Genomic DNA, 223930 nt, shown 5'->3' on the forward strand with positions numbered 1-223930 from the left:
GATACGCAATACCAGAACGGCATCGACTTCCATATCGACTGGGGTGCCTCCCAGTTTCTATCCAAGCAGACTTTCGTTGGCCTTGTGGGTTATGCCTATCAGCAGGTCAGCGATGACTCTGGCCAACATCCTGCCCTAGGCGGCTTCCGGTCGCGGGTGCTCGGCATCGGTCCTCAGGTTGGCTTCCTATTTCCCGTTGGCGACATGCAGGGTTACTTGAATCTGAAAGCGTATGGTGAGTTTGCCGCCGAGAACCGCCCCGCCGGTTGGAACACCTGGCTGACGTTCTCGCTCTCTCCCATGGCGCCCGCCAGGACGGTGCCGGCAACGCGGCGACTAACTACGAAATAGCCACGCGTCACTTTGCGCGTGGTCCAACGTGTATTAGCGAGAATTGGGGACGGTCGTTAGCCGAATAAACTTGGCGTGCCGACGAGGAAACGTCCGCTTCCAGGACTGGAACAGACGTGGCAAGGCAAGGCCCCCATTTTCGGCTTTTGGCCCTTTTGCGACCTCAGGAGATATCCGCTTTTCCGCTGCTGTTGGAAGTTGAGCGGACATCAGGCGGCCAGCCGCTAGTATACGGCCTAGAACTCGACGCACAGGACTGGATTATGGTCTCGCTGCGCGCCGCGCCCCTCACCCGGATTGCACGGGACGATGCTTCGCACCGGCCGGCGCAATTTGCCAGGCGCAATCCGTCCTCTCCGCGCCGGTCGGACTATCGCATATGACCTGCCGTGTATCTGCGCAGACGCATCCACACGTCATGCCCGGGCTTGTCCCGGCCATCCACGACCTTTCCAGCACCACAAAGAACGTGGATGCCCGGGACAAGCCCGGGCATGACGAGTTTGTGGCGGCCAGGGGATGAAAGCAATCTGCATATGCGATTGGGCCTATCCTCTCGGGCACCGCTCTGGCGATCAACTCTGAACGCTTTCCAGCGGTGAAGAACTGGTTCGGCGCGATGCGCACGCACCCTGTGTTTGTCGCCGATGCAAAACGCACCGCTGCGTTCCTGAAGGACCTCAGGCATCTGACGCACGAGCGCAGGCGGCTGTTCTGGAGCGGAGACCGGCTGGAATGGCTGATCTCGCGCGGATTTTTACGGGTGGCTCGTGGGTGAAATCGATGCCGGCCGCGCGGTGTTTCCTGGGTAGGTCGGCAGCTTCGTTCCATTCAATTTTAGACAATCACGCTATCGAGAATTCAACTTCCGCAGGTATCACGGCGGCATGACGGTCGCCCTTCGCCAGCAGTTGCGCCAACAGGCGTTTCCGAATGTTTCATTCGGGCCATTCCGCTTTTTCGAGGCGATGCCTTGGCTGGTGCTGGCCGCGTCGATGCGTGTGATCGCGTTCAACAATCCCTTGATCGCCATCCCTGCCATCATCTTTGCCAGTATCGCCGTGCTGCATGCCTTTCTCGTGGTGACGCAGCGCTCGATCGAGCTGGCGCAGGGCCAGACCAGCCTCGGCGCCCTCACCTTCACCGAGCAATCGCGTTTGACGCGCGCGATCCTGTGGCGGATCGGCCTGTTGATGATCGGCGCGACGACGGCCATTGCGGCTGCCGGCTATACCTCCGTCGCGCCCCATCTGATGCAGGGGCTCGACGGTATGGCATTCGATCAGTTCGGCGACATCGGCAAGTTCTGGAGCGCCGTCGTCGCATTGCTGACCCTGCTCATGATCGTCGATGCCGAGCAGAACCGTGGGCGCGTCAGCTTCCGAAGGGCTGTCGAAGAGCTTGCACGGCGAAGCCTCTGGCTCGGCGTTGCCGTCATCGCGCTGGGCGTCATCTATCTGGGCCTGGGCTTCGGCCAGGGATTGATCCGAAACGCGCTCTGGCAATTCTACCAGGCGTCGCTGCTCCACCCATTGATCAAGAACCTGATCTTCTTCGTATTCATCTTCAGCTTTGCGATGCTGCGGCTGTGGGTGACGCTGCTGGTCCTGACCTGGGGATTGAAGCGATCGTACCTGCGTGGCTAGTTTAGAAATAAGCCGCCAGCCCGCCACCGGAACCCGAACCCAGACTGCTCTGGATCGACGCCGCCGAACGGTAGCTCGCAACGATCCTGTTGGCATAATCCTCGGTGAAGCCGAGAACGCTGCGCTCCTCGGGGCTCATTTTCGAATATTGCTGCAGCAGCGCCAGGCTGCTGGCCTTTATGCCGTCGCCGCCAAATGCGTTCACCAGGCTGCTTCGGGTGCGCTGGTTGAGTTCTGCTTTCGCAGCACCGGCCTCCTGCGCTGAGAATGACGCATCACGGTTCAACGCCATGGTCGCGAGGGTTCGGTTGTCGAAGTCGGTGAAATCCACTTGTTGCCCGGTCTGCCTGCCGCCGTCGAAGACCAGGTCCTTGCCGTTGTCCCTGGCGTTACCAGCCTGCGCGTCGAGCATCGCCCGCGCGTTGGTTGCCAGCGTGTCCGGACTTGAATCCGTGGCGGGCGAGGTTTGCGTTCGCGCCTTGTCGAGCAGCGCCCTCACCGGATCGGCGTCGTTGCCGGTGACGGGGGCCTTGCCGAAGCTTGCCCTGGCTGCCGCCAGGCCCTCCAGCACCGCCTGCTTTTGATCCTGCCAGGCCAACGTTGCCTTCTCGTCGCTGCCGGCCTGATCGAGATAATCCGACGCCGCGGCGTAAAGGCCTGCGTAGTCCCCGGTGTGCCGGGCAATCACGACATAGGGCGACATGGCGTCGTTGAAACGCGACTGCAACGTCCTGGTCGCGGCCGTCACCTCGTCCTTTGAGAACTGGCCGTTCGCATTGTCAGAGATCACCGACAAGGTCGCGCGGGTCTGCCCGGAAAAGTCGACGGCGACCTGCCCGTCGAGCATCGCCGATGACGTTCCGAGCGCAACATATTGCTGGTCGAACCAGGCACGCGCCCGCGTGGTGAGGGTTGCGACCGACGGCTGATCGCTTTCCGCCGCCGTCCGCGCCAGATAGGCCTTGGCCTCGTCGGACAGGGTGACCGAGGTCGACGATGAGGACGGGGACGTGCTGGTGCTGTCGGCCGGTGGAGAACTGGCTTTCGACGCCGTGCTGCCTGCCCCATAAGCATTGCCGGCATAGCTGAGATAGGAGGCTGCGTTTGATCCAACCGAGATCGACACGAGAGCCTCCGCGGCACGATTAAAGTGACTAGCGACTAATGGATAAACATGGTTAACGCCGCGTTAACGGCCGGCGCATGCCTTCCTCTTTGCATCCTTTGCGTGCAGGGCGACACGACTGCGGGCTTCACGCCGCCGACGTCTCTTCGGGCAGGCCGTAGACCCGTGCAGCCTTCGCAAACCCTGCGACTGGAAACTCGCCGAGATCGCTCCACCCTCCCCGGCAGATGCCGGCGAAGCCTTCCGACGCCACGATCGTGCGTTTGGTCTGGCTGGCGATCTTTTCCAGGCGGGCGGCCAGGTTCACCGCGGGCCCGATGCAGGTGAAGTCGAGCCGGTTGCCGCCGCCAATATTGCCGTAGAGAATTCGGCCGACATGCAGCGCGACGCCGAAGCGAAACCGCTCTACCGCGTCGCCTACGGGGTATTGCAGGTCGGCAATGTTGGCGCGGCTCTCGTGCGCCGCCTCCAGGACGTGCGAGCAGACCTGCTGCTCATCGCCGACATATTCGTCGATCGGAAACACCGCGAGCAGCCCGTCGCCCATGTATTTCAAGACGTCGCCGCCATGCTTCTTGATCGCGGCGACCTGACAATCGAAATACTGGTTGAGAATGTCGACAACGGTCTCGGCCGGCAGCCGGTCCGACAGCGCGGTGAAGCCGCGCAAGTCCGAAAGCCAGATCGCGGCATTCATCGTCTCGGTGTGGCCGCGCCTGATCTGCCCGCCCATGATCCGCTCGCCGGCGCTGTTGCCGACATAGGTGTCGAGCAGGCTCGCGGCCATGCGATTCAGGCTGAGGATCTCAACCACCCGCGCCAGCGGCTTGGCGAGGCTCCGCAGCGCCGCCAATTGTTCCTCGGTGAACCCGCCCGGCTGCTTGGTCGTCCAGCTCGACGCATTCACCGTGCCGCCGATGAAGGGCAGCGGCAGTGCGACATAATCCGTGACGCCTTCGGCGCGCAGTTCCTCGATAATCGGAAAACGCTTGCTGACGGGATCGTCAACACGGGCTCGGACTTCCACCCCCTGCTGGAACACAATGATCAGCGGGCTGGTGTGAAAATCCGGTGACTCCAGGATGTGGTAGTCGACCGAGCCCATCTCGACTTCGGCGCCCGGCTTCCAGATGAAACTGCGGCCGTAGATTTCGGGATGCAGCGTGCGGACGAACACGCCGACACGCCACAGCGGCAGGCCGGCGGCCACCATTCGCTCGCAGCACTCGGCCATGAACTTTGGCGGGCTGGTCGCGGATCGGCCGCCGTCAATCAGCCAGTCGTTCAGCTTCTGCAGCTCTGCAATATTCATGGCGCAGGTATTTGCCGCGCAACTACGCGAAAGGTCAAGCGTGCGCTACCACGACAGGTAGCGTGACCCGATGACGGAGCTACGCTAGCTTTACGGCGCAAAGACAAAAAGACTGCACAAAAACAAAAAGGAAACGTCACAGTGTACGACTACATCATCGTCGGCGGCGGATCGGCAGGCTCGGTCATGGCCCACCGCCTTTCCGCCAGGAGCGCCAACAAGGTTCTGCTCTGCGAAGCCGGCCAGGACACGCCGCCAGGCAACGAGCCGGCCGAGATCCGCGACAGCTATCCGGGAACGGCGTATTTCGATCCGCGCTTCCACTGGACCGAACTCAAGGTCACCACCCAGGTCGTCAGTCACAACAATCCCGACGAGGCGAGGCCCCCGCTCCGTAAATATGAGCAGGCGCGCGTGCTGGGCGGCGGATCCTCCATCAACGGCCAGATGGCCAACCGCGGCGCGCCGACCGATTACAACGAGTGGGAGGCGCGCGGCGCGACGGGCTGGAGCTGGGATGACGTGCTACCCTATTTCAAGAAGGTGGAGCACGACCTCGATTTCGATGGCCCGTACCACGGCAAGGATGGCCGCATTCCCGTCCGCCGCATTCCGCAAGCGCACTGGACCAAACATAGCCAAGCGATGGCCGAGGCCTGCAAGCAGGCCGGCTTCAAATTCCTGCCTGACCAGAACGGCGAGTTTGTCGACGGCTATTTTCCGGTGACGCACTCCAACCAGGACGAGCAACGCGTCTCGGCCGCCATGGGCTATCTCGATCGCGAGACCCGCAAGCGCGCCAACTTGACCATATCGACCAACACAATAGTCAAGGAGCTGTTGTTCGAAGGCACGCAATGCGTCGGCGTCAAGGCGCTGGTCGATGGCCGCGAGCAGGAGTTCCGCGGCCGCGAAATCATCCTGTCCTGCGGTGCCATTCATTCGCCGGCGCATCTGCTGCGCGCCGGCATCGGACCGGTCGGGCATCTCAAGGACATGGGCATTCCGGTGCTCGCGGGCCTCGCCGGCGTCGGCCAGCGCCTGATGGACCATCCCTCGATCTCGCTGTCCTCCTATGTCCGCCGCGGCGCGCGCATGAATGCGCACACCAGGCGACATATGCAGATGGGGCTGCGCTACTCTTCGGGACTTCCAGGCGTCCCCGCCGGCGACATGTTCGTCGTCGTCATCACCAGGTCGGCCTGGCACGCGGTCGGCGAACAGATCGGCTCGCTGCTCACCTTCGTCAACAAGACTTATTCGGAAACCGGCCAGGTCAAGCTCGCCTCGCGCGATCCGCGGCAAGAGCCGATCGTCGAATTCAACCTGTTGTCCGACCGGCGCGATCTCGACCGCCTGATGAGCGGCTTTCGCAAGATGGCGGGCTTGCAGATGAGCGCGCCGCTCAAAGCGGTGACCGACAAACCATTCCCGGCTGCCTATTCCGACCGCGTGCGCAAGATCGGCGTGGTCAACACCAAGAACAAGATACTCACCGCCATCGCCGCCAAGCTGATGGATGGGCCGGCGGCGCTTCGCCACTACATGATCGACAATTTCGTCGTCGAAGGTTTTTCATTCGAGCAGGTCATGAACGACGACGAGGCGCTCGAAGGCTTCGTGCGCAAGGCCGCGATCGGCGTATGGCACGCCTCCTGCTCCTGCCGGATGGGCCGAGCCGACGATCCGATGGCGGTGGTGGATACGCAAGGCCGCGTCAAAGGCGTGCAAGGCCTGCGCGTGGTCGACGCCTCGATCTTCCCGGTGGTGCCCTGCGCCAACACCAATTTTCCGACGCTGATGACGGCGGAAAAGATCGCGGACGCGATGCAGTGAAAGGAGCCGGCTGCTAACTAAAGGATGATGAAATTTGCTTGATCGCGACCGTGGAAGGTGCGCTCCCTCTCCCGCTTGCGGGGGAGGGCTGGGGTGGGGGCGTCTCCGCGGGCGACACTGCCCGAGTGGAGAGAGCACCCACCCGGCGCTTCGCGCCGACCTCCCCGCAAGCGGGAGAGGTAGAGCGCGTCGACCAATTTGATCCAACCAAAAGTAATCGTGCTCTAGCCGCCGACCTGGCCGCGATGGCGAAGGAAATGGTCTGCGAGCACGCAGGCCATCATGGCTTCGCCGACCGGCACGGCGCGGATGCCGACGCAGGGATCATGGCGGCCCTTGGTCATGATGTCGGTGTCGGCGCCGGCACGATCGACCGTCTTGCGCGGTGAAAGGATCGAGGAGGTCGGCTTCACCGCAAAGCGCACCACCACCGGCTGGCCGGTCGAGATGCCGCCGAGCACGCCACCGGCGTTGTTGGACAGAAAGCGCGTGCCGTCATTGCCGGTGCGCATCTCGTCGGCGTTTTCCTCACCCGACAATTCGGCGGCGGCAAATCCCGCGCCGATCTCGACGCCCTTCACCGCATTGATGCTCATCATCGCCGCCGCCAGCTCGCCGTCGAGCTTGGCGTAGATCGGCGCGCCCCACCCCGCCGGCACGCCTTCGGCCACCACCTCGAGGACAGCGCCGATCGAGGATCCGCTTTTGCGGATGCCATCGAGATAGGTCTCGAAGAACGCCGCGCTGTCCTTGTCGGGGCAGAAGAACGGATTGCGCGAGACCTCGTCCCAGTCCCATTTGTTGCGGTCGATCTTGTGCGGGCCCATCTGCACCAGCGCGCCGCGCACCTTCACGCCGGAGAGGATCTTTCGCGCGATGGCGCCGGCCGCGACGCGGGTTGCGGTCTCACGCGCCGACGAGCGGCCGCCGCCACGATAATCGCGCAGGCCGTATTTGGCCTCGTAGGTGAAGTCGGCGTGACCGGGACGAAACTTGTCCTTGATCTCCGAATAATCCTTGGAGCGCTGGTCGGTGTTCTCGATCAACAGCGCGATCGGCGTTCCCGTCGTCACCTGCACACCAGTCTCCGGATGCGCCATCACGCCGGACAGGATTTTGACCGCATCCGGCTCCTGGCGCTGGGTGGTGAAGCGCGACTGGCCGGGGCGGCGACGATCGAGATCCTGCTGGATGTCCTCGTTGGTGAGCGGGATCAGCGGCGGGCAGCCATCGACCACGCAGCCGATTGCGACCCCGTGGCTTTCGCCGAAGGTCGTGACGCGGAACAGATGGCCGAAGGTGTTGTGGGACATAAGCGTGTCCTAACGCGGGGCTGCACGGCGGTCAAACGCGTAGACCGTCATTCCGGGATGGTCCGAAGGACCAGACCCGGAATCTCGAGATTCCGGGTTCGATGCTTCGCATCGCCCCGGAATGACGGCGTAAACGTCTTCTTTAACTATACTTCTTGAGCCCCCCGTCCCGGAACACGTAAACCGCGCCCTGCTCGATCAGAAGGTCGGCGGCGCTCGCCGGCGTTTCGATGCCGAGCGCCACCATGAGCGCCCGCGCGGTGCCGCCATGGGCCACGGCAACGGTGTCCGCGCGAACGGAATCGTACCAGTCGTGCATCCGCGCCTGCACCTCGGCGTAGGTCTCGCCGCCTTCCGGCGCCATCGTCCATTTCGCGGTCAGCCGTTTGGCGTACAGCACCGGATCGGCCGCCTGCATCTCGGCCAGGGTCGAGCCTTCCCAGACGCCGTAGCCGATCTCGCGCAGGCGGTCGTCGAGCGCGTATCCTTCCGACGGAAGCTGCAATGCCCCGCGCACCAATTCCATCGTCGTCCGCGCGCGCAACAGCGGGCTTGCGACGAATGGCAGCGCTGAAATGTCGCGGCCTTCGCGCTTGAAGAGATCGGCGAGGACAGCGCCGGCATGGACCGCCTGCCGCCGGCCAAGATCGTTCAGCGCGATGTCCCGCGTGCCCTGCAGCCTGCCTTCCGCATTCCACGACGTCTCGCCATGGCGAATGTAGTAAATAACGGGCGCAGGCATCGGACTGTCAGCTATTCCTTCGCAACCGAATGGGCGAGCAGCCCTGATTTTGGCGACATCCGCTTTCCTAGCGCGCTCTTCCGTCAAGCTTTCCTTTGGAGCCTGGAGGTACACCAGCACTCCGGCGCGGTCGAGCCTGAATCGGCTTTTCGATTAACGCCGTTTCCGCTAGGCCTCAATGGCCGGAATAGACGCGGTGACTTGGTGTTATTCCGGATAAGGCGTTCGCGCCCGACAACCCTTGCGGCATGGTACCGATGAGCGCGTTTCGTCAAAGTGTCGAAGCCATGATTCCGGCGCTCCGCCGCTATGCGCGCGCGCTGGCGCGCGATGCCGATATCGCCGACGATCTGGTGCAGGATACGCTGGTGCGCGCGCTGCGTTCGGAGCGGCTGTTTCTCGGCGGCGACGTCAGGAGCTGGCTCTATACGATCCTGACCAATCTGAACAAGAACCGGCGGCGGTCGCTGGCGCGGCGGCCGCAATTCATGCCGCTGTCGGACAACAATCCCGACGCCAGCGGCACCGAAGCCGAAGGCCGCGACATCGCCCGCGCGCTGGCGACGCTGGTGGAAGAGCAGCGCTCGGTGCTGCTCTTGGTGATGCTGGAAGGCTTAAGCTACCGCGAGGTCGCCGACATCCAGGGCGTGCCGATCGGCACCGTAATGTCCCGGCTTGCCCGCGCCCGCGCGCATGTCAAAGCTTCGCTCGAGGGTGAGCGCACGGCGCTGCGGCGGGTGAAATGAAGGCGCGAAAGAGACGGCGTGTGAAACGCGTTACGGACAGACAGACAGAGCTGGAATAGGCAGAGACGACGACAATGACCGATCGCAACATCCCCGTCACCGAAGACGAGCTGCATGCTTACGTCGACAACGAGCTGCCGGCCGAACGCCGCGGCGACGTCGAGGCGTGGCTTGCTGCGCATCCCGACGATGCCGCGCGGGTGCAGTCGTGGCGCGCGATGGCGGAAGCACTGCACGCGAGATACGATTCGGTGATCGACGAGGCCGTGCCGAAGCGGCTGGAAATCGAGCGCCTGGTGCGACAGCCGCGCCGATGGTTGGTTGGCGCGGTCGCAGCCACGCTGGCGGCCTTCATTGTCGGCGGCGGCATGGGCTGGGTGGCGCGCGGTGCGACGGCAGCCGCGCCTTCGGTGCTCCAGGCCTTCACGGTGCATGCGATCGAGGCGCACCGGCTCTACGTGGTGGAAGTCCGCCATCCCGTTGAAGTACCGGGCAGCGAACGCAGCCATCTGCAGCAGTGGCTGACCAAGCGCTGCGGCTGGGTGGTGCGCGCCCCCGAGCTGACCAACGCCGGTTTGAAGCTGGTCGGCGGCCGGCTATTGCCGAGCTCCGCGGGCCCCGCCTCCTTCATGATGTACGAGAGCGCCTCGGGCGAACGGTTCACGATCTACACGGCCAAGTCGGAAGCCGAAGCGACGCAGATGCGCTTCGCGGCGGAAGGCAAGGAAAGCACGCTGTTCTGGGCCGATGACGGGGTGGTCTACGCGGTGGTCTCGACCGGCACCGACCGGGGACGGCTGAACCAGGTCGCCCAAGCTGTCTACGATCAGATGGAGAAGAAGGGCGGCTAGGCCGCCACCGGTTCCGATCAATCGGAACCGATGCTCTGGATTCTTGCTTGACGTGTTTTCTTAACGCGAACCAGTGCCCACTTCGCTCGAAAACGCTACGCGCAGGCGCCTTGTCCCAATTCTGACATCGAAAATCTGGAATGAAACCACCAGCCGGTCTCATTAATGCACCGGGTGATCACGCGAAAATGAGTAGCGCTCGATCCGCCGATCGGCGCAAGCGGCCTCGATCGGGGTTTGGTACCGCGCTGGTCCCCCTTTCGAGGCCGCCCCTTTTCCAGAAAACCCTTAGTTTTCAGGAAGAAGCGCGGTTTTTCGGGAAGCTCCGGCTCGGACCCCGCTCTCAGTTCCACACACTATCAACGCCGCGAATCAGGCCGAATCAGCCGAGATCGCTGCGCGGATTGTAGGGATGGCTTTCGCGCCACTTTTCCATCAATGCCTCAAGCTCGGCATCGTTCCCGTCGGGTAAAATAATTCGGGTGGTCACGAACAGGTCCCCGGTGCCGCCGGGCTTGGGCAGGCCCTTGCCCTTGAGGCGGAAGGTGCGGCCGCTGGAGGTGTTCTTCGGGATCGACAGCTCGACGGCACTGCCGAGCGTGGGCACGCGGACCTTGCCGCCCAGCACGGCTTCATAAAGCGTGACGGGCAGATCGAACCGCAGATCGCTGCCGTCGACCTTGAAATGGGGATGCGGCGCGATGCTGACGGTGATCAGGAGGTCACCGGGTGGATGACCGGGCGCGGTCTCGCCCTGCCCTTTCAGCCGGATCTGCTGGCCGGCGGCGACGCCGGCGGGAATCTTGACGTTGAGCTCCCTGCCCGTCGGCAGGCGCACGCGCTTCTCCCCGCCCTTGACCGCTTCTTCCAGCGACACCGTCATGGCGACGTTCAGGTCGAGGTCGAGACCGATGCCGCCAGTATCGAATTCGAAGGTACGGCCGCCGCCCGCACGCGCGCCGCGCGCAGCGCCACCGAACATGCTGTTGAGAATGTCTTCGAAGCCCGCGCCGCCCATGCCGCTCGGACCCCCGCCGGAGCGGAAGGTATAGGACTCGAAGCCGCCCGGTCCGCCGGCGCGGCCACCCGCCCCGCCGCCGGGAAAGCCCTGGAAACGCGGCTTGCCCTCGGCGTCGATCTCGCCGCGGTCGAACTGCTTGCGCTTGTCCTCGTCGCCGATGATCTCGTTGGCCGAATTGATCTCGGCAAAGCGCGCCGCCGCCTTCGGATCATTCTTGTTGTTGTCGGGGTGGTGTTTCTTGGCGAGCTTGCGATAGGCACTCTTGATCGCCGCAGCGCTGGCGCCCCGCGGCACCCCCAAGACCTCATAGGGGTCGCGCATCCGTCACGTCTCCTTCACGGAAATTCAGTTCTAGAGCTTAGGGCAATTCGCCCGCTTTGGCTTCATCTGGTGAGCCAGTTGCATTTTTGCAACGGCTGAACGAGCAAACTTATCCTCTCGTCCAGGGCTTGATGGTATGAATTTCCCACCGCCCCTGGCCCGCCTTGCAGGCGGCCCCCTGCAGCCAGCTTTCCGAACGGCCGTTGACGTAGCTCGCCAGAAAATCCCGGCAGGTGCGGCCGTCTTCCGCGGAATAGGCCTGCGACAGCGGCGTCACCGAGCCGCGCGCGCCGGTCTCCGGATTTTCCCAGGGCTGGCTGGTATCCTTGTCGCCCTTGGTTAGCACGTCGGAGGCGGCGGTGCGGGCAAAGGCGAGATCGCTCTCGGTCGGCGCCGGCGGGGCAGCCGCCTGCCTGCCCAGCGTGCCGGTGACGTCCTTATCGAGCCTGGCGTAGGCATCGGGGCGCGACAGGCTGCAGCCACTGGTGCCGACTCCGATCAAAATCAATGTCATTGCCGCACGCGTAGACCCGATCGCCGATAGGCCAATGCGTCCCCATGCCCTATATAGGGCTTGCCCGTAAGTGGGCTGCAACGCGCTCTGGGACGCGAGGGTACGCAACTGGGACTCCTGCCATGACGGACACGACCTCCATCAAACACCCAGCACCGTTAACATCGGGTGATTTTACCGCGGCCGGGGAACCGTTTGCGCTGTTCGCCGAATGGTTTGCGGAAGCCGCGAAATCCGAGCCGAACGATCCCAACGCTATGGCGCTGGCGACCGTCGATCCCGATGGGCTGCCGGATGTCCGGATGGTGCTGCTGAAGGGCTATGACGCTGATGGTTTCGTGTTCTACAGCCATATCGCCAGCCAGAAGGGCCGCGAGCTCGCCGCAAATCCTAAGGCGGCTTTACTATTTCACTGGAAGTCGCTGCGCCGCCAGGTCCGCATCCGCGGCAGCGTGACGCCGGTGACCGATGCGGAGGCCGACGCCTATTTCGCCACCCGGCCGAAGCAGGCGCAGATCGGCGCCTGGGCCAGCAAGCAGTCGCAGCCGCTGGAAAGCCGCTTCGCCTTCGAGCAGGCGATCGCGCTGGTCGCCGCCAAGCATGTCATCGGCGAAGTGCCGCGGCCGCCCGGCTGGAGCGGCTGGCGCATCACGCCGGCGCGCATCGAATTCTGGCACGACCGCCCGTTCCGCCTGCACGACCGCATCGAATTCCGCCGCGATGCGCCTGGACAAGCATGGAGCAAGGTACGGCTCTATCCTTGACGCCATACGCACGCGACGACGTTCAAAGTTGAAAGACCTGCATGCCCGCTTCATCCAATGCGCCACGGCGCACGCTGCTTCTGACCGGTGCCAGCCGCGGCATCGGCCACGCCACCGCGATCCGGTTTTCCTCAGCCGGCTGGCGCGTCATCACCTGCTCGCGGCATGCCTTTCCGGAAATCTGTCCATGGGGCGCTGGCCCTGAAGATCACATCGAGGTCGACCTCGGCAGCCACGACGACACCGTGCGCGCGATTTCCGAAATCCGCCGGCGGCTGGAAAACGACGAGCTGCACGCGCTCGTCAACAACGCCGCGATCTCGCCGAAGGCCCCGGACGGCGGGCGGCTCGGCACCATGGACACCGACATCGAAACCTGGACCCACGTCTTTCACGTCAACTTCTTCGCGCCGGTCATGATCGCGCGCGGCCTGATCGAGGAGTTGAAGCATGCGCGGGGCGCGGTGGTGAACGTCACCTCGATCGCCGGCTCGCGCGTGCACCCGTTCGCGGGCGCGGCCTACGCGACGTCAAAGGCGGCGCTCGCCGCACTGACGCGCGAGATGGCTTCCGATTTCGGCCGCGTCGGCGTGCGCGTCAATTCGATCGCGCCGGGCGAGATCGACACCTCGATCCTCTCCCCGGGCACCGAGAAGATCGTCGAACAGCAGATTCCGATGCACCGGCTCGGCACGCCGGACGAGGTCGCGAAGATCATCTATGTGCTGTGCACGGAAACCAGCTCTTACGTGAACGGCGCCGAGATCCACATCAACGGCGGCCAGCACGTGTAGTGCTGCGCATCTCGTAGGATGGGTAGAGCGCAGCGAAACCCATCAATCGGCTCACGATGCAGCGATGGGTATCGCTTCGCTCCACCCATCCTACGCAAAAACGCAAAGCCTGCCGTTCACTCCGCGCGAAGTTTTCGCTGCACGGTGCGCAGACTGGCAGCGGCAATATTGAACGTGCTCGAACACTCGTCCTCGTTCTCACCGTCTGCCAGCGCCGCACCGCAGTGCCGGCAAAGCCGCGTCGAGAATGCCTGCGCCTTGTCACCGGTGCGGCCCTGCTGATAGCGCGCCAGATCGATGACATTGCGTGGCGACATTATGAGTTTCTCAACCATTGGATCCTCGCGGCCTGAGACACATGTTATCGCAGACAAGTTTCGACCATTCGTTCAGCCCACCGCTCAAATTTTAGCGGTGAGGTTGAGCCGATCTTTCGCACGCCGGGAACCGCGAGAAGCTGCCGCTCACAGCCACTTCTTCCACTTGAAGATAAAGTACGGCAGCACGGCTGCCATGAGCATCATGAACAGCGCCAGCGGATAGCCGTGCGGCCATTCGAGTTCCGGCATCGCCTTGAAGTTCATGCCGTAGATCGAGGCGATCAGGGTCGGCGGCATTAGGACAACAGCCATCACCGAGAACAGCTTGATGATGTTGTTCTGCTCGAGATTGACGACGCCGAGCATGGCGTCGAGCGTAAAGGTGATCTTGTTGGAGAGATAGGAGGCGTGGTCGGTCAGGGAGACGACGTCGCGCTGCATGGTCTTGAGCTGCTCGCGCATGTCCTTGGACCATTTGACGCCTTCCACCACCGCCGACAGGAAGGCGACGACGCGACCGATCGAGACCAGGCTTTCGCGGATCTTGGAGACCAGGTCGCCCTTGCGTCCGATCGCGATCAGGATCTGCGAGTATCGCTTGGCCTGTCCGTGGCGCGCGCTCTCGGGCTCGAAGATGTCATGGGAGACCTGGTCGACCTCGGCGCCGGCACGCTCCAGAATGTCGGCGCAGCGGTCGATCACCGCATCGAGCAGTTCCATCATGACCATTTCGCCGGGGATGCCCGGCATGCATGAGCGCGCCAGCTTGTGCTCGATCAGGGCAAACGGCTTCGGCTCGTCGTAGCGGACGGTGACCAGGCGGTGACCGGCCAGGATGAACGTCACGGCCGTGGTCTTCGGCATGTTGGTGTCGGAATTGCACATCAGCGTCGCGGTCATGTAGCGGGCGCCGTTCTCGATATAGAGACGACTGGAAATCTCGATTTCCTGCATGTCCTCCCGCGTCGGGATCGCGATCCCGGCCAGCCGTTCGACCGCGCGATCCTCCTCCGCCGTCGGGTTCAACAGGTCGATCCAGACCGCGTTGTCCGGCAGCGCCGCCGGGTCCATGGCGGGAAGCTTCTTGAGGGCGGCTCCGGCAGGAACAAAGACCGAAAACATGAGCAACTCCGGAACGGGGCGACAGGCCGTTGTTCTGACGCGCATTCATCACGCGAACCGGTACCCATTTCCCTGTAAAACGCCATCGGTACCAGCGGCACTAAACCCGATTCTGGCAAGCGCTTCATGACCCCTGGATTAACCGGCGGTCCATATTTGTGGCGGTGAGGTGGCGCCGGCGCGGCCTTGATCAGGCTGGGGCGTACCCTGTGACCCGAAAACAACCGGCGGTCGCAGATGTTGCGGCACAAAAGCCACAGCTGACCTTCCGCAGCGCCGAACGGGGCCGCAAATGCTGGCTTATCGGACGGTAATTGCGGATAATGGGATTAATGGAATCGTCGCGTTTCGGGCGCAAGATTGGCCCACGAACGCCAGACTTTCGATTGGAAGTGTACCATGTCGTCGTTGAAAGTAATCCTGGGGCTGCTCGCCGCCGGCCTTGCGTTGTCTGGTTGCATGCCTGCGACCACCTATCAGGCCGCCCCTGAAGCTACCCTCAAGCCGAACGACAAGGCTCAGCTCGCCAAGGCGCGCTATGCCGCCGTTCCAGTGGCCGAGCCGTTCCGCCGCGCCATTGTCGACTATCACCGCAAGGAACTGCCCGGCACGATCGTCGTCGATTCCGACAACCACTATCTCTATCTGGTCCAGGACGGCGGCAAGGCGATCCGTTACGGCGTCACCGTCGGCGAGGAAGCGCTCGCGTTCTCCGGCATTGCAAAGGTCGGCAATATGGCTGAATGGCCGAAATGGACGCCGACTGCGGACATCCACAAGCGTATCGAAGGCCTGCCCGCCTCGGTGCCCGGCGGTGTCGATAATCCGCTCGGCGCCCGCGCGCTGTACCTCTATCAGGGCAACCGCGACACGTTGTTCCGCATCCACGGCACCAACCAGCCGGAATATATCGGCGCGTCGATCTCGTCGGGCTGCATCCGCATGACTAACGAGGACGTCATCGACCTCTACAGCCGCGTCAAGCAGGGCACCGTCGTCGTCGTGCTCGAGCCGAAGCAGGGTGACTCGCCGTACAATTCCAAGATGGCGCTGCAGGGCGGCGCCCAACCCGGCTCGATGCAATAGCTGCCATCCGCCACAGCGAATTCCAAGACCAAATCCAGGATCAAGAGCGCCGGTTTTGCCGGCGCTTTTTCTTTGCGGGCTTCTCCTCGCGTCGCGGCTCGGCCTCCTCCGATTTCTCGGCGTCCGGATTTTCCGCATCGGATTTTTCAGCCTCCGGCTTGCCGGCGGCCGGCTTGGCGGCTTTCGACTTGGCGTCTTCCGGCTTGGCATCTTCCGGCTTGGCGGCAACCTCGCGCGGCGGCGCTTCCTCGGGACGCTCGGCCGGCAATAGCGGGGCCTTCTGCGGCAGCGGGTCCAATACGTCCCACTGGCAGATCCGGTAATTGCCGCGCCGCTCCATCAGGTCGAGATGGATATGGTCCTCGTGATACCAGTCCGAACTCGGACCGAGCACGGTCGAGAACCGCGCGCAGGCCGAATGCAGCACGGTCTCGCGCAGTTGCCGCGGCACGGTGCGGTCGGTCAGCGAGACCGAGGTGCCATCGGCGAGCTTGAAGCCGCGCACGTCGAGCGCGTTGGCGCGGCCGTGCTCGGAAAGTTTTGCGCCGACGATCCGGTTGCGGCCGCGGCACTCGAACGAATCGAAATTGTCGATTTCAGCGACCGCGCCGCCGAGCCGCTGCGCCAGCGGCGCGATGTCGCTGCGGATCCAGCTGGCGACCGCGGAAGCCATGGCACAGCGCAGGATCGCCGCCGGCTTCACCGAAACCCGCCGCTTGTCCGGCAGTACGACCGCCTCCAGCCGCACCAGATCCTCACCGCCGCAGCCGCCAGCGCCGCGAATGTCGGGGATGCTCGGCGCTATCGCGATGTCGTCGGTCAGCGCCAGCCGACAGGCCGATGGCTGTGGCGTAGGCTGGGGCGCCGGTGTCGCCTGCTCCTTTGCCTTGTCCGTAGCCTTGTCCTTCTCGGGGGATGCCTGGTCCTTGTCGGTATCTTCGTCGCTCTCGGCAGAAGGCGCCTCGGCCGGACGTGGCTTTGGCAGCGGCACGACGGCATGACGCGCCTTGCCTCGCGCACGCGGCTCCAAATGGCTGAACAGGTTGTCCCACGGCCCGCGCGATGCCTTCGCCGCCAACGCCGGCTCGGCTGGCATGCCAAGCAGCATCGCCACCGCAGCGGCGGTAACCATTGCTGCTCCGATGCGGCCAAAGGCGCCACTAGCCCATTTTCGGCTTGCTTTCCGCGCGGTAAAGTTCATGTCAATTCCATGAACCCAACCGCCGGTCGGCTCGTAGAGGGAGCAGATCGCGGTAAAGAACAGACCATTGGAGGAAACTGGGTATGCTCGGATTGATGCAAGACTGGCCTTTGCTGTGCCACCGGATTATCGAACACGCGGCGAAGTATCACGGCACGCAAGAGGTCGTCACGCGGTCCGTCGAAGGTCCCATTCATCGCACCAATTACGCCGAAATTCATGCACGCGCGCTGAAAGTATCGCAACGGCTCGACCGCGACGGCATCAAGCTCGGCGACCGCGTCGCCACCATCGCCTGGAATACCTGGCGCCATCTCGAGTGCTGGTACGGCATCATGGGCATCGGCGCGATCTGCCACACCGTCAATCCCCGGCTTTTCCCCGACCAGATCGCCTGGATCATCAACCATGCGCAGGACCGCGTGGTGATGACCGACATCACCTTCGTGCCGATCCTGGAAAAGCTCGCCGACAGCCTGCCGAGCGTCGAGCGCTATGTCGTGCTGACCGACAAGGCACACATGCCGCAGACCACGCTGAAGAACGTGATCGCCTATGAGGACTGGATCGGCGAAGTCGACGGCAAGTTCACGTGGAAGGACTTTGACGAAAATACCGCCGCCGCGATGTGCTACACCTCTGGCACCACGGGCGATCCGAAGGGCGTGTTGTATTCGCATCGCTCCAACGTGCTGCACGGGCTGATGGCCAACAATGTCGATGCCCTCGGCACCAGCGCCGCCGAGACAATGCTGCCGGTGGTGCCGTTGTTCCATGCCAACAGCTGGGGCATCGCGTTCTCCGCGCCTTCGATGGGCACCAAGCTGGTGATGCCCGGTCCCAAGCTCGACGGCGCTTCCGTCTATGAGTTGCTCGAGACCGAGAAGGTCACGCATACCGCCGGGGTGCCGACCGTGTGGCTGATGCTGCTCAACCACATGGCGGCCCATCATCTGAAGCTGCCCCACCTCAAGAGCGTGGTGTGCGGCGGCTCGGCGATGCCGCGCTCGATGATCAAGGCGTTCGTCGACATGGGCGTTCGCGTGCGCCATGCCTGGGGCATGACCGAGATGAGCCCGATCGGCACGGTCGCGGCGCTGAAGCCGCCGTTTGCCGAACTCACCGGCGAGGAGCAGCTCGACATCCTGCAAACGCAGGGCTACCCGCCGTTCGGTGTCGAGATGAAGATCACCGACGATGCCGGCAAGGAACTGCCGTGGGACGGCAAGACCTTTGGCCGCCTCAAGGTCTCCGGCCCTGCGGTCGCCAAGGCCTATTTCAAGCTCGATAGCAGTATCCTCGACGAGGAAGGCTTCTTCGACACCGGCGACGTCGCCACCATCGACCAACACGGCTACATGCGCATCACCGATCGCTCCAAGGACGTGATCAAGTCCGGCGGTGAATGGATTTCATCGATCGACCTGGAGAACCTCGCGGTCGGCCATCCCGCAGTCGCGGAAGCCGCCGTCATCGGCGTCTATCATCCCAAATGGGACGAGCGCCCGCTCCTGATCGTCCAGCTCAAGGCTGGCCAAAAGGCGACGAGCGAGGACATCCTGAAGTTCATGGAAGGCAAGATCGCCAAATGGTGGATGCCCGACGATGTCGCCTTCGTCGACGGCATTCCCCACACTGCGACCGGCAAGATCCTGAAGACCGCGCTCCGCGAGCAGTTCAAGAGCTACCGCTTCCCGAACGCGGCGGCGTGAAGCACGGCTGTCCCTTCCCCGTCGGAAGGGGCGGTTCAACAAAAATGCCGGCGTGAAGGGGAATTTCACGCCGGCTTTTTCTTATTTCGAACTCATAATTTTCCGCAGGAAGCGCCGCGCGCTGCCCACCGTTTCGCCGCTTCATGTCAGCCGGGGGTTCCCGGAGCGCCTGAGTTCATGGCCGCGCAGACGACCGGTATGGGCTGAGAACGCGTAAAACGGCGCCGTTTGCGGCAAATGGACGCCGTCCCATGATCGGGAATATCGATGCAATTGGCGGGCGCACGTAGCGCGCCCGTCCGGAAATCAGCGCGAGAGCGCCAGCGCGTCGAGTTGTCGCTGCGCGTCGGGCTCGCCCCATTCCTTGGCCCGCTGATACCACATGCGGGCCTGCGCGATATCGGCGAGCGGTCCATCGGCGCCGATCTGCTTGAGCCGCGCCGGATCGTAGGTCGAGCCGACCAGCAGCGCCGCACGCGCGTCCCGTGCCTCGGCGCCGCGCAGCAGCAACAGCCGCGCCGACTGGACGTCGCCGGCAGAGAGCAGATCCTGTCCGCGCTTGATCAGGGCGGCGATTTCCTTGGGATCGAGGCTACGCACGACCTCCGGCCGCGGCGCGGCGGCCAGGGCCGGCGCCGAAGGTACGGCCGTGGCGACGGCGACAGGCGCCGCTGCAGCTACCGGTGGAGCAACGACAGCGACCGGCGGTGCAATGACCGGCGGCGGCGGGGCAACGACCGGCGGCGGCGCGGCCGGCGCTGCAGCGACCGGCACTGGCGCCCAGGTCAGCCGCGTCGACGTGCCCGTGAGCGCGGCGCCGCTGCCGTCACGCAGTTCGGCCGTCACCAGCATCTGTCCGCTAAAGCCATCCGGTGGAATAACCGATACGCCGGAAATTTCGGTCGCCGACACGCGCCACTCGCCCGGACCGACGCGCCGGCCCGATGTCAGCCGTGCACCGGCGGACAATCCAGCGATCGATACATAGGCGTCAGGCGGCGGAGAGCCGACATGAATTCCGAGCGGCACCGGATCATTGGTGAAGCCGCTGCCGTCCTGCACGGCCAGGGTCGCGGTGCGCCGCGGCGGCGGCGAGGGTTGCTGCGCCGGCAGCACCGAGGATTTCACGGACTGCCAAGCGGCCGACAGGGACGCGTTTTCCTGGTTGGCGGGGCGCTGCGATGACGGAATGGCCATGACGAGAAGCATCGCGATGCTGGCCGCAATCGCCACCGCGATCGAGAAACGGATCACCTGCTGCAGCAAGGCGCGGCGGCCCGACAGGTCGCGGAGCACGGACGGCGCTTCGACGGGCACGTTGTCCCTCGCCTCCTGCATCGCCTGCGCGACGGCTTTGGTGAACATTTCGGAATCCTGGCGGCGCGCCGGCTTGGCAAGCGGCTGCAACGGCGGTCCTTCCGTCTGCACCCGCGGACGCCAGCCATCATCATTCTTCATGAGCAACGGATCCGCCTGCTCACTTTTTGCCCGTTCCCTCAACTCACGCGGCGCATAATATGCCGGGTCGTTCGGGCCGACATATCCTTCGTGCTTTGCATCACTCATACTGAACACTCGCCCTCGTGGGGCCTTCCGCCAGCCCCGCGGACGTATGCCGATTGCACCCTATGCGATCCTAGAACTCCCGGAGCGCAACCGCAATTTTTTTGCGAATCTGCCCGCAACCAAGGATAAGGAGTGGTTGAGATCACCCTGCAGCGCTTCCGGCTGACACCCGCCGTTTCCCCAATGGTTGGCGTTCGCCGACGTCCCGTGCAGGACAGTCCCGTGTTACGGCAAATATGCCAACCCGGCGGCAAGAGGTAGACGAAAGTTGGGCCGACTTCAATCTACAACTAATAATCACTTTACGTGGATGGTTAACCTATGGAGTTGCCGCAACAAAACGATTGATCGACTGATATTGCGTGCAAAACCTTGAAATTCGCGCCATGCCGTGGTCTCAAGCTGCGGGTTTGCAACCCGGCCCGCCCGCCCCGTTCGGGCTCCAACACGGCAGATTTTGACCGATGGCCCGAAGGTTTTCCGCTCCCTACCAGACGGAGCCCGTGTCCAGCCTAGCCACCTGGTCGCGTAACCTGGCCATCTTCGCCGTGGTGGCGGTCGTCGTCTCGATCCTGATCGTCCGCTTCGGCTTCCTGGAGATGAAGCCGGCGCTGGCGACCTTTTTCGGCGCGCTCGGCTGCGCCGTGCTTTCCATCCTGGTCGGCCTCGCCGCCTTTGCCGCGATCTGGCAGAACGGCTCGCGCGGGATGGGGCGGATCCTGCTGGCATTCCTGATCAATGCCGCGCTGCTTGCCTACCCCGCCTATCTTGCCTTGCAATACCGCAAGCTGCCGGCGATCCACGACATCACCACCGATCCGGTCGATCCGCCGCGCTTCGAGGCGCTGGCGCGGCTGCGCAGCGGCGACGGCACCAACTCCGCGGTTTATGCCGGGCTCTATTCGGCCGAGCAGCAGCGGACCGCCTACCCCGACATCGAGACGGTGGAGCTCGAAGTGCCGCCGCAGCGGGCCTATGAAGTGGCGCTGGCGCTGGTCACCAAGCGCAAATGGCTCGTCATCGACGAGCGGCCGCCGCAGCCGCCACGCCGCATCGGCCGCATCGAGGCGGTGGCGCGGACGCCGATCATGGGATTTCGCGAGGACGTCTCGATCCGCATCACGCCCGACGGCGACGAGTCGCGGGTCGATATCCGCTCATCCTCGCGCTATTTCGAAAGCGATCTCGGCAGCAACGCCGCGCGCGTTTCCAAGCTGATCGAGGACATCAACACAGCCGTCGACAATGCCAAGCCGGCGGCAAAGAAGCCGCAGGCACCGGCCAAGGTGCCGGCGAAGACGGTGAAGAAGTGACGCGATAGCGTCATTCCGGGGCATCGCGGAGCGATGAACCCGGAATCTCGAGATTCCGGGTCTGGTGCTAACGCACCATCCCGGAATGACGGTTGCTGGATCAAGCTAGCCGATACGTCCCACCGATCACCGGATCGCCATCAGTCGCCACGATCCCGCGCGCGACCAAATCTTCCAGATGGGCCAGCACGGAATAGCCGGCGGCGCCCGTCAGCCGCGGATCGATGCCGATATAGATCGCGCGCACCATGGTCGGGATGTCGGCTTCGCCCTTGCCGAGGCGGTGCAGGATCGACGCCTCGCGGGCCTGGCGGTGCCGGGTCAGGAAGCGGACATAACGCGGCCCTTCCGGAATCTCCGGGCCATGGCCTGAGAAATACAGATCCTCCTCGCGGGCTTCCAATCGCGCCAGCGAGGCCATGTAGTCGATCATCGAGCCGTCCGGTGGCGCCACGATCGAGGTCGACCAGCCCATCACGTGATCGCCGACGAAATTGATCTTTCGCTCGGGCCAGGCGAACGCCAGATGATTGGCGGTGTGGCCGGGGGTCGCCACCGCCTCCAGCGCCCAGCCCTGCCCTTCGATGACGTCACCGTCCCTGACCTCGATGTCGGGCCGGAAATCGCGGTCAGCACCGGACTCCGGATTATGCTTCTCGCTCTCGAAGCGCGGCCGCGAGGCGCGGTGCGGCCCTTCGGCATAAACAGGCGCGCCGGTCGCCGCCTTGATCCGCGCGGCATTCGGCGAGTGGTCGCGATGGGTGTGGGTGACGAGAATATGCGTCACGGTCTCGCCGCTGATAGCATCGAGCAGCGCCTTGGCATGCGCTTCGTCATCGGGCCCGGGATCGATGATCGCGACGTTGCCCTTGCCGACGATGTAGCTGACCGTGCCCGTAAAAGTGAACGGGCTCGGATTGTTGCAGAGAACGCGCCGCACGCCGGGCCGCACCTCGTCGGCGACGCCGGGCTTCAGCGGGAAATCGCGGTTGAACGGGATGTCGTCGTTGTCGGCCATTTTGAGAAGCTCGGGTTGCGGTCTCGTAGGATGGGTAGAGCGCAGCGAAACCCATCATGCCGCGCATAGCGGAGCGATAAGATGGGTTTCGCTTCGCTCTACCCATCCTACGCTGTCGATGTGAGATACCTTTACGAAAACGCCTGAATGCCCGTGATCGCCCGGCCGAGGATCAGGGCGTGGACGTCGTGGGCGCCTTCGTAGGTGTTCACGGTTTCCAAATTCGCGGCGTGGCGCATCACGTGATACTCGATCTGGATGCCGTTGCCGCCGTGCATGTCGCGGGACACCCGCGCGATGTCGAGCGCCTTGCCGCAATTGTTGCGCTTGACGATCGAGATCATCTCCGGGGCCATCTTGCCCTCGTCCATCAGGCGGCCGACGCGAAGCGAGGCCTGCAGCCCGAGCGCGATTTCAGTCTCCATGTCGGCGAGCTTCTTCTGCACCAGCTGCGTGGCCGCCAGCGGCCGGCCAAATTGCTTGCGGTCCAGCGTATACTGCCGGGCACGATGCATGCAGTCCTCCGCCGCGCCCATCGCGCCCCAGGAGATGCCGTAGCGGGCGCGGTTGAGACAGCCGAACGGGCCCTTCAGGCCTGACACGTTGGGAAGTAGCGCATCCTCCGGCACCACCACGCCGTCCATCACGATTTCGCCCGTGATCGAGGCGCGCAGGGAGAGCTTGCCGCCGACCTTCGGCGCCGACAGGCCCTTCATGCCCTTTTCGAGGATGAAGCCGCGGATCTGGTTGTCATGCGCGGCGGATTTCGCCCAGACCACGAAAACGTCAGCGATCGGGGCGTTCGAGATCCACATCTTGGCTCCGGTCAGCTTGTAGCCGTCGGAGACCTTCTCGGCGCGGGTCTTCATGCCGCCGGGATCGGAACCGGCATCCGGCTCGGTCAGGCCGAAGCAGCCGACCCACTCACCTGTCGCCAGCTTGGGCAGGTATTTCTTGCGCTGGTTTTCGTCGCCATAGGCATAGATCGGGTACATCACCAGCGACGACTGCACCGAGTTCATCGAGCGATAGCCGGAATCGACGCGCTCGATCTCGCGCGCCACCAGGCCATAAGCGACGTAGCTCGCATTGGCGCAGCCATATTCCTCCGGCAGCGTGATTCCGATCAGGCCGAGCTCGCCCATCTCGTTGAAGATCTCGCGGTCGGTCTTCTCTTCCATATAGGCCTTGACGATACGCGGCAGCAGCTTGTCCTGCGCATAGGCACGCGCGGTATCGCGTATCATGCGCTCGTCTTCGGTGAGCTGGTCGTCGAGCAGGAACGGATCATCCCACTGGAAGGAGGCCGCTGCCGGCTTGTCCTTGGCTTGAGGGCGCACGCTCATGAAAATCCCTTTCGCATCACTGTCCTGTTGGAAATTTGCCGCCAAATTAGTGCGCTATTGGCGGAAGCGCAAATCCTTCCCGATGTCATTCCGGGGCATGCGAAGCATGAACCCGGAATCTCGAGATTCCGGATATGGTGTTAGCGCACCATTCCGGATGACGATGGTTGTCAATCCAGCTTTTCGTTGCCGACGATCTCGATGCCGAAACCGGATAGTCCCTTGTAGTCGTGCACCGACGAGGTGAGGTTGACGATCGAGGTGATGCCGAGATCACGCAGGATCTGGGCACCGACGCCGACTTCGCGCCATTGCCGGTTGCGGTCGGCTTCCGCGGTTCTCTCTTCGCCGACCGGCTCGACCGGAACCCCGGCCGCGCCGTCGCGCAAGTACACCAGCACGCCGCGGCCGGCCTTCTTGAAATGGTCGAGCACGATCTGCATGCGCGCCTGGCCGGTGAAGAGATCCTTGACGATGTTCGGCTTGTGCAGCCGGGTCAGCACGTTCTTGCCGTCGCCGATGCCGTTATAAACAAAGGCGGCATGCGCAATCTCGTCGAACGGCGAGCGATAGGCATAGCCCTGCAGCGGGCCGATCGGGCTGTCGGTGGTGAAGGTCGCGACTCGTTCGATCAGCTTCTCGCGCGCCTGGCGATAGGCGATCATGTCAGCGATCGTGACGTGCTTGAGCTTATGCTTGGCGGCGAAACGCGCCACCTGCTCACCCTTCATGACGGTGCCGTCGTCGTTCATCAACTCGGAGATGACGCCGACCGGCGGCAGCCCGGAGAGCTTGCAGAGATCGACCGCCGCTTCGGTATGGCCGGAGCGCAGCAGCACGCCGCCGTCGCGGGCGATCAGCGGGAAGATGTGGCCGGGCCGGGCAAAGTCATTGGCGCCGGCGTTGGGATTGGCGAGCGCGCGGCAGCAGGAGGCGCGTTCGTCCGCCGAGATGCCGGTGCCGCCATCCGGCTTGTAGTCGATCGAAACCGTGAAGGCGGTGGTGTGGTTGGACTCGTTATGCGCCACCATCGGATCGAGCCGCAGCCGGCGGGCATCGTCGGTGGTGATCGGCGCGCAGACGATGCCGGAGGTGTGGCGGATAATGAATGCCATCTTCTCGGCGGTGCAGAGCGAGGCCGCGACGATCAGATCGCCCTCGCCCTCGCGATCGTCATCGTCGGTGACGACGACGAGCTCACCCTTGGCAAAAGCTTGCAGCACTTCCTGGATCGTGTCGGCCATTTTGTAAAAATCTCGCCAAATCTCGCTAGGTCGAGCAAGTGCATTAGCCGGACTTCCGGGCCAGCGCCAGCGTCAATACGCAGGGCAGAATGGCGCCGACCGGGTCGGCGGAAGCCCTGCCACAACGGGCTGGCATGTCAAAAGGCATTGACGAGGTCGGGCGTCCGTCGCCATGGTCACCCCGCAAGAACAAAAACACACGTCGAGGTAGATTGCCTTGGCGTATATCGGCAATGTGATGGCCGGGATTTGTCTTGGACAGGCTCGACGCGTCACCTGCGGAATAGTCCGCCCACCACTCCCCCAACTCCCCCTACTACGCCGCGCACCGCGCCGCCCATCGCGCCGATTGGACCGCCGACACCACGCGAATGGCGAGTACCCCTGCCAGCGTGACGACGGTCTCGTTGGCCAGATTTTCTGGCCTCTGCCGCCGCGTCCGTTAGCACCTTGTGCTGGGCGGCGTTGAGGAAGCCAGTCGTAGGGTAGCCGTGCTCCTCCTGCCAGCGTGCGATGGCGGCGCGAGTCGATTCGTCGAACTTGCCATTGACCTTGGTGTCGAACCCAAGCCTGGTTAGCCCACGTTGCACTTGACGACGCTTTGCCTTGGTGAGGCCGATCTGTTCCTCGGTCTCCTGAGACGCTTCGTCGGTAGCGATTGACGTATCGGCGGGTGCCAACGTTTCGCGGGGCGTGCTGCTTAGACCAGCCTTAGCAGGGTGCGCGCTGCCGACGATCGCTAGGATGGACAACGCCAGGATCAAGGCGCGCATTGGCCCTTCCTTCGCTCTCAAGTCTGCCGATGGTTCGATCTAGAAAGTAAGGGTACACTGTGCCGTCCCGAACGATCAACATCCGGTGGCGCCACCGCTTCGTCGCGGAGGTAACTGTTGTATGCGGCACACAGTTCCCTGGCCTCACGCCGATTGTTACGCCGCATTGCACGCGGTGGACGTGGGATCGGCGCACGCGGACCACAGCAGCTGGCGAGAAATGTCCAGGACGTACTGCTATGCCCATCCAGCCTGCACAAGCCCGGGCATGACGGCATTCATGGATCGATCGTTACGGCAGCACCTCGCGGCGCTCGCTGAGCAGCGTGTCGGTCTCGGCGCGCCTGTCCTCCAGGAGGCCGGCCTGAGCGGCCTCGATGACCGTGTAGAGCTCATGGGCGTCGCTGAGCCTGGTCACCGTCACGTAATCGGCCCCTGCCTCGTAGAGATCGTTGACCTCGGCCAAGATCTCCGCGGTCGCAACGATCTTGGCGGTCGGATTCAGCGAGCGGACGTGGCGGACCAGCTTTTCGTTGTCGGCGCCCTTGAGCAGCGAGTCGGGGATGCTGAGGATGATTAGCTCGGCCTTAGCCACGCCGGCGTGCACCAGCGTATCGACATTGCTGATGTCGCCATAGACCACATGCATGCCGCGGTCCGTCAGGGTGCGGAACACCAGCGGGTTGAAATCGATCACAGTGATCTGCTCGAGCACCGGCGGATTGCGGCGCTCGATCTCGGCGACCAGCGCGCTGGCGGCGCGGAAGAAGCCGAGGATGACGATCCGGCGGGCCTCGCCATGGCCGCCCTCGTGGCCGCCTTCCCCTTCATGCTTGTGATCGAGATCGCGCAGCCCAATACCCTTCAGGAGGCCGATCAGGCCGCGCGTGACCTGATCGCTGCGGCCCATGACGAAGGTGCTCAGCACCGCCAGCACCACGAAGGCGAAGGATGCCGCGCTCGACGTCTCCTTGCTGATATGGTTGGCGAGCGCGCCGGTCTGGATCACCACCAGCGAGAATTCCGAGATCTGCGCCAGGTTGATCGCCGGCAGCAGGCTGGCGCGCAGGCCCTGGTTCATCAGATAGAGCGGCAGGAAGGTGGTCACCATGCGGCTCACGACGGTAAACGCCGCGATCGTCAGCGCCAGCCCGATCACGGAGGCGCCGGGGATCGGAATGGTCATGCCGAGCGAGACAAAGAACAGCGTGATGAAGAAGTCGCGCAGCGTCGTCACTTTCGCGGTGACATCGAGCGCATAGGGGAATGTCGAGAGCGAGACGCCGGCAACCAGCGAACCCATCTCGCGCGACAGATGCAGCCGTTCCGCGATCTCGCCGATCAGAAAGCACCAGGCCAGCGCCCCGAGCAGGATCAGTTCCGGCCGCCGCGCGATCTGGTGGAACAGCCACGGCAGCACGTAGCGGCTGAGCACGAGTGCAACGCCGACCAGCACGCCGACCCGGGCGATCGACAGCAGGATCACGCTCACCTGCAGATTGTCGAGGCTCGGCTGCACCGCCAGGAACAGGATCGCGAAGATGTCCTGCAGCACCAGCACGCCAAGCGTGATCCGGCCCGGCAGCGTATCGAGCTCACGTTTCTCGTACAGCACCTTGACGATGATGACCGTGCTCGACAGCGCGCAGGCAACGCACAGATACAGCGCGTCAAAATGACCCGAACCCATCGACAGGCCGATGGCGATGAAGAACAGGATGCCAAGCACGACGCCGCCGATCAACTGCCCGCCGGCGGCAAACAGGATCACCTTGCCGGCGCGCACGATTTTCTTCAGGTCGATTTCCAGCCCGATCATGAACAGCATGAAGATCAGGCCGAGTTCGGAGATGACGTTGATCGATTCCTGGGACTTGACCCAGCCCATGCCGAATGGACCAATGAAGAACCCGGCGATAAGGTAGGCCAGGATCAGCGGCTGCCGGGAGAAATGCGCCAACAGGCCGAGCACCCAGGCGAACAGGATGCATAAGGTGATATCGCGAATAAGCTCGTGCATGGTTCCGGACTTCCCCTTCTTGCAACCTAGAGGTCCCGGCGCAAGGGTCAAACAAGCAATGTGTCACAGCCATAGAATGGGGGCTTTTGTCGCGATTCTGGCCGCGATGTCGATCCTTTCCGCTCCCGCCGCCAGCACGCAGCCCGCCGGCACCATCGAGCAGAACTTCGCCGCCTCCCTCACCGCGGTGCCTTCGGAAAATCTCGCAGTATCCGGCGCATTTTATGTCCCGGTCTACTCCAGCGTCTCGATGAGCCAGGGCAAGCTGCGGGCGGATTTTGCCGTCACGCTCAGCGTCCACAACACGTCCGAGACCCGCCCGCTGGTTTTGAAGCGGATCGCCTATTTCGACACATCAGGCAAGATGGTGGAGAGCTATCTCAAGGCGCCAGTTGCGCTAAAACCGTTCGCAACCGTCGAAGTCTTCATTGCAGCGAACGATGTGCGCGGAGGAACAGGCGCCAATTTCGTGGTCGACTGGGCGGCCACCGGTGAGATCGCCGAGCCCGCCGTCGAGGCCCTGATGTTCGGCAGCGTCGGCGCCGGGCATTATGCCTTCATCAGCCAGGGACGGCCGATCAGGATCATCAGGAACTAGCCTGCCGGAAGGCTTGCAACGCCTTCTCAACGAAAACAAAACGGGAGTGAATATCCATGTCCACTGCAACCCCCTTCGACTTTTCAGCCCTGCTGCCTGCCGGACTGCCGGCGCCGGCGGCGCGGTGGACGGGACTTGCCAAATACAGTTTCGTCGGCGGCAACAACGATCCCGAGCAGGTACCTGTCGACGGCCTGATCGAGGCGGTCAATGCCGTGCTCCGGCGCGAGGGCAAGACGCTGGCGACCTATGGGCTTGCCAGCGGGCCGCAGGGCTATCGCCCTTTGCGCGAATTCCTTACCACCAAGCTCAAGCGCGACGCCGGGATCAGCTGCACGGCCGACGACATCATGATCGTCTCGGGCTCACTGCAGGCGCTCGACCTCGTCAACCAGACCCTGCTGGCCCGCGGCGACACCGTGCTGGTCGAGCAGGAGACCTATCAGGGCGCACTGACCCGCCTGACACGGCTTGGCGTCAACGCGGTCGGCGTGCCCCTCGACGAACACGGCATGCGGATGGATGCGCTGGCGGCTGTTCTCGCCGATCACAAGCGGCGCGGCATCACGCCGAAATACATCTACACCATCCCGACCGTGCAGAACCCGACCGGCTCCATCCTGCCGGAGGCGCGGCGCGCCGAGATGCTGAAACTGTCGCAGGAATACGGCGTGCCGATCTTCGAGGACGACTGCTACGCCGACCTGATCTGGAAGGGCGAGCGCCCGCCCGCGATCTATGCCATGAGCCAGCATGGCGGCGTCATCCACATCGGCTCGTTCTCGAAGTCGATTGCCCCTGCCCTGCGCGTCGGTTTCATCGTCGCGCCCTGGGAAATGATGTCGCGGATGCTGGCGCTGAAGACCGACGCCGGCAGCGGCGCGCTGGAGCAGATGGTGCTGGCGGAATATTGCGCGCCGCATTTTGCAACCCATGTGCCGAAGCTGACGCGCGGCCTGCGCGCCAAGCTCGATACATTGATGGAAGCGCTCAACGAACAGTTCGGCACCGCGGCCGAATTCGAAGCGCCCGAGGGCGGCATCTTCCTGTGGGTGAAGCTGCCCGACAATGTCGATACGCTAAAGCTCTATCAGGCCGCGCTCGCCGCCGGCGTCGCCATCAATCCGGGACCGGAATGGTCGACCGACAAGGCCTATGCCGGCAGCCGCCTGCGGCTGTGCTTCGCCAGCCCGTCGCAGGAGCAGATCCGCGAGGGCGTCGCCGTGCTCGCCGAAGTCTGCCGCAAGGAATTCGGCGTACCGGCGCGGATTGCCAATGTGGAGAAGCGGGCGCGGAGCTAAGCAACCGATACGCGCGCCCGCCTCAAACACTTTCCGTCATCACCCGCGAAGGCGGTGATCCAGTATTCCAGAGACACTAGCGATCGAAGCGAGAGGCCGCGGCGTACTGGATGCCCCGCCGGAGCCTGTCATCGGGCTCGCCTTCGGCGAGACCCGGTGGCGTGATGAATTTTCCCGGTCCTTCACACATATCGACACCTGGGTGTTCGACCTCGTACGCAACGATCAATCCAGAGACCACCCGGGATATTCGCCATGTTCGGCTTCTTTCGCTCGGCCTGACTCTGTTTTTCCTCGCGCTACGGCTGTTGCCGTCAGGTCAGGCCGCGCTGATTTCGACGCTGGAAACCCCGATGATGCCGTTCTGGGTATGGCTGGCGTTCGATGAGACGCCGAGCGCCCGGGCGCTGACCGGCGGCGCGCTGGTGATCGGCGCCGTGATCGCTGACATCATCGGCGACAACCGGGGCGCGCAAAGCAGCCAGCCTAGACAGCGCCGTTCTGTTCGCAGCGAAACACCAGCGCGATCCGCAATAGCCGCACGATCGAGACGTTGCCCTTGCCGACCTCGATCTGGGCGACGTACCGCTCCGACAGGCCGGCGCGCTGCGCCAGTTCGCGGCGCGACATGCCGCGCAGCGTGCGCATCTCGCGCACCTTGCTGCCGAGCTGGGCAAGAAACTCGCTTTCGAACGGCAAACGGCCGTCTTTGTCATACGCCGGCGCGCCGGCGGACCGTCGGGCGGATGTTTCGATGTGGGATAGGCTTTCGCTGTGTGCCACGCTGGACCCTTTCGTTCGCCGATGATGGCGAAACGCAGCGGACGGCCGCATTGATCAGGATCAAATGGCCGCTGCCGTGGCCCCGGGCGCCTCACTCGCTCTTGATGCCGGCCTCGGCGATCAGCTTGCCCCATTTTGCGCTTTCGCTCTCGATGAATTTGGCGAAGGCGTCCGATGACGTCGGCGCGGGCTCGGCGCCGAGCACGCGGATCTTCTCGATGGCCGCGGGATCACTCAAGGCCTTGACGAAAGCCGCGTTCAGTTTGCCGACGATTTCGGCCGGCGTGCCGGCGGGGGCGACAATCCCGAACCAGCCGACGGATTCGAATCCGTTCAGGCCCTGCTCCGCCAACGGCGCAACGTCAGGCAGGAACACGACACGCTTGGCGGCCGAAACCCCGAGCGCCTGCAGCTTGCCTTCCCGGATCAACTGCTGCGACGCCGGGATATCCAGCACGGCGAGCGGAATGTGGCCGGCAAGAACGTCGGTCGCCGCCGGCGCGGTGCCGCGATAGGCGATCAATTGCACCTTGACGTCGGCCTTTTGTGCAAACAGCGCGGAGGTCAGATGCATCGCGGTGCCGTTGCCGCCATGACCGATCGACAGGGTTTGCGGCTGCGCCTTGGCCTTGGCGATGAGGTCCGCGACCGACGTCAGCTCCGATTTTTGCGACGCAACCAGCACGAAGGGGATTTCCGCCAGCAGGGTGACCGGCGTCAGGTCCTTAATCGGATCGAACGGCATTGCCGCGCGGTTGAGATGGGGATTGACCGTCAGCACGCCCGCGGCGGCGACGCCGATCGTGTAGCCGTCGGGAGCGGCCTGCGCCACCGCGCCGATGCCGATATTGCCGCCGGCTCCGGCACGGTTTTCGATCACGATCGGCTGGTGCAAATCCTCCGCCAGCACCGGTTGCAGCGCGCGAATCACGATATCGGCGCTGCCGCCGGGCGGGAACGAGACGATGATCTTGATCGGCTGGTCCGGATATGCGTTTGCTATATCAGCCGCAGACGGTGACAGTAGCGAGAGCACGACGATAAGGCCCAAAACAAGGCTCGAAGCTACGCCTTGCCGCATCGACCGAAACATTAGCGTCTCCCCGATGATTATTATGGTTATGGCCAGCAGTTATGCATGAACGTTCCAGCGCAGCAAGTGACAAGCCGGCCCGCGACAAGACCGCGAGCGACAATGTGAAAACCTCTGTTCTCGTGATCGGCGCCGGTCCGGTCGGACTGACGCTTGCGATGGACCTCGCGCAGCGGGGCATCTCCGTCACCGTGGTGGAGACGCGGTCCGCCGGCGAGCCGCCCAGCGTGAAATGCAACCATGTTTCGGCGCGATCGATGGAGACATTCCGCAGGCTGGGCGTGGCGCAGGCGCTGCGCGATACCGGACTGCCGGCGGATTATCCCAACGATTGCTCCTACCGCACCACGGCAACCGGCATCGAGCTCTCGCGCATCCTCATTCCGTGCCGGCGCGATCGCTACACCGCGACCGACGGGCCGGATACCGGCTGGCCGACGGCCGAGCCGCCGCACCGCATCAACCAGATCTACATGGAACCGGTGCTGTTCGCCCACGCATCAGGGATCGATGGGCTGCAGATTCTGAATCGCACCGCGTTCGAGGATTTCCGCGAGGAGGATGACGGCATTGTCGCGACGGTCCGGGACCTCGATAGCGGAACGGCCTTCCAAATCCATGCCGAGTTCATCGTCGGCTGCGACGGCGCGCGCTCGCTGGTTCGCAAGGCGATCGATGCCAATTTGCAGGGAACGCCGATCATCCAGCGCGTGCAATCGACCTATATCCACGCGCCCGCCTTGCTCGGCATGATGGATCATCCCGCCTGGATGACGCTGTCGCTCAATCCGCGCCGCTGCGGCACGGTGGTCGCGATCGACGGCCGTGAGAAATGGCTGATCCACAACCACCTCAACCGCGAAGACGAGACGTTTGAAACGGTCGACCGCGACGCCTCGATCCGCGCCATTCTCGGCGTCGGCCCCGACTTTCAATACGAGGTGCTGAGCAAGGAGGACTGGGTCGGCCGCCGCCTCGTCGCCGAACGCTTCCGCAAGGGACGCGCCTTCATCTGCGGCGACGCGGCGCATCTGTGGATGCCCTATGCCGGTTACGGCATGAATGCCGGGATCGCTGACGCCACCAACCTCGCCTGGTTGCTATCAGCCTATCTGGAAGGCTGGGCCGACATCAAAATCCTCGATGCCTATGAGGCCGAACGGCTGCCGATCACCGAGCAGGTGTCGCGCTTTGCGATGGAGATGGCAGGCAAGGTGCTGAGCCAGCGCCGCACCGTGCCTGCGGAAATCGAGCATCCGGGGCCGGAGGGCGATGCCGTCCGCAGGCAGGTGGGGCAAGCGGCCTATGATCTGAACGTGCAGCAATATTGCTGCGCCGGTCTCAATTTCGGGTACTTTTACGACCGCTCCCCGATCATTGCCTATGACGGCGCCGAACAGCCAGGCTTTACGATGGCGGATTTCACGCCGTCCTCGACGCCGGGCTGCCGGCTGCCGTTCGCAAGACTTGCCGATGGACGGGTGGTCTATGACGCGCTTGGGCCGGGCTACACGCTGTTGCGATACGATCCGGCCGTTACGGTTGCGCCGCTTGCCGAGGCCATGGGGGCCAAAGGCGTGCCGTTCGCGATTGTCGATGTACCCAGTGATCAAGCGCAGCCGCCTGGCGGCCGAAGGCTCATTTTAGCGCGCACCGATCAGCATGTCGCCTGGCGGGGTGACGCCATTCCTGACGATCCCGAGACGCTCGTGAGCAAGCTGCTCGGCCGAGCGCGTGAGGCCATCTCCGCCTGAAAAGGGCGATCGTCTGAAGCGGTATCCCTGGTCCTTACCTCTCCCGCCTGCGGGGAGGTCGGATCGCATCGTAGATGCGATCCGGGTGGGGGCTCTCTCCCCACGCGAAGCACGACTCGCGGCGGCACCCCCACCCCAGCCCTCCCCCGCAAGCGGGAGAGGGAGTCCGTTCACCGCACCGCGAACGGCGCCTGATAGGGCCGGCCGAACGGCACGCCGTTGACGACCGTCTGCACCGGCTTGAGCAGCAGCTTGCCCTCACGCTTGTTGTTGCGGGTGTCGACAAACGACGTCTGCCCCTCCACCAGCTCCAGGATCGCAACGTCGCCGGGGGCGCCGATCTGCAGCGTGCCGAGCTTCGGCGCACGATTGATGATCTTGGCGGGCGCGCTGGTCGCCATCGCCACCACCTGCTCCACCGTGTATCCGAGCAGGATGAACTTGCTCATGACGTTCGGCAGATACGGCATGCCCGGCGAATTGCCGGAGAAGACGTGGATGTCGGAAGAAATCGTATCCGGCCCGCAGCCGCCCGGAATCGCCACCTCCGCTACCGTGAAATCGAAGCTGCCACCGCCATGGCCGACATCGAACATCACGCCGCGCTGCTTGGCCGACAAAGCGGCTGGCAGCAGCTTGCCGTCCTGCACGATGTTGGTGAAGACGCCGGCGATGTTCGGCGCGCCGGAATAGGCGTGGGTGAGCACGTCGCCCGGCCGCAGCAGGTCGAGAATTTCCGACATCAGCTCCTTGGTCTCGACGCCGCCGATATGCACCATCATCTTGGCCGGCCAGCCGCACATCTCGCAGGCCTTGATCGAACGCTTCAGCGGCTCCAGCCCATGCTTGGCGATGACGTTTTCCGACATCCGGACTTTCACGCCGAGCAGGAAATCCGGATTTTCGGCCAGCGCCATCGCGCAGGCTTCGACCTGGGCATAGTCGATATTGTAGAGCTCGGCGACCGGGAAGCCGGACAGGCCGTTGTTGGCGATGTGGACGAAGGCGTACATCCGCGCCCGCGATTGCGCCACGATGTAGCGGCGCAGCGCCGCGAGATTGTTGACGCCGGCATCGCCCGCCGACACCACCGTGGTGGTGGCCTGTGCCTGCACCAGTTCATCGGCGGGAATGCCGATTGCCGAGCCGTAAGGGTAGACGTGGGAATGCAGATCGATCAGCCCGGGCGTTACCAGCTTGCCCGAGGCGTCGATGGTCTTGGCGGCGCGGGCTGCCGGAATGTCGTTCTCGACCGCTTCGACCACGCCCCAGCGGATGCCGATGTCGCGCTTGCCGCGGAGCGACTGGCTGGGATCGAGCACGTCGCCGCCCTTGATCACGAGGTCGAACTTGTCGTTCGGCCCCATCGCGGCATCGGCGCGGCCGGACATGGCGGCAAAGGCAGCCGCCCCCGTCAGGCCCAGAAAATCACGGCGTGAAAACCCCGTCATCGCAGCGCTCCCCCTGATGTTATTTTGTCCGGCGATGATGCGCCGCCCCTCGGCGTTCCGCAAGCCGGGCCTGCGTCGCCCATGCGAAGCCCACGGTGGCGCCGGACATTCCTGAGTGGGCAGGCTGACGGCGCCCAGCAGCGTCCTGCCGTAGGATGGGTAGAACGGAGTGAAACCCATCAATCGCGACAGGCGCAGACGATGGGTTTCGCTGCGCTCTACCCATCCTGCGAAATGAGCCAAAAGTCGCGCGGTCCATGTATCTGAACAGGCGTTCAGAATTCTCTTCCAATTCCGCCGGAACGTTCCTCGCGATCTGAAGTTTTATGTCAGCTCAATTGGAGGAGACTTGGAATGAAGAGTATTGCATATATCGTCGCTGCACTCGGCGCGCTCGCGATCGCGGCGCCGTCGATTGCAAGCGCTGAGACGGTGATCATCAAGAAGCGCGGCTATCACCATGGCTATCATCACCCCCACTACGGCGCGCGTGCTGAATTCCGGCGCGACCGCGGCTACCATCGCGGATGGCGGCATGGTCATGGCGACAGGACCGTGGTGATCAAGAAGTATCGCTACTGAGGCCGACACCTGAAATGGAAAATGGCTCCTCGCGGAGCCATTTTCTTTACTGTGCGCTGCTTCGAGGGCTCAGCTATAGATTTCGAACAGGCCCGCGCCGCCCTGGCCACCGCCGATGCACATCGTGACGACGCCCCATTTGGCCTTGCGCCGACGGCCCTCCTGCAGGATGTGGCCGGTGAGACGCGCGCCGGTCATGCCGAAGGGATGGCCGATCGCGATCGAGCCGCCGTTGACGTTGTACTTCTCCGGATCGATGCCGAGCTTGTCGCGGGAATAGAGGCACTGGCTGGCGAAGGCCTCGTTCAGCTCCCAGAGGTCGATGTCGTCGATCTTCAGACCGTGGCGCTTCAAAAGCTTCGGCACGGCGTAGATCGGGCCGATGCCCATCTCGTCCGGCTCGCAGCCGGCCGACGCCCAGGCGACGAAACGGCCCATCGGGTTGAGGCCGCGCTTCTCGGCATCTTTGGCTTCCATCAACACCACCGCCGCCGCGCCGTCCGAGAGCTGGCTGGCATTGCCGGCGGTGACGTATTTGCCGGGACCTTTCACCGGCTCGAGCTTGGCGAGGCCTTCGAGCGTCGTCTCCGGGCGATTGCACTCATCGCGGTCGACGACATAGTCGACGATGCTCTCGGCTTTCGTCGCCTTGTCGACCACCTTCATCTTGGTCTTCATCGGGACGATTTCGTCCTTGAACTTGTTGGCCTGCTGCGCGGCCGCCATGCGGCGCTGAGATTCCAGCGAATATTCGTCCTGGTATTCGCGGCTGACCTTGTAGCGCTCGGCGACGATGTCGGCGGTGTCGATCATCGCCATGAAAATATCAGGCGCGACCTTGAGCAGCTCCGGATCGATCGATTCCTTGGGCGATCCGCCGCCCGGAATAGAGATGCTTTCGACGCCGCCGGCCACGATGCAATCGGCGCCGTCCGAGCGGATCGAGTTGGCGGCCATCGCGATCGTCTGCAGGCCGGACGAGCAGAAACGGTTTACGGAAACGCCCGCGGTCGATTTCGGCATGCCGGCGAGCAGCGCGGCCTGGCGGCCGATGTTCGGCGCGCCATGCGCGCAATTGCCGAGATAGCAGTCCTCGACATATTCCTTGTCGACGCCGGCGCGGTCCACCGCGTGCTTGATGGCGTGGGCCGCCAGCGACATCGGCGGCGTGATGTTGAACCCGCCGCGGCCGGACTTCGCCAGCCCCGTGCGCGCATAGGAAACGATGACAGCTTCACGCATTTGAAAGACCTCCCTGTGGTGCGATCCAGTATGGACTGGGGCCGCGCCCGTGTGTAGCCAAAACCCGAATTCCGGCATGCGGAACAGAATTAGCCCGCAAGCCGGCCCGAAGCCGGGATTTGCACAACGCCCCTCGTTCGGCAAGGGTGCGCGACGAAAGACGCATGGGTGGGCTATTTCACTGAGCGAAATTGACCGCTATTGAAATCGCTGGCGCGCAAGCTGCGGCGAAAATCAAGATCATGTGGGGGTGCGATGGTAAGGGCGTTGCGACAATGGCTGGATGCTCACGAGCTGCCTGCGATCATCGCCGCCGTGCTTGGCGTGGTTATTGCGCTCTCCGTGCTGATGGTAGTCGGCGGCTATCTCGTTGTGAGGCCCTGAGGCCGCGCCTCAGATGTGCTGCGCCATGATCTGGCCGGGCCGCGCATCCGGACGCGGTTCGATATCGACCGACCAGAGATCGCTGTTGTCGACATCCTTCAACGTCACCGTCATCACCTCGGTCTTGCCGTCGATGTCGACGCGGCCGAAGAACTGCATGCCGTAACAGGGCGCGAGGTTCTCGCCGCTGCAGCCCTTCTGGAACATCGCCTTCGGGCCGAACGTATCGTCGAGCGGGGCCGGCGCCCAGGTGCCGGCATGCAGCGGACCACTGACGAACTCCCAGAACGGCTCGAAATCCTGGAAGACGGCACGGTTCGGATCGTAATGATGCGCGGCGGTATAGTGCATGTCGGCCGTCAGCCAAACGATGTTGCGGATGCCAGCGCGCTTCACGAACGACAGCAGATCGGCAATCTCGTGCTCGCGCCGCTCCGGCGGGCCGTTGCCGAGCGCGATGGCGTCCTCGCTGACGAGGCCGATCGGCATGTCGGCGGCGATCACCTTCCAGGTGGCGTTGGATGCGACCAGTTCGCGCTTCAGCCAAGCCAGTTGCGCCGCGCCGAGGATGCAGGCCCCGCTCTGGTCGCCCTTGTTGAAGGTGGAATCGCGGTAGCTGCGCATGTCGATCATGAAGACGTCGAGCAGCGGGCCGTAGGCAATCTTGCGGTAGATCCGGTCATCCTCTTGCGCTGCTACGGCGCGCATCGGCATGAACTCATGGAACGCGCGGCGCGCCCGCGCCACCAGCAGCGAAGAGCCGTCCTCGGCATAGCCGGTCCCGTCGGCCGTGCCGACCGGCGCCCAGTCGTTGGTCACCTCATGATCGTCCCATTGCGCGAACAGGGGGACGGCGGCATGGAAGGCGCGAAAGTTCTGGTCGAGCCAGTTGTATTTGTAGTTGCCGCGGAACTGCGCGAGCGTTTGCGCGACCACGGATTTTTCCTCGGTGACGATGTTCCGCCAGGTCCCGCCATCCGGCAGCTTCAATTGCCGCTCCACCGGACAGTCCGCATAGATGTGGTCGCCGGAATGGATGAAGAAGTCCGGACGGTTGTCGAGCATGGTGCGGTAAGTCCGCATCCCGCCACGGCTTTCGTCGATGCCCCAGCCCTGCCCGGTGGTATCGCCAGACCAGGCGAACGACACTGAGCTGCGCGCCACAGGCGCGGTGCGGAAATGCCCGAGTTGCATCTCGCCTGCGAGCCCCTGCCCATCGATGTCTTCGAATCGCACGCGATAGAAAATGTCCTGCCCGGGCGGCAGGCCGTCGAGCAGCGCCTTGGAAGTAAAATCCTGGTCTGGCATCGCGTTGGCGGAAGCGGTTGAAAGGATGCTGCTGAAATTCTCCGATGTCGAACACTCCACCTGCATGCGGGCGGCGCGGTCAGCGCGTGCCCAGATCACGGCGGAATGATCCGAGACGTCACCCGATTGAATGCCGCTCGTGATCAGCGGCCGGTCGGCGGCGCGGCTAAGATAGGGTCTGGCGAGACTGCCGAGACCGGTGACGGCGCATGTTGCGGCGGAGCGGACCAGTAATTGACGCCGGTTCAGGCTTTGCCCGGCGCGAATCGCAATCGGCATCGAAGCACCCTCGTCGAATCACGACGACGGTGTGCCCGAGCAATTTGAATGCTGGCCGAAGGTTTTACGACAGGTGGATGAAGGTGAAGATGAGTAGGATGGGTAGAGCGCAGCGAAACCCATCATGGCTCCGCGCAAATGATTGATGGGTTTCGCTGCGCTCTACCCATCCTACGAAATGCTACCGCTGCCAGTCGCAGATGCCGCCTGAATTGCACGGCCAGGTCTGGATCCGCGTATCGCGCGCCTGGGCGTCGAGCGGATTGGAGTGGCGACGCGCCAGCTTGGTGCGGGCCATGCCGCGTGGCTTCTCGGCGCGCGTCTGCGCGACCTGCACCTTGCGCTCCGGAGTTTTACGGACAACCACGCGCTCGGTCTTCACCGGCTTGCGATCGGTTCGCGCTTCGATGCGGACGGGCGCGAATTGCGTCTCCGGACCGAGCCGCTTTGGTGAGAGCAGAGCGCTCGAAGGATCGAGGCTGAACAGTTCGCCCGCGCGATACTCATCCGCCAGCGCGGCGCTGCCCGACATCAGGAGCCCCGTGCAAAGCACAGCCGCAAAAGCGCTTTTCAGGACCATCAGCGGTCTCCTGAAATCCAATCAAAAACTGAAGAACAGGCATCATGTAGGAAGCCGGCCGGATAATTCCAGCCGGTTCCTGCCGCAGGGTCAGCGATGCGTGATCCCCGCTGTGGAAAAGTTCACGTGCCGGATGAAGATCGCTACTCGGCCGCCTGCGCCACCGGCTGGCCGATCGCCGCTTCCAGCCGTGCGCACTCAGCGCGGTATTTGGCGACATTAGCTTCCTTAATATGGCCGTAGCCGCGAACCAGTTCCGCGGATTTCGCTAGCGCTACTAGCCGCGGCCAATCATACGGTTTGGCCCGGTCGAGCTGACGGAAGATCATCGCGGAATATTCACCCGGCAGCACACGCTCCATCCGCCGCTCGGCGGTGTAGCCGAACGGATCGAGCCTGGTGCCGCGCAGGAACTTGAAGTGGGTGAGGAGCTCGAAGGCGGTGAAAATCCACGGGCCGAACTCGCGCTTTTGCAGGCGCCCGGTCACCGCATCGCGCGTCGCCAATAGCGGCGGCGCCAGGCTGACCTTGACGCCCGGCTGGCCGTCGAACTGGTCCCTCAAAGACTTTGCGAACTCGCCGTCGGAATAGAGCCGGGCGACTTCGTATTCGTCCTTGTAGGCCATCAGCTTGAACAGGCCCTTGGCGAAGGCTTCAGTGAGTTCATGCGAGCCCGGCGCGGCCTTGGCCTCCGCCACCCTGATACGCTCGACCTCGGCGAGGTAGCGTTTCGAATAGGCCTCGTCCTGATAGTCAGTCAGGAACTTGGCGCGGAAAGCGATGCTCTCATCGAGCGTCCGCCTGGCCGGCGCCGCGCCCGAACTCTTGAAGCGTGCCGCGCTGACGACGCGCGGCAGGTCGTGGGCCGCGAGCCGGCCCCAGGAGAAAGCGAGCTTGTTCATCTCGATCGCCGCGCCGTTGAGGTCGATCGCCTTCATGATCGCCGCCAGCGACAGCGGGATGGCGCCGCGCTGGAACGCAAAGCCGAGCATGAACGCGTTGGTAGCGATACTGTCGCCCATCAGCGCGGTGGCAAGCCCGGTCGCATCGAGAATGTCGAGATCAGAGGCGCTGACGGCCTCATTGAGCGTATCCCGCATCGTCCCCGCCTCGAAATCGATGTCGGGGTTGATGACGAAGCTTGCGGTCGGCAGCAGGTCGGCATTGACGATCGCCCGCGTCACGCCGCGCTCGGCCCGACTCAGCGCCGGAATGCTGGTGGCGACGACGATGTCGCAGCCGAGGATCAGATTGGCACCGCCGGGCGCGATGCGCACGGTGGAGAGATCATCCGCAACAGGCGCGATGCGGACGTGGCTCATCACCGCGCCGTTCTTCTGCGACAATCCCGTAAAGTCGAGGGTCGAACACGCCCTGCCCTCGACATGCGCGGCCATGCCGAGCAGCGCGCCGATGGTAATGACGCCGGTGCCGCCGATGCCGGTGACGAGGATGTTGTAGGCGCCGTCGAGCGCCGGCACCGTCGGCGTCGGCAAATCGGCGAACAGCGCCGACGGATCGGCCGCCGCGCGGTCCGCCTTGCGCAGCTTGCCGCCATGCACGGTGACGAAGCTTGGGCAAAAGCCTTCGATGCAGGAAAAGTCCTTGTTGCAGTTCGACTGGTCGATCCGCCGCTTGCGGCCGAACTCGGTCTCCAGCGGCTGCACCGAGACACAGTTGGAGGCCTGCGAACAGTCGCCGCAGCCCTCGCAGACGCGCTCGTTGATGAAGATGCGCTTCGGCGGGTCCGGATAGAGCCCGCGCTTGCGGCGGCGGCGCTTTTCTGCAGCACACGTCTGGTCGTAGATCAGAACCGTGAGGCCCTTGACCTCGCGCAGCTCCCGCTGCACTGCGTCGAGCTCGCGGCGGTGATGGATGGTTGCCCGTGGCGGGAAATAGTTCGCCGGATATTTGTCGGGATCGTCGGAGACGATGACGAGTCGCTTGGCGCCTTCCGCCGCCACCTGATGGGCGATCTGCGACACCGTCAGCCCGCCTTCGGCCGGCTGGCCACCGGTCATTGCCACCGCGTCGTTATACAGAATCTTGTAGGTGATGCTGACACCGGACGCCGCCGCCGCACGAATCGCCAGCAGGCCGGAATGGGTGTAGGTGCCGTCGCCGAGATTCTGGAACACGTGCGGTTCGCTGGTGAATGGCGCCTGCCCGATCCAGCTCACGCCTTCGGCGCCCATATGCGAGATTGTCTGCGTCCGGCGGTTCGGTACCGAGAGCGCCATGCCGTGACAGCCGATGCCGGCCATAGCGCGGCTGCCCTCAGGAATTTTGGTCGAGGTGTTGTGCGGGCAGCCCGAGCAGAAATACGGCGTGCGCTGCAGTTTTGCCGCACCGATGCCTTCCGCGGGACGATCGAACGCCTCCAGCTTGGCCAGACGCTGCTCCAGCGCCGGGCTGCGATGGCCGACCTTGCGCAGCCGCGACACGACGGCCGCCGCGACCATGGTCGGCGTCAGCTCGCCTTCGCTCGGCAGCAACATGGCGCCCGTCTCGTCGCGCTTGCCGACCACGGAAGGCCGTTTTGAGGCATCCGTATTATAAAGGATGCGAACCAGTTGATCCTCGATGAAGCCGCGCTTCTCCTCGACGACAAGCACATCCTGCAGGCCTTCGGCGAACGCCCTTACTCCGGACTCTTCCAGCGGCCAGGTCAGCGCGACCTTGTAGATCCGCAGGCCCAGCGCCTGCGCCTCGGCATCTGATATGCCGAGATCGGCCAGCGCCTGGCGGAGATCGAGATAGGCCTTGCCGGTCGCCATGATGCCGAGCCGTGCCGGCTTCGAATCCAGCACGATGCGGTCGAAGCGGTTGGCGCGCGCGAAGGCCGCAACCGCCTGCATCTTCGGCCCGTGCAGCCGCCGCTCCTGCTCCATCGGCGCATCCGGCCAGCGGATCGAAAGCCCGCTGGGCGGCATCTCGAAATCATCGGGCGTAATGATCCTGATCCGATCGGGATCGCTGACAATCGAGGCCGAGCTTTCCACCGTCTCCGAAATCGCCTTGAAGCCGACCCAGCAGCCGGAATAGCGCGACAGCGCAAAGCCCAAAATGCCGAGATCGAGATAGTCCTGCAGGGTTGCGGGGTTGACGACCGGCATCAACGCCGCGGCGAACACCTGCTCGCTCTGATGCGCTAGCGTCGAGGACTGGCAGCCATGATCGTCGCCGGCGAGCGCAATCACGCCGCCGTTCGGCGAAGTGCCGGCCGAGTTGGCATGTTTGAGCGCGTCGACGGAGCGGTCGACGCCGGGCCCCTTGCCGTACCAGATGCCGAACACGCCATCGACCTTGGCGCCCGGGAACATGCCAACCTGCTGGCTGCCCCACACCGCGGTTGCCGCCAGATCCTCATTGAGGCCCGGCGAGAATTCGATGTCATGCTGCTTGAGGAAGGATTTTGCGCGCCACAGCGCGTGGTCGTACATGCCAAGCGGCGAGCCGCGGTATCCGGAGATGAAACCGGCGGTGTTGAGTCCCGCAGCGCGGTCGCGTTCGCGCTGCAACATGGGCAACCGGACCAACGCCTGCGTCCCGGACAGAAAAATCCGCTTCGCGTCCAGACGGTACTTGTCGTCCAGACCCACTTCCATCAACGCCATTCGTCCGCTCCCCGTCGCAACGTTCCGCCGGTGATTTGAACCGGTCTAATTGCGAACAGAATGCACCGGTTTTGCTATGCGTGCCCAGCGTGATTTCATGGCCGGAAGGCATATCTCGCCGGCTTGCGGATTAAGCCGGCCTCTTGCCGAAAGCCGCCTTCTTTGAAACGCTTGGGGGCAAAGGGAGACACCAGGGATGAGCGAGCCGGCGTTCAGGACCGAGATAGTGGAGCGCGACAATCTGCTGGTCGGGCCGTGGCGCAGCCCGCGGCAGATGCTCCACGCGCAGGTCTACGACTCTCACGCTTCGATCCACGACGATGCGACCGCGCAGAAGCTCGGGTTTCAGGGCGGCACCATCGAGGGCCCGACCCATTTCAGCCAGTTCGCGCCGCTCTGCGACCGCATCTGGGGCCAGGCCTGGTTCGAAACCGGATGCCTCTCCGCCCACTACCGCAACCCTGCCTTCGAGGGCGAGGAAGTGCAGGCCACCATCGAAAGGCCGAAGCCGGGCCAGGCCATCTGCGCGATCGGCATGAGCAAGCGCGACGGCACCGAGATATTGCGCGGCACCGCATCGATCGGCGGCGATGGGTCCGAGACCGCATTGAGCAGGCGGCTTGGCGAACTGAAGCCCCTCACCGACCCCGTCATCCTCGCCGACCTCAAGGTCGGCATGAAGACGCCGCGGCAGGCGGTGAAAATGGATTTCGAGCAGCACATGGGCGATCTCTATCCGTTTTCGCTGGCAGAAAAGCTAAAGGTCATCACCGAGCCGTCAGCGTATTATGCGCAGGAGCTCAATCCCTGGGGCCGAGCAATCATCCCCATGGAGATGCTGAGCGTGCTGTTCCAGTATCGCGCCCGCGAGGACAGGCTGCCTGTCCGCGGGCCCGCGGTCGGCTTGTTCGCCGACCAGGAAATCCGCCTGCTGCGTGGTCCGCTATTCCCGGGCGAGACCTATTTCACCGAGCGCGAAGTGGTCGCGCTAAGTGGCAGCCGCCGCACCGAGAGTGTCTGGATGCGCACGACTGTGTTCGCCAAAGACGACAAGCCGGTCGCGACCATGCTGCTCAACATGGCCAGCATCAAGGATTCCTACGCCAACTATGCGCAGGAGCACAAAGCGCTCTATGGCTAGATGAGCCCGATTGGGTAACGCCAACAAGGACAACAACAAAATGGCCCGCCTGCCCTATCTCGAAGCCGCCCAGGTCGCCCCCGAATACCGCGACATGCTCAAGCGCAACACCAACCTTCACAAGCTGCTGGTGAACTCGCCCGACATGGCCCGCGCCTTCAACGGCGTCGGGAGCTACATCAGATTCAACAGCAAGCTCGACCCGCGCTTGCGGGAGCTGGCGATCCTCCAGGTCGGCTGGATGGAGAAATCCGAATACGAATTCACCCACCACGTGAAGATCGGCAAGGAATTCGGCGTTACCGATCAAGATATCGAAGGCCTGATGGCCGAGACCGAGGGTAAACCGTCGAAGCTCGAGCCGCTGGCGAAGACGATCCTGCGCGGCGCCCGCGAGATGGTGCGTGACCTTGCGATGTCGGAAGCGACCTTTGCCGAGATCAAGCACCAGCTTTCCGACGAGCAGATGGTCGACCTCGTGCTCACCATCGCCTTCTATTGCGCCGTGGTGCGGGTGCTGGCGACCATGAAGATCGATAACGAACCCTATTACAAAGAGGTACTGCAACAGTACCCGATCTAAGGGAGTGGAATGAGATGCGCCTGAAAGATCGTGTCGCCATCGTCGTCGGCGCCGGACAGAGTCCGGGGGAAGGCATCGGCAATGGCCGCGCCACTGCGCTGACGTTTGCGCGCGAAGGCGCGAAAGTGCTGTGCGTCGATCATAATGCGGCCTCCGCCCAGGAGACGGTCGACCTGATCGCCAAGGGTGGCGGCACCGCGGCGGCATTCAAGGCCGACGTCACCAAGCAGGCCGAACTGAAGGCAATGGTTGAGGATGCGAAGGGACGCTGGGGCCGCATCGACGTGCTGCATAATAATGTCGGCGTCAGCCTGTCCGGCGGCGACGCGGAGCTGCTCGAAATATCCGAAGAGGCCTTTGACCGCTGCGTCGCGATCAATTTGAAGAGCTGCGTATGGGCAGCGAGGCACGTGATCCCGATCATGCGGGCGCAAAAGAGCGGCGCCATCATCAACATCTCCTCGATGGCCGCGATCACCACCTATCCGTATGTGGCGTACAAGGCGACGAAATCGGCGATGATCGCCTTCACCGAACAGCTCGCCTATCAGAACGCGCAATACGGCATCCGCGCCAACGTCATCCTGCCCGGCCTGATGAACACGCCGATGGCCGTCGACACCCGCGCGCGCGAATGGGGCAAGAGCCGCGCCGAGGTCGAGGCCGAGCGAGACTCAAAGGTTCCGCTGCGGCAGAAGATGGGCACCGGTTGGGACGTCGCCAACGCCGCGCTGTTTCTCGCATCCGACGAAGCGAGTTTTATTACCGGCGTGACGCTGCCGGTAGATGGCGGGGCGAGTGTGCGGCGGGGATAGCTGCGGACGTTCCAGACCCTCATGGTGAGGAGGCGCGCAAGCGCCGTCTCGAACCATGTGGCCCCGCTGGTGCCATTCATCCTTCGAGACGCGGCTCGCGCCGCTCCTCAGGATGAGGTCCGAGAGGGCGCGCACAGAAATCGCAGAAATCGTAGGCTGGGCAAAGGAGCGTCAGCGACGTGCCTACCATTCTCTCCGAACAAAAAAGGATGGTGGGCACGCTTCGCTTTGCCCACCCTACCGGTTACGGCGAATATTGATCCAGCGCTGTGAGTTGAATCACAGTATTTCAACCAGGTCCGCTGTTAACTTTTCGTTAATGACCTTCTCCTAACGGTTGCAGCGATCGGACGGCCTTTTGCCGCCCGCACTCACGCAACCTGCGCCAGCGTAATTTGTTTTTGGCCCATGCGTGATTCGACAAACATCGATCAATTCCAATGACACGATGATGTGACAGCGCATCGTCGCTTGTCGAAATACCGACTCGTTGCGGTCGCACGAATTTCATGTGCGCTCGCTATGAGGCGTCACAAGAATTGTGGAAGCCGAGGCACCATGAACGAAGAATTCGATTACGACCTGACGCCGTCCCAGTGGGAAACGCTGAAGGCATTGCGAACACCGGCAGCAAGACTGCCGCGCATGAGCCGTTTTGCGATCGACGGCCTGATCGCACTCGAGCTCGCCGCCATGCACGGCGATACGCCGCTGCTCACCGCGAAGGGACGCAAGGTGCTGATTCGCGGTTCCTCACTATTGCTGCAGGATCTGGCGGCCTGATTTCCCCAACGCAAACGCAGCATAAATTCTGAATTGACCTCCCCTGGTTGCCGGAGATATCAGGGTTCCATCGACTGAGTGGCAACTAGGGTTCCGGATGGCTGACAACCATCGCCGGTCCGAGCGTTGCGGAAACCGCGGTAGTACGCGGCTGCACCCGAGGGACAAAAGCCCAGAGGCGGAGATGTCGAGATTGTTCGCGCCAGTAGGCACGGAGGTCTCATGTCGCTCGTCTCGCTTCTCCTCGTTGTCCTCGCCGCCTTCATCCACGCCACCTGGAATCTGCTTTCGAAGCGCGCCGCTGACGCCGGCCCGACCTTCGTCTTCGCCTACAATATGTTCGCCTGCCTGGTGTATCTGCCGTGGATGATCTGGCTGCTCGTGTATGGCGAGCTGAGCTGGAATTTTCCCGTCGCGATCTGCCTCATCCTCAGCGCCTGCATCCATCTGGCCTATAGCCTGTGCCTGCAACGCGGCTATCAGCTCGCCGACCTCTCGGTGGTCTACCCGGTCGCGCGCGGCACGGGGCCGATGCTGTCGTCGATCGGCGCGTTCATCCTGTTGCGGGAGACGCCGACCGCACAGGGCATCTTTGGGCTGCTCGCGGTCGTCGCCGGAATCGGTCTCATCACCACGCAGGGCGATCTCTCCGCATTCAAAAAGCCGCGCGGCCTCGACGGCGTGCGCTGGGGCACGGCAACGGGATCGCTGATCGCGAGCTACACCGTCGTCGACGGATACGGTGTGAAAGTGCTCGGTATCCATCCTGTCGTGCTCGACTGGATGACCAACCTGTTGCGCTTCTTCATCATGGCGCCGGTCGTGTTCTCGAACTGGCCGCGCGCGAAAGCGAAGATGAAGGGCCATTGGTGGCTGGCATTCTGGGTCGGCGCGCTCTCGCCGCTATCCTACATCCTCGTGCTCACGGCGCTCGAAATGGGCGCCCCGCTCAGCCTAGTCGCGCCCGCGCGCGAAATGTCGATGATGGTCGGCGCGATGTTCGGCATGCTGATCCTCGGCGAGCGCGTCACCGCCTGGCGCGTTGCCGGCTGCGCGATCCTGATCGGCGGCGTGGTGCTGTTGGGATTGGCGCGGGCGTGAAGTCAGAGCGCGAGCGCTGCAACCTCTCCCCGCCTGCGGGAGATCAGCGGCGCAAACTTCCAATCTTGCCGCTGCCGGAAGCAGGCGTATATTGCTGCGATGGCTGTCAGCTCACCCGATCTGAAAGCATTCTTGCTCGCCACGCCCTTCTTCGGCGGCCTGTCCGACGCCAGCCTCGATCTCCTGATCTCAATGATGGTCGAGCGCCGCTTCGGTGCCGGCTCGACAATCGTCACCGAAGGGGAGCCGGGGCGATCGATGTTCGTCGTTCACTCCGGCCAGCTCATCGTCAGCAAGCTCGGCGAAGCCGGGCGCTCCATTTTTATGTCGACGCTCGAGGCCGGCGATTTCTTCGGCGAAATGACCCTAATCGAAATGCAGAACCGCTCGGCCACCGTCGTGGCGGAGAGCGAAACCGTGCTGTACGAGCTGACGGCCAAAAATCTCTACATATATTACAAGGCCGACATCCACGCCTATGTGATCGTGATGCAGAACATCAACCGCGAGCTTTGCCGGCGGCTCCGCCGCGCCGACGGCCGCATTGCCGAGCTGATCGCTCGCACGGACGGATGACACGGCCTGTCCACGACGTCGGCCGCCTCACGCAAGCAGCGAATCTTCCTCCGGCCGCGTCCGCGCAATGATCTCCGCCGCGCCCTTGTCGAGCAGTTCGAGCCCGACCGTGCGGCCTAGTTCGCGCGGACGGTCGGCCGCTCCCTGCCGCGACACCTCGATGAAGCGGTCGCCGGCCTCATCGAGCACGGATGCGGTCAGCGTCATGTCGCGGCCATCGAGCATGGCGTGGCCGGCGATCGGCGAATTGCAGTGGCCGTTGAGCACCCACAACACCTCGCGCTCGGCCTCGGCGCAGAGCCGTGAGGCGGCATCCTCGATCTTCGCCAGGCGCCCCCGCGTCACCCAATCGTTCTCGACGCATTCGACCGCGACGATGCCCTGCCCCACCGCCGGCAACATCTCGCGAACCGAGAAATCATGGACGATCCGCGACGCCATGCCGATGCGCTCGAGCCCCGACCTTGCCATGACAAGCGCGTCCGCAGGCCCGACCTCGCCGCCGTCGGGCAGCCGCTGCTTGTCGCCGCGATCGAGTTTGGCCACGCGCGTGTCGGCCGCGCCGCGGAAGTGGATCACGGTGGCATCGGGGAACAACCGGCGCAGATAGGCGGCACGCCGCACCGCATTGGTGCCGATCTTGAAGCCCTTGCCGTTCGAGGCGCGGAACGCATCCAGCGAAAGCCCTGGACGCAGCACCAGCGCGTCGTTGGCGGCATCCCGCGGCAGCGTTGCCGCGATCACGAGACCGGGAGTCTCCTCATTGCCGGGAACGTCCTTCAGCGAATGCATCGCCGCCTGCAGTTCGCCTCGCCGCATCGCCTCGCGGATTTCGGCGACAAAGGCACCGCCCTTGCCGCCATGGCGAAGCAGCTTGCTGGTCTGGTCCTGATCGCCGCGGGTTTCGAACTTGACGATCTCGACATCGAGCGCGGCATCGGATGCGCGCAGCAGCCGCGCGATCCCTTCCGTCTGCGCCAGTGCCATCGTGCTCTTGCGCGTCCCGATCTTTAACGTCTGTCCGGACACGAGGTCTCCGTTCGAAAGCGATCACCGCTGGTGACCGGAGCTTAGGGGATAGAACAAGCAGCCGGTCAGAACAAATGATTTTGGAGCCGCCCGCTCCGGGCGTCCTTGCCCCAGAGGACGCGCGCCGCTTTCGTTGAGCTACGTCAATATTGATCCGCGCGGCGGGCTGAATGTTCCAGCCGTCGACGCGGATGACGAGACCAAACCATGAACGCACTCATCAAGGAAATCCGGCACGCCCCTTTGCTGTGGATGCTGGTGTTCGTGCCCGTTGTCCTGGCGGCCGAGCTGCTCGCGCCTTCGGCTCACACCTTGCTGTTCGTGCTCGCCGTCCTGGCCATCGTGCCGCTGGCCGCCCTGCTCAGCCATGCCACCGAGAGTGTCGCCGAGAAGACCGGCGATGCCGTTGGCGGCTTGCTCAACGCAACGCTCGGGAATCTGACCGAGCTGATCATCGCGCTCGCGGCGCTCCACGCCGGAGAGTACCTGCTGGTGAAGGCATCGATCGCCGGCGCAATCGTCACCAACTCGCTGTTCATGCTGGGAGCGTCATTCCTGCTTGGCGGGCTGCGCTACCGCACGCAAGAATTCAATCGCGCCGGTGGAAGGCTGCATGCGGCACTGCTGCTGATGGCCACGATTGCGCTGATCACGCCGGCCGCGGTCGCCAATCTCGATCTCACCGAAGGCGCATCAGTGGCGCAGAAACTCAGCACCGGTCTTGCCATCCTGCTGATCGTGGCCTATGCCCTGAGTCTCCTGTTCTCGCTGAAGACTCACAAAGACCTGTTCGCCAGCGAAGAGCATGGCGAGAAGACCGAGGCCACGTTGCCGGTCGGCGTGGCGGTCGGCACGTTGATCGTCGTCACCGTGCTGGTTGCGCTGGTCAGCGAGATCTTCGTCGGATCGGTGCAAAAGGCCGGCGAGACCCTGGGAATGAGCCCGGCCTTCATCGGCTTCATCGTCGTTGCGCTGGTCGGCGGCGCCGCGGAAATGGCCGTGGCGTTTTCCGCGGCGCGCAAGAACCGCCTCGACATGAGCGTCGGCATCGCGCTCGGCAGCGCCTCGCAAATCGCGCTGTTCGTCGCGCCCGTCCTGGTGCTGCTCAGCTACGTCATCGGTCCGCAGCCGATGGACCTGCAGTTTTGGCCGGGAGCAGTCGTCATGGTGATGATCGCAACCGTAGCCGCATGCTTCGTCACCAACAGCGGACGCTCGGCCTGGTTCATCGGCGCCCTGCTGCTGCTCATCTATGCCATATTCGCCATGACGCTGTACGTGGTCCCGCCCGGGACGCATGCGGCCTCATGAAGCGAGTAACAACATGATCAGATCTACCGGCGATCGGATTACGCGCTGGCTCCGAGTGATCGGACCAGTCATTGTCGCTTATTGCATTCTCGGCTTGCTGGTCGAAGCGGCGGTGCCGCACATACTTCCCGAAAATGCCTTCACGACCACTGTCGGAGAAGCCGCCAAAGCGGGCGTATTCGCCATCTGGTTCTTTCTGATCTTTCGCATCGGCAGGACGCTTCGGGGCCTCTACGGCGCGCAAAGCGCTCAATACTTGGAGCTCACGCCGATCTGGAGAATTCTCCTTGATGTGACTGCTGCCTTTGTCCTGGCGGCATTCTGCTTCTCGGTTCTGTATCTCTACATCGGACGTCTTCAGGGATCCGCCGCGTTCTCAGCCGATCTCAATCTGGGCGAAGCGCTTTATTTCAGCATCGTCACCATGACGACGACCGGGTATGGCGACATCTCTCCGAAATCGGGACTGGCAAAATTCCTGGTCAGCGTGCAGATCCTTTTTGGCTTCCTTTACAACGTCCTGTTCTTTTCCATCTTCGCCAGCTTTGCCGGACGCCGACGGCCGAACTGACTTCCTGCCACAGCCTAAACGCGCCCCTTGATGTCTGCATCCGCCACGACCACCACACCGTCGCCTGCTTTCACCCCGTTCCCCCTCGGCAAGACAAACAAGGGATTGATTTCCGCCTCCAGCAGATCGTTGCCGATCAAAGACACCATGGCCGAAAAAGCCAGCATGGCTTCGATCAAAGCATCGACGTCAGCCACCGGACGGCCACGAAAGCCGCGCAGCAGCGGCGCGGACTTCAATTCGTTGATCATTTCCTCCGCATCGCGCCGCGAAAGCGGCGCCAGCCTCACGGCCGTGTCCTTGTAAAGTTCGGCCGCGATGCCGCCCATGCCGAGCAGGATCGACGGCCCAAGCTGCTTGTCGTCCTTGAAGCCAAGGATGAGTTCGACACCGCCGCTCACCAGTTCCTGAATCAAGAATCCTTCCGGCGTTCGGCTGGTCGCCGCTGAAAATGCGTCCGCCATTCGCCGGCAGGTGGCGGCGGCATCGCCGGGCGAAATATCGACGGCAACGCCCCCGACATCGGATTTGTGAAGCACGTCGCGCGAGAGAATCTTGATGACGATATTGCCTCCCAGATTCAGCGCAGCAGGCACGGCCTCCTCGGGGGTGGTGACGCAGGCCTCCCGGGTGACCGGGACGCCAAACTTCGCAAACAGCGCCTTGCTCTCATACTCGTTGAGCGGTCCGGGACGCAGCATGCTCCGGACATCGGCGCCAACCGGCAGCGGGACAGCCGGCGCGCTGACGAGCGGAGAGCTCTTGTCGTGCATGCGCCGCATGGCGGAAAACGCGGTGGCGCAGGCCTCCGGGGCGGCGAAGGTCGGTATGCCCGAAAGGTTGAGATGCCTGATCGCCTGCGGCGCGTGCGGGCTGGCAAATGTCACAATCGGCTTGTCGGTGCGGGCGAAGCAATCGCGCAAGGGCACGCCGACGATCTCCGGCTCCGTGATCGAGGACGATCCCAGGATGACGGCGACCGCATCATAGGAAGGACTTTCGAGCACGCCGTCGAGCACACCTCGAAAGTATTCGGATTTCACGCCCGCCAAGGTCACGTCGATCGGATTTCGGTCCAGCACGGCATCGGGGATGTTCAGCGCCTTCAGGCGCTCGGCCGTTATCGGATCCGGCGCCGGCGTTTCAAACCCCGCCAGGCCGGCCGCGTCGGCGACCAGGCTCGCCGCGCCGCCCGTTGAGGTCACCACAGCAATACGGCGACCTTTCAACCGACGGCCCGAACTCAGCGCCAGCGGGATGTCGAGCAGATCGGAGAACTGCAGCGCCCTGATGATACCGAGCTGCCTGAACAACGCATCATAGACATCATCCGATCCGGCGAGCGCCCCGGTATGCGAGCTCGCCGCCCGGGAGCCCGACTCGGATCGCCCGACCTTGAAAGCGACGATCGACTTGCCGGCTTGCGCCGCCCGCTGCGCGGCCTGGCGAAACTGCATCGGCTTGCGCAGGCCCTCGAGGTAGAGCGCAATAACCTGCGTGGCGGAATCGTCGATCAGGTAATCGACGAGATCAGCGACGTCGATATCGGCTTCATTGCCCGTTGCGATCAGTTTGGAGAACCCGACACCCTGGGCCTCGGCTCTCGACAACAGCGCACCGAGAATTCCCCCGCTCTGCGAAACCAGCGCAATCGAGCCGGGCACAGCCTGGCTGCTCTGGAGCGCCGCACTCGCCGACAATGCGATCCCATCGCTGAGATTGACGAGGCCGATCGTGTTCGGCCCGAGCAGCCGCATATCGCCGGCGGCGCTCTTCAGCGCCTGCTGTCGCGCCATTCCGTCCGCGCCGCTCTCGCCAAATCCGCCAGCAAGCACGATGGCCGCCCCAGCGCCGATGGCGCCGAGGTCTCTCACCGCTTCCGGAACGCGGGCGGAGCCGACCAGAACAATGGCAACATCGGGCGCATGCGGCAGGGACCGGATATCCGGAAAGCACGGATAACCGGCAATCGAAGGATAGCGTGGATTAACAGGGAAGATTTCGTTTCCGTAGCCATATTTTTGCAGGAACGCGAGCGGACGGCCGGTCAATTTGCCGGCATCGGCCGACGCGCCGATGATCGCCACGCTCTTCGGTCGGATCAAACGCTCCAGCGCGCTCATGTCGCCTCTCCTAGCGCGCGGATTTGTCGAGAAATGCCGCCACCGCATCCCGGTGCTCGGCCGTCGTGTAGCAGATGGCCTGGGCTTCCCGCCCTAGCGCAAAGACCTGCTCTTCCGCCGTCTCAAACGTGCGGTCCATGATCCCCTTGGTCAGCGCGATAGCCGCGAGAGAACCCTTGCTGAGATCACGCGCCCATGCGGCCGCATCATACACGAGCGTCCCGGACGGACAGACGCGATCTGCAAGCCCAATCGCGAGTGCTTCTGCCGACCCGACGGAACGGCCGGTGAAGATCATCTCCTTGGCGCGGGACAGCCCGATCCGGCGCGGCAGGAAGTACATGCCTCCGCCGTCCGACACGAGCCCGCGGCGAACGAAGCTCATGCTGAACAAGGCATCTTCGGCGGCGACGATGAAGTCGCAGGCGAGCGCGAGATCGCACCCAAGGCCCGCCGCGGCGCCGTTCACGGCTGCGACCGTCACCTTCCCCATGCCGTGGAGCGCCGCAACGCTCCGGTGCGTTTGCTGCTGCCTGCGCCAGCCGTTGAATGCCACCTTTCCGGCCGGCGCGTGCAGCCGGTCGCGCATGCCGGCGATGTCGCCGCCCGAGCAGAACGATTTTCCATTGCCGGTGAGAACCACGGCCCGCACCGCTTCGTCGTTCGCGGACCGGTCGAGCGCGGCGACGAACTGGGCGCGCATCACATCATTGATGGCGTTGCGCACGTCCGGCCTGTTCAACCTCAGGATTGCGACGGAATCTTCAACCGAAAACTCGACCAGGCTGGTCATCGTTACCTCTCAAACCGGTGCTGGATTTTTGGATGTCCGGGCGATTTGGCGGAACTATTCCACCTTGATGTTGGCGTCCTTGATGAGCTTGCCCCATCGCGCTTCCTCGTCCCGGACATAGCGATCGAGCGCTTCGGGCGAGCCGCCAACCATGATCAGGCCCTCATTGGTCTCGAGCCGCTTGAAGGCTGGCGACTGAACCGCTTTGGCGACGGCCTGGTTGAGGCGCTCGATGATCGATGCCGGCGTTTTGGCTGGCGCGTACAATCCGTACCAGCTCTCGGCGGCGTAGCCCGGCACCCCGCTCTCGGCGACTGTCGGCAAGTCGGGGAATGCCGGCGAGCGCTCCGCCGTCGTGACAGCCAACGCCCGGAGTTGTCCGCCTCCGACAAGTGAGGCTGCGCTTGCCACGGTGGTGAAGATCACATCGATCTGGCCGCCCAGGAGATCGGTAATCGCCGGCGCGGCGCCGCGGTAAGCCACCGTGGTCAGATTCACATTCGCCGCCGACTTGAACAGCTCGCCCGCCAGATGGGCCGACGTTCCCGTGCCGAACGTACCGTAGTTGAGCTTTCCAGGGTTGGCCTTGGCTTCCGCGATCAGGTCGGGGATTGATTTGATCTTCGATGCCGGGTTGACGACGACGATGTTGAGCGACCGCGCAATCAGCGAGACCGCCGCGAAATCCTTGTGCGGATCGAATGGCAGCTTGCTGTTCAGGCTCGGATTGACGGCATGGGCGAAGCTCGCCAGCAGCAGCGTGTATCCGTCGGGCGGGCTGGTGGCCACAAGCTGCGTTCCGATGACGGTGCCGGCGCCCGGCTTGTTTTCGATGATGACCGGCTTGCCCAGATCCGTCGAGATTTCCTGCGCCAGCGTTCGCGCAATGATGTCGGTGCCGCCGCCGGAGGAGAAGGGAACGACGATCTTGATGATCTTGTCCGGGTATTCGGCTCGAACCGGCGTCGCGGCCAATGCCGCTGTCGCAAACAAGGCCGCAACAATGATCGTCAGGCGCCGGCGTAAGGTCGATCCTGAACGATGGGTGCTCTTCTGCATGCGTACTCCCTTTGCTTTTGCTTGAGCATTTTGGAAAATGCATTCCATGCACCGGCTTCTTGTGTCCGGGCCGCCCAATGCAGCTAGCACAGGCAAACGCGTCTCCCTTCAGGCTATTTCCACCTAGTGGAATTGGCCCAGCGAGCGGCAGATGCTATTGGGAGCACGGAGGGAGGCTTTCGTGCATGAGCTCTGCTGGCGACGGCAATCGTTCTTTGCAAAGGGGTATCGAGATCCTGCGCGCGTTCCGTCAGGGCATCGATGTTCTCGGAAATGGTGAAATTGCGGAACGAACCGGCATTCCGCGCGCAACCGTCAGCCGGCTCACCCGGACGCTCGTGCAATCGGGCATGCTGGACGACGTTCGCAACGAACGCGCCTACCGGCTCGCCGCGGCCGTGATCAGCCTTGGCCATGCGATGCGCGTGAGCTCCCCGGTTCTCAATGTTCTCGGCCCGATGATGCGCGCCGAGTCGATGCGGCGGAAGCTGAACGTCGGACTGGCGACCGCGGACCGTTCGATGATGGTCTATCTGGAATCGATCCGCTTCAATCCGCGCGTGGCGCTGCGCAATGTCGTGGCCGGCCAGCAGGTCCCGATGGAATCAACTTCGCTCGGGCGCGCCTATCTGGCAGGGATATCAGAACAGCAAAGAACCAGACTTCTCGCGAGCTTCAAGCGGCGAAGAATCGGCGCGACGCAGAATTTGCTTGCCGAAGTGCAAAGGTCGATCAGGTCCGTCAAGCGGGATGGCTATTGCGCGGTATCATGGCAGCGCGGGGTTCTCGCGGTCGCGACGCCAATCATCGTCAAGGACCTTCCGGTCTACGCGCTCAATATGAGTACGCAGAATGTGGCACCCACCGCCCGGCTTTCCGCCGAGATGGGCGGCTATCTGCTGGCGTTTGCCAAGCGCTGCAATGAGGCACTCGGCGGTGAGTAAGCGGGCAACTGCCCGATGGATATGCGTTCGCCCGCCCACAGATGGTCTGCTATTCCTAAAACGCCGATTGTGCATCGCACTGGAATCCATAAGGTGCCGCCCTCAAGAGGGTTTTTCGTTGTCCGGTACCAGCGCCGATGCCTTGGCGGCTTCCAGCCACCGCCCAATGGGCTTTCCCGAATTCGTGATCGTGATTGCGTCCATCATGACGCTCAATCCGCTTGCGATGGATATGATGCTGCCGGCGCTGCCCAACATCGCATCCGCGTTCTATATCACCTCGGCCAACCGGCCGCAGATGGTGCTGTCGATCTTCCTGGCCGGCTTCGGTGTCGGCCAGTTCGTGATCGGACCGTTGTCAGACCGGTTCGGGCGGCGGCCGGTTCTGCTCGGGGGCATGAGCGTCTATTGCGCCGCCAGCCTGCTGGCGATCGCCGCGCCCTCGTTCGAGACGCTGCTCTTGGCGCGCGCGCTGCAGGGCCTGAGCACGTCGGCCACGCGCGTGATCGCGACCTCGATCGTGCGCGACTGCTATGCCGGGCGGCGCATGGCGAGCGTAATGTCGCTGGCGATGATGATATTCATTGCCGTGCCCGTCGTCGCGCCGGCCTTCGGCCAGGCCGTGCTGCTGATGATGCAATGGCGCGGCATCTTCATCGTGCTGATGCTCTATGGCGTGGTGGCGCTGATCTGGAGCGCGCTGCGCATGCCCGAGACGCTGGCGCCGGCCAACCGCAGGTCGCTCGCGGTGCGCGATATCCTGGATGCATTCCGCCAGACCGTGACCAACCGCCAGACGCTGGGCTATGCACTGACCGCCGGTGGCGTATTGGGCTCGCTGTTCGCCTATATCTTCATCGCCCAACAGGTGTTCACCGGCGTCTACCAGCTCGGGCATTATTTTCCGCTGGCCTTTGCCGGCGTCGCCGTCGGAACGGCCATCGCCGGCTTCGTCAATTCGCGGCTGGTTGGCCGCCTCGGCATGCGCGTGATCTCCCACGCGGCGTTGATCGGCTACGTGGTCATCGCCGCCATCATGCTGGCGGCGGCGAAACTAGAGATGCTGCCCTTGCCGCTGTTCATGGTGCTTTCGGTTGCACTGATGTTTGCCTTCGGGCTGATGATCTCGAACTTCACCGCGCTCGCGATGGAGCCGCAGGGCCATATCGCCGGCACCGCGGCCTCGCTCTACGGCTCGATCACCACCCTGCTCGGCATCGGTATCGGCGCCAGCATCGGCCAGGATTTCGACGGCACGCTGGTGCCGTTCGCGACCGGCTTTCTGCTCTGCACGCTGGCCGCGCTCGGCGTGGTGCTGGTGGTGGAGAAGGGCCGGCTGTTCCGGCCCTACGGCATCAAACTGTGACGGCTGATCACCGCCTGGCGCTGGGACTGACCCGACGAAGCTGATAATAATTCCGCCCTCATACCGCCCTTAAGAAAAACGGAAATCGGAAAATGGATAACCGCAGCGACATCTGGCGTGGCGTCGACACGATCAAGCCGCGCTTCACAGCCCTGGCCGACCGGGTCTGGGGGATGCCCGAGGTGTGCTACACAGAGGCGCGCTCTTCCGCCGAACATCTGGCCGAGTTGCGCCATCAGGGCTTTCGCATCACCGAGCAGGTCGCAGGCATCCCCACCGCGCTGATGGGCGAATGGGGCGAAGGCGGCCCCGTCATCGCCTTCCTCGGCGAATATGACGCCCTCCCCGGACTCAGCCAGGAGGCCGGCGTGGCAGAACATCGCCCGCTGGAAGCCGGGGGCCATGGCCATGGCTGCGGCCACAACCTGCTCGGCTCCGCCGCCCTGCTCGCCGCCACCGCCGTCAAAGACTGGCTCGCTGCGCACAAGGTGCCGGGACGCGTGCGCTATTATGGCTGCCCTGCGGAAGAAGGCGGCGCGGCGAAGGCCTTCATGGTGCGGTCGGGCGCGTTCGACGACGCCGACATCGCGATCACCTGGCATCCGTCGAGCTTCTGGGAAGTCGTGGTGACGCCCTCGCTCGCCAATACCCGCGCCGATTTCATCTTCACCGGGCGCACCTCCCACGCCGCTGCCTCGCCGCATCTCGGACGCAGCGCGCTCGACGCGGTCGAATTGATGAATGTCGGCGTCAACTACATGCGCGAGCACATGCCGAGCGACGCCCGCGTCCATTATGCGCTGCTCGACACCGGCGGCATCGCACCCAACGTGGTCCAGGCCCACGCTCGCGTGCGCTATTCGATCCGCGCCCGCGACCTGCCCGGCATGAACGAGCTGGTCGAACGCGTCCACAAGATCGCCCAAGGCGCGGCGCTGATGACCGAGACCCAGGTGGAGATGAAGATCATTTCGGCCGTCTCCAACATATTGCCGAACACGCCGCTCGAGCAGGCCCTCCATGGCATCATGGAAGATCTCGGTCCGCCGCATTTCGACGAGACCGACAAGGATTTCGCCGCAAAAATCCGCTCCACCCTGACCGAGAAGGACATTGAGACCGTCTATTACTCGATCGGCATGGAGCCGACCGACCGGCCGCTGGCCGATTTCATCGTCCCGCTCGATGCCAAACGTAACCCGCAGATCGGCTCGACTGATGTCGGCGACGTGAGCTGGGTCGTCCCGACCGTTCAGGTCCATGCCCCGACGGTGGCAATCGGCACCCCCTTCCACACCTGGCAGGTGGTGGCACAGGGCAAGAGCCCGCACGCCCACAAGGCGATGGTGCAGGCCGCCAAGGCGATGGCGGGACTCGGCATCCGGGCGCTGACGGAACCGGAACTGATCGCCGCCGCGCAGGCCGACCTAAAGAAGCGCACCGCCCGCACCCCTTATGTCAGCCCGCTGCCGGACAGCGTCGCGCCGCCGCTCGACATGTCCGTGGGCTGACTGGCTCCGGCCAATCCGGCGAACAAATTTTTTGCAGCGCAAAGTGCGGTTTCCCGCGCTTTGACGCTGAATTGCCGCAGCGATGTGCGCCGCAGCGCGTTTCTGCCCAAGCAGAAATCACACCCGCTGTCTATCCTGCCGATTGTCGACAGCCAGCCGTTGACCTCGGCGCAATTTGATGTCCCATCTACCCGCGAACACAAAAGGCGCCCGCCGTCCGGCGGCGCGCCCACAACCATGCAAGAACAAGACGGGGACGAGCGATGCTGGACCATGAACTGCGAACCATGATCGACGAGGTGAAGGACGGGCGTATGGACCGCCGCCGCTTCGTTCAGCGCATGCTGGCCGTCGGCCTCACCGCGCCCATGGCCACGCAGTTGCTCGCCATCGGCGGCGTCGCCATGGCCGAGAGCCCGTCGCCCTACAAGCCGACCAAGCGCGGCGGCGGCGGCGCGCTGAAGCTTTTGTGGTGGCAGGGCCCCACGCTGCTCAATCCGCATTTCGCCACCGGCACCAAGGACCAGGACGGCTCGCGCCTGTTTTATGAGCCACTCGCCTGCTGGGATCCGGATGGCAACATGAAGCTGGTTCTGGCCGCCGAGATCCCTTCGCTGCAGAACGGCGGCCTCACCGCCGACGGCATGTCGGTGACCTGGAAGCTCAAGCCCGGCGTCAAATGGCACGACGGCAAACCCTTCACCGCCGACGACGTGGTGTTCAACTGGGAATACGCCCGCGATCCCGCCACCGCCACCGTGACCATCGGCGTGCACCGCGACATCACCGTCGAGAAGGTCGACGACCTCACCGTCCGTATCACCTTCAAGAAGCCGACGCCGTTCTGGGCCGATGCCTTTGTCGGCGCCCCCGGCGCCATAATCCCGAAGCATTTGTTCGCGGACTATAAAGGCGCCAAGTCGCGCGAGGCCCCGAACAACCTCTCCCCGATCGGCACCGGTCCCTATAAGTTCGTCGAGTTCAAGCCGGGCGACCTGATCCGCGGCGAGATCAATCCCGACTACCACATGCCGAACCGTCCGCACTTCGACACCATCGAGATGAAGGGTGGCGGCGACGCCGTCTCGGCCGCGCGCGCCGTGATCCAGACCGGCGAATATGATTTCGGCTGGAACATCCAGGTCGAGGACGACGTCCTGCTGCGTCTGGAAAAGGGCGGCAAGGGCAAGACCGTCTATGCGGTCGGCGGCGACACCGAGTTCCTCGCGCTCAACTTCACCGACCCCAACACCGAGGTCGACGGCGAGCGCTCCTCGATGAAGACCAAGCATCCGCTGTTCTCAGACCCCGCCGTGCGCAAGGCGCTCTCGATGCTGGTCGACCGCGAGGCCGTCAAGAAAGTCATCTACGGCCGCGCCGGACGCGTCACCTCCAATTTCCTCAACGGCCCCGAAAAGTTCGTTTCCAAGAACACGACCTGGGAGTTCAGCATCGAGAAGGCGGCCAAGCTGCTCGATGACGCCGGCTGGAAGGTGGGCGCCGACGGCATCCGCGAGAAGGACGGCAAGAAGCTGAAGCTGCTGTACCAGACCGCGATCAACGGCCCGCGCCAGAAGACCCAGGCGATCGTCAAGCAGGCCTGCCAGAAGGCCGGTATCGATGTCGAACTGAAGTCGGTGGTCGCTTCGGTGTTCTTCTCTTCCGACGTCGCCAACCCCGACACCTACGCCAAATTCTATGCCGACATCGAGATGTTCCAGATCCCGATGAGCCAGCCGGATCCGGCCCAGCACATGCGCCGCTATCATTCGCGCAACGTCGCCACCAAGGAGAACAAGTGGCAGGGCGTGAACTTCCCGCGCTGGGTCAACAAGGAATACGATGCCGCGATCGACGCCGCCGAGGCCGAGACCGACCTCGTCAAGCGCGCCGCGCTCTACATCAAGGCCAACGACATCATGATTAGCGACGTCGCCTTCATTCCGGTGATGCATCGCCTGAAAGTGGAAGCCGCCTCCAACACGCTGCGTCCCGTCGTCAGCGGCTGGGCCAACGAGACCGACAATCTGTTCGACTGGTACCGGGAGGCGACGGGATAATCTCGAGCGGGATGATTCCCCATGAGTCAGTATGTCCTGCGTCGTCTTCTGATCGCCGTCCCGAGCCTGCTCGGTATTTCGCTCGTCCTGTTCATCGTCCTGGCGCTTGCGCCAGGCGATCCCTTCAGCGAACTTGCGACCAACCCGAACGTGCCGCCCGAAGTGGCGGCGGCGCTGCGGGCCAAGTTCGGCCTCGACGATCCGATCTATATCCGTTACCTGCGCTGGCTCGCGGCGATGGCGCAGGGCGACTGGGGCTTCTCCTTTGTCAGCCGGATGAATGTCGACACGCTGATCCTGCAGCGCCTGCCGGCCACGCTCTACGTGATCGGCTCGTCGCAGATCCTCGCGCTCTTGATCGCAATTCCCGTCGGCGTCTACGCCGCGACGAGGCCCTATTCGGTCTTCGACCAGATCGCCAACACGTTTGCCTTCATCGGCTTCTCGCTGCCGACCTTCTTCACCGGGCTGCTATTCATCCTGGTCTTTTCGGTGACGCTGGACTGGCTGCCCTTCGTCTATTCGGGTGACATCAAGGCGACCGGCTTCCGCTGGTTCGTCGAGCAGATCCGCCAGGCCATCATGCCGGTGATGGTGCTCGGCCTGTTCCAGGCGGCCTCGATGACACGCTTCGTGCGCTCGGCGATGCTTGATGTCATCAGGCTCGATTACGTTACCACCGCCCGCGCCAAGGGCCTCGGCCAGGCCAAGGTGATCGTCAAGCATGCCATGCGCAACGCCATGATTCCGGTCGTGACACTGATCGCGCTGCAGATGCCCGCCGTGTTCGGCGGCGCCATCGTCACCGAGCAGATCTTTCGCATTCCGGGCATCGGCTCGCTCCTGATCTCCTCCATTCTCTCCAACGACACGCCGGTCGTGATGGCTGTGGCGTTCGTCTTCGCCTGTCTCGTGGTACTGTTCAACCTGATCGCGGATATCCTTTATGGCTGGCTCGACCCTCGCATTTCCTTCCGCTGAGCGGCGCGCCTATTCGCCCTGGCGCGAGGCGTGGCGGCGCTATCGCCGGCATCGGCCGGCGACCGTGAGCGCGGTGCTGCTGCTGGTGCTGATCGTCGCAGTCGTGCTTGGTCCGTTCGTCTGGCGCATCCCGATCAACGAGATCGACGTGGTCGCGGGCATGCAGGGCCCCTCCCTCGCCCATCCCTTCGGCACCGACGATCTCGGCCAGGACATCCTCGCCCGCATGATCTATGGCGGACGCATCTCGCTCGCCGTCGGTCTCGCGGCGATGATGGTTTCCGTCATCGTCGGAACGCTGATCGGCGCGCTCGCCGGCATGTCGCGCGGCTGGCTCGGCTATGGCCTGATGTGGCTCACCGACCTCTTCCTCTCGCTGCCGCAACTGCCGCTTTTGCTATTGCTGATCTACCTGTTCCGCGACGGGCTCAAGGCCGCGTTCGGACCCGAAGGCGGCATCTTCATCCTGATCGTGCTTGTCATCGGCGGGCTGCGCTGGATGCCGGTCGCCCGGCTGGTGCGCGCACAGTTCCTGTCGCTGCGCGAGAAGGAATTCGTCGAGGCGGCGCGCGCGCTCGGCGCCAGCCCGTTGCGGCAGGTGGTGCGTCACATCCTGCCGAATGCCGTTGGGCCTGTGATCATCGCCGGCACCATCGACGTCGCAGCTGCGATCATCGCGGAATCGACGCTGTCGTTCCTCGGCCTCGGCTTTCCGCCTGACACCCCGACCTGGGGCCGCATCCTGTTTGATGCCAAGGACTTTCTCGACATCGGCCCGCATTGGGCGCTGTTTCCGGGTGGCGCCATCTTCATCGCGGTCGTCTCGATCAATTTCATCGGCGACGGCCTGCGCGATGCGCTCGATGCCCGGCGGGTGATCTGATGGCGCCGCTGCTCGAAATCAAGGGCCTGAAGACCCACTTCGCCACCGACGACGGCATCCTTCAGGCCGTCGACGGCGTCGACATCGCGCTCAACAAGGGCGAGACGCTGTGCGTGGTCGGCGAATCCGGCTGCGGCAAGACCGTCACCGCGATGTCGATCCTCAAGCTGATCGCCATGCCGCCGGGGCGCATCGTCCAAGGCGAGATCCTGTTCGAGGGCCGCGATCTGGTGCCGCTCACAAGCAGCGAGCTCGACGACATCAGAGCCAAGGATATCGGCTTCATTTTCCAAGAGCCGATGACCTCGCTCAACCCGGTCCTGACGGTCGGCGAGCAGGTCGCCGAAAGCCTGCGCCGCCACGAGAGCCTTTCGCAAAAGGACGCGCTCGCCCGCACGGTCGAGATGTTCAAGCTGGTGCAGATCCCCAACGCCGCAGCGCGCGTGCATGATTATCCGCACCAGTTCTCCGGCGGCATGCGCCAGCGCGTCATGATCGCGATGGCGCTGGCCTGCAAGCCCAAGCTCGTGATCGCCGACGAGCCGACCACCGCGCTCGACGTCACCATCCAGGCGCAAATCCTCGACCTCTTGCAGGACATGAAGGACCGCTTCGGCATGGCGGTCATGCTGATCACCCACGCCATGGGCGTGGTGGCGGAAACCGCGCAGCGGGTGGTGGTGATGTATGCCGGCAAGGTGGTGGAAGAGGCCGACGTCGAAAGCCTGTTCGAAAATCCGTGCCATCCCTACACCCAGGGCCTGATCCGCTCGATCCCGCGCATCGATCTCGACAGCGCGCACAAGACGCGGCTGGAGGCGATCGGCGGCTCGGTGCCGATCCTGATCAATCCGGCGCCGGGCTGCCGCTTCGCGCCGCGCTGCCGCCATGCCTTTGCGCGCTGCGCCGTGGAGGAGCCGCTGCTGCGCGAGGTCGCGCCGCGCCATCGCATGGCTTGCCATCTCGGCGACACGCAAGGAGCAGCATCATGAGCGAACCCCTGCTCCGCGTCAGCGGCCTGAAGAAGCATTTTCCCGTCAAGGGCGGGCTATTGTCGCGCGAGGTCGCGCGCGTCCATGCGGTGGACGGCGTGTCGTTTACGGTTGATCGCGGCGAAACGCTCGGGCTGGTCGGCGAGTCCGGTTGCGGCAAATCGACCACGGCGCGCTGCGTGCTGCGCCTGCTCGAGCCCAGCGAAGGCGAGATCGTCTTTGACGGACGTGATGTGCGCGGCCTTTCCGGCGGCGACCTGCGCGCCATGCGGCGCAACATGCAGATCGTGTTCCAGGACCCGTTTGCCTCGCTCAATCCGCGCATGACCGTCGGCGCGATTCTCGGCGAGGCCTTTACCATTCACGACCTCGCTTCCTCGGCCAGTGAGCGTGAGGACCGCGTGGCCAGCCTTTTGGTCAAGGTCGGGCTGAAGGCCGACCACATGCGCCGCTACCCGCATGAATTCTCCGGCGGCCAGCGCCAGCGCATCGTGATCGCCCGGGCGCTGGCGGTCGAGCCGAAATTCATCGTCTGCGACGAGCCGGTTTCAGCGCTCGACGTGTCGATCCAGGCGCAGGTGATCAACCTCTTGGAGGATCTGCAGGCCGAGCTGCACCTCACCTATCTGTTCGTCGCCCACGATCTCTCCGTGGTGGAGCATATTTCCGACCGCGTGGCGGTGATGTATCTCGGCCGGATTGTCGAGCTGGCGAGCGCGCGCGATCTCTACCGTAATCCCCGCCATCCCTATACGCAGGCCCTGCTCTCCGCCGTGCCGGTGGCGGACCCCAAGGTGAAGCGCAAGCGGATCCGCCTGCAGGGCGATGTGCCGAGCCCGATGAACCCGCCGCGCGGCTGTCACTTTCACACCCGCTGTCCGATCGCCGAGGCGCGCTGCCGCGAGAGCGCGCCCGAACTGAAGCAGGGCAGCGACGGCCATTTCGTGGCCTGCCATCTGGCCTGAACGCAGCGCCAATTCGCCGCAGGGACCGCCGCCGGTGGCGTTGGCGGCGCCGCCCAAGAGCGCATGATGTTAGGCTCGACTGCACCACGAAGAAGGTGCGCTCCCTCTCCCGCTTGCGGGGGAGGGCTGGGGTGGGGGTGTCTCCGCAGGCGACACTGCCCGAGTGGAGAGAGCCCCCACCCGGCGCTACGCGCCGACCTCCCCGCAAGCGGGAGAGGTAAAGCCGCGTCTGCGGCCAAACCGATCTAACTAAGAATCATCATGCTCAAAACGTAAACGGCCGGGCATCCTCCGGCCCGGCCACGATGATGATGATGTGGTGGTGTCTAAGCGCGGCACCGCCCCGGCAGTGGTTCAACCACTCTTGCCGGGGCGGGGCCGAAATCGGATGCGGTGTTAGCGCGAAATACCGTTCTTGCGGATCAAATCCGACAATTGGGACAAAAGCTCCCGAAGTCTCGCATTCTCCTCGATCAGCGCGTTGGTCTCGTCGGCATGCTCGTCGCGGCGAACGGCGGGCTCATCTCCGCGAAGGGCGTTTTCAAGCAGTGAAAGTGCGTCGTCGGTCGGTTCCTCAACCCAAAATGAAGGTTCAGCGCGGCGATCTCGCTTATTAAGCTGCGGATGGTCTACTCGCATGATTGATACTCCAATTTTAAAATGCGGAACTTGCCCCCAGTTTCGCCTGTCGCGCGCGGAGAATGAGGTGAGTCGGCAGGCAATTTTGCGACTAAATTGCGAATCGCGCGAAGACGACCCCGGCGCTAAAGCGGCGTGATTGCGGCGAATCCCGGTGCCGACGCCCATAGGACTACGGTTTAGGCCAGCGATTTCAAAGAAATGTTGCCAATTGATAGAGTCGGTAAAGGACTTCCAGGCCCATCAGTACGAGCGCTGCGATCATCAGGTAATAGCCGAAATGCATGGAAGGAGTTGAAACCAATACCTGTTGCGGCCCGTGCGCAACAACGCCCAGACCGTGAACCAAACCCGATACGCGCCGGAAAGGACAAACCTTCGGCGAACCATGCGTCTGCAACTCGAAATGAAAAGGCCTCCGCCGCCGCGGAAGTGTGCTTTTGTCGCGAACCTCTCTTGACCGGAGGCCTCTTGTTCGACGCCAGCTCGCCCTGTTCACACACCGTGGAAAATCTTTATTCCCCACAGCACGATGACGATGGCCAATACCAGCGTAGCCGCCGTCAGTACACTTTCTAAGGAAGCGACTCTCATACTAACTCTCCGCTTCCCAGCCCCGCTAACGGTCTAGGCGATTCGTTGATTCGACTGCAATCACGCGATCACAATGCCTTGAATGTTGCTTGATGGTTGTGTTTTGCAGGTCACACATCTGGTGCACCGGCGCGTCTTCCGCCCTCGACAGCATCCCCATGCTGCCTGCCGTAGCGGAAATGCACACCGTTTTGCGGTGCTTTCGTGTGAAGCGGATTCTATTCGGGCCGGCCTGCCGGAACGTAGCCGCTAGGCACCATCGCACTTCGGCGCACTTCGGCCAGCGCCGCCAACCGGTCATACTCTTCCGCGACCTTGAGCAGTCGCCCCTGGTCCTTGGCGGCGGTTGCGGCCAGAGCCCTCGTCAGTTCCGCGCGCTTGCGCCAGTGGTCCGCATTGGTCAGGAAATCCGTCATCGATCGCCCCTAGAAATGGCTTGGCTCCCCCAGCCCGCGCAAACGTCAGAAAGGCCGGCCATACGTCAAAAATTTGGCCCAATCCGATCTGCCGTGTGACGGGCGCCACCTGTGGCTTCTTCGCCAGGCCATCTCGCCGTTGCCTTTCCGACGCAAATTTGCCCACGACTCAATGGAAAGCTCGGTATCGAACCCACGATCGGGCCACCTTGCGAGCAGGAACTTGTCATGAGTATCGAACATCCGCCGTATCACGGACAGGCCCGCGTCATCGCGTACCGCCACGTCCCGCACGCCAGCAACGTCGTGCGGCTGCATGACGCCGCCCAGGCGCGTCAGGCGGACCAGTTGGACGAAAAGCTGCTCGCAGCCTTGTCGCCGCTGCTCGACGAGGTCGACGGCCTTCGCTCCAAGGGAGCCGAGGCTCAGGACGCACGCAATTTCCGGCGTTTACTCGAAGAGAACGCAAAGCTTCGACGGCTTGCGGTCAAGCTGTCGAACCTGCTCGGCGATCTTCCCAAGCAGAGCGCCTGAGATAGCAGTCGGCCGCAGCCCGGCGGTGGATCACGCATACGTCGCCGTGACGCTGCCGAATGGGCCGAAATCCGCGACATAGGTCTCGCCCGGCTTCGGCCGCAACATGCCGGTCAGCGTTCCCGTGCTTATCGTCTGCCCCGCCTTCATGCCGATGCCGGTGCGCGACAATTCGTTGGCGAGCCAGGTCAGCGGCAGCATCGGATGATCAAGGCATTCCCCGGCCGTACCCTTCCGGCGAAGCGTGCCATTGCATGTCAATACGACTTCCTGCCCGGCGATATCGCGCGTCTTCCAGTCCGGAATCTCCGCGCCGCAGACGACGATGCCACTCCCTGCACCGTCGGCCAGAATCGCCGGCAGCGGTGGGAACGCGGCATCGTGAACGAAGCGGCATTCGGCAAGCTCGATCCCGGTGTGCAGCGACGTCACTGCCTCGGTGACTTCAGCCACCGTGTAGGCTTTTTCGCGCGGCGGCAGATCGGCCCCAAGGCGCGCCTGATATTCGACTTCCGGAATCGGGCTGCATAATTTGGCGTGCTCGACGGTAGCCGGAGATTCCAGAATCAGCGGCGCGTACACCCGGCCATAGATCGGCGCGTCGGTGCGAAGCTGGCGCTGCAGCCCCTCCTTCATTGCCGCGATCTTCCAACCGGCGACTTCCCAGCCGAGCTCTTCCTCCACCATGGCGGCGACGCGATACGCCGTTGCATTATCGGGCGGCACCAGGCGCTGATCGAGCCCGCTCTGCTGGCGCCCCTCGCGGCGCAGCACAGCGAGCAGGCGGGCGAGTTCGCGTTGCAGTGAGATGTCCATGATCGCCTCTGACCTAACCTTGCACCAGCGCAGTAGCCTGCTGCATTGAGACCGGCGCATCGCCGAGCAACAGGTCGATCGCTTCATTCTCCCAACGCTGCGCCTGCAAGCTTGCGGGCGCATGATCCGCAAGGCGATGTTCGAGCACGAAGCGCGAGAGCACGAGGCGCCGCGCATCGCCGCCGTCCTTGCCGATCCGCGTGCCTTCGCAGGCCAGCAGCGCGGCCGTCGTCGCATGATAGAGTTTGCCCGCGGCCATTCTGCAGAAGCGTTCGTTCGCGGGATCGGCCGCCACCTCTTCCGCGAAGCGGATCGCATCCGCCAGCGCGCCGGAAAGCCGCGTCCGGAACTGGCCCGGCATGCCGGCCACATCCTCCAAATGGTGGCCGAGATCGTCGCGCAACGCTTCATGACCCCGTGCCTTGCCGACCGCACGCTGCACGGCATCCAGCGCGTTGATGTTGCTGGTGCCCTCCCAGATCAGCCCGAGATGCGCATCGCGAATGAGCCGCGCATTCGGAAAGTCCTCGATATAGCCGTTGCCGCCGCGCGCCTCCATCGCACCGGTGGCGACCGTGACGTTGTCCCGGCATGCCCGGTATTTTGCGATCGGCGTCAGCAGCCGCAGCACCTTGTCGGGTGCCGTTGCCGAATACAACAGCGCCGACAGCGCCTGCTCGGTCGGCACCATCAGCTTGAGCAATTGCCGGCGGATCAGGGGATGATCGATCACGGCGCGTCCGAACGCGCCGCGATGCCGCGCTGCGACCATGGCTTCGTTCAGGCACCGCCGCATCATGCCGGCGGCGCGCGCCAGATGCGACACGCGGCTCGAATTCACCATGACCAGCATCTGCTTGAGGCCCTGGTCCAGCTCGCCAAGCTGGTAAGCGACCGCGCCCTCGAACACGATCTCGCCGCTCGCCATGGTGCGGCTGCCGAGCTTGTCCTTCAGCCGCACGATCCGATACGAATTCCGCCTGCCGTCGGGAAGAATTTTTGGCATCAGGAACAGGCCGAGCCCGCGCCCGCCGCCGACCGCGCCTTCGGGTCTTGCCAGCAATACCGCGAGCTCCGCATCGACGTTGGAGCAGAACCACTTTTCGCCCCACAGCTTCCAGTCCTGGCCGTCTCTGACAGCCGTAAGCTCCGCGGCGCCGACATCGGAGCCGCCGGCCTTCTCGGTCATGAACTGCGCGCATTTGAGCAGCGTGGCGGGATCCTGGCTCCACATCCGCTGAAGGTATCGCTCGCGCAGCTCGTCCGTTCCGAAGCGGCGCACCAGTTCGGAAGAGCTGTCGGTAAGGTTGACCGGGCACAGCAGACCGAACTCGGCCTGTGCAAACAGGTAATGAAAGACATACTTTGCGAGCGGCGGCATCGGCGAGGACCAGCCCAAGACGCCGGCGCGGTTGCACATCGCATGCATACCGAACTTGCCGAACGCGATGCTTTCCATCTCGCGATAGGCCGGGTGATATTCGACCCACTCCTCGTCGCGGCCATAGCCGTCGCGCGGATGCAGCACCGGCTGATGACGCTCGGCCTGGTCGGACAGGTCGTGCAGCCGGCCGCCGGCGAGCTCCCCGAGCTCGTCAAGATGCGGCGCGAGATGTGCCAGCAGCGGCGCTTCCATGTAATGGGGCAGCAGATCGCGAAGGCTGCGGTCGAGCGAATAATAGTTCAACCCGCGGCAGGTCGGCGCCAGCGCTTTGGAGCGGCGCGCCGATGCGTCGCGGCTCGCCAGATCAACGTGAACCTTCATGGGCGTCTCCCTCGGCTCGGCGGGCGCGGACAAGCCACGCCCTGCGGCACATGCCGGCCTAAGCCCTGGGGCGGATCGGCGCAAACGACTTCTTCGGCTGGCGGGTTGAGCCAGACTCAAGGCCGGGGCCCCCCTTCCCCCGACCCGTTTGCCGGGCAATCCTTTTCCACTAGACTGAAGGCTATGGCATCCCGACGACTTCCGCCGCTGCATGCGGTGCGCGCCTTCGAGGCCGCGGCGCGGCACCTTTCGATCACGCGTGCAGCGGATGAGCTGAACGTGACGGTCGGAGCTGTGAGCCGGCACGTCCGCGCCCTCGAAGCGCGCATGGGGACCGCGCTGTTCCTGCGCGGCTCGCGCGGCCTGGTGCTCACTTCTGCCGGAAAAACCTTCGCCGAGTCCGCCCGCGAGGCCCTGGACCGGATCGCGGATGCCGCCGACGGGCTGCGGCTGCGGCGCTTCCGGCGCCTGTCGGTCGGCGTCTACGGTTTCTTCGTCTCGCGCTTTCTGCTGCCGATCTGGCCGACGCTGCACGCGGCCTATCCCGAGCTGGAAATCGACCTGCATACCAGCTCCAACCCGCTCGACCTGCTGCCCAGCCGCTTCGACGCGGTCATCGCAGTTTCCGACGGGCAGCCGCGTGCCGGGCTCGTCACCCATTCCGTGATGCCGATTGCGACCGTGCCGGTCTGCGCGCCGCAGTTCATCAAGAACGGCGCGGTCGATTTCGCATCCGTTCCGCTGCTGCATGCGCGGCCGCGGCCGGACGATTGGCGGCGCTGGCTCGATCACGCGCAATTCACCGACGTGCCGGTACAGGGCGGCAGCAGCTTTGAAAGCCTCAGCCTCACCATCGAGGCCGCGGCCGCCGGCATGGGCGTGGCGATCGCGATCGACGGCCTGCTCGCGCCAGATCTCAAGCGCGGCGATCTCGTGAAGGCCCATCCGACCGTTCGCCCGACCCGCCGGCAGTTCGTGCTCGAATACGAGCAGCGCATGGCTGACGATCCAGCGGTCACCGCTTTCGTCGCCTGGCTGAACGACGCGTGCCGGCAGCAGATGCCCAAACAGCCGGAGAAGCAGGCGCCGAAGAAGCCTGCGGTGAAGACCGGCGCGGAATATGCGCGCTGAGTTACTGCGGCGGCGCCTCGGAACTCGGCGATTTCACAACCCACACCAGGGCGATGGCAAGCACGCCGGTGCCGATGACCAGCCATTGCGAGGCCTGCCTGCCGGTGAGCGTATAGGCCAGCAGGAAGCACATGAACCACATTGCGACGACAGCTGGAATGGTGGAGCGAAGAGTTCGCATGGACTGAGGCTGGAACTACCTTTGATTGCAGATCAAAGGTTATGTATAACAATACGTCAAGCGTTGAAACAGACTATCAAACACAATTTTCAGTTGACAATACCTCTCCGAGATACTGAGCCTACTTGGAGTTTTTGCTCAAGCCGCATTTGAAAAATCTTCTTTGCAGCCCAACAGCGCTCTGACATAGACGCTCGCTCGCCACTGGCGTGAGCGCCGACGTGAACTATATCAGGGCTGCCATCACCACAGCATGCACCCACGTTTCCATTGCTCAAACCGACAGCCATCTTCCTGTTGTTGATCTTCTTCCCGGTCGGCGTGTCGGCGGGGCGCTACTGGCTTGCGGAAAACAGGGGCAATTGGCAGACCGCGGACCGCTCGAGCGCCGGCCTTCTGCCGCTGCCGTCCCAGCATCCTGGCGCGATCATCCGCGTCTACGGCGCGCGCACCGTTCGATGGAAGGCGATATTCGCGATCCACACCTGGATCGTCGTCAAGGAAGAGAACGCGCCGACATACACACGTTACGACTACACGGCCTGGGGCGCGCCTGTCCGCACCAACGGCTTCGCCGCCGATGCGCGGTGGTTTGGTGCTGTTCCCGAAACCATTGCGGCCGTCGACGGCGCGGAAGCCAGCCGCCTGATCCCGAAAATCCGCCACGTCATCGAGAACTACAAATTCCGCGCCAATGGCGACTACAGCGCGTGGCCGGGACCGAACTCCAACACCTTTGTCCAGGCGGCGCTCGACGCCGTTCCCGAAATCAGGGTGGTGTTGCCGCCGACCGCCGTCGGAAAGGATTTTCCCTATCGCGGCGAATGGTTCGGGCTGACGCCGTCGGGCACCGGGGTGTTCGCCTCGCTTGGCGGCTATTTCGGCCTCACCCTCGGATGGGTCGAAGGTTTCGAGATCAACTTCCTCGGCGCGGTGGTGGGCTTCGACATTCGCCGCCCTGCGCTCAAGCTGCCGGGCCTCGGCCGGCTGGGGATGACCGCCGGGATCTAGCTGCGGGAGCCGCCTGCCCATTGGTGCGCCGACCACCACTTTGCAATCGCGTCGACAAGATCGTCCCAGATCGCAGTCGGAAGATCAGGCACTGCAATTCGCACGCTATAGCGGCCGGTTGTGGGATTGTGGAACCACTCCGTCGCGACAAAATCAAAGCCGAAGCTTCCCGCATGCTGGATCGGCAAGCCGGCTTCTGCCAGATCGCGACTCATTTTCGCAGCTGCGCATCTAGCTGACGCCTCGTCCAGCTTCTGCCGGGTGCTGAGCGTGAGATAGAGGCCGTGGACGTAATGCAATTCGGCGGTCAGGCCCGGCAGCGCCGCCGCGAAATACCGGCTGGCTCGGCGGCCGTTGCGCAAGATCGCGGCGATCCGTTTATCCGTCAGCTCGCGATATAACGGCGTGCCGATGTAAGGCGGAAAATGCGCCGGCAGCGCGGCGCCGCCGAGCAGCCGAATGGCATTTCGCACTTCAGCCGGAAGCTCCTTGAGTTTCGATCCGCAAGAAACGTTCCTTTCCCAATCGACGAAAGTCACCGAGCCAAGCCGGCCGTATTCGGCCCCGAGCGAATCCAGTTTCGTATGGCTGCGCACCATGACGACGGGGATAGAAAACTCCTGCGCAAGTCCCAGCACGCGCCGGATACGGCCCGATCCGGTGGATAAGCAGGTCGTATCGAAAATCAGGAGATCGGGCGCCGCATCGATCTGGCGCAGCCCGGCATCGAATGCCGGAGCCGACGCGGAGGAATCCAGCAGCAGGACTCGTGGTGACGCCGATTTCGAAACGGCCGCCCCTGTACTGGAGCAGTTCAGCGTAATCATGCGGAAGCGCTCGACGTAGCCCTCAATGAGCTCCTGCGTCTCGCCATAAGCGCCCGGCAAAACCAGAATGTCCGCCTTTCCGATCACGCCCGCCAGCGCGAGCAATAGTGCGGAGATCGCCGCCATGCCGGACGCCGTATAGACGGTATCGATCGCGCTGCCCTGAAGGTCGTAAAACGAGGGACCGCGCACATCGAGATCGGCGCGCTGATAGTCATATCTGAATGCAAAGGGACCGATGCGCCGCTGTCCCTGATGTGCCCATGCCGTCTCGGTAACGGTCCAATCATGAAGGGCGTGCTCGGCCTTGAGGGCCGCGGTGAGCTGAAACTTGTGCCTGATGACGTCGCTTACCGAGCGCGGACAGCTGAGCGGTAGAGGGTGGTGCAGGCAATCATTGATCAGCCTGAGTTCTCTGTGCTTGCGATGCAGATATGCTTCAACGTCCTCAGCGCAAATCTTCGTGGGGCGACCTTGCCCGCCTGCGGCAGGCGTCACTTCTGGGACGAACGCACCGACCATCTCGGGATTGGCTCCAGCGGTGTGCGGTAGATTTCATTGTTGTTCTCGTCCACCACGCGGACGAAGCAATTTGTCGAACGCAACTCCGGCTTGAGAATGCGCAGCTCGCTCGCCAGCGCATCCGCGCGATCGGACGCAACGGACAGATCCTCCAGGATCATGCCGCCCTGATTGTTCGGCTGGCCGTCGACCAGCAGGTCGAAATAATAGAAAGGCATCAGTGAAAACCCGAATGGCTCGTCAGCGCGATAGGTGCCTGGTAGAAGGCCGCTCCGCCCTCTTCCCGCACCGCTATCTGATTTCCGGGTTTCACAAAGTGAGGATGCTCACTCCCGATGCGGTGAGCGACAAAGCTGGCATGCTCCCTCGCCTCCTTTCGGGATTTGCATTGGTGCCCAAGGAAGTCCCTGGCGGAGACCTCCCCGATCAGGTCGAAATAATATCTCTTCATGCCCTGCAAACGCCGGTCATTGCCGGGAGTTCCTCGCTGCGCCACCCGCGTCAGAAGGGATGCTCCGCTTCGACGCCGAGGTTTTGCCAGCCTTCACCATTGCAAGTCACCGACATGTTCCGGGACACCGTATGGGTTGAACGCATCACGCGCCAGGGCATGCCTCCGATGAATCATGTCGCAAGGCCGCAACATCGCCGCTGTTCCTGAGGGGGAACAGCAATTAGGACTCCACGGCGCGCGATGCCTGGACCAGTATTACGGCTCAGATCGGCGGATCGAGCGTTTTCATTACCGAATCATTTTTGAGGCCCGGCCAAGCCACGGCACTGAGACACCGCACCCCCTTGCACTCGCCGCAAACGAAAAATAGGGAATTCAGATGACCTATTTTATTTTTGCCCGCGACGGCACCAGTCGCATCGTTTTGAAGCGCGAAAACCGGGACGCCGCCGAGAAGAAGGCGCGCGAGCTGACCGATCTGGGCTGGTTCGAGGTCAGGATTGAAGAAGAAGGGCAGACGGAAAGCCCGGCGTCGCCGAAGGAAGTGGCCTCGCAAGCGGAGGCGACGATCCAGGAGGCCTGAAGGATATGCGTGGCCGCGGACAAGCCGGCTTCCGGAGGCAGGATCACCTAGACACAATCATAGATAGATCGCCGCGCGAAAGCACGGGTGCCGTTAGCACCGACATTCCCTGCTCCCTTCGATTTCGAGAGTGGGATTCGCCAAGGCCCAGCCCCCTGCGCCGCGGGAACGCAGACCTGTATTCGGGTTTTTAAAGGGGATCGGCGGTTGACTCGGGAACCGCCAGCAATCAGAAAAAGCCCTGAAATATGAACGGCAAGAGTAATGGTCGGAGTGGCAGGATTCGAACCTGCGACCCCTGCGTCCCGAACGCAGTGCTCTACCGGGCTGAGCCACACTCCGACTTGGATGGCGGCTTATAGCCTTGGGTTTCGGCGACCGCAAGCAGCCCATTTAAGGAAATTAATCACAGTGAATGTTGGCCTGAACACCCAGATTTTGCCTGCCGGCGAGGCCGCCGTGGCGGCCGCCGCCGACGCCCTTACCCAGGGCGGGCTGGTCGCGTTCCCGACCGAAACCGTCTACGGCCTCGGCGCCGACGCCACCAATCCGGCCGCGATCGCCCGTCTCTACCAGGCCAAGGGCCGGCCGGCCTTCAATCCGCTGATTGCCCATATCGGCGATATCGCGGCGGCGCGGAAGATCGCCTGTTTTGACGCGGCGGCAACCGCGCTCGGCGAGGCGTTCTGGCCCGGCCCGCTGACACTGGTGCTGCCGAAGACGGAAGGCTGCGGCGTCGCCGATCTTGCCACTGCGGGCCTCGATACGGTCGCGGTCCGCATCCCGGCGCATGCGATCGCGCGCGACATCCTGCGCGTATTCGGCGGCCCGGTGGTGGCGCCGTCGGCGAATATCTCGGGCCACGTCTCGCCGACCACGGCGGCCCATGTGCACAGCGACCTTGCAGGCAGAATAGACCTGATCGTCGACGGCGGCGCGGTCGATGTCGGCGTCGAATCGACCATCATCGGCTGTTTTGACGCGCCGATGCTGCTCCGCCCCGGCGGCCTGCCGCGCGCCGAGATCGAGCGCGTGCTCGGCCGCACGCTGAAGCAACCGCCGAAGGATGCGGAAAACGACAGCGCCCAGCCGCTGGCACCGGGCATGCTGGCCTCGCACTACGCGCCCCGTGCCCGCGTGCGGCTCAATGCCGTCGCGGTCGAGACGGGCGAAGCATTGCTCGCGTTCGGCCTCGGAGCAATTTCGGGAATTGACGCCGCCGCTGCCGTGATGAATCTGTCGGAGCGCGGCGATCTCAATGAGGCCGCAGCCAATCTGTTCGGGCATCTGCGCGCGCTTGACGCCAAAGGCGTGCGCACCATTGCCGTGATGCCGATACCGGACGACGGATTGGGCGAAGCCATCAACGACCGGCTGCGCCGCGCGGCAGTCGGGCGAGAATAACGGGCGAGAATGAAAGAGAAGAAAATGAATATCGTCCAGGGCTCCGTGCCCCCTCTTTCCACCGAACTCATCGCCAAGTTTCGCGCCATCGTCGGCGACAAATATGCGGTGACCGATCCGGTTGACATCGCGCCCTACGTCACCGAGGAGCGCGACCTGTTCCACGGCCGCTCGCCGCTGGTGCTGCGGCCCGGCTCGACCGCGGAAGTGTCCGCCATCTGCAAGCTCGCCAGCGCGCACAAGATCGCGCTGGTGCCGCAGGGCGGCAATACCGGCCTGGTCGGCGGCCAGACGCCGCACAATGGCGAGGTCGTCGTGTCGCTGCGGCGGCTCGACAAGATCCGCGACATCGATCCCGCTTCCAACACGATGACCTGCGAGGCCGGCGTGATCCTGCAGATTGCGCAGCAGCGTGCGACGGAAGTCGATCGCCTGTTTCCTCTGTCTCTCGGCGCGGAAGGAAGCTGCACCATCGGCGGCAATCTATCCACCAATGCCGGCGGCACCGCCGCACTGGCCTATGGCGTGGCGCGCGAGATGGCACTTGGGCTCGAAGTCGTGCTGGCTGACGGGCGCATCCTGAATGCGCTGTCGAAGCTGAAAAAGGACAATACCGGCTACGATTTGCGCAACCTCTTCATAGGTGCCGAGGGTACGCTCGGCATCATCACTGCGGCGACGCTGAAACTGTTTCCAAAGCCGCGCGCGGTGGAAACCGCCTATGTCGGGCTCGCGTCGCCAGCGCAGGCGCTGAAACTGCTTTCGATCTCACAGAACGAGGCTGCAGGAAGCCTCACCAGCTTCGAACTCCTGGCCGACATCGCCGTCGATTTCAGCCTGCGTCACGGCATCGACGTGCGCGATCCCCTGACCAGCAAGCATCCCTGGTACGTGCTGATGGAGCTGTCGTCCTCCCGCGACGACGCCCGCGCCGCGCTGGAATCGATCCTTGCTCAGGGGATGGAGGAAGGCATCGTCGACGACGCCGTGATCGCCGCAAATCTCTCGCAGCGGGCCGGCTTCTGGAAGCTGCGCGACGAGATGTCGGCGGCGCAGAAGCCGGAAGGCGGCTCGATCAAGCACGATATCTCGGTGCCTGTCGCGGCTGTGCCCGCCTTCATCGAGGAGGCCAATGCGGCGGTAGTAAAGCTCATTCCGGGCTCGCGGCCGGTGCCGTTCGGCCATCTCGGCGACGGCAACATCCACTACAATGTCAGCCAGCCGGTCGGCGGCAACACCGCCGACTTCATGTCGCGCTGGCACGAGGTCAACGAAGTCGTCTTCGAGATCGTGCTGCGGATGGGCGGCTCGATCTCCGCCGAGCACGGCATCGGAGTGCTCAAGCGCGACGAACTGCCTGACGTCAAGGACAAGGTCGCAATCGAACTGATGCGCGGCGTCAAGGCGATGCTCGATCCCCTCGGCATCATGAATCCGGGGAAGGTGCTGTGACCGTATCTGTGACGAAGCCTGTTCCCGCGCTCGCCATAGCTGAGATCGCCGATGCCGATATCGCCGCCGTGATCGCGCTGTGGCAGGCCTGCGGCCTGACGCGGCCGTGGAACGATCCCTCAAGCGACATTGCGCTGGCACGGCGCGAGCCGAATTCGACCGTGCTGGTCGGCCGCGAGGGCAATGCGATCGTGGCGACCGCGATGGTCGGCCATGACGGCCATCGCGGCTGGGTTTATTACGTCGCCAGCGATCCCAACCTCCGCGCCAAAGGCTACGGCCGCGCCATCATGAAGGCGGCCGAGGACTGGCTGCGTGCCGCCGGCATGCCGAAACTGCAATTGATGGTTCGGCGCGAAAACGCCGGCGTCGCTGCGTTTTATCAGTCGCTCGGCTACGAAGAGGCCCAGACCGTCGTGTTCGCCAAATGGCTCGACGGCCGCGAGCCGCCGCGCTGAAGGATTGCCATGACCATCTCCGATCGTGTCCGCGTCAAGAATATCAGCGTGCTTTCCGACCGGCGCTATCGACTAGACGAAGTCGAGTTCGACTATCGCCGCGGCAATGGCGAGTGGCAGACGCAGAAGCGGGAGGTGTTCGACCGCGGCCACGCCGCGACGCTTCTGCCCTATAATCTCGCAAACCGCACCGTCGTGCTGGCGCGGCAATTCCGCCTGCCGCCCTATCTGGCCGGCCATGACGACCTCATGATCGAGGCCGCTGCCGGCATGCTCGACGACGAAACGCCGGAGAAGCGGATTCGCGCCGAAGCCGAAGAAGAAATCGGCTATCGCCTGCACGATGTGCGAAAAGTGTTCGAGGCCTTCATGAGCCCGGGCTCGGTGACGGAGAAAATCCACTTCTTCGTCGCCGAATACGACGCCGCGATGCGCATCGGCGATGGCGGCGGCCTCGCTGAGGAAGGCGAGGACATCGAGGTGCTGGAGCTGCCGATCGAGCAGGCACTCGTGATGATATCCGACGGCCGCATTGTCGACGCCAAGACCATCATGCTGCTGCAATACGCGGCGCTGAATATTTTTAAGTAGGGATTCGTAGGGTGGGCAAAGCGCAGCGTGCCCACCATTTCCACCGCGCGCTTCCGCTCGCGATGGTGGGCACGCTGCGCTCTGCCCACCCTACGAGATTTGAGCCAGCTTCAAAACAACGAGCCCTGCCCGTCATCCTCCGGCACCACCGTGGACGCCTTGCGCGGCGCGGCTTTCTTCGCCGGCTTCGGCTCCTCCGCCGCCCGCTGCTCCTCTGTGATCGGCAGCAGCAACTGCGCGTCGTCATTGACCACTTTATTGACGCGCGTGGAAATCTCGTGCCAGGCAAACTCACCTTCAGCCGGCCCGCGCAGCAGCGGCATGATCTCGTCAACGTCGTACGCGCGGCTGTCGAGCCAGCGTTCGAACTCTTCCGGTGCAATCGTCACGGGCACCCGGTGATGCAACACGGATAGGTCGCGGCTGGCGGGCGCCGTGACGATGGCGACGCCGTCGGTCTCCTCGCCGTTCGGTCCCATCCAGGTCTCCGCCAGCGCGGCAAAACCGACGGGCTTTCCGTCGCGGCGGTGGATGAAGAACGGCCGCTTGCGGCCGCCCGCGCCCTGCCATTCGTAATAACCGTCCGCCGGAATAAGACAGCGCCGCCGCCTGATCGCATTCTTGAACGCCGGCTTCTCGCGCACGGTCTCGGAGCGCGCATTGATCAGCAGCGTAAATTTACGGGGGTCCTTGACCCATGCTGGCACCAGTCCCCAACGCATCAGGCGAAAATGGCGGCCGCCATTTTCCAGCATGACCACCGGAACCGGCTGCGTCGGCGCAATATTGTATCGCGGCGGAAAATTGGGCTGTTCAATATAGCCAAAAATTTGCCGAAGCGCCGCCGGCGGTGAAGTAATTACGAAGCGTCCGCACATTATCTGACCAACATAGGCTTCCGTTTAATGGGTGTTAACCCAGGCCCTTAACAGTGGGCCCGATGACCTCCACGGCCGCCAACGAAATGCGATCCGATCGCGCGATGCCGCCACCGCCGGGCCGTATTGACGAGGCCCGCGCGGCGCAGTTGCGCGCGGCCAATATCAACCCGCGCACCGGGCTTGCCACCGACTACCTGAATCATTTCAACGAAGCCATCATGCTGCTCGAAATGGTTCCGGACATGCCGGAATGCGCGGAGGATTTTCTGACCTGGACACCGCTGTCCTACGCTGAGCATTTCTGGGCCTCCAATTTCAAGGCTCGTGACCTGGCGATCGAGGCCTATGAATGCGCCGACCCGAAGGTCCGCGCCGATTTCGACCATCTCACCACCACCATGACCTCGATTCTGACAGCGGTCGGCAAGGCGATGCGCGACGCGCAGCAGGACCGGACGCGCGCGACACTGGCCGAGCAGGCCACTGCCTGGGTCAAGCCGCTGGTGGCGCTGGCCGGCGGCGTCATCAACGGCAGTTCAGAGACGAACGTCGAATCGGTGATGTCGAACTAACCGCCGGGTTAGACCAAAGCGGCCCAATCAGGCATGATGTTTCCCGCAAAAGCGCGTTCCCTGCTTATCGGATCCCCGTGACCGCCCCTGTCCAGCCGACCCGTCCCCAGCTTGCCGTCAGCGGTGCGATTTTTCGCGATGGCAAGGTCCTGCTGGTTCGCCGCGCCCGCTCGCCGGGCAAGGGCTTCTACTCCCTCCCCGGCGGCCGGGTCGAATTCGGCGAATCCCTGCACGCCGCGCTCCACCGCGAGGTCGACGAGGAAACCGCCCTCAGAATCGAGATTCTGGGCCTTGCCGGCTGGCGCGAAGTGCTGCCGGGGGTCTCCGGCGGCGGGCATTACGTGATCATGTCGTTCGCGGCGCGCTGGACGGCGCGGGAGCCCGTCCTGAACGACGAGCACGACGACTTCAAATGGCTGGCGCCGGACAGCCTGGGCGACCTCAAGGTTACCGGCGGCCTTGTGGAGGTCATCGAGGCCGCCCGGAAGCTGGTCTAGGCGGTGTCCCGCCAGCCTTGCTTCGGGGCTCTTAAGGGGGCATATGGCCCTCAAATGCTCAAGCACGCCCTCGCCGCCCTCATCCTGGTTTCGGCCTGCCATCTGGCCCCCGCGCGGGCCCAGGATGCCGCCGCGCCGTTCGACGGCGACCTGCAGCGGCTGGCCGAGATTCTCGGCACCCTGCACTACCTCCGGGGCATCTGCGGCGCCAATGAAGGGGCAAAATGGCGCAACGAGATGCAGGCCCTGATCGACGCCGAAACCCCCTCCGGCGACCGCCGCGCCCGCATGATCGCTGGCTTCAACCGCGGCTATAATGGCTTTCAGCAGACCTACCGGACCTGCACGCCGGCGGCCTCGGTCGCGATCCGCAGGTATATCGAGGAAGGCTCGAAGATTTCGCGCGACCTCACCGCGCGCTACGCCAACTGAAGAAAAATGGACGCGATCTATTTCGATCTCGACGGGACGCTGACCGACCCCAAGCCGGGCATCACCCGCTCGATCCAATATGCGCTGCAACGGCTCGACCATCATACGATCCCGACCGAGGACGAGTTGACTTGGTGCATCGGCCCGCCGCTGCGCGCCAGCTTTGTGAGGCTGCTCGGCGCCGATCACGCCGCTGACCGCGCGCTGGCACTCTACCGCGAGCGATTTTCCGATGTCGGCCTCTATGAGAACGGCGTCTATGACGGCATCAGCGAAGTGCTGACAGCGCTCTGTACTTCCGGCCACCGGCTGTTCGTCGCGACCAGCAAGCCGCACGTGTTCGCCGAACGAATCATCGATCATTTCGGCCTGCGCGGTCACTTCGAGCGCGTGTTCGGTTCCGAACTCGACGGCACCCGCGTGGATAAATCGCATCTGCTCGAATACGCGCTGAAGGAAATTTCGGTCGATCCGGCCAAAACCCTGATGATCGGCGACCGCAGCCACGACATGGTCGGCGCGAAAAACAACGGCATGAAGGGCATTGGCGTGCTCTACGGCTATGGCAGCCGTGACGAACTGCTCGGCGCCGGCGCGCACCATGTCTGCGCGACACCGGCCGCGATTTTGCGCTGCATATCCTGACGCTGGCGGAACCAGCCTGAAATTCGTGCAGCGCTGTTAACCTTTCCTAAAGATGTGGCTAGGCTGGCGCGCACCGCGTGCTACAGCTTGTCGCGTTAGATGCGTTCCGCCCTGGTTCGCGCAAATTTCGTTGAGTTCATGAGCCGTCCAGCCGCCTTCTCGATTGACCACGACCCGCTTCCCGATCTCGAACAGAAGCAGACGGCGCTCAGCTATCTGAGCGAAGCCTGGGCCGAAGCGCGGCACGACGGCGTCGATGGCGACTGCCTCGCGCAGGCGAGCCTGTTTACGGCGCTGGCCGAGCTGGTCTCGACCTATGGCGAGGACGCGGTGGCGAAATTTGCAGACGGACTCTCGACCCGCGTGCGCAACGGCGAGTTCTCGCTGGCGTTGGCGAAGCAGTGAGCTTGTTCCGCTGTCATCGCCCGGCTTGACCGGGCGACCCAGTACGCCGCGGCCTCTCGATTCAAGCACTAGTCTAACGTCTCTGGAATACTGGATCACCCGCCTGCGCCTGCGCGGGTGATGACAGCGATAGTTGGGGCGACGCAGTCTCCAAAAACCGCACCGGCTCGCCGGTTGACGGCGTCGTCAGCTCGCCCTGCCACATCACGCGCTTGCCGCGCACGAAGGTGCCGACCGGCCAGCCGGTGACGCGGACACCGTCATAGGGCGTCCAACCGGCCTTTGAGGCCACCCATTTGTTGGTGATGGTCTCGCTGCGCTTGAGATCGACGATGGTGAAGTCGGCGTCATAGCCGGCTGCGATGCGGCCCTTGCACGCGATGTTGAACAGGCGCGCCGGACCGGCGCTGGTCAGATCGACGAAGCGCTGTAGCGACAGCCGCCCGGCATTGACGTGGTCGAGCATCAACGGCACCAGCGTCTGCACCCCCGTCATGCCCGAGGGCGAAGCCGGATAGGCCTTGGCCTTTTCCTCCAGCGTATGCGGCGCGTGGTCGGAGCCGAGCACGTCGATAATGCCCTGCTCGATGCCGTACCAGATGCCCTCGCGGTGATCGGCCGAGCGTACCGGCGGGTTCATCTGCGCCAGCGTGCCGAGCCGCTCGTAGCATTCCGGCGCGGCCATGGTGAGGTGATGCGGCGTTGCCTCGCAGGAGGCGACGTCCTTGTGATCGCGTAAATATTCGATCTCCTGCCTGGTCGAGATGTGCAGCACGTGGATGCGCTTTCCGGTCTCGCGCGCGAGGTTGACCAGCCGCTGCGTCGCCATCAGCGCCGCGGTCTCGTCGCGCCAGACCGGATGCGAGCGCGGATCGCCCTCGACGCGGATCGGCTTGCGCTCGTTGAGGCGGTATTCGTCCTCGGCGTGGAACGCGGCGCGGCGGCGGATCACCTGGAAGATGCGGCGCAGGCTCTCGTCGTCCTCGACCAGCAGCGCGCCGGTGGAGGAACCGATGAATACCTTGACGCCGGCGCAGCCAGGTGCGCGCTCGAGTTCAGGCAGATGATTAACGTTCTCGCGCGTGCCACCGATAAAGAACGCAAAATCGCAATGCATGCGATGGTGGCCAGCCCTGATCTTCTCGGTGAACGCCTCCTCGGTGACCGTGAGCGGGTTGGTGTTCGGCATCTCGAACACGGCTGTCACGCCGCCCATCACGGCGCTGCGCGACCCGGTCTCCAGATCTTCTTTATGCGTCAGCCCGGGCTCGCGGAAATGCACCTGCGTATCCATCACGCCGGGCAGGATATGCAGGCCCTTGCAGTCGATCGTCTCGGCGGCGGAAGCCTGTCCAAGCCCGCCGATCGCGGCGATCCGGCCATTTAAAATACCGATGTCCCGGACGCCCTCGCCGTCCTGATTGACCACGGTGCCGGATTTTAGAATGGTATCAAATCGTTGATTCATCGGTCCTCGAGGCCCGCCTTAAGGCTTACGCACAGGGCTTGTTGGGGGCACCTTAGCGCCTTAACTTCGCATGGGATATCCGTCGCCTGCGTTTTCCCAGGAACTTGAAAAGACCGTCAAAAGAGGCCGATTTAGCTTATGAAAGCAGCGTTTCTCCCTGATCGGGGCGTGGTGAAGGTGACGGGCGAGGACGCCCGCAACTTTCTCAACGGCCTCATCACCACAGACGTCTCGCTGCTTACGCCCGGGTTCGGCCGGTTCGGCGCGCTACTGACGCCGCAGGGCAAGATCACGACCGACTTCCTGATTACCGAGGCCCCGGCCGGCCATGGCGGCGGCTTCCTGATCGATGCGCCGCGCGTGCTGGCGCAAAACCTCGCCGACAAGCTTGGCTTCTACAAGCTGCGCGCCAAGGTCGCGGTGGAAAATATCTCTGATAGCATGGGCGTCATGGCGGCGTGGGACGGTGAGCCTGCGATGAAGCCCGATCTGGCGTTTGCCGATCCGCGCCATGAAAGCCTGGGCTGGCGCATTCTCGTATCAGAGGATCTCAAGCAGAAGGTGGCCGATCTGATCGGCGCCGAGCTTGTGGACAGCGAGGCCTACGAGGTCCATCGCATTGCAGCGGGCGTGCCGCGCGGCGGGCTCGATTTCATGTACAGCGATGCGTTCCCGCACGAGACCAACATGGACCGCCTGCACGGGGTCGATTTCGACAAGGGCTGCTATGTCGGCCAGGAGGTGGTGTCGCGGATGCAGCATCGCGGCACCGCGCGGACGCGGATCGTACGCGTCACGCTCGAAGATTTTTCGCCGGAGACCGGCGTCGCCGTGCTCGGTGGCGACAAGCAGGTCGGCACCATGGGATCGACCGCCGGCGGCCACGGCCTGGCCCTGCTGCGGATCGACCGCGTGGCCGACGCGCTCGATGCCGGCCTTTCGCTCACCGCCGGCGGGCTTGCGATCCGACTGACCGACCCGAACGATGTGCGTACCCCGCCGAAGCAGACCGTCGCATGAGCAAATCTGCGCGCCTGCATCCCGACGGCAAGATGCGATGCCCGTGGCCGGGCGAAGACCCGTTCTACATGGCCTATCACGATACCGAATGGGGCGTACCCGAATATGACGACCGTGCGCTCTATGAAAAACTGATCCTCGACGGCTTCCAGGCCGGGCTGTCCTGGATCACGATCCTGCGCAAGCGCGACAATTTTCGCAAAGCCTTCGACGACTTCCAGCCGGAGAAGATCGCACGCTACAGCGAGAAGAAGGTCCATACGCTGATGAACGATGCCGGCATCGTTCGCAATCGCGCCAAGATCGAAGGCACCATTAATAGCGCCAAGGCTTACCTGAAGATTATGGAGGAAGGCCCGGGCTTTTCGAAGTTCCTGTGGGACTTCGTCGACGGCAAGCCCATCGTCAACCAGTTCAAGACCACGGCGAGCGTGCCGGCCTCGACGCCGGTGTCGGTGAAGATTTCGAAGGAACTCGGCAGTCGCGGCTTCAAATTCGTCGGCCCGACCATCGTCTACGCCTTCATGCAGGCGACCGGCATGGTCAATGACCACCTGGTCACCTGCTTCTGCCACGAAAGCTGCAGCGGCAAACTTCGCAAGCCCCGCCTCAAGGCCAAATGACGCCGCGAAAATCGTCAACCGTCGCGAACCGCGCCTGGCAGCGGATGCTGTCGGGGCGGCGGCTCGATCTGCTCGACCCTTCCCCGCTCGATATCGAGATCGTCGACATCGCCCACGGCCTGGCGCGTGTGGCGCGCTGGAACGGTCAGACCAGCGGCGCGCATATTTTCTCGGTGGCGCAGCACACGCTGCTGGTGGAGACCGTGCTGCGCGAGCAGATGCCGCGCGTCGACGCCCGTTTCCGCCTCGCGGCGCTGCTGCACGACGCGCCGGAATATGTCATCGGCGACATGATCTCGCCGTTCAAGGCGGTGCTCGGCGGCGACTACAAGGTGGTGGAGAAGCGTCTGCTTTCGGCAATCCATATCCGCTTCGGCCTGCCGGCGGTTCTGGCCGACGAGATCACCAAGGCCATCAAGGCCGCCGACCGCGGCGCGGCCTATCTCGAAGCCACCCATCTGGCCGGATTTTCGGAAAGCGAGGCCAAGCGCCTGTTCGGCAGGGACCCCGGCCTGCCTGCGTCCACGGTACGCGATTATCTGACACCCTGGACCGCAGCCCGGGCCGAGAAGCAGTTTTTGGCCCGATTTAGCCTCCTGCTTGGTTGATCGGCTATCCCAAACCTGCTTTCACCGCCCGGTCACCGGGCCTATAATCCCGGCAAAAGCCTGCTCAGGGAACGTCTTTAGGGATCATCATGCTTCACGTCTGCTCGCTTGCCGCACTTCCCGAGACCGTGCGGGCCACCGGCGCCAGCCATATTCTCACCGTGATGGCCAATGTCGACCAGGTGCAGCGTCCGGCTTCGGTGCTCGAGGCCAACCACCTCAAGGTGTCGATGGACGACATTATCGAGCAGATGGACGGCTTCGTTGCGCCGTCGGTCGAGCACATCGAGCGGGTGCTCAATTTTGTCCGCGGCTGGGACCGCAGCGCGCCGATGGTCGTGCATTGCTATGCCGGCATCAGCCGCTCGACGGCGAGCGCCTTCGCCGCGGCCTGCGCGCTCAATCCGAACCGCGACGAGATCGAGATTGCTCGGCAAATCCGGGCACGCTCGCCCATCGCCTCGCCCAACCGGCTGATCGTCAGCCTCGCCGACAAGGCGCTGGGACGCGAGGGGCGGATGCTGCGCGCGCTCGATGAAATGGGCCCTGGCAGCATGACCGTCGAAGGCCGGCCCTTCCAGCTCGATCTGGAATAGAACCTGTGCACTCCCCACGGCTGTGGCACGAAAAAGCCATATCCGTTGCTGCGAAGCGTGCGACATTGCCCGGGCTTGATTTGAACTTTTAGCGGGCAAAGCCCCACAGAGGATTGCAGCCGGGCCGCCGACATGGCCGGTTAGCGCCCTGACGCGCCCGCCGGGAGGCCTGATGTTCGAAGACCCCTTCGTTTTCTTCGCGCTCGTAATAGCAATTGTCGCGCTGATTTTCGCGCGGAAGGCCATGAATCAGGTGGCGGAGCTGCGCCAACGCCTGGAGGCGATCCAGGCCGCGCCGGCCACCGTCGCGCCACCCGTGCCTCCGCCGCTCACGCCGTTTGAACAATTCGAGCAGAGCCTGCCGCCGGCTTCGACCGCGGCCGCCGCGCCGACACCGCCGCCTGTTCTTCCCGAGATCGAATCTGCTGCGCCCGTTTTGCCCTCCGAAGCCCCGGAGCAAGCTGCAGGCGGCGCGACACCGCCACCGCCGCCTCCCCCGCTCCCGCAGCCGGGCCGCGGCTTCGAGGAAACCATCGGCACCCAATGGGTAGTGTGGGTCGGCGGCCTGACGCTTGCCCTGGGCGGCTTCTTCATGGTGCGCTATTCGATCGAGGCCGGCCTGCTCGGCCCCGGCGTGCGCACCATTCTGGGCGGACTGTTCGCGCTGGCCCTGCTGTTGGCCGGCGAATGGACGCGCCGCAAGGAGAGCGTGTCTTCCATTGCCGCGCTGCCAATCGCCAATATCCCGGCGATCCTGACCGCTGCCGGAACGGCGGTGGCGTTCGCGACGGTGTACGCCGCCTACGCGCTATATGACTTCCTGGTGCCTGCCACCGCGTTCGTCCTGCTAGGTCTGGTGGCGATGGGCACGCTGGCCGCAGCACTGCTGCATGGCCCGGCGCTCGCCGGCCTCGGCATCGTCGGCGCGTTCGCGACGCCAGTTCTGGTGTCCTCAGGCAAGCCCGACTTCTGGGCGCTCTACATCTATCTCGCGATCGTCACCGCCGCAGCCTTTGGCTTGGCGCGCGTCCGGCTGTGGCGCTGGCTCGCGGTCACCACGATTGCCTTCGCGCTGTTGTGGACATTCCCCTGCTTGCAATGCGGCCCGTCGATGGTCGGCCCGCATGCGTTCCACGTGCTCGTCGGCTTCATTCTCGCTGCATTACTCGTGGTGTGCGGCTTCATGTTCGGCCCGCCGGCCGACGCCGGCGAAGTCGAGCCGATTTCGTCCGGTTCGCTGGCGGCCTATCTGCTTGGCGCCACCTTGATTGTGCTGAACAGTTTTCATGCCGATATGGCGATGGTCGTGTTCGGCGTGCTGGTGGCCGGCAGTCTCCTGGTCGCCTGGCGCAGCGATGCCGCCACCGGCGCCGTCGGCGCCGCTGCAGCGCTGGTCTTCGTCGTGTTCGCCGAATGGGCGGTTCGCGCCAACTCCGACATGCTGGTGCTGCCCGGCGGGCCGCTGCAGGGCATCGGACCGAGCGCCACGGACGGATCGGTGTCGGTGCATTTGATATCGGCCGCGATCTTCGCCGCGGGCTTTGGGATCGCTGGCTTCCTGGCGCAAGGCCGCTCCACCGGGCCGATCATACCGGTGATCTGGTCGGCAGCGGCCGTGTTCACGCCGCTGGCGCTGCTGGTCGCTCTCTATGCCCGCATCGCGCTTCTCGACCGCTCGATCCCGTTTGCGATTCTCGCGGTGCTGCTGGCCGCGGCCAATGCCGCGGCGACCGAGATCCTCAGTAAGCGCGAGGACCGTCCAGGCTTGCAGGCCGCGATCGCGCTGTTTGCGACCGGCACCCTCGCGGCGCTGGCACTGGCGCTGACCTTTGCGCTCGAAAAAGGCTGGCTGACGATCGCGCTCGCGCTGATGTCGGCAGGCACGGCCTGGATCTCGACCCAGCGGCCGATTCCATTCCTGCGCACGCTCGCCGCCGTCCTCGCCGGCATCGTCGTGCTGCGCATCGGCTATGAACCGCGCATCGTCGGCCATGCCGTCGGCACCACGCCGATCTTCAATTGGCTGTTGTGGGGCTATGGCATCCCTGCCGCCTCATTCTGGGCGGGCAGCATCCTGTTGCGTCGCGGCGGCGATGATGCGCCGCTGCGGACGGTGGAATCTGCAGCGATCCTGTTCACGGTGCTGCTGGCGTTCATGGAAATCCGCCACGCGGTGAATCATGGCGACGTCTATTACGCGAGCGCAGGTCTCACTGAGATCGCGCTGCAGGTCTGCGTGGCGCTCGCCATGGCGATCGGGCTGGAGCGGCTGTGCCTCCGTACCGGCAGCGTCATTCACAACGCCGGCGCGATCCTGCTGACGGCCTTCGCCGGCCTCGCAACATTGTTCGGGTTGCTGCTATTGGAGAACCCGATGCTCGGGTGGATCGATGTCGGCGGCGTCGTGATCAACCTGCTGCTGCTCGGCTACGCCTTGCCCGCGGTGCTCGCGCTGCTGTTGTCCTACGCCGTGGCCGGCCAGCGTCCGGTCGTCTACGCCAACACGATCGCAGCCGCCGCACTTGTTCTCGCGCTGGCCTATGTGACGTTTGAGATCAGGCGAATCTATCACGGCGCGGTCATCTCGGATGGCCCGACCAGCGGCGCGGAACAATACACCTATTCGATCGCCTATCTCGCGTTCGGCGTAGCGCTGCTCGGCATCGGCATCGTCGTTAACTCGCAGCGCGCGCGGCTGGCGTCCGCCGTGGTTATCGGGCTGACGATCCTGAAAGCGTTCCTGATCGACATGTCGACGCTCACCGGTGTCTACCGGGCGCTGTCCTTCATGTGCCTCGGCCTGGTGCTGGTGGCGATCGGCTGGCTGTATCAGCGAATCCTGTTTCGCAGGCAGGCGCCGGTGCCGGCTGCTCCGGCCGCACCGGCAGGAGAATGATCGCTAGGCGGCGCGGACCGATTCGAGGAATTTGGCGACCTCGACCTTGAGTCGGTTGCTGTCGCCGGACAGCAGCTGCGCCGCGGACAGGACGTGCGAAGAGGCCGTCTCCGTCTCGGTCGCGCCGCGTTGCACGTCGGTGATGTTGGCGGAGACCATCTGCGTTCCCGCCGCGGCCTGCTGCACGTTGCGCGAGATTTCCTGCGTTGCCGCGCCCTGCTCTTCCACCGCGGCTGCAATGGCCGAGGAAATTTCGGAGAGCTTGCCGATCGTGCCGGAGATTTCCTGGATCGCAGAAACCGAGTCCTCGGTCGCGGCCTGGATGCCGGTGATCTGCTGACCGATCTCGCCGGTCGCCTTCGCGGTCTGTTCGGCCAGCGCCTTCACTTCCGACGCAACGACCGCAAAGCCGCGGCCGGCCTCGCCGGCGCGTGCCGCCTCGATGGTTGCATTGAGCGCGAGCAGATTGGTCTGGCCGGCGATGTTGTTAATCAGCTCGATCACGTCGCCGATGCGCGCGGCCGCCTTCGACAGTTCGCTGACGCGGTCATTGGTTCGTGCGGCCTGATCCACGGCATCTCCGGCCATTCGCGCGGATTCCTGCACCTGCCGGCTGATCTCGGTGACCGAGGATGCCATTTCCTCGGTGGCCGAGGCGACCGACTGCACGTTGGTGGAGGCCTCTTCCGAAGCCGAGGCGACGGTGGTGGCGAGCTCCTGCGCGCGCTCGGCGGTCGAAGTCAGCGTGCCTGCCGACGCCTCGAGCTCGGTCGATGCCGAGGAAACAGTTTCGACGATCTGGCCGATCATCGCTTCGAAGTCGCGCGTGATGGTGTCGACGCGGCGGCCGCGCTCGATTTTGGCTTCGGCATCGCGGGCTGCGGCTTCGTCGGCCGCCTTCTTGGCAATCAACGCATCCTTGAAAACCTGCAGGGCATCGGCCATCGCGCCGATCTCCGTCTTCTCGCCGCGGCGCGCCACTTCGGCGGACAGATCGCCGTTTCCGAGCGCCTGCATCGGTTTTACGATGGAAGCAATGCCGCGCGACAGATCGCGGACGAGATAGACCCCGACGCCGATGCCGCAGATGACAACCGCGGCGACAATGCACAAAACCAGCCAGAAGGCGAAGTTGTAACCTTCGGCGGCCTGCCTGGTCGCGGTGTCCGCGCCCTTGTTGTTCAGGTCGATGGATTTTTCCAGGAACGCATCGGATTCCGCGGCGATGACGGCGACCTTCTTGGAGATGGCCTCGCTCGCCTCATGCGGGATGCGGCCGATGCTCGCGCGCGACAGCTCAATGACTTCCTGCACGCCCGTGATGTATCTGTCCCAGGCGCGCACCCAGTTCTCGTGCAACGAACGCTCTTCCGCCGTGGCAATCGAGCGCTCGTAAGCCTTGCGGTCCTTTGCAATCCTCTCGAGGATGCCGGCCAGCCGCTTGTCGTTAGCGGCCTTCGCCTCCAGCGTTTCCGCCATGACATGGGCGCGGAGCGCAATACGGAACAGGTTGATGTCGGCGCGCAGCTCACCGAGCACGCGGACGCTCGGCAGCCAGTTACCGGCGATTTCCACCGTGTGGGCGTTGATCGTCTGCATGCTGCGGATTGTCAGAAAGCCCATGCCGGACATCGCGATCAGCATGAATGCGATCACGGCAATGACTTTGGCGCGAATGGAAAGGGCGGACATCAGCGGCTGCTCTCGAAGTTGGAGACTGGCGCCACTGAATTATGAGGGAACGACCGTCAATCTTCGATGCGCCGGGAATATTCGGCAGTGGTAAGCCGCAGATTCCAAACGAGAGTTAATTGCCGCTCCGTAGAATTACTCGGGTCGCGCACCTCGCCCGGGCTGGAGCATCAACCAATGGATTCGGCGACCAGGCGAATCCTGAACACCGGCCGCTTGGCCTCGTCCAGCAGCTCCATCTGCCACTCGGCGTTCTGCTTCAGGCTGCGCGAAAGACTTCCCAGCAGGTTACCGCAGACCTTGGTCATCTCGGCCCAGGCGGCCTCGCGGGTTTCGAATTCGGCCCCCTGATCGGACGCACCGGCGTAGCTGCCATGGCTGATCCGAAAAAAATACAGCGGCATAGGTAATCTCTGTGTTTGGGCCGCCTCCCGGCCTTCTATGCCGGTCATTTCGAGCCAGATTCGCTACCATGGCGTGAATGCGCGCGCCCGTATGACTACGGGCTCCCGCAACTGCGACAGCGATGGAATGGCAGAAAATCCGGCGGCCGGACGCCGCCGTCAGCGATCAATCGGTCGACCGGCGCAGCTCCGGCGCGCCCTCGGTCCTGGCCGGTTCGGACTTCACCGGCTCGGGCTTCACCGGCTCAAGCTTGGCGCTCTCGACCGCGGGAGTCTCGACCCGCGCCGTCACCTCGGCACGCGCATCGGCCGCCGCGCGCGACGATTCATCCCGGCGATGCAATGAGCGCGGCCGCGAAACGGAGCGCGCCATCAGCATCTGCGAGGCGCCCTGGTGGCGGAAATCGCAATAGGCAAAGCCCATGCCCGAAACGGAGCCGCGGAACGAGCGGTCGTCACGCTTGTCGAGGTTGAAGCACGGCTCGAACGGCAGGCCCTTGATGGAGGCGCAGACGGACTGGCCGCGAATCTGCAGCGTATTCCCCGGCAGGCGCACATGGCGGATCGGGCCCGAGCCGCTGAACTGGATCGAACCGGCAGCGCCGAGATCGTCGAGAATGCGCCCCGCGCCACGGGTGCCGTCGAAACAGGTGAAGGCGAAAACCTTGCCGCTGACAAACCTGCGTGCCTCGTCAGCGTTCATCATCCCGGCCACCGCAGGAACGATCGTCGCGACTGCCGTGACGGCCCCCAGAACCAAACGCGCAAGCATGCAGCTACTCCAACTTTACAAGAGCGCGGGCGCCCGCCTCGGCGTGAGCGTGAAACCGGGACCCCAACGTACCGGACTCATGCTGCCTTTACCCGCTGCTTACCATACCAACCGTGGCGACATTGAAGCACGTTGGTTGGTAAAGTCTGAACGGCGTTAGACAATTTTTACCACGATTCGACCGCGGACTTGGCCCGCCAGGATTTGTGCTCCGGTTCCAATGACTTGGTCAAGGTTAATTTCCTGAGTGATATCAGCCAGTTTGGTCTTGTCCAAGTCACTGGCGAGACGGTTCCAGGCAAGCTTTCGCTGGGGTAGCGGACACATCACGGAATCGATGCCCAGAAGGCACACCCCGCGCAAAATGAACGGTGCAACGGACGACGGCAGATCCATACCGGCGGCGAGGCCGCAAGCGGCGATGGCGCCGCCATATTTCGTCATCGACAGCAGGTTGGCGAGCGTGGTCGAGCCGACGCTGTCGACGCCGCCCGCCCAGCGCTCCTTGGCCAGCGGCTTGGCTGCCCCGGCCAACTCGGCGCGATCGATGACCTCGGCGGCACCGAGACCCCTAAGGTAGTCGGCTTCCGACATCCGCCCCGTGGACGCTATGACGTGGTAGCCGAGTTTCGACAGCACAGCGGTAGCGACCGAGCCGACGCCGCCGGCGGCGCCGGTCACCACGATCGGACCGCTCTTGGGCGTCAGGCCGTGCTTCTCCAGCGCCAGCACCGAGAGCATCGCGGTGTAACCGGCGGTACCGATCGCCATCGCGTCGCGGGTCGACATGCCGTCAGGCAGCCGCACCAGCCAGTCGCCCTTGACCCGCGCTTTCTCGGCATAGGCGCCGAGATGGGTTTCACCCATGCCCCAGCCATTGCAGACGACCTTGTCGCCGGCCTTCCAGTCCGGATGCGAGGATTGCGCAACAGTGCCCGCGAAATCGATGCCGGCGATCATCGGAAAGCGGCGCACCACCGGCGCCTTGCCGGTGACGGCGAGGCCATCCTTGTAGTTCAGCGTCGACCATTCGACCGCGACCGTGACGTCGCCGTCCATCAGTTCGGCTTCGTCGAACTGCGTCAGCGCGGCGGTGGTACCCTTCTCCGCCTTGTCGATCCTGATGGCCTTGAACGTTGCCATGGCACACTCCCCGGACTGTTCTTTGTCGAGGAGTGTTTACCGCATCAGGCGGGTTGTGCAACCGCCCGCGCGACCGGCCGTTCGACGATCGGCAGGTTGATCAGCGCCGACAGCACGCCGAACAGGATCGAGAGCCACCAGATCGGCGTGTAGGAGCCGTACTGTTCGAACACGACGCCGCCGAGCCAGACACCGAGGAAGCCGCCGACCTGATGGCTGACGAAGGCAAAGCCGTATAGCGTGGCGAACCATCGCGTGCCGAACATCAGCGCGACCAGCGCCGAGGTCGGCGGCACCGTCGACAGCCAGGTCAGGCCGGTCGCGGCGCCGAATACGATCGCCGAGAAGCTCGAGATCGGAAACGAGATGAACGCCATGATCGACAGCGCGCGGGCAAGATAGATCAGCGAGAGGATGTAGCGCTTCGGATACTTGTTCTGCAGCCAGCCGACGCCGAGCGAGCCGATGATGTTGAAGAGACCGATGGCCGCGACCACCCAGCCGCCGGTCTGCGAGGAGACGCCGCGATCGGCGAGATAAGCCGGCAGGTGCACGGTGATGAAGGCAAGCTGAAAGCCGCAGGTGAAGAAGCCGATCACCAGCAGAACGTAGGAGCGATGCCCGAATGCTTCCGCCAGCGCGGTCTTGAACGACTGCTCATCCGCGGCACGTTCGTTGGATGGTGGCGCCGGCGGCGTGGCGATGGCCAGCGACAGCGGCACGATCAACAGCATGAGCAGCGCGAACACCGTCAGCGCTGCCTGCCAGCCGAAATTGTCGATCATCGCGACGCCGAACGGCGCGAACAAGAATTGCCCGAACGAGCCGGCGGCGGTGCCGAAGCCAAGCGCGATGCCGCGCCGCTCCGGCGGCAGCAGCTTGCTGAACGCCGACAGCACCAGGTTGAACGAACAGCCCGACAGCCCGAAGCCGATCAGCACGCCGGCGCCCATATTGAGTGACAGCGGCATCGTGGAATAACGCATCAGGAGAAGACCGGCGGCATAGAGCAGCGCGCCGACCACCATCACCCGCAGGATACCGAAGCGATCAGCAATGGCGCCGGCGATCGGCTGGCCGAGACCCCACAACAGGTTCTGCAGCGCCACCGCGAGCCCAAAGACGTCACGTCCCCAGGCGAACTCACGGCTCATCGGCTGAACAAAAAAGCCGAGGCTGGAGCGCGGCCCGAAGCTGAGCAGCGCAATCAGGCAGCCGCAGATCATGATCACCAGCGGCGTCCGCCAGGTGCCAAGGCCAGAAGATGGATGAAGGTCGCCGTTTGCTGCCGCCATGTGTTTCCCCTGGACATTCCGCGCCCGGAAAATGCCAGGCGAAAGGTTACCGTGAGTTAATGCAACTGCATGGAAAGCCCAAGGGGCTGAAGAGAAAAATCTGTCGCCGCAGGGCAGGCCTGCAAAATTGGCGAGGACAATGAGAGCAATTTGGAAGGCACGGCACCTTGCGCGCACGCCATTCGTTGGGGCAATAGGCAATCGGCCGCAACAAACTCCGCTGTCATCGTCCGGCCTTGTGCGCACTTGCGCACTAGGACCGGACGACCCAGTACGCCGCGGCCTGTCGGATTGGTCACAGCCTTCCCGGCGTACTGGATCCCCGCCTTCGCGGGGATGACGATGGCGGGACGACGGAGAGAGCTTACCGCTTCGCGCTCACCTGCTCGGCCGAGCTTTGCGCGGCTTCGGCTAGCTTGGCGGAAATCGCTGCGGTCTGGGCGGCCGTGCCCCAGCTCGGCGCGTCGCTGCCGTTGCCCCAGGCGCGCGGCCGGTAGAAAGTATGCACGCCGGTCTTGTACATCTTCTTCATTTCGCTGACCCAGGACGGGCGCACCCAATAGGCGTGGTAGTGGGTCGACTTGTCGACCTCGGGCAGCCAGAGCTGGCCGTCGAGCATCGCCTTCGCGATCTTCTTTGCGCGCTCCCACATGTCGGGCTCGCGGATCACGTCCTTGTTGTTGTCGCAGGCGAAGGTGAACTGGCACGCCAGATGGCGGTGCTTGTTCTGGTAGACCACGCCGCACACAGTCTCCGGATATTTGCCGGAGAAGGCGCGGTTCAAGACCACCTGCGCCACCGCGATCTGGCCGCGCACCGCCTCGCCGCGGGCCTCGAAATAGACCGCTTCGGCGAGACATTTTTCGGACTTCGCACGCGACTTTTCGTCGAACAGGCCGAGACGTTCGGCCGGCGTCTTGGCGCGCTGGTTGTCGGCATTGACCTCGCCCTTCGGCGCGACGCTCTCGCCCATCTCGCCGGCGCGCACCGGGCCGTCGGCATCGACCGGCAGCGAGGCCATCACCTTCATGTCGGGATCGGGCTGCACCGGCATGACAATGACCGGCTCTTCGCCGGGCTGCCAGCGCTCGATGCTCTCGGGCGAGCCGAGCGAGGAGCCGAAGAACAGGCTCGAGGTCTTGACGGAAAAACCATCGCGCCGCGGCTCCACTACTTTCGGCGCGACCTTGCTGTCGTCCTGCGGCTTGCTCTCCGGCGGCAACGACATGTCGAGCGGCGGCGCGCTCAGCGCGGCCTGCAGCTCGGGATCGAGCGGCGCGCGCTCGACCGGCGGCGCCGTCTCGGCAGTCTTGGCGCCCTTGACCAATGCATTTGAAGTCGCGGGATCCTCGATGGCCGGCGCACGCTCGGTCGGCGCCGTGGTCGCCGCGGGCGCGGGCGGCTTCAGCACAAGACGGTCGCCCTTCAGGGTGCGATCCACTTTGGGAAAATCACCGGCGTGATAACGCGGCGGCGGCGCAATCAGCGGAGCGCGCGTCACCGATCCCGTGATGTCGATGCCTTGGGTATCCAGACTGGCGAGCCGATAGGTCGCGGTCTGCGGCGAAGAGGTTCCGATCGGACGGCCAAAGGAGAAGGTTGCGACCTGAATGGTGTTGGCGGAACCGAACACCCGCTTCTGCCAACGCTCTGCGATGCCCGGCTGGCGGGCCAGCAGCGAAGCGATATCCTGATATCCGATCTCGGTCGGCATCAATGCGAAGATGCAGAGACCGAGACCGAAGGACGCGAACCGCGCGCCCTTCGGCTGGTTACGCAACACAAACATTGTACGCTCACGCAACGCTTACTGGGATCGAACGTCAGTACATCCGTGCAATTCGATCTTTTTTGTTGGTATCGAATTTAGGTTGCCGGGGAGTTAATCGGCGTGGCGTGCGTGTTACACGCAAGGGATCGCGCGGAATCCGCCGAATGCATCAGAAGTGTTGGTAAACAGGCGCGCGATGAAAGTGGTAAACATCCCGTCAACGAGGATGGTGAAGAAATTTTTGTGCGCGACATATGAAAGAGACGCGAGTTCCAATGCACTTTATCGTGCTGAAGCGCCTCCGCCGTCATTGCGAGCCAACGGGTCGCGCGAATGCGCGCCCGATCACAGGCTCCACGAAGCAATCCATCGCGCGGCATAACGGATGGATGGATTGCTTCGTCGCTGCGCTCCTCGCAATGACGGCTCTCTGCGCGCAAAACAAAAATGCCCGGGACAAGCCCGGGCATCGCGTCGTTATATAGAAGCCTGAAGAACGCTTACGCCTGGCTCTCGATCTTCTTGCCGAGCGCAGCCTGCGCGGCGGCGAGGCGCGCGATCGGCACGCGGTAGGGCGAGCACGAGACGTAGTCGAGCCCGATCTCGTGGCAGAACGCCACCGATGCCGGATCGCCGCCATGCTCACCGCAAATGCCGACCTTCAGGCTCGGCCGCACCTTGCGGCCGCGGGTGACGCCGATCTTCACGAGCTCGCCGACGCCGTCGCGGTCGACCGAGATGAAGGGATCGATCTCCAGGATTCCCTTGCTGACATAGGTGCCGAGGAAGCTGGCGGCATCGTCGCGGCTGATGCCGTAGGTCGTCTGCGTCAGGTCGTTGGTGCCGAACGAGAAGAACTCGGCGGTCTGCGCCACGTCGCCGGCCATCAGGCAGGCGCGCGGCAGCTCGATCATCGTACCAACTTGATAGGCGAGCTTCTTGCCGGTCTCCTTCATCACCGACTGCGCGGTGGCATCGATGCGCGCCTTGACCAGATCGAACTCGGCCTTGGTCGCAATCAGCGGCACCATCACCTCGAGGCCGACCGCCTTGCCGGTGCGCTTCTCGGCTTCGACCGCCGCCTCGAAGATCGCGCGTGCCTGCATCTCGGCGATCTCGGGATAGGCGATCGCCAGACGGCAGCCGCGGAAGCCGAGCATCGGGTTGAACTCGGCCAGATCGCGGGCGCGGTCGGCGAGCTTGCGCGGATCGGTGTTCATCGCGCGCGCGACTTCCTCGATCTCGTGTTGGGTGTGCGGCAGGAACTCGTGTAGCGGCGGATCGAGCAGGCGGATCGTGACGGGCAAGCCCTTCATGATCTCGAACAGCTCGACGAAGTCGGCCCGCTGCATCGGCAGAAGTTTTGACAGCGCGGCGCGGCGCGACTGCTCGTCTTCGGAGAGGATCATCTCGCGCACGGTGCGGATGCGGGTCTCTTCGAAGAACATGTGCTCGGTGCGGCAGAGACCGATGCCTTCGGCGCCGAACTTCACGGCCGTGCGCGCATCGTCGGGCGTATCGCCATTGACGCGGACGCCGAGCTTGCGGACGTCGTCGGCCCAGCCCATCAGCGTGCCGAATTCGCCCGACAGCTTCGGCTCGATCATCGGCATCTTACCGGCCAGCACCTGGCCGACCGAGCCGTCGATGGTGATGACGTCACCAGCCTTGAAGGTGCGCGAGCCCACGCTCATCGTGCCGCGGCCGTAATCGACGCGAATGGCGCCGCAGCCGGAGACGCAGGGCTTGCCCATGCCCCGCGCGACCACGGCGGCGTGCGAGGTCATGCCGCCGCGGGTGGTCAAAATGCCTTCGGCGGCGTGCATGCCGTGAATGTCTTCCGGGCTGGTCTCGATGCGCACCAGAATGACGCTGCGGCCATCGGCCTGAAGTTTGGCGGCTTCATCGGAGGAGAACACGATCTCGCCGGAGGCGGCGCCGGGCGAAGCCGGCAGGCCGGTCGCGATCACGTCGCGCTTGGCCTGGGGATCGATGGTCGGGTGCAGCAACTGATCCAGCGAGGCCGGATCGATCCGCATCACCGCATCCTTCTTCGAGATCAGCCCTTCATTGGCGAGTTCGACCGCGATGCGCAGCGCCGCCTTTGCGGTGCGCTTGCCGCCGCGGGTCTGCAGCATCCACAATTTGCCCTGCTCTACCGTGAACTCCATGTCCTGCATGTCGCGGTAGTGCTTTTCGAGCATCGTGTAGATACGCGTCAGCTCCTTGAACGCCTCCGGCATCGCGCTTTCCATTGACGCCTTGTCGGAGCCGGATTCCTGGCGCGCTTCCTCGGTGATGTCCTGCGGCGTGCGGATGCCCGCCACGACGTCCTCGCCCTGCGCGTTGATCAGGAACTCGCCGTAGAGCTTGCTCTCGCCGGTCGAGGGATTGCGCGTGAAGGCAACGCCGGTCGCCGACGTCTCGCCCATGTTGCCGAACACCATCGCCTGCACGTTGACGGCGGTGCCCCAGGATTCCGGAATGTCGTGCAGCTTGCGATAGGTGACCGCGCGCGCATTCATCCAGGACGAAAACACCGCGCCGATCGCGCCCCACAATTGCTCGTGCGGGTCCTGCGGGAAATCCTTACCCGTCTCGCGCGCCACCGCTTCCTTGTACTTGCCGACCAGCTCGACCCAGTCGTCACCGGATAGATCGGTGTCGAGCGTATAGCCCTGGCTGTCCTTGAAGGTATCGAGGATGTCCTCGAAATGATGATGCTCGAAGCCGAGCACCACATCCGAATACATCGTGATGAAGCGGCGATAGCTGTCATAGGCAAAGCGGCGGTCGCCGGAGAGTTCGGCCAGCGCCTCGACCGTCTTGTCGTTGAGGCCGAGGTTGAGCACGGTGTCCATCATGCCCGGCATCGAGGCGCGGCCGCCGGAGCGGACCGACACCAACAGCGGATTCTTTGCGTCGCCGAACGCCTTACCGGTCAGCTTGCCGACATATTCGAGCGCCTTGTCGACCTGCGGCTTCAGCGCGGACGGATAGGATTTGTCGTGCGCGTAGAAATAGGTGCAGACCGAGGTCGGGATGGTGAAGCCGGGAGGCACCGGCAGGCCGAGATTGGCCATCTCGGCGAGGTTGGCGCCCTTGCCGCCCAGGAGGTCGCGCAGGCCCGCTTTGCCCTCCGCCTTGCCGTCGCCGAAGGTATAAACCCACTTGCGGGATTTTACCGCTTCCGCTGCCGGCTTGCCGACCGCCGGCTTCTTGGCCGGCTTGGCCTTTGCAGCCGGGGCCTTCTTCAGCGCCTTGCGGGCGGCGGGAGCAGCAGCGACCTTCCTGGCCGATGCCTTTGATTTCGCTGCGGATTTCACTGCAGCCTTCTTGGACTTCGCGACGGCTTTGGCCATGGATTCCAACTATCCGAAAAAGGGAAGGAAGATGCGCGCCTTACACCATTTTGAGGGGTTCCGCGCAAGCCGCGATACCCTGCTTTCCTATGGTGTTTTGGAGCGACGTGGGTACCGCTTCGCCTGAAGAAAACGCGTCAAAGCAATCTAGAACCTCAACATCTTGAACACGCCAAGACCGGCCAGACCGACCACGATCAGGTAGATCGCGACGATGAAATTCAGGAACCGCGGCATGATCAGAATCAGGACTCCCGCGATCAGGGCGACGATCGGGGAAATGTGCGCAGCGGTGATGGTCATTGAGATCTCCGGCTGATGAGGGGGAATCGAATCGAGGGTCGCAACTTAACCGCTGGCGCGGTTCGGGAATAGCAAGACGCCCGACGCTTCAATGGGTTCCAGCTTCCGCAACAATTCCCCAGAAATGCCCCGGATGAGGCCGCGCTTTTGCCGGAACAATGCGGGGCCCGAATGAATTGGCCCGCATTGTGTGCGCTGGCGAGCGTCGGCGCCCTCTTCTCGCGAAGGAGTTGACCATGCGGAACAGACTATTTGCCATTGCGGCGATCGCGGGCGCGATGGCTGCCCCGATCGCGGCTCAGGCGCAGACCACGATCACGACGGGCGTCGCCGGCGGCGGCGGCACAGTCGTCATCGGCGAGCACGAAGGCATCATTGCCGAGCAGCGGCCGGCCTTCCGTGAATATATCGTGCGTGAGCGCGTGCCGAACTACACGATTTCCGAAAGCGTCGTGGTCGGCGGCCTGCTGCCGGAAACCGGCGTCACCTATTACGACGTGCCGCAAACCTTCGGCGTCACGCCCTATCGCTACACCGTGGTGAACGGCCAGACGGTGCTGGTCGAACCGCGTTCGCGTCGCATCGTTCAGGTGGTCGATTAGACCTCAGTAGCCTGAACGATCTGGTCCGGGCGCCGCGCAAGCGGATGTGCGCGAGATACGACCGGACAGAAACCCCGCTCGGCGTCCCCTCCGGGCGGGGTTTTTGTTTTGTCGTCGTGCGCCACAAACGCGCTGCCGTAGGGTGGGCAGAGCGCAGCGTGCCCACCATTTAGATCATGGTGAGGAGGCGCCAACGGGTCCGCGCGTAGCGCGGCCCGATGACAGGCTCCGCGCCGTCTCGAACCATGTGGCCCGGCCGGTGCCATTCACCCTTCGAGACGCGCGAAGACGCGCTCCTCAGGATGAGGTCTGGCAGAAGGGGGCGTCCCAACTATTCGCGAATTTCCAGCCCCGGCTTCTTCACCACGAGACGGTGAATCTTCTTCCCCGAGGAGGCGCTGACGGCCTCTTCGTCGAGCAGCACCGTCGTGCCGTTCAGCTCCGCCCACACCACCGCCGGATCGAACGCGGCGTAGAGACGCCCCTGCGGATCGCGCTGGTCTTCGCCCTCTGTGACGCGCCAGCTCAGATAGAGGATGCCGCTCGGCTTGACGACATCGAGGAGGCGGCGGACCGATGCCGCGATCTCCTCGCGGTCGAGGTGCATGATCACGGTTTCGCACAGCACGTTGTCGAACGTGCCGACGCCGTTCAGACCGGGCAGTTCGGCATGCACGAACTTGTAGGAGGGATAGCGCCGGCGCGCTTCCTTCAGCAGGCCTTCGGAGGCGTCGAAGCCGACAGCCGAAAAGCCGTTCGCGTGCAGCCAGGCGACCTCGCGGCCGCAGCCGCAGCCGATATCGGCGGAGTTGCCGCCGCGCACGAAGAACCGCTCGACGATTTCCTGCAGGTCGACGGGCGCCGGCTGGCCGAGCCAATCGTTCGCGAACGCCGCCGCACCCAGGTCGTAAGCGGCGAGCGTCTGTCGATCCATGATCTAGCCTTCGATCTTTGAAAAGTCCGCCACCGCGCGGGTCGCCGCGCGGATTTCATTCAGTAGCTTTAGTCGATTCTCGCGCACATCGGGTTCATCGGCGTTGACCTTGACCTTGTCGAAGAACGCATCGACGGCGGGACGCAGCTTGGCCATCGCGCTCATCGCGGTGGCAAAATCTTCCTCTGCAACCCCAGCTCCGGCCTCGCTCTTGGCCTGATCGATCGCCTTTGCCAGCGCCTTCTCCTCCGGCAACTGCAGGAGAGCGGCATCCGGCGTGCCGCCATACGTGCGCTTGTCCTTCTTCTCCTCGATCGCGACGATGTTACTCGCGCGCTTGGTGCCTGCAAGCAGGTTCTTGCCGTCATCCGTATCGAGGAACTTGCCGAGCGCCTCGACGCGGCGCACCACGAGCAGCAGATCATCCTGTCCGCCAAGCGAGAACACGGCGTCGACGAGATCATGCCGCGCACCCTGGTCGCGAAGCTGGACTTTCAGGCGGTCGGCGAAGAAGGAGAGGAGATCCAGTGCGACCTCTGGAACTGGCTGGCCCTTCCACGGTATCGACTTATACATGGCCGCTGGCTTGGCAACTTGCTTGTAAATACGACGAGTAGGCTCGGCGAGAAGCAAAGCGATGCCAAGCCGTAGATTGTTTTCGACGATTAGCCTGATGACTCCTAGCGCCGCACGGCGCAGTGCATACGGGTCCTTGCTCCCCGTTGGCTTCTCGTCGATCGCCCAAAAGCCGGCCAGTGTATCAATCTTGTCGGCCAGCGCGACCGCGACGCTCACAGGATCGCTCGGCACGCGATCGGCCGGCCCCTGCGGCTTGTAGTGCTCCTCGCTCGCGGCGGCGACGGAGGCATCTTCGCCTTGCGCCTGTGCGTAGTACTTACCCATCAAGCCCTGCAATTCGGGGAATTCGCCGACGACTTCGGTCAGCAAATCCGCCTTTGCCAGATGCGCCGCACGCGTTGCCTTCGCCACATCAGCTCCGACCAGCGGCGCGATTTCGGCGGCCAGCCGCTCAATGCGCTTGATCCGTTCGGCCTGCGTGCCGAGCTTCTCGTGGAAGACGATCTGGTCGAACTTTGGCAGCCGGCTTTCGAGCTTGGTCTTGAGGTCGGTCTCGTAGAAGAATTTTGCGTCCGACAGCCGGGCGCGGATCACGCGCTCGTTGCCGGCAGCGATCACCTTGCCGCCATCGGTCGCCTCGATGTTCGCGGTGAGGATGAACTTGTTGGCGAGCTTGCCCGTCTTGGGGTCGCGCACCACAAAACATTTCTGGTTGTTGCGGATGGTGGCGCGGATCACCTCGTCCGGGATCGACAGGAATTCCGCATCGAACGAACCCATCAGCGCCACCGGCCACTCGACAAGGCCCGCCACTTCGTCGGCCAGCGCCTGGTCTTCGACCAGCTCAAAGCCCTGTGCGAAGGCCAATTCCTTGGCGTCCTCAAGAATGATGTCCTTGCGCGCCTGCGGATCGAGCACAACTTTGGCGGCCTTCAGCTTGGCCTCATAATCCTCGAAACGGCGCACGGCGATCGCATCGGGCGCCATGAAGCGGTGGCCGAACGTGGTCTGCCCGGTCTCGATGCCGTCGACCGAGAATTTCACGACATCAGGCTCTTCGGTCTCGGGACCGAAGGTCGCGATGATCGAATGTAGCGGACGCACCCAGGACAGCGAGCCTGATTTGGCCGAACGTGCGCCCCAGCGCATCGATTTCGGCCACGGGAAGGTCCTGATGATGACGGGCAGAATCTCGGCCAGCACGTCGATCGTGGCGCGGCCCGGCTTTTCAATCAGCGCAATGTAGAAATCGCCCTTCGGGTCGCGCTGGATCGTCGCCTCATCCAGCGATTTGAGGCCGGCTGCTTTCAAAAAGCCCTGCACCGCCGCATCGGGGGCGCCGATTTTCGGTCCGCGGCGTTCCGTCTTCAGGTCGGGCTGCCGCTGGGGAACGCCGTGCACGGTGAGCGCAAGCCGCCGCGGCGTCGCGAACGCCTTGGCACCTTCATAAACCAGGCCTTCTGCAACGAGCTTGTCGGTGACCATGCGGCGCAGATCGTCCGCCGCCTTGGCCTGCATACGGGCGGGGATCTCTTCGGAGAACAGTTCGAGGAGAAGATCAGGCATCAGGCCGCCCTGCCCGTTTCGGTGTGAATCCAGGCTTCGCCGCAGGCTTTTGCCAGCTCGCGCACCCGCATGATGTAGCTCTGCCGCTCGGTGACCGAGATAACGCCGCGGGCATCCAGCAGGTTGAAGACGTGGCTCGCCTTGATGCACTGGTCATAGGCCGGCAGCGCCATCAGATGCTCTTTCTGATTACCGCCCTCCTTCCACCCTGCGGCGAGATATTTGCGGCACGCCTCTTCTGCCATCCTGAACTGCTCGAACAGCATCGCAGTGTCGGCATGCTCAAAATTATGCCGGGAATATTCCTGCTCGGCCTGCAGGAAGACATCGCCATAGGTGACCTTGTCGGCACCCTCGCGGCCGTTGAAGTTGAGATCGTAGACACGGTCGACGCCCTGCACATACATCGCGAGGCGCTCCAGCCCATAAGTGAGCTCGCCGGCAACCGGCGCGCATTCGACGCCCGCGACCTGCTGGAAGTAGGTGAACTGGCTGACTTCCATGCCGTCGCACCAGCATTCCCAGCCCAGCCCCCAGGCGCCAAGCGTCGGGCTCTCCCAATCGTCCTCGACGAAGCGGATGTCGTGAACGGCGGAATCGATGCCGATCGCGGCCAGCGACTTCAGGTACAGATCCTGCAAGTTCGGCGGCGACGGCTTCATGATCACCTGAAACTGATAGTAGTGCTGCAGCCGGTTGGGATTTTCGCCGTAGCGGCCGTCCTTGGGCCGCCGCGAGGGCTGCACATAGGCCGCATTCCAGCGCTTCGGCCCGAGCGCGCGCAGCGTCGTCGCGGGATGGAAGGTGCCGGCGCCCATTTCCATATCGTAAGGTTGCAGGATCACGCACCCCTGCTCGGCCCAGAACCGCTGCAGAGCAAGGATGAAGCCCTGGAACGAACGTTCCGGGCGCATATGGGCAGGAAGGGCGTCCATCGGCAGAATCGGTCTCGCGAGGGGGGTTTTGAGCGCGCGGGACCGTATCGGCGTGTAGGCGGGGAATCAAGGCGATGGGGCCCCATATTCCTCATGGTGAGGAGCGCGGCAGTGCCGCGCGTCTCGAACCATGAGGCCCCGATTGTGCGGCCATCCTTCGAGACGCGGGCTTACGCCCGCTCCTCAGGATGAGGACCGGAGGCTAACCCGGCCGGTACGCCCCGGTGACCGGGTCGCGGCGCAGCGTCGGAATTTCAGCCGTCTGAGCAGCCTCGGCGACGCGCGCCAGTCGCGCCTCTTCGAGTTCCCGGTTGATGCGGACGGCAGTCTTGTAGGCCCAGCGGACCACGGCGAGCCCTCCCAGGGCACCCGCGAATGCGATCAGCGGCGGCATCGGTCGATCCTTGTCGTTCACGTGTCAGCCCCCAATGGAACGCATTCTCGCCGAAGCCGGGCTGCGCCGCAATTGGGCTTTTGGGACTAAATGGCGCGCTCACTTCCGCGTCAGAATCCGAATTTGGCCCAGATCGCCCGGGTTTCGACGGCCGAAATCAGTTCATCCGGCAATCCCCCGATACCATCGAGGGCCGCCAGCGAGCCGGCCCCCGGTGACCGCCGGCCGAGCAGCCCGGACAGCACGCCGCTGGCGGGTGCGATGACCGGCGTCAGCACTTTGTCGCCGAAGCGCGCGCGCAGCGTCGACCTGATATCGCCGACCGCGTCGGCCAAGCCGAGCGACACGGATTTCTCGCCGGCCCAGTACTCGCCGGTAAACAAAACGTCATCGTTGCCGTTGAGACGCGCGCCGCGGCTCGTCTTCACCAGCGCGATGAAGATGGCGTGGATCTCGCGCTGGAGCGCCTTCAGGCGGGCCACGTCATCGGGGTCCTCGGGAAGGAACGGATCGAGCATCGCCTTGTGCTCGCCCGCCGTGTAGAGCCGCCGCTCGACGCCAATCCGCTTGAGCAGGTCCTGAAAGCCGAAGCTGCCGCCGACCACGCCGATCGAGCCGAGGATCGAGGACGGATCGCAGAAGATCTCGTCGCCCGCGCAAGCGATCATGTAACCGCCGGAGGCCGCGACATCCTCGACGAACACCAGCACCGGCAGCTTCTTTTCCGCGGCAAGCTGCCTGATCCGCAAATAGATCTGGCGCGACTGCACCGGCGAGCCGCCGGGCGAATTGATGACGAGCGCCACCGCCTTGGCGTGCCGGGTGGCGAATGCACGCTCCAGCGTCTTGGCGATACCAGCCAGGGTCAGGCCCGGCCGCAGCGGCGTTACCGCGCCGATGACGCCCGACAGGCGCACCACCGGCACGACGGGGATGTCGCGCCGGAATTTCGCCGGAATGAGTTGTTTCACCCTGTCAACGAGGTTCGGCATTTCCTTGCGATCACTTAATTGTTGAGTCATGCCGGTTACCTCGAATTAACCATTTTTTAGCCCACCACTGTCATTGCAAAGACGAAATGCCCTTTGGGCCAGGAACGCCTTTTGCATTGCAGATGTTAAAGCTGCAATGGTGCAGCGGAGACTGACATGAAAATCTACCTGCTGATAATGCTCATCGGCAGCCTACTGGCCGCAATCCACTTTACATCAGCGCCCAAGCAACAGTCAGAGACGCTTCCGCAATAGCGTCCTGGTTCCCCTGATTGGCGGATGCGCCGCCCTTACGGGGTAGCGAGCGGCAGGCTCGCTCGCCCCGCCAAAATTTCCTGCACCTTCCGGTTGGGCACGCCTGGCTCGTCATTGAGCATCAGGGCGGGATAGATTTGCGTCGGCGCCCGCCCGCCCTTGGTGGCGCGAACCAGGATGCGGTTGGCGGGCAGCCCTGCGTCGCCGTGAACGGGCAGTATCTGCAAGCTCCCGAAGCCGTGATCGAGCGCTGAGAGCACCTCGGCAATGCCGTCGGCGCGCCAGATCAGCGTCAGCATTCCTCGTGACTTCAAAATCCGCCGGCCGGTGTGAACCCATTTCATGAGAGTCGTCGCGGTCGCCATATGCGCGATCCCGCGCGCGGTGTCCGGCGAGGCGCGATGCCGCACCGGATCGTTGAAGGGCGGATTCATCAGCACCACGTCGACGCTATCGGGACCGAGCCCGGCGGCGGCAAAGCTGGCCGCATCCGCTTCCACGTCGAGCACAACCATGTCGGCTTTGATCGCATTCGCATCCGCATTGGCGCGGGCAAGGCCGGCCAGCGCCGCATCGATCTCGAGCAGAACCAGGTCGATGCCGCCGATGCGTTTGGCGACCGCCAGGCCCGCAACGCCGACGCCGGCGCCGAGATCGGCCACGCGATCTCCCGAACGGGCCGCCGTCGCCGCCGCCAGCAGCACCGCGTCGTGACCGGCGCGATGTCCTGATTTCAATTGCTTCAGATGCAATTGCCCGCCGAGAAACGCATCCTCAGTGACTTCGAGAACAGGGTCACTCATCGGGGCGCAATTCGTGAGCCAGGCCCGCCTCGGCCAGCAACCGCCGGGCCGCGCGATTATCGTCCTCGTGCACCAGGATACGGCGCGGCAGGATGCCGAGTGATCCCTCGATCACACTCATATTCTGGTCCAGCACCAGATGATGGATATTGGCGCCGTCGAGCAGCGCGCCGATTGCGGAAACCAGCACGATATCGTTGGTTCTGACCAATTCCCGCAACGGATGTTCTCCTTTTCGCCCGGGTGTGACGTCACCATGCGGCCTGTCAACCGCTACCTGCCCTTGCCGCCATAGCCGGCACTTTCTATTGTAGAACAAGGATAAGTGCGAATTGGCCAAAATTGGAGACCCGCGTGGCGGTTATTGTACCCTTCGAAAGTCCGTCGAACGCCTCGATCGATGCGCTGGTCGGGCTCGTCGCCGCCGACATGGAGCGGGTCAACGCCACCATCCTGTCGCGAACGGGATCGGAAGTCACCATGATCCCGGAAGTGGCCAATCATTTGATCTCATCCGGCGGCAAGCGCCTCCGCCCGATGCTGACGCTGGCCATGGCCCAGCTCTCCAACTATTCCGGCGACGGCCATGTCAAGCTCGCCGCCGCAGTCGAATTCATGCACACGGCCACGCTGCTGCATGACGACGTGGTCGACGAAAGCGAATTGCGCCGTGGCAAGCTGTCGGCGCGGATGCTGTGGGGCAATGAGGCGAGCGTTCTGGTCGGCGACTTCCTGCTCGGCCAGGCCTTTCGCATGATGGTCGAGGTCGGCTCGCTGCGCGCGCTCGACATCCTGTCCTCCGCGGCCGCCACCATTGCCGAAGGCGAGGTGATGCAGCTTGCGGCCGCCAAGAACACCGCAACCACCGAGGACGAATACCTCGCCGTCATCCGCGGCAAGACGGCCGAACTGTTCGCCGCCGCCTGCGAGGTCGGCCCCGTCATCGCCAACAGGCCGAAGGCCGAGCAGACCGCCTGCCGCTCGGTCGGCATGAATCTCGGCATCGCCTTCCAGCTCGTCGACGATGTGCTCGACTATGGCGGCAAGGCCGCCAAGCTCGGCAAGAACATCGGCGACGATTTCCGCGAGGGAAAGATCACGCTGCCGGTGGTGCTGGCGTTCCGCCGCGGCAATGACTCTGAGCGCAAGTTCTGGATCAAGGCGCTGGAGCGCGGCGAGATTGGCGACAGCGATCTCGATCATGCGATCGGGCTGATGACCAAGCACCGCGCGCTGGAAGACACGATCAGCCGCGCCCAGCACTACGGCGCGATGGCGGTCGATGCGCTGGCGCTGTTTCCGGCCTCGCCGATGAAGACCGCGCTCGAACAGGTCGTCGCGTTCTGCCTGGCGCGGTCGCACTGATTCCACCGCCGTCATACCCCGCGAAAGCGGGGTATCCAGTACGCCGCGGCCTCTCAATAAATCAATGAAGCCTCCGGAATACTGGATCCCCCGCCTTCGCGGGGGATGACCGCAAACGCGCTTCGCTCTACCATCCTACGAGACATCGCATTGATCGGCTCAAATTTCGTATTGTTCCTGCTCGCGGCGCTGATCGTCGCCGCCGTCCCCGGTCCCGGCATCTTTTACGTCGCCGCGCGCACGCTGTCCGGCGGCAAAAGCGCCGGTTACGCCTCGACATTCGGAACAGCGCTCGGCGGGCTCGTGCACGTGATCGGCGGCGCGCTTGGCGTCTCGGCGATCATCCTTGCCAGCGCTGAATTGTTCACCGCGCTCAAATTCGCCGGCGCGCTCTATCTGATCTGGCTCGGCATCAAGACGCTTCGCGAGGCACGCGATGTACTCACGCAGCCCGTTGCCGCGGCCGGCACACACCATGTCTTTCGCGAGGGTGTGCTGGTCGAAGCGTTGAATCCGAAGACTGCCGCGTTCTTTCTGGCCTTCATTCCGCAGTTCGTCGATCCGGCCGCCGGCTCTGTCGCGCTGCAGTTCGTCACGCTCGGCCTGATCTCGGTCGTGCTCAACACGCTGGCCGATGTCATCGTGGTGATGATGGCGGCGAGTGCCCGCGCTGGTCTCACGCGGCATCCAACCCTGCTGCAGCGGCTGCGGCAGGGCTCGGGGCTGTTCATCGCAGGCTTGGGTCTTTCCCTGGCGCTGGCGCGGCGGCCGGGTTCGTAGCCCGTAACTCGTAGGATGGGTAGAGCGCAGCGAAACCCATCGACCGCGCTCGGGACAGAAGTGATGGGTTTCGCTGCGCTCTACCCATCCTACGCAAGCATCAGCTCAGCGTTCCCGCATGCACCCACCATGTTGGGTGACCCCGCCGGATCTGCTCGGCGGCGCGGCCGGCGTCTGCGGTGTTCTCGTAGATCGCAAAGCAGGTGGCGCCCGATCCGGACATCCGCGCCAGCCACGCGCCGTTGGTGGCGTTGAGCGCCGCGATGACCTCGCCGATGACAGGCTGCACCCGCAGCGCCGGCGCTTCCAGATCGTTGGTATTGGCGGCGAGCGCTTCGACCCATTCTTCCAGCGATGCCTGGTCGTCGGGCCAGCGGTCGCGCAGCAGCACGTCGGTGACGCCGACGAGCAGTTCACCGTTGCGCAGGCCGAGCGCATTGAAGACGTCGCGGGTGGCGACGGGCACGCCGGGATTGACCATTACGCACGGCATTTTCGGCAGGCTCAGCGGCGCCAGCGCCTCGCCGACGCCGGTCATGATGCAGCCGCGCGAGTTGACGCAGACCGGCACGTCGGCGCCGGTCAATTTTGCTACCTCGACGATGCGAGGATCGTCGAGCGCCAGGCCGTTCAACTGCGCCAGCAGACGCAGCGCTGCCGCGGCGTCGGCCGAGCCGCCGCCGATACCGGCTGCGACCGGCAACACCTTGTCGAGGGTGAAGCTGCCGGCCTTCATGCCTGATACTCGCTCTGCGAGCAGCCTTGCGGCCTTGAGCACCAGATTGTCCGTCGTATCGCCGCAAGCCTGCGCCAGCGGTCCCGACATCTTCAAATCGAGATCCGCGCCCGGCGTCAGCGTCAGGCGATCGGCGCAGTCGGCGAACGCCACCACGCTTTCGAGATCGTGATAGCCGTCCGCACGGCGGCCGTTCACCCGCAAGGACAGATTGACCTTGGCGCGCGCCTCGTCACTCAGCATGGGCATTGCCGAACAGCTCCCAACGTCTTCTGTCAGCCACCCTTGCCGTCTTCTTTCTTCTTGTCGGCGGAAGCCGCAGAGGACGTGTCCTCGGGCAAGCCATTGGCGATCTTGGCCTCGATCTTCGGCAACTCTTCCGCTTCGGGCTTGAGGTCGCGGGCATGGGCCCACTGGAACTTGGCTTCCAGCGTCCGCCCGACGCGCCAATAGGCATCGCCGAGATGGTCGTTGATGGTCGGGTCCTCGGGCTTCAGGTCGATCGCACGCTCGAGATGCTTCACCGCGTCTTCGAAATTGCCGATCCGGTAGAACGCCCAGCCCAGCGAATCCACGATGTAGCCATCGTCGGGGCGCTGGTCGACGGCACGGCGGATCATCTTCATGCCCTCGTCGAGATTGATGCCCTGGTCGATCCAGGAATAGCCGAGATAGTTGAGGACATGCGGCTGCTCGGGCTGCAGCTCGAGCGCCTTGCGCATGTCGGCCTCGGCCTTGCTCCACTGCTTGGAGCGCTCCTCGCAAATACCGCGATAGTAATAGGTGACCCAGGTGTTCTTGTCGGTCGCGCCGGGCATTGCCTCGATCGCCTGCGAATAGGTCGTAGCGCAATCACCGAACTTCTTGCGGCCGCGCTCGATATTGCCGAGCGCCATGATGGCCTCGATGTCCTTGGGCGCCTCGGTGATGACGCCCTTCAGGATCTTGATCGCCTCCTCGCTGCGATCGGCACTGTCGAGATTGGTGGCGAGCTGGATCTGCGCGTTGCGCTTGAGCGGCGAACTCGCCGGCATGCGCTCGTAGACCTTGATCGCCATCTGCGGCTTCTTCACGGATTCGTAGAGATCGGCGAGCGAGAGCAGCGCCAGCGGATGACTGGGCTGCAAATAGAGCGCGAGCTGCAGATAGACCAGCGCCAGATCCTCGCCGCCGCGGCGGGTCAGCGTGGCCCCGATGCCGTAGAGCGCCTCGGCCGCGCCGGCCTGCGCCGAATCGACCAGCGGCGACATCTTCTTGCCGGCCTTGGCCTCGCGCAGGCCCTCCTGCACCAGAGGATGCCGTGGCAGCTTCTTGTCGAAAGCCTCGTAGATCGCGGTGGCCGCCGCGGCGTCCTTGTTGCGCGACAGCCAGCGCGCATGGGCCTCGACCACGCGCAGCATCGAATCGTCGAGCTTGTAGGCGCGCTCGAACCGCGGACCGGCATCTTTGTCCTTGCCTGACGCCTCCAGGATCATGCCGGTGTGGAGGTCCTTGAAGATCGGATACCATTCCGGGCCGGTCAGCTTGTCGATATTGGCGACCGCGGCCTTGGCATCGCCCGCGCCATAGCTCGCCCATCCCGACAGCAGCGTCGCCACCAGATCGGTGATCGGGCCGCGGATCGACTGGTTGATGTTGAGCTGCGCGGCGGCGTATTTCTTCTGCTTGAGATCGCGCACGCCGACCACCAGCCGCGCGACGCGGTTGGCCTTGTCCATGGTCAGGATGCGATCGGCGAGCTTGACCGCCTCATCGATGTCGCCGTCGGCGAGCGAGGAGATGAAGGCGCGGTCCAAGAGCTCGTTGTTCTTCGGATCGGAGCGCAGCGCGGAGCGGTAGAATGCCGCGGCGGACGCCGCGTCGCGCTCGACGCTGGCATGGCGCGCGGCGAGATAGCTGCCCGCCGTGGTCAGCGATTTCAGATCGGCCTTGGAAGGAAATTGCGCGGCGTTGTCGGCCGGATGGTCGGGTGTCTGGGCCCAAACCAGACCAGGCGCGGTCAGGCTGGCTGCGGTGATGGCGGCGATGGTCCAACGATTCATACGAGTGGAAAGCATCACAGTTCGCATAGCTCCAGGATGTTCGGCGGGATCGTTACGATCGGTGTTTTTTACGATCGGTCTTTAACGCAAGCCCAAGCGGCGGCATCTCGATCAGCGACAATGCCGCTTTTGGCCCTCAACCGCAAGGATACGCCAAGGATAAGTCGTGGCGAATCGGTTGGCAGATTAGGCCCTTAGGCCTCCGATTTGGCCAGCCCAACCGGGAAACGCTTCTACTATGGCGGCATCGTGGCCGAAGGCGGTATCACCCTCCTCCGGCTCACGCAATCGTGGTTGATACGGCCGCGTTACATACCCTGGTAGTTCGGCCCGCCGCCACCCTCCGGAGGAACCCAGGTGATGTTGCCGTTCGGGTCCTTCACATCGCAGGTTTTGCAGTGGACGCAATTCTGGGCGTTGATCTGGAAGCGCGGACCTGAGGCCTCCTCGACCCATTCGTAGACGCCGGCCGGGCAATAGCGGTTCGACGGGCCGGCGAAGACGTCATGTTCCGACGCCTTCTGCAGGTTCATGTCGGCGACCTTGAGATGGATCGGCTGATCCTCTTCATGGTTGGTGTTGGAGAGGAACACCGAGGACAGCTTGTCGAACGTGAGCTTGCCGTCGGGCTTTGGATAGGCGATCGGGGTGTGCGCCTTCGCCGCATCCAGCGTCTTGCGGTCGGGCTTTGAATGCGACTGGGTGCCGAACAGCGAGAAGCCGAGCGTGTTGCACCACATGTCGAAGCCGCCGAGCGCAACGCCGATGACGGTGCCGAACTTCGACCAGAGCGGCTTGACGTTGCGGACCCGGTGCAAGTCCTTGCCGACGGCGGAATCCCGCCAGGCGTTTTCGTAACTGGCCAATTCGTCATTGGCGCGGCCGGCGCCGAGCGCTTCGGCGACATGCTCGGCGGCGAGCATGCCGCTGCCCATCGCATTATGCACGCCCTTGATGCGCGGTACGTTGACAAAGCCTGCCGCGCAGCCGATCAGCGCGCCGCCGGGGAAGCTCAGGCGCGGCACCGACTGGTAGCCGCCCTCGGTGATGGCGCGCGCGCCATAGGAAATCCGCTTGCCGCCCTCGAACACATCGCGAATTGAGGGATGGGTCTTGAAGCGCTGGAATTCGTCGAACGGCGACAGATACGGATTGTCGTAGTTAAGGTGCACGACGAAGCCGACAGCAACCTTGTTGTCGTCGTAATGGTAGAGGAACGAGCCGCCGCCGGTCCTGTTGTTCAGCGGCCAGCCGAACGAATGCTGGATCAGGCCCTTCTGGTGTTTGGCGGGATCGATCTCCCAGACTTCCTTCAGCCCGATGCCGAATTTCGGCGGTTCGCTCTTGGCATCGAGCGAATATTTCGCGATCAGCTGCTTGCTCAGGCTGCCGCGCGCGCCTTCGGCGAACAGCGTGTATTTGCCGAGCAGCTCCATGCCGCGCGTAAAGGAATCCTTGGGCTTGCCATCCCTGCCGATGCCCATGTCACCGGTGGCGATGCCGCGAACCGCGCCGCTATCATCGTACAGCACTTCGGCCGCCGCAAAGCCCGGATAGATTTCGACGCCGAGCGCCTCCGCCTTCGGGCCCAGCCAGCGGCAGACGTCGCCGAGCGAGCCGATATAGCAATGATGGTTGTTCATCAGCGGCGGCATAATGAAATTCGGCAGGCGGATCGCACCGACCTCGGTGGTCCAGTAGAAGCGGTCCTTCTTGACCTGCGTCTTCAGCGGGCAGTCCGCGTCCTCGCGCCAATCCGGAATCAGTCTGTCGAGGGAGACCGGATCGATCACCGCGCCCGACAGGATATGCGCGCCGACCTCGGAACCCTTCTCCACCACGACGATGCTGAGATCGGCATTGAGCTGCTTCAGCCGGATCGCTGCGGCGAGGCCCGACGGCCCGGCGCCGACGATCACGACGTCGAATTCCATGGATTCGCGGGGAGGAAGTTCTTCTGCACTCATGATCTTGTCTCAGCCCGATTGAGAACGGCTCTAAAGGGCTCTTGTTTACGATTTTTGCGGAGAGGACAACCATGGAAATGCAGCTGCGAGGCGTTTCACGCCTGCCCGATCCATATTAGATTGGCATAATGGATTTGATCCCCGAACCCGCACCTAATCTCAGGCAATTGCTGGCTTTTTATCTGGAGGCCGGGGTCGATTGCGCGCTGATGGAGGAGCCGGTCGATCGGCTGAGCGAGCCGGAGAGCCCACCAGCGCCTGCCCCGATCCGCGAGGTTGCGCCCTCCCCGGTGAGGGACATGCCCGCCGCGACGCCGGCAGTTCCGCGCAGCGAAACAGCCCCGGCGCCGGAGGCTGCCATCGCGATGGCGCGCGAGGCAGCGCGAACGGCGCCGACACTGGAGGCGCTGCGCGCGCTATTGGAAAAATTCGAGGGCTGCGCGCTGCGCAACACCGCGACGCGCCTGGTGTTCGCCGACGGCAATCCCGAGGCGCGCATCATGTTCGTCGGCGAAGCGCCCGGCCGCGACGAGGACATCGCGGGCCTGCCCTTTGTCGGGCGCTCCGGCAAGCTGCTCGACCGGATGATCGCGGCGATCGGGCTCGACCGCAGCAAGGCCTATATCGCCAACGTGATCCCCTGGCGACCGCCGGGCAACCGCACCCCGACGCCGCAGGAGACGCAAATCTGCCTGCCGTTCATCCAGCGGCAGATCGAGCTCGTGAACCCGGACGTGCTGGTGACGCTCGGCAACCCTTCGACGCAAACGCTGCTGCAAACGCGCGAAGGCATCATGCGCACGCGCGGCAAATGGATTGACTACGACACCGGCACGCGCACGATCCGGGCCATGGCGACGTTCCACCCGGCCTATCTGCTCCGCTCGCCGTCCTACAAGCGGATGTCGTGGCAGGACCTGCGCGCCATCGCCAAGGTGCTGGAGCAAACAGCTTCGTAGGGTGGGCAAAGGAGCGCAAGCGACGTGCCCACCATCCAGCCCGTGCTGGTGATGGTGGGCACGCTTCGCTTTGCCCACCCTACACACCTTTCCAGAACTACGGCGCCTTCGGCCGCACGATGGCCCAGCCGATGCGCAACAGTGGTTGCCGGCCGTTCACCAGCCACTCAAAGGCGCGCGGCACTTCCGGCACGAGACCTGGAAAGCGCTGCGCGATTTCGGGCGGCGGCGCGCCTGAGGTATCGGAGGCACGCCAGACCACGACACCGCCGGTCTCGTTGAATTTCGCAACCGAAAGCCAGGGCGTCCGCTCCGGCGTCGCATCGAGCAGCAGATGCGGGCGCCCGCGGCTCATCGCGACGAAGCTGGCGAGTTGCGGATCGCCGGCTACCGCGCGCAGCCGCTGATTGGTTCGCCGTTCGAAATTGTCGCCGAAGAACTGCGCGATCGCCTTGGCGGGCAGCGACGTCGATACCTCGTTCGCGCCGGTCCATGGCAGGAAAGCCGTCGCCGCGATGACGACGATCGCAGGCGCGATAATCGCCACCGCCCACACGGTCCGGAGCAGGCGCTGGCGCCGCAGATGGATCAGGTCGCCGGCCACCACGACCACGGCAAGTCCGGACATCAACAGGGCGACGCCGGCGCCGCCAGCGACATGATCGAAATTGAAGAATCCCGCGATCAGGCTGCCGAACAGCGCCGGCGCAAACGCGAAGAAGAAGACGAAGTCTCGCGCCAAGGGATCAACCGGCGGCCGGTAGATGATCGGCGCCTCCCCGGCGTTGCGGGCGAAGAAGCCGGAATTGAGGATGACAAGCAGCACGATTGCCGCCATCGCCAGCACGAGACCGCCGAGCAGCCAGCCCCACTGCAGGGCACGCGCGGCAAGATCGGCGAGCGCGGGCCACGGCGGCATAGCCAGCGCCTCGGCGCGGAGCAGCCAGATCAGGTACGGCAGCACGAGGACGACAATCACCAGCAGCGCATAGAGCGGATCGAGCGACATCAGCACGCGCCGTCCGCGCTCGGTGGCGGCGGCGAATCCGACGAGCAGCAGCAACAGGCCGAACGCGGCCGGCGTCGTCAGCAAGAGAAGCCCGGCCTCGATCGACCAGGCGAACCAGGCGTTGCGGCGGTTTTGACCGATCAATTGCCAGGAATGCAGAAGAAGCAGCGCCCATAGCGGGCGCGCCAGCACCAAGGGACCGAATTCGACGCCGGGCGAGCTGAACGCCACGATCGTCATCGAGAGCAGGACGGCGAGCACCGCTTGCTGCCCGCCGACGATGGCGCGGGCGAGCTGGTAGTAGATCCAGAAGGTGAGGACGGCGCAGACCTGCGCGAGCAGGTAGACGCCGAACATCGTGTTGCCGGCGGCGCGGAAGGCGATGTCGGCGAGCCAGAACGCCAGCGGCGGTCCGAGCCAGGTGCCGACCTGATATTCACGCCCGAAGGCCAGCACGGTCGCGAGGTCGCCGGGCGGGCTGCGATAGAGCAGCATCGGCAGGATCAGCCACATTGCCGCCTGCACCAGCACCACAATCCAGACCACCAGCCGCGGCCGGGCGCGGATCAATTCGACAACGAGCGAGGTGAAACGCATGAACCGTCCGAATGCCCGGGCCTGGCGGCCCTATCCCCCAACACGTTTGATAGAGCGCAGGAGCCGCGGAGGCAACCGATCTTAGATCGTGACGGAGATGTCGGAAGCGCTCTCCGCATCCAACGTGAAGAGATCAGGCTCGACTTCGACCGTTTCAGGGAAATGCTTCCGCCGCGCGGCGATGACAGGCGCGAAAAAGCGGCGGTGATGGATGCTGGGACCGAGCCGGTCCAGCGCCTCGCGATGTTCCGGCACCGCGTAGCCCTTGTGGGTTTCAAAGCCATAGCCCGGGCAATCGAGCGCCAGTGCGCTCATCAGGCGGTCGCGCGTCACCTTGGCGATGATCGAGGCCGCCGCGATCGACATGACAATACCGTCGCCGCCGATCACCGCCTCGCAGTCGCAGGGCGCATCGATCTTGTCGCGGCCGTCGACAAAAACGTGCTTAGGCATTTCCGGCAAGGCGCGCACCGAGCGCGCCAGCGCCCACAGCGAGGCGCGCAGGATATTGTCGCGATCGATCCGCGCCGGCGAGGCAAAGGCGACGGCAAAGGACGCGGTGGCGCAGATCTCCTCGAACAGTTCCTCGCGGCGCTCGGCGGTCAGACGCTTGGAATCGTCGATGCCCTTGGGGATTCGCTTCGGATCGAGGATGACGGCCGCCGCCACCACGGGGCCGGCCAGCGGACCGCGCCCGGCCTCGTCGCAGCCGGCGACCGGCCAGACGCCGCGCTTGATCAGCGCCCGTTCGCGGCGAAAGCTCGGCGGCGCGACCGCGATCACGCCCTTGGGCAGGTCGGCTTTTTCATTGCCGGCCTGCTTGCCTGATTTCCCGTTGGTTTTCTTGGCGGACTTGTCCCGAATCATGGCCGGGATTCGTGCGCCAGCGCGCCGCCGCGCGCAACCGGGAACTCGGCGTAATTCCCGTTATTCAGCGCGACGCCGCCACTGGCCGGCCTCGATCGCATAAACGTTCCGAGGCCCGCGCTTGGCGTCCGCCACCGTTGTCAAATGGCGCATGCCGAGTTTCTCGAGCGCATGAACGGATGGCGTGTTTTGCGGGTTGACCAACCCGAGCAGCCTTGTGCATTCGAGCTGCTCGAACCCGAAAGCGATCTGCGCCTCGCCGATTTCGGTTGCAATCCCCCTCCCCCATGCCCGGCGCGCGAGCACAAACCCGATCTCAAAATCGCCGGTTCCCAGCGCATCGCATGGCGACAAGCCGGCGAAGCCGATGACGTCGCCACCGGGCTTTTCCGTCAACACCGCCATCCCGGTGAGGCGGTCGCCGAACGTGAAGAATTTCCGGATGAAATCCTCGGCGGCGCCGTCTGCCATCGGCGCGCCGGCAAAGGCAAAGCGCATCACGTCGCGGTCGCCAAAAATCAGCTTCTGCAGAACCGATATGTCGGCCTCGGTCGCCGCACGCAACGCAAGGCGCGGCGTCGTCAAGATGACGCGCGGCTGGCCTTCCGATACTGGCGCGGGCTTCTGGTCCATCCCGCCGCAATACGGCAATTCGCTGGCAGCGAGAAGTGCCGGGCCGCAACAGCTGCAAACCTAGTCTGGCAGATGAACCCGGCGGTCGTCGCCGACCTCAATGCCGGGCGCGACCACGACTTCCCAGGGATGATTGTCGGGATCGGCAAAGTAGCCGGAGTAGCCACCATAGTCGGTCTTGTGCGCAGGCTTGAGCAGCGTCGCGCCGCAGGAGATGGCGAAATCGAGCACGGCATCGACCTCCGTCGGGGAGCTGCAGTTCCAGGCGAGCGTCGATCCGCGGAAGGTTTTCGGCCGCGGCTGATCCGGCAGCGCAGCGTCGGCCGCGAGCTGGTCCCACGGGTACAGCGCGATCACCGTGCCGCCGGTATCGAAGAAGGCCACCGCCTCGCCGGTGGCGCGCATCTTTCTGGCAAAGCCGAGCGCCTCATAAAAGGCGATGCTGGCACGGATATCGCTGACGCCGAGCGTGATGACCGTGAAGCGCGGGGTTGGCTTGCCTGAACTCATGCTTACTCTCCATCCGTCACATGCGAGGACAAATCGCCTCGCCCGCCATGACGACAACGCCCTAGAACAAACTCAGTTGCTGCCCGCTGCGCTTCGGCTTGACAAAATGATCCGTCGTCAGTTTCGCGCGCCGCTTGTTGAGCCCGAGTTTTTCGCAGGCGATCTCGAAGCGGCGTCCGATCATCCAGGCCATCGGTCCAGTGCCCTTCATCCGCGTGCCCCATTGCGAGTCGTAGTCGCGCCCGCCGCGCATGTCGCGGATTAGCGTGAAGACATGGCGGTAGCGGTCCGGATAGTTCGCCATCAGCCACTCGCGAAACAGGTCGCGCACTTCCAGCGGCAGCCGCAGCAGTACGTAGCTTGCTTCCTTGACGCCGGCATGGGCCGCGGCATCGAGAATGCGTTCGATCTCGGAATCATTCAGCGCGGGGATCACGGGCGCAACCATCACGGTCGCGGGAATGCCAGCCGCCGACAATTGTCGCAACGCTTCCAGCCGCTTCGGCGGCGTCGAGGCGCGCGGCTCCATGGTGCGCGCGAGCTTCGGATCGAGCGACGTCACCGATATCGCGACCTTGGCCAGATTGCGCTTGGCCATCCGCTGCAGAATGTCGATATCGCGCGTCACCAGCGCCGACTTCGTCACGATGCCGACGGGATGGCCGGCTTTATCCAGCACTTCGAGAATGCCGCGCATGATCTTGTATTCGCGCTCGATCGGCTGATAGGGATCGGTGTTGGTGCCGATCGCGATCATCCGCGGTTCATAGCCGGGCGCCGCCAGTTCCTTCTCCAGAAGTTCGGGCGCGTCCGGCTTGGCGAGCAGCTTCGATTCGAAATCGAGCCCGGGCGACAATCCGAGAAACGCGTGGGTCGGCCGCGCGAAGCAATAGACGCAGCCGTGCTCACAGCCGCGATAGGGATTGATCGAGCGGTCGAAGCCGATATCGGGCGAGTCGTTGCGGGTAATGACCTTGCGCGAGGTGTCGAGCGACACCGTCGTCTTGAACGGCGGCAGTTCTTCGAGGCTCTGCCAGCCATCGTCGAAGGCGACGCGGGCTTCGGCCTCGAACCGGCCGCTCGCGTTGGATTGCGCGCCGCGGCCGCGCCGCCGCTGGCGGTCGATGGCGACCGCAAGTTCGGGAAAAGGGGGCGCACCCGCCGCTTCGGAGGGCGGGGTAACCGGCGGGTGCTTGAGGGCATGAGAGGATGCTCGGCTCATGTTCCAAAGATAGCACGCAATCAGAACAAATCAAGAACATCAACGAAGGCAATTCACATCGAAGCGGTCGCGCGGGAGATGCCGCCTGCCCCATCTGCCGCAAAAAGCTGCACGCAAGCGGCTGTTTTGATTGTGACAAGGTGATAACAGTGCGGAGGTTTCTCCGTTTGAGCCATCGAAGCCTCAATGATGTTGAGCGTAATCATTCCGACCGAAGGGGTAGAGCAGCCAGCCGTCGCAACACTGGCGGCGCTGGTGCCGGGAGCGGCAGCCGGCGTCATCTCCGAAGTGCTGCTGGTCGACCGCGCCGGCAATGGCGTGATCGAACGGGTGGCCGACGTTGCCGGCTGCCGATTCCTCAATTTCGAGGGAACACGCGCTGCGGCGCTCGCCGCCGGCGCGCGGGCGGCACGCGCGCCCTGGCTGATGTTCCTGCATCCCGGCGCGGTGCTCGACAGCGGCTGGATCGATGAGACCACGCAATTCATTCAGAACGTCTCGCTGAGCGGCCGGCCGCGTGCCGGCGTGTTCCGCTATGCCCGCTCGCCCTACACCAACACGCGTATCGGCGACGCCTTCAAGTTCGTCGGCCGGATGATCACGGGGCCGTCAGCGGAACAGGGACTATTGATCGCGCGCGACCATTACGAGCGGCTTGGCGGCCATGGCGTGGACTCCCGCCGCCCCGAGACGCGGCTGCTCCGCCAGCTCGGCCGTGCCTCGCGCACCCAGTTGCGCAGCCGGATCATGGTCGTCGCCTAAAGCGGTCCGGCGCGGACCAAAATATCGAAAACAACCCCATGCACAGTAGAAACGGCAGGCGCCGACGGCCCTTCGCCGCGATACATACTTGCCAAAGTCAAATATATATTTGACAATCGCAAATATCTGCTTGCGCGAGGTCCCAGATGAACTCCGAACAAGAAGTCGCGGCCGTTCGCGCCTTCAACCGCTTCTACACCCGCAAGCTCGGCATCATCGAGCCGAAGCTGCTGCACAGCCCGTTCACGCTGCAGGAAGCGCGCATCATGTACGAGATCAGGCATCGCCCGGCCTGCACTGCCACCGACCTCACCCGCGATCTTGGTCTCGATCCCGGCTTCCTGAGCCGCACCTTGCAGGGGCTGGAGCGCCGCGAGATCGTGACGCGAAAGCCTTCAAAGGAAGACGGTCGCGTCAACGAGCTCTCGCTCACTGCAAAGGGCCGCTCGGCCCAGGCTGAGCTCGAGCGCATGACAAACGAGGAAGTTGGAAGCCTGCTCAACACGCTGGACGGCAATCAGCGCGCTGCCGTCGTCCGCGCCATGACGACAATCGAACAGACGCTGGAGCGCCCGACGACGAAGCCGGCCACCTTTATCTTGCGCAGCCACCGGCCCGGCGACATCGGCTGGGTGATCTCGAGCCAGGCCAGGGCCTATGCCGAGGAGTATGGCTGGGACATCAGCTACGAGGCGCTGGTCGCCGAAATCTGCGCGCAGTTCATCAGAAACTTTGATCCGTCGCGCGAGCATTGCTGGATCGCCGAAGCAGGCGGCGAGCCGCTCGGCTCGATCTTCCTGGTGAAGGGCAGCGACGAGGTCGCCAAGCTGCGGCTGCTATTGGTGGAGAAAAAGGCGCGCGGGCTCGGCGTCGGCCGCGCGCTGGTCGAACAGTGTATCCGCGGAGCGCGCGAAAAGGGCTACAAGGAAATGACGCTGTGGACGCAAAGCATCCTTGTCGCCGCGCGCGGCATCTATCAGGCGGCGGGCTTCCATCGCGTCAAGGAAGAGCCACACCATAGCTTCGGCGTCGATCTCGTCGGCGAGACCTGGGAAATGAAGCTGTAGTTCATAGCCCGTCATTTCGGGGGATGCGCCAGCATCGAACCCGGAATCCAGAAATTTGGCACGATTCTCAGGTACGCAATTGCGTACGACAGTTCATCGCTGCGCGATTCCCCGGAATGACGGAGAGTTAGAGAAACCAGGACGTGGACTCGTCAGCGCCGAGCCATACGCTGATTGAAGCGAGTTGGACGAAGGCGAAGTTGTTGGCGGCAAGTTTGTCGTAACGCATCACTTGATCCTGAAGACCCGCTCAACTCGATTGCGGGCGCGATACAGTAAGACGACCGCCTCGCTGCAATTGCTTTTCGGCGGGATGTCGGCCCATGCGCCCTTCTTCAGGCAAGTTCTCTCGCGGCTCGGAGGGCGGGCTCCCCGTCAAGACGTTTGGACGCTATCGGCCCGAAAGCAGACCTATCATGCTCACATTGAGTTTTGTCGAGTTTGACCCATACCGGAAAGTCGAGCTCCGCTCGAATGGGAGCACCTGGTCATCTCCAATTCCCGCCGCCCGGTCGGCGAGGGATTAGACAATTGTCCCGCTCCGGATATCTCGCGGGTCGATACCTCGGTTAGAGGCGACATAATTGACCTCACCGCGCGAGATGCCGATGTCTTGAAGCTCCCTGTCACTCAATCGAGAAGGCTAGTTTGTATACGGTGGCGATGACGTCGCTCTTGGTATGCATCCCAGCATATCCAGAAGAAGCTCGAGACGTATCGCGTCGATCTAAATGTTCGCTCCAGCCAAATTGTGTCGTTGATCATGCTCATTCGGGCCTCCCGTGCTGCACCATTCAAGGTGGCAGGAGATCGGCAGGCGTGCTTGATCAGCAGCTTACATTTTCCTCACCAGAAGCTTATTCTTGGACTACCCGGCCGACGGCCAGGCCGTGAAATAGCCCCTCATCCAAGGGATCACGCCTTGCGCTATCTCTTCGAGGACTACGCATTCGACACTAACCTGCGCGAGCTGTATTGCGGAGCGAACATCGTCGCTGTCACGCCACAGGTATTCGATTTGCTGGAATACTTGATCCGCCACAGGGCGCGCGTTGTTAGCAAAAACGACCTCATTAACGCTATCTGGAGCGGGCGCAGCGTGTCCGATGCAGCGCTGACGACCCGCCTGAATGTCGCCCGGAACGCGATTGGCGATTCGGGCGGCGAACAGCGCCTCATCAAGACCCTGCCGCGCAGAGGCTTCCGTTTCATTGGACAAGTGCGGGCGGCGCAAGAGTTCTCACGCATAGCAGGATACGATAACCCTATAGAAGCACCGAAAGCCACTCTGCCGCTTCCGGATAAACCTTCGGTCGCTGATCTCCCCTTCACCAACCTGAGCGGCGATGCCGAGCAGGAATACTTGGCGGACCTTCTGACCGGATCGCCAGCGAGGGAGCGAAAGGAACGGTCACGTCGCGAGATCGACCAGGAGGTAGCTCGCAAGGCGGCACTTGCCTATGAGAAATGGAGGCGCGACGCCGAGAGCCGAAAGGAAGAGGCGGCGAGGGAAAATGCCCGCCAGCGTCGCGAGCGGACCATTGAGAAAGTTCAGGCCGCGCTTGATAAGGCCGAGCGGGAGCATACCCGTAGGGTTGATGTCATCGAAGCACGGGCACAGGCCGAAGATGCACGCTGGCACAAGCAGAAGAGCGAGCTAGAAAAGGCATTGCGTCGTGCCAGTAGCTCATCGAAAGAACGTTGACGAAATACTCCGAAGCTCGACTCTACGCTGATCCCCAGAGGGCCGCGCGCCGCATCGTTAAGATCGCCAGCACCGTCGAGCCGGTGTTGGACGGGCGCCTCCACGTCGAGCTGATCAACGGCCCGTTTTTGTTCAAGGACAAGGGCAGCCCGGCCGAATACGGCGCGGGCATGGCGCTCGCCAACGAGCGCGGCTGGCTGACGATGCATGAGAGCGGCACTTATGTGCGTTTCACACCGGCCGGTGCTGATCTGTTCGCGTAGCCTCAGCCCCCACGCTGTCGATGTCGGCGTTTGGCCCTCAGCCGAACTGCTTTTGAGCCGCCGCAAAGGCCGCTCTCAGAGGAGAACCGAACCTGACGAGATGAGCGGCCGGACCGCCGCTCGTGACCAAAGCCGACATTAACCGTGAGGTGTAGACGGGATACGTCGTGGGACACGCACGCTTGCGGCTATGGTAGATTACGACGTCCCCTTTTCGCATTTTGCCGCTGGACCGCACCTCAAATGGAAAACGCGACACTCGTCCCTGTAAATTTTCGCATCAGTCAGCAAGCGCACATAATGCTGAATGAACTGACCGATATGGCGTCAAGGGAGACGGGCCGCACTATGGTGCCCGCCCTCTTTTGGGACGAGGAATATGACGAGATAAAGAAGGAGATGGTTGTGCGCGGCATCGCCTTGGGCTGCTACTACCGCGACGAGGTGCCTACGAGGCTACTGCAAGTCATTGACGGAATAACGCTCATCTTTGCTGTTTCGCCGAAGCAGGCGTTGCATTTCAATGGCAGAGAGATCGACTATCGCGACAGTCGTCGCTTTTTCTTCACCGATTGATCGGCGGAAGCCCGCTATTGGCCCTCAACCGAAGAGGAGAACCGGACCTGGCGGGATGAGCGGCCGGGCCGCCCTTTGTGACCCAACGAAGACATCGCGGCCTTCGCATTTGGTGCTATGATTGGCCACCAACGGCAGTGCAGCATCTGGGTTTTCGGGGTTTTCTCGGTGTGGCGGAAATTAGGGCTTCAAAGCAGCGAGCCAGCTCTGGAACGTGCCGAGCGCCTGGCCAATCTGCTGGCCTCCATAGTTGAGTCTAGCAACGACGCGATCGTTAGCAAGAATCTAGATGGCATTGTGACAAGCTGGAACAAGGCAGCTGAACGCATCTTCGGCTACTCTGCCTCCGAGGCGATCGGTCAGCCGATTACACTTGTGATCCCGGAGGACCGGCAAAGCGAAGAGCGTGAGATTTTAACCCGGATCCGACGAGGTGAGCGCATCGACCATTTTGAGACTGTTCGGCGGCGTAAGGATGGTAGCTCAATTGTCGTTTCGCTGACCATTTCTCCCGTCAAGGATGCCCACGGCAACATCGTTGGCGCATCAAAGATTGCTAGAGATATTACCGAGCAGAAGCGAACTCAGGAGCAGATTAGCCTTCTGGCTCGCGAGGCGGAGCACCGAAGCAAGAACATCCTCTCGAACGTACAGGCAATCATCAATCTTTCTCAGTCTGGCACCTCAGAGGGCCTCAAAGAAGTGATCAGCGGGCGCATACAAGCGATGGCAAATGTTCACTCGCTATTTGTCGAAGCGCGGTGGACAGGAGCCGAAGTCTCGGCGATCGCCAAGCAGGAGCTCGCCCCTTATCTCGAACAGGGCCACGACGACCGGGTTCGGATGGAGGGTCTGCAAACCGTGTTAGAACCCACCACTGCGCAGGCAATTGCTGGTGTCTTGCATGAACTAGCAACCAATGCTTCCAAGTATGGAGCGCTAGCCAACGCGAAAGGCCAGATTAGATTGACGTGGTCGCGCAGCGAAGATGGACAACTAGAGCTCCGCTGGACCGAATCGGGCGGTCCGAGGGTAAATGAGCCCGAACGCAAGGGCTTTGGTAGTCACCTCATCGAAGGAACGATCAGCCAACTTGGCGGCAAGGTGCGCTTCGACTGGCGCGCGGAAGGGCTTGTTTGCGAAATCGCCGTTCCGACGTGAAATCCCAATCGAAGTGGGCTCCGGCTGTCTCACCGTGGCAACTTCTGCTCATGGCCCATCGGACCTCCGGACATTTCCGCTCTTCGGCCGCTGTCGGGGTGACCGGACATCAGTCGACCGGCCATCTAATGCGTACATGCCCTAAGCCGACGCGCCCTTGGCCTTAGGCCGCCGCAGGTGCTCATCGAGCCGCGGCATGATCTCGACGAAATTGCAGGGCCGCGTGCGGTAATCGAGCTGGGCGCCCAAAATGCCGTCCCATGCGTCGCGGCAGGCGCCCGGCGATCCCGGCAGGCAGAAGATGAACGTCGCTCCGGCAACGCCCGCGGTGGCGCGGCTCTGCACCGTCGAGGCGCCGATCTTGGCATGGCTGAGCATGTGAAACGCGATAGAAAAGCCATCCATCCGCTTTTCGAACAGCGGCTCGACCGCCTCCGGCGTGACGTCGCGGCCGGTGAAGCCGGTGCCGCCGGTGGTGATGATCGCGTCAATGCCGGCATCGGCGATCCATCGCCTGACGATGGCCCGGATTGCCTCGACATCATCGGTAACGATCTGGCGTGCGGCAAGATGATGGCCTGCCGCGGTGAGGCGGTCGGCCAGCGTGGCGCCCGATTTGTCGTCGGCCAGCGAGCGCGTGTCCGAAATGGTCAGCACCGCGATGTTGAGCGGCACAAATTGTTTTGTTTCATCGATGGAGGACATCACCGCCTCTTTCCGTCATGCCCGATCTTGTGCGGGCATCCACATCTTCAAACTATCTCAAAAGTATCGAAGTGGATGGTTGGGAGCTAGGGCGTGCACTCATAAATCCGCGATTGTCCGCTTCCCGGGGGTAGGGCAGACATGGCCCTGACCGACCGGGGACGACTGCAGCTGACCCATAGGCGACATTCGCCTAATCGAAATTTCGCGGCGTAGCAGTCTGGTGCCGTAGCGTAAACCCGCCTTACAAGGGCTTGATCTCCACCTTGCGGAATTTGACCGCTCCCGCGCCGTGTTGCAGGGCGATCGAGCCTTCATCGAACATTCCGTTCCGCAGTTCGGCCGTTTTCTGTCCGTTAAGCACGACCGTGATGTCGCGCCCCCTCGCCGTGATCTCGAACGTATTCCATTTGCCGCCGGCTTTCGGCATCGGATTGATCTCGACGTAACGTGTGATCGCGCCAGTGCCGTAACTCGGATCGGGCCGTTGGTCGAAGATATTTGCTTCGTAGCAGGTACGGTCGGTGATCTTCTTGGCATCGAGGCAGCGGAAATAAATGCCGCTGTTTGCATCATCGCTCGGCCAGAATTCGACGCGCAGCACGAAGTCCTTGTACGTCTTCTTGCTGACGAGATAACCGGCCTCTTTGTCTTCCATCTTGTCGGCAATTACTGTGCCGTCCGCCAGATGCCAATTGGATTTCCCGACCTGACCCCATTGTTCGATGTCTTTGCCGTCGAAGAGCGTGATCCAGCCCGCTTCCTGAGCTTTAGCTTGCGGCAGCGCCTGACTCACCGCGAAACCCGAGGCGACTAGTGCAAGTGCGAATTGCAAAGAATGTCGCAACGTCGTTGGCATGATTATCTCCTCCTGGTTGTCTGCCGAATGTCTCTCCGGGCGCTAGTCTGATGATAGGCCCTTGCGCAAACTCTGGCTATCCAACGAAAGATAGGAGAGGCATGGATGGACAGAGGCTCCACATGACGAAGAAGTTGGCGATGCGCTCACAGCCTTCGCACGAGGTGCCGTTTGGGGCGACGAGGCGCTAAAGCTGCGCGACCGCAGTCGTGGACGCGCTGCGCTACCGATCGCGACGTAACGGATCGAGGCGTCTCCGAATGTCGCTTGTTGGCCCGCAGCCGACCAACTTCGTCGCCTGCCGCTAGTCCGGTATTTGGGGTAGTCCGGACTTCGCATCAGCGATCGTTCGACCGCCGCTTGTGACCCAAAGCGGCCGGACTGAATCGTCGGCATTGTGGGGCGACGCTTGTAGTTGGCTTCGGCCCTGCTTCCGTGGGAGCCGTCCTCATAGGTCGGCGGCCCCGCCCTGCGTCACGGATCGAGTGAAGCAAGATAGGCTACGATCGCCAGCATATCGTCCTGGTCGAGGTTGTTCACCACCTGCGCCATCAGCGGGCTCCACTCGCCGCTCCGCGCGCCATGCCTGAAGTCGTAGAGCTGGCGAAACATGTAGCTCGGTGAGCGGCCGGCGATGCTCGGCAATGGCCCGAGCCCCTTGAGCTCCAGCCCGTGGCACGTGGCACATACGATAGTCTTGCCCGACCCGCCTTTCACCAGTGCCTCGCCTCTCGCTAGGCTGCCGACCGGCACATAGGCGGTGAAGGTCGAGCGCGGATCGCGGCTCTCGAAACGCTGCAGGTCGTCTGGAATTTCGAGAATGCGTTGCTCAAGCGGCTCACGTTCACCGCCCTCCACCGCTGCCCAGAGAAACGCCGCGATGTAACTTTTCGGCGCGGCATCGCTCTCGACCACCGTGATGCGCTTGCGCGGCTGGAGGCTGGAAAAATAGGCCGCCGCTGCTTCCACTTCCGCATCGGTGATCGGCTTGGAAAGAGCGATCATCAAACTCGGCGGCAGGCGGCCAGCGACGGCGGTGCCGCGCACGCCGCTCTTATAATCAGCCATTTGTCGGATGATGTAGCTCTTCGGAAGACCTGCGAGGTCAGCGTTTTCCGGCCCCCCAGGCCCGTCGGCGCGGTGACAAAACCCGCAGGCGAACACGTCGGGCTTGCGGCCGTTGGCTACGATGTCCGGCAGTGGCCGATGGTCGCCCGGGTGCCAGATCGGCGCGATGAATCGGTCCCGGAGCTGGCTCCAGGTATAACCAGCCGTGCTGTTCGGCACACGCACAACGCTACCGTCATCGACCGGCGGCTTGTAGTTGGGATTGTTCTCCGGATAAGCCCACTGTGGCGGCGAGTCGCCCGCCGTGGCCGTCGTGATGGATAGCGCCACGCAAACTGTTGCCGACGCAAGGAAAACTATGGCGATTTTCATCGCGCCCTCGAACCTATTCATGATAAGCCCTCCTGCTTCTCAGGCGGTGTTCCGCGGCGGAACACACACGAGATGACGCCACTGCAAAAAGGTGATCAGCGGAGAAGGCGATGCCTGCCGAGGGCACAATTGCTGCTCATCACAATAGACGGGGACTTCGGCACATCCCGTTGAGCCGCTCAGTCGTTAGGTTACATCGATCACATGGTGGGGGAAAGAGGTTGACTGCTTTTGGCCCCGAAGCGGACATTCCTTCGTGTGCGCCTGATGTCCGATTTCGGGGGCTAACCGGACATCACCTGTCCTGCGTCGCAGGGCCTGGTTATGAGCACACGCGCTAGCGCTAAGACGCGCTTCGCACTCCAGCCCGGCCATGACGGCAAAATACTTCCTGTTTCCTCGCTTCAATTCACCGCGCCTGGTGCAAAGGTGTTGCAGGCCTGCACCGTGCCCTGCTGGTAGCCGGTCATGAACCATTGCTTGCGCTGTGCGGCGGAGCCGTGGGTGAAGCTGTCCGGCACCACCCTGCCCGTCGACTGCCGCTGCAGTGTGTCGTCGCCGATCGCAGTTGCCGTCTTCAGCGCCGCGTCGATATCGCCGGGCTCGATGAAGCCGGGACGCTTCTTTTCCTCGCGGTTGACCCAGACGCCGGAAAGACAATCCGCCTGCAGCTCGACCTTGACCTGCAGCGCATTGGCTTCGGCCTTGCTGCCGGCCTGCTGCTGCAGCCGCGTCACGCGCGGCAGGATGCCCAGCAGGTTCTGGATATGATGTCCCGCTTCATGCGCGATGATATAGGCTGTCGTAAAGTTGCAGGCGGATTTCCCCGAACAGCCGCGGAAGCGCGTCTCGACTTCGCGGAAGAAGGCGGTGTCGAGGAAGATCTGCTTGTCCGGCGGACAGTAGAACGGCCCCATCGCCGATTGCGCCATGCCGCAGCGGCCGCCATTGGTGGCATTGCGGAACAGCACGATGCGCGGGCCGGTATAATTCTGGCCGCTGGACTGGAAGATTTCGGTCCAGCGGTCGTCGATCTCGCCGAGAATGCCTGATATCATGCTGCCGACTTCATCCTTCGGCGCGCCGGTCTTCGCCGGCCCCGACCTGCGATCGGTCTGATAGGTCGGCGCCTGGTTGCCGCCGGTCAGAATTTCGGCGCCCCCGATCAGGATGCGCGGATCGATGCCGAAGGCATAGCCGACAAGGCCGAGGATGATGATGGTGCCGATGCCGAGGCCGCCACCGCCCATCGGCATGCCGAAGCCGCCGCCACCGCCTCCCATTCCGCCGCCATCGTCGCGACGGTCTTCAATGTCGTCGCTGCGGCGGAAATCATCGTAACGCATGGCGCTATTTCCTCATCCCCAAGGCTGCTTAATCACAAGGCTGCTTGCTCAACGCTGCAATCACGTAAAATTTCCATTTCATTAATCAATAACCTGCCCGGCAAAAATTGCCTAGTGCGCCAAGAGCGCGCAATCTCTGCTGGCATTTTCGTCGATGATATCTCTGCGCATTCTCTGATCATCGCAGACGCGGTTAAGTCGATTTTTACTTTGCCGGGTCAATGTATCGCCAGTCGGTTGTTTAGTCCCGCGTCGCCGACAGCGTCGCCTGAGTCAGAGTAATTGAGTCATGGTAGTGTCGCGTCGCGGGGCGTCTGCAAGGGCGCCCCGCACTAAATTTGAGTCTGATTCCAGCGCTCGTATCGTCGTCGGTGATTGCGTCGCCGAGATGTCGAAGCTTCCGGCCGGTTCGGTCGATCTGGTGTTCGCAGATCCTCCCTACAATCTGCAGCTCAAGGGCGAGCTCAAGCGCCCCGACGAATCCCATGTCGATGCCGTCGACAACGACTGGGACAAGTTTTCGTCGTTCGCGGCCTATGACGATTTCACCCGCGCCTGGCTGCTCGCCTGCCGCCGCGTGATGAAACCGTCCGCGACGCTGTGGGTGATCGGTTCCTATCACAACATCTTCCGCGTCGGCGCGATCATGCAGGACCTCGGCTTCTGGGTCCTTAATGATATTGTGTGGCGCAAATCCAATCCGATGCCGAATTTCCGCGGCCGCCGCTTCACCAACGCCCATGAAACCATGATCTGGGCGGCGCGCGACGAGAAGGCCAAGGGTTACACCTTCAATTATGAAGCGCTGAAGGCCGCCAACGAGGATGTCCAGGCACGTTCCGACTGGCTGATCCCGCTTTGTACCGGCGAGGAGCGCCTCAAGGGCGCCGACGGCAAGAAAGTGCACCCGACCCAGAAGCCCGAGGGTCTTTTGGCGCGCGTGCTGCTGTCGTCGTCAAAGCCCGGCGATCTCGTGATCGATCCCTTCAACGGCACCGGCACCACCGGCGCCGTGGCAAAACGTCTCGGCCGCCGCTACATCGGCTTCGAGCGCGACAAGACCTATGCGGAAGCCGCCGAAGCGCGCATCGCAGCCGTCGAACCGCTGCCGGAGGCGACGCTGGCGCCGTTCATGACCGCCCGCGAGGCGCCGCGCGTGGCGTTCTCCGAACTGATCGAACGCGGCATGATCCCGCCCGGCACCAAACTCGTCGATTCCAAGAAGCGTCACGGCGCCCTGGTCCGCGCCGACGGCGCCATCATGCTCGGCGACAAGGTCGGCTCGATCCACCGGATCGGCGCGGTCGCCCAGGGCGCGCCCGCCTGCAACGGCTGGACCTTCTGGCATGTCGAAACCAAGAACGGCCTCAAGCTGATCGACGAGCTGCGCGCCGAAATCCGCTCCGAGATGGCGGCCGGGTAAGCCTCTTGATTCCCCTGACGGAATGTCCGGCGCGGCCATCAGATGGCCCGCGCCAAAGCGCGGCACCGTGCATATGGTTGACGACGTGTGAATGCCGCGAAATTCGGCTTGCCCGGGCTTCGCGCAGCGCGCGTGATCGGGGAACATAGCAGCCGTGTGATCCACGCAAGTAGAAAAGCCGCCTTCCGCCCTTACTTGGAGGCATACTGCTCGCATTGATTTTTCCAAAGAGATTGCTGCCATGCGCACCCGAGGCTCCGAGTCCTTCATCGTGCTGCCGCTGCTTCCGGTCTTCCTGATCGGCCTGTTTCCGATGCTGCTGCTGAGCTTGCTGGGCCCAGCCGGGCTGATCATCCTCGGCATCCTCGTCGCCTGCGCCGGCCTCACCGACATTCTCGACGCCAACACCGCCTTCAGCGAGCAGATCATCGTCCATGGCTATGCGCGCGGATCGGAGCGCGCCGGCCAGCGCACCGCGCTACGTGCCGAACGACGCTTTGCGGCGCTGATGATTGCCGGCGGCGGCGCCCTTGCGGTCGCGGGCGTCGGCGGCCTCACTTTGTTGTAAGGACCCTTGCCTTCACGAACTCGTCGCTTGCGCATCCCCTGAAAATTTGAGCATGGACGGGGCGCGCGGCGGCCTTTGCCGCCCGCGTCCGAAGTCCAACAACAAACCTGCCTGCCAGAAGCGATGGGGGAAATTCTAGATGCTCAAATTCTATTTCAACGGATCGCCGAACCCGACCAAGGTCGCGCTGTTCCTCGAGGAAGCCGGCCTCGCCTATGAGCCGGTCGCCGTGGACACCCGCAAGGGCGACCAGTTCACGCCGGAATATCTCGCCATCAATCCGAACGCCAAGGTGCCCGCGATCGATGACGACGGCGTCAAGGTGTTCGATAGCAACGCCATCCTGCTCTATCTCGCCGAAAAGACCGGCAAGTTCCTCCCCTCCAACACGCCGCAAAACCGCGCGCAGACGCTCTCCTGGCTGATGTTCGTGGCGACTGGCCTCGGGCCGTATTCGGGACAGGCGGTGCACTTCAAGCATTTTGCGCCGAAGGACCAGAACCACGACTACGCCCATAACCGCTACCAGTTCGAGGCGCAGCGCCATTATGCGATCCTCAACGATCACCTTGCCGGCCGCAAATACATGGTCGGCGACAGCTACAGCATCGTCGACATGGCGTTGTGGGGCTGGGCGCGGATGGCCGCCTTCGTGATGGGCGAGGATGTCGCGGCGAAATATCCCAACGTTAAACGGCTGGTCGACGAGATCTCGGCCCGTCCTGCCGCCGCCAAGGCGATCGCCCTGAAGGATAACTTCAAGTTCAAGGCCGAGATGGACGACGAAGCTAGAGGCAACATGTTCAAGCACATGAAGGTGAAGGCCGCCTGATCAGGCCAGCACCGAAGCCTGTAGGGTGGGCAAAGGCGCAATGTGCCGTGCCCACCTTTCTTTTTGCAGCATGTTTCGAAGATGGTGGGCACGCTTTGCTCTGCCCACCCTACAACCCCGGCTCCGCTGGCGTCTCCAAGACTCAAACGGCGACGGCGACCTTCCGCTCGGCGGGGAACGGCCCGAGCACACGCTCGACCAGCGCAGAGTCGCAATATTCCTTGATTTCCTTGATCTTGCCGTTCTCGATCCGCCAGATCATGCAGTACTGATTATTGTAGCGCTCGCCTCGCTTGGTGACGTTGTCGCCGCGCGCTTCAACCACGACATAATCGCCCTCCGCGATGAAGTTGAATGCGTGGGTCCGCGGCCGCGTCGCGGCGAGCTGCGAGCGCAGATGCCCGAGCAGGCCATTGTTGACGGCGTCGCGGCCCTTGAATTCCCCCGACCAGGAATATTCGCCGGTGACGATCCAGACGATATCCTCGGCGAGATTGTCGAGGAAGGTTGTTCCACTGCCGTTCGCTGAATCTGCATAGATCTGCTGCACCAGTTTCTTGTTGTCGGCTGTGCTCATGGATTTTCTCCGTTGTTGAAATGATGAGGCCGCGCTCCGCGGCCGGTGAACGTCACGCGGCCGGAAACGGCCGGCAGATTTCGGGCTCGGGCGGCAGGCGCAGGCCGTTGGCGAGATAGCCGACGGTCCGGTAGTAGCCGGCGAGCATCAGCAGTTCGAGGATGGCTTCATCGGCGAATGCCGCCTGCAGAGCGGGCCACAATTCGTCGCTGATGTCGCAGCTGTCATGCAGTTCGTCGGCGAGACGGATCAGCAGCGCATCATTGGCTTCCCAGCAGGCGCTGTCGGCATCGCCATGCACCGTCGCGTTGATCTGTTCTTCGGTCAGCCCTGCTTCGTCGGCAAAATAATGGACGCGCATGCCCCATTCATATTGGCAGCCGCAGCGCGCGGTCACCCGATGCAGCAGCACCTCGCGCTGCCGGAGGCTCAGCTTCATTCCCGGCATATAACCCGGCGCGCCGCGAATGAAGCGCTCGAACAGCTCGGGATGGCGCGCCAGCGTGGTGAACAGGCGAAACGGCGGCATCCAGGATCGCGGCATGCGATCGAAGGCGGCCTGAACCTTGTCGGGATAAGGTGCCGTTGCCGGCACCACACGTGCAGTCATGCGGATTTGTCTCGGTGTTGCGGATGCTCGCGATCATCCGCCGGATTTCCTCATTCTTCCAATCGATAGAGAATATAGTATATATTCGCTCCATGAATTTGAATTCGCTTGACCTCAATCTCCTGGTCGCGCTCGACGCGCTGCTCCGCGAAGCCAATGTCAGCCGGGCCGCGATGCGGATCGGGCTGTCGCAGCCAGCGGCGAGCCATGCGCTGCAGCGGCTGCGCGACCTGATCGGCGATCCCCTGCTGGTGCGGACCGGCGCGCGCATGGAGCTGACGCCGCGCGCACAGGCGCTGCGCGCGCCGCTGGCGCAGACGCTGGATCAGGTGCGCTCCCTGTTCGTTCCCGACGATTTCGACGCGGCGCGAAGCGAGCGGCAGTTTCGCCTGATGATGCCGGATCTGGCGGTCGAGCTGTTGATGCCGCCGCTAATGGCGAAGATCACAAAACTGGCGCCGAATGTGCGGATCGACGTGGTGCCGTGGCGGGGCCCTGCGATCTTCACCACCGAATTCGCCCGCACCATCGATCTCGTGATCTCGATCGGCAACGCCTTCACCGGCTTCCACCGGCAGCGGCTCTACACCGACAGCGACGCCCTCGCCGTCCGGCGCGGGCACCCCGCCGGCGTGAAGCTGAAGCGGATCGAGAACTTTCTCGATGCGCGCCACGTCGCAGTGGTGATCCGCGGCCAGAGCGACGATTTGATCGACATGTGGCTGCGCCCCAAGGGCATCGAGCGGCGGATTGCCCTCGTCGTACCCGGCTATATCGAGGCGCTGCATGTCGCCGCGCGCACCGACCTCGTCGCCTTCGTGCCGCGCCGCCTGATCGCAGCGCTCAGCAAGCAATTATCGCTCGCCACGGTGACGCCGCCGCTCGACCCCGGAATCGACGAGCAGCACATGTTCTACCCGACCCGCGCCCAGATGGACCCCGGCTCGATCTGGCTGCGCAACATCATGCTAGGCATCGGCCGCGAGATGGAACGGGCTACAAGGAAGGTGCTGTAGGGTGGGCAAAGCGAAGCGTGCCCACCGATCTTTGCGCCGAAACGATATGCCAGACCTCATCCTGAGGAGCACGCGTCAGCGTGCGTCTCGAAGGATGAATGGCACCGGCGGGGGCCACATGGTTCGAGACGGCGCTGACGCGCCTCCTCACCATGAGGTTTAAGAGCCGTTGGTGGGCACGTCGCTACGCCCAACTCCACGACATCAGCGCTTCAAATCCGCCAGCACCTTCTGCACGGCCGGCCGCTCTTCCATCCGCCTGCGGTGGGCCGCCACCTTCGGTAGGCCAGCGAGATCGACGCCGTCGCCTTCGAGCCAGCCGGAGATGGTGTAGAGATAGGGATCGCAGATCGTGAACTGCTCGCCCATCACCCACGGCCCTTTCAGCATGTCGCGCTCGATCAGCGCGAAGCTGGCGGCCATGGTTTCCGGCACCTTGCGCTTCATGTCGACAAACGAGGTTTCCTCGACCGCCCAGCGATAGCCGCGCATCTTGTGCGCATGATTGACGTGCACCGTCGAGCAGAGATAGCTGTTGAACGACTGCGCCTGAGCAAACGCGAAGGAATCTTCAGGCGCCAGGTTCGCTTGCGGAAAGCTGCTAGCGATGAAGGCGAGGATCGCCGGCGTCTCGGTCAGCGTGCCGCGGTCCGTTACCAGCACCGGCACCCGCCCCTTCGGATTGATCGCAAGATATTCTGCCGTGGTCTGCTGGCTGTTCTTGAAGTCGAGCCGTTCCGCCGTGTAGGCGGCGCCCGCCTCTTCGAGTGCGATATGCGAAGCCAGCGCGCAGGTGCCGGGGGCGGTGTAAAGCTTGAACATGGCGATCCTCATGGGGGAAAGCCGGACGTTACCGGCACGCCCCCTTCCCGTCCACCCCCGGCGGGTGGAGTGCCCGCGCGCGGTTCAACCCGCCCGCGGCTGCAGCCTGCCCTCGATATAGACGCTGACGATCGTATCATCAGGGGGATAATGCTCGGGCGCCACCGCCGTGAGCTGCGCCTGAATGCATTTCCACGCGTTGTTCTCGAACAGATAGGTGTCGGTGTACGTGGTCATGCCGGTCACCTCGCTGCCGTCGCGGCGGCGGGTGCATTTATTGGTGGAACGGACGAGCGCAATATCGCCGATCACCGAGATGAGTTCGTCGCGGACGTCCCAATAGACGATGACCTCTGGGTCGAACGCGGTCGCCCAGTATTTCAGATAGGTCGCGCGGTCCGAGCGCTGGCCCGTGGGCCAGATGTTGATGAAGTCGGGGTGCAGAATGGCGTCGTGCGACGCCACATCATTGGTCACGAAATTATGGATGAAGCGGGCATTTAGCGCACGCAATTCGTCCATTACGGCAGCCGATTGATGATCACGCAAGGCGGTTTGCATCTTGATTTCTCCTGTCATTGAGCCATCTGGCGCGCCTTTTCGGCGGTCGCATCGTCAGCCGGAAAGAAGCACTCGATCTTGATCTGCTGCAGCGCCGCATCCGTCGGCATTGCCAGCGTCGTGAAGGTGGAGAAGAAGCAAAGGCGATAGTCGCCCTTCGCCAGCTGCATCGTCATCACAGGCGAAGATGGCGGATGCCGCGGCAGCCGCCAGTCGGCCGACAGCCCGGGATAGGCCATGATCTCATCGAGCAGCGCCGCCGCGGCGCGGCTGCCCTGCGCGACGTCGCGGTGCAATATCTGGATCAATTGCCGCGCGAACTCATCCCAGTTCAACATGAACTGCCGCAGGCCCTTTGGATGAAACACGGCGTGCATGGCATTGTCGGCAAGGCCGTTTTCCATCTCGTATGAATCTCTGAAAGGCTTGAGCAGGCGCGCCGAACCCTGGTTGCGCATCCGAACGTCCCAATGCCCGTCGATGACGATCCCCGGATACGGCTCCTGCTGCCTCAACATGAAATCGAGCGCCTGCCGCACCGGCTGCAGGTTCTCAGCGGCCAGCCCCTTGTCGCCATAGGGCGGCACGAAACCGGCCGCAACATGCAGGGCATTGCGCTCCTCGAGCGGCAGGTCGAGCGCGCTGCCGAGCAGTTGCACCATCTCGCGGCTCGGCTGCGACCGGCCGGTTTCCAGAAAGCACAGATGCCGGGCCGATACGTTGGCGTCCACCGCCAGCTCGATCTGGGTCAGCCGGCGTACGCCGCGCCAATGCTTCAAGAGCCGGCTGAATTGCCCGGCCGGGATTTCGTGCGAATTGGTGTCTGAAGCGGCCATGACGACAATCTAGACCATCGCATCGGATCAGCAATTACCTCTGATGTAAGTGACGAGCAGCACAATTCCCTGCAGAGTGAAGGTGATAGACGCCGAAATTCAGGGACAGCATGGATGGACAAGAACGCAATTACGAAGACTGTGACGCAGTACATGGCGGCGTGGAACGAGCCTGATGATAGGACGAGACGCGCCCTGCTCGCGCAATGCTGGAGCGATGACGGTGTCTATCTCGATCCGAACGTCTCGCTGGCTGGGCGCGACGCGCTGGCGGCGAAGATCGGCGAGGTCATGGCGGGCCGACCCGGCGCGCGGCTGGAATTCATGAGCGGTATCGACGTGCATCACAACATGGTCCGCTTCCTCTGGCGTCTGGTGCGCCCGGACGGAACAAGCGGCGCCACCTCGATCGATTTCGGCGAGATCGGCCCCGACGGAAGGCTGGTCAGGATCGTCGGCTTCTTCGGCCCGGCCCCGTCACTTCCGTAAATCACTGGGGCTGTGAAGGACTTCCACCCGCCTTCGCAGTTGCCCACTGCCCTCCCTCATGCCATGACGCCCTGATAGCAATAGGGGCGTACCATGACGGTTCTCATCGCGGGCGGCGGCATCGGCGGGCTGACACTGGCGCTCAGCCTGCATCAGATCGGTGTTAAGGCGAAAGTGTTCGAAAGCGTGCCGGAGCTGCGACCGCTCGGCGTCGGCATCAACGTGCTGCCGCATGCGGTGCGCGAATTGATCGAGCTCGGCCTGCATGATGCGCTCGACGCGGCGGCCGTCCGCACCAAGGAGCTCGCCTATTTCTCCAAGCACGGCAAGCCGATCTGGAGCGAGCCGCGCGGCATCGAGGCCGGCTACAAGTGGCCGCAATTCTCGATCCATCGCGGCACGCTGCAGCAGATCCTGCTCGACGCTGCGGTCGCGCGATTGGGAAAAGAGAATATCCTGACCAGCCACCACCTCACTGGCTGGACTGAGACCGAAAGCGGCATCCGCGCCGAATTCATCGACAAGGCGACCGGTCAATCGAAAGGTCACTACGAGGGCACGCTGCTGATCGCGGCCGACGGCATCCATTCGGCGGTGCGCGAAAAGCTCTATCCCAACGAAGGCCCGCCGATCTGGAACGGACGCATCCTGTGGCGCGGCATCACCGACAGCGACGCCTTCCTGTCCGGCCGCACCATGATCATGGCCGGCCACGAGATCCTGAAATTCGTCTGCTATCCGATCTCGAAACAGACCGACAGCGCCGGCAAGTTCAGGATCAACTGGGTGGCCGAGCGGCACATGCCGCCGACCTATCAATGGCGGCGCGAGGACTACAACCGGACCGCCAGGCTTGAAGAGTTTCTGCCGTGGTTCAAGGACTGGAAGTTCGACTGGCTCGACGTGCCCGGCCTGATCGAGAACTGCCCGCACGCCTATGAATATCCGCTGGTCGACCGCGATCCGATCCCGCAATGGACCTTCGGCCGCGTCACGCTGATGGGCGACGCCGCCCATCCGATGTACCCGATCGGCTCCAATGGCGCCTCGCAAGCCATTCTCGACGCGCGCGTCATCACCCGCGAAATTCTCGCAAAGGGCACGACGGGCGCCGCGCTCGTGGCCTATGAAGCTGAGCGGCGGCCGGCGACGACGGACCTCGTGATGCTCAACCGCCGCAACGGTCCCGAGCAGGTGATGCAGATGGTCGAAGAGCGCGCGCCCAATGGTTTTGTCGTCGTCACCGACGTGCTGTCGCTTAAGGAGCTGGAAGACATCGCCGCCAATTACAAGCGCGTCGCCGGCTTCCAGGTCGAAGGCCTCAACGCCAAGCCGCCGATCGTCCAGCTCACGCGGGAAGCGCCGCAGGCCGCGGGCTAGCGGCAGGAGCGATCGCCTTCGCGGTCTCGACCAGCCGTGCGCTGGTGGTGGCGGTCGCCAGCAGCGTGCCGTCCTCGGCGGTCAGCCGCCCCTCCACGAAGGCGACGGTCCTGCCGAGCTGGGTGACCTTCGCTTCGCCGGTGATCGGTCCGGGCCTTGCCGGCGCCAGGAAATTCACCGTCAGGCTGATGGTCGCGGTGTAGAGCCTGCCCTCGGTCATAACGAACACAGCCGGTCCCATCGTGTCGTCGAGCATCGCCGAGAGAATACCGCCCTGCACGAAGCCCGCGGGATTGCAAAAGTCCCGCTTGCCGTCGAAGCCGATGCGGATCCAGCCGTCTGCCGGGCGAGCATCGAGCACATGCCAGCCAAGCAGCCGGGAAGATGGTGGTGGGGTGAGCTTGTCGAGGGCGGTCGCGATCATGGGAACCTCCTTGAGGCTCACCTCCTAGCGCAACCCTGCTGCCAGCATGGTGTCAGCATGCAGCCCAGCTCGCTGCCGGCGTCCGCTTCAATTTCGATCGTTTCCAAAATTCGAGGCTGGTGTCCGCGCCGCATCCCGGTTAGGAGATCCCCGCTGCGCCATCGCGCACCGTAAGCGTCTCACGTCAGGCAACGCATTCAACCGGTCGGCTCGACCGAAGTGGAATGCATCATGCACGCCGTTCGTGATCGACCCGCCGAAATTCCCTGGAGTGATATATGACACCCTCTCCTGCTCCGCGCCGGAGCAAATTGCCTGCGCGTTACGCGGCGTTCGTGATGCCGCTGGTGTTGTCGGTGCTGATGACCTTCGTGGTCTCCGCGATCTCAACCTTGCGAAGTCTCGGCCCGACGCCGGCTTTCATCGCGACGTGGCCCGCCACATGGGGCATTTCGTGGCTGGTGGCGTTCCCGGTCTTGCTGGCGGTGTTGCCGCTGGTGCGCAAAATCGTGGCGCTCGCCGTTGAGGCGCCAAGCTCCAGCTAGGCCGCAACTCGCAAAGCTAGGCAGGCCCGCAGAAACTTCGCGTCAGATCAGAGGTGCTCGCCTTCAGGATGTGAACAGCGCCGGCACAGCCCTTGATTTTGTGCGATATGCGTGGTAGCTACGCTTCATGATCAACGTCGTACGCATCTCGAACCGTAAACACGTGACCCGCTCTCGCTGGGCCGTGGAAGGAGTCGTGCGCTAGAAATTCGACGCGATCTTTTCACCAGGCCCCGCCGGCATCGGACGGGGCCTTTTGTTTGGCCACGCTCCCTGCCGGCACAATAGCAGGAGCATCCGATGCCACCCGAACAGATAAACCTCGCATCCGAGACCGGGCGCGATGCTGCAGGACGCCACCTTGCGGTTGCTATCGAAGACGCCACCGGCAACGCGGTGGCCGGAGCGCGCCCCAATGCCTCCATCGCAGCGCTGAGAGACGCTTTCTCGGAAAAGGAAGCGGCTGGACCCCCGGTTGCACCGACGCGGAGCGTTTTGAGTTTGCTCCAGGAATATTGGCGAGCGTTTCGAAAGCGGCGCCAACGCAAGGGATCGCTGGTCAGTTTGCACGACCTGAACGACCGAGATCTCGAGGATATCGGCCTGACGTCGGGTGACATCGATTGCATCGCCGCTCGCCGGGCTTTTGAAAGGCTCAGACATGGCACGTATCTATGGTGGTCCCGGGTGATGTAACCAGTTCTGCACTTTAGCTAGTGGCATGCCATTGCGCGGATCAGCCAAGCGTGATCCGCCCCTCCCTACAATCCTCGCAATGCTAAGGCTAAGCCGCGCCTGACCTTCGGCGCGCGTGCGCGGCGAAACCCGCATAGACCAGGAGTTCGAGCGGGCGCGTATATCCGACCGGCCGATCCGGTCTCGCAAACGACGATTACTCAAATCCCAGGGCAATCGCCTTGCGAACCAGATCCGCAAGGTTCTTTGCCGCCATTTTTTCCATCATCCACGCCCGATAATTTTCGACAGTGCGGCTACTAAGATTAAGCTTGTGCGCTATTTCCTTGTTTGAAAAGCCCTTGGCCACCAGTCGCATGACCTCGACCTGACGCGGCGAAAGCTCGGCGAGCCTGGCCTTGAGCAGCGCTCGCTCGGTCAGTTCGACGCGCTGGCGATCACCGCTTTCGATTGCCTGTGAAATGCTGTCAATGAGCCGTTCGTCGTCGAACGGCTTTTCGATGAAATCAAACGCGCCCTGCTTGATGGCCTGTACGGCCATTGCGATATCGCCGTGCCCGGTGATCAGGATGACCGGCACGGCTGAGCCGCGCTTCTTCAGTTCCTGCTGCAGCTCCATGCCAGACATTGCCGGCATCCGGATATCGGAAACGACGCATTGCGGTGGCGGCGCGGCGCTCTCCGCCAAAAAGCTCTCAGCCGAGACATAAGGCTTCACAGGGATGCCGCGACTTTCCAGCAGCATGCTTAGAGAACGCAAGATAGCCTCATCGTCCTCGATCAACGCGATCGTCACGAGCCGACGCTCCGTTCCTGATAGATCGGCAGCGTAAAGGACGCGCAAACGCCGCGCGATGTACCTTCAATATGCAGCTGTCCACCGTGCGCTTCGATGATCGAACGTGAAAGCGACAGCCCCAATCCCAAACCGTCACGTTTCGTCGTCGCGAATGCCGTGATCGACTGCATCGCAAGATCAGGATCCAGCCCCGGGCCATTGTCGGTTACGCTGATCGTGACCATCTGGCTGGGCCGTATCGCAGCTTCAATGACGATCCTGCCATCATTGCGGCCGGCATTCGTCAGAGCCTCCGCGGCATTACGAACCAGATTCAAGATCACTTGTTCGACCTGCAATGCGTCAGCCAGCACGGAAGGAAGATCCCGCTCGAGCTGGGTCACGAGGACGATGCCGCGGCGATCGAGATCGGGTCGGAAGATCGACAATGCTTCATCAATGAGCAAGCTAACGGCAGCAGGTCCCGTTTCTACCCGACCAACGCTGATGAAGTCCCTCAGCCGGTTGACGACCTCACCCGCACGGTCAACTTGTACAATCGCCTCCGTACTGGCTTTTGCCGCAGCTTCCAGGTCGGGCGGGCTACGCTCAGCCGCGAACTTGGCAAGCCGCGCATAGTTGCCAATGGCGGTCAGGGGCTGGGTAATCTCGTGGGCGACGGTGGCCGCGAACTCCCCCATCGTTGCAACACGCGATGCGCGGTGAAGTGCATCCTGGTGCAAGCGAAGTTGATTTTGTGTCCGCCGTTGCTCGGTCACGAGAACTCCCACGGCCAGGCCGGTGATAGCCAGGATCACCATCAGAGCCTGATATGCGACAACGTCGCCCGTGCTTTGGGTCGTCAGTTCAATCGACACAATCAGGCCGATTTGCGTTACGACGAGCCCCGCGGTCGCGCCCGGAAGACCGAACCGCACCGCGATCCAGACGATCGGCAAAAACAATACGTAGAAGAGTTGAAAGCGGAACGGCTGATTCAAGCTCAAAATGCCCCATACGGCAGCGAGGATGATCAGCATGAGCACGCCCATCTCCCAGGAGGGCGCCGCAAACTGCCTGCGGGTGAATGCAATCAACAAGAAGGGAGTGAACACCATGACGCCGATCAGGTCGCCGACAAATGCACGAACGAAAACCTGGCCCAGATCGGCCTTCGTCACAAAACCATGCTGCAGAAGCACCAGGACATAGCCTACCGAAACCAGCCCGATACTGACGACGGCAACTCCGATGAGCCACAGCATGGCACTGCGGGACGAGAGGGTGGGATCGAACCCCATGCGCGGCGATGTCAGAAACAGGGCGGCCGTGCCGTAACCGAGCCCCGTGATGAGCACGACCGAGAACTCGGCGATGGGAGGAAGCGGTAGACGGCGCACAAGCAGGTCAGCGAGCAACTGCGCAACGAAGAGCCACGGCAAATATTGACGGCCTAACAACAGAATTAGCGCGAAGCTCAATCCAGCCTGCGGATTCCAGGGTGTAACGCCAAACACCGCAAACGGATGGATATAGCTGAGGGCGTCCAACACCACGTAACTGGCGATATAGGCCAGGCCGACGGCAAGGTGTGAGCGCGACATTCGGTGCACCAGTTGCGTCCCGGAGCGAACCTCCTCGAGCGACAGTAGCTCCATCTCATACTCCTTCCGGCGACCGCCTCGGCATCCGTAATTCTACTCTAGAAAAAGCCCCCTCGGAGAGTACCGGGAGGGTTTGCTCTGAATTGCCGGCTGGCGCGATGCCAGACAGTCTTCTCCCAAATGTAGAGGGGAAGCGAACCGTGCCCAACATCGCGCCTGACGCGAATGCTGTGGCTGCCGCAGCGATCTTTGCGCTCGCGGTGCTGCATACCTTCTCGACGCGTTCCATCGAACGGTTGGCCCACATACAACCTCGTCACGCAGGGGTTTGGCACCTGCTCGCGGAAGTCGAAGTCGTGTTCGGATTCTGGGCCGCGATTCTCATTGCCTTCATGGCGATGAAGGTCGGCACCGGCGGCGCGCTTGCCTATCTGGAAAGCCGCAACTTCACCGAACCGGCATTCGTCTTTGTTATCATGGTCATCGCCGCAAGCCGGCCTGTGATCGATGCGGCAGCGGCGCTGCTCCGGCTGGTATCGTTTCTCATCCCGCTCTCCGCGTCTCCAGCGTACTACTTTACGCTTCTTTCGATTGGGCCATTGTTGGGTTCATTCATCACCGAGCCCGCGGCGATGACCCTGGCCGCCTTGCTCCTGAAGGAGCGCTATCTCGACGCTAAGGCGCCCGCCAAATTCAAGTATGCAACCATCGGCGTTCTGTTCGTAAACGTCTCGATCGGGGGAACTTTAACGCCATACGCCGCGCCGCCGGTCCTGATGGTGGCCGAACGTTGGAACTTCGACCTTGCATTCATGCTGCAGACCTTCGGCTGGAAGGCTGCTCTGGCGGTCGTCATCAACGCTGCCGGCGTGACCCTCATGTTTCGCCATTTCCTGCGCAAACATCCGAAGGAGCCGGCATCGCTTGCGGTGCTGGACGTTCCTGCCTGGATTGCCGGAGTGCACGTGGCATTCCTCGCAGCGGTGGTCGTCTTCAGCCACCATCCGATCGTCTTCCTGGCGCTGTTCATGTTCTTCCTGGGCTTTGCCGAGGCGTACAAGCGCTTTCAGTCCCCGCTCATTCTTCGCGAAGGCCTTCTGGTCGCATTCTTTCTCGCGGGGCTCGTTGTGATCGGCGGCCAGCAGAAGTGGTGGCTTGAGCCGCTTTTGAGCGACCTCGGACCAACCGCCCTGTTCACGGGCGCGACACTGCTGACGGCGATCACGGACAACGCCGCCCTGACCTATCTCGGCTCTCTGGTCGAGGGCGTTTCCGATGAATTCAAATATTCCCTCGTTGCAGGAGCCGTGACGGGAGGCGGCCTCACTGTCATCGCCAACGCGCCCAATCCGGCAGGCTACGCGATTCTCAAAGGCAGCTTTGAAGACGGCTCAATCAGCGCGGCCGGCCTCGCCATCGCTGCGCTCATTCCAACCCTCGTCGCCGCCGCAGCCTTTCAGCTGCTGCCGTAAGTCCGGAGAACAGAGCGATGACAAAGCTTGGGCAAAAGGCACCGGCATCCGATCACTTCCAACGAGCTGCGCGCGCGCCGATGGCACAGCGACAGCGGCTTCTCGCAGTTGTGGACGGCACCGAGTCAACGAACCGCATCGTGGATTTCATTACGGCGTACGGCGAAGGTCGCGCCATCACGGAAGCGGTAGTCCTCAACGTGCAAAGCAAGCGGCTCGATGCACGGTTGCGCGGTTACCAGGACTTCAAGCAGGACGAGATCGATGACCGGCTGATCAACGAATTGGCGCTTCCGCTCGTCAACAGCGTCAGCAATCGGCTGGAGAAGGCAGGCATAGTTTGCTCGCCGAAGGCCGCAATAGGCGATCCTGTTGCGACGATACTGCGTTGCGCGGCCGAGAATGCCTGCAATGTGATCCTGGTTGGCGCGCGGCCGTCGAAAGGTATCGAAGGTTGGATGCCCCATCCGATACGCGCTTGGCTGCGTTCGGATCTGGCGTTGCGACTGATCGCGGTGGCGCCTGCGTCCGTCGTGGTGGTCAAATAGGGTGTGAAGATGGCCTCAACCCAAGCCGTGCGCGATCGTCTTGCGCATGACGTTGGGCAACGCCTCATCGGCAAGCGTTGCGACCGGCACCCAGCGCATGGCCTCCGGCGCGCGCGTGCACGACGGCACCGCGGCCGTATAGACCACGAGTTCGAGCGGGAAGTGCGTGAAGACGTGGGTGACGACGCCGGTCTTGCGATGCCAGCGCGAGACCCCTTTGATGGCAGGCGCCTGATCTAACGCGGCCTTATCATCCTGTCCGGCGAGCCATTCCGAACCCGGCACCTCCGTCATGCCGCCAAGCAGGCCCTTTTCCCGCCGTGTGCGAACGAGGAGTTCGTCACCGCGCGTGACGATGAACACGGCGCCGCGGCGCAGGTCGCCAGTTTTCTTCGGCGCCTTGCGCGGAAACGTCTCCTGATCGCCGCGCAAACGGGCGGCGCAATTCTCGTTCAGTGGGCACAGCGCGCAGGCCGGCTTCTTCGGCGTGCAGATCGAGGAGCCCAGATCCATCAGCGCTTGCGCGCTATCGCCGGCGCGCGACTCGCCCAGCAATGTCGCGGCCAATTGCTGGATGCGCGGCTTGGCCTGCGGCAGCGGCTCTTCCACCGCGTAGAGCCGCGACGTCACGCGCTCGATATTGCCATCGACCGGCATGGTTTTGAGATCAAAGGCGATCGCACCGATCGCCGCCGCCGTGTAAGGCCCGATCCCCGGCAATTGGCGCAGGCCCTCCTCGGTATCGGGAAACACCCCGCCATGGTCGCGCAACACCGCAACGGCGCAAGCATGGAGATTGCGCGCCCGCGAATAATAGCCGAGCCCGGCCCACATCCGCAGCACCTCGTCCAGCGACGCGCGGCCGAGCGCCCCGACATCCGGCCAGCGCGCCACAAACTTCTCGAAATATGGCCCGACCGTTTTCACCCCGGTCTGCTGCAGCATGATCTCCGACAGCCACACCCGGTACGGATCAGCCCGCTCGCCCGCCGGCGGCCGCCATGGCAGCCGCCGGCGATGGCGGTCATACCAGTCGAGCAGCAGCGCGGGACGAGAGGCGCTTTCGGCGGATGGTGCCTGTCTTTTGATTTTTGCGGCGGCGGAGGAACTCATCATGATAGTCTAGTCGTAGAACGCCAATCTCTCCACGTCATGCCCGGGCTTGTCCCGGACATCCACGTCTTTCTTCCTCGTGCCATGACGCCGAGGGAGGTTACGTTTCCGTCACGCAAAGTGCTACAAGCGCCCCATGTCCAAGCCCGGCCCGATCTCCGCAAAGCCGCTCTCCGTCCTGCTCAGCGACGTTTTTTCCGACGCCTATGCCAAGCAGGGATTCGCCGCGCGCGAATTGGTGACGCGCTGGGCCGACATTGCCGGGCCTGAAATTGCGGCTCATTCCGAGCCGATGAAGATGCAGTGGCCGCGGCCGGTGGAGGGCCAGCCGCAGGAGCCGGCGACGCTGGTGCTGCGGGTGGAGGGGCCGATGGCGCTGGAGATCCAGCATTCCTCCGACGTCATCCTGCAGCGGGTCAATCGCTTCTTCGGCTGGAGTGCGGTCGGCCGACTGGCGCTGCGGCAGGGGCCGCTGTCGCGCCGGAAGGCGCCACCGCGGGCACGGGCCCCGGACCCGAAAGCGGTCGCGAAAGTCGCCGAAACGCTGTCGGGGATAGAGGACGAGGAACTGCGCGCCGCGCTGGCGCGGCTCGGCGCCGCGATCAAGCGAAATTGAGGCTCTTGCGCCGCCAGCCCGGCGCAACGCGCCATTGCCACAACCACCGTTTCAAGCTAGCGAAGGCTGATTTTCGTAACTTTCGGGCGTGAACGCGCCATTCGGGAGCCGACCTTGATGATCACGCGCCGCGCCTTCACCGCCGCTCTCTCGTTGACCGGGCTGGGCCTGCTCGCCGGCTTCTCGCCGCTCAAGCTGATCACGGATGCGATGGCGCAGTCCGCCACCGACGTCGCCAAGCCGGTGTCGCTGCCCGACATGGCAATCGGCCCGCAGAACGCCACGGTGACCATCACCGAGTTCGCCTCGATGACCTGCCCGCACTGCGCAGCGTTCACCGAAAAGGTATTTCCGAAGATCAAGTCGGAATTCATCGACACCGGCAAGATCCGCTTCATCTTCCGCGAATTCCCGCTCGACATCAAAGCCGCCGCCGGCTCGATGCTGGCGCGCTGCATCGCCAAGGACGACGCGCCGAAATATTTCGCCGTCATTGACCTGTTGTTCAAGCAGCAGAACGACTGGGTGGCGAAGAACACCACGGAGACGCTGACCCGGATCGGCAAGCAGGCCGGCCTCACCCAGGCGCAGGTCGAGGAGTGCCTGAAGGACCAGGCGCTGCTCGACAAGATCGCGGCCGACCAGAAATACGCCGCCGAGGTGCTGAAGGTGGATTCGACGCCGACCTTCTTCATCAACGGCGAGAAGGTGAAGGGCGAGCAGAGCTTCGAGGAGTTCTCCAAGCGCATCAACGCGCTGCTGAAGAGCTGATTCGGCGCCTCGCGGATTCATCCGCGCCGATAAGTCCAGTAAAAGACGCCACACAAGCGCCTCAAATCCCTTGGGAAAAGCTACTTAAAAGCCCCTTGGGGCCGTTGCCCTCCGGCCCCGGCCTCGCCATTGTCGCGGGCCACAAGAGCCGCAGCGGGCGGTTCGCCCACACACCGACATTGCCTTCTATGGTATTGTCACGGCAGGGAGATTCGCGCCCGGCCAACAGAGATTTGTGTTCATGAAACTCACGCGCCTCCGCCTCCACGGTTTCAAGTCGTTCGTCGAACCCACTGATTTCGTGATCGAACCCGGCCTCACCGGCGTGGTCGGTCCGAACGGCTGCGGCAAGTCGAACCTGGTCGAGGCGCTGCGCTGGGCGATGGGCGAAACCTCGCACAAATCGCTGCGCGCTGCCGACATGGACGCGGTTATCTTCGCCGGTTCCGGCAACCGCCCGGCGCGCAACCACGCCGAAGTCACCATGACGATCGACAATGCCGATCGCACCGCGCCGGCCGCCGTCAATGACAGCCAGGTGCTGGAAATTTCCCGCCGCATCGAGCGCGAGGCCGGTTCCGTCTACCGCATCAACGGCCGCGACGTCCGCGCCCGCGACGTGCAGATCCTGTTCGCAGATGCCGCCACCGGCGCGCGTTCGCCGGCGCTGGTCCACCAGGGCAAGATCGGCGAGATCATCCAGGCCAAGCCGGAACAACGGCGCCGCGTGCTGGAAGACGCCGCCGGTGTTGCCGGCCTGCATGCCCGCCGCCACGAGGCCGAACTGCGGCTGAAGGCCGCCGAAACCAATCTCACCCGCGTCGAGGACGTGATCGGCCAGCTCACCGGCCAGATGGACGGCCTGAAGAAACAGGCGCGTCAGGCGATTCGTTTCCGCGAGGTCGCCGCCAAGGTGCGCAAGGCGGAAGCCACGCTGTTCCATCTGCGCTGGGTCGAAGCCAATGCCGACGTCGCAGAGGCCGCCCACACCCATGACATCAACGTGCGCGAGATGGCTGAACGCACCCGCGAGCAGGCCGAGGCCGCGCGCATCCAGGCGATCCGCGCCTCCGAACTGCCGGCACTGCGCGAAGGCGAAGCCCGCGCCGCAGCCGGGCTACAGCGCCTCACCAACGCGCGCGAACAGCTTGACCGCGAGGAAGAGCGCGCCAAGGAGCGCGTCGCCGAGCTCGACCGCCGGCTGTCGCAATTCGCCGGCGACATCGCCCGCGAGCAGCAGCAGATGGTCGACGCCGAGGCCGCGCTGCAGCGGCTCGACACCGAAGACGCCGAGCTGAAGGAAGAGATCAAGTCGCGCGTCGAAAAGCGCTCCGGCGTCGATGAGCGCGTCTCGGAAGCCGAAGCCACGCTGGCCGCCGCCGAGCGCATGTTCGGCGAACTGACTGCCGCGCTCGCCGACCTCACCGCCAAGCGCAACCAGCTCGAGGCCGGCGTCCGCACCCATCGCGACCGCCTCGCCCGGCTCGATCAGGAAATCGCAAAAGTCCAGGCCGACGAGCAGAAGCTCAGCGAGGAAACCGGCGGCCTCGGCGACCTCGATGCGCTCGCCGCCACCATGGAGACCGCGCAGGAAATGCTGGCGGCGTCCGAAGCCGCTGCGCAGGCCAGCGAGACAGGCCACATCGCCGCGCGGCAGAAGCTCGAGGCTTCCCGCACCCCGCTCACCGAGGCTGAAAAGCGCGTGCAGCGGCTGGAGACCGAAGCGCGCACCATTTCAAAGCTCGTCAACGCCGAAACCAAGAATCTGTGGCCGCCGATCATCGACGGCGTCACGGTCGCCAAGGGTTATGAAAAGGCGATCGGTGCCGTGCTCGGCGACGATCTCGACGCGCCGGTCGATCCCTCCGCGCCGATGCGCTGGACCAATGCGGGCGCAAGTTTTGACGATCCGGCGCTGCCGGATGGCGTTGAACCGCTGGCGGGGCATGTCGAGGCGCCGCCCGAACTGCGGCGCCGCCTGGCGCAGATCGGCGTGGTGCCGAAAGAGCGCGGGGCGGAACTGGTCTCGCAATTGAAGACCGGCCAGCGACTGGTGTCGCTCGAAGGCGACGTCTGGCGCTGGGACGGCTTTGTTGCCGCCGCGCATGCGCCGACCGGTGCGGCACGGCGTCTCGCCGAGCGCGCCCGCCTCGTCGATATCGAGCACGAGCTGGAGCAGGCCCGCATCGATGCCACCACCAAGCGGCAGGCGCTGGAAGACGCTGAGGCCGAGCTGAAGGTGGCATCTTCGGCCGAAACCGCCGCCCGCGAGGCCTGGCGTGCCGCGCAGCGCGAGGCCGATGCCGCGCGCGAGCGTCATGCCGCCACCGAGCGCGAGATCAGCCGCCACGCGGCGCGCAAGTCCGCGCTGACCGAAGCCCACACCCGCCTCGCCGCCGATCGCAGCGAGGCCGAGGCGGCGCATGAGAGCGCGAACGCTGCGCTGGCCGAACTGGCGCCGACCGACGAGACCGAAGCCAGGCTCAGCACCGTCAGGACCGAGATTGACGGCCACCGCCGCTTTGCCGCGCAGGTGCGCGCCGAGGCCCAGGCGCTGGCGCGCGAAGCCGAACTCGCCGACAAGCGCGTGCAGGCGATCACCGCCGAGCGCACCGAATGGCAGAACCGCAAGCAGAGTGCGGCTTCGCAGGTCTCGACCGTCGAAGCGCGCATCACCGAAGTGACGGCCGAACGCGCCGATCTCGACAATGCGCCCGTCGTGTTCGCCGAAAAGCGCCGCGCGCTGATCGGCGAGATCGAGTCCGCCGAGGGCGCCCGCCGCGTCGCTGCCGACGCGCTCGCCGCCGCCGAAAGCCTGATGGCGCAAACCGACCGTGAGGCCAAGGCGTCGCTCGAAGCGCTCTCCTCCTCCCGCGAGGCCTGCGCCCGCGCCGAGGAGCGCATGGAAGGCACCAAGCGCCGGCTTGCCGACATCGAGCGCGAGATCCACGACATGCTCGAGGTCGAGCCGCATGCGGTGGCCGGCCTCGCCGAGATCGAACCGGACGCGGAACTGCCGCCGGTCGGCGAGATCGAAGAAAACCTCGAAAAGCTGCGCCGCGACCGCGAGCGCCTGGGTGCCGTCAATTTGCGGGCCGAGGAAGAGCTGCGCGAGGTCGAGACCCAGCACACCGCGCTCACCACCGAGCGCGACGACCTCGTCGAAGCCATCAAGCGGCTGCGCCAGGGCATCCAGAGCCTCAACAAGGAAGCCCGCGAGCGGCTGCTGGTCTCGTTCGAGACGGTCAACGCGCATTTCAAGCGGCTGTTCGTTGAGCTGTTTGGTGGCGGCGAAGCGGCGCTTCACCTGATCGAGAGCGACGATCCCTTGGAAGCCGGCCTTGAAATCATCGCAAAACCGCCGGGCAAGAAGCCGCAGACGCTGTCGCTGCTGTCGGGCGGCGAGCAGGCCCTGACCGCGCTGGCGCTGATCTTTGCGGTGTTCCTCACCAACCCCTCGCCGATCTGCGTGCTGGACGAAGTCGACGCGCCGCTCGACGACCATAACGTGGAGCGGTTCTGCAACCTGCTGCACGAGATGACCTCGTCGACCGAAACCCGCTTCATCATCATCACGCATAATCCGATCACGATGGCGCGGATGAACCGGCTGTTCGGCGTCACCATGGCCGAACGCGGCGTCTCGCAACTGGTCTCGGTCGGCCTCGACGACGCCGTGAAGATCCTCGATCAGCACGTGGCGTGAGATTTAGGCTTTCGTCGCCGCATCCAATGATGTCATCATCCGCGAAAGCGGATGATCCAGTACGCCGCGCCGTTCGTGATTTTCACAGCCGTCTCGGCGTACTGGATGCCCGCATGCGCGGGCATGACGAGACGAGATGACCTCACCCGACCTCCCCGCCGAACTCAAAGCCGCGCTCGACGGCAAGCTGCGCGGCTTTTCCCGCAACGACGCCGCCGGCCGCGCGGCGTCGATTTCGAAGACTTATCGCAGCGGCGGCAATTCCGGCGCCATCCGCTCCGAGTCCGATGCCCTCGCCTATGCGCTGGCGCGGATGCCCGCGACCTACGCCGCGGTCACGGCGAGCTTGAATGCACTGATCGAGATCAGGCCTGACCTGGCTCCGAAGACCTTGCTCGACATCGGCGCCGGGCCAGGCACAGCGACGTGGGCGGCCGCCGAAGCTTTCTCCTGCCTGCAACATTTCTCCCTGCTCGACGCCAATGACGCGCTGCGCATGCTGGCGCTCGATCTTGCACGGGACAGCACACGGTTACGAAACATCAGCTACGAACGCGGCGAAGCCCGTACTGCGCTGGCGACGGCGGATGCCGCCGATCTAGTCGTCGCGAGCTATATGATCAACGAGATCGGCGAGGCCGAACAACGCGCACTCGCCGAACTGATGTGGGAAAAGACCCGCGACACACTGCTCGTGGTCGAGCCCGGAACGCCCGCGGGCTACGCGCGGATCATCGCGCTGCGCGCGCACCTGATCGCTCTCGGTGCGCATGTCGCCGCCCCCTGCCCGCATGACGGCCAATGCCCGCTTCAGCCGCCCGACTGGTGCCATTTCTCACAGCGCCTGCAGCGCTCGCGCGCGCACATGCAGGTCAAGGGTGCGGAAGTGCCGTTCGAGGATGAGCGGTTCTCTTATGTCGCGGTGACGCGTGCCCCGGTACCCTCGCGCCGCTCCCGTGTGCTGGCGCAACCTGATGTCGGCAAGGTCGAAATCACGGCAAAGTTCTGCACGACGGAGGGACTGAGCTTCACGAAAGTCCCCCGCCGCGCCAAAGCGGATTATGCCGCCGCCCGCCGCTGGCGTTGGGGCGATGCGGTGATCGAGGAGAACTGATCCACACCGCGGTCTCCGTGCCCCGGACGCTGCGCAGCGCGCCGCGCGTGCGGCGTGATGCGCTGCAGAGCCGGGGCCCATCTTTCCACTTCCCATTCCGCTGGCGGCCGTGGGTCCCGGCTCTGCGGTGCACCGTCAAGCGACGCTGCACCGCGTCCGGGACACGGGCCCCTTACAAAGCTGCCTTGAACTTATCCCACCGCACTTCCGACTAAAGCCATGCCCACCTTCCGGGCGGGCTGCCGCGCGCCCCCGTTTTCGTCTAATTTCGCTCGTCTCGTCCCCTTCAGGAGTTGTCCCTCATGTCGACCGGCTGGATCGTTCTCGGCGTCATCGCCATCATCGTGCTGTTTGCGTTCGGCGCCTATAACCGGCTCGTCGCGCTCAGCCAGCGCGTCGGGCAGGCCTTTGCCGATATCGACGTCCAGCTCAAGCAGCGCCACGACCTGATCCCGAACCTGGTCGAGACCGTGAAGGGCTACGCTGCCCACGAGCGCGGCACGCTCGACGACGTGATCAAGGCGCGCAATTCGGCGATGTCGGCGCAGGGCCCGGCGCAGGTATCGGCCGCCGAGAACCAGCTCTCCGGCGCGCTCGGCCGCCTGATCGCGCTCTCGGAGGCCTATCCGGACCTCAAGGCCAACGCCAATTTCCAGCAACTCGCCAGCGAACTATCCGACCTCGAAAACAAGATCGCGGCCAGCCGCCGCTTCTTCAACAACGCGGTCCAGGAATACAACACCGGCATCCAGCAGCTTCCGGCGGCGCTGTTCGCCGGCATGTTCGGCTTCACCCGCAAGGAATTCTTCGACCTCGGCGCCAGCCGGACCGAAGTCGAGAAAGCGCCGAGCGTGAAGTTCTGATCGATATGGCGTCTCGCTCTTCCGTCATTCCGGGGCGTCGCAAAGCGGCGAACCCGGAATCTCCATCAATGCACAAAACCTCTGGATTCCGGGTTCGCCGCGTCGCGGCGCCCCGGAATGACGGGTGGTGACGCATCATGGCCGCGTACGGTCTCTACACGCATATCGCATCGAACAAGCTTCGCTCGATGCTGCTGCTCGGCGGCCTGTTCCTGCTGATCTATGTGCTGGTGTTTGCCGGCGCGCTGGTCGGCGAAGTGTTCTTCCATAGCGACAGGCCACTCAATTATTACCTAACGCACGCAGCGCGCGACCTGGTCTCGGCCTTCCCCTGGGCCACGATTGCCGCCGCGCTGTGGATCGTGATCGCCTATTTCTTCCACCAGAACATGATCGATGCCGTGACCGGCGGCGAGAGCGTGACGCGGCAGCAGGAGCCGCGGCTCTATAACCTGCTGGAAAATCTCTGTATCTCGCGCGGCATCCCGATGCCGAAGCTGAAGGTGATGGACAGCCCGGCGCTGAACGCCTTCGCCACGGGGCTCAACCGCCGGCAATATTCCGTCACCGTCACCTCGGGGCTTCTGCAGGCGCTGAACGACCAGGAGATCGAGGCCGTGCTCGGCCACGAGCTCACCCACATCCGCAACGGCGACGTGCAGTTGATGGTGGTCGCCATGATCATCGCCGGCGTGGTGGGCTTCTTCGGCGAACTGTTCTTTCGCACGTTCACCAACCTGTCCTGGAATTCCAGCGGCAGCGGCTGGTCGTCCTCGTCGTCGTCCTCCTCTTCGTCGTCATCGTCATCCGATCGCGACAGCAAGGGCGGCGGCGGCGCCATCATCGCGATCATCATCGCGGTCGTGCTGATCCTGCTGGCCTGGCTGCTCTCGCAGGTGGTCAAGCTGGCGCTGTCGCGATCGCGCGAGCTCCTGGCCGACGCCGGCTCGGTCGAGCTGACCAAGAATCCCGACGCCATGATCACGGCGCTGCGCAAGATCGAGAACCGCGGTGAGCTTGAAGGCGCTACCTCCGCCGTGATGGAGCTCTGCGTCGATAATCCCCGCGAAGGGTTTGCGGACCTGTTCGCAACCCACCCGTCGGTCGATTCGCGGGTCAAGGCGCTGGTGCAGTTTGCCGGCGGGCATGACCCCGGTCCCTTGGCCCTGCCGTCCGAGGCATCGAACGAAACGGACGAGCCGGAAGAATCAGCCACCGAGCAGCCATCGTCCCCGGCTCCCCGCGGCCCCTGGAACAATGCCGGCGCGCCCGACGGCACCCCCGCCGCCCCTCCCGGCCCCCTGGACGGCCCGTGGGGCCCGCACCGCTAGGCGGCTGCCCACCCCGCCTCGATTAAGGAATTCGGTATGAATAGTGGCGATGGGCGTCTAAGGAATTGAATTATCCCTTGTTTCTGCCATGTTCGCGCCCAAAGCAGGGAATGGGGCATGCCGGCCGCTCCCTCCGGTCGGAACTGCAATTCAAGGGAATTCCATGGCAAAGCCAGTCGTGATTGTGGTGGGCGCGGACAAGGGCGGGGTCGGCAAGACCACCGTGTCGCGGACGCTCCTGGATTACTTCAGTGCCAACAACGTGCCGACGCGGGCGTTCGACACCGAATCGCCGCGCGGCACCCTGAAGCGGTTCCATCCTGACATCACCGAGATCGTCGACATGACGACAACGGCCGATCAGATGAAGATCTTCGATACGCTGAGCGCGGGACCCTCGGTCACCGTGATCGACGTCCGCGCCGGACTGTTATCCCCGGCGCTGGCCTCGCTCCGCGACATCGGCTTTCTCGATGCGGCCAAGGCCGGCCAGATCACCTTTGCCGTGTTCCATATACTGGGCCCCTCGATCGCCTCGCTGGACGAGATCGCCGAGACCGCGAACTTCATGCAGGGCGCCAAATATTACCTGGTGAAGAACTTCATCAACGACACCCAGTTCTTCCAGTGGGACCAGTCGACCTACAATTCGTACTTTCATCGCATCAAAGATGCCACCGACCTCACCATCCCCAAGCTGAATGAGATGGCCTATGAGCAGGTCGAGGTCTCCTCGGTGCCGTTCCTCAAATTCGTCGCCAACAAGGGCAAGGACGACGAGGCCGCGAACTATTCCTTCGTGCTGCGTGGCTATGTCCGGCACTGGCTCGCCAACGTCTGGAGCGAGTTCGACCGCATCAAGCTGACCGATCTCGTCGGCGCCAAATCGACCACGCGCGGCGGCGAAAAATAGTCGCAAGCCCGCGGCGAAGGGACTGGATTAGCCGAAAAAATCCTTTGATATACAGGCGATGAGCTCCACGCCTGTCTACATCATCTGCTCGCCCCGGCCGCTGGTCGGCAAGACGCTGCTTGCGCGTCTGCTCGGCGAGTTCCTGCTGCTGAAGGACGGCGCGGTCGCCTGCTTCGACATCAATCTGAAGGAACCATCGCTGCTCGAATACCTGCCGCGCATCACCGAGACCGCCGACGTGATGGACACCTACGGCAAGATGCAGCTGATGGACCGCCTGATCGTCAATGACGGCATCGCCAAGGTGGTCGACCTCGGCTTTCACGCCTTCGACGAGTTCTTCAAGATGACCCATGAGATCGGGTTCATGAAGGAGGCGCTGCGGCGCCGCATCGCACCGGCCATCCTGTTCGTCGCCGACACCGACCGCGTTTCTGCGCGCAGCTACCCGGCCTTGCAGGAGCAGATCCCGCCGAAGGCGCTGATCACGATCGACAACGAATATGTGGTGCGCGGCGAACTGCCGGCTGCGATGGCAACGGGACGGGTTTTGCGGATACCGGCCCTGCCCTCGTTCCTGAAGACCTATGTCGACCGCGTGAGCTTTTCCTTCACCGACTATCTGCGCAACGAGCGGGACTCCTCCACCGAGCTGCACCAATGGATCCGGAGGAATTACACCGTGCTGCGCGAGCTCGAGTTCAGCCTGTTGCCGCAGCGGCCGTGACCGCGCCCGGTCGATATTATTACCCGGGTAATATTGACGCAAAACGGCTGACCTGCTATTCGCCTCGCCCGACCCACCGGCGTGCGAGAGGCCCCAAATGACGTCAGCAAGAAAGGCAGCCATCGCCGCCTACAAGGAGCGCAAGTCCGCTCCCGGCATCTTTGCGATCCGCTGCCAGGCGACAGCTGAGATATGGGTCGGCCAGACCCCGGATCTCGAAAAAATCCAGAACCGGATCTGGTTCACGCTGCGCCAGGGCAGCCACCCCTGCCGCAGCCTGCAGGCCGCATGGACCGCGCACGGGCCGGACAGCTTTGCGTTCGAAGAATGCGAGCGGTTGGAAGAGGAAGAGAGCGCCTATGTGCGCGACGCGCTGCTGAAGGAGCGCGTGCTGCATTGGCGGAAGCAGCTCGGCGCTGAAGCGGTGTGACAAACCGGTGTCCTGGAAACAGCTTGGTGTCGGACTCCAAGGCCACATCATAAGGCTCTTCGCCGTTCACCGTGGTCGGCGTGCCGTCAAGTCCCGCCCCATTACCAAAAAACTTGATCTTGCTCTCTACATCAGAGCAAGCCATAGCGCTCACCTTCTCGCGTCAATTGTTCTTGTTGAGTTCAATTTTTGTGGTGCAGAGAACGTTGATGTTTGAAGATTTCCGCCTGCCACTCCAACCACTGGGCGTAGCTGGCCGCAAATCCGATCAAACGGTTCTTGGCATCCAGTGAGTCGCGGTACATCACCACGACGTAGTCGCGACGGAGTTGATCTGGCGTAAGGGGAAACATGAGCTCATGCCCGCTTTCGCCGAAATAGACTGCGTATTTCTCTCCGACGGCCGCGCCCCCAAGGCGAACCTCCAAAATTTTGATTCGAATGAAAAGCTTGTCCCGAGGCAGCTCAGGTGCAGGAATTCCATCTTGGTCTCGTCCTCCGAGTGAACTCGTAGACTCTGTCGGCCGCACCTTGGCGAACACCAAATCCTTTGCTTCACTCGGAAGCTTCGTTAGGTCAAAATCGGCCGGCCATTCATCGGGGAAATACGTCATCGGCGTCCGGTCGTTCGACGCCGTGTGAATTTTATCTCCATGAAGACTGAAATGACCAGTTCTGACGAAACCTCGATGAACAAACTGATCCAATGGCGACATCAGGCTGAGATGGCGTGGCAGGCCGTTAGCGGCGCAGACATTGCTGCTAGCAACCAATAAGAACAGTGCTGTAAAGAGGGGGCCCCCACCGGAAGACCGGGCGAGCCATGAGCGGCACGTCAGCCGAAGCCTCGAAATCACATTTCCCAACGCGCGCAGCAAAAGCCCAGCCAGATCCAAGATCACGCTCATTCGTTCTCCACGTCAGTCTCATTGCCCAATTCGTCGGCCACGGGCCTATAGAAATTTCGCCTTAACGTCTTCCCAGCTCATGAAGGCCTCCCAGCCGCTCAGCCTTGTTGTCGCTTCGCTTATCGTTTGGGGTCCATACCCATGCGCTCACGCTCGTCAGCCCAAAACTTCTTCTCCCACTTTTGATACTCAGCCTCGCCCATCGGAAATCCGGCCAAATACCACTGACCACCGTCGTCCGCGTACAGGAGGACAAAATAGTCCCTCTCCAGCTCGGACTTGGTGCGCGGCGCCGGAATCAGGGAATAGATTTGATCGATCACTCCGAATGTCGCGTCGAAGATGGAGTCGACCGATGCGCTTCCGCTCAGGACTTCGCGAACCCTGAGGCTGGCCGCCAGACGCTCCTTGAGAGGATATTTCCCACGCCCCCCAGGTGGAATACGGCCCCCCAAGCCGGACGCCGCACCCAATAATCTCACCCTGGCCAGAAGCACGTCCTTGGCTGTCGCGGGCAGCGTCGAAGCGCCAATATCGTTCGGCGCGTTGTCGAGAAAGTATTGCAGCGGACCCGCGCCATATTTTTTCATCTGGACACCGTGCGTCGACGAGGGCGCTGCTCGTGCTGCATTGATATCGGGAGCAAAGGCAACACGCGACGCAACTCCCACGGCGCTATCGGCTTGCGCGTTAGCTGGAACGGCAAGGAGCAGGACGGCACCACAAACCCCCACGAGACTGAGCGCTGTCTTTGCGGCCGGCCTGGCGCTCTGAGGAAATGAAAGAATGAAACCGGTCAGCTCTTGCGGCCGAACCTGAACGCGCGATCGCAATCTGATTTTGTTTGCTAAATCAGACAATTCCATTGGCGATACCTCTTATTCCCGAGACCCGGCCTTGCCCCGCAAGCGGGTATAGGCTGACTGCTCAATTTCCCACTGCGAGTACTGAAACTCGGTGATCGGAAATGGCGCCAGCCGACGTCGACCATCCGATGCATCGACATACATCACGACGATGTACTCTCGATCGCGCTGATCCGGCGTGTAGGGGTAGATGAGCCTTCGTTTGTCTCCGCGCTGGCCGAAGCGGACATCGAGTGTCTGGCCGGCTGACGCATCGCCTCGCAAAACATCGCTTATTTTGATGCGCGTGAAGAATATGTCCTTCGGCTGGTCTTTTGGCGCTTCCCCCGATTGATCGCGGCCACCAAGATAGACCGACGCTTCCCGCAACCGCACTCTGGCGACGACAACTCCCGTTGCACCATCTGGCGCCCTCGGCAGATCGGCGTCATCAGGCATCCGGTCCGAAAAATATGAGATCGGCGACTGATCGTTCGACACCTTATGAATCCCGCTTCCATGGATGAAGAGCGAAACCGGCTGGCGTGGCAGACCGTTGGTGGCCAATACCTCGCCACTAGCAATCGATACGAATAGCATTGTGAAAAACGCGACCGCTCTCAGAGACCGCGCGAACCATGAGCGGCACGTCAGCCGACGCCTCGAATTCACATTTCCCGACGCGCGCAGGAAATTCCCAGCCAGATCCAAGACCATGCTCATTCACTCTCCACGCATCGATTCCGCCAGCGGGATTTGAGACTACGCGCGATCGCTTTCAGGTTGCAAATGAAGTTCGCATATCAGACGAACGCGTGCTTTGTGATCAAGTATAAATTTGTTTCAACTTTCTCGGTCAGGCGTGCGCAACCTGCGACAACTTCAATGGGTTGCCGGATCAACTCAGAGAGTCGGTGTGCGCCTGCGCATCTAACGCCGCAGTACGTCCGGCGGCCGTTCATGTCGGGAGATCGCCGCCCTATATTCAGCTGTCATCGTCCGCCTTGTGCGCAATTGCGCACTGGGGCGGACGATCCAGTATTCCAGAGACGTCAACGATAGCACCGAGAGGCCGCGGCGTACTGGATCCCCCGCATGCGCGGGGGATGACGACCGTGTGTGCGTCGCTGTTTCAGATCACTGCGAGCGGAGCGACTTGTCCATCGGTAGCTCGACGAGCCAAAAGCTCAATGCCCCTCGAACGACATTAGCGTGCGGACCGGCACGTCCATCGCGCGCAGCTTGGCGGCGCCGCCGAGATCCGGCAGGTCGATGATGAAGCAGGCGGCGACCACGTTGGCGCCGATCTGGCGCAGCAGTTTGACCGCGCCTTCGGCGGTGCCGCCGGTGGCGATGAGGTCGTCGACCAGGATGACGCGCTCGCCCTCCTGGATCGCGTCGACATGCATCTCCATCTCGTCGATGCCGTATTCAAGCGAATAGGCGATCCGCACCGTGGTGTGCGGCAGCTTGCCCTTCTTGCGGATCGGCACGAAGCCGGCCGAGACCTGATGCGCTACCGCGCCACCGATGATAAAACCCCTCGCCTCGATGCCGGCGACCTTGTCGATCTTCAATCCGGCCCAGGGCTGCACCAGTTCATCCACCGCACGGCGGAACGCGCGCGGGTTCGCCAAGAGCGTCGTGATGTCGCGAAACAGGATGCCCTTCTTCGGGTAATCCGGAATGGTGCGGACGGTGGCCTTGATGTCGTGATCGAATGTCATTGGTAATCTCGCTTTCGGTTTTCCCGTCGTTGCGAGCCACCCGGTCGGCGCACAGCGCCGCCGGATGACAGGCTCCGCGAAGCAATCCATCGCACAGCATATGCCGATGCATGGATTGCTTCGTCGCTTCGCTCCTCGCAATGACGGGGCAACTAGTTTGCTCCAACATTCAGCCGGAACGCATTCTCGACGATGCGCAGCCCCACCTCGCCGCCGAGCGACATCAGCGACTCCGGGTGAAACTGCACGCCGCCGACCGGCAGGGTCTTGTGTTCGATCGCCATCGCGACACCGTCCTCGGTGGTCGCGGTGACTTCGAGAACATCAGGCACGCTGTCGCGCTCGACATAGAGCGAATGATAGCGGCCGATGACGATCTCGTTCGGCAAGTTCTGCATCAAGCGCCCGCCGCGCACCTGGATCCGCGACGGACGGCCGTGCGCGGGCTGGCCGAGCTGACCGAGCTGGCCGCCAAAGTACTCGCCGATCGCCTGCACGCCGAGGCAGACGCCGAAGATCGGCAGTTTTCGCTCGAGCGCGGTGCCGATGGTCTTCGAAATCCCAAAGTCCTCCGGCCGGCCCGGCCCCGGCGACAGCACCAAGAGATCCCAGTTCTTCTTCAGCATCTCCTGCGCATGCACGTGGCGAACCACCGTCACGCTGGCGCCGACCTGGCGGAAATAATCCGCCAGCATGTGCACAAAGCTGTCGTCGTGATCGATCAAGAGCACCTTGCGGCCCGAGCCGGTCGCGTCGGGCGCAAAGGCCGACAGCGGCTTTGGCGCATCGCCGCGCAGCGCCTGGAACAGTGCGGCGGCCTTGACCTGGCACTCGCGGTCTTCCGCGGCGGGATCAGAGTCAAACAGGCAGGTGGCGCCGACGCGCACTTCGGCGAGGCCATCCTTCATCCGGATGGTGCGGATGGTGAGCCCGGTATTGATGCTGCCGTCGAAATTCACCGCACCGATCGCGCCGGCATACCAGCGCCGCGACGAGCGCTCATTGTCCTCGACGAATTGCATCGCCCACAGTTTCGGCGCACCCGTCACAGTGACCGCCCAGGCGTGGGTGAGAAAGGCGTCGAGCGCATCGAAGCCGGGCCGCAGCATGCCCTCGACATGATCGACGGTGTGAAAGAGCTTCGAATAGGTCTCGATCTGCCGCCGCGCCAGCACCTTGATGGTGCCGGGAATGCAGACGCGCGCCTTGTCGTTGCGGTCGACGTCGGTGCACATGTTGAGCTCGAACTCGTCCTTTTCCGAGTTCAGGAGCTGCCTGATCTGCTCGGCATCGCCGATCGCATCGACGCCGCGCGCGATCGTGCCCGAGATCGGACAGGTTTCGACTCGGCGGCCGTCGGAGCGCACGAACATTTCGGGCGAGGCCGACACCAGGAATTCGCCGTCGCCGAGATTCATCAGCGCGCCATAGGGCGACGGGTTGATGCGGCAGAGCCGCTGGAACACTTCGGCCGGCGAACGCTCGCAGGGCTCGGCAAAGAGCTGCCCCGGCACCGCCTCGAACAAATCGCCGCGCGCGAACGCGGCGCGTGCCACTTCCACCGTGGCCTGATATTCACCGGGCGCGTGATCGGCAAAGCCCTGCCGCGGCGCTTTGGCGTAAACGCTCGCCGCGGTGTCGCGCGGCAGGCCTTGCGTGGATTTGCCCTTCCAGGCGAAATCATAGCTCAACATCACGCCGCGGCCGGTGGCACGGTCATAGGCGAGCAGACGATCGGGCACGTAAAGCACGATGTCGCGCTGATCGGCCTCGCGCGCACGCTTCTGCACGAGGTCCTCGATCTGAAACACGAGGTCGTAGGCGAAGGCGCCGTACAGGCCGAGCAGTGGGTCGTCATTGGCTGACAGCGCGGCGATGAGATCGCGCACCAGCGACATCACGCTGGCGCGGCGGGTGCGCTGATCTTCCTCGACCGGCGCGGCACCGCGGATGATATGGCCGGCGAGCCGCGTCGGGCTCTTCTCCGAAATGACCACGCAGGGCTCGCGCAACACGTCGCCGAGGAACGCGATCAGCACCTCGCCCCGCGCGTTCAGCGCAGACAGCGAAAAATTTGCGCCTGCGGTTTCCAGCACCAGCGGCGGATCGGCAAAGCCGAGGTCGAAGCTCTCATAGCGGCCGGGCACCGTGGTGCCGGAGGACAGCACGACGCCGCGACGGCGATCGAGCAGTTCGATCAGGTCGTCGAGGCGTTTGGCGTTGCCGGTGAACTGCTCGACGACGCGCGAAATCACCAGGCCGCAGCCGGTCCGGTATTCGCTCTGCTCGGGCAAGGAGAAGGCTGTCCTGTTCATGTGATCCTCTTACGAAACTTCGCCAGGGAACGCCACACAGGACAAACGAAGGGCAAACAAACCATCGGTCGCGCTGCGATGGCGACCTTCGACGATTTGAGAAAATGAAATCGCACCGGCCACCTCTTAGGAGGTGCGCCACCACAGACGGGAGGGGGTAACGAGGGTGCTCATGGGCCCTAAACACCATCCGCCGCCGGTGATGTCAAGGGAGGGACGGCTGGGGGCGCCCTGCCCCGGGCCATCCTGGGCTGTCGGAAAGCTGAAAACTTGCGTAGGATTTGAGCAAGCAGCGGCGCTTCGGCGCGCCAAGATTGCGAGATGAGGGAGGCAGCCATGGCATTGCTCGGTCTCGGATATGCCGGGTTCGGATCCGACAGCCTCGACGCCTGGCGGCAGTTCGGGACCGGCCTCGTCGGTTTTCAGGCGGTGGAGCGCGGTAATGCGCTGCTGTCCTTCCGGATGGACGACCGCAAGCAACGCATCGTCATCGACCGCGCCATGGGCGAAGGCACGCGCTTCTTCGGCTGGGAGGTTCAGGACGCTGCGGCGCTCGATGCGCTGGCGGCGCGGCTGGAGGCGGCCGGCGTGCCGGTTGTGGCCGAACCGCAAACGCTGGCCGATGCCCGGCACGTCCGCGGCCTGATCTCGTTCCACGATCCGGCCGGCAACCGGCTGGAGGCGTTTTACGGCGCCGAGATTGACGAGACGCCGTTCGTGCCGGGACGTTCGATCTCGGGATTCCGCACCGGCCCGCTCGGGCTCGGCCATGCCGTGCTGACGGTAGAGAACATCGAGCCCATGATGGCGTTCTATATCGGCGTGCTCGGCTTCGGCCTCTCCGACTACATCACAAAGCCGTTCCGCGCCTATTTCTTCCACGTCAATGCCCGGCATCACAGCCTCGCGCTGATCGAGACCGGCAGGAACGGCATGCACCACCTGATGGTGGAGTTGTTCTCGCTCGACGATGTCGGCCAAGCTTACGACGTCGCGCAGATGGAGGAAGGCCGCGTCAGTGTTACGCTCGGCCGCCACACCAACGATTTCATGACCTCGTTCTACTGCAAGTCGCCGTCGTCCTTCATGATCGAATGCGGCTGGGGCGGCCGCGAGATCGATCCGGCGACCTGGCAGGCGGTCGAGATGCATGACGGCCCGAGCCTGTGGGGCCATGAGCGGGTCTGGCTGCCGCCGGAAGACCGCGAGGTCGCGCGGCAGATGCGCCTCGACGCCGCCGCCTCCGGCCTGCGCGCGCCGGTGCAGGTGATGGAGGGCAATTACAAGCTGATGTCGGGAACGTGCGCGTGGTGGGATGGGGTGAGGCAGAGTTAGCAACGGCCTCACAACGGCTGTCGTCCCGGCGAACGCCGGGACCCATAACCACAAGAAGCAGTTGTTTAGCGCTGACGTCGACCAGTTCGTCCAACAATATCCGCCGCGGCGTATGGGTCCCGGCCTTCGCCGGGACGACGGCGTGTTTGCGGCACTACTCCCGGTAACATCCCTGCTCGATCTCATCGATCAGGCCGCCCGCCTGCGGTCGCCAGCCAAGCCCTTGGCGCGCCCGTTTCGCCCGCACCCGGCTGTTGGAGGCCATCGTATCCTCGGCGGTGCCCTCGCCCCATTCGGCAGCGGCCTCGGCCATCGACATCGCCGCCGGCGGGCCGGCAAAACCGAACGCGCGGTTGATCGCGACGCACGCCTCGCGCATCGAGTTCTCGCCATTCTCGGCGAAATAGAAGCTGCCAGCCAGCGCCTTGTCGATGGCGAGCGCGTAGAGCGTCACGAGATCGTCGATATGCACATTCGACCAGATGTTCTCGCCGGGGCCGGCATGCGCCGCGTTGCCGCGCTTCTTCGCGAGCTTGATCAATAGCGGCACCTGCACGCTGTCGCGCCCTGCCCCGTGGCCGATGCCGTAGATCAGGCTCGGACAGACGATGACGGGGCGGCAGCCCTTGTCGCGATAGGAGAGGATGAATTCGTTCAGCGCGACCCGCGCCGCGCGCGCGGGCGACGGCGTGATCGGCGTATCTTCATCGTAGACATCATCGGCGCGCTCGCCGCGGGAGCGCTTGCCGACGATGCTCGATCCGGATGTGTGGATGAAGGCCTTGCCGCTTCCGCTGACAGCATCGAGCAGCGCGACGACCGCGCCCTTATGGTCGGCGCTTGCGGCGTTGACGACGAGATCGGCGGCCCACGCCGCTTGCGCCAGAATTTCCCCGTCGTCGAGCGTGCCCATCACGGGCTCGATCCCGAACGCGCGAACGGCCTCGGCTTTCTCAGGCGAGCGAACCAGGCCGGTGACCTGATGGCCGGCGGCGGCGAGATGCGCGGCAACCGATCCGCCGATATAGCCCGAGGCGCCCGTGCAGAAAATTTTCATTCACCGCCTCCACCGTCGTTGCGCGGAAGCGCGTATCTCAACCCAGATGCTTGGCGAAAAACGCAATCGCCCTGCCCCAGGCGAGCTCGGCGGCCTGGCGGTCATGCACCGTTTGCCGCTGCTCGTTGACGAAGGCGTGCTCGGCATCATAGCGGAACAGCTCGAGCGACTTGCCAGCGGCCTTCATGCCCTGTTCGAAGCCGTCGACCACCTGCGGCGTGCACCAGTCGTCCTTGTTGGCGAAATGCGCCTGCAGCGGAATCTTCACGTCGGCCGGCTTGGCCGCCTGTTCCGGCGGAATGCCGTAGAACACGACGCCGGCCGCAAGTTCCGGAATCTTGGTGGCACCGATGATGGTCACCGCGCCGCCGAGACAAAAGCCGGTCAGCCCGACCTTGGCGCCGTTGCGCGACAGATATTGCACTGCGCCGCGCACGGTCTGCGTGGTCGCATCCATGAAATCCAGCGAGTTCATCTCGCGGCCGGCCGCATCCGTGTCGTGATACGGCACCACCGTGCCCTTGTAGAGATCGGGCGCCAGCGCATCGAAGCCGGCCAGCGCGAAGCGGTCGCACATGCCCTTGATCTGGTCCTGCAGGCCCCACCATTCCTGGATCACGACCACGCCCGGCGCATTGCCGCGCGCGGCGTTGGCGAGATAGCCGGCCGCATCCTTGCCGTCCGGCCGCTTGAAGGTGACGCTGGTACCCATGGAATCCTCCCGAATGATCTTGGGCTGGTTGGCGGTATTTTGTCCGCAGTGAGGTCAGGAAGCAATCGGGTTGCCATCTCTCATGCCCCGGACGCTGCGCAGCGCGACAGCGATGCGCTGCAGAGCCGGGGCCCATGGCCGCAGCGAAAGCGGGGGTCCCGGCTCTGCCGTGCACCGCCAAAGAAGCGCTGCACCGCGTCCGGGACACGAAATCTTGTGCCCAACAACAAAAAAGCCCCCGCAGGGGCTTTTCCGAATTCGCAATCAAGAACCGGATCAGTGGGCGTTGGCCCAGACCTTCTTCTTGGTGAAGTACAGAAGGACGGTGAGCAGGATCAGGAACACGAACACCTGCAGGCCGAGCGCCTTGCGTGCCTCCATGTGCGGCTCCGCGGCCCACATCAGGAACGTGGTGACGTCCTTGGCATATTGCGCGACCGTCGCCGGCGAGCCGTCGTCATAGGTGACCTGGCCATCGCTCAGCGGCTTCGGCATCTTGATCGCATGGCCGGGGAAGTAGTTGTTGTAGAACGAGCCTTCGGGCAGGTTGAAGCCAGCGGGCGGCTTTTCCTCATAGCCCTGCAGCAGCGCGGCAACGTAGTCCGGGCCCTGCTCCTGATACTGGGTGAAGAAGTCGATCACGAACATCGGGAAGCCGCGCTTGTAGGAGCGCGCCTTGGTGATCAGCGACAGATCCGGCGGGGCCGCGCCGCCATTGGCCGCGCGGGCCGCCTGCTCGTTCGGGAATGGCGACGGGAAATAGTCGGCGGGCCGGCCCGGCCGCTCGAACATCTCGCCCTGGTCGTTCGGGCCGTCCTTGATCTTGTATTCCGAGGCGAACGCCTGGGCCTGCGCCACCGAATAGCCGGGGCCGCCGGCGTCGGCGAGGTTGCGGAACGCGACATAGGACAGACTGTGGCAGGAGGAGCATACCTCCTTGTAGACCTTGAGGCCGCGCTGCAACGCGCCGCGATCGAACGTGCCGAACGGGCCGGAGAACGACCATTTCTGGCCGGGCGGCTTGGTGCCATGATCCTCGGCGCGCGCATCGAGCGAGCCGCCCATCAGGAGGCCGCCGGCAACCATCAGCGCGATCACGGTCGAGACCATCGGCGCCGGCTTGCCGCCGGTCTTGGCCAGCACGTCATCGGCAATCGAGTTCGGCACCGGACGCGGCTTCTCGATAACCGAGAGCAGCGGCAACAGGATCAGGAAGTAGGCGAAGTAGAGGACGGTCAGGATCCGGCCGACGATGACGTAGATGCCTTCCGGCGGCTGGGCGCCGAGATAGCCGAGGCCGATGCAGACGATCACGAAGATCCAGAAGAACTGCTTGGCCAGCGGGCGGTACTTCGACGAGCGCGTCTTGGCGCTGTCGAGCCAGGGCAGGAACGCCAGGACGATGATCGCACCGAACATCGCCACGACACCGGCAAGCTTGTTCGGGATCGAGCGGAGGATCGCGTAGAACGGCAGGTAATACCATTCCGGCACGATGTGCGCAGGCGTCACGCCGGGGTTGGCCGGGATGTAGTTGTCGGCATCGCCGAGATAGTTCGGCATGTAGAAGATGAACCAGGCAAAGAACAGCAGGAAGCAGGAGACGCCGAACATGTCCTTGATGGTCGCGTAGGGCGTGAACGGCACCGTGTCCTTTTCGGTCTTCGCCTCGACGCCGGCCGGATTGTTCTGGCCCGCGACGTGCAGCGCCCAGATGTGCAGCACGACGACGCCGGCGATCACGAACGGCAGCAGATAGTGCAGCGAGAAGAAGCGGTTCAGCGTCGGATTGCCGACGGCATAGCCGCCCCAGAGCAGCGTCACGATGCTCTCGCCGAAATACGGCACGGCCGAGAACAGGTTGGTGATGACGGTGGCGCCCCAGAAGCTCATCTGGCCCCACGGCAGCACGTAGCCCATGAAGCCGGTCGCCATCATCAGGAGGTAGATGATGACGCCGAGGATCCACAGCACCTCGCGCGGCTCCTTGTACGACCCGTAATAGAGGCCGCGGAACATATGGATGTAGACGGCGAAGAAGAACATCGAGGCGCCGGCGGCGTGGATGTTGCGCAGCAGCCAGCCATAGTTGACGTCGCGGACGATTAGCTCAACCGACTTGAAGGCCATATCGGCGTGCGGCGTGTAGTGCATCGCCAGGATCACGCCGGTCAGGATCTGCACGCCCAGCATCATCGAAAGGATGGCGCCGAAGGTCCACCAGTAGTTCAGGTTACGCGGCGTCGGATACGCCACGAACGAGGAATGCATAAGTCCCATGATCGGGAGGCGCCGTTCGATCCACTTCAAGGCGGGATTGGTCGGCTGGAAATCGGATGGTCCGCTCATTGATGCGATCCTGAGGAAGTAAGACGACGCGACGGCGTAAGAGATCCCGGGCTGGCGCCCGAGCCCTTAGCCGATCTGGATTTTGGTGTCGGAAACGAATGAATACGGCGGGATCGGCAGGTTGGCCGGCGCCGGTCCCTGACGGATGCGGCCCGAAGTGTCATACACCGAACCGTGGCAGGGACAGAAGAAGCCGTCGTAAGCGCCCTCATGGGCGATCGGGATGCAGCCGAGATGCGTGCAGATGCCGACCACCACCAGCCACTGGTCATGGCCCGACTTGACCCGTGCCTCGTCGCTCTGCGGATCGGGCAGGCTCGAGACCGGCACCTTGCGGGCCTCTTCGATCTGCTTCTTGGTGCGATGGCTGATGTAGATCGGCTTGCCGCGCCAGAACACCTTGATGTCCTGTCCTTCGGCGATCGGGGTCAGATCGACCTCGATCGGTGCACCAGCCGCGACGGTCGCGGCATCCGGATTCATCTGGGCGACCAGCGGCCAGACCGTGGCGGCCGCGCCGACGGCGGCGACGGCTCCCGTTGCAACATAAAGGAAATCACGGCGTGTCGGATGGTCCGCCGAAGACGCTGTCGTCACGATTCAAAGCCCTTTCTTATCTGCAGCCAGCGGAACCGCCCCGGGGGGCGCCCAAATGCGACCCGGAACAGGCTGCCGGCGCCCGCGGCCCCCGCGGCGGCAGAAAAACCGCTTTTCCTCCCCCATTCCGGCGGAACAAGCAGTCCAGAATCGTTCTATTGGCACCCTTGCCGTGAGAGCGCAAGCCCGCTATCGGCTCGCAAACGTGCAATGCACTAAATCCGCGCCCGACCGTGATTATTCAGTCATTCACCCGCGCGCTCCGAAGCCTCGACACATGCACATCGCCCTGTTCCAACCCGACATTCCCCAGAACACCGGAACGATTCTGCGCCTGTGCGCCTGCCTGGGCGTATCGGCCCATATTATCGAGCCGGCCGGATTTCCGATCTCCGACAGGCATTTCCGCCGGGCGGGAATGGACTACCTCGATCACGTCGCCCTTACCCGCCACGACTCATGGTCAAAATTCGAAGAATGGCGTAACGAAGCGGGTCTCCGGCTGGTGCTGTTTACGACCAAGGCGGCCGGTTCCTATCTGGATTTCCGCTATCAAGGCGACGACATCCTGCTGTTCGGACGGGAATCCGCTGGGGTGCCCGACGCGGTCGTTGCCGCAGCCGACGCAAGGGTGGTGATCCCGATCAGGCCGAGCTTGCGCTCCCTCAATGTCGCCATGTCGGCCGCCATGGCACTGGGAGAGGCGCTGCGGCAGACAGGTCATCAGATATCGGCCGACACCCGGCCCAGGGAGAAAGTGTGAGCTACGCGGTCAAAGAGATTTTCCTGACCTTGCAGGGCGAAGGCGCGCATGCCGGCCGCGCAGCGGTGTTTTGCCGTTTTTCCGGCTGCAATCTCTGGAGCGGCCGCGAGCAGGACCGCGCGACCGCCACCTGCCAGTTCTGCGACACCGACTTCGTCGGCACCGACGGCACGCTCGGCGGCCGCTACGCCACCGCAGATGAACTCGCCGACGTCATTGCCGGGCAATGGACCGGCGATAATACCAACCGATATGTGGTGCTGACCGGCGGTGAGCCGCTGCTGCAGGTCGATCCCCCCTTCATCGAAGCGCTGCATGCGCGCGGCTTTTCGATCGGCATCGAGACCAACGGCACGATCGAACCGCCCGATGGGATGGACTGGGTCTGCGTCAGCCCCAAGGCTGGCGCGGACGTCGTGGTTCGCCGCGGCCACGAGCTGAAGCTGGTCTATCCGCAGGCGGGCGCCGCGCCGGAAGATTTTGCAGGGCTCGATTTCGAGCGCTTCTCGCTGCAGCCGATGGATGGGCCGGACGTGGTCGAAAACACCGCGCGCGCGGTCGAGTACTGCCTGCGCCATCCGCAATGGCGGCTTAGCCTGCAGACGCACAAGACACTCGGTATCAGATAGGACCAGACGCCCAAGATGTGGGAACTAACAAAATCATTTCGCTTCGAAGCCGCGCATTCGCTGAAGGGCACGACCTTCGGCGCGGCCAGCGAAGAAATTCACGGCCACTCGTTTCGCGCCGAGGTCAGCGTGCGCGGCACGCCCGATCCGGAAACCGGCATGGTGCTGGACCTCGGCCTCCTCGAGCGCAGCATGGAAGAAGTGCGCAAGACGCTTGACCACAAGTTTCTCAACAGGATCGAGGCGCTGGGGACGCCGACGCTGGAGAACATTTCCCGCTTCATCTGGGAACGGGTCCAGCACGCCGGCAAGATCACCCGCGTCAGCGTTCACAGAGATAGTTGCAACGAGAGCTGCACCTATTTTGGGCCGCAGGGCTAACTTTCACCGTCATTGCGAGGAGCGAAGCGACGAAGCAATCCATCCTTTTTCGTGGCACGATGGATTGCTTCGCTGCGCTCGCAATGACGCCGGAAAATTCGGAAATCGCCAATGGACATGTCGCTGATCGAAGACCGCAAGACGCGGGCAAGAGCCTGGTTCGAAACGTTGCGCAATGACATCTGCGCGGCCTTCGAACGGCTGGAAGCCGACGCGCCCCCTGCCCTCTATTCGGGCGAGGCCGGACGATTCATGCGCACGCCCTGGGATCGCACCGACCACACCGGCAAGCCCGGCGGCGGCGGCGTGATGTCGATGATGCGCGGCCGCCTGTTCGAGAAGGTTGGCGTGCACTGCTCGACCGTGCACGGCGAGTTCGCGCCCGAGTTCCGCGCGCAGATTCCGGGCGCCGCCGACGATCCCAGGTTCTGGGCGTCGGGCATTTCGCTGATCGCCCACATGCGCAACCCGCATGTCCCGGCGGTGCACATGAACACCCGCTTCGTCGTCACCACCAAAGCGTGGTTCGGCGGCGGGGCCGACCTGACGCCGGTGCTGGATCGTCGCCGCACCCAGGAAGATGCTGATACGCTCGCCTTCCATCAGGCGATGAAGCAAGCCTGCGGCGGATCAAACAGCGTTGCCGACTACGACAAATACAAGAAATGGTGCGACGAATATTTCTATCTGCCGCATCGCAAGGAAGCCCGCGGCATCGGCGGCATCTTCTATGACTGGCACGATTCCGGCGACTGGGACGCCGATCTGGCTTTCACGCAGGAAGTCGGACGCGCCTTCCTGAAAATCTATCCCGAACTCGTCCGGCGCAATTTCGCCACGGCCTGGAATGCTGCCGACCGCGAGGAGCAGCTCGTCCGGCGCGGCCGCTATGTCGAGTTCAACCTGCTCTACGACCGCGGGACGATCTTCGGGCTGAAAACCGGCGGCAATGTGGATTCCATCCTCTCGTCGATGCCGCCGGAAGTTAAATGGCCATGATCGCATGATTGGTTGTCATGACGGATCGCTAGGGTGCGGTTCGTGTCATGCAATCCAAGGAGCAGATCATGGATCTAAAACCAGGCGACGTCGTCATTCTCAAGTCCGGCGGCCACCCCCTCACTGTGGTGGAGGTCAAGGACGGCAACGTCGCGTGTGTATGGATGGGCGTTGAAGGCGATCTGTTTCGCGAGACGCTGCCGCTTGCCGTCCTCGAACTCGCTGAAACCGACGATGAGGATGAAGACGAGGACGAAGAAGAGGAAGACGAGGACGAGGAATAGCGACCGTCGCAACGAGGTTGCGTAGGGGACCCTTGACGCCGCCGGCCTTGACGGGCCGGCGGCGTCGTTTTTCCCGGGATTGGACCCGGTGCGGCCGATCTGGTATTCGCGGGCGAAATCGGCCCCGCGGCTTCTCGTGGCCGACGCCTCCAGAAGCGAGACCGCCGAAACCGATGACCGAACTTCCCCGCGCGATGCTGATCGACATGGACGACACCATCCTGTCGGCCTACGGACGCCCCGAAATCGCCTGGAACAACGTCACGGCGGAATTTGCCGCCGAGTTGGGACCGCTGACCTCGCAACAGGTCGCCGCAGCCGTGCTCGATTCGGCGCGACAATTCTGGGCGATTGCGGAGGCCGAGTGGCGGCTAAAGCTGGATGAAGCGCGCCAGATAACCGTGCGCAATGGATTTGCCGCCCTCGCTGCCACCGGCCACGTCCTTCCCGACGATCTGGCGATACGGCTGGCCAACCGCTTCACCGCCTACCGCGAAGAGGAAATGTTCGTCTTCCCGGGCGCGCATGATGCCATCGACGAGTTGAAGGCGCGTGGCGTCAAGTTGGCCCTGGTGACGAACGGCGCCGCCGGCGCCCAGCGCGCCAAGGTCGAACGCTTTGCGCTGTCGCATCGCTTCGACCACATCCAGATCGAGGGCGAGCACGGTTTCGGCAAGCCGGACGAGCGCGCCTATCTGCACGCCATGCAGACCCTTGGCGTCACCGCCTCCGAGACCTGGATGATCGGCGACAACCTCGAATGGGAAGTCGTGGCGCCGCAGCGGCTCGGCATCTATGCCATCTGGATCGACGTGCATGGCGACGGCTTGCCGGAAGGCTCGACCGTGAAGCCGGACCGCATCATCCGCTCTCTGACGGAACTGCTGCCCGGCGAGCGCTGACAGGGCGGCTGAAGTCCCAGGGCGAGCCGGCGGACCATCACACGATTACGTGTAATGTGAGTTGCCTCACAGCTCGGAAGCGAGCAATCCCAGATTGTGTCGACGTTGGTCCAAGGTTGAAGTCCAGACTGGGGAGTTCACCGATGCCGAACGACGACACGCACAAGCCGCCGCCAGAGGCGAACGACGTTGCACCGAAATCCGTCCCGCTAAGGTGGCTCTGGACCACCGTCAAAGGGCTATCGCTGTTCACCGTGCTGAGCGGCCTGTTCACTGTGCTGAGCAGTCTCGCGGTTGGCTATTTCCAGTATCTGAACGCCTATCAGGAAAAGGTGAGCAGCCAGGCCAAGGAAGACATGACTTTGGCGGCGGCAACTTTCACCGAGATATCACACCCATTCTCCGAAATGCAGGCGCTGCAGCAGACGCTGTATGCCGATTTCGCGCGCGCCGTCGGCGAGAAATCCGAGGCGAGCGACAAAGCGCTTGCCACCAGGAACGCGCAGGCGATTTCGGAGCGTTATGAGAAAGCGCGGATCGAGCTCCGTGAAAATATCGACCTGCTGACGCGAAAGGCCGAAATCTATATCGACTGGGCCAGCAACACCTACCGCGATCCCGCCGAGAAGCATAACGTCGACGGCGATCCGCTGTCACGACGGGTGTTGCGCGACTACGGCTTCGACTGTTCCGACAAGTTCAATTTTCCGGCGTTTGGAAACGTGCATGCGCTGAGCGGCGACACGCCGCCCAAGGAAGTCACTGACGACAAATATTGCGCGATGGCCGAAAAGCGCGGCGTTGACGAGACGACCAAACCGGAAGACGCGTTCATCCGGATCTGCGCCGGACCCAACGACAAGGCAGCCAAGAGAATCAACTGGTACAGCGCCAAGCACCACGTCCTGACGATGCACTACTGCCTCGAGGCCGCGCACAACAGGCTGGCGGCGGCGCGGCAATGGGCCGCCGGAGCCGACCGCGACGCTGTGAAGGAAAGCGAGATCCTCCAGGGAGAAAAGGAGATCATCGCCCAGTTTGATGATCTGGCCGGCCGGATCAACGCCTTCAACAGTCTGGCGCTGTACCAGATGGAGCAAATTCGGGTGAAATATCGCCCGGCCCGCCTCTGGTGCAACGTGCCGTTTGTCTGGAACATATCAAGCTTGAATTGCTTCCCGATCCGCACGGCCTCGCTCACTCGTTGACCCCTTCAGTGCCGCAGCGCTGCCGTGATCATGACGAGCCCGCCGGCGATCACGGCGGCGTCGAGGATGGCGGTGTGGATGTGCACCGGCATCCGTTCAACGAAGGCTTTGGCGAGGAAGGCGCCGGGGATGGCGATCGCGCCGATCAGGAGGGCGAAAGCCAGCACCTGCACAGTCACGACGCCGGCGAGGCCGAACACGGAAATCTTGATCACGCCGGTCGCGACCGAGATCACCGCATCGGTGGCGATCACCGCGGCCCCTTCCAGACCGGACGCCATCAATAGCGACAGCAGGATCACGCCGGAACCCGATGTGCCGCCAACCAGAACGCCATACCCCACCGCGCTGACGCCGAGCCCGGTATCGCCGATCTTGATGTTGCGATGCCTGGCAAGCCGGCGCAGCGGCACGCTCAGGATCAGCATGCCGCCGATCACGAGCGCCGCGCCAGCGCTGGTCAGCCGGGTATAGCCATAGGCGCCGAGCGCCGTCGTCAGCATGGCGGCGCTGATCACGATCAGCGCGCGGCGCCGGTCGGCATAGCGAAAGTAAGCCACGAAGCGGCTGATATTGGTGAAGATCGCCGAGATCGCGATGATCGGCACCACCGGCTCGGCGCCGACCAGCGGCACCAGCACCAGCGGCATCAACGCGCCGGTGCCGTAGCCGGCAAGCCCGCCGATGACGGAGGCCAAAAGCGCCATGCCGCCAACCAATACGATCTGGCCGAGGGAAATATCGGCGAAACCGGCCCAAAGGCTCACAAGCGGTGGTCCCGCGTGAATCGGGCGGCGGTCTGGTCGGCGATCGCAGCCAGCGCGGACGGCTCCAGCGGAAAATCCGCGGCCAGCCACGCGTCTTCCGCGAGCGTCAAGACGTGACCGAGCGCGGGGCCCTGGGCGATGCCGCGTGAGATGAAGTCGGCCGCCTTCAATGGAAATTTCGGCGCGCTCCAGCGCTGCGGCAACGTTGCGAGCTTATGCCAGCGCGCTGCGTCATTCCCGACGCCGCCGGCGCGCGCCCATGCCAGCATCAGGCGGTCCCGGTAAGGATCCTCGCCGAGCCGGTAGAGCAGCTGCCGCGCCCGCGCATCGTCCTTGGTGGCGAGCCGCCACCAGCGATGGCCCATCGAGTCCAGCGCCTTGGCTTCCGCGTTGGAAAGACGAAGCCGTGCCGAAACACGCTTGGCGTCCTCGGTGACGGCGACAGTGAGCGCGGCGAGCCGGCGCACGGCGTTCGGCGCCAGCCCCATCTCGCGTTCGGCCGCGATCATTGCCGCGAACGTTGCGGTATAGGCGACGCCGCCACAGATCAGCAGCAAGAAGCCGGCATCGGCCATCGCCTGCACCGCGACCACAGCGCCATCGGCGAGCAGCAGCTTGAGCATTTCCATGCGCACGCGTTCGGCGGAAAGGCCGGAAAATCCCGCGCGGCCGGCGATGCAGGCGAGATAGCCGGCGCGATCCGGCTCGCCCGCGCCATAGGCGGCATGCATGCGGAAGAAACGCAGGATCCGCAAATAATCCTCGGCGATGCGCTGGGTGGGATCGCCGATGAAGCGCACCCGCCTGGCTGCGATATCGGCCAGCCCGCCGACATGGTCGTGCACGACGCCGGCGGCATCGACGGAGAGCCCGTTGATGGTGAAGTCGCGCCGTTCCGCGTCGCGAACCCAGTCGCGTCCGAACGCAACCTTGGCCTTGCGGCCAAACGTCTCGGTATCCTCGCGTAGCGTCGTGACTTCGAACGGATGGGATTCCACGACCAGCGTGACCGTGCCGTGGTCGATCCCGGTCGGCACGCATTTGACGCCGGCCGCCTTGGCGCGGCGGACCACCTTGTCAGGCAGCGCCGTGGTCGCGATGTCGATGTCGCCGAGGGGAATGTTCAAGAGCGCATTGCGCACGGCGCCGCCGATCACGCGGGCTTCCTCGCCATCGCCATTGAGAAGTGCGAGCACGCGCGCGGCCGGACCTGATCGGAGCCACGGCGCATCCGCCAGCACGCGTGCCTCGCTCATTTCTCAACTCCGTCGACCAGCTTGCCGTTTTCGAGATGGGCGGGAACGTAGGTCGAATTCGGCGGCGCGCCGGAGAATTGCGCGAGCATGACGAAGCTGACGATGACGAGCAGCAGCGATCCCAGCACCAGTTTGGTGATCAGATGCGCCGGCCACGAGGAGGACGATAATACGCCGGAACGGGTGGCGATCAGGAACAGCGCATAGGCCGCGAACGGGATCAGGAAAATTCCGATTTCGGTCAGAACCGGACGGATCATGCGAGATAAATCCGCTCATACAGCACGCGCAGGATTCCCGCCGTCGCGCCCCAGATGTAACGCTCGGCAAACGGCATGGCGTAATAGGAGCGCTCGATGCCGCGAAAATCCTTGGAATGGATCTGGTGGTTCTCGGGATTCATCAGGAACGCCAACGGCACCTCGAAAGCGTCAACCACCTCGCCTTGGTTGATCGCAAGCTTGAAGCCTGGCTTCACGCGCGCCACCGTCGGCAGGATGCGAAACCCGAAGGCGGTGCCATAGAGATCGAGATAGCCGATCGGCTCGATGAACTCGCGCTTGAGGCCGACCTCCTCCTCCGCCTCGCGCAGGGCGGCATCGAGCGGCGACGCGTCGGTGGCGTCGATCTTGCCGCCCGGAAAGGAAATCTGGCCGGCGTGGCTGGAAAGATGCGGCGAACGCTGGGTCAGCAATACCGTCGGCTCGCGGTGATCGACCACCGGGATCAGCACCGCCGCCGGACGCACCGGCTGCTCGCGCGCCACGATCTCGAGCATACGGTCATTGCCGGAGTCGCCGGTCTTCGGAATGATATTGGGATCGATCAGGCCGGGCGGCACGTCGAAGTTCAGCCGGGTCTTGCTCCGTGCGAAGAACTCCGTCGCACTGATCGGAGCCGCCTCCATCTTCTTGAGTATCGGCTCGTTCAAACCGCGTCCCTCACCTGCTTGGCGTCGGCCATCGCAAAGAATTCGCCGCCGGATTCGACGCCGAACATCGGCTGACCATCGACCACTCGCTCCTCCCCCATGTCAACCAGATCGTAATAGAGCGCGCGGGTCACTTTGGCCCACAGATCAGCGCGGACATGCAGATAGGGCGTGAGCCCGCCGTCGGCGGCCATCTCGAAGCGCAGGCGATGGTCAGAATCGCATGGCACCCAGTCGTCGACATTGGTGCGGAAGCGCAGCAGTCGCCCGCCCTCGCCGGCTTCGTTCTGCATCTCGACCGCCAGGAACGGCGCATCGTCGACACGGATGCCGACCTTCTCGACCGGGGTCACGAGAAAGTGCTTGCCGTCCTCGCGCTTCAAAATCGTCGAAAACAGCCGCACCAGTGCCGGCCGCCCGATTGGCGTGCCCATGTAGAACCACGTACCATCGCTGGCGATTCGCATGTCGAGATCGCCGCAGAACGGCGGATTCCACAGGTGGACGGGAGGCAGCCCCTTCCCAGCCGAGGTACGATTGGCGGCTTCCCTGGCGGCGACCGTCAGACCTTCAAGCCCCTTGTCGTCAAGATTCTTGGTCTGCCCTTGCTTCGCCATTGTTTGCCCTGACTCTTGGCGCCTCGATTGGCACGATTGGTGCACCTGTACATTACCGATAGGTAACTCTTGGCGCACCGATAGGTAACGCGATGTGTTCCTGACAAACTCGGTCCGTAATAATGCGGATCAAGTCGCCATATCGTGATGCCGTTCATACCCCGAAACACCGATAATGTGGGGATAGTTTAATTCAACGAATACAGGCCTCTTGCACGGGTTTAGCATGAGGTTCGTGGCATGACGACGCGGCCGGAGGCAACCAGCGGTGTCATCAAGGGTTTAGGTGGTTGAAGGAGCAAGACATGGCGAGTGCAGACGGTGTCGAGAAACTCGAGGATGCGATCGTCCGGTCGGCGGAGCAGGTGTCCGGCCAGATTCGCGCCGCGAAGGAAGCGATCTCCACCGTCATCTTCGGCCAGGACCGGGTGATCGAAAACACCCTGGTGACGATCCTGTCGGGCGGCCACGCGCTGCTGATCGGGGTTCCCGGCCTCGCCAAGACCAAGCTCGTCGAAACCTTGGGCGTTACGCTCGGGCTGGATGCCAAGCGCATCCAGTTCACGCCCGACCTGATGCCCTCGGACATTCTGGGCGCCGAGGTGCTGGACGAGAGCCAGTCCGGAAAGCGGTCGTTCCGCTTCATCTCCGGACCAGTGTTCGCGCAACTCCTGATGGCCGACGAAATCAACCGCGCCAGCCCGCGCACGCAATCGGCGCTGCTGCAAGCCATGCAGGAACAGCACATCACGGTTGCAGGCGCGCGGCATGACCTGCCCAAGCCGTTCCACGTACTGGCCACGCAAAACCCGCTGGAGCAGGAAGGCACCTACCCGCTGCCCGAAGCGCAGCTCGACCGCTTCCTGATGGAGATCGACGTCGATTATCCCGACCGCGACGCCGAACGCCGCATCCTGTTCGAGACGACAGGCGCCGACGAGACGCTCGCCAAGGCCTCGATGAATGCGGAAATCCTGATCGCGGCACAGCGGCTGGTGCGCCGTCTGCCGGTCGGCGACAGCGTCGTCGAGGCGATCCTGTCGCTGGTGCGCGCCGCGCGCCCGAGTTCCGAAGGCGGCAGCGACAAGCTGATCGCCTGGGGTCCGGGCCCGCGCGCCAGCCAGTCGCTGATGCTGGCGGTCCGCGCCCGCGCGCTGCTCGACGGCCGCCTCGCCCCGTCGATCGACGACGTGCTCGATCTCGCCGAGCCCATCCTCAAGCACCGCATGGCGCTGACCTTCTCGGCGCGCGCGGAGGGCCGCACCATTCCCGACGTGATCAGACAGTTGAAGACCCGGATCGGTTGATGGCCGCAGAGACCAGCCACGAGACCAGGGAGATTCTAGCAATCCGACGTGCCGATGGCGAAAGCCGAACGCTCGCCGCATCGCTGCCGCGTCTCGTGCTCGAAGCCCGCCGCATCGCCGCCAACGTCATCCACGGCCTGCATGGCAGGCGCCGCGCCGGCGCCGGCGAGAGTTTTTGGCAATACCGCCGCTTCGTCTCCGGCGAGCCCTCGCAGAACGTCGACTGGCGGCGCTCGGCGCGGGACGATCATCTCTATGTCCGCGAGCAGGAGTGGGAGGCGGCCCATACGGTGTGGGTCTGGCCCGACCGCTCGCCGTCAATGGCATTTGCCTCCAAGGGCGCGCGCGATTCCAAGCTGGAGCGCGGCCTGATCGTGACCTTCGCGCTCGCCGAACTTCTGGTGTCGGGCGGCGAACGTGTTGGTATTCCCGGCCTGATGAACCCGACCGCGAGCCGCAACGTGATCGACAAGATGGCGCAGGCGATGCTGCATGACGATGCGGTGCGCGCGAGCCTGCCGCCGTCCTTTGTCCCCTCGGCGCTGGCCGAGATCGTCGTGCTGTCCGATTTCTGGTCGCCGATGAACGAAATCACGACGATGCTGGCGGGCCTCTCCGCCTCTGGCGCGCACGGCACGCTGATCCAGGTCGTCGATCCCGCCGAAGAAACCTTCCCCTATGCCGGCCGCGTCGAATTCGTCGAGCCGGAGGGCTTTGGCGTCATCACCGCCGGCCGCGCCGAAAGCTGGGCCAGCGACTACGTCGAGCGCGTCGCGCTGCATCGCGACCAGATCCGCGCCGAGACCAACCGGCTCGATTGGCTGTTTTCGACCCACACCACCAGCCGTTCCGCCGCCGAACTTTTGCTGTTCCTGCATTCGGGCATGATGGCGGCCAAGGGAAGCACGCGCGGCTCAACCGTCAAGGCGGGGCGTAGCGCATGATCGCGGGCATCCCCTTAACATTTGCACAGCCGCTACTCCTGCTCGGCCTGCTATCCCTGCCGGTATTGTGGTGGCTGCTCCGTGTCATGCCGCCGCGGCCGCGGCGCATCGAGTTCCCGCCGACGCGGCTGTTGTTCGATATCCGGCCGAAGGAAGAGACCCCATCGCGGACACCGTGGTGGCTCACCTTGCTGCGGCTTGCCGCCGCGGCGCTGGTCATTCTCGCCGCTGCTGGTCCGATCTGGAATCCGCAGACCGGCGTCGGCGGCAGCAACGCACCACTCATGATCCTGCTCGATGACGGCTGGAGCGCCGCGGCAAGCTGGGAGACGCGGATCAAGGCTGCCGATGAGTTGATCGCCAATGCCGACAACGATCGCCGTGGCGTGGCGCTGGTCCCACTCTCCGAGCCGGCGCGCGACATCACGATGATGCCGGCTGGCACCGCACGCGTCGCGTTGCGCCAGATTTCGCCAAAACCCTATTCGATCGACCGCGTCGACACGCTCAGTGCGATCGACCGTTTCCTCAAATCCACCGGCGATGCCGAGATCGCCTGGCTGTCCGACGGTGTCGACACCGGGCGCGGCAGCGAATTCATCGAAAATCTCGCCAAGACCATCGGCGACCGCAAGCTGACTGTGTTCGAGGGCGGCGCAGCCCCGGCGCAGGCGCTGGTCGCCGCTGAAAACGCCGCGGCGAAGATGACGGTCAAGGTGCTGCGCACCACCGGCGGCGTCGCTGCCGGCGTGGTTCGCGCGATCGATGCCAAGGGCGCGCCGATCGGCGAGGCGCGTTATGCGTTCGGCATGCAGGACCGCGAGAGCGAAGCCTCGTTTGACCTGCCGGTCGAATTGCGCAACGACATTGCGCGGCTGGAAATCTCCGGCGAACGGTCGGCCGGCGCGGTGCAGCTGCTCGACAAGAGATGGCGGCGGCGCGCGGTCGGCGTCGTCACCGGCGCGACCAGCGATACCGCCCAGCCGCTCTTGGCATCGACCTTCTATCTGACCCGCGCGTTGTCGCCGTTCGCGGACGTGCGGCTTGGCGACCGCGGCGCGCCGCAGCAGGTGATCGCGCAGTTCCTCGATCAGCGGCTGCCGATGATCGTGCTCGCCGATGTCGGCACGCTGTCGCCGGAAATCCGCGAGCGGCTGAACGCGTGGATCGATCAGGGCGGCGTGCTGGTGCGCTTTGCCGGTCCCCGCCTGGCGCAGGCCGACGATGATCTGGTGCCGGTCAAACTGCGTCGCGGAGGCCGCATCCTCGGCGGCAGCCTGACCTGGGAGAAACCGCAGCATATGGCGTCCTTCGCGGCCGACGGCCCGTTCGCCGGCCTGACGGTGCCGAAGGACATCACCGTGAACCGGCAGGTGCTGGCCGAGCCGGACGCGGTGCTCGCCACCAAGACCTGGGCATCGCTGGAGGACGGTACGCCGCTGGTCACCGGCGAACATCGCGGCAGAGGCATTGTCAGCCTGTTCCATGTCGGCGCCGACTCGCGCTGGTCGGATCTGCCGATGTCCGGCAGTTTTGTCGAAATGCTGCGGCGGCTGGTCGATATGTCCGGTTACACATCAAAGCCCGGCGCGGGCGTTGCGAGCGAAGCGGCCACTGTCGAGACCGTGCCGCCGCTGCGCACCCTCGATGGTTTCGGCGCCTTCGGACCGCCGCCCTCCACCGCCAAGCCGATGCCGGCGGATTATCGCGACCGCGGCACGGCCGAACATCCGCCGGGCTTCTATGGCCCCGCCGACGGCCCGATCGCCGTCAACACGCTGGCTGCGGCCGATCGCATCGCGCCGCTCGATACGTCAGCCTTGCGCGCGCAGCGCGCCAGCTACACCAACGCCGAACCGCGCGACCTGCGCGGCATCCTGCTGTCGTCGTCGCTGGCGCTGTTCCTGATCGACGCGGTCGTGGTCGCGATGCTCGGCGCCGGCCTTGCCGCGCTGTGGCGGCGCCGCACGGCAACGGCGGCCGTCTTGATGGCCCTGATCCTCGCAGCGACCGCCGTCACGCCTTCGCCGACGCGGGCGCAGAACAACGATGATTTCGCCATCAAGTCGGTGTCGCAGACGCGCCTTGCCTATGTCGTCACCGGAAATGCCGACGTCGATTCCATCGTCAAGGCCGGCATGGCCGGGCTGACGCTGTTCCTGGCGCAGCGCACCGCACTGGAGGCCGGCGATCCCGTCGGCGTCGATCCAGCACGCGACGAGCTGGCGTTCTTTCCGCTGATCTACTGGCCGGTGGTACCGGGTGCGCCGAAGCCGCCGCAGGACGCCATCAACCGCATCGACGCCTACATGAAGCAGGGCGGCACCGTGCTGTTCGATACCCGCGACGCGATCGAGGCGCCGCCGGGCGAGAACGGCGCCGCGCAGACGCCGGGCATGCGCACCCTGCGCGAAATCCTCTCGTCTCTCGACGTGCCCGAGCTCGAGCCGGTGCCGCGTGAGCACGTGCTGACCAAGACGTTCTATCTGCTGCGCGACTTCCCCGGCCGCTTCACCTCGGGCCAGACCTGGGTCGAGACTCTGCCACGGGAAGACGACGATGATGCTGCCTCCCGCCCGGCGCGCGGCGGCGATGGCGTTTCGCCGATCATCATCACCTCGAACGATCTTGCCGGCGCTTGGGCGCACCGCCCCGATGGGCAGCCGATGCTGCCGTTGACGCCCGGCGAGCCGCGCCAGCGCGAATTTGCGTTCCGCTCCGGCGTCAACATCGTCATGTACACCCTGACCGGCAACTACAAGGCCGACCAGGTGCACGCGCCCGCTCTGATCGAACGGTTGGGACAGTAGAGCATGCAGTACGGCATCGCGTTCACCCCCCTCGTTCCGACCATCGTGCTGTGGATTGCACTAGCCGCGATCGTCGTCATCGCGGCGCTGTTGCTGCTCGGACGCTCGCGCGGCGCCGCCGTGCGCGTCGCGGCGCTGGCGCTGATCCTGCTGGCGCTCGCCAACCCTTCCTTCACGCGCGAGGACCGCGAGCCGCTGTCCTCGGTTGCCGCCGTCGTGGTCGACAAGAGCCCGAGCCAGAATTTCGGCACGCGTAACCAGGAGACGGCCAAGGCGCAGGAGGCGCTGGTCGATACGCTGAAGAAGGTCAAGGGACTGGAGGTTCGCGTCGTCGAGGCCGGACAGGCCGACGGCGAGACCGACGGCACCAAGCTGTTCGGCGCGCTGTCCTCGGTGCTGTCGGATGTTCCGGTCGATCGCGTCGCCGGCGCATTCCTGATCACCGACGGCCGCGTCCATGACATCCCCGCCAATGCCGCCGCGGTCGGCTTCCAGGCGCCGGTGCACGCCCTCGTCACCGGCCGCAAGGACGAGCGCGACCGCCGCATCGCGATCACCGCCGCGCCGCGTTTCGGCATCGTCGGCCAGCCCCAGACCATCACCTACCGCTTGGACGACCAGGGCGTCACCAACCAGCGCGCCAAGATTGTCGTTCGCCGTGACGGCGAAGTGATCAGCGAGCGCAATATGGTCAGCGGCCAGACCGCCAATGTCGACGTCGACATCAAGCACGCCGGCCCGAACATCGTCGAGATCGAGGCCTCGCCGCTCGAGAACGAGCTGACGCCGGTCAACAACCGCGCGGTGGTCGCGATCGAGGGCGTCCGCGACCGGCTCCGCGTGCTGCTGGTATCGGGCGAGCCGCATGCCGGCGAGCGAACCTGGCGCAATCTCCTGAAGTCGGACGCCAGCATCGACCTCGTGCATTTCACGATCCTGCGTCCGCCGGAGAAGCAGGACGGCACGCCAATCAACGAATTGTCGCTGATCGCATTTCCGACGCGCGAACTGTTCCAACAGAGGATCAACGATTTCCAGCTGATCATCTTCGACCGTTACGCCCGCCAGGGCGTGCTGCCGATCGCCTATTTCGACAATATCGCGCGCTACGTCCGCGGCGGCGGCGCGATGCTGGTGTCAGCCGGGCCGGACTACGCCTCCACCACCAGCATTTGGCGGACGCCGCTCGACACGGTGCTGCCGGCCGAGCCGGTGGGCGTCAGCGAAAAGCCGTTCTATGCGCATCTCAGCGATGCCGGCAAGCGTCATCCGGTGACGCGCGGCCTCGACGGCTCCGCGAGCGAGCCGCCGCACTGGAGCCGCTTTTTCCGAACCGTCGATACGCGCAACGCGATCGGCGCGCCCGTGATGACCGGCGTCGACGGCAAGCCGCTGCTGCTCCTGTCGCGCTTCGGCGAAGGCCGTGTCGCGCTGCTGCTGACGGATCATATCTGGCTGTGGGCGCGCGGCTATGAAGGCGGCGGGCCGCATCTGGATCTTCTGCGGCGGATGTCGCACTGGCTGATGAAGCAGCCTGACCTCGACGAAGAGGCGCTACGCCTGCAGATTCAGGGCAAGGACCTGGTGGTGCTGCGCCAGACCATGGCCGACAACGTGCCGCCAGTGACCGTGACCTCGCCGAGCGGCGCGACCAAAGAACTCACGTTGACGGCAAGCGAGCCCGGTACCTGGCGCTCCACCCTGCCCGCCAACGAGCTCGGGCTGTGGCAGGCAACCGACGGCGCGCTGAAGGCTCTGATCAACGTCGGACCGACCAACCCGAAGGAATTTTCGGAAGTTACCTCCACCACCGACATGCTGAAGCCGCTGGCGCAGGCGACCGGCGGCGACGCGCGGCGCGTGGCCGATGGTGGCAGCCTCGACATGCCTCGCGTGGTGCCGGTCCGCGCCTCCGGCATCTTCCACGGTGACGGCTGGATGGGCGTGAAGATGCGCGACGCTAGCGTCGTCAAGGGCGTCGGCGTGCTGCCGATGTTCGCGGGCTTCGTCGGGCTGTTGCTGCTGCTCGGCGCTTTCGCGGCGACCTGGATACGCGAGGGGCGGTAAGGCGCGCGCCTCGGACCCCGTCGACAGCCTACGCAGCCTCGTTGGCGCGTCGCCATTTCGGGAATGGATCGGCAAGGGCGGACCATTCCGCGATGCGCATTCCCGGTTTTCCCGAAACGAGGCACTCATCGAGACGCGCCGTGAGCGCGTCCTGATCCATATTCGTGCCGATAAAGACGATCTCCTGCCGGCGATCGCCGTACATCTCGTTCCAGTTTTTCTTGAGCGACTGTCGCCAGAACGGATCGTCCGGCCAACGATCCGCGGGGACGTTTGCCCACCAGTATCCCAGCCCCTCGGTTCTGACGATCGCACCGGCCTGGCTCAATTCGCCAAGCCATTGCGGGCGAGTTGCGATCCAGAAATGTCCCTTGGCACGGATGACGCCTGGCCAGCTTTCATTCAGGAATTGATGAAATTTCGCGGGATCGAACGGCCGTCGCGCGCGATAGACGAAATGCCTGACTCCGTATTCCTCGGTTTCGGGCTTATGGTCGGCAAAGCCATAGAGCTCCTTGAACCACAGCGGATGTTGCTGTGCGCGTTCGAGATCGAAGCGGCCGGTATCGAGAATTCGCTCCAGCGGTGCGTTGGAGAAATTGGTCTCGATGATATCGGCCTCGGGATTGAGAGATCGGATGATCATTCGGGCAGCGTCACGTTCTCCCTGCGTCGCGGCATCGATCTTGTTGAGCACGATCACATTGGCAAATTCGATTTGCTCGACCAGCAGGTCCACAAGTGTGCGCCTGTCGCCTTCACCGAGCGATTCGCCGCGATCCGCCAGAAAAACGGTGGAGGAATAGTTCTTCAGCAGGTTGGCGGCATCGACGACCGTGACCATCGTGTCGAGGACTGCCACGTCGGACAGGCTTTCTCCATCTTCGGAGCGAAAATCGAAAGTCGTAGCAACCGGCAGCGGCTCCGAGATGCCGGTGGATTCGATAAGCAGATAATCGAACCGTTCGCTCTCGGCGAGCGCCCGCACTTCCCTCAACAAGTCGTCGCGCAACGTGCAGCAGATGCAGCCGTTGGACATCTCGACCAGCTTTTCGTCAGTCCGGGAGAGATTCGCACCGCCATCGCGGACCAGGTCGGCGTCGATGTTGACCTCGCTCATGTCGTTCACAATCACCGCAACCTTCAGGCCCTGGCGATTGTTGAGCACGTGATTCAGCAAAGTTGTCTTTCCAGCCCCGAGGAAGCCGGACAAGACGGTGACGGGGAGTTTTCGCATGGAGATCAAAAAGCCTCTTCAGTTCGCGAAGTCCCAACCGGGAAGGACGTTTCATTGGGCTCCGTCGATGTATGTTATGTTATAACATAACATACATTTCAGAGACTGCTGTCAACAGAGGTCCGGGACTGTGGTGTTGCGCAAATCTCACACCCGACGATTCACGGACCTGCCGGGGGCGCGATCGTTGGGATGACGATTGACACTTCGGCGGCTTATCCGATGTTATAATGTAACATCGGCGGGCCAAATGGGAGCCTGTCGGGGGACAAGGCGCAGGCTTCGTGAACTGGTTCCGGAAGCATCTCAAGCACGGTTCGCGGCTGGCGCTGCTTGCGCTCGCGGTCCAGTTCGCACTGTCCTTCGGGCATTTCCACGCTGCGGTAGCGCAGACGGCTCAGCTTGACCTGACGGATCGCGATCTCGCCGTCGCCGTTACGCTCTCCGCCCCGGAGGCGCTCACCGAATCAGGCCAGCCGCAACCGTCCTCCAATCACGATACCGACCGGCAGACTTCCGACTGCGCGATCTGCGCGGTCCTCTCGCTTGCCAGCAATTTCCTGTTCGCCACACCGCCGCTGCTGGAATTGCCGCAGGCGGTCGAGCTTTTGCACGTAACCACCGGCGCCGAGTTCGCGCATCTTGGTTCACTGCATCCGCCGTTCCAGTCGCGAGCGCCTCCCGCTTCCTGACATCGATTGATTGATGCACTTCCGAGGGAATCGTCGCACCATCTGCGATCTCCCGAGGCGAAATCGGAATCGATCCGTCGCCTATCGACGGAATCAGGATCGGGACAATGACATTCAAGAAGAAACGAGCGTTCCATTTCGGTGGAGCAAGCTGGCTGTTGCTATGCGCGACGGCCGAGGGGGCGTTGGCCCAAACCACACCACCGGCTTCGACGCAACTGCCTGAAATCACCGTGACGGCGCCAAGCCCGATCGTGCGGCGCAAGCCGGCACCGGCACGAACGCCGGCACGCGTTGCCCGCGCCGCGCCCGGTCAGAACCGCGAACGCGCGCCGGAGCCGCAGGCCGCGCCCGCTGCGCCGGCCGCAGCCGCGCCCCAACAAGGTGTGCTGCCTGTCGTGACTGACCAGTTCGCAACCGTCACCGTGGTCCCCAACGAGGAAATCCGCCGCAACGGCGGCGGCACGCTCGGCGATCTCCTGTTCGGAAAGCCCGGCATCACCGGCTCGAGCTTCGCGCCGGGCGCCTCAAGCCGGCCGATCATTCGTGGTCTGGACGTCAACCGCGTCGGCCTCGTCGAGAACGGAGTCGGCAGCAACGGCGCGTCCGATCTCGGCGAGGATCACTTCGTGCCGATCGATCCGCTATCGACCAACCAGGTCGAGGTCATCCGCGGACCGGCGACGCTGCGCTACGGTTCCACCGCGATCGGCGGCGTTGTCAGCGCAACCAACAATCGCATTCCTGATGCCTTGCCGTCCTGCGCGGCGCCGTTTCCGACATACGGACTCCCGACCAAGGCGCCACTGGCAAATGTGGGATCGCAGGGCTGCGTGACAGCCGAAACGCGGACCGCGGTGACGTCGGTCGATCGTGGCGTCGACGGTGCCGTGCTGCTCGATGCCGGCGGTGGAAACTTCGCGGTCCATGCCGACGCCTTCGGCCGCAAGGCCGGCGACTACTCTATCCCGAGCTATCCGTATCTGACCGACCCGACCTTGCCCTTCAATGGACGCCAGCCGAATTCCGCATCCCAGGCGTACGGCGGGTCGGTCGGCGGCTCCTACATTTTCGATGGCGGCTTCATTGGCGCGGCGATTGCGCAGCACAACGCACTCTACCACATTCCCGGCATCGATGGCGCCGAACACCTCACCCGGATCGACGGAGAACAGACGAAATTCACGACGAAGGGTGAATACCGGCCGGACAATGCGGCGATCGACGCGATCCGGTTCTGGGCCGGCGCGACTGACTACAAGCACAACGAAATCGGGCTCGCCGACCCTGCCGACCTGACGACGCTCGGCGTGCGGCAGACTTTTACGAGCAAGGAACAGGAAGGCCGCGTCGAGGTGCAGTTTGCGCCTTTCAACGTCCGCTTTGCTGCGTTGACCACCGCCGTCGGCGTTCAGGCATCGCACCAGAAGCTGACCGCGCCGAGCCCCGACGATCCCGGCAGCCCGGTAAACGGGTTGTTCGATCCGAACAAGAACACGAAGATCGCCGGCTACATCTTCAACGAGTTCAAGTTCAGCGACGTCACCAAGGCGCAGGTCGCCGGGCGAATCGAGAACGCCAGCCTGAGCGGGACGGCGCCAGCCTTTGTCCCCGACGTGTTCGACCTCACCGTCGATCCCAACGCCATCGGCCCCGCAACGGCATTCAACCGCAACTTCACCCCGAAAAGCGGCAGCATCGGCCTGATCCAGAACCTGCCATGGAATCTGGTCGCCAGCATCACCGGTCAGTATGTCGAGCGCGCGCCAAAGCCGGCGGAACTGTTTTCGCGCGGCGGCCACGATGCCACCGCTACTTTCGACATCGGCAATCCGAATCTCGGTATAGAAACCGCAAAGTCGATCGAGGCCGGATTGCGGAGGGCGACGGGACCGTTCCGGTTCGAGCTCACCGGCTACTACACCAAATTCAATGGCTTTATCTTCCGCCGCCTCACCGGCAATACTTGCGAGGACGGTGTATGCCAACTTGGCCCAGGCCTCGAACTCAACCAGGCGGTCTACTCCCAGCGCGATGCGACGTTTCGCGGCGGCGAGTTCCAGTTCCAGTACGACGTGATGCCGGTCTGGAACGGCCTTTGGGGAATCGAAGGTCAATATGACATCGTTCGCGCGACGTTTGACGATGGCACCAATGTGCCTCGCATTCCGCCGCAGCGGCTGGGCGGCGGCGTCTACTACCGCGACGCCAACTGGTTCGCGCGCGTCAACCTGTTGCACGCCTTCGCACAGAACGATGTGGCCGTGATCGCCGAGACCCCGACGGCCGGTTACAATCTCCTGAGGGCCGAAATAAGCTACAACACGAAGCTCGATCCAACCTGGTTCGGCGCACGCGAAATGACGGTCGGACTCGTCGGCAACAATTTGCTGAACGAGGACATCCGCAACCACGTGTCCTATACCAAGGATCAAGTCCTGATGCCGGGACTCGGCGTGCGGGCATTTGCCAACCTGAAGTTCTAGGACGGATGCGGCGACCCATGGGGTGGCGTTAGCTGGTGCTACCAGCTAACGTTCAGGCGAAGCCCCTCGGGAAGCGGATGCATATCGAATAGATGACTTCGTCCATCAATGTTCACGTCTATAGCGACGCGCTGGTTCTGCTTGGCACCGCTGGCGTGGTCATTCCCCTGGTGCGGCGGTTCGGCTTCAACCCGGTTCTCGGCTACCTCGTAGCTGGCGCGATCCTCGGACCGCTTGGGCTCGGATCGTTCATCGACCGCTTTCCGCTGCTCTACTGGTTCACCGTCGTCGACGCGGAAAACGTCTCCGGAATCGCGAACCTTGGCGTCGTGTTCCTGCTCTTCCTCATCGGCATGGAGCTGTCCTACGAACGACTGAAGGCGATGCACCGCCTGATCTTCGGCTTGGGCAGCCTGCAGATCGTCCTTTCGACGGCGGCGATCGGCCTTGTCGCCGCGCTGGCCGGCACCAAGGCTCCGGTGCCGCTCATCCTTGGTGCCTGTCTTGCCTTGTCTTCGACCGCCATTGTCATGGAGATTCTTGGGCGACAGAAACGGCTCCATACGAGCGCAGGGCGGGCGAGCTTTGCCGTTCTCCTCGCGCAGGATCTGGCGGTCGCCCCTCTTCTGCTCTTCATCTCAATCTTTGGCGCGGGAGAATCCGGTTCTGTCATCACGACGCTGGCGCTCGCACTCACCAACGCCACCGTCGCGCTCGTGGTGATCGTCGTCGCCGGCCGCGTCGTGATGCGCCCGCTCTTTCGCCTCGTGGCCTCGGCCGGCATGAGCGACCTGTTCGTCGCGACCACACTGTTTGTGATCGTCGCAACCGGCGTGGCTGCCGCAGTGGCCGGCGTTTCGATGGCGCTTGGCGCCTTCGTCGCAGGCCTGCTGCTGGCCGAGACGGAATTCCGCAAGGCGATCGAGACCGCCATCGATCCGTTCAAGGGCCTCCTGCTCGGCCTGTTCTTCTTCACGGTCGGCATGAATATCGATTTTGGCCAGATTATCCGCGACCCGGTCTGGCTGATCGCGGGCGCCGCCGGGCTGATCGTCGTAAAGTCGACCATCCTCGTTTTTCTGGCCCGTATGTTTCGCCTCTCCTGGCCGGCGTCGATCGAGGTCGGGCTGCTGCTCGGTCCCGGCGGCGAGTTCGCTTTTGTCGGCATCGGCATGGCGACGACACTTGGCCTGATCGACGCCAACATATCGAGCTTCGCCGTCGCGCTGACCACGCTGACCATGATGCTTACGCCGGCACTATCGCATGTCGCGCGACGGCTGGCGCCGATGGTGCGCCAGGACAAGCCGCTTGATCCCGAGCTCACCGTCGCGCCGAGCGCCGGCAGGGGCCATGCCATTGTCGTCGGACATGGCCGCGTTGGACAGGTCGTCTGCGCGATGCTGGACCACCACCAGTTCAAGTACCTCGCCGTCGACAACGACGCTGCGGCCGTTCCGGAGCAGCGGAGGCAAGGACGCACGGTCTTCTACGGCGATGCCACCAATCCGGAGTTCTTGAAAAGCTGCGGCCTCATGGAGGCTGCCGCCGTGATCGTCACCATTAACGAGGCTGAAGGCATCGATGAAATCGTCGCGCAGGTGCGCGCCTTGCGGAAGGATGTGCTGATCGTTTCGCGTGCGCGCGACGCTGACCACGCGCGGCATCTCTACGGTATCGGCGTTACCGACGCCGTGCCGGAAACCATCGAGGCCAGCCTGCTGTTGTCAGAGGCCGCACTAATCGGCCTGGGTGTGGCAATGGGGCTGGTCGTTGCTTCCATCCACGAGAAGCGCGAGGAGTTTCGGCACGAATTGCAGCAGGCCGCCGGAGGTACGCCGTCGGCATCCAAGCCGGTGGCCGGCACCAAACGGCGTCGACTTCTCCGATAGCGCGACCGGCCGCCGCGTCAATTCGCCGGCGGCGCTACCGCGCCTTGCTCCAGTCCGGCCGGATATCGCCGGAGACGCCGTCGAAGGCACCCTCGACCAGCTCCGCGACCAGAAGGCGGCTGTAGTCGACGGGGCCCGGCATGATCGCCCGTCCCTTCGGGATGACCTTGAAACCGACGCGGCGGTAATAGGGCTCGTCGCCGACCAGAACGACCAGCCGATGGCCCTTGGCCTTGGCATCCTGCAGCGAGCGATCGAGCAGCATGCGGCCGACCCCGCGGCCACGGAACGGTGGCTCGACGGTCAACGGCCCGAGCATCAGGGCCGGCGTGTCGCCGATGCAGATCGGCAGCTGGCGCACCGAGCCGACCAATAGCGTGCCAATACGCGCCGTGAACGAGAGGTCGAGCAGATGGTCGACATGCTCGCGCAGGCGATAGGCGCTCAGCACGAAGCGGCCGGGTCCGAAGGTGCGCTCGTGCAGGCGTTCGATCGCCTGCGCGTCCTTTGGAGTTTCGGCGAGGATGGTGACGTCAAGTTCGCTCATGATGGGCGCGGGATAGCATCTGGCGGCGGCGCGGTCCATCGCTGGAAACGGCCATCCCGGTATTGCCTCAATCTTTGCCGATGGCGGGCTGGGACAGATAGGCCAAAAGCTTCTTTTCGCGGCGGCCGCGCGTCACCGTATCCAGCACCAGCCCCGAACTGACCGACAGCACCGCCACGATCATCAGGCCCATCGACAGCACCGCCGTCGGCAGCCGTGGAACGATGCCTTCCTCGAGATAGGTGATGAGCACGGGGATGGCGAGGCCGACCGAAATCAGCATCAGGAAGACGCCGATCAGGGTGAAGAACCGCAGCGGCTTTTCCGAACGGTACAGCTTTAAGATGGTACCGAGAATCCGGAAACCGTCGCGCCAGGTGTTGAGCTTGCTGACCGACCCTTCCGGTCGGGCATAATAGGGCGTCTCGATTTCCATCACCGGCAGTGCCAGTTCGAGCGCGTGCACGCTGAGTTCGGTTTCGATCTCAAAACCGTCTGAGAGCACCGGGAAGGATTTGACGAAGCGGCGCGAAAACACCCGGTAGCCGGAAAGGATGTCCTTGAACGCCTGGCCGAACACCACGGCAAGGAAGCTCGTCAGCATCCAGTTGCCGGTGCGGTGGCCGGGCCGGTAGGCGGCGACCGACTGATCGACGCGAAAGCCCACCACCATATCGAGGTGTTCGCCAATCAACGCATCGATCATGCGCGGCGCGCTCGGCGCATCATAGGTCGCATCGCCGTCGACCAGCACATAGACGTCGGCATCGACATCGGCGAACATGCGCCGCACCACATGCCCCTTGCCCTGGCGGCGCTCGCTGCGCACGATCGCGCCCGCCGCACGCGCCACTTCGATGGTACGGTCCTTGGAATTGTTGTCGTAGACGAAAATCTCGGCGGTCGGCAGCGCCTTGCGGAAGTCGGAGACGACGGTCGCGACCGCGGCTTCCTCGTTGTAGCACGGCACCAGAACCGCAATCCGGAGCGCCGGTCCCGTCATCGCACGCTCACCAAATCAAGTCCGTCCATGGCGCGTTATACCGCAGTCAGGCGTGGGCCGGTTGAGGGAAGGCCGCGCGATTGGCGGCCCGTTCGCGGCGCAGATCGAGCGTTGCGAACAGCAGGGTCCAGAGGGAAAGCATGTCGATCGGAATGATATAATATGGCGTAAATATCGGGTGGGTCATGAAGAAAATCAGGTTGACCGCGAGGTTCAGCGCGACCAGCAAGACCGCCTGCCGGGCACGGCCGCGTCCGGCGCGCCATAGCCAGGCGGTCCAGGCGGCCGATATCGCCAGCAAGGTGAACTGAACGTCAACGAGATAGCTTAACAGCACGTCCAGCTTCAGCTCGGGCAGCGCGACATCGACGCCGCCATAGGTGGTCGAGAACGGGCTGCCGGCGTTGACCGCGTTCGCGATCAGGGTGGGCGCCATCCCGATCAGCAGGCCGATGCCGAACGAGGCCCCGTGCAGGAATGTCTCCCTGTTGCGGACCACCAGGAACGCGCCGGCGAGATACAAGCAATAGCCTATCGCCAGAAACAGATTGGGCAGGCGGAAATTGACGGATAGTCCGATCAACAGCCCCACCAGCGCGATCAGCAAGAGGCCGCGCCGCGTTCGGTCAACGAAATACTGCGCCGTGAGCAGTCCGGCGGCTGCACAGGCCATCATGGTCGGCGGCACCGAATAGCTCGCCTTGCTCGGATTGATCATCAGATAAAGCGCGGCAAGCCCGAACACCGCAGCCATCGCCAGCGAGCCAGGATCGCGCGCGCGAAACACGGCAAGCAGCGCGAAGGCAAGGACCGTGACGCTCGCCAGCACGTAGAGCGACATCACCTGCAATCCTTCGCGAAACAGCGCGAGTGCAAAGCCGGTGCCCGGCGGGTATTGCATGACATATTTATCGGCCGCCGGAATGAAGGTATGGCAGGGCGTGCGCGAAGCGACATTCCACTCGGCAAAGCCGATCGCCTTCAGCTTGTTCTTGAGATAGTCGTCATCGTCGAAAACGATATTCGTATCGATGCCGGCAAGCCCGTATTTCTGGAACAGATGGGCCTGCCGCAGGTAGCAGACGTCGTCATAGACGCCGCGGCTTTCGCTCCAGCGCGACATCGTCCAGACATTGCTCGCCAGCACCGCGAGGAATGCGACGCTGCAGATCAGCCTGAGTACCCCCATCCTGCCCATATCGTCCCGTTCTTCAAACGTCGCCATGGCGGCAAGCAACAGATCCCGGTGGCATCAGCGCCAGGTCGCGACCGGCGCCACGCCGTCCAGAACCTCCGCGATCCGCAGCCGCGTTCCCTTTGTCGTTCCCGCCGGCAATGCTGTGGCCGGATAGAATCCGCACTCCACAATCTCGCGATTGGGTTCCGGCAGGCGATCCTGCCGGAACTGCCTGACAATGTAGACCGCAACATGGTCGCGGCGCGACACGTGGCCGTTGAAGAACAGGCCATGCAGCGCCGGCTCTGCGGTCAGTTCGATCCGCCCCTCCTCGACAAGCTCTCGCCGCAGCGCCTCGAGAAATGTCTCGCCGACCTCGACCCCGCCGCCCGGCAGATGCCAGCCCGTGACATAGCTATGCCTGACCAGAAACACCCGGTTCTCGCCGTCGAGCACGACGCCGCGAACTCCCAGCGTCATGCCACGGGCGATCCGCCAATAGAGGTGAAACACCCGCCGCAATTGCGGCTCCAAGCGTTTTCGCAGGTGCTGCAGCGCCGTCACGCAAACCTCGGATGGACAGGTGTCACGTTTGATCCTTATATCGCCGACATGATCATGCGACGGCTCTATATCACAGGGAATGCGGCTGGGCGCGAATGACCGATACCTTCACGCTGGCGCACCTGTCCGATCCACATCTGCCTCCTCTGCCCGCGGCGCGGTTGCGCGACCTCGCCGGCAAGCGCGCGCTTGGCTATATCAACTGGATCCGCAACCGCCACAAATATCACCGCCGCGAGGTGCTCGACGCGCTGGTCGCCGACATGAAGACGCAGCGGCCGGACCACGTCGCGGTGACCGGCGATCTCGTCAACCTGGCGCTCGAGGCGGAGTTCACCCCCGCCCGGGCATGGCTTGAAAGCGTCGGCACGCCGCAGCAGGTCACGGTCGTTCCCGGCAATCATGACGCCTATGTCCGGGCGACGCGGCATCATTTTGGCGGCACGTTCGAGCAATATCTTCGCGGCGATGCCGGAGCAGACGGTACGCGGTTTCCATTCGTGCGCCGGCGCGGGCCGCTGGCGCTGATCGGGGTATCCTCGGCGGTGCCGACGCTGCCCTTGATGGCGACGGGCCGGCTCGGCCGGGCGCAGCTCGATGCGCTCGACCGCGAGCTGGCGGCGCTGCCGCCGAATGACGCGTTCCGGGTGCTGCTGGTTCATCACCCCCTGCAGTCGACATCGCGCATGAAGCGGCTGATCGACTCCAAGGCGCTCCGCGCCGTGCTGAAGCGCCACGGCGTCGATCTGGTGCTGCATGGCCACGACCACATCCATTCGACGATGTGGATCGAAGGCGCCGGCCGGCAGATCCCCGCGGTCGGCGTGCCGTCGGCGTCCGCGCTGGCGCACCGGCATTATCCGGCCGCCGCGTATAACCTTTTTTCGATCGCGCGCGACGGCGGGAAATGGCATTGCGTGCAGACCGTGCGTGCGATCGACGCCGACTTCCGCGTCAAGCAGATCAAGCAGGTGGCGCTGCTTTAGAAACTGATGCGACCGGGCGAATGTCTCAATCCCCGCCACCACCGCCGCAGCCACCGCCCCCATCTCCGCCACCGCCGCTATCGCCACCGCCGCTATCACCGCTGGAGTCACTGCCGGTGTCGCCGAAGCCGTCCGAGGTGCCGTCGAACGAGGTATCGGAGAAATCGCCGCCGCAATACGCGGCGCCGCTGCCGTCCCTGCGCAACGCTTCGCAATTGGGGTGATAGACGAAGCCGTTTCGAATATTGAGTTTGCTGTCGAGCGCGAACAGCAGCGGCAGCCGCGTCGGGCGGACCGGATCGATGTTCTCGTATTTGCAGCAATACCACCAGACGCGGCGCAGGCCCGCATTGCTCTGGCGATGCTTGCCGAGCACAACGGCGGGCGCGTGGTGGAGGAAGCTGCCGAAGGCGCGGCGGCAGAATGCGTCATAGTCGCGCGTGTACAGGATGAATTCGTGCCAGAGATCGTCGGCGATCTGCGAGGGCATCGAGACATGGCGCCGGCCGCTCATCAGATAGGCGAGGAAAAATTGCCGCAGGCCTTGCGAGACCAGCGCGCTGTCCTTGCGCCGGAAGCCGGGGTGATGCTTCTCCAGCCGATCGAGCAGGCCGCGCGGCCAATCAAAGGTGCGGATGAATTCGGCGCGGCGCAGCGTCTGCCACTTGGCATAGAAATAAGCGCTGGCAGCGAAGGCGACCACCAGCGCGATGGCAAACGGTACGGTCATGCGGCCACTGCGATTTCCAATCCGCCGTGTGCCATCTCAGAAATTGTTCAGGCTGGCGTAGAGCGCGAGGCCGAACAGCGCCGCTGCTCCGAGGACGAAGCCGAGCACGAACATGCCAAGGCCGCGCTGGCGCGGCTGCTCTTCCACGGCGGGCTCGGCGACAGGCATCGCCACCATCGCATGCTCACGCTCGATCATGCGGCGCGCAACATAGCCGGTGACGGCATCGACGATGACGGGCACGTCATGCGACTCGGCGAGCACGATGCGGCCGAACCGGGTGTCCTGCACGAAGCGGTAGATGCGCTTGTCGCGCCCCATCACGATGTGCGCGACGACGTCGATCCACAGCCGCGGCGTCTCGCCCTGGCTGACGCCGCGATCGAACAGGTCGACCTGCGCCGGCACTTCCGCGAACAGCGGATCGAGCGCCTCGTTCAGGATCTCGAGCCGAGCGAGTTCAGCATCGCGCAATTCGACCACGACACCGGTGCGGTCGGCGGCCTCGATGCGGGCCTGACGCAGCGCATCGCGCAGCCGCGTCGGTCGCATATCGCGGGCCTCACTGCCGGAATTTTGCGCGTCTGACATCGCTGGCCGCCTTTATCCTGAAGGGTTAGCCCGATTAACCTAGCAGTAACTATATTGCGCGCAAAGGCTGTTTAATTGCAATGGGTTAGCCATCCACCGGGTTCTGAGGCCGGGTTGCAGCCCCTTAGCCCCGCTCTTTCCCGCGAGAGCAGACGGCGACACCGCTTTAAAACGCAGACGGCCCCACCCGGATTTTCCGGATGGGGCCGCCTGTCCTTGGCGTTCCTCAAAGACGTTATTTGATTGGCAGCCGTCAGGCCGAGACGCGCGAGGGCTCTTCGACGATCGAGAAGCGTACGCCGGCTTTGTGGCGGCTCTCTTCCGAGACCTCCTTCCAGCAGTCCTCGGCTTCCTTGCGGGTCTTGAACGGGCCTCTGACCTGGGCCGAGCCTTCGACGAGCTTGTGGAAGTTCATCGAACCGAACTCGCCGCCGATCACCCAGAAATTGCTGCCTTTGGTCATTGTCAGTCTCCTGCTCTCAATTCCAGATTTAGCCGAACTGGTTCATCGTGTTGTGGGCGCCGCCCGCCTTCAGAGCGGCCTCGCCGGCGAAGTATTCCTTGTGGTCGTCGCCGATATCGGAGCCGGCCATGTTCTGATGCTTGACGCAGGCGATGCCCTGACGGATCTCCTGGCGCTGAACGTTCTTCACATAGCCGAGCATGCCCTGCTCGCCGAAATACTCCCTGGCGAGGTTGTCGGTCGACAGCGCTGCCGTGTGATAGGTCGGCAACGTGATCAGGTGGTGGAAGATGCCGGCGCGCTTTGCTGCATCGGCCTGGAAGGTGCGGATGCGCTCGTCGGCCTCAATGCCGAGCGGCGTATCGTCGTATTCCGGCTTCATCAGCTCGGCGCGGTTGTACTTGCTGACATCCTTGCCGGCTTCCTTCATCGCGTCGTAGACCTGCCAACGGAAGTTGAGCGTCCAGTTGAACGACGGCGAGTTGTTGTAGGCCAGCTTCGCGTTCGGAACCACCTTGCGAATGCGGTCGACCATCTTGGCGATCTGCTCGATATGCGGCTTCTCGGTCTCGATCCACAGCAAGTCCGCACCGTTCTGCAGCGAGGTGATGCAGTCGAGCACGCAGCGGTCTTCGCCCGTGCCGGCACGGAACTGGTAGAGGTTGCTGGCCAGCCGCTTCGGACGCATCATCTTGCCGTTACGGTTGATGATGACGTCGCCATTCCGGGCGTTTTCGGCCGTCACTTCCTCGCAATCCAGGAAGCTGTTGTACTGATCGCCGATGTCGCCGGGCTTGTGGCTGACGGCGATCTGCTGCGTCAGACCGGCGCCAAGCGAGTCGGTGCGGGTCACGACGATGCCGTCTTCAACGCCGAGCTCGAGGAACGCATGGCGGCAGGCCCGGATCTTCGCCAGGAACACCTCGTGCGGCACCGTCACCTTGCCGTCCTGGTGGCCGCACTGCTTTTCGTCGGAGACCTGGTTTTCGATCTGCAGGGCGCAAGCGCCCGCCTCGATCATCTTCTTGGCGAGCAGGTAGGTCGCTTCCGCATTGCCGAAGCCGGCGTCGATGTCGGCGATGACGGGCACGACATGGGTCTGGAAGTTGTCGATCTTCTCGATCAACGCCTGTTCCTTCGCCTTGTCGCCTTCCTTGCGGGCGGCGTCGAGGGCGCGGAAGATGTCGTTGAGCTCGCGGGAGTCCGCCTGACGCAGGAAGGTGTAGAGCTCTTCGATCAGCGCCGGCACCGAGGTCTTCTCATGCATCGACTGATCCGGGAGCGGTCCGAACTCGGAGCGCAGCGCGGCGATCATCCAGCCGGAGAGATAGAGATAGCGGCGATCGGTCTTGCCGAAGTGCTTCTTGACCGAGATCAGCTTCTGCTGCGCGATGAAGCCATGCCAGCAGCCGAGCGACTGGGTGTACTTGGTCGGATCGGCATCATAGGCCGCCATGTCGGCGCGCATCAGCGCCGCGGTGTAGCGGGCGACATCAAGGCCGGTCTTGAAGCGGTTCTGCAGACGCATGCGCGCCACCGCCTCTGCAGTCACGCCGTTCCAGGTCGGCTGCTGCTTGAGGAGCGCCTCGGCGGCCTTGACCGCGTTGAGATAGGACCCCGGTCCCTGGATCGCCTGATCGCTGATCCCGCGTGGCTGATAGTTCATCTGCATAATCCTTTCAGTGCCGGCAATCTGCAGCGGCTTATATGAGCCACCGTCAATCGCACATTCTTGACAGTGCATTGCGAAATGCGTGTCCTGAGCTAAACGCCAAAAACAGAAATTCGTATAGATAGCTTGTTTTCTATTGGTGATGTCATGTAACATCCATACTTGTAACAAATGTCATTTTGTAAATTTTGTCACATATAGGTCAGGACTACTGCCATGCCTGCCGATACCGGAAAGAAGCTGTTCGTCGGCCCCCGCTTCCGGCGGATCCGCCAGCAGCTCGGGCTGTCGCAGACCCAGATCGCCGAGGGCCTGGGGATTTCTCCGAGCTATATCAACCTGATAGAGCGGAACCAGCGCCCGGTGACTGCCCAGATATTGCTGCGGCTGGCCGAGACCTATGATCTCGATCTGCGCGATCTCGCCACCGCCGACGAAGACCGCTTCTTCGCCGAGCTGAACGAGATTTTTTCCGATCCGCTGTTCCGCCAGATTGACCTGCCGAAGCAGGAACTGCGCGATCTCGCCGAACTGTGCCCCGGCGTGACGCATTCCCTGCAGCGCCTCTACGCCGCCTATACCGAGGCCCGCCGCGGCGAAACCCTGGTGGCGGCACAGATGGCCGACCGCGACGAGGGCGCGCGATTTGAGGCCAACCCGATCGAGCGCGTGCGCGACCTGATCGAGGCCAACCGCAATTATTTTCCGGAACTCGAGCAGGCCGCGGAGAACCTGCGCGACGAATTGAACGTCGCCGCCGAGGAACTGTTCGCCGCGCTCGCCGCGCGCTTGCGCGAAAAGCATTCGATCGTCACCCGCATCATGCCGGTTGACGTGATGCGCGAGACGCTGCGGCGGTTCGACCGCCACCGCCGGCAGCTTCTGATTTCCGAATTGGTCGACGGCTCCGGCCGCGCCTTCCAGCTTGCGCTGCAGATCGGGCTTGCCGAGTGCAGCGCCGCGATCGAGGGCATCGTCAACCGCGCAGGCCCGCTCGACGACACCCCGCGCCGGCTCTACCGCATCACGTTGGCGAATTATTTCGCCGCCGCCGTGATGATGCCCTATCAGCCTTTCCACAGCGCCGCGGAAAACCTGAACTACGACGTGCATGTGCTGGCGCAGCGCTTCAATGCCGGCTTCGAGCAGGTCTGCCACCGCCTCACCACGCTGCAACGGCCGAACGCGCGCGGCGTGCCGTTCTTCCTGCTGCGCGTCGACAATGCCGGCAACGTCTCCAAGCGGTTTTCCTCCGGCACGTTTCCGTTCTCGAAATTTGGCGGCACCTGCCCGCTGTGGAACGTGCACTCGACCTTCGACACGCCGGACCGCCTGCTCAAGCAGGTGATCGAGCTGCCTGATGGGACGCGCTACTTCTCGATCGCGCAGATGGTGCGCCGGCCGATCGCCCCGCATCCGCAAGCACAGCCGCGCTTTGCGATTGGTCTCGGCTGCGAGATCCGCCATGCCTCAAAACTCGTCTATGCCGCGGGGATGGATCTGGAGAAAGCCGAAGGCACGCCGATCGGCGTCAACTGCCGGCTCTGCGAACGCGAAAACTGCAGCCAGCGCGCCGAGCCGCCGATCACCCGCACGTTGATTTTGGACGAGAATACGCGGCGGCTGTCGTCGTTCGCGTTCACGAATGCAAGGGAGTTGTGAGGGCCGTTCGTTCACTCATGGGAGGCCCTCCAAGGACCACCAAACCCACAACTGTCATCCCCGCGAAGGCGGGGATCCAGTACGCCGCGGCGGAGCGGTTCAATCATTGGCGTCTCTGGAATACTGGGTCACCCGCCTTCGCGGGTGACGACAACCGAATGTAAGGCGGCATTCTCGCGACATGTTTTGCCCGAGGTTTGCTGAAACGTTCCGCCCTCACCAATCATGAGGGCGCAGGGAAGACCAGGTGCGCGCCGCATCCGCGGTCTCGTGTGCTGCTTGCGCATAACAAAAAATGCACACGAGCATACAGGTTCGGCGGAAGCATCCTGGCCTTCCCTGCGCAATGGCTTTACGGCTTACTTCGCGCTCTTCCCGGAGAACGGCTCTTTTGCCTCCGTCGCCCGCAAGCAGCTTTCGCTTCCCACGGGCTTAACGCCAGCACCACGGCGCCAGAACCACACGACTTCACCGTACGCCTCAGCCACACTCGTCAGTTACGGCCTCGGCGTCCATCGCATCACCCCGCGCGTCAGTGACGATGGCCAACGCCCCTCATCCCGCGGTGAGACGGCGGTATTTATGCCGCTGATTTGGGTGAAAACGGAAGCGGAATATTTCTGATTCTCAGAAATTCCTGGCTTGACGCGATTTCCGAAAGTCGGAAGTGATTTGCCCGTCGGGCAGCCGGGTCACCTCACGCGCGCCTCTTCAGGGTTGGCGGAAGATGAAGGCCTGTTCATCGACATTACGTCGCGCGGCCGTCGGGAAAAGGCGGAACATCAGCCGCGGGCACCGCGTTGCATGGCCACCTGCAACAGGAGAGATCCATGCTGAAGACATTGTTGACGGTTTCGACCGTGCTGCTGACGACCGCCGCGTTTGCGCAAACCAGCACGAAGTCTCCGGGCTCCTCTGAATACGCTCCGGGACAGAAGATGCAGAAGAGCACGACCTCGACCACAAAGGGTGCGTCGAAGTACGCACCGGGACACCAGAAAAATACCGCCAAGGGCCCCGGCCATTCAGAAAGCGCGCCGGGCCAGCAGACGACCGGATCGGCCACAACCAAGAAGAAATATTAGCAATGGATGAAGCGGCCCGGCGTCAATGCCGGGCCGCTTGGCATCGACGCACGCGCAACGCCGCTGTCTGCTGCGCTGAATGGACCTGAGATAGTTCACCGCGGCGGCGGCTTCGCATCGAGTGCCTGCGTGGCATGGCTAGTGGCGCCGAGAAGCGTCGGCACGAGACACGCCAGCGCCGCGATCGTTCGCAAGATGAGTTGAGACGCAGGGCCTCTCCGTAATTTTCCGGAAACCGTGTTGAAGCGTAGGCCCGCCTGCGGGCAGACGTGTTGCGATACGTCAACACCTCGCTGCTTTTTGCGCCGCTGGCTTGCGCGACTCTTCTTCGAAATGACAAAGTTAATTCTCGGGGATTGCGCAATTTAGCAATGGAACGGCCGGGCTGATTCGCTAGTTTGAAAGAAGCGAATCTCGACTCGCAAGAAAATGGATGCAGGCCAATGCTGCGACGCGTCAAACTGATGAACCCATTCGAGATCATCCAGGACCGGCTTGCGCCGGAGCGAACGCCCGCGCAACCGCCCGATTTGAAGGTGGCGCCCCGCGCCGCCCGCGCGACGCCGGTCTGCGCCGCCTGCGGTTCCGACGACATCATCTGCCATGCCACCGCCCAATGGAGCAATGAAGCGCAGGAATGGCAGCTCGCCAACACGTTTAATCAGCCGGCGCACTGCAATACCTGCCACAGCGACGTCGATCTGGTGTGGCAAACGCTGAACTAGACGAGGTGACGTGGTCCTCGTAGGGCGGATTAGCCGAAGGCGTAATCCGCCTCTCTCTGTCAGCGGCGGATTACGCTTACGCTAATCCGCCCTACTCTCTTAAACCCTCATGGTGAGGAGCACGTCTTCGCGCGTCTCAAACCACGAGGCCCTGCTGGTGCCATTCATCCTTGACGCCTGCTCGCAGGCTCCTCAGGACGAGGTCTGGCAGCCTCAAATCTCCGCATACACCTCCAGCAGATTTCCGTCGGGATCCCTGAAGAACAGCGTGCGATGCCCGAACGGCTGGTTGGTCGGCGACTCCAAGAGATCGACGCCATGCCGCTTCAGCTCCTCGGCGCAGCGATCGACATCCTCGGCACCAACCCTGAACGCAAGCTGCAGCGACGCGCTCCCCTTCGGCACCGGCGCATCCATCGCCGTCCGGCTCGGCCGCGCCAGCGCGAGCGTATTGCCGCCGATCTGATACTCGATCCACCCTGCCGACAATTCGCGCGTCAGCGGGAAGCACAGTACGCCCTCGTAGAACCGGCGCATCGCCGCCATGTCGCGCACGAAGATCACGGTGTAGTCGACGGCGCGGATGGAGCGGAAGGGGGAGATGGATTTTCGATCGTTCATGATTGCTTTCATATTCGGTGTGCGTAGCTCGCATGAGCGCAGCGACGTGCGGGGAAATGGGATGCGAAGGTCCGGGGATATCGCTTCGTATCCGGGACGCGCTTGCTAGACACTCAGGAGGTCCTGCGCTCGCCTAACCGAGATCCACGTAAACTTCAAATTGCAAGTTAAGCTTGTGCGATAGCTCCATTATCGGTGAAAGCATTGAGCTGTCATTCTTTCTATCAGCTCGAATGAAGATGAGATCACGATAAAATCGCATCTCCGAGACCAGTGGATCAAGATTGCGAGCCGCGAACAGATCGATCCATCGTCTCAGCTTGTCTCCTGTCAGAATTGATCGATCCTTGCTCCATGGCTCCGCTTTAAGCCGGTCAAGGACCCATGTCCTCGCTTTGCTGGGCGCAACATGCGCGATGTCAGGATCAAACACGACGAAGCACATATTGGGCGCTATCCCGGGTCTAGGCCTCGCTCCATGCAGGATCGAGATGTGGAAATCCCGCTTTCCCTTCGGTGCTTTCGGAGGCAGCAACTCGTCGCCGGCCAGGAGACGCAAACCGTGTTTCCCGGCAAGTCTCCAGGCCTGCAGAACCCCTTCCCCCCCAACTGAGCCCGCAAAGATCACATCGATTACATTCCAATAAAAGCAATACTCCGTACCGTAGGCGTCATCCGGATGCGCATCTCCGATCAACGGAAAGGAACCGCGCATGTCGTCAAACCATTTTCGCAGACGTGGCGAAGACGATCCCGGCTTGTCCCAGTTGTCCTTTGGAGCGGCCTTGATCTCGCGCGCGATCCAGTCGCAATAATCGGCCTGCGCCAACGCAGCGTGCTCGTCGAACACGAAAACTCTGATACCCACCTTTTCTTCCCCAAGACGGCTTGTGACTGGACGTCCGAAGCTACCGGGTTTGCTCGCCCCAGATATTCTCCTCCGTCCAACCCAGCTCCGCAAACTCCGCCGCCCGCAGCGGCGCCTCGCCAACCGCGAAGAACTCATCGAGCTGCGGTGGGCTCACCGAGGTGCCGCTGAGCATGCAGTGGGCTTGGCCGCGATGGTGCACCTGATGCTGGAATAGATGCAGCAACAGGCGATCCAACCGCTCGCGCTGGATCGAGGTGTCGCGATGCACCGAGACGATGCGCTGCAAGCCGGCGCCATCGAGCGCCTCAACGATCGCGAGCAAGCGCCGATCGACCGCGGCCTGCGCTTCCTTCAGCGCGGGAACCGTTGGACACGGCTCCTGGTCCGCCCAGGCGGCGGGGCCGAGCGTGCCGCCTTCCATCGCATCGACGTAGAAATGGTCGATGATCAGGATGTGGTTGAGCGTGGCGCGGAGGCTTGGAAAGAAGCCGGTTCGCTTCGCAGTGAATTCATCCTGTGACAGCTTAAGACAGGCGGTGAGCAGCCGGTGGTTGGCCCAGGCGTTGTTGTAGGCCATGGCGCGGTAGGGAAGGATGTCATTCATTGGCGTCAGCCCGTAGCCCGCATGAGCGCAGCGATATGCGGGATCGACAATAAGGTCCCGGATATCGCTTCGCTCATCCGGGCTACGCGTGCGCACCGCCGTCATTGCGAGGAGCGCAGCGCGTAGGATGGGTGGAGCGAAGCGATACCCATCAAGTTCATCCGGTTGGCGAAAATTGATGGGTTTCGCTGCGCTCTACCCATCCTACGCATCTCGCTCTTACTCCGCCGCCTGCCGGGTTGGCTCGTCGAGCTTCTCCAGCACCTTCGGCGGCGACATCGGCAATGCATAGAACCGCTTGCCTACCGCGTTGTAAATCGCGTTGGCGACCGCCGCCATCACGGGCACCAGCGGCACTTCGCCGACGCCCTTCACACCTTGCGGGTGCTTCGGGTTCGGGATTTCGACCATGATGCAGTCGAGCATCGGAAGATCCGAGCAGACCGGCATGCGGTAGTCGAGGAAGCCGGGATTATCGACCTTGCCTTCCTTGGTGTAGATATACTCCTCGTTCAGCGCCCAGCCGATGCCTTGCGCGACGCCGCCCTGGAGCTGGCCCTCGACATAGCCGGGGTGGATGGCGCGGCCGACATCCTGCACGGCGGTGTAGCGGATCACCCGCGCGATGCCGAGATCGACGTCGACCTCGACGTCGCAGACATGCGTGCCGAAGCCGCCGTCGGCGCCCGCGGTGTTGAGCTGCACGCCGGCGCCGATCGGGCCGCCCATCGCGGGTGCCTTGTCGGCAAGCTCTTTCAGCGTCAGCGGCTCGAACTGGCCGGCGTTCGGGCTCACCGGATGCGCGGCACCCTGCTCCCACTTCACCGCTTCCGGATCGATCTCCCAGATCTTTGCCGCACGCTCGCGCAGCGTCTGGATGATCTTTTCGGTGGACTGCGTCACCACCATCGAGGAGGCGAACAGCACGCGGCTGCCGCCGGTGAGGTTCGAGAAGCCGACGGTCTGGGTATCGCCGATGATGACGGAGACGCGGCGGTAATCGATGCCGAGCAGCTCGGCGCAGATGTTGGCGATGCCGGCGCGCGAGCCGCCGATATCGGGATGGCCCGTCGTGACGACGACGTTGCCGTCCTCGGTGATGTTGACTTGTGCCGAGGATTCGCCGCCGGCGTTGAACCAGAAGCCGGACGCAACACCCCGGCCGCGAAGCTTGCCGTTGCCATCGCCGAGCGGCGCGGCGTAATGCGGCGAGTTCTTCACCGCTTCCACCGTCTCGAGATAGCCGATGCGCGGGAAGGTCGGACCATGCGCGGCTTTCGTGCCTTCCTTGGCGGCGTTCCTGGCGCGGAAGTCGAGGGGGTCGATCTTCAGCGCTTCGGCGACCTCGTCCATCACGCATTCGACCGCATAGGCGCCGATCGGCGCGCCCGGCGCGCGATAGGCCGCGACCTTGGAGCGGTTGGAGCAGACGTCAAACCCTTCCGAGAGCAGGTTCGGGATGTCGTAGGGCGTAAAACTGCAGCCGGCGGCGCCGCGGATCGGCGAGCCCGGGAAGGCACCGGCCTGCAAATAGAACGTGCCGTGCGCGGCAACGATCTTGCCGTCCTTGGTGGCGCCGATCTTTACCGTGCTCTTCGAGCCGGAGGTGGGGCCCGTCGCGCGCATCACTTCCTCGCGCGTCATCACCATTTTTACGGGCCGGCCGGATTTTTTCGCCAGCAGCGTCGCGAGCGGTTCGAGATAGACAATGGTCTTGCCGCCAAAGCCGCCGCCGATCTCGGCGGGGATGGCGCGGATGTCGCTCTGCGGGATGCCGGTGAGGTACGCCGTCATGGCGCGGACCATGAACTGGCCCTGGCTGGAGCTCCAGATCGTGGTCTTGCCGTCAGGCGCGACCGAGATCAGGCAGGCGTGCGGCTCGATATAGCCCTGGTGCACCGGGCGCGTGGTGAAGGTGCGCTCGATGACGACGTCGGCCTTCTTGAAGCCTTCGGCGATGTCGCCCTTCTTGTGCTCAAGTCGGCCAACGATGTTCGAGGGCTTGCCGTCGAACTTGTTGAACTCGTGCAGGATGGGCGCGTCGGGCTTGATCGCATCCTCGATCTCGATCGACCACGGCAGCACCTCGTAATCGACCTCGATCAGCTTGCAGGCTTCCGCAGCAATCGCCTCCGTCGTCGCGGCTACCGCCGCTACGGGGTGGCCGGGGAACAGCGCCTTGTCGCGCGCCATCACGTTGCGGCACATCCAGCGCATGTCCTGGATACCGAGCATGACAGCGCCCTTCTCGACCGGGAAATCGACGATGTCCTTCGAGGTGACGACCGCCTTCACGCCGGGCAGCTTCTCGGCCTTCGAAGTATCGATCGAGCGGATACGCGCATGCGGGTGCGGGCTGCGCAGCACCTTGCCCCAGATCATGCCGGGCATGGTGGTGTCGGCGGCGAACTGGGCACGGCCGGTAACCTTGTCCATGCCATCAGGCCTGATGGTGCGCTGGCCGATCCATTTGTTGTTGGTGACGAGATTCATTGGGCTGCTCCAGTTCTTATTGGGCGCGCATTTCGGCGGCGGTTTCCATCACCGCGCGGACGATCTTGTCATAGCCGGTGCACCGGCAGAGGTTGCCGGCGAGCCAGAAGCGGACTTCCTCCTCGGTCGGGTCCGGGTTCTTCTTCAACAGTGCATCGGAGGCGACCAGCATGCCTGACGTGCAGATGCCGCACTGAAGCGCGGCCATCTCCAAGAATTTCTGCTGCAGCGGATGCAGCTTTTCGCCCTGCGCCATGCCCTCGATGGTTCCGATCTCGTGCCCTTCGGATTCGACGGCAAGCATCAGGCAGGAGCAGACCAGGCGATCGTCGAGCGTGATCGAGCAGGCGCCGCAATCGCCGGAGGCGCAGCCTTCCTTGGAGCCGGTGAGCGCCAGCGGCCCGCGCAGCGCGTCGAGCATGGTGTCATCAGGCTCGCACAAAAATTCCATCGGCTCGCCATTGATCGTGGTGGTGACGTGAACTTTGGCCATGAAGTTATTTTCCTTGAGCGCGTTTAGCGGCAATGGCGGCCGTGCGTTTGAGCAGCACGCCGGCCACCCTGGTGCGGTAGGCGATGGTGCCGCGCTTGTCGTCGATCGGGCGGCAGGCGGCGGAGCACGCGGCGGCGGCTTTTGCCAGCGCCGCATCGTCGAGCTTGGAGCCGATCAGCGCTTTCGCAGCGTCTTCAACCAAGAGCACGGTGGGGGCCACCGCGCCGAGACCGACGCGGGCCGCGGTCACCGTGCCGTCCTTCATGGTGAGGCTGACGCCGCAGCCGACCACCGCGATGTCCATTTCGGTGCGCGGGATCATGCGCAAGTAAGCGTCGCTGGAGCCGGCCGGACGTGGCGGTAGTTTAAAACTGACCAGGATCTCGCCGGGCTTGAGATGGGTGCGGCCGGGCCCGGCGGGCACGTCCTCCACCTTCATCTCGCGGCGGCCCTCCGGGCCCTGGATGGTGACGGCGGCGCCGGCCGCGACCATCGCGGGCACGCTGTCGCCGGCGGGCGAGCCGTTGCAGAGATTGCCGCCGGCAGACGCCCGGCCCTGCACCTGCTTGGAGCCGATCAGGTTGACCGCCTCCAGCACGCCGGGCCAGACCTTGCCGAAGGTTTTGTGTTCGGCGAGCGCCATGCCGGAGACGGCGGCGCCAATCCGAAAGCCGCCATCCGGCGTCTGTTCGATCGCGGTCATCTCGGGGATCTTCTTGATGTCGACGATGACGCCGGGCTTCAAAACGCCGGATCGCATCTGCACCAGAAGGTCGGTGCCGCCGGCCAGGATGCGCGCGGCGCTGCCGGCTTTGGCAAAAGCGCCGACCGCTTCATCAAGCGTTTCGGGCGCGAGGTATCGGAGTTCCGTCATGGTCTTTCCGCCATCTCCCTTTTTCCTGCCCGCCCCATATCGGCGATGGCCTTATAATGGCCCGGCAGTGTGCACTAAGCCTACACGGCGGGAGGCGGTTGGAACAGCCTGCGAGATCAGGTTGTTACGGCTCCCTCCTATGCGCGCAGCGGGGCTTGCGCGGCGGATTGTACCGAGATGCCGTAGGGTGGGCTGAGCGAAGCGAGCCCACCATCTTGATTGAACTGGCCGAGTTGCCTCAAATGGTGGGCACGCTTCGCTCTGCCCACCCTACGATACCTGACCTTGGGGACATGGATGCCGCTTCTCAGACTCCTCGTTGCTGCCACGGCGTCCCTGACACTTTCATCCCTCGCCATCGCCCAACCGGCCCCCGGCCCGCGTCCCGCACCGAGGCCTGCGGTCGCGCCAGTGCCCGGTCAGCCGGCCGCAGCTTCTCGCACGCCGCGGGCTGCGGCCTGCCACAACGGCCTGTCGTTCGACCGCTTCCTTGCCGATCTGAAGCAGCAGGCGGTCGCCGACGGCGTGTCGCAGCGCACGCTCAGCGAGGCCGCGCCCTACCTCGTCTACGACCAGAGCATCGTGAACCGCGACCGCGGCCAGCGCGTGTTCGGCCAGGTGTTCACCGAGTTTGCGCGCAACCGCGCCTCCGACGGCGCGGCGAAGAACGCGCAGGCGCGCATCAGGATGCATGCGGCGGCGTTCGCCCGCGCCGAGAAGGAGTATGGCGTGCCGCCGGCGGTGATCGCCGCGTTCTGGGGCCTAGAAAGCAGTTTTGGCGCCGAGCTCGGCAATCTGTCCACGCTACGCTCGCTGGTGTCGCTGGCCTATGATTGCCGCCGCTCCGAGATGTTTCAGAAGGAGACCATCGCGGCCCTCAAGATCATCGACCGCGGCGACCTCCCGGCTAGCGAAATGATCGGCGCATGGGCCGGCGAGCTCGGGCAAACGCAATTCCTGCCGACGCATTATTTCACCTATGCGGTCGACTATGACGGCGACGGCCATCGCAACCTCTTGCGCAGCGCACCCGACGTGATCGGCTCGACCGCGAATTACATCGCCACCGGATTGAAATGGCGGCGCGGCGAGCCGTGGCTGCAGGAAGTGCGCGCGCCGCAAAATTTCCCCTGGGAGCAGGCCGATCTCACGATAAAACTGCCGCGCGCAAAATTCGCGCAGCTCGGCGTCACCTATCCGGACGGCCGGCCGCTGCCGAACGACGACCTGCCGGCCTCGCTGCTGCTGCCGATGGGCCGCACTGGACCCGCGTTTCTGGCCTATGCGAATTTCGCTGTTTACACCGAGTGGAACAACTCGCTGATCTATTCGACCACCGCGGCCTATCTCGCCAGCCGCATCGCCGGCGCGCCGCCGATGCGGCAGCCGTCAGTGCCGGTAGCGCAACTGCCGCTCAACGAGCTGAAGGAGCTGCAGCAGCTTTTGGTGCGCGCCGGCTACAATGTCGGCAAGGTCGACGGCGTGATGGGACAGCTCAGCCGCACCGCGGTGAAGGCGATGCAGGTCAAATACGGCCTGCCGGCGGATTCCTGGCCGACGGCGGAATTGCTGGCACGGATGCGTGGGCCGAGTGCCCAGGCGCAGCCGGCAGGCCTGGTGATGCCCGCGGCGCGGTAGGCATGGCTGCCTCCGCGAGTACCTCTGTCATTCCCCGCGAAGGCGGGGAATCCAGTACGCCGCGGCCGATCGGCTCAATAGCAACTTCTGTGGATACTGGGTCGCCCGGTCAAGCCGGGCGATGACAGCGAGAGAACAATCAGACGCCGTTACGGCGTCGCGAGCGTTGAATCTCGCCGCTAGCCCTCCCATCTCGAAGACGCCTCGCCATCCGAGGCGCTATTCCACATCACGAAAAGAGCATCCCATGTCCTTTTACGACGCCTCCGTGCCCGCCTTCCTGCAGATTCTCGGCAGCCTTTCCGGCCTGCTCACGAAAGCGGACGCGCATTGCAAGGCAAAGAACATCCAGCCCGAGGCGTTGCTGAATGCGCGGCTTTACCCCGACATGTATCCGCTGACACGGCAGGTGCAGACGGCCTGCGACTTCGCCATGAAGACTTGCGCGCGGCTCACCGGCAGCGAGGTGCCACAGACGCCGGACACCGAAAAGAGTTTTGAAGAATTGCAGCAGCGGATCGCGAAGACAATCGACTATGTGAAGGCGTTCAAGCCGGCGCAGTTCGACGGCGGCGATACGCGGGATGTCACCTTCCCGATCGGCCCGAGCAACACCATGACGCTGAAGGGCCAGCAATATCTCACCGGGTTCGCGTTTCCGAATTTCTATTTCCACGCCGCCACCGCGCACGGCATCCTGCGCCATAATGGCGTCGAGATCGGCAAGCGGGATTTTCTCGGCGTGAGGTAATCCTCAGCGCAGCGATGCCAGCTCGCGCGCGAGGTTGGCGCGGGCCTTCTGGTCGTATTTCGCGGCGAACGCCGGATCGGGAAAGATCACCGGCCTTGCCGCGAAATGGCCGAGCACCTTCGCGCGGCCGGCGCGATAGTCGGCCTCCGGCACATGGATGAACTCCTGCCGGATCGCGGCGGCGTAAGCGTCGTAGCGTGCGGGCTCGCTGCCGAGAATGCTGAGGTCGATCGAGATCAGGATAGCGCCGAGCCGGTCGCCAGGCTTCACGTCGTGCGTTTTGGTCAGGCAGATCAGGCGGCCGACCTCCGCGGCGATGTCAGCGCGGACATGCTGTTCGGCAAGCTCAGCGCTGCGCTCCTCATTGTCGGCGCGCGTCGCGTCGTAGACGATGTCGTGCCAGCAGATCGCCTCGGTGAGGATTTCGCGCTCGCGCGCCGAAACATCGTCGATGCGCGCGAGCGCGGCAAGGCAGTCTTCGATGTGAGCGAGGTTGTGGTAGTGGCGGCCGGGGGCGGTGTAGGCCGCAATGAGATCTTCGCGGGTCATTGGCTGTCTCCGGAAGACGCGGCGCCGTAGGGTGGGCAGAGCGCGGCGTGCCACCCATCTCGCGGCTCGATCGGGGAGGCATGGTGGGCACGTCGCTTCGCTCCTCTGCCCACCCTACGAGACCCGCCCAAGACCTAACGCATCGTGATGGCGAGACCGCTGAGATCCGCGTTCGCCATCAATCCCACCTGATGCCCGGTCAATTCCAGCACCGCGCCCTTCTGGTTGGTCAAGACGATCGCACGCGCGCCGCGGCCAACCGCGAGGCCGGCGCCGGCCGCGCCGTAGACGCCGGCGACATCGGAGGGGCGCCAGATGTTGCTGACGCGGCCGCGCAAAATCGTCTTCGAGCCGCCGAACACAAAACCGTAGTCGAGGCCGCCGGTCGAAAGCGCGTAGCGCCGGCCGTGGAAATCCAGCACCCCGCTGCCGCCGGAGCCGCCGATCACCCAGCCTGCCTTGTAGATCGTGAGCTGCACGAAACCTTCGTCGGCCTGCGCGGCGGAGGACAGGCTGACGCCCGCAAAGGCCGCAAGCGCGAGCACGGCGGCACGGAGGGCGGATGGCATCTTCATGGATAGTTTCTCCAGGGAATTGGCGGCCTGCGGCGCCGATTGAGTCGTGACGAACCGATTGTACCCCATCAGCGATAGGGGAAAAGCGCATTGATGCCCCTGTCGCACGGCGTGCCACGGCGGGCATGACACAATTTCATCAAATTCTGCCGCCTGCTGGCGAAAAAATCTCCACATGAACGCATGAAAATCAGCGCGCCTGTGAACTGCATTACCTTTACTGCCATCATCTTGCGCTAGTCATTCGCGCGGCAATTACCCCTCGCGATCGTTCCGCATCGCACCTTTCCCAGAGCTCGGCGGGTCGCATGGCGCCGCGCCGCTGCCTTTCCAGCGAGGCAGCGGCGCGTTAGGTTTAGGGCCCACGCGCCACCGAAGGTGTCCCATGCCAAAGATCCAGCATTTTGCGCCGCCCGCCGGGATCAAGTCCCCGCCGCTCTCCTTCGCAACCCGTGTCGGCGACTTGCTGTTCGTCTCGGGCATTCCGGGCTTTGACGACAAGGGCGCGCTGGCGGATGGGTTCGAGGCGCAGTTCGGCTTCGTCGTCGCCAACATCAAGCGCGTGCTCGACGAAGCAGGCGCGACGTTCCGCGATCTCGTCAAGGTCAACGTTCTGCTGACGCGCGCCTCCGACGTCGCCACGATGAATACCCTCTATGCGTCGGCGTTCGGACCGGCGCCCTACCCCGCCCGCACCACCTGCGTGGTGCAGGCGCTGCCTGATCCGAAGATGCTGATCGAGATCGAATGCGTGGCGCAGATTTCCGGGCGATAATCCACGCGGGCGGTCGGCCGCTGAAGATTGCGCCGGACCGTTCCAACACTCAGGCCACAGCCACGATCACATGTGCCTGTATCTTGGCGGTAACCTCGCCGCTGCCATGCCGGTCTGCAATCGCGGATGCGGCGTAGTCGGTGGCCGCTTGAAGTTTTCCCGCGTCTCTCGCCTCGATTTCATTGCGAAGAACCGTTCCCTGACAATAGGCAACGGCCGGGATGCGCGGCGAGGATGCGCGGCTTTGTTCGGCTCTGGTCTCGATCACCACGCGGGAGAAACCTGCGCCTTCCAGTTCGCGACGGATCAACGCCGTATCGTGGTAGCCGTGCGGCGTGCGCGCCAGGAAGCGCGGCGGATCATCCGGAAAAATCCTTGCCAGCGCATTCGTCACATCATCCGCAAATACATTCTCCTCGATGCGATCCCATACGTTGAACAGAAGATGTCCTCCTGGTTTCAGGACCCGCTTGGCTTCGCGGTAGGCAGCCGGGCGGTCGGGAAAGAACATCGCGCCGAACTGACAACAAACGAGATCGAAGGCCGCGTTTTCAAACGGCAGCGCCAGCGCATCGGCTTGTCGCCATTCGATGCGATTGTCCGGGCCTTGTCGCGACGCAGCGTAGTCGAGCATCGGCTGGTTGAGATCGGTCACGACATAACGCGCGCCCGAGGACAGTTTTGGCGCCAATGCGCGGGTGACAACCCCTGTGCCTGCGGCGATCTCCAGAACGGCGGTTGGCGCGAAGGACGCGGCGCGTCGCGCGAGATCCGCGGCAAACGACTCGAAAATCAACGGCACCATATAGCGGTCGTAGTTTTCCGGGATCGAGTCCGCGAACACCTTGTCCGTTTCCAGCATTGCTGTCACCCACCGTCCAGTTGATGGTGCACAAGACTAGCACAAAATTCTGCTTTGGGTCGTTTCCGACTCCACTAGCCTCAAGGCTTCGGCATGGTTTCCCTCAGCGTGTCGCTGACGAAATTGGCGGCGTGGCGATAGGCGGCGTCGTTGTCGCCGCGAAACGTCACCGTCCGCCGCATCAGGAGCTTCTCCGCTTCGAGATCGAGCAGCTGGATCTCGCCCCATTGCACCAGCGTGCTCATCTTGCGGATGCCGCCATAGACCACGAGGCGCGCGCCGGCCTTGCGCGCGGCGGCGATGAAGAGATTCTGCGACATGCTGGTGGCGGTGCAGGGATGATCGGGGCATTCGATGCTGACCACGCGGTAGCCGCCTTGTGCCGAAATGTTGTCGCGCAGCAATGCTGCAAACGATGCGACGCGGGCGCGGTGCTCCGCGCTCTGGTCCACCACTTCACCCGATGTGTCGAAATAATCGAAATCCGCGACCGCCACCGCGATCGGCGCAGCCGCCGGCAATCGGCCCGCTGCAAACAACAATGCAACGACCGTGCACAACATTGTCAGCACGGCGCTTGCGCGGCTGCGCCAGCGTGACGCGCACCATGAGTTTGTGTCTTGCATTGTGGCTGGCCTCCTACGCCCGATGCCGGCATCGCTTCACCGCCGAATTGTAGCAGCGCGTAAGGAATTCGCTAACCCATTCGACCGTTCCCGGCTTTGAACCTTCCCGCGTGGCCCGCTACTCAAGGGGTAACCGGGCGCCAAGGCCCCGCGTTCAAAACTGGAGATTTGAAGATGCGTCGTATTTTTGGCTTTTGCGCCGTTGCCGCGATTGGTTTCACTGCCCTTGCCGCCTCGAGCCCGGCAAACGCCGCCTATCATTTGATCCGCTGGCAGGATACCGGCTTCTGCCAGATCTGGGACCAGAACATCCCGACCGCGCCGTATCCCGGCAACTACAGCGTGATCGTCGGCTCGGAAGTGCCGACCTTCGTCGACGCGCTGGTGTTCAAGGACGGCATGCTGCGGAGCGGCGCCTGCGCGTTCTGAGCTTTGATCCTCATGGTGAGGAGGCGCGCAAGCGCCGTCTCGAACCATGCGGCACCATTGGTGCCATTCATCCTTCGAGACGTCGCTTCGCGCCTCCTCAGGATGAGGTCTAACATCTGAAAGCGGCCGGCGCGGGGATGACGCGCCGGCTTTTTTTCATGCGCTGCTTTGAACCAATCACGCATCGGTGACAACAAAGGGATGCCCGGCCATCCCCGACCGGGAGCCCGCTCCCTTAAATCTCCCCCTTGCGGAGCGCGGCCGCGCATTTCCATGACAGGAGTATTTTGCCCATGCTTCGCCTCACTGCCCTTGCCGCCACGGCCAGCCTCGCCCTCACCGCTGTCGTCGCGACCAGCCCTGCTGAAGCCGCCTTTCATCTGATCCGCTGGGAAGGCACCGGTGTCTGCCAGGTCTGGGACCAGAGCATTCCGACCAAGCCGATCCCGTCGAACTACAGGACCGTCAGCAAGCCGGTTCCGACATTCGCCGCGGCGCTCGCCGTGAAGGACGGCATGCTCAAGAAGGGTAACTGCAAGCTGTAATCGTTTCGTAGTGCGCAGGGTGGGCAAAGGCGCGCAGCGCCGTGCCCACCAACTTCTTGCACCACTGTTGATGCATGGTGGGCACGCTTCGCTTTGCCCCACCCTACGACACCGCCGCAGTCGTTCCACCTTGTACTACCCGATGCGCTTGCTATCCTCCGGCAAAACCAAGCAAGAGGAAACGCGCCATGCCCCTTCTCGAAAATCACATCGCCGTCGTCACCGGCGCAGGCTCCGGCATCGGGCGTGCGATCGCGATCGGCTATGCCCGCGAGGGTGCGCGCGTCGTGCTGCTCGACCGCGAGGAGAAAGCGGCCGCCGAGGCTGCGCAGGAAATCCGCAGCGCCGGCGGCAAGGCTGACAGCTTTGCCCTCGATGTCGCCAAACGCGAGGACTGCGTCGCGATGGCGAAGCATGTCGCCAATCAGGTCGGCCAGGTCTCGATCCTCGTCAACAATGCCGGCATCGTCCGCCGTAACGGCATGCTCGGCGCGGCGGAAGCCGTGATTAGCGATTGGGAAGACATCATCGCGATCAACCTCACCGGCGTCTTCAACGTGACGCACGCGTTCCTTGCGCCCCTACGCGCCAGCAAGGGCCGCATCGTCAATATCGGCTCGATCCAGTCCTTCGTGCATGTGCGCACGCCGAGCTCGCCCGCCTACACCGCCTCCAAGCACGGCGTGCTCGGCTTCACCAAGGCGCTCGCCGCCGAGCTCGGCAAGGAAGGCGTGCGCGTCAACGCGATCGGCCCGGGCTTCATCGCAACACCGCTCAACGCCAACGCCCGCGCCAACAATCCGGACCTCGTGAAGACATTCATGGATCACACGCCGCTCGGCCGCGCCGGAACCGCGGAGGACATCGTCGGTCCCGCGATCTTCCTCGCCTCCGATCTCTCGGCCTATGTCTCCGGCTCGATCGTGATGGTCGACGGCGGCTACCGGGCGGTGTGAACCATGTCCAACGCCCCGCATTTCGACATCGACGTCCCCTCGTTCTGGGCCGATCCCTATCCAGCGCTGGCGAAGATGCGCAAGGAGGCACCGATCGCCTTCGTGCCGCAGCTCGGCTCGACCGTGTTCACCCGACGCGACGATATCTTCACCCAGGAGAAGCGCATCGACGTGTTCTCCTCGCACCAGCCGAACGGCCTGATGAACCTGCTGATGGGCCACAACATGATGCGCAAGGACGGCGACGCGCACATGAGCGAGCGGCAGGCGATGTTTCCGGCGGTCTCGCCGCGCACGGTGCGCGACACCTGGATCCGGCAGTTTCAGGCCCATGCCGATCGCATCCTCGGTGAGCTGGCGCCGACAGGCGAAGCCGACCTCTGCAAGGCGTTCGCGCTGCCGCTGTCGGCCGAATGCCTGAAGGACATCACCGGGCTGACCAACATGCGCTACCAGGACATGGACGCATGGTCGCAGGCGATGATCGACGGCATTGCCAACTACACCGGCAACGAGGAGGTCGAGGCGCGCTGCCACGCCGCCACAGCGGGCATCGATGCCGCGATCGACGACATGATTCCGGTCGTCAGGAAGCACCCGAACACCTCGATCCTGAGCGTATTGCTGGCGGCCGGCCAGAACATGGAAAGCGTCCGCGCCAACATCAAGCTTGCGATATCGGGCGGGCAGAACGAACCGCGCGATGCGATCTCGGGCGCGACCTGGGCGCTATTGACCCATCCCGACCAGTTCGCGCTGGTGCGCGAGGGAAAAGCGAAGTGGATCGACGTGTTCGAGGAATATGCGCGCTGGATCGCGCCGATCCAGATGTCGCCGCGCCGCGTCGCCAAACCGTGGACGTATGGCGGCATCGATTTCGAGCCGGAGGACCGCGTGTTCTTCATGTTCGGCTCCGCCAACCGCGACGAGGCCTGCTTTGCCGAGCCTGATAGTTTCGACATCACCCGCGACACCCAGAAGAGCATCGCCTTCGGCGCCGGCCCGCATTATTGCGCCGGCGCCTTCGCCTCCCGCGCCATGGTCGCCGACGTCGCGCTGCCGAGCCTGTTCGCGCGGCTGAAGGACCTGCGGCTGGACGAACGGGAACCGGTACGGATCGGCGGCTGGGCGTTCCGCGGCCTACTCAATCTGCCGGTGAAGTGGAACGCCACTTAAAGCCAAACAGATCTATGAGCCTCTCGCTGATGTGAAGCCCTGATGGCGCCGATCTCGATCGGGACTTGAACCTGGCCACGAGGGCTGAAGACTCATTGTCGAGTGGCCCGCATTCTTCTCGAAATGAATCCGGCCTAGTCGAGTTGTGGTTCCCCTTTTTGGGGGAGAGAGTCATGAATCTTGTCAGCAGCAGTGTTTCGGAATCAGCCATCCGTGACGAATTCAGGTGTCGATGCGGCGCTCGGCCAAAGCTGATCCGCAAGATCATGGACTCCCGAAATGGCATGACGGTCCGTATCTTCGAGTGCCAATGCGGCCAGCTCAGCTGGACTGAGGACAAACAGTAAGCTTTCGTGCGGCGTAACCTGGTTTGGCCGCTCGCCCTTCAACGTCGGCGACAGACATCATGCGAAAGCCCGGCGTTTCCGCCGGGCGAACGCAAATATACGCTCTTGGTGAAAGCGGTATCTTGATCCGTCCGGCCCTCGTCGGCTATCCGGGAAAATACTGTCAAATCATCTGGCGAAACGGCGCTGCTGCAGTTCAGGAGCGGGCCAATTCCTTCCGAACCGCCGCGGCCGAGTTGCCGACCTTGTCGACCGCCTTCTGCAACTCCGCATGGGATACGCCAAGCTCTCTCGTCCAGTATTTCAATTCCCAGCGTTGGTGCATGTTGATCTTGCTGCGGTCGGGCGTGTCCCTCCTGGTCAGGTGATCCATCGCAAACATCCCCTCAATATCCGTCATCATCGCACCGCCGATCCAGAGCATTTCGAAAAATCTGGCTGCGTAAACTGTGCGAATGAGAACGGCTGAGTTGTCCGGCTAGTTCCTAAGTTGCCGATCGGACGGAGCGTCGCGGGTGATTTCCTTGAGCGCGCTCTGCGCGACTGCCCTTAATCCGCCCAAGGTGGTGTTGCCCCGCCTGGCGCTGAGCTTCAGCTTCTGGGCGATGTGGCGGCGATGTTCGTGATCGCCGCCATGGGGAAAGACACTGCAGGTCTCTTCGAGAACGATATCCATGTTTGCAATGGTACGATCATCCAATCTGGTCATTGACGCTACCTCTCCGGGCGCATGTGCTGAAACGACATCCTTTGCGAGCGAGGGACCGGCTTCGATGATAGCAAATTCGGGAAAGACTGGCATTAAACTAGGAACCAGCGGGGGCCCAGGGGCTTGAATCGCGTGAATTGCAGGATAGCGCACATGCCAGGCACCGGCTGGTCACCGGGGACGGTACCCTACGGGGCGGATCAAACCGCCTACCTCGTGGTGGACAGCTTTTCCGTCGGGACGGTCTACCGCGAAACCGAGATCGAAAAGGCCGACCTTGAAACCATCGTCGGCGACCTCTTGACAGGCCAATACAACAGCCCCGTCCGCGTCGTGGCGTTCAACACGCTCGAACACTGGTCCGAGGACGTCTCTTCCGACATTGCGGCGGAGATCCAGATGCGCTGCGATATCGACGGCGTGCCGGTGCCGGAGCACCTGGCCGACTTCATGCAACGCCACGCCCGCCCCACGCGGCAGTTGCCTCTCGGGCTCGTCTAAAGCGGGCGGCAAATGCCGTCGACGAGATCGGGACGAGTGCAAGACCAGCGAGAACGCGCATGGCGGGCCTGCCCGGTTCGTGATGCCTGAAAAGAAACTAGCAGCAATCGGCGAACGCGTCACGGTGTCTCGCTGCCGGGGCCGTGATTGCCGTTTCGCGTCACCAGATGCATGTGCCGAAACACCCAGCGCATGGCAAGGTACCACAGATAGCCTCCGATGGCCCCGCAAACGGCGAGCAGGATGATATAGGCGGGATGATACTCGCCGCTCCACCACAGCATGCTTCCAACCCAGAAGATGGCGAAGAAAACGGCGGCGAGCTTCAGCCGCATTGCCTGGTCCATGATATCCCTCCGATGGCCAACGTTCGTCGCCATCATCGGCGCCAGGACCGCGCCGCACCGTGAGGTGTGTCACGGTTCAGCAGAAGCTATGGCAACGCGGCATGGGTTCTGTTCTCACGCCTCTACAAACCGTCATGCCCGGGCTTGTCCCGGCATCCACGTCTTGGACTTCGCGCGAAAGAGCGTGGACGGCCGGGCATAGGCGAGCGGAAGCGACGCCGTCCTTCAGACGGCTATGCCCGGCCATGACGGGTTGGAAGTTTGAACGTTCGGGGGTTCATGCCGCGCCCATATGCGAACGGCGAAGCTGGCCGCACCCGCCGGCGCGAACCCACCCTCGCCTGTTAGCCTCTACGCGTCTCGCGGCAATCCGGGGTGTCAGCGCGAGAACTGTGATCCGGTGGGAGACGGCAGGCGAGAGTCTATCTTGGCTTGCGGAGGTTTGGGCTGCGGGACGGAGGCGGCCGGCTGGGCGGGGGCTGTGGCCGTAGCCGTGACGGCCGGAGGTGCAGACGGCATCTTCTGCCTGACATCCTCCCCGGCAGCCCGCAATGCCGCAATGTTCTGGGCCATCTGTTCCTGCTTGGCAGCGAGTTGTTCGACGCTGCGCCGCACGGCATCGAGCGTCGATGCCATCGGTGCAAGCTGCCGCGTCGGGTCGGCGTAGGTCGCAGCCATGGCTGGCGACCTCGTCGTCGGAACGGGTAGCACCCAAGCCAGCGCGGGCGCCTGGGCTATCAGCATCTCCCTTGCTTCATCGCCGTAGGACTGCCAGCCCAGCGTGGCGCCGACGCCGATGAGAACCGCAATCGAGAACCGGACGAGGCTGCGGAATAGTCGCCGGCCAAGCGACGGCCGGCCGCCCGCCGGCCGCCCTTCCCCGAAGCGGTAGGAATAGGCAGCATCCATCGGAGGCTTTGTGCGCCGTCGGCCGACGCGCTGGTCGGACCGGACGTCGAGATCGCGCGCAAGCCCGTCGAGCGTTTCTTCGGCCGTCAGTGGCGGGCTTTGCGAGTATAACATGGATACCTCCACCGACGATTCTTCCGAATTCTCAAGGGAAGAGGCGATTCTGGTTTGACGGAAGGGAGGCAGGGGCGCAGCAGCCCTAGGGCGTTTGTGAGGTCGTCGCGCGATAGCAGACGACCGACAGATCGGCTGCGAGTCCCCCTAGCCGAACCGCGCCCGCGAGCGCTCCCTCGCCTTTTCGGCCTCGACCTCGCGGTCGCGCGGCGGCGCGTTGGTCTGCAGCGAGGCGAGCAGGCGCCGCGCGCTGTCGGCGACTTCGGAAACCGCGCGGTTGAACGCCTCGGCATTGGCCTGCGACGGTGAGTTGAAGCCGGAGAGTTTTCGCACGAACTGCAACGCGGATGCATGGATTTCGGCGTGCGTCGCCGGGGGATCGAAATTGAACAGGGTCTTGATGTTGCGGCACATGGCTCTCTCCTTCACGGCTCGTCGTTCAAGGACGAACGGCCGGTGCAAAATCCGACGGCGTAGCCTATTTTGACACGGATCATGCGGCACGTTCATCCTGTCGGCACCTGCACCACAGCGAGTTCCCGATGACCCATGTGACCTACAAGATCGTCGAACATGACGGCGGCTGGGCCTACACCGTCGACGGCGCGTTCTCCGAGCCGTTCCCGGACCGCGCCGCTGCCCTCGCCGCGGCCCGGCGCGCGGCGGCCGAACAGCGGGTGCCGGGCCGCACCGAGGTGATCGAATATGAGACCGCCGACGGCCGCTGGCACGCTGAGACCGCTGCCGGCAACGACCGGCCGGAAACCGAGGTGGAGGGATAGGCGGCGCGCGGCGGTGTGATAAGGTTCCCGGCAAGCGGCGCACAAGACGGCCGCAAGCTCTGGGGAGACCATCATGCACCTGTCGCGCGCAGTTTTGTCAGCGGCCTTCGCCCTGACCTCCTTCACCGCCCTCGCCGCCGATTTTCCGGCGCCGAAACAGGGCGACTGGATCGCGAGGGATTTCAAATTCCACACCGGCGAGACGATGGGAGAACTGCGGCTGCATTACACCACGATCGGCGAGCCCAGCGGGCAGCCGGTGCTGGTGCTGCACGGCTCGGGCGGCTCGGCGGCCAGCATGCTGACAGCAACGTTCGGCGGCGAATTGTTCGGCGCCGGCCAGCCGCTCGATGCAGCAAAATATTACATCATCATCCCCGACGGCATCGGCCACGGCAAATCGTCAAAGCCCTCCGACGGCATGAAGACCGCGTTTCCGAAATACAATTACGAGGACATGGTCGACGCGCAATATCGCCTCCTCACCGAAGGGCTCGGCATCAAGCATGTCAGGCTCGTGATCGGCAATTCGATGGGCGGCATGCACACCTGGATCTGGGGTGGCAGGTACCCGCAATTCATGGACGCGCTGGTGCCGATGGCTTCGCAGCCGACCGAAATGGCGGCGCGCAACTGGATGCTGCGGCGGATGATGCTGGAGACCATCAAGAACGATCCCGACTATAATGGCGGCAGTTACACCAGCCAGCCGCGCATGATGAAATACGCCATCAGCGCCTATGGCATTGCAACCGGCGGCGGCACGCTGGCCTATCAGGCACTGGCGCCGACGGCGGCGAAGGCCGACAAGATGGTCGACGACCGGCTGGCGACCGCGGTCACCGCTGACGCCAACGACTTCATCTACCAATGGGAAGCCTCGCACGATTACAATCCGGCGCCCTCGCTGGAGAAGATCGAGGCGACGCTGCTCCTCATCAACGCCGCCGACGACGAGCGCAATCCGCCGGAGACCGGCGTCACCGATGCCGCAATGAAGCGCGTCAAGAACGGCCGCCTGTTCCTGATCCCGGCCTCAAGCGAGACGCGCGGCCATCTCACGACCGGCAATGCAAAATTCTACAAGAAGCAGCTGGAAGAGCTGCTGCAGAGCGCGCCGCAGCGGGCGATGTAGACGGTAACAGGGCGAGCGATGTCGGCCAGCCGTTTTCGCCGGATAGCCCTGACGCTTTCCGATGCGGTGGAAAGCGCGCATCATGGCAAGGCCGATTTCCGCGTCGGCAAACGCATCTTCGCGACGCTGGGCCATCCCGACGAAAGCTGGGGCACGCTGAAGCTGACGATCGAACAGCAATCGATGCTGGTCGACGCCGAGCCGGACATCTTCCGCCCGGTGCCGGGCGGCTGGGGCAAGCAGGGCTACACCAATGTTGTTCTCGCCAAGGCCGACGCGGCGACGCTGAAAAGCGCGCTTGTTATGGCGTGGAAGAATGTCGCGCCGAAATCGCGCGCGAAAGCGAGCGCGCGCGGCAAGAAGAAGGCTTGATTTCGCACCGCATCAAACCGGCGTCACTGATATCGCTCATTATTTGAGCGTGCATCCGCGCACAGTCTCCGCTTGAATTGTCTTCAACGAGTCGAGGATCGAGATGTCCGCGACCACAAGACAAACCAAAGCGGAGGATTGGATGCGGAGGCTCGCGCCATTCGCCTTGCTCGCCTGGCTTTTGCCAGGAGGCAGCACCGCGCTCGCCGTCGACAGGGGACAGTTCGACCACGTGCCGCCGGATATCCGCGCCTGGTTTAAAAGCGTGATCGCGCCGAACGGCGTGCCCTGCTGCGATATTTCGGACGGCCACCGCACCGCCTACGACGTTCGCGGCGGCGCCTACTGGGTGCCGATCGAGGGCCAGTGGATGCAAGTGCCCGAGCGCGCGGTCATCCGCGACCAGGGCAATCCGATCGGCGAAGCCGTGGTGTGGTACGTGCATCACCGCGGCAGCATCATCATTAGCTGCTTCGTCCCGGCGGATGCGGTTTGACTATAGAACCCCGTCATTGCGAGCGAAGCGAAGCAATCCATCCCTCCACTCGGGGACAGATGGATTGCTTCGTCGCTTCGCTCCTCGCAATGACGGAGCTAGAAGCCTTCCAGCCAGGGATGACGCAAAACGTGCGGAATGGTAGTCTTGGAACGATATCGAAAGGAGCCGCCCTTGTCCGATCTTGCCCCCGACGACCTCGCCAAGATCTATCCTGCCCCCTCGCCACGCGTGATCGCCAAGGCGCGGCCGGAGATCGACGCGCATGCGAAGAAGTTCATCGGCATGTCGCCGTTCTGCGTGCTGGCCACCTCGGGCTCGGACGGCAGCGTCGATGCATCGCCGCGCGGCGGCAATCCCGGCTTTATCCATGTCGGCGGACCGAACTTGCTGCTGATGCCGGACCGTTCCGGCAACAACCGCATCGACAGTTTTCGCAACGTCGTCGAAGGCTCCGGCTTCGTGCAGCTGATCTTCTTTGTGCCCGGGATCGACGAGACGCTTCGCGTCGGCGGCAAGGGCGCCGTCACGACGGAGCCGGAGCTGATGGCCTCGATGGTCGAGTTCGGCAAGCCGCCGCGCGCGGTGCTGCGCATCGACGTGCGCGAAGCCTACTTCCATTGCGGCAAGGCGCTGATGCGCTCGAAACTGTGGACGGCTGCGCAGGTCGAACGCTCGGTGATGCCGAGCATCGGCGAAGTGATCCACGACCAAACCGGCCTCGGCGAACGCGAGAGCCAGGAAGTGATCTACGAGCGGTACAAGACGCAGTTGTAGGGGAATTGATTCGACGAGGTTTGGATCACCTCCCCTGGAGGGTAGGAAGCTCAGTCCCCGCTCTCCAGGCCACCAACGTGCTTCTGGGTGTAGAGCTCAAGGCCGATGCGGCCGATCAGGTCGAGCTGGGTTTCGAGGAAGTCGATGTGATGTTCCTCGTCCTTCATCAGGCTCTCGAACAGGTCGCGCGAGACGTAATCCTTGACGCTGTGGCAATAGGTTGCGGCTTCCTGGTACAGCGTGCGCGCGCCGATTTCGGCGGCGAGATCGGCTTCGATAATTTCCTTGACGTTCTGGCCAATGCGGAGCGGATCGAGCACCTGCATGTTCGGGAAGCCGTCGAGGAACAGGATGCGGTCGGTGAACTTGTCGGCGTGCTCCATCTCTTCGATGGATTCCTTGCGCCAGACCTTGGCCATGTCGAGCAGGCCCCAATTGTTCAGGAGCCGGTAATGCAGCCAATATTGGTTGATGGCGGTAAGCTCGCTACGCAGGCCCTTGTTGAGATAATCGATGACTTTGGGATCGCCCTGCATGGTCCACTCCAATTTCCCGGGCCAAACGCGGCCCGCACCTGTATTTAGAACGCTTCTAAATCAGTTTGGAGCGAAGGGCAACCGTTCCACGAAAAAAGCCGTGGGAATGCCTGAGATCAGTGGATTTCGAAGCGGATTTCAGCAGGCCGCGAGCGCAAAGGCCGGAGCAGCTTCCTCGGCTGGCTCATCGTTCGCCGCATGGCTGTGCGGACAGCCGGCGCAGCACTCCTTGGCGCAGGCGCCGAGCGCTTCGTCGATGATGGTCTTGAGCGTGCGGGCGCAGCGGCCGCACTCGGCGCTGCAGCCGAGGCACCCGTAAATCTGCTTTGGATTTCGCGGCAGGTCCGAAGCTGCACTCACGGCATTACGGACATCATGGTCGCTTAGGACGTTGCAGGAACAGACGATCATGAAACGAAAAGAACCCTTGGTGATGCGCCCTCATCGATATGGAAGACTGCCGTGAGATGCAAAAGGAAAAGCCGCATTTTCAAGCAATTCCAAACTGATGGTGGGGAAATACTGGAATGAATCTAAACAGCGGTGTTGCGGTAAATCAAACTAGCGCCGATTTGCCGGCGATTTCTCCAGCGTCAATCGCTGCCACCGCCGTCTCCGCCGCTGTCGCCGCCGGAACTGTCGCTGGAGCAGGTGGAGCTCTCCGCAGAAGAACTGTTGCTGGCACAGCTCGGGCCGTCCGCGGAAGAGCTGTTGCTGCCGAACCAGGAAAGCAGATTCAGGCTCTCGCCGCTGGAGCTGACGACCGGAACGATGCTCAAATCATCACTGCCTGGGCTGTCGCGCCAAGCTTTGTGATTTCTCCCCCACTTCACCACCAGATAGTAGATCAGCGATGTCCCGCCGACCGCCACCACGAAAGCCGCCACTACGCTCGTCATCGCGTCTCCTGAAACGGGTTGGGCGGGACCTTGGTATCTATACACCGCCGCCAGCCGAGGTCTGCCGGTCCGTCGCCCTTGGGGGAACGGCCGTTCATTGATCATTCAAGTGAAATGTGGAACTTGTACCGTGACGGAGTTAACACCCCGTCGTCCGGAGAAAGGTTAAG

Annotated in this window: 223 protein-coding genes, 1 tRNA gene and 2 pseudogenes (1 of these 226 cut by a window edge); 110 read left to right on the plus strand and 116 right to left on the minus strand. The window is 63.6% G+C overall.

The features are described from left to right. From QA643_RS31325 to QA643_RS31335, 3 genes are all read left to right on the plus strand, one after another. Positions 1–351, plus strand: the 3' end of a protein-coding gene (locus tag QA643_RS31325; protein WP_283034985.1) for a transporter. The gene continues 663 nt to the left of window position 1, outside the view; 351 of the gene's 1014 nt are visible here — the last part of the coding sequence; its start codon lies off the left edge, out of view; the stop codon is at positions 349–351. Between the two features lie 598 nt (positions 352–949). Then, complete coding sequence (locus tag QA643_RS31330) at positions 950–1129, plus strand: hypothetical protein (protein WP_283029523.1); 180 nt, start codon at positions 950–952, stop codon at positions 1127–1129. Between the two features lie 109 nt (positions 1130–1238). Continuing rightward, on the plus strand, positions 1239–1997 hold the full coding sequence (locus tag QA643_RS31335; RefSeq protein WP_283029524.1) for a hypothetical protein: 759 nt from the start codon (positions 1239–1241) through the stop codon (positions 1995–1997). Position 1998: 1 nt separating this feature from the next. Here the strand turns inward: QA643_RS31335 and QA643_RS31340 are convergent, their stop codons facing one another. Both QA643_RS31340 and QA643_RS31345 read right to left on the minus strand, forming a co-directional pair. Then, positions 1999–3123 carry a hypothetical protein gene (locus tag QA643_RS31340; RefSeq protein ID WP_283029525.1) on the minus strand — a complete coding sequence of 375 codons (1125 nt, stop codon included), beginning with the start codon at positions 3121–3123 and terminating at the stop codon, positions 1999–2001. Between the two features lie 127 nt (positions 3124–3250). Then, entirely contained in the window at positions 3251–4435 is a 1185-nt protein-coding gene (locus QA643_RS31345) for an adenylate/guanylate cyclase domain-containing protein (protein WP_283029526.1), read from the minus strand. Between the two features lie 141 nt (positions 4436–4576). On the opposite strand from QA643_RS31345, the gene QA643_RS31350 reads away from it, so the two are divergent. Continuing rightward, on the plus strand, positions 4577–6271 hold the full coding sequence (locus QA643_RS31350) for a GMC family oxidoreductase N-terminal domain-containing protein (protein WP_283029527.1): 1695 nt from the start codon (positions 4577–4579) through the stop codon (positions 6269–6271). 224 nt (positions 6272–6495) lie between these two features. Here the strand turns inward: QA643_RS31350 and aroC are convergent, their stop codons facing one another. After that, positions 6496–7584: a chorismate synthase gene (gene aroC / locus QA643_RS31355; protein WP_283029528.1), complete on the minus strand. Its 1089-nt coding sequence runs from the start codon at positions 7582–7584 to the stop codon at positions 6496–6498. A 142-nt stretch (positions 7585–7726) separates the two neighbouring features. Continuing rightward, entirely contained in the window at positions 7727–8326 is a 600-nt protein-coding gene (locus QA643_RS31360; protein ID WP_283029529.1) for a histidine phosphatase family protein, read from the minus strand. A gap of 257 nt (positions 8327–8583) precedes the next feature. Here QA643_RS31360 and QA643_RS31365 point away from each other — a divergent pair, with 257 nt between their 5' ends. Further along, entirely contained in the window at positions 8584–9072 is a 489-nt protein-coding gene (locus tag QA643_RS31365) for an RNA polymerase sigma factor (protein ID WP_283029530.1), read from the plus strand. A gap of 74 nt (positions 9073–9146) precedes the next feature. Next, positions 9147–9923 carry an anti-sigma factor gene (locus QA643_RS31370; RefSeq protein ID WP_283029531.1) on the plus strand — a complete coding sequence of 259 codons (777 nt, stop codon included), beginning with the start codon at positions 9147–9149 and terminating at the stop codon, positions 9921–9923. Between the two features lie 382 nt (positions 9924–10305). On the opposite strand, the gene QA643_RS31375 is transcribed toward QA643_RS31370, so the two are convergent. Beyond that, a complete protein-coding gene (locus tag QA643_RS31375; RefSeq protein ID WP_283029532.1) occupies positions 10306–11265 on the minus strand; it encodes a J domain-containing protein in 960 nt (319 codons plus the stop codon). A gap of 109 nt (positions 11266–11374) precedes the next feature. Then, positions 11375–11779: an RT0821/Lpp0805 family surface protein gene (locus QA643_RS31380; protein ID WP_283029533.1), complete on the minus strand. Its 405-nt coding sequence runs from the start codon at positions 11777–11779 to the stop codon at positions 11375–11377. Positions 11780–11901: 122 nt separating this feature from the next. Here QA643_RS31380 and pdxH point away from each other — a divergent pair, with 122 nt between their 5' ends. Together pdxH and QA643_RS31390 are read left to right on the plus strand one after the other, a co-directional pair. Further along, entirely contained in the window at positions 11902–12543 is a 642-nt protein-coding gene (gene pdxH, locus QA643_RS31385) for a pyridoxamine 5'-phosphate oxidase (RefSeq protein WP_283029534.1), read from the plus strand. A 41-nt stretch (positions 12544–12584) separates the two neighbouring features. Next, positions 12585–13337, plus strand: a complete 753-nt coding sequence (locus QA643_RS31390; RefSeq protein WP_283029535.1) for an SDR family oxidoreductase — start codon at positions 12585–12587, stop codon at positions 13335–13337. A 116-nt stretch (positions 13338–13453) separates the two neighbouring features. Here QA643_RS31390 and QA643_RS31395 read toward each other — a convergent pair whose 3' ends face one another. Further along, positions 13454–13672, minus strand: a complete 219-nt coding sequence (locus tag QA643_RS31395) for a hypothetical protein (RefSeq protein ID WP_283029536.1) — start codon at positions 13670–13672, stop codon at positions 13454–13456. A 129-nt stretch (positions 13673–13801) separates the two neighbouring features. Beyond that, the gene (locus QA643_RS31400) at positions 13802–14779 is read right to left on the minus strand and encodes a magnesium transporter CorA family protein (protein ID WP_283029537.1); all 978 of its coding nucleotides are present in this window, start codon (positions 14777–14779) and stop codon (positions 13802–13804) included. A 399-nt stretch (positions 14780–15178) separates the two neighbouring features. Here QA643_RS31400 and QA643_RS31405 point away from each other — a divergent pair, with 399 nt between their 5' ends. Then, a complete protein-coding gene (locus QA643_RS31405) occupies positions 15179–15865 on the plus strand; it encodes a L,D-transpeptidase (RefSeq protein ID WP_283029538.1) in 687 nt (228 codons plus the stop codon). Positions 15866–15905: 40 nt separating this feature from the next. Here QA643_RS31405 and QA643_RS31410 read toward each other — a convergent pair whose 3' ends face one another. Next, positions 15906–17066, minus strand: a complete 1161-nt coding sequence (locus tag QA643_RS31410) for an extensin family protein (protein ID WP_283029539.1) — start codon at positions 17064–17066, stop codon at positions 15906–15908. 83 nt (positions 17067–17149) lie between these two features. Here QA643_RS31410 and QA643_RS31415 point away from each other — a divergent pair, with 83 nt between their 5' ends. After that, on the plus strand, positions 17150–18778 hold the full coding sequence (locus QA643_RS31415; RefSeq protein WP_283029540.1) for a fatty-acid--CoA ligase: 1629 nt from the start codon (positions 17150–17152) through the stop codon (positions 18776–18778). A gap of 306 nt (positions 18779–19084) precedes the next feature. On the opposite strand, the gene QA643_RS31420 is transcribed toward QA643_RS31415, so the two are convergent. Then, positions 19085–20236 (minus strand): hypothetical protein, encoded by a 1152-nt coding sequence (locus QA643_RS31420; RefSeq protein ID WP_283029541.1) that lies wholly within the window; start codon positions 20234–20236, stop codon positions 19085–19087. Between the two features lie 572 nt (positions 20237–20808). On the opposite strand from QA643_RS31420, the gene QA643_RS31425 reads away from it, so the two are divergent. Beyond that, positions 20809–21657 carry a DUF1499 domain-containing protein gene (locus QA643_RS31425; RefSeq protein ID WP_283029542.1) on the plus strand — a complete coding sequence of 283 codons (849 nt, stop codon included), beginning with the start codon at positions 20809–20811 and terminating at the stop codon, positions 21655–21657. Between the two features lie 100 nt (positions 21658–21757). Here QA643_RS31425 and QA643_RS31430 read toward each other — a convergent pair whose 3' ends face one another. The 5 genes from QA643_RS31430 to QA643_RS31450 form a co-directional block, all read right to left on the minus strand. After that, on the minus strand, positions 21758–22675 hold the full coding sequence (locus tag QA643_RS31430) for an MBL fold metallo-hydrolase (RefSeq protein WP_283029543.1): 918 nt from the start codon (positions 22673–22675) through the stop codon (positions 21758–21760). Positions 22676–22806: 131 nt separating this feature from the next. Next, positions 22807–24021 carry an acyl-CoA dehydrogenase gene (locus tag QA643_RS31435; protein WP_283029544.1) on the minus strand — a complete coding sequence of 405 codons (1215 nt, stop codon included), beginning with the start codon at positions 24019–24021 and terminating at the stop codon, positions 22807–22809. 170 nt (positions 24022–24191) lie between these two features. Then, positions 24192–25265 (minus strand): 3,4-dihydroxy-2-butanone-4-phosphate synthase, encoded by a 1074-nt coding sequence (ribB, locus tag QA643_RS31440; RefSeq protein ID WP_283029545.1) that lies wholly within the window; start codon positions 25263–25265, stop codon positions 24192–24194. A gap of 272 nt (positions 25266–25537) precedes the next feature. Then, positions 25538–26038, minus strand: a complete 501-nt coding sequence (locus tag QA643_RS31445) for a peptidoglycan-binding domain-containing protein (RefSeq protein ID WP_283029546.1) — start codon at positions 26036–26038, stop codon at positions 25538–25540. 292 nt (positions 26039–26330) lie between these two features. Beyond that, the gene (locus tag QA643_RS31450) at positions 26331–28058 is read right to left on the minus strand and encodes a cation:proton antiporter (protein WP_283029547.1); all 1728 of its coding nucleotides are present in this window, start codon (positions 28056–28058) and stop codon (positions 26331–26333) included. Positions 28059–28164: 106 nt separating this feature from the next. On the opposite strand from QA643_RS31450, the gene QA643_RS31455 reads away from it, so the two are divergent. Next, positions 28165–28656, plus strand: coding sequence for a DUF3124 domain-containing protein (locus tag QA643_RS31455; RefSeq protein ID WP_283034986.1), 492 nt, complete (start codon positions 28165–28167; stop codon positions 28654–28656). Positions 28657–28712: 56 nt separating this feature from the next. After that, entirely contained in the window at positions 28713–29957 is a 1245-nt protein-coding gene (locus QA643_RS31460; RefSeq protein ID WP_283029548.1) for a PLP-dependent aminotransferase family protein, read from the plus strand. Positions 29958–30276: 319 nt separating this feature from the next. On the opposite strand, the gene QA643_RS31465 is transcribed toward QA643_RS31460, so the two are convergent. The 3 genes and pseudogenes from QA643_RS31465 to QA643_RS31475 all read right to left on the minus strand — a co-directional run bounded on the left by QA643_RS31465 (position 30277) and on the right by QA643_RS31475 (position 31833). Next, a complete protein-coding gene (locus QA643_RS31465; RefSeq protein ID WP_283029549.1) occupies positions 30277–30411 on the minus strand; it encodes a hypothetical protein in 135 nt (44 codons plus the stop codon). A gap of 68 nt (positions 30412–30479) precedes the next feature. Then, positions 30480–30656: pseudogene (locus tag QA643_RS31470) on the minus strand (helix-turn-helix domain-containing protein); the annotation flags it as partial. Positions 30657–30831: 175 nt separating this feature from the next. Further along, positions 30832–31833: a tripartite tricarboxylate transporter substrate binding protein gene (locus QA643_RS31475; protein WP_283029550.1), complete on the minus strand. Its 1002-nt coding sequence runs from the start codon at positions 31831–31833 to the stop codon at positions 30832–30834. 41 nt (positions 31834–31874) lie between these two features. Between QA643_RS31475 and QA643_RS31480 the strand changes: the two genes are divergently transcribed. Further along, positions 31875–33587, plus strand: coding sequence for an FAD-dependent oxidoreductase (locus QA643_RS31480; protein ID WP_283029551.1), 1713 nt, complete (start codon positions 31875–31877; stop codon positions 33585–33587). A 170-nt stretch (positions 33588–33757) separates the two neighbouring features. Here QA643_RS31480 and QA643_RS31485 read toward each other — a convergent pair whose 3' ends face one another. Next, positions 33758–35038, minus strand: a complete 1281-nt coding sequence (locus tag QA643_RS31485) for an amidohydrolase/deacetylase family metallohydrolase (protein ID WP_283029552.1) — start codon at positions 35036–35038, stop codon at positions 33758–33760. Positions 35039–35392: 354 nt separating this feature from the next. On the opposite strand from QA643_RS31485, the gene QA643_RS31490 reads away from it, so the two are divergent. Beyond that, positions 35393–35620 carry a hypothetical protein gene (locus tag QA643_RS31490; protein ID WP_283029553.1) on the plus strand — a complete coding sequence of 76 codons (228 nt, stop codon included), beginning with the start codon at positions 35393–35395 and terminating at the stop codon, positions 35618–35620. Between the two features lie 69 nt (positions 35621–35689). Here the strand turns inward: QA643_RS31490 and QA643_RS31495 are convergent, their stop codons facing one another. From QA643_RS31495 to QA643_RS31510, 4 genes are all read right to left on the minus strand, one after another. Further along, the gene (locus tag QA643_RS31495; protein WP_283029554.1) at positions 35690–36862 is read right to left on the minus strand and encodes an acetyl-CoA C-acyltransferase; all 1173 of its coding nucleotides are present in this window, start codon (positions 36860–36862) and stop codon (positions 35690–35692) included. 393 nt (positions 36863–37255) lie between these two features. Next, positions 37256–38833, minus strand: coding sequence for an alkaline phosphatase D family protein (locus QA643_RS31500; RefSeq protein WP_283029555.1), 1578 nt, complete (start codon positions 38831–38833; stop codon positions 37256–37258). Between the two features lie 181 nt (positions 38834–39014). Beyond that, positions 39015–39413 carry a hypothetical protein gene (locus QA643_RS31505; RefSeq protein WP_283029556.1) on the minus strand — a complete coding sequence of 133 codons (399 nt, stop codon included), beginning with the start codon at positions 39411–39413 and terminating at the stop codon, positions 39015–39017. A gap of 143 nt (positions 39414–39556) precedes the next feature. Further along, on the minus strand, positions 39557–43030 hold the full coding sequence (locus tag QA643_RS31510) for an indolepyruvate ferredoxin oxidoreductase family protein (protein WP_283029557.1): 3474 nt from the start codon (positions 43028–43030) through the stop codon (positions 39557–39559). Between the two features lie 196 nt (positions 43031–43226). Between QA643_RS31510 and QA643_RS31515 the strand changes: the two genes are divergently transcribed. The 6 genes from QA643_RS31515 to QA643_RS31540 all read left to right on the plus strand — a co-directional run bounded on the left by QA643_RS31515 (position 43227) and on the right by QA643_RS31540 (position 48029). Then, positions 43227–44171, plus strand: coding sequence for a hypothetical protein (locus tag QA643_RS31515; RefSeq protein ID WP_283029558.1), 945 nt, complete (start codon positions 43227–43229; stop codon positions 44169–44171). Positions 44172–44211: 40 nt separating this feature from the next. After that, positions 44212–44754, plus strand: a complete 543-nt coding sequence (locus QA643_RS31520; protein WP_283029559.1) for a carboxymuconolactone decarboxylase family protein — start codon at positions 44212–44214, stop codon at positions 44752–44754. 14 nt (positions 44755–44768) lie between these two features. Beyond that, positions 44769–45569: an SDR family oxidoreductase gene (locus tag QA643_RS31525; protein ID WP_283029560.1), complete on the plus strand. Its 801-nt coding sequence runs from the start codon at positions 44769–44771 to the stop codon at positions 45567–45569. A 558-nt stretch (positions 45570–46127) separates the two neighbouring features. Beyond that, on the plus strand, positions 46128–46352 hold the full coding sequence (locus QA643_RS31530; RefSeq protein ID WP_283029561.1) for a hypothetical protein: 225 nt from the start codon (positions 46128–46130) through the stop codon (positions 46350–46352). Positions 46353–46574: 222 nt separating this feature from the next. After that, complete coding sequence (locus tag QA643_RS31535; protein WP_283029562.1) at positions 46575–47453, plus strand: DMT family transporter; 879 nt, start codon at positions 46575–46577, stop codon at positions 47451–47453. Between the two features lie 99 nt (positions 47454–47552). Beyond that, positions 47553–48029: a cyclic nucleotide-binding domain-containing protein gene (locus tag QA643_RS31540; RefSeq protein ID WP_283029563.1), complete on the plus strand. Its 477-nt coding sequence runs from the start codon at positions 47553–47555 to the stop codon at positions 48027–48029. A 27-nt stretch (positions 48030–48056) separates the two neighbouring features. Here the strand turns inward: QA643_RS31540 and hemC are convergent, their stop codons facing one another. Next, positions 48057–49016: a hydroxymethylbilane synthase gene (gene hemC / locus QA643_RS31545; protein ID WP_283034987.1), complete on the minus strand. Its 960-nt coding sequence runs from the start codon at positions 49014–49016 to the stop codon at positions 48057–48059. A gap of 249 nt (positions 49017–49265) precedes the next feature. Here hemC and cax point away from each other — a divergent pair, with 249 nt between their 5' ends. Both cax and QA643_RS31555 read left to right on the plus strand, forming a co-directional pair. Continuing rightward, on the plus strand, positions 49266–50369 hold the full coding sequence (gene cax, locus QA643_RS31550; RefSeq protein ID WP_283029564.1) for a calcium/proton exchanger: 1104 nt from the start codon (positions 49266–49268) through the stop codon (positions 50367–50369). A gap of 94 nt (positions 50370–50463) precedes the next feature. After that, a complete protein-coding gene (locus QA643_RS31555; RefSeq protein WP_283029565.1) occupies positions 50464–50940 on the plus strand; it encodes a potassium channel family protein in 477 nt (158 codons plus the stop codon). Positions 50941–50954: 14 nt separating this feature from the next. Here the strand turns inward: QA643_RS31555 and QA643_RS31560 are convergent, their stop codons facing one another. Genes QA643_RS31560 through QA643_RS31570 form a run of 3 tightly spaced genes read right to left on the minus strand, consistent with a single transcriptional unit; the run spans position 50955 to position 54915 of the window. Then, positions 50955–53063 (minus strand): acetate--CoA ligase family protein, encoded by a 2109-nt coding sequence (locus QA643_RS31560; protein WP_283029566.1) that lies wholly within the window; start codon positions 53061–53063, stop codon positions 50955–50957. A 10-nt stretch (positions 53064–53073) separates the two neighbouring features. Beyond that, complete coding sequence (locus QA643_RS31565; RefSeq protein ID WP_283029567.1) at positions 53074–53856, minus strand: enoyl-CoA hydratase/isomerase family protein; 783 nt, start codon at positions 53854–53856, stop codon at positions 53074–53076. 54 nt (positions 53857–53910) lie between these two features. Further along, positions 53911–54915: a tripartite tricarboxylate transporter substrate binding protein gene (locus QA643_RS31570; protein ID WP_283029568.1), complete on the minus strand. Its 1005-nt coding sequence runs from the start codon at positions 54913–54915 to the stop codon at positions 53911–53913. Between the two features lie 185 nt (positions 54916–55100). Between QA643_RS31570 and QA643_RS31575 the strand changes: the two genes are divergently transcribed. The 8 genes from QA643_RS31575 to QA643_RS31610 all read left to right on the plus strand — a co-directional run bounded on the left by QA643_RS31575 (position 55101) and on the right by QA643_RS31610 (position 64617). Next, positions 55101–55859, plus strand: a complete 759-nt coding sequence (locus QA643_RS31575; protein WP_283029569.1) for a helix-turn-helix domain-containing protein — start codon at positions 55101–55103, stop codon at positions 55857–55859. Positions 55860–55977: 118 nt separating this feature from the next. Continuing rightward, the gene (locus QA643_RS31580; RefSeq protein WP_283029570.1) at positions 55978–57225 is read left to right on the plus strand and encodes a multidrug effflux MFS transporter; all 1248 of its coding nucleotides are present in this window, start codon (positions 55978–55980) and stop codon (positions 57223–57225) included. Positions 57226–57317: 92 nt separating this feature from the next. Beyond that, complete coding sequence (locus QA643_RS31585) at positions 57318–58736, plus strand: M20 family metallopeptidase (RefSeq protein WP_283029571.1); 1419 nt, start codon at positions 57318–57320, stop codon at positions 58734–58736. A gap of 263 nt (positions 58737–58999) precedes the next feature. After that, positions 59000–60796, plus strand: coding sequence for a peptide ABC transporter substrate-binding protein (locus tag QA643_RS31590; RefSeq protein ID WP_283029572.1), 1797 nt, complete (start codon positions 59000–59002; stop codon positions 60794–60796). A 21-nt stretch (positions 60797–60817) separates the two neighbouring features. Then, the gene (locus tag QA643_RS31595) at positions 60818–61777 is read left to right on the plus strand and encodes an ABC transporter permease (protein ID WP_283029573.1); all 960 of its coding nucleotides are present in this window, start codon (positions 60818–60820) and stop codon (positions 61775–61777) included. Further along, complete coding sequence (locus QA643_RS31600) at positions 61743–62660, plus strand: ABC transporter permease (protein ID WP_283029574.1); 918 nt, start codon at positions 61743–61745, stop codon at positions 62658–62660. The genes QA643_RS31595 and QA643_RS31600 overlap by 35 nt, the downstream gene beginning before the upstream one ends. After that, complete coding sequence (locus QA643_RS31605) at positions 62660–63652, plus strand: ABC transporter ATP-binding protein (protein WP_283029575.1); 993 nt, start codon at positions 62660–62662, stop codon at positions 63650–63652. The genes QA643_RS31600 and QA643_RS31605 overlap by 1 nt, the downstream gene beginning before the upstream one ends. Next, positions 63649–64617, plus strand: a complete 969-nt coding sequence (locus tag QA643_RS31610; protein WP_283029576.1) for a dipeptide ABC transporter ATP-binding protein — start codon at positions 63649–63651, stop codon at positions 64615–64617. The genes QA643_RS31605 and QA643_RS31610 overlap by 4 nt, the downstream gene beginning before the upstream one ends. 396 nt (positions 64618–65013) lie before the next feature. Here QA643_RS31610 and QA643_RS31615 read toward each other — a convergent pair whose 3' ends face one another. Further along, a complete protein-coding gene (locus QA643_RS31615) occupies positions 65014–65256 on the minus strand; it encodes a hypothetical protein (RefSeq protein WP_283029577.1) in 243 nt (80 codons plus the stop codon). 812 nt (positions 65257–66068) lie between these two features. Further along, positions 66069–66266, minus strand: coding sequence for a hypothetical protein (locus tag QA643_RS31620; protein ID WP_283029578.1), 198 nt, complete (start codon positions 66264–66266; stop codon positions 66069–66071). Between the two features lie 228 nt (positions 66267–66494). Here QA643_RS31620 and QA643_RS31625 point away from each other — a divergent pair, with 228 nt between their 5' ends. Further along, on the plus strand, positions 66495–66800 hold the full coding sequence (locus QA643_RS31625) for a hypothetical protein (protein WP_283029579.1): 306 nt from the start codon (positions 66495–66497) through the stop codon (positions 66798–66800). Between the two features lie 30 nt (positions 66801–66830). Here the strand turns inward: QA643_RS31625 and QA643_RS31630 are convergent, their stop codons facing one another. Beyond that, on the minus strand, positions 66831–67616 hold the full coding sequence (locus tag QA643_RS31630; RefSeq protein ID WP_283029580.1) for a fumarylacetoacetate hydrolase family protein: 786 nt from the start codon (positions 67614–67616) through the stop codon (positions 66831–66833). 13 nt (positions 67617–67629) lie between these two features. Further along, positions 67630–69381 carry an acyl-CoA dehydrogenase family protein gene (locus tag QA643_RS31635; RefSeq protein WP_283029581.1) on the minus strand — a complete coding sequence of 584 codons (1752 nt, stop codon included), beginning with the start codon at positions 69379–69381 and terminating at the stop codon, positions 67630–67632. Positions 69382–69564: 183 nt separating this feature from the next. Here QA643_RS31635 and QA643_RS31640 point away from each other — a divergent pair, with 183 nt between their 5' ends. Next, a complete protein-coding gene (locus tag QA643_RS31640; protein ID WP_283029582.1) occupies positions 69565–70512 on the plus strand; it encodes a LysR substrate-binding domain-containing protein in 948 nt (315 codons plus the stop codon). Position 70513: 1 nt separating this feature from the next. Here QA643_RS31640 and QA643_RS31645 read toward each other — a convergent pair whose 3' ends face one another. Next, positions 70514–70693, minus strand: a complete 180-nt coding sequence (locus QA643_RS31645; RefSeq protein WP_283029583.1) for a hypothetical protein — start codon at positions 70691–70693, stop codon at positions 70514–70516. Between the two features lie 270 nt (positions 70694–70963). On the opposite strand from QA643_RS31645, the gene QA643_RS31650 reads away from it, so the two are divergent. Further along, positions 70964–71704, plus strand: coding sequence for a DUF3750 domain-containing protein (locus QA643_RS31650; RefSeq protein WP_283029584.1), 741 nt, complete (start codon positions 70964–70966; stop codon positions 71702–71704). Here the strand turns inward: QA643_RS31650 and QA643_RS31655 are convergent. Both QA643_RS31655 and QA643_RS31660 read right to left on the minus strand, forming a co-directional pair. Then, positions 71701–73053, minus strand: coding sequence for a hypothetical protein (locus QA643_RS31655; RefSeq protein ID WP_283029585.1), 1353 nt, complete (start codon positions 73051–73053; stop codon positions 71701–71703). The two genes, QA643_RS31650 and QA643_RS31655, sit on opposite strands and share 4 nt — an antisense overlap. Further along, entirely contained in the window at positions 73026–73271 is a 246-nt protein-coding gene (locus QA643_RS31660) for a hypothetical protein (protein WP_283029586.1), read from the minus strand. Before QA643_RS31660 ends, QA643_RS31655 begins: the two co-directional genes overlap by 28 nt. A 615-nt stretch (positions 73272–73886) precedes the next feature. Here QA643_RS31660 and QA643_RS31665 point away from each other — a divergent pair. Next, positions 73887–74090 (plus strand): hypothetical protein, encoded by a 204-nt coding sequence (locus tag QA643_RS31665; protein ID WP_283029587.1) that lies wholly within the window; start codon positions 73887–73889, stop codon positions 74088–74090. Positions 74091–74355: 265 nt separating this feature from the next. Here QA643_RS31665 and QA643_RS31670 read toward each other — a convergent pair. Further along, a tRNA-Pro gene (locus QA643_RS31670) sits at positions 74356–74432 on the minus strand. Positions 74433–74501: 69 nt separating this feature from the next. Between QA643_RS31670 and QA643_RS31675 the strand changes: the two genes are divergently transcribed. Genes QA643_RS31675 through QA643_RS31690 form a run of 4 tightly spaced genes read left to right on the plus strand, consistent with a single transcriptional unit; the run spans position 74502 to position 77995 of the window. Then, positions 74502–75494, plus strand: a complete 993-nt coding sequence (locus tag QA643_RS31675; RefSeq protein ID WP_283029588.1) for an L-threonylcarbamoyladenylate synthase — start codon at positions 74502–74504, stop codon at positions 75492–75494. Between the two features lie 24 nt (positions 75495–75518). Then, positions 75519–76946 (plus strand): FAD-binding oxidoreductase, encoded by a 1428-nt coding sequence (locus QA643_RS31680; RefSeq protein ID WP_283029589.1) that lies wholly within the window; start codon positions 75519–75521, stop codon positions 76944–76946. After that, a complete protein-coding gene (locus QA643_RS31685) occupies positions 76943–77404 on the plus strand; it encodes a GNAT family acetyltransferase (RefSeq protein ID WP_283029590.1) in 462 nt (153 codons plus the stop codon). The genes QA643_RS31680 and QA643_RS31685 overlap by 4 nt, the downstream gene beginning before the upstream one ends. Before the next feature lie 9 nt (positions 77405–77413). Continuing rightward, entirely contained in the window at positions 77414–77995 is a 582-nt protein-coding gene (locus tag QA643_RS31690; RefSeq protein ID WP_283029591.1) for an NUDIX domain-containing protein, read from the plus strand. Positions 77996–78105: 110 nt separating this feature from the next. Here the strand turns inward: QA643_RS31690 and QA643_RS31695 are convergent, their stop codons facing one another. After that, positions 78106–78873: an SOS response-associated peptidase gene (locus QA643_RS31695; protein ID WP_283029592.1), complete on the minus strand. Its 768-nt coding sequence runs from the start codon at positions 78871–78873 to the stop codon at positions 78106–78108. An 86-nt stretch (positions 78874–78959) separates the two neighbouring features. On the opposite strand from QA643_RS31695, the gene QA643_RS31700 reads away from it, so the two are divergent. The 5 genes from QA643_RS31700 to QA643_RS31720 all read left to right on the plus strand — a co-directional run bounded on the left by QA643_RS31700 (position 78960) and on the right by QA643_RS31720 (position 81427). Then, a complete protein-coding gene (locus QA643_RS31700; protein WP_283034988.1) occupies positions 78960–79448 on the plus strand; it encodes a hypothetical protein in 489 nt (162 codons plus the stop codon). Positions 79449–79525: 77 nt separating this feature from the next. Next, positions 79526–79945 (plus strand): NUDIX domain-containing protein, encoded by a 420-nt coding sequence (locus QA643_RS31705; RefSeq protein WP_283029593.1) that lies wholly within the window; start codon positions 79526–79528, stop codon positions 79943–79945. Between the two features lie 54 nt (positions 79946–79999). After that, positions 80000–80377, plus strand: coding sequence for a TIGR02301 family protein (locus QA643_RS31710; protein WP_283029594.1), 378 nt, complete (start codon positions 80000–80002; stop codon positions 80375–80377). A gap of 6 nt (positions 80378–80383) precedes the next feature. Then, entirely contained in the window at positions 80384–81022 is a 639-nt protein-coding gene (locus tag QA643_RS31715) for an HAD family hydrolase (RefSeq protein WP_283029595.1), read from the plus strand. A 138-nt stretch (positions 81023–81160) separates the two neighbouring features. After that, positions 81161–81427: a hypothetical protein gene (locus QA643_RS31720; RefSeq protein WP_283029596.1), complete on the plus strand. Its 267-nt coding sequence runs from the start codon at positions 81161–81163 to the stop codon at positions 81425–81427. A gap of 73 nt (positions 81428–81500) precedes the next feature. On the opposite strand, the gene QA643_RS31725 is transcribed toward QA643_RS31720, so the two are convergent. Continuing rightward, positions 81501–82895, minus strand: coding sequence for a dihydroorotase (locus QA643_RS31725; RefSeq protein WP_283029597.1), 1395 nt, complete (start codon positions 82893–82895; stop codon positions 81501–81503). 138 nt (positions 82896–83033) lie between these two features. Here QA643_RS31725 and QA643_RS31730 point away from each other — a divergent pair, with 138 nt between their 5' ends. The 5 genes from QA643_RS31730 to QA643_RS31750 all read left to right on the plus strand — a co-directional run bounded on the left by QA643_RS31730 (position 83034) and on the right by QA643_RS31750 (position 88638). Continuing rightward, a complete protein-coding gene (locus tag QA643_RS31730; RefSeq protein ID WP_283029598.1) occupies positions 83034–83915 on the plus strand; it encodes a folate-binding protein in 882 nt (293 codons plus the stop codon). Then, entirely contained in the window at positions 83912–84538 is a 627-nt protein-coding gene (locus QA643_RS31735; RefSeq protein WP_283029599.1) for a DNA-3-methyladenine glycosylase I, read from the plus strand. The genes QA643_RS31730 and QA643_RS31735 overlap by 4 nt, the downstream gene beginning before the upstream one ends. Further along, on the plus strand, positions 84535–85146 hold the full coding sequence (locus QA643_RS31740; RefSeq protein WP_283029600.1) for an HD family hydrolase: 612 nt from the start codon (positions 84535–84537) through the stop codon (positions 85144–85146). The genes QA643_RS31735 and QA643_RS31740 overlap by 4 nt, the downstream gene beginning before the upstream one ends. An 89-nt stretch (positions 85147–85235) precedes the next feature. Further along, positions 85236–85742, plus strand: coding sequence for a protein-tyrosine phosphatase family protein (locus tag QA643_RS31745; protein ID WP_283029601.1), 507 nt, complete (start codon positions 85236–85238; stop codon positions 85740–85742). Positions 85743–85914: 172 nt separating this feature from the next. Further along, on the plus strand, positions 85915–88638 hold the full coding sequence (locus QA643_RS31750) for a DUF2339 domain-containing protein (protein ID WP_283029602.1): 2724 nt from the start codon (positions 85915–85917) through the stop codon (positions 88636–88638). A 3-nt stretch (positions 88639–88641) separates the two neighbouring features. Here QA643_RS31750 and QA643_RS31755 read toward each other — a convergent pair whose 3' ends face one another. From QA643_RS31755 to QA643_RS31790, 8 genes are all read right to left on the minus strand, one after another. Next, a complete protein-coding gene (locus QA643_RS31755; RefSeq protein ID WP_283029603.1) occupies positions 88642–90330 on the minus strand; it encodes a methyl-accepting chemotaxis protein in 1689 nt (562 codons plus the stop codon). 170 nt (positions 90331–90500) lie between these two features. Continuing rightward, positions 90501–90734, minus strand: coding sequence for a hypothetical protein (locus tag QA643_RS31760; RefSeq protein WP_283034989.1), 234 nt, complete (start codon positions 90732–90734; stop codon positions 90501–90503). A 166-nt stretch (positions 90735–90900) separates the two neighbouring features. Continuing rightward, a complete protein-coding gene (locus QA643_RS31765) occupies positions 90901–91506 on the minus strand; it encodes a hypothetical protein (RefSeq protein ID WP_283029604.1) in 606 nt (201 codons plus the stop codon). 156 nt (positions 91507–91662) lie between these two features. Beyond that, positions 91663–92649: an MDR family oxidoreductase gene (locus tag QA643_RS31770; RefSeq protein ID WP_283029605.1), complete on the minus strand. Its 987-nt coding sequence runs from the start codon at positions 92647–92649 to the stop codon at positions 91663–91665. Positions 92650–92693: 44 nt separating this feature from the next. Next, complete coding sequence (locus QA643_RS31775) at positions 92694–93944, minus strand: MFS transporter (RefSeq protein ID WP_283029606.1); 1251 nt, start codon at positions 93942–93944, stop codon at positions 92694–92696. A 364-nt stretch (positions 93945–94308) separates the two neighbouring features. Next, entirely contained in the window at positions 94309–95733 is a 1425-nt protein-coding gene (locus tag QA643_RS31780) for a cell wall hydrolase (protein ID WP_283029607.1), read from the minus strand. Positions 95734–96215: 482 nt separating this feature from the next. Then, positions 96216–99077 carry a pyruvate, phosphate dikinase gene (gene ppdK / locus QA643_RS31785; RefSeq protein WP_283029608.1) on the minus strand — a complete coding sequence of 954 codons (2862 nt, stop codon included), beginning with the start codon at positions 99075–99077 and terminating at the stop codon, positions 96216–96218. Between the two features lie 147 nt (positions 99078–99224). Beyond that, entirely contained in the window at positions 99225–99380 is a 156-nt protein-coding gene (locus QA643_RS31790; RefSeq protein ID WP_082649707.1) for a DUF3096 domain-containing protein, read from the minus strand. A 236-nt stretch (positions 99381–99616) separates the two neighbouring features. On the opposite strand from QA643_RS31790, the gene QA643_RS31795 reads away from it, so the two are divergent. After that, the gene (locus tag QA643_RS31795) at positions 99617–99982 is read left to right on the plus strand and encodes a DUF1236 domain-containing protein (RefSeq protein ID WP_283029609.1); all 366 of its coding nucleotides are present in this window, start codon (positions 99617–99619) and stop codon (positions 99980–99982) included. A gap of 331 nt (positions 99983–100313) precedes the next feature. On the opposite strand, the gene QA643_RS31800 is transcribed toward QA643_RS31795, so the two are convergent. The 7 genes from QA643_RS31800 to QA643_RS31830 form a co-directional block, all read right to left on the minus strand. Next, positions 100314–100916, minus strand: coding sequence for a class I SAM-dependent methyltransferase (locus tag QA643_RS31800; RefSeq protein ID WP_283029610.1), 603 nt, complete (start codon positions 100914–100916; stop codon positions 100314–100316). Positions 100917–100919: 3 nt separating this feature from the next. Then, on the minus strand, positions 100920–103061 hold the full coding sequence (glyS, locus tag QA643_RS31805; protein ID WP_283029611.1) for a glycine--tRNA ligase subunit beta: 2142 nt from the start codon (positions 103059–103061) through the stop codon (positions 100920–100922). Next, entirely contained in the window at positions 103061–103996 is a 936-nt protein-coding gene (locus QA643_RS31810; RefSeq protein WP_283029612.1) for a glycine--tRNA ligase subunit alpha, read from the minus strand. The genes glyS and QA643_RS31810 overlap by 1 nt, the downstream gene beginning before the upstream one ends. A gap of 202 nt (positions 103997–104198) precedes the next feature. After that, positions 104199–104390: a hypothetical protein gene (locus QA643_RS31815; protein WP_283034990.1), complete on the minus strand. Its 192-nt coding sequence runs from the start codon at positions 104388–104390 to the stop codon at positions 104199–104201. 110 nt (positions 104391–104500) lie between these two features. Then, complete coding sequence (locus QA643_RS31820; protein ID WP_283029613.1) at positions 104501–105412, minus strand: S49 family peptidase; 912 nt, start codon at positions 105410–105412, stop codon at positions 104501–104503. Between the two features lie 260 nt (positions 105413–105672). After that, complete coding sequence (locus QA643_RS31825) at positions 105673–106440, minus strand: methyltransferase (protein WP_283029614.1); 768 nt, start codon at positions 106438–106440, stop codon at positions 105673–105675. After that, a complete protein-coding gene (locus QA643_RS31830; RefSeq protein ID WP_283029616.1) occupies positions 106433–106660 on the minus strand; it encodes a DUF2007 domain-containing protein in 228 nt (75 codons plus the stop codon). Before QA643_RS31830 ends, QA643_RS31825 begins: the two co-directional genes overlap by 8 nt. A gap of 134 nt (positions 106661–106794) precedes the next feature. Between QA643_RS31830 and QA643_RS31835 the strand changes: the two genes are divergently transcribed. Together QA643_RS31835 and QA643_RS31840 are read left to right on the plus strand one after the other, a co-directional pair. After that, on the plus strand, positions 106795–107805 hold the full coding sequence (locus QA643_RS31835; RefSeq protein WP_283029617.1) for a polyprenyl synthetase family protein: 1011 nt from the start codon (positions 106795–106797) through the stop codon (positions 107803–107805). 150 nt (positions 107806–107955) lie between these two features. Then, a complete protein-coding gene (locus tag QA643_RS31840; protein WP_283029618.1) occupies positions 107956–108585 on the plus strand; it encodes a LysE family translocator in 630 nt (209 codons plus the stop codon). Between the two features lie 100 nt (positions 108586–108685). On the opposite strand, the gene QA643_RS31845 is transcribed toward QA643_RS31840, so the two are convergent. The 3 genes from QA643_RS31845 to QA643_RS31855 form a co-directional block, all read right to left on the minus strand. Next, positions 108686–109570 (minus strand): 4-(cytidine 5'-diphospho)-2-C-methyl-D-erythritol kinase, encoded by an 885-nt coding sequence (locus tag QA643_RS31845; protein WP_283029619.1) that lies wholly within the window; start codon positions 109568–109570, stop codon positions 108686–108688. A 26-nt stretch (positions 109571–109596) separates the two neighbouring features. Next, positions 109597–111378 carry a tetratricopeptide repeat protein gene (locus tag QA643_RS31850; protein WP_283029620.1) on the minus strand — a complete coding sequence of 594 codons (1782 nt, stop codon included), beginning with the start codon at positions 111376–111378 and terminating at the stop codon, positions 109597–109599. Between the two features lie 293 nt (positions 111379–111671). Beyond that, the gene (locus tag QA643_RS31855; protein ID WP_283029621.1) at positions 111672–113330 is read right to left on the minus strand and encodes an electron transfer flavoprotein-ubiquinone oxidoreductase; all 1659 of its coding nucleotides are present in this window, start codon (positions 113328–113330) and stop codon (positions 111672–111674) included. A 134-nt stretch (positions 113331–113464) separates the two neighbouring features. Here QA643_RS31855 and QA643_RS31860 point away from each other — a divergent pair, with 134 nt between their 5' ends. Beyond that, positions 113465–114289, plus strand: a complete 825-nt coding sequence (locus QA643_RS31860) for a uracil-DNA glycosylase (protein ID WP_283034991.1) — start codon at positions 113465–113467, stop codon at positions 114287–114289. Positions 114290–114386: 97 nt separating this feature from the next. Here the strand turns inward: QA643_RS31860 and QA643_RS31865 are convergent, their stop codons facing one another. The 5 genes from QA643_RS31865 to QA643_RS31885 all read right to left on the minus strand — a co-directional run bounded on the left by QA643_RS31865 (position 114387) and on the right by QA643_RS31885 (position 119127). Then, the gene (locus QA643_RS31865; protein ID WP_283029622.1) at positions 114387–115895 is read right to left on the minus strand and encodes a glycosyltransferase family 39 protein; all 1509 of its coding nucleotides are present in this window, start codon (positions 115893–115895) and stop codon (positions 114387–114389) included. A gap of 81 nt (positions 115896–115976) precedes the next feature. Next, entirely contained in the window at positions 115977–116762 is a 786-nt protein-coding gene (locus QA643_RS31870; protein WP_283029623.1) for a ribonuclease HII, read from the minus strand. Positions 116763–116822: 60 nt separating this feature from the next. Further along, on the minus strand, positions 116823–117395 hold the full coding sequence (locus QA643_RS31875) for a GNAT family N-acetyltransferase (protein WP_283029624.1): 573 nt from the start codon (positions 117393–117395) through the stop codon (positions 116823–116825). 60 nt (positions 117396–117455) lie between these two features. After that, a complete protein-coding gene (locus QA643_RS31880) occupies positions 117456–117905 on the minus strand; it encodes a VOC family protein (RefSeq protein WP_283029625.1) in 450 nt (149 codons plus the stop codon). Between the two features lie 61 nt (positions 117906–117966). After that, the gene (locus tag QA643_RS31885; RefSeq protein WP_283029626.1) at positions 117967–119127 is read right to left on the minus strand and encodes a PA0069 family radical SAM protein; all 1161 of its coding nucleotides are present in this window, start codon (positions 119125–119127) and stop codon (positions 117967–117969) included. Between the two features lie 189 nt (positions 119128–119316). Between QA643_RS31885 and QA643_RS31890 the strand changes: the two genes are divergently transcribed. Continuing rightward, positions 119317–119889, plus strand: coding sequence for a glycosyl transferase (locus QA643_RS31890; protein ID WP_283034992.1), 573 nt, complete (start codon positions 119317–119319; stop codon positions 119887–119889). 146 nt (positions 119890–120035) lie between these two features. After that, positions 120036–120956 carry a helix-turn-helix domain-containing GNAT family N-acetyltransferase gene (locus tag QA643_RS31895; protein ID WP_283029627.1) on the plus strand — a complete coding sequence of 307 codons (921 nt, stop codon included), beginning with the start codon at positions 120036–120038 and terminating at the stop codon, positions 120954–120956. Positions 120957–121083: 127 nt separating this feature from the next. Here QA643_RS31895 and QA643_RS31900 read toward each other — a convergent pair. Further along, positions 121084–121295: pseudogene (locus tag QA643_RS31900) on the minus strand (hypothetical protein); the annotation flags it as partial. 184 nt (positions 121296–121479) lie between these two features. After that, complete coding sequence (locus QA643_RS31905; RefSeq protein WP_283029628.1) at positions 121480–121590, minus strand: DUF1127 domain-containing protein; 111 nt, start codon at positions 121588–121590, stop codon at positions 121480–121482. Positions 121591–121878: 288 nt separating this feature from the next. Here QA643_RS31905 and QA643_RS38810 point away from each other — a divergent pair, with 288 nt between their 5' ends. From QA643_RS38810 to QA643_RS31925, 4 genes are all read left to right on the plus strand, one after another. After that, the gene (locus QA643_RS38810; RefSeq protein WP_349253246.1) at positions 121879–122661 is read left to right on the plus strand and encodes a winged helix-turn-helix domain-containing protein; all 783 of its coding nucleotides are present in this window, start codon (positions 121879–121881) and stop codon (positions 122659–122661) included. Continuing rightward, complete coding sequence (locus tag QA643_RS31915) at positions 122658–122924, plus strand: hypothetical protein (RefSeq protein WP_283029629.1); 267 nt, start codon at positions 122658–122660, stop codon at positions 122922–122924. Before QA643_RS38810 ends, QA643_RS31915 begins: the two co-directional genes overlap by 4 nt. A gap of 243 nt (positions 122925–123167) precedes the next feature. Beyond that, positions 123168–123500, plus strand: coding sequence for a hypothetical protein (locus QA643_RS31920; RefSeq protein WP_283029630.1), 333 nt, complete (start codon positions 123168–123170; stop codon positions 123498–123500). Positions 123501–123617: 117 nt separating this feature from the next. Beyond that, entirely contained in the window at positions 123618–124661 is a 1044-nt protein-coding gene (locus QA643_RS31925) for a PAS domain S-box protein (RefSeq protein ID WP_283029631.1), read from the plus strand. Between the two features lie 141 nt (positions 124662–124802). Here the strand turns inward: QA643_RS31925 and moaB are convergent, their stop codons facing one another. The 4 genes from moaB to QA643_RS31945 all read right to left on the minus strand — a co-directional run bounded on the left by moaB (position 124803) and on the right by QA643_RS31945 (position 129011). Then, complete coding sequence (gene moaB, locus QA643_RS31930) at positions 124803–125366, minus strand: molybdenum cofactor biosynthesis protein B (protein WP_283029632.1); 564 nt, start codon at positions 125364–125366, stop codon at positions 124803–124805. Positions 125367–125610: 244 nt separating this feature from the next. Then, positions 125611–126225, minus strand: coding sequence for a DUF1080 domain-containing protein (locus QA643_RS31935; protein WP_283029633.1), 615 nt, complete (start codon positions 126223–126225; stop codon positions 125611–125613). Between the two features lie 474 nt (positions 126226–126699). Continuing rightward, positions 126700–127686: a c-type cytochrome gene (locus tag QA643_RS31940; protein ID WP_283029634.1), complete on the minus strand. Its 987-nt coding sequence runs from the start codon at positions 127684–127686 to the stop codon at positions 126700–126702. Between the two features lie 383 nt (positions 127687–128069). Then, positions 128070–129011: a neutral zinc metallopeptidase gene (locus QA643_RS31945; protein WP_283029635.1), complete on the minus strand. Its 942-nt coding sequence runs from the start codon at positions 129009–129011 to the stop codon at positions 128070–128072. A gap of 289 nt (positions 129012–129300) precedes the next feature. Between QA643_RS31945 and QA643_RS31950 the strand changes: the two genes are divergently transcribed. From QA643_RS31950 to QA643_RS31960, 3 genes are all read left to right on the plus strand, one after another. Beyond that, positions 129301–130434: a site-specific DNA-methyltransferase gene (locus QA643_RS31950; protein ID WP_283029636.1), complete on the plus strand. Its 1134-nt coding sequence runs from the start codon at positions 129301–129303 to the stop codon at positions 130432–130434. Between the two features lie 241 nt (positions 130435–130675). After that, a complete protein-coding gene (locus QA643_RS31955) occupies positions 130676–131002 on the plus strand; it encodes a hypothetical protein (RefSeq protein ID WP_283029637.1) in 327 nt (108 codons plus the stop codon). 139 nt (positions 131003–131141) lie between these two features. Further along, positions 131142–131834, plus strand: coding sequence for a glutathione S-transferase N-terminal domain-containing protein (locus tag QA643_RS31960; protein ID WP_283029638.1), 693 nt, complete (start codon positions 131142–131144; stop codon positions 131832–131834). 142 nt (positions 131835–131976) lie between these two features. Here QA643_RS31960 and QA643_RS31965 read toward each other — a convergent pair whose 3' ends face one another. Both QA643_RS31965 and QA643_RS31970 read right to left on the minus strand, forming a co-directional pair. Next, positions 131977–132411, minus strand: a complete 435-nt coding sequence (locus QA643_RS31965; protein ID WP_283029639.1) for a nuclear transport factor 2 family protein — start codon at positions 132409–132411, stop codon at positions 131977–131979. Between the two features lie 52 nt (positions 132412–132463). Continuing rightward, the gene (locus QA643_RS31970) at positions 132464–133021 is read right to left on the minus strand and encodes a carboxymuconolactone decarboxylase family protein (RefSeq protein ID WP_283029640.1); all 558 of its coding nucleotides are present in this window, start codon (positions 133019–133021) and stop codon (positions 132464–132466) included. A 92-nt stretch (positions 133022–133113) separates the two neighbouring features. Between QA643_RS31970 and QA643_RS31975 the strand changes: the two genes are divergently transcribed. Then, positions 133114–134037 carry a LysR family transcriptional regulator gene (locus tag QA643_RS31975; protein WP_283029641.1) on the plus strand — a complete coding sequence of 308 codons (924 nt, stop codon included), beginning with the start codon at positions 133114–133116 and terminating at the stop codon, positions 134035–134037. A 204-nt stretch (positions 134038–134241) separates the two neighbouring features. On the opposite strand, the gene QA643_RS31980 is transcribed toward QA643_RS31975, so the two are convergent. The 3 genes from QA643_RS31980 to QA643_RS31990 form a co-directional block, all read right to left on the minus strand. Beyond that, complete coding sequence (locus QA643_RS31980; RefSeq protein ID WP_283029642.1) at positions 134242–134859, minus strand: glutathione S-transferase N-terminal domain-containing protein; 618 nt, start codon at positions 134857–134859, stop codon at positions 134242–134244. Between the two features lie 84 nt (positions 134860–134943). Beyond that, positions 134944–135420 (minus strand): nuclear transport factor 2 family protein, encoded by a 477-nt coding sequence (locus QA643_RS31985; RefSeq protein WP_283029643.1) that lies wholly within the window; start codon positions 135418–135420, stop codon positions 134944–134946. A gap of 14 nt (positions 135421–135434) precedes the next feature. Further along, positions 135435–136256, minus strand: a complete 822-nt coding sequence (locus tag QA643_RS31990; RefSeq protein WP_283029644.1) for a helix-turn-helix transcriptional regulator — start codon at positions 136254–136256, stop codon at positions 135435–135437. A gap of 114 nt (positions 136257–136370) precedes the next feature. Here QA643_RS31990 and QA643_RS31995 point away from each other — a divergent pair, with 114 nt between their 5' ends. Beyond that, positions 136371–136745, plus strand: a complete 375-nt coding sequence (locus QA643_RS31995; RefSeq protein WP_283029645.1) for a nuclear transport factor 2 family protein — start codon at positions 136371–136373, stop codon at positions 136743–136745. A gap of 93 nt (positions 136746–136838) precedes the next feature. Then, a complete protein-coding gene (locus QA643_RS32000; protein WP_283029646.1) occupies positions 136839–138125 on the plus strand; it encodes a flavin-dependent oxidoreductase in 1287 nt (428 codons plus the stop codon). Here the strand turns inward: QA643_RS32000 and QA643_RS32005 are convergent. Continuing rightward, positions 138094–138549, minus strand: a complete 456-nt coding sequence (locus QA643_RS32005; protein ID WP_283029647.1) for a PaaI family thioesterase — start codon at positions 138547–138549, stop codon at positions 138094–138096. The two genes, QA643_RS32000 and QA643_RS32005, sit on opposite strands and share 32 nt — an antisense overlap. Before the next feature lie 278 nt (positions 138550–138827). Here QA643_RS32005 and QA643_RS32010 point away from each other — a divergent pair, with 278 nt between their 5' ends. Both QA643_RS32010 and QA643_RS32015 read left to right on the plus strand, forming a co-directional pair. Next, positions 138828–139094 (plus strand): DUF2798 domain-containing protein, encoded by a 267-nt coding sequence (locus QA643_RS32010; RefSeq protein ID WP_283029649.1) that lies wholly within the window; start codon positions 138828–138830, stop codon positions 139092–139094. 300 nt (positions 139095–139394) lie between these two features. Next, positions 139395–139790 (plus strand): DUF1127 domain-containing protein, encoded by a 396-nt coding sequence (locus QA643_RS32015; RefSeq protein ID WP_283029651.1) that lies wholly within the window; start codon positions 139395–139397, stop codon positions 139788–139790. Between the two features lie 196 nt (positions 139791–139986). Here the strand turns inward: QA643_RS32015 and QA643_RS32020 are convergent, their stop codons facing one another. Then, positions 139987–140586, minus strand: coding sequence for a response regulator (locus tag QA643_RS32020; protein WP_283029652.1), 600 nt, complete (start codon positions 140584–140586; stop codon positions 139987–139989). Further along, positions 140583–142226 (minus strand): ATP-binding protein, encoded by a 1644-nt coding sequence (locus QA643_RS32025; protein ID WP_283029653.1) that lies wholly within the window; start codon positions 142224–142226, stop codon positions 140583–140585. Before QA643_RS32025 ends, QA643_RS32020 begins: the two co-directional genes overlap by 4 nt. 146 nt (positions 142227–142372) lie before the next feature. Here QA643_RS32025 and QA643_RS32030 point away from each other — a divergent pair, with 146 nt between their 5' ends. Together QA643_RS32030 and QA643_RS32035 are read left to right on the plus strand one after the other, a co-directional pair. Further along, complete coding sequence (locus tag QA643_RS32030; RefSeq protein WP_283029654.1) at positions 142373–143644, plus strand: putative Na+/H+ antiporter; 1272 nt, start codon at positions 142373–142375, stop codon at positions 143642–143644. Between the two features lie 140 nt (positions 143645–143784). After that, the gene (locus tag QA643_RS32035; RefSeq protein WP_283029655.1) at positions 143785–144192 is read left to right on the plus strand and encodes a universal stress protein; all 408 of its coding nucleotides are present in this window, start codon (positions 143785–143787) and stop codon (positions 144190–144192) included. Between the two features lie 15 nt (positions 144193–144207). Here the strand turns inward: QA643_RS32035 and mutY are convergent, their stop codons facing one another. Further along, the gene (gene mutY, locus QA643_RS32040) at positions 144208–145308 is read right to left on the minus strand and encodes an A/G-specific adenine glycosylase (RefSeq protein WP_283029656.1); all 1101 of its coding nucleotides are present in this window, start codon (positions 145306–145308) and stop codon (positions 144208–144210) included. Between the two features lie 133 nt (positions 145309–145441). Here mutY and QA643_RS32045 point away from each other — a divergent pair, with 133 nt between their 5' ends. The 9 genes from QA643_RS32045 (at position 145442) to QA643_RS32085 (ending at position 155776) form a co-directional block, all read left to right on the plus strand. Then, a complete protein-coding gene (locus QA643_RS32045) occupies positions 145442–145921 on the plus strand; it encodes a DciA family protein (RefSeq protein ID WP_283029657.1) in 480 nt (159 codons plus the stop codon). A 114-nt stretch (positions 145922–146035) separates the two neighbouring features. Next, entirely contained in the window at positions 146036–146692 is a 657-nt protein-coding gene (locus QA643_RS32050) for a DsbA family protein (protein ID WP_283029658.1), read from the plus strand. Between the two features lie 241 nt (positions 146693–146933). Further along, positions 146934–150398, plus strand: coding sequence for an AAA family ATPase (locus tag QA643_RS32055; RefSeq protein ID WP_283029659.1), 3465 nt, complete (start codon positions 146934–146936; stop codon positions 150396–150398). Between the two features lie 136 nt (positions 150399–150534). After that, on the plus strand, positions 150535–151512 hold the full coding sequence (locus QA643_RS32060) for a small ribosomal subunit Rsm22 family protein (protein WP_283029660.1): 978 nt from the start codon (positions 150535–150537) through the stop codon (positions 151510–151512). Positions 151513–151814: 302 nt separating this feature from the next. Next, positions 151815–152375, plus strand: coding sequence for a LemA family protein (locus QA643_RS32065; protein ID WP_283029661.1), 561 nt, complete (start codon positions 151815–151817; stop codon positions 152373–152375). Between the two features lie 137 nt (positions 152376–152512). Then, positions 152513–153706, plus strand: a complete 1194-nt coding sequence (locus QA643_RS32070) for a M48 family metalloprotease (RefSeq protein ID WP_283029662.1) — start codon at positions 152513–152515, stop codon at positions 153704–153706. Between the two features lie 163 nt (positions 153707–153869). Next, the gene (locus QA643_RS32075) at positions 153870–154619 is read left to right on the plus strand and encodes a hypothetical protein (RefSeq protein ID WP_283029663.1); all 750 of its coding nucleotides are present in this window, start codon (positions 153870–153872) and stop codon (positions 154617–154619) included. A 58-nt stretch (positions 154620–154677) separates the two neighbouring features. Continuing rightward, on the plus strand, positions 154678–155346 hold the full coding sequence (locus QA643_RS32080; protein WP_283029664.1) for a hypothetical protein: 669 nt from the start codon (positions 154678–154680) through the stop codon (positions 155344–155346). Positions 155347–155443: 97 nt separating this feature from the next. After that, complete coding sequence (locus tag QA643_RS32085) at positions 155444–155776, plus strand: GIY-YIG nuclease family protein (protein WP_283029665.1); 333 nt, start codon at positions 155444–155446, stop codon at positions 155774–155776. Between the two features lie 182 nt (positions 155777–155958). Here QA643_RS32085 and QA643_RS32090 read toward each other — a convergent pair whose 3' ends face one another. The 5 genes from QA643_RS32090 to QA643_RS32110 all read right to left on the minus strand — a co-directional run bounded on the left by QA643_RS32090 (position 155959) and on the right by QA643_RS32110 (position 161571). Further along, on the minus strand, positions 155959–156684 hold the full coding sequence (locus QA643_RS32090; RefSeq protein ID WP_283029666.1) for a hypothetical protein: 726 nt from the start codon (positions 156682–156684) through the stop codon (positions 155959–155961). 119 nt (positions 156685–156803) lie between these two features. Further along, positions 156804–157550, minus strand: a complete 747-nt coding sequence (locus QA643_RS32095; RefSeq protein ID WP_283029667.1) for a hypothetical protein — start codon at positions 157548–157550, stop codon at positions 156804–156806. A 12-nt stretch (positions 157551–157562) separates the two neighbouring features. After that, the gene (locus QA643_RS32100) at positions 157563–158252 is read right to left on the minus strand and encodes a hypothetical protein (RefSeq protein WP_283029668.1); all 690 of its coding nucleotides are present in this window, start codon (positions 158250–158252) and stop codon (positions 157563–157565) included. A gap of 464 nt (positions 158253–158716) precedes the next feature. Then, a complete protein-coding gene (locus QA643_RS32105) occupies positions 158717–159256 on the minus strand; it encodes an adenine phosphoribosyltransferase (protein ID WP_283029669.1) in 540 nt (179 codons plus the stop codon). Between the two features lie 152 nt (positions 159257–159408). After that, entirely contained in the window at positions 159409–161571 is a 2163-nt protein-coding gene (locus QA643_RS32110; RefSeq protein WP_283029670.1) for an anthranilate synthase component I, read from the minus strand. 336 nt (positions 161572–161907) lie between these two features. On the opposite strand from QA643_RS32110, the gene QA643_RS32115 reads away from it, so the two are divergent. Next, positions 161908–162906 (plus strand): VOC family protein, encoded by a 999-nt coding sequence (locus QA643_RS32115; protein WP_283029671.1) that lies wholly within the window; start codon positions 161908–161910, stop codon positions 162904–162906. Between the two features lie 154 nt (positions 162907–163060). Here the strand turns inward: QA643_RS32115 and QA643_RS32120 are convergent, their stop codons facing one another. The 4 genes from QA643_RS32120 to petA all read right to left on the minus strand — a co-directional run bounded on the left by QA643_RS32120 (position 163061) and on the right by petA (position 167621). Next, a complete protein-coding gene (locus QA643_RS32120; protein ID WP_283029672.1) occupies positions 163061–163963 on the minus strand; it encodes an NAD-dependent epimerase/dehydratase family protein in 903 nt (300 codons plus the stop codon). 37 nt (positions 163964–164000) lie between these two features. Continuing rightward, the gene (locus QA643_RS32125; protein ID WP_283029673.1) at positions 164001–164675 is read right to left on the minus strand and encodes a dienelactone hydrolase family protein; all 675 of its coding nucleotides are present in this window, start codon (positions 164673–164675) and stop codon (positions 164001–164003) included. Between the two features lie 276 nt (positions 164676–164951). Continuing rightward, a complete protein-coding gene (locus tag QA643_RS32130) occupies positions 164952–167024 on the minus strand; it encodes a cytochrome c1 (RefSeq protein ID WP_283029674.1) in 2073 nt (690 codons plus the stop codon). Between the two features lie 66 nt (positions 167025–167090). Continuing rightward, complete coding sequence (petA, locus tag QA643_RS32135; RefSeq protein WP_283029675.1) at positions 167091–167621, minus strand: ubiquinol-cytochrome c reductase iron-sulfur subunit; 531 nt, start codon at positions 167619–167621, stop codon at positions 167091–167093. Positions 167622–167898: 277 nt separating this feature from the next. Between petA and QA643_RS32140 the strand changes: the two genes are divergently transcribed. The 7 genes from QA643_RS32140 (at position 167899) to QA643_RS32170 (ending at position 172787) form a co-directional block, all read left to right on the plus strand. Continuing rightward, positions 167899–168384, plus strand: coding sequence for a tRNA (cytidine(34)-2'-O)-methyltransferase (locus tag QA643_RS32140; RefSeq protein WP_283029676.1), 486 nt, complete (start codon positions 167899–167901; stop codon positions 168382–168384). After that, entirely contained in the window at positions 168381–169013 is a 633-nt protein-coding gene (queE, locus tag QA643_RS32145; protein ID WP_283029677.1) for a 7-carboxy-7-deazaguanine synthase, read from the plus strand. Before QA643_RS32140 ends, queE begins: the two co-directional genes overlap by 4 nt. 15 nt (positions 169014–169028) lie before the next feature. Beyond that, positions 169029–169394: a 6-carboxytetrahydropterin synthase gene (locus QA643_RS32150; protein WP_283029678.1), complete on the plus strand. Its 366-nt coding sequence runs from the start codon at positions 169029–169031 to the stop codon at positions 169392–169394. A 111-nt stretch (positions 169395–169505) separates the two neighbouring features. Then, positions 169506–170393, plus strand: a complete 888-nt coding sequence (gene hemF / locus QA643_RS32155; RefSeq protein ID WP_283029679.1) for an oxygen-dependent coproporphyrinogen oxidase — start codon at positions 169506–169508, stop codon at positions 170391–170393. A 68-nt stretch (positions 170394–170461) separates the two neighbouring features. Continuing rightward, positions 170462–170677, plus strand: coding sequence for a DUF2158 domain-containing protein (locus QA643_RS32160; protein WP_283029680.1), 216 nt, complete (start codon positions 170462–170464; stop codon positions 170675–170677). A 173-nt stretch (positions 170678–170850) separates the two neighbouring features. Further along, complete coding sequence (locus QA643_RS32165; RefSeq protein WP_283029681.1) at positions 170851–171579, plus strand: HAD family hydrolase; 729 nt, start codon at positions 170851–170853, stop codon at positions 171577–171579. Between the two features lie 143 nt (positions 171580–171722). Next, positions 171723–172787, plus strand: coding sequence for a hypothetical protein (locus QA643_RS32170; RefSeq protein WP_283029682.1), 1065 nt, complete (start codon positions 171723–171725; stop codon positions 172785–172787). A gap of 5 nt (positions 172788–172792) precedes the next feature. On the opposite strand, the gene QA643_RS32175 is transcribed toward QA643_RS32170, so the two are convergent. Genes QA643_RS32175 through QA643_RS32195 form a run of 5 tightly spaced genes read right to left on the minus strand, consistent with a single transcriptional unit; the run spans position 172793 to position 176358 of the window. Next, positions 172793–173554, minus strand: coding sequence for a sulfite exporter TauE/SafE family protein (locus tag QA643_RS32175; RefSeq protein ID WP_283029683.1), 762 nt, complete (start codon positions 173552–173554; stop codon positions 172793–172795). Further along, positions 173551–174810, minus strand: coding sequence for a CCA tRNA nucleotidyltransferase (locus tag QA643_RS32180; protein WP_283029684.1), 1260 nt, complete (start codon positions 174808–174810; stop codon positions 173551–173553). Before QA643_RS32180 ends, QA643_RS32175 begins: the two co-directional genes overlap by 4 nt. Beyond that, positions 174807–175070 carry a DUF6111 family protein gene (locus tag QA643_RS32185; protein ID WP_283029685.1) on the minus strand — a complete coding sequence of 88 codons (264 nt, stop codon included), beginning with the start codon at positions 175068–175070 and terminating at the stop codon, positions 174807–174809. Before QA643_RS32185 ends, QA643_RS32180 begins: the two co-directional genes overlap by 4 nt. Beyond that, entirely contained in the window at positions 175067–175741 is a 675-nt protein-coding gene (locus tag QA643_RS32190) for a CoA pyrophosphatase (protein WP_283029686.1), read from the minus strand. Before QA643_RS32190 ends, QA643_RS32185 begins: the two co-directional genes overlap by 4 nt. Next, positions 175738–176358 (minus strand): DUF1285 domain-containing protein, encoded by a 621-nt coding sequence (locus tag QA643_RS32195; RefSeq protein ID WP_283029687.1) that lies wholly within the window; start codon positions 176356–176358, stop codon positions 175738–175740. Before QA643_RS32195 ends, QA643_RS32190 begins: the two co-directional genes overlap by 4 nt. A 305-nt stretch (positions 176359–176663) precedes the next feature. On the opposite strand from QA643_RS32195, the gene QA643_RS32200 reads away from it, so the two are divergent. From QA643_RS32200 to QA643_RS32215, 4 genes are read left to right on the plus strand one after another with little or no spacing between them, the layout of a single operon-like run. Continuing rightward, positions 176664–177665, plus strand: a complete 1002-nt coding sequence (locus QA643_RS32200; protein WP_283029688.1) for a MoxR family ATPase — start codon at positions 176664–176666, stop codon at positions 177663–177665. Further along, positions 177665–178609, plus strand: a complete 945-nt coding sequence (locus QA643_RS32205) for a DUF58 domain-containing protein (RefSeq protein ID WP_283029689.1) — start codon at positions 177665–177667, stop codon at positions 178607–178609. Before QA643_RS32200 ends, QA643_RS32205 begins: the two co-directional genes overlap by 1 nt. Next, complete coding sequence (locus tag QA643_RS32210) at positions 178609–181419, plus strand: DUF4159 domain-containing protein (protein ID WP_283034993.1); 2811 nt, start codon at positions 178609–178611, stop codon at positions 181417–181419. Before QA643_RS32205 ends, QA643_RS32210 begins: the two co-directional genes overlap by 1 nt. 3 nt (positions 181420–181422) lie before the next feature. After that, positions 181423–183486, plus strand: a complete 2064-nt coding sequence (locus tag QA643_RS32215; RefSeq protein WP_283029690.1) for a hypothetical protein — start codon at positions 181423–181425, stop codon at positions 183484–183486. 28 nt (positions 183487–183514) lie between these two features. On the opposite strand, the gene zigA is transcribed toward QA643_RS32215, so the two are convergent. Further along, positions 183515–184723, minus strand: coding sequence for a zinc metallochaperone GTPase ZigA (zigA, locus tag QA643_RS32220; RefSeq protein ID WP_283029691.1), 1209 nt, complete (start codon positions 184721–184723; stop codon positions 183515–183517). Between the two features lie 284 nt (positions 184724–185007). On the opposite strand from zigA, the gene QA643_RS32225 reads away from it, so the two are divergent. From QA643_RS32225 to QA643_RS32235, 3 genes are all read left to right on the plus strand, one after another. Further along, complete coding sequence (locus tag QA643_RS32225) at positions 185008–185415, plus strand: DUF2946 family protein (protein WP_283029692.1); 408 nt, start codon at positions 185008–185010, stop codon at positions 185413–185415. A 107-nt stretch (positions 185416–185522) separates the two neighbouring features. Continuing rightward, complete coding sequence (locus tag QA643_RS32230) at positions 185523–187901, plus strand: TonB-dependent receptor (RefSeq protein WP_283029693.1); 2379 nt, start codon at positions 185523–185525, stop codon at positions 187899–187901. 92 nt (positions 187902–187993) lie between these two features. After that, on the plus strand, positions 187994–189793 hold the full coding sequence (locus QA643_RS32235) for a cation:proton antiporter (RefSeq protein ID WP_283029694.1): 1800 nt from the start codon (positions 187994–187996) through the stop codon (positions 189791–189793). Positions 189794–189827: 34 nt separating this feature from the next. Here the strand turns inward: QA643_RS32235 and QA643_RS32240 are convergent, their stop codons facing one another. From QA643_RS32240 to QA643_RS32255, 4 genes are all read right to left on the minus strand, one after another. Further along, positions 189828–190340, minus strand: coding sequence for an N-acetyltransferase (locus tag QA643_RS32240; protein WP_283029695.1), 513 nt, complete (start codon positions 190338–190340; stop codon positions 189828–189830). Positions 190341–190407: 67 nt separating this feature from the next. Then, positions 190408–191343 carry a glycosyltransferase family 2 protein gene (locus QA643_RS32245; RefSeq protein WP_283029696.1) on the minus strand — a complete coding sequence of 312 codons (936 nt, stop codon included), beginning with the start codon at positions 191341–191343 and terminating at the stop codon, positions 190408–190410. A gap of 46 nt (positions 191344–191389) precedes the next feature. Continuing rightward, positions 191390–192568, minus strand: coding sequence for a hypothetical protein (locus tag QA643_RS32250; protein ID WP_283029697.1), 1179 nt, complete (start codon positions 192566–192568; stop codon positions 191390–191392). A 27-nt stretch (positions 192569–192595) separates the two neighbouring features. Further along, entirely contained in the window at positions 192596–193084 is a 489-nt protein-coding gene (locus QA643_RS32255) for an NUDIX domain-containing protein (protein ID WP_283029698.1), read from the minus strand. Between the two features lie 95 nt (positions 193085–193179). Between QA643_RS32255 and QA643_RS32260 the strand changes: the two genes are divergently transcribed. Beyond that, positions 193180–194070 (plus strand): metallophosphoesterase, encoded by an 891-nt coding sequence (locus tag QA643_RS32260; RefSeq protein ID WP_283029699.1) that lies wholly within the window; start codon positions 193180–193182, stop codon positions 194068–194070. Positions 194071–194095: 25 nt separating this feature from the next. Here the strand turns inward: QA643_RS32260 and QA643_RS32265 are convergent, their stop codons facing one another. The 4 genes from QA643_RS32265 to QA643_RS32280 all read right to left on the minus strand — a co-directional run bounded on the left by QA643_RS32265 (position 194096) and on the right by QA643_RS32280 (position 197520). Further along, the gene (locus QA643_RS32265) at positions 194096–194800 is read right to left on the minus strand and encodes a hypothetical protein (RefSeq protein WP_283029700.1); all 705 of its coding nucleotides are present in this window, start codon (positions 194798–194800) and stop codon (positions 194096–194098) included. 36 nt (positions 194801–194836) lie between these two features. Beyond that, positions 194837–195391 (minus strand): hypothetical protein, encoded by a 555-nt coding sequence (locus QA643_RS32270; RefSeq protein WP_283029701.1) that lies wholly within the window; start codon positions 195389–195391, stop codon positions 194837–194839. A 253-nt stretch (positions 195392–195644) separates the two neighbouring features. Further along, positions 195645–195854: a hypothetical protein gene (locus tag QA643_RS32275; protein WP_283029702.1), complete on the minus strand. Its 210-nt coding sequence runs from the start codon at positions 195852–195854 to the stop codon at positions 195645–195647. A 28-nt stretch (positions 195855–195882) separates the two neighbouring features. Further along, a complete protein-coding gene (locus tag QA643_RS32280) occupies positions 195883–197520 on the minus strand; it encodes an isocitrate lyase (RefSeq protein ID WP_283029703.1) in 1638 nt (545 codons plus the stop codon). 222 nt (positions 197521–197742) lie between these two features. On the opposite strand from QA643_RS32280, the gene QA643_RS32285 reads away from it, so the two are divergent. From QA643_RS32285 to QA643_RS32295, 3 genes are all read left to right on the plus strand, one after another. Then, positions 197743–199188: an XRE family transcriptional regulator gene (locus tag QA643_RS32285; protein ID WP_283029704.1), complete on the plus strand. Its 1446-nt coding sequence runs from the start codon at positions 197743–197745 to the stop codon at positions 199186–199188. Between the two features lie 830 nt (positions 199189–200018). Continuing rightward, positions 200019–200273 carry a hypothetical protein gene (locus QA643_RS32290; protein WP_283029705.1) on the plus strand — a complete coding sequence of 85 codons (255 nt, stop codon included), beginning with the start codon at positions 200019–200021 and terminating at the stop codon, positions 200271–200273. A gap of 443 nt (positions 200274–200716) precedes the next feature. Then, positions 200717–200998, plus strand: a complete 282-nt coding sequence (locus QA643_RS32295) for a hypothetical protein (RefSeq protein ID WP_283029706.1) — start codon at positions 200717–200719, stop codon at positions 200996–200998. A gap of 213 nt (positions 200999–201211) precedes the next feature. Here the strand turns inward: QA643_RS32295 and QA643_RS32300 are convergent, their stop codons facing one another. From QA643_RS32300 to QA643_RS32325, 6 genes are all read right to left on the minus strand, one after another. After that, complete coding sequence (locus QA643_RS32300; RefSeq protein ID WP_283029707.1) at positions 201212–201619, minus strand: VOC family protein; 408 nt, start codon at positions 201617–201619, stop codon at positions 201212–201214. A gap of 133 nt (positions 201620–201752) precedes the next feature. Beyond that, positions 201753–202487 carry a hypothetical protein gene (locus tag QA643_RS32305; RefSeq protein ID WP_283029708.1) on the minus strand — a complete coding sequence of 245 codons (735 nt, stop codon included), beginning with the start codon at positions 202485–202487 and terminating at the stop codon, positions 201753–201755. Between the two features lie 40 nt (positions 202488–202527). Beyond that, positions 202528–203094, minus strand: a complete 567-nt coding sequence (locus QA643_RS32310) for a DinB family protein (RefSeq protein WP_283029709.1) — start codon at positions 203092–203094, stop codon at positions 202528–202530. 219 nt (positions 203095–203313) lie between these two features. Continuing rightward, positions 203314–205587, minus strand: coding sequence for a xanthine dehydrogenase family protein molybdopterin-binding subunit (locus tag QA643_RS32315; RefSeq protein WP_283029710.1), 2274 nt, complete (start codon positions 205585–205587; stop codon positions 203314–203316). A gap of 16 nt (positions 205588–205603) precedes the next feature. After that, positions 205604–206080: a (2Fe-2S)-binding protein gene (locus tag QA643_RS32320; RefSeq protein WP_283029711.1), complete on the minus strand. Its 477-nt coding sequence runs from the start codon at positions 206078–206080 to the stop codon at positions 205604–205606. Between the two features lie 4 nt (positions 206081–206084). Further along, the gene (locus tag QA643_RS32325) at positions 206085–206954 is read right to left on the minus strand and encodes a xanthine dehydrogenase family protein subunit M (protein ID WP_283029712.1); all 870 of its coding nucleotides are present in this window, start codon (positions 206952–206954) and stop codon (positions 206085–206087) included. Positions 206955–207251: 297 nt separating this feature from the next. Here QA643_RS32325 and QA643_RS32330 point away from each other — a divergent pair, with 297 nt between their 5' ends. Next, the gene (locus QA643_RS32330; RefSeq protein ID WP_283029713.1) at positions 207252–208592 is read left to right on the plus strand and encodes a lytic murein transglycosylase; all 1341 of its coding nucleotides are present in this window, start codon (positions 207252–207254) and stop codon (positions 208590–208592) included. Positions 208593–208839: 247 nt separating this feature from the next. Beyond that, entirely contained in the window at positions 208840–209343 is a 504-nt protein-coding gene (locus tag QA643_RS32335; RefSeq protein ID WP_283029714.1) for a DUF1993 domain-containing protein, read from the plus strand. Positions 209344–209346: 3 nt separating this feature from the next. On the opposite strand, the gene QA643_RS32340 is transcribed toward QA643_RS32335, so the two are convergent. Together QA643_RS32340 and QA643_RS32345 are read right to left on the minus strand one after the other, a co-directional pair. After that, entirely contained in the window at positions 209347–209892 is a 546-nt protein-coding gene (locus QA643_RS32340; RefSeq protein ID WP_283029715.1) for a phosphohydrolase, read from the minus strand. 134 nt (positions 209893–210026) lie between these two features. After that, positions 210027–210467, minus strand: a complete 441-nt coding sequence (locus tag QA643_RS32345; protein ID WP_283029716.1) for a hypothetical protein — start codon at positions 210465–210467, stop codon at positions 210027–210029. A gap of 385 nt (positions 210468–210852) precedes the next feature. On the opposite strand from QA643_RS32345, the gene QA643_RS32350 reads away from it, so the two are divergent. Continuing rightward, positions 210853–211242 (plus strand): RidA family protein, encoded by a 390-nt coding sequence (locus tag QA643_RS32350; RefSeq protein ID WP_283029717.1) that lies wholly within the window; start codon positions 210853–210855, stop codon positions 211240–211242. A 49-nt stretch (positions 211243–211291) separates the two neighbouring features. Here the strand turns inward: QA643_RS32350 and QA643_RS32355 are convergent, their stop codons facing one another. After that, entirely contained in the window at positions 211292–212104 is an 813-nt protein-coding gene (locus tag QA643_RS32355) for a methyltransferase domain-containing protein (protein WP_283029718.1), read from the minus strand. Positions 212105–212184: 80 nt separating this feature from the next. Next, a complete protein-coding gene (locus QA643_RS32360; RefSeq protein ID WP_283029719.1) occupies positions 212185–212730 on the minus strand; it encodes a DUF2380 domain-containing protein in 546 nt (181 codons plus the stop codon). 174 nt (positions 212731–212904) lie between these two features. Between QA643_RS32360 and QA643_RS32365 the strand changes: the two genes are divergently transcribed. From QA643_RS32365 to QA643_RS32380, 4 genes are all read left to right on the plus strand, one after another. Next, a complete protein-coding gene (locus QA643_RS32365) occupies positions 212905–213159 on the plus strand; it encodes a hypothetical protein (protein ID WP_283029720.1) in 255 nt (84 codons plus the stop codon). A gap of 293 nt (positions 213160–213452) precedes the next feature. Further along, the gene (locus QA643_RS32370) at positions 213453–213704 is read left to right on the plus strand and encodes a hypothetical protein (RefSeq protein ID WP_283029721.1); all 252 of its coding nucleotides are present in this window, start codon (positions 213453–213455) and stop codon (positions 213702–213704) included. 188 nt (positions 213705–213892) lie between these two features. After that, positions 213893–214660, plus strand: a complete 768-nt coding sequence (locus QA643_RS32375) for an SDR family oxidoreductase (protein ID WP_283029722.1) — start codon at positions 213893–213895, stop codon at positions 214658–214660. Positions 214661–214663: 3 nt separating this feature from the next. Further along, entirely contained in the window at positions 214664–215836 is a 1173-nt protein-coding gene (locus QA643_RS32380; protein WP_283029723.1) for a cytochrome P450, read from the plus strand. Between the two features lie 543 nt (positions 215837–216379). Here the strand turns inward: QA643_RS32380 and QA643_RS32385 are convergent. Then, positions 216380–216556: a DUF3606 domain-containing protein gene (locus QA643_RS32385; RefSeq protein ID WP_283034994.1), complete on the minus strand. Its 177-nt coding sequence runs from the start codon at positions 216554–216556 to the stop codon at positions 216380–216382. 105 nt (positions 216557–216661) lie between these two features. After that, on the minus strand, positions 216662–216985 hold the full coding sequence (locus tag QA643_RS32390) for a hypothetical protein (protein WP_283029724.1): 324 nt from the start codon (positions 216983–216985) through the stop codon (positions 216662–216664). Between the two features lie 60 nt (positions 216986–217045). Here QA643_RS32390 and QA643_RS32395 point away from each other — a divergent pair, with 60 nt between their 5' ends. Next, positions 217046–217393: a hypothetical protein gene (locus QA643_RS32395; protein ID WP_283029725.1), complete on the plus strand. Its 348-nt coding sequence runs from the start codon at positions 217046–217048 to the stop codon at positions 217391–217393. 119 nt (positions 217394–217512) lie between these two features. Here QA643_RS32395 and QA643_RS32400 read toward each other — a convergent pair whose 3' ends face one another. From QA643_RS32400 to QA643_RS32410, 3 genes are all read right to left on the minus strand, one after another. Then, on the minus strand, positions 217513–217740 hold the full coding sequence (locus QA643_RS32400) for a hypothetical protein (RefSeq protein WP_283029726.1): 228 nt from the start codon (positions 217738–217740) through the stop codon (positions 217513–217515). Positions 217741–218118: 378 nt separating this feature from the next. Next, positions 218119–218763, minus strand: a complete 645-nt coding sequence (locus QA643_RS32405; protein WP_283029727.1) for a hypothetical protein — start codon at positions 218761–218763, stop codon at positions 218119–218121. Positions 218764–218910: 147 nt separating this feature from the next. Further along, entirely contained in the window at positions 218911–219177 is a 267-nt protein-coding gene (locus QA643_RS32410) for a DUF2277 domain-containing protein (protein WP_171713099.1), read from the minus strand. Between the two features lie 128 nt (positions 219178–219305). Here QA643_RS32410 and QA643_RS32415 point away from each other — a divergent pair, with 128 nt between their 5' ends. The 5 genes from QA643_RS32415 to QA643_RS32435 all read left to right on the plus strand — a co-directional run bounded on the left by QA643_RS32415 (position 219306) and on the right by QA643_RS32435 (position 222325). Next, entirely contained in the window at positions 219306–219545 is a 240-nt protein-coding gene (locus QA643_RS32415) for a DUF2188 domain-containing protein (protein ID WP_283029728.1), read from the plus strand. A gap of 73 nt (positions 219546–219618) precedes the next feature. After that, complete coding sequence (locus QA643_RS32420) at positions 219619–220680, plus strand: alpha/beta fold hydrolase (protein WP_283029729.1); 1062 nt, start codon at positions 219619–219621, stop codon at positions 220678–220680. An 18-nt stretch (positions 220681–220698) separates the two neighbouring features. Beyond that, positions 220699–221052, plus strand: coding sequence for an MmcQ/YjbR family DNA-binding protein (locus tag QA643_RS32425; RefSeq protein WP_283029730.1), 354 nt, complete (start codon positions 220699–220701; stop codon positions 221050–221052). Positions 221053–221194: 142 nt separating this feature from the next. After that, the gene (locus QA643_RS32430) at positions 221195–221548 is read left to right on the plus strand and encodes a hypothetical protein (protein ID WP_283029731.1); all 354 of its coding nucleotides are present in this window, start codon (positions 221195–221197) and stop codon (positions 221546–221548) included. A 174-nt stretch (positions 221549–221722) separates the two neighbouring features. After that, the gene (locus QA643_RS32435) at positions 221723–222325 is read left to right on the plus strand and encodes an MSMEG_1061 family FMN-dependent PPOX-type flavoprotein (protein WP_283029732.1); all 603 of its coding nucleotides are present in this window, start codon (positions 221723–221725) and stop codon (positions 222323–222325) included. 50 nt (positions 222326–222375) lie between these two features. Here the strand turns inward: QA643_RS32435 and bfr are convergent, their stop codons facing one another. From bfr to QA643_RS32450, 3 genes are all read right to left on the minus strand, one after another. Beyond that, positions 222376–222861 (minus strand): bacterioferritin, encoded by a 486-nt coding sequence (bfr, locus tag QA643_RS32440; RefSeq protein WP_283029733.1) that lies wholly within the window; start codon positions 222859–222861, stop codon positions 222376–222378. 138 nt (positions 222862–222999) lie between these two features. Then, positions 223000–223272, minus strand: a complete 273-nt coding sequence (locus QA643_RS32445; RefSeq protein ID WP_283029734.1) for a (2Fe-2S)-binding protein — start codon at positions 223270–223272, stop codon at positions 223000–223002. Between the two features lie 182 nt (positions 223273–223454). Beyond that, positions 223455–223760, minus strand: a complete 306-nt coding sequence (locus QA643_RS32450; protein WP_283029735.1) for a hypothetical protein — start codon at positions 223758–223760, stop codon at positions 223455–223457. Positions 223761–223930: the final 170 nt, after the last annotated feature.

Origin of the sequence: Bradyrhizobium sp. CB3481 (assembly GCF_029714305.1) — a bacterium.
GTDB lineage: Bacteria > Pseudomonadota > Alphaproteobacteria > Rhizobiales > Xanthobacteraceae > Bradyrhizobium.

Excerpts from the sequence above, each read along its gene's own strand:
- QA643_RS31335 (WP_283029524.1), top strand. The coding sequence starts at position 1,239 with ATGACGGTCGCCCTTCGCCAGCAGTTGCGCCAACAGGCGTTTCCGAAT.
- QA643_RS31345 (WP_283029526.1), bottom strand. The coding sequence starts at position 4,435 with ATGAATATTGCAGAGCTGCAGAAGCTGAACGACTGGCTGATTGACGGC.
- aroC (WP_283029528.1), bottom strand. The coding sequence starts at position 7,584 with ATGTCCCACAACACCTTCGGCCATCTGTTCCGCGTCACGACCTTCGGC.
- QA643_RS31360 (WP_283029529.1), bottom strand. The coding sequence starts at position 8,326 with ATGCCTGCGCCCGTTATTTACTACATTCGCCATGGCGAGACGTCGTGG.
- QA643_RS31365 (WP_283029530.1), top strand. The coding sequence starts at position 8,584 with ATGAGCGCGTTTCGTCAAAGTGTCGAAGCCATGATTCCGGCGCTCCGC.
- QA643_RS31370 (WP_283029531.1), top strand. The coding sequence starts at position 9,147 with ATGACCGATCGCAACATCCCCGTCACCGAAGACGAGCTGCATGCTTAC.
- QA643_RS31375 (WP_283029532.1), bottom strand. The coding sequence starts at position 11,265 with ATGCGCGACCCCTATGAGGTCTTGGGGGTGCCGCGGGGCGCCAGCGCT.
- QA643_RS31380 (WP_283029533.1), bottom strand. The coding sequence starts at position 11,779 with ATGACATTGATTTTGATCGGAGTCGGCACCAGTGGCTGCAGCCTGTCG.
- pdxH (WP_283029534.1), top strand. The coding sequence starts at position 11,902 with ATGACGGACACGACCTCCATCAAACACCCAGCACCGTTAACATCGGGT.
- QA643_RS31390 (WP_283029535.1), top strand. The coding sequence starts at position 12,585 with ATGCCCGCTTCATCCAATGCGCCACGGCGCACGCTGCTTCTGACCGGT.
- QA643_RS31395 (WP_283029536.1), bottom strand. The coding sequence starts at position 13,672 with ATGGTTGAGAAACTCATAATGTCGCCACGCAATGTCATCGATCTGGCG.
- QA643_RS31400 (WP_283029537.1), bottom strand. The coding sequence starts at position 14,779 with ATGTTTTCGGTCTTTGTTCCTGCCGGAGCCGCCCTCAAGAAGCTTCCC.
- QA643_RS31405 (WP_283029538.1), top strand. The coding sequence starts at position 15,179 with ATGTCGTCGTTGAAAGTAATCCTGGGGCTGCTCGCCGCCGGCCTTGCG.
- QA643_RS31410 (WP_283029539.1), bottom strand. The coding sequence starts at position 17,066 with ATGAACTTTACCGCGCGGAAAGCAAGCCGAAAATGGGCTAGTGGCGCC.
- QA643_RS31415 (WP_283029540.1), top strand. The coding sequence starts at position 17,150 with ATGCTCGGATTGATGCAAGACTGGCCTTTGCTGTGCCACCGGATTATC.
- QA643_RS31420 (WP_283029541.1), bottom strand. The coding sequence starts at position 20,236 with ATGAAGAATGATGATGGCTGGCGTCCGCGGGTGCAGACGGAAGGACCG.
- QA643_RS31425 (WP_283029542.1), top strand. The coding sequence starts at position 20,809 with ATGGCCCGAAGGTTTTCCGCTCCCTACCAGACGGAGCCCGTGTCCAGC.
- QA643_RS31430 (WP_283029543.1), bottom strand. The coding sequence starts at position 22,675 with ATGGCCGACAACGACGACATCCCGTTCAACCGCGATTTCCCGCTGAAG.
- QA643_RS31435 (WP_283029544.1), bottom strand. The coding sequence starts at position 24,021 with ATGAGCGTGCGCCCTCAAGCCAAGGACAAGCCGGCAGCGGCCTCCTTC.
- ribB (WP_283029545.1), bottom strand. The coding sequence starts at position 25,265 with ATGGCCGACACGATCCAGGAAGTGCTGCAAGCTTTTGCCAAGGGTGAG.
- QA643_RS31445 (WP_283029546.1), bottom strand. The coding sequence starts at position 26,038 with ATGCGCGCCTTGATCCTGGCGTTGTCCATCCTAGCGATCGTCGGCAGC.
- QA643_RS31450 (WP_283029547.1), bottom strand. The coding sequence starts at position 28,058 with ATGCACGAGCTTATTCGCGATATCACCTTATGCATCCTGTTCGCCTGG.
- QA643_RS31455 (WP_283034986.1), top strand. The coding sequence starts at position 28,165 with ATGTCGATCCTTTCCGCTCCCGCCGCCAGCACGCAGCCCGCCGGCACC.
- QA643_RS31460 (WP_283029548.1), top strand. The coding sequence starts at position 28,713 with ATGTCCACTGCAACCCCCTTCGACTTTTCAGCCCTGCTGCCTGCCGGA.
- QA643_RS31465 (WP_283029549.1), bottom strand. The coding sequence starts at position 30,411 with ATGATGTCAGCGATCACGGCGCCGATCACCAGCGCGCCGCCGGTCAGC.
- QA643_RS31475 (WP_283029550.1), bottom strand. The coding sequence starts at position 31,833 with ATGTTTCGGTCGATGCGGCAAGGCGTAGCTTCGAGCCTTGTTTTGGGC.
- QA643_RS31480 (WP_283029551.1), top strand. The coding sequence starts at position 31,875 with ATGCATGAACGTTCCAGCGCAGCAAGTGACAAGCCGGCCCGCGACAAG.
- QA643_RS31485 (WP_283029552.1), bottom strand. The coding sequence starts at position 35,038 with ATGACGGGGTTTTCACGCCGTGATTTTCTGGGCCTGACGGGGGCGGCT.
- QA643_RS31490 (WP_283029553.1), top strand. The coding sequence starts at position 35,393 with ATGAAGAGTATTGCATATATCGTCGCTGCACTCGGCGCGCTCGCGATC.
- QA643_RS31495 (WP_283029554.1), bottom strand. The coding sequence starts at position 36,862 with ATGCGTGAAGCTGTCATCGTTTCCTATGCGCGCACGGGGCTGGCGAAG.
- QA643_RS31500 (WP_283029555.1), bottom strand. The coding sequence starts at position 38,833 with ATGCCGATTGCGATTCGCGCCGGGCAAAGCCTGAACCGGCGTCAATTA.
- QA643_RS31505 (WP_283029556.1), bottom strand. The coding sequence starts at position 39,413 with ATGGTCCTGAAAAGCGCTTTTGCGGCTGTGCTTTGCACGGGGCTCCTG.
- QA643_RS31510 (WP_283029557.1), bottom strand. The coding sequence starts at position 43,030 with ATGGCGTTGATGGAAGTGGGTCTGGACGACAAGTACCGTCTGGACGCG.
- QA643_RS31515 (WP_283029558.1), top strand. The coding sequence starts at position 43,227 with ATGAGCGAGCCGGCGTTCAGGACCGAGATAGTGGAGCGCGACAATCTG.
- QA643_RS31520 (WP_283029559.1), top strand. The coding sequence starts at position 44,212 with ATGGCCCGCCTGCCCTATCTCGAAGCCGCCCAGGTCGCCCCCGAATAC.
- QA643_RS31525 (WP_283029560.1), top strand. The coding sequence starts at position 44,769 with ATGCGCCTGAAAGATCGTGTCGCCATCGTCGTCGGCGCCGGACAGAGT.
- QA643_RS31530 (WP_283029561.1), top strand. The coding sequence starts at position 46,128 with ATGAACGAAGAATTCGATTACGACCTGACGCCGTCCCAGTGGGAAACG.
- QA643_RS31535 (WP_283029562.1), top strand. The coding sequence starts at position 46,575 with ATGTCGCTCGTCTCGCTTCTCCTCGTTGTCCTCGCCGCCTTCATCCAC.
- QA643_RS31540 (WP_283029563.1), top strand. The coding sequence starts at position 47,553 with ATGGCTGTCAGCTCACCCGATCTGAAAGCATTCTTGCTCGCCACGCCC.
- hemC (WP_283034987.1), bottom strand. The coding sequence starts at position 49,016 with ATGGCACTGGCGCAGACGGAAGGGATCGCGCGGCTGCTGCGCGCATCC.
- cax (WP_283029564.1), top strand. The coding sequence starts at position 49,266 with ATGAACGCACTCATCAAGGAAATCCGGCACGCCCCTTTGCTGTGGATG.
- QA643_RS31560 (WP_283029566.1), bottom strand. The coding sequence starts at position 53,063 with ATGAGCGCGCTGGAGCGTTTGATCCGACCGAAGAGCGTGGCGATCATC.
- QA643_RS31565 (WP_283029567.1), bottom strand. The coding sequence starts at position 53,856 with ATGACCAGCCTGGTCGAGTTTTCGGTTGAAGATTCCGTCGCAATCCTG.
- QA643_RS31570 (WP_283029568.1), bottom strand. The coding sequence starts at position 54,915 with ATGCAGAAGAGCACCCATCGTTCAGGATCGACCTTACGCCGGCGCCTG.
- QA643_RS31575 (WP_283029569.1), top strand. The coding sequence starts at position 55,101 with ATGAGCTCTGCTGGCGACGGCAATCGTTCTTTGCAAAGGGGTATCGAG.
- QA643_RS31585 (WP_283029571.1), top strand. The coding sequence starts at position 57,318 with ATGGATAACCGCAGCGACATCTGGCGTGGCGTCGACACGATCAAGCCG.
- QA643_RS31590 (WP_283029572.1), top strand. The coding sequence starts at position 59,000 with ATGCTGGACCATGAACTGCGAACCATGATCGACGAGGTGAAGGACGGG.
- QA643_RS31595 (WP_283029573.1), top strand. The coding sequence starts at position 60,818 with ATGAGTCAGTATGTCCTGCGTCGTCTTCTGATCGCCGTCCCGAGCCTG.
- QA643_RS31600 (WP_283029574.1), top strand. The coding sequence starts at position 61,743 with ATGGCTGGCTCGACCCTCGCATTTCCTTCCGCTGAGCGGCGCGCCTAT.
- QA643_RS31605 (WP_283029575.1), top strand. The coding sequence starts at position 62,660 with ATGGCGCCGCTGCTCGAAATCAAGGGCCTGAAGACCCACTTCGCCACC.
- QA643_RS31610 (WP_283029576.1), top strand. The coding sequence starts at position 63,649 with ATGAGCGAACCCCTGCTCCGCGTCAGCGGCCTGAAGAAGCATTTTCCC.
- QA643_RS31615 (WP_283029577.1), bottom strand. The coding sequence starts at position 65,256 with ATGCGAGTAGACCATCCGCAGCTTAATAAGCGAGATCGCCGCGCTGAA.
- QA643_RS31620 (WP_283029578.1), bottom strand. The coding sequence starts at position 66,266 with ATGACGGATTTCCTGACCAATGCGGACCACTGGCGCAAGCGCGCGGAA.
- QA643_RS31625 (WP_283029579.1), top strand. The coding sequence starts at position 66,495 with ATGAGTATCGAACATCCGCCGTATCACGGACAGGCCCGCGTCATCGCG.
- QA643_RS31630 (WP_283029580.1), bottom strand. The coding sequence starts at position 67,616 with ATGGACATCTCACTGCAACGCGAACTCGCCCGCCTGCTCGCTGTGCTG.
- QA643_RS31635 (WP_283029581.1), bottom strand. The coding sequence starts at position 69,381 with ATGAAGGTTCACGTTGATCTGGCGAGCCGCGACGCATCGGCGCGCCGC.
- QA643_RS31640 (WP_283029582.1), top strand. The coding sequence starts at position 69,565 with ATGGCATCCCGACGACTTCCGCCGCTGCATGCGGTGCGCGCCTTCGAG.
- QA643_RS31645 (WP_283029583.1), bottom strand. The coding sequence starts at position 70,693 with ATGCGAACTCTTCGCTCCACCATTCCAGCTGTCGTCGCAATGTGGTTC.
- QA643_RS31655 (WP_283029585.1), bottom strand. The coding sequence starts at position 73,053 with ATGGTCGGTGCGTTCGTCCCAGAAGTGACGCCTGCCGCAGGCGGGCAA.
- QA643_RS31660 (WP_283029586.1), bottom strand. The coding sequence starts at position 73,271 with ATGCCTTTCTATTATTTCGACCTGCTGGTCGACGGCCAGCCGAACAAT.
- QA643_RS31665 (WP_283029587.1), top strand. The coding sequence starts at position 73,887 with ATGACCTATTTTATTTTTGCCCGCGACGGCACCAGTCGCATCGTTTTG.
- QA643_RS31680 (WP_283029589.1), top strand. The coding sequence starts at position 75,519 with ATGAATATCGTCCAGGGCTCCGTGCCCCCTCTTTCCACCGAACTCATC.
- QA643_RS31690 (WP_283029591.1), top strand. The coding sequence starts at position 77,414 with ATGACCATCTCCGATCGTGTCCGCGTCAAGAATATCAGCGTGCTTTCC.
- QA643_RS31695 (WP_283029592.1), bottom strand. The coding sequence starts at position 78,873 with ATGTGCGGACGCTTCGTAATTACTTCACCGCCGGCGGCGCTTCGGCAA.
- QA643_RS31700 (WP_283034988.1), top strand. The coding sequence starts at position 78,960 with ATGCGATCCGATCGCGCGATGCCGCCACCGCCGGGCCGTATTGACGAG.
- QA643_RS31710 (WP_283029594.1), top strand. The coding sequence starts at position 80,000 with ATGCTCAAGCACGCCCTCGCCGCCCTCATCCTGGTTTCGGCCTGCCAT.
- QA643_RS31715 (WP_283029595.1), top strand. The coding sequence starts at position 80,384 with ATGGACGCGATCTATTTCGATCTCGACGGGACGCTGACCGACCCCAAG.
- QA643_RS31720 (WP_283029596.1), top strand. The coding sequence starts at position 81,161 with ATGAGCCGTCCAGCCGCCTTCTCGATTGACCACGACCCGCTTCCCGAT.
- QA643_RS31725 (WP_283029597.1), bottom strand. The coding sequence starts at position 82,895 with ATGAATCAACGATTTGATACCATTCTAAAATCCGGCACCGTGGTCAAT.
- QA643_RS31730 (WP_283029598.1), top strand. The coding sequence starts at position 83,034 with ATGAAAGCAGCGTTTCTCCCTGATCGGGGCGTGGTGAAGGTGACGGGC.
- QA643_RS31735 (WP_283029599.1), top strand. The coding sequence starts at position 83,912 with ATGAGCAAATCTGCGCGCCTGCATCCCGACGGCAAGATGCGATGCCCG.
- QA643_RS31740 (WP_283029600.1), top strand. The coding sequence starts at position 84,535 with ATGACGCCGCGAAAATCGTCAACCGTCGCGAACCGCGCCTGGCAGCGG.
- QA643_RS31745 (WP_283029601.1), top strand. The coding sequence starts at position 85,236 with ATGCTTCACGTCTGCTCGCTTGCCGCACTTCCCGAGACCGTGCGGGCC.
- QA643_RS31750 (WP_283029602.1), top strand. The coding sequence starts at position 85,915 with ATGTTCGAAGACCCCTTCGTTTTCTTCGCGCTCGTAATAGCAATTGTC.
- QA643_RS31755 (WP_283029603.1), bottom strand. The coding sequence starts at position 90,330 with ATGTCCGCCCTTTCCATTCGCGCCAAAGTCATTGCCGTGATCGCATTC.
- QA643_RS31760 (WP_283034989.1), bottom strand. The coding sequence starts at position 90,734 with ATGCCGCTGTATTTTTTTCGGATCAGCCATGGCAGCTACGCCGGTGCG.
- QA643_RS31765 (WP_283029604.1), bottom strand. The coding sequence starts at position 91,506 with ATGCTTGCGCGTTTGGTTCTGGGGGCCGTCACGGCAGTCGCGACGATC.
- QA643_RS31770 (WP_283029605.1), bottom strand. The coding sequence starts at position 92,649 with ATGGCAACGTTCAAGGCCATCAGGATCGACAAGGCGGAGAAGGGTACC.
- QA643_RS31775 (WP_283029606.1), bottom strand. The coding sequence starts at position 93,944 with ATGGCGGCAGCAAACGGCGACCTTCATCCATCTTCTGGCCTTGGCACC.
- QA643_RS31780 (WP_283029607.1), bottom strand. The coding sequence starts at position 95,733 with ATGTTTGTGTTGCGTAACCAGCCGAAGGGCGCGCGGTTCGCGTCCTTC.
- ppdK (WP_283029608.1), bottom strand. The coding sequence starts at position 99,077 with ATGGCCAAAGCCGTCGCGAAGTCCAAGAAGGCTGCAGTGAAATCCGCA.
- QA643_RS31790 (WP_082649707.1), bottom strand. The coding sequence starts at position 99,380 with ATGACCATCACCGCTGCGCACATTTCCCCGATCGTCGCCCTGATCGCG.
- QA643_RS31795 (WP_283029609.1), top strand. The coding sequence starts at position 99,617 with ATGCGGAACAGACTATTTGCCATTGCGGCGATCGCGGGCGCGATGGCT.
- QA643_RS31800 (WP_283029610.1), bottom strand. The coding sequence starts at position 100,916 with ATGGATCGACAGACGCTCGCCGCTTACGACCTGGGTGCGGCGGCGTTC.
- glyS (WP_283029611.1), bottom strand. The coding sequence starts at position 103,061 with ATGCCTGATCTTCTCCTCGAACTGTTCTCCGAAGAGATCCCCGCCCGT.
- QA643_RS31810 (WP_283029612.1), bottom strand. The coding sequence starts at position 103,996 with ATGGACGCCCTTCCTGCCCATATGCGCCCGGAACGTTCGTTCCAGGGC.
- QA643_RS31815 (WP_283034990.1), bottom strand. The coding sequence starts at position 104,390 with ATGCCGCCGCTGATCGCATTCGCGGGTGCCCTGGGAGGGCTCGCCGTG.
- QA643_RS31820 (WP_283029613.1), bottom strand. The coding sequence starts at position 105,412 with ATGACTCAACAATTAAGTGATCGCAAGGAAATGCCGAACCTCGTTGAC.
- QA643_RS31825 (WP_283029614.1), bottom strand. The coding sequence starts at position 106,440 with ATGAGTGACCCTGTTCTCGAAGTCACTGAGGATGCGTTTCTCGGCGGG.
- QA643_RS31845 (WP_283029619.1), bottom strand. The coding sequence starts at position 109,570 with ATGCCCATGCTGAGTGACGAGGCGCGCGCCAAGGTCAATCTGTCCTTG.
- QA643_RS31850 (WP_283029620.1), bottom strand. The coding sequence starts at position 111,378 with ATGCTTTCCACTCGTATGAATCGTTGGACCATCGCCGCCATCACCGCA.
- QA643_RS31855 (WP_283029621.1), bottom strand. The coding sequence starts at position 113,330 with ATGAGTGCAGAAGAACTTCCTCCCCGCGAATCCATGGAATTCGACGTC.
- QA643_RS31865 (WP_283029622.1), bottom strand. The coding sequence starts at position 115,895 with ATGCGTTTCACCTCGCTCGTTGTCGAATTGATCCGCGCCCGGCCGCGG.
- QA643_RS31870 (WP_283029623.1), bottom strand. The coding sequence starts at position 116,762 with ATGATTCGGGACAAGTCCGCCAAGAAAACCAACGGGAAATCAGGCAAG.
- QA643_RS31875 (WP_283029624.1), bottom strand. The coding sequence starts at position 117,395 with ATGGACCAGAAGCCCGCGCCAGTATCGGAAGGCCAGCCGCGCGTCATC.
- QA643_RS31880 (WP_283029625.1), bottom strand. The coding sequence starts at position 117,905 with ATGAGTTCAGGCAAGCCAACCCCGCGCTTCACGGTCATCACGCTCGGC.
- QA643_RS31885 (WP_283029626.1), bottom strand. The coding sequence starts at position 119,127 with ATGAGCCGAGCATCCTCTCATGCCCTCAAGCACCCGCCGGTTACCCCG.
- QA643_RS31890 (WP_283034992.1), top strand. The coding sequence starts at position 119,317 with ATGTTGAGCGTAATCATTCCGACCGAAGGGGTAGAGCAGCCAGCCGTC.
- QA643_RS31895 (WP_283029627.1), top strand. The coding sequence starts at position 120,036 with ATGAACTCCGAACAAGAAGTCGCGGCCGTTCGCGCCTTCAACCGCTTC.
- QA643_RS31920 (WP_283029630.1), top strand. The coding sequence starts at position 123,168 with ATGGAAAACGCGACACTCGTCCCTGTAAATTTTCGCATCAGTCAGCAA.
- QA643_RS31925 (WP_283029631.1), top strand. The coding sequence starts at position 123,618 with ATGATTGGCCACCAACGGCAGTGCAGCATCTGGGTTTTCGGGGTTTTC.
- moaB (WP_283029632.1), bottom strand. The coding sequence starts at position 125,366 with ATGTCCTCCATCGATGAAACAAAACAATTTGTGCCGCTCAACATCGCG.
- QA643_RS31935 (WP_283029633.1), bottom strand. The coding sequence starts at position 126,225 with ATGCCAACGACGTTGCGACATTCTTTGCAATTCGCACTTGCACTAGTC.
- QA643_RS31940 (WP_283029634.1), bottom strand. The coding sequence starts at position 127,686 with ATGAATAGGTTCGAGGGCGCGATGAAAATCGCCATAGTTTTCCTTGCG.
- QA643_RS31945 (WP_283029635.1), bottom strand. The coding sequence starts at position 129,011 with ATGCGTTACGATGATTTCCGCCGCAGCGACGACATTGAAGACCGTCGC.
- QA643_RS31950 (WP_283029636.1), top strand. The coding sequence starts at position 129,301 with ATGGTAGTGTCGCGTCGCGGGGCGTCTGCAAGGGCGCCCCGCACTAAA.
- QA643_RS31955 (WP_283029637.1), top strand. The coding sequence starts at position 130,676 with ATGCGCACCCGAGGCTCCGAGTCCTTCATCGTGCTGCCGCTGCTTCCG.
- QA643_RS31960 (WP_283029638.1), top strand. The coding sequence starts at position 131,142 with ATGCTCAAATTCTATTTCAACGGATCGCCGAACCCGACCAAGGTCGCG.
- QA643_RS31965 (WP_283029639.1), bottom strand. The coding sequence starts at position 132,411 with ATGAGCACAGCCGACAACAAGAAACTGGTGCAGCAGATCTATGCAGAT.
- QA643_RS31970 (WP_283029640.1), bottom strand. The coding sequence starts at position 133,021 with ATGACTGCACGTGTGGTGCCGGCAACGGCACCTTATCCCGACAAGGTT.
- QA643_RS31975 (WP_283029641.1), top strand. The coding sequence starts at position 133,114 with ATGAATTTGAATTCGCTTGACCTCAATCTCCTGGTCGCGCTCGACGCG.
- QA643_RS31980 (WP_283029642.1), bottom strand. The coding sequence starts at position 134,859 with ATGTTCAAGCTTTACACCGCCCCCGGCACCTGCGCGCTGGCTTCGCAT.
- QA643_RS31985 (WP_283029643.1), bottom strand. The coding sequence starts at position 135,420 with ATGCAAACCGCCTTGCGTGATCATCAATCGGCTGCCGTAATGGACGAA.
- QA643_RS31990 (WP_283029644.1), bottom strand. The coding sequence starts at position 136,256 with ATGGCCGCTTCAGACACCAATTCGCACGAAATCCCGGCCGGGCAATTC.
- QA643_RS31995 (WP_283029645.1), top strand. The coding sequence starts at position 136,371 with ATGGACAAGAACGCAATTACGAAGACTGTGACGCAGTACATGGCGGCG.
- QA643_RS32000 (WP_283029646.1), top strand. The coding sequence starts at position 136,839 with ATGACGGTTCTCATCGCGGGCGGCGGCATCGGCGGGCTGACACTGGCG.
- QA643_RS32005 (WP_283029647.1), bottom strand. The coding sequence starts at position 138,549 with ATGATCGCGACCGCCCTCGACAAGCTCACCCCACCACCATCTTCCCGG.
- QA643_RS32010 (WP_283029649.1), top strand. The coding sequence starts at position 138,828 with ATGACACCCTCTCCTGCTCCGCGCCGGAGCAAATTGCCTGCGCGTTAC.
- QA643_RS32015 (WP_283029651.1), top strand. The coding sequence starts at position 139,395 with ATGCCACCCGAACAGATAAACCTCGCATCCGAGACCGGGCGCGATGCT.
- QA643_RS32025 (WP_283029653.1), bottom strand. The coding sequence starts at position 142,226 with ATGGAGCTACTGTCGCTCGAGGAGGTTCGCTCCGGGACGCAACTGGTG.
- mutY (WP_283029656.1), bottom strand. The coding sequence starts at position 145,308 with ATGATGAGTTCCTCCGCCGCCGCAAAAATCAAAAGACAGGCACCATCC.
- QA643_RS32045 (WP_283029657.1), top strand. The coding sequence starts at position 145,442 with ATGTCCAAGCCCGGCCCGATCTCCGCAAAGCCGCTCTCCGTCCTGCTC.
- QA643_RS32055 (WP_283029659.1), top strand. The coding sequence starts at position 146,934 with ATGAAACTCACGCGCCTCCGCCTCCACGGTTTCAAGTCGTTCGTCGAA.
- QA643_RS32060 (WP_283029660.1), top strand. The coding sequence starts at position 150,535 with ATGACCTCACCCGACCTCCCCGCCGAACTCAAAGCCGCGCTCGACGGC.
- QA643_RS32065 (WP_283029661.1), top strand. The coding sequence starts at position 151,815 with ATGTCGACCGGCTGGATCGTTCTCGGCGTCATCGCCATCATCGTGCTG.
- QA643_RS32070 (WP_283029662.1), top strand. The coding sequence starts at position 152,513 with ATGGCCGCGTACGGTCTCTACACGCATATCGCATCGAACAAGCTTCGC.
- QA643_RS32075 (WP_283029663.1), top strand. The coding sequence starts at position 153,870 with ATGGCAAAGCCAGTCGTGATTGTGGTGGGCGCGGACAAGGGCGGGGTC.
- QA643_RS32080 (WP_283029664.1), top strand. The coding sequence starts at position 154,678 with ATGAGCTCCACGCCTGTCTACATCATCTGCTCGCCCCGGCCGCTGGTC.
- QA643_RS32085 (WP_283029665.1), top strand. The coding sequence starts at position 155,444 with ATGACGTCAGCAAGAAAGGCAGCCATCGCCGCCTACAAGGAGCGCAAG.
- QA643_RS32090 (WP_283029666.1), bottom strand. The coding sequence starts at position 156,684 with ATGAGCGTGATCTTGGATCTGGCTGGGCTTTTGCTGCGCGCGTTGGGA.
- QA643_RS32095 (WP_283029667.1), bottom strand. The coding sequence starts at position 157,550 with ATGGAATTGTCTGATTTAGCAAACAAAATCAGATTGCGATCGCGCGTT.
- QA643_RS32100 (WP_283029668.1), bottom strand. The coding sequence starts at position 158,252 with ATGAGCATGGTCTTGGATCTGGCTGGGAATTTCCTGCGCGCGTCGGGA.
- QA643_RS32105 (WP_283029669.1), bottom strand. The coding sequence starts at position 159,256 with ATGACATTCGATCACGACATCAAGGCCACCGTCCGCACCATTCCGGAT.
- QA643_RS32110 (WP_283029670.1), bottom strand. The coding sequence starts at position 161,571 with ATGAACAGGACAGCCTTCTCCTTGCCCGAGCAGAGCGAATACCGGACC.
- QA643_RS32115 (WP_283029671.1), top strand. The coding sequence starts at position 161,908 with ATGGCATTGCTCGGTCTCGGATATGCCGGGTTCGGATCCGACAGCCTC.
- QA643_RS32120 (WP_283029672.1), bottom strand. The coding sequence starts at position 163,963 with ATGAAAATTTTCTGCACGGGCGCCTCGGGCTATATCGGCGGATCGGTT.
- QA643_RS32125 (WP_283029673.1), bottom strand. The coding sequence starts at position 164,675 with ATGGGTACCAGCGTCACCTTCAAGCGGCCGGACGGCAAGGATGCGGCC.
- QA643_RS32130 (WP_283029674.1), bottom strand. The coding sequence starts at position 167,024 with ATGAGCGGACCATCCGATTTCCAGCCGACCAATCCCGCCTTGAAGTGG.
- QA643_RS32140 (WP_283029676.1), top strand. The coding sequence starts at position 167,899 with ATGCACATCGCCCTGTTCCAACCCGACATTCCCCAGAACACCGGAACG.
- QA643_RS32150 (WP_283029678.1), top strand. The coding sequence starts at position 169,029 with ATGTGGGAACTAACAAAATCATTTCGCTTCGAAGCCGCGCATTCGCTG.
- hemF (WP_283029679.1), top strand. The coding sequence starts at position 169,506 with ATGGACATGTCGCTGATCGAAGACCGCAAGACGCGGGCAAGAGCCTGG.
- QA643_RS32160 (WP_283029680.1), top strand. The coding sequence starts at position 170,462 with ATGGATCTAAAACCAGGCGACGTCGTCATTCTCAAGTCCGGCGGCCAC.
- QA643_RS32165 (WP_283029681.1), top strand. The coding sequence starts at position 170,851 with ATGACCGAACTTCCCCGCGCGATGCTGATCGACATGGACGACACCATC.
- QA643_RS32170 (WP_283029682.1), top strand. The coding sequence starts at position 171,723 with ATGCCGAACGACGACACGCACAAGCCGCCGCCAGAGGCGAACGACGTT.
- QA643_RS32180 (WP_283029684.1), bottom strand. The coding sequence starts at position 174,810 with ATGAGCGAGGCACGCGTGCTGGCGGATGCGCCGTGGCTCCGATCAGGT.
- QA643_RS32185 (WP_283029685.1), bottom strand. The coding sequence starts at position 175,070 with ATGATCCGTCCGGTTCTGACCGAAATCGGAATTTTCCTGATCCCGTTC.
- QA643_RS32195 (WP_283029687.1), bottom strand. The coding sequence starts at position 176,358 with ATGGCGAAGCAAGGGCAGACCAAGAATCTTGACGACAAGGGGCTTGAA.
- QA643_RS32200 (WP_283029688.1), top strand. The coding sequence starts at position 176,664 with ATGGCGAGTGCAGACGGTGTCGAGAAACTCGAGGATGCGATCGTCCGG.
- QA643_RS32205 (WP_283029689.1), top strand. The coding sequence starts at position 177,665 with ATGGCCGCAGAGACCAGCCACGAGACCAGGGAGATTCTAGCAATCCGA.
- QA643_RS32215 (WP_283029690.1), top strand. The coding sequence starts at position 181,423 with ATGCAGTACGGCATCGCGTTCACCCCCCTCGTTCCGACCATCGTGCTG.
- zigA (WP_283029691.1), bottom strand. The coding sequence starts at position 184,723 with ATGCGAAAACTCCCCGTCACCGTCTTGTCCGGCTTCCTCGGGGCTGGA.
- QA643_RS32230 (WP_283029693.1), top strand. The coding sequence starts at position 185,523 with ATGACATTCAAGAAGAAACGAGCGTTCCATTTCGGTGGAGCAAGCTGG.
- QA643_RS32235 (WP_283029694.1), top strand. The coding sequence starts at position 187,994 with ATGACTTCGTCCATCAATGTTCACGTCTATAGCGACGCGCTGGTTCTG.
- QA643_RS32240 (WP_283029695.1), bottom strand. The coding sequence starts at position 190,340 with ATGAGCGAACTTGACGTCACCATCCTCGCCGAAACTCCAAAGGACGCG.
- QA643_RS32245 (WP_283029696.1), bottom strand. The coding sequence starts at position 191,343 with ATGACGGGACCGGCGCTCCGGATTGCGGTTCTGGTGCCGTGCTACAAC.
- QA643_RS32250 (WP_283029697.1), bottom strand. The coding sequence starts at position 192,568 with ATGGCGACGTTTGAAGAACGGGACGATATGGGCAGGATGGGGGTACTC.
- QA643_RS32260 (WP_283029699.1), top strand. The coding sequence starts at position 193,180 with ATGACCGATACCTTCACGCTGGCGCACCTGTCCGATCCACATCTGCCT.
- QA643_RS32265 (WP_283029700.1), bottom strand. The coding sequence starts at position 194,800 with ATGACCGTACCGTTTGCCATCGCGCTGGTGGTCGCCTTCGCTGCCAGC.
- QA643_RS32270 (WP_283029701.1), bottom strand. The coding sequence starts at position 195,391 with ATGTCAGACGCGCAAAATTCCGGCAGTGAGGCCCGCGATATGCGACCG.
- QA643_RS32275 (WP_283029702.1), bottom strand. The coding sequence starts at position 195,854 with ATGACCAAAGGCAGCAATTTCTGGGTGATCGGCGGCGAGTTCGGTTCG.
- QA643_RS32280 (WP_283029703.1), bottom strand. The coding sequence starts at position 197,520 with ATGAACTATCAGCCACGCGGGATCAGCGATCAGGCGATCCAGGGACCG.
- QA643_RS32285 (WP_283029704.1), top strand. The coding sequence starts at position 197,743 with ATGCCTGCCGATACCGGAAAGAAGCTGTTCGTCGGCCCCCGCTTCCGG.
- QA643_RS32290 (WP_283029705.1), top strand. The coding sequence starts at position 200,019 with ATGCTGAAGACATTGTTGACGGTTTCGACCGTGCTGCTGACGACCGCC.
- QA643_RS32295 (WP_283029706.1), top strand. The coding sequence starts at position 200,717 with ATGCTGCGACGCGTCAAACTGATGAACCCATTCGAGATCATCCAGGAC.
- QA643_RS32300 (WP_283029707.1), bottom strand. The coding sequence starts at position 201,619 with ATGAACGATCGAAAATCCATCTCCCCCTTCCGCTCCATCCGCGCCGTC.
- QA643_RS32310 (WP_283029709.1), bottom strand. The coding sequence starts at position 203,094 with ATGAATGACATCCTTCCCTACCGCGCCATGGCCTACAACAACGCCTGG.
- QA643_RS32315 (WP_283029710.1), bottom strand. The coding sequence starts at position 205,587 with ATGAATCTCGTCACCAACAACAAATGGATCGGCCAGCGCACCATCAGG.
- QA643_RS32320 (WP_283029711.1), bottom strand. The coding sequence starts at position 206,080 with ATGGCCAAAGTTCACGTCACCACCACGATCAATGGCGAGCCGATGGAA.
- QA643_RS32325 (WP_283029712.1), bottom strand. The coding sequence starts at position 206,954 with ATGACGGAACTCCGATACCTCGCGCCCGAAACGCTTGATGAAGCGGTC.
- QA643_RS32330 (WP_283029713.1), top strand. The coding sequence starts at position 207,252 with ATGCCGCTTCTCAGACTCCTCGTTGCTGCCACGGCGTCCCTGACACTT.
- QA643_RS32335 (WP_283029714.1), top strand. The coding sequence starts at position 208,840 with ATGTCCTTTTACGACGCCTCCGTGCCCGCCTTCCTGCAGATTCTCGGC.
- QA643_RS32340 (WP_283029715.1), bottom strand. The coding sequence starts at position 209,892 with ATGACCCGCGAAGATCTCATTGCGGCCTACACCGCCCCCGGCCGCCAC.
- QA643_RS32345 (WP_283029716.1), bottom strand. The coding sequence starts at position 210,467 with ATGAAGATGCCATCCGCCCTCCGTGCCGCCGTGCTCGCGCTTGCGGCC.
- QA643_RS32350 (WP_283029717.1), top strand. The coding sequence starts at position 210,853 with ATGCCAAAGATCCAGCATTTTGCGCCGCCCGCCGGGATCAAGTCCCCG.
- QA643_RS32355 (WP_283029718.1), bottom strand. The coding sequence starts at position 212,104 with ATGCTGGAAACGGACAAGGTGTTCGCGGACTCGATCCCGGAAAACTAC.
- QA643_RS32360 (WP_283029719.1), bottom strand. The coding sequence starts at position 212,730 with ATGCAAGACACAAACTCATGGTGCGCGTCACGCTGGCGCAGCCGCGCA.
- QA643_RS32365 (WP_283029720.1), top strand. The coding sequence starts at position 212,905 with ATGCGTCGTATTTTTGGCTTTTGCGCCGTTGCCGCGATTGGTTTCACT.
- QA643_RS32370 (WP_283029721.1), top strand. The coding sequence starts at position 213,453 with ATGCTTCGCCTCACTGCCCTTGCCGCCACGGCCAGCCTCGCCCTCACC.
- QA643_RS32375 (WP_283029722.1), top strand. The coding sequence starts at position 213,893 with ATGCCCCTTCTCGAAAATCACATCGCCGTCGTCACCGGCGCAGGCTCC.
- QA643_RS32380 (WP_283029723.1), top strand. The coding sequence starts at position 214,664 with ATGTCCAACGCCCCGCATTTCGACATCGACGTCCCCTCGTTCTGGGCC.
- QA643_RS32385 (WP_283034994.1), bottom strand. The coding sequence starts at position 216,556 with ATGGATCACCTGACCAGGAGGGACACGCCCGACCGCAGCAAGATCAAC.
- QA643_RS32390 (WP_283029724.1), bottom strand. The coding sequence starts at position 216,985 with ATGCCAGTCTTTCCCGAATTTGCTATCATCGAAGCCGGTCCCTCGCTC.
- QA643_RS32395 (WP_283029725.1), top strand. The coding sequence starts at position 217,046 with ATGCCAGGCACCGGCTGGTCACCGGGGACGGTACCCTACGGGGCGGAT.
- QA643_RS32400 (WP_283029726.1), bottom strand. The coding sequence starts at position 217,740 with ATGGACCAGGCAATGCGGCTGAAGCTCGCCGCCGTTTTCTTCGCCATC.
- QA643_RS32405 (WP_283029727.1), bottom strand. The coding sequence starts at position 218,763 with ATGTTATACTCGCAAAGCCCGCCACTGACGGCCGAAGAAACGCTCGAC.
- QA643_RS32410 (WP_171713099.1), bottom strand. The coding sequence starts at position 219,177 with ATGTGCCGCAACATCAAGACCCTGTTCAATTTCGATCCCCCGGCGACG.
- QA643_RS32415 (WP_283029728.1), top strand. The coding sequence starts at position 219,306 with ATGACCCATGTGACCTACAAGATCGTCGAACATGACGGCGGCTGGGCC.
- QA643_RS32420 (WP_283029729.1), top strand. The coding sequence starts at position 219,619 with ATGCACCTGTCGCGCGCAGTTTTGTCAGCGGCCTTCGCCCTGACCTCC.
- QA643_RS32425 (WP_283029730.1), top strand. The coding sequence starts at position 220,699 with ATGTCGGCCAGCCGTTTTCGCCGGATAGCCCTGACGCTTTCCGATGCG.
- QA643_RS32430 (WP_283029731.1), top strand. The coding sequence starts at position 221,195 with ATGCGGAGGCTCGCGCCATTCGCCTTGCTCGCCTGGCTTTTGCCAGGA.
- bfr (WP_283029733.1), bottom strand. The coding sequence starts at position 222,861 with ATGCAGGGCGATCCCAAAGTCATCGATTATCTCAACAAGGGCCTGCGT.
- QA643_RS32445 (WP_283029734.1), bottom strand. The coding sequence starts at position 223,272 with ATGATCGTCTGTTCCTGCAACGTCCTAAGCGACCATGATGTCCGTAAT.
- QA643_RS32450 (WP_283029735.1), bottom strand. The coding sequence starts at position 223,760 with ATGACGAGCGTAGTGGCGGCTTTCGTGGTGGCGGTCGGCGGGACATCG.